This is a genomic window from Tautonia rosea (genome assembly GCF_012958305.1).
GTDB lineage: Bacteria > Planctomycetota > Planctomycetia > Isosphaerales > Isosphaeraceae > Tautonia > Tautonia rosea.
The window spans coordinates 403,699-565,295 of record NZ_JABBYO010000004.1 but is presented as its reverse complement, the minus strand read 5'-3'; the positions used below and the strand labels follow the sequence as shown (position 1 = coordinate 565,295).

The window sequence follows — 161,597 nt, the reverse complement described above, 5'->3', positions numbered from 1 at the left end:
ATTAAATTTTGAACATATCCACGATGGAATCACCCAGGATCGGCAGATTCTGTTCGAACCTCGGCATGCTCCGATGGAACTCCGTCTCATTGACGAGCATACGGCCGAGCTGTATCAGGCTCCCACCCCAACCTGGGGACTGGAGAGCTGCCATCGTTACGCCTTGCTCCCCGACGGAACCATTGAGCTGACGGTCGATTTCATTCCACGTCGAGCAACTTTCCGCAACGGATTCATCGGTCTGTTCTGGGCGAGTTACATCAATCAACCCGAATCCAAATCGATCCATTTCGTTGGTCACCAGAACGGTGGCGATCCGACCCCACACTGGGTTGAAGCGACGTCTCCCGAACACGGCGTGCTCGCCACGCATCTGGCCGCCGACGACCACCGCAGCTTCCCCCGCGACCCCGACTTCCCCCTCACCCTCGTCTTCAACCGATCCCACTACCGCTACGACGAGCCCTGGTACTTCGGAGTCAGTCACGGAATGGCCTTTGCCCAGGTCTTCCGGCCGCACGACCATGTCCGACTTTCTCAGTCTCCTTCCGGAGGTGGCCCGAACAATCCTGCCTGGGACTTCCAGGCACTCTTCCCTGATGCAGAGGTCGGTCGTCTCTCGCGACTCGTGATGCGTGCGAGTTACCTTCCCTACGAGTCACACGAGCAAATCGGTCAGGCGGTCGAACCGCACCTCCAGGCTTTGAAACAGCAGGAGGAGCAAGCACCCGAGCATTGATTCCTTGGTCAATGTCCAAGGCTTGCCATGATTGAGTGAACCGCGTTTCAACAACGCGTGACAAACTGCGACAACTCATGCCAGGATGGCGCTGATGATCTTCCCTTCATCGGTCGGACCGATCAGGCGGTTCTCAAGCCCCTGGTACGGAACACTGAAGCGATAAGGATCAAGGCCCAAAAGGTGAAGAATCGTAGCCTGGAGATCCCGGATCGTTATCGGATGCTCGGCGACGTGATAACCGATCTCATCCGTTGATCCGTAAGCCAGTCCACCCTTGATTCCTCCACCCGCGAGCCACATCGTGAACGCGTCGGGGTGGTGGTCACGACCAACGAATCCGGGCTTCAGCTCAGTGTTGACATTGTTCTGCATCATCGGCGTTCGACCAAACTCGCCCCCCCAAACGACGAGCGTTTCCTCAAGCAAACCTCGACGTTCTAGATCAATTAGCAAACCGGAGACCGCTCGGTCGATTTGACGACACTTGATCGGTAACGTCTCGTCGATCGACTCCCCAGGAGAGGAACCGTGGTGGTCCCATCCCCAATCATACAGCTGCACAAATCTCACTCCACGTTCAACCAACCGACGGGCGAGCAGGCAATTATTCGCGAAGGTCGGGTCATCCCCTTTGTAAAGCACCCTCGGATCGTCCGCCGATTCAGCCTCGGAAACAAAACCGGGCGACGCCCCGTAAAGGTCCAGCACTTCAAGCGGTTCCCGAGTCAGGTCCATCGCCTCGGGTACTGATATCTGCATCTTGTAAGCAAGTTCGTATTGAGCGATACGAGTCAACGTCTCCGCATCTCCCACCTGAGAGAGTTGATGCTCGTTGAGCTCACGGAGGGTATCGAGTGTCTTGCGACGTAGCGAGCGGCTCATCCCTGCGGGGTCGGAGAGGTACAATACCGGGTCTCCGTCAGTCCTGCACTGCACTCCTTGATACACCGAAGGAAGAAAGCCAGAGCCCCACACGCTCTTGCCCGCATCAGGAACTTTGCCGCCAGAGCAAAGCACCACGAAGCCCGGCAAATCCTCTGCCTCGCTTCCCAGACCATAGGTTGCCCATGAGCCCATGCTCGGATTTCCCGGTCGTGCCTGACCCGTATGCACAAACAATTGTGCAGGAGCATGATTGAACTCGGTTGTCGACATTGACCGGATCACGCATGTCTTGTCCACCACCTTCGAAAAGTGGGGCAGAAGCTCGCTGATCCACTGACCCGACTGCCCATGCCTCGCATACACAAACTGAGGCCCGAGCATCTTGGGCGTTCCCTTGATGAAAGCGAACCGTTTCCCTTCCAGATACTCCGCCGGACAGTCCTTGCCGCTGAATTTCATCAGTTCAGGCTTATGCTCGAACAGATCAAGCTGTGACGGCGACCCCGCCATGTGTAAATAGATGACAGATTTTGCTTTCGGCGCATGCATCGTCGGCTTTGGCGACATCGGGTCATCGGTTCGAGTCGCCGCGCGTCCTTGCAACGCTCCCAGAGCAATCGCCCCGAGGCTCAGGCCAACACCCCCGAAAAAGTGCCGTCGCGTCTGGGTCAAGGCTCGCTCGTGCGGAACGTTCATCGCGTGCAATCCTCGATGCGGTGCAGGGCAGGGCAGGGGCAACTCAGGGCCGGGTGAGCGTCTCATCCAGATTCAAAAGCACATTCCCAACAACACCCCAGGCAGCCGTCTCAATCGGGTCGACTCCCACTTCGCTTTCCGGAGCATTGGCCGAGTCGAGGAACGCCCGGGCGGCTCCCTCCTCAGCACGGAACTCCTCGCTCGCCTCCTTGAAGAGGGCAACCAGCCGATCCACCTCAGACTCCGTTGCCGGACGGCCGAGCGCCAGCTCAGCACCCCGAGCAGCGATCCTGCCTAAATCGGGTCCAGCCTCGGCGACCATGCGCCGGCCGAGCGCAGCGGCGGCTTCGACAAACGCCGGATCATTCAACGTCACCAAAGCCTGTAACGGCGTATTTGTACGCACCCGCCGAATGGTGCAGACCTCTCCCGATCCGGCATCGAAGGTTGTCATCGACGGATAAGGACTCGTTCTTCTCAGAAACGTGTAGAGTGCTCGCCGATGTCGATCCTCTCCAGGACTCGTCTCCCATTTCAAGGTGCTGTAGGCCGCCCTCCAGAGACCTGGAGGTTGTGGCGGCATGACCGATGGTCCTCCCACCTTCTCCGAAAGCAACCCCGCCACAGCCAGCGCCTGATCGCGGATCGTCTCGGCCGACAAGCGGTACCGAGGGGATCGGCTCAGCAGCGTATTGCGTGGATCGGTCTGGACCTTCGACGGCTCGTGACGCGACGATTGCCGATACGTTGACGAGTGAACGATAACCCGGCAAAGCTCCTTGAGCGACCATCCCAGATCGTCTCGGTAAGCGACGGCCAACCAGTCAAGTAACTGCGGATGTGTCGGTGGTGATCCTTGGAGACCGAAGTCCTCCTCTGTCTCAACCAGACCGTTCCCCATGATCCGCGCCCAAACGCGATTCACTGCCACGCGAGACGTCAGAGGGTTCTCCTTGGAGACGAGCCACTGAGCCACCGCCAGGCGGTCGAGCGTGCTCTCCTCCGGAAGTGCACCGAAAGCGTCGGGGACCGCCGGGGAAACCTCCTCGCCGGGTTCCAAAAAGTTACCTCGTTGATGAATTCGCGTGACTCGTCTCCGGTCGGCTGGGAGTTCTCGAAGAATCGGTGTCTTCGCAATCGTTTCTCGAATCGACTTGAGGTTCGCTTCGAGTTCCTCGATCTGCGAGTGAATTGACATGGTCGGCTCATGCGAGCGTCGATACGACTCGTCTAGCCGTTTCTGATCGTCCGAGGTCCGCTCCTCAATCGGAATCGCGGCCAGCTCGCCCAAGGATCGGAACTCGGGAAGAAGCAATGCAGGGTCTTCGGAATTGGTCGTCGAGAGCCGAAAACTCCCAAGCTGCAGCTTGGGATAGTTCTGTTCGATCGTCACTACCAGCCGTGCTCCTTCGGCTTCAAGCGGTTCAGCCAGAGTGAAGAGAATGACATGAGGCTCGTCGTTCATCGGCGCCCAGGCCCAACCAGTTTCCGGGTCGTCGTCGATCGCCGAAGATGCTGGATACCCCCGTTGCTCAAAGTCCGCCCGAGCCTCAAACACACGTAATGGCAGTGTCTCAGTTGCTTCGCCGTTCGGGAGCAAGGCGAGCCGAAATTCGGAGACGACAGCGTTCCGATCATGCTCCGCACGGCCGGGTCCGCCCTGAGGTAAACTCGGATCCTTGAGGGCTTCGAGCCGCACTGCCGTCACTCGTTCCGGAACCTCGAGCTCAAGAGTCAGTGTCTCCCGATCCACATGAGGCCCAGAGATGACCACCGATGCGTCCTCTCTCACCTCAAGCGATGCCCCGCTTTCCGCCTCAGTCCGTAAGATGGTTGCCGAGTGCCACCGACTACGGTCGGCGATCACCATTTCCCAGGCGCGTTGACTCTCGGCCTGTTCGGGAGAGTCGCGCCAGAACTCTTTTTGAAGCTCGACAAGGCGAGCCTCTGTTTTGTCCACCTGCTCTGTTTGCCAGAGCGTGGGCATCGGCTGCGTCGGGGCCTCGTCGGGGCGATCGGCATCTTCGGTCTGATTGAAGATGGCGTAAAAGGCGTAGTAGTCGCGCTGGGAGATCGGGTCGAACTTGTGACTGTGGCACTTGGCGCAGCCCATCGTCAAACCCATCCAGACTTGCATGGTCGTGTCGACCCGATCCTTTACGGCGGCAATACGGAATTCCTCGTCGTCGGTTCCTCCCTCGTCGTTGGTCATCGTATTCCGATGAAACGCCGTCGCAAGAATCTGGTCGTCAGTCGGATCGGGCAAGAGGTCCCCTGCGAGTTGCTCCACGGTAAAGCGATCGAACGGCATGTCATCGTTGATCGAGTCGATCAGCCAGTCACGGTAACGCCACATGGTGCGCGGCTGATCTTTCTCGTATCCCTTGGTATCAGCATAGCGGGCCAGGTCGAGCCACGTGCGTGCCCAGTGCTCACCGAATCGCGGCGAGTCAAGCAGGCGATCCACCAGACGCTCGTAAGCGTCGGGGCGATCGTCAGCGATAAACGCATCAACCTCCTCCGGACGGAGCGGGACGCCCGTCAGGTCGAGCGCCAACCGACGTGCAAGGGTGTACCGATCAGCCTCTGGCTCCGGATCCAGGCCGGCCATCGCTAGACGGGCTCGCACAAACGCATCGACCGGATTACGCACATCCTTCGCCAATCCGTCGGGCAAGACCGGCAGTTCCGGGCGGATCAAGGGACGGAATGACCAGTGCGTCTCGAACTCCGCTCCCGAAGCGATCCACCGCCTGAGGATGTCCTTCTCCTCGGCCGACAATTCATGCCCACTCTCGGGAGGTGGCATCTGGTCGATCGGATCGTCCGATTCAATGCGGAAGATGAGTTCACTCGACTCGGGATCACCCGGGACGACGACGGCGTAGCCATCCCGATCCCTCACGGTATCCTCACGAAGATCGAGCCTCAGATTCCCCTTGCGCTCAGCCTCGTCGGGGCCGTGGCAGGCCAGGCACTGGCTCGTCAGGATCGGACGGACCTCCCGGTTAAAGTCGGGAGCCTCCTGCGTTTGCTCGGCCATCGCTACGGCCGAGCAGAATGACAGGGCCAGGACCGCTGAGGTCCAGGTTCGACCCATCGGCCGGCAAGCATTGCGTCGTTGCAAACTCATCAGAGGCACTGCTCACTTCCATCCCGATCCGCGAGGAGGGACCGCGAAGGGTTGGTTCAGGAGGGATCGGACGCAATCCGAAATTGTCCGCAGGTCCTCATCCCCTCCGGACACCAGACGTTCGTCCCATGATGACCCAGCCTCGTCCCAGGTCGCAAGGGGCCTCAGTATCCCACCGGCGCGGTTGCAGCCCAAACAAATCACTCGCCTCCCTCGGCCAGATCAGAGTCTGCCGATGGCACCGTATTCCAGTCTGGCGGCTCGACCCCAAGCAAGTGTCTGACGAAGAAATCCCGACGGCGACGATCACCGTAGCGACTTCCTCCCGCTCCGTGTCCACCGCCGGGAATGACCAGAAGGTCGAAGTCCTTGCCGGATCGAATCAACGCATCAACGACCTGCATCGTCGAGGCGGGATCCACATTCCGATCCAGCTCTCCGACCGTCAGCAACAGCTTCCCGCGCAGCCTGTGCGCGTTCACCACGTTCGATGATTCCTCATAATGCGGACCAACTGGCCATCCCATCCACTGCTCGTTCCACCAGATTTTGTCCATTCGATTATCATGGCATCCGCAATCGGCCACGGCCACCTTGTAACACTCGGGATGAAAGAGCAGGGCACCCAGCGCATTCTGCCCCCCCGCCGAACCGCCATAGATCCCCATCCGCGACAGGTCCATGTACGGGCGATCCGCCGTCGCAGCCTTCAACCAGGCAATCCGATCCGGAAACCCTGCATCGGACAGGTTTTGCCAGCAAACGTCGTGAAACGCCTTCGACCGCCAGTTCGTACCCATACCGTCAATCTGGACCACAATGAACCCCAACTCCGCGAGCCGTTGCGGCCCGTGCAACGACGAGAATTCCTTCGGAACAAACGCCCCCTGCGGTCCGGCGTAAATCTGTTCAATCACCGGATACGACACCGAAGGATCGAAGTTCGTCGGACGGAATATCACTCCATAGATATCGGTCTCGCCGTCACGTCCCTTGGCCACAAATCGCTCGGGAACCTGCCAGCCGGCCGCCTTTAACCCCGAAACCTCGGCTCGCTCCAGTTCACAGATCCAACGGCCATCCTCCGCCGATCGCAACTCAATGACCGGAGGCATGTCCACGCGCGAATACGTATCAAGCAAAAATCGACCGTCCGGCGAAAACTCGACCGAGTGCGTCCCGTCTCCTTCAGTCAACAGGAGCAGGTCGGTTCCGTCGAAGTTCACTCGGGCATGATGGATCTGGTACGGGTCTTGTTCCGGATGGATTCCCCCCGCCCGAAACCAGATTTGCCGGGCCCCTTCATCGACACGATCCACCCCTCGCACGACCCATTCCCCCCGGGTCACCTGATGCTTCAACCTTCCCGTTTTCGCATCAAAAAGATAGAGGTGATTCCATCCATCCCGTTCCGAAGCCCAGAGAATCTCGTCTGTTTGATCCAAATACTGACAGAAAAATTTCTGACTATAGTCGATAAAGGTTTGACTTGATTCCTCGATCAGCGCGGTCGCCTCTCCCGTCGCCGCATCAACCGCGACAATCCTCAGGTGTTGATGGCCCCGCTCATTGAACAGAAAGGTGAATCGACCCGAATCCGAGGCCCACCGCACGTCGTTGATTCGCCAAGGGTTAGCGAACAATTGATCATTAATTGGGATTTCGATCCGTGCTTCCACATCAAACAGATGGGGCTTGGCGATCTCCACCTGATCGCCCGGCTTCAGGTAGTCGTACGAATCGAGTTTTGGCTGAAGTTGATCACGCGGCGACGACTCGATCAAGAACACCTTTCGATCGTCTCCCCTGGCCCTCCGCATAACGACCAATTTCGTCGAGTCGGGAGACCAGTAGACCCGATCCTCGTAGCCGTCATCTGCCGTTCCTTCCTCTGTCAGAGCAAATTCCTCGCCGGACTTTCGATCACGCACCACGACGTTTTCGTCCCGGATGACCGCCATCCAGCGACCATCTGGCGACTCCCCCATCTCCCATCGATCGGTCCGACCCCGGTTCGGTCGTTCCCGAGGAGGAGGTGGCGGCGCATCCTGATCCACCGTGATTTCAAAGCGAGTGGGTCGATCTTCAGCCTCAAAGCGGTCGATCTCTCGCCCCTCGTGATCCTCGATCGACCAGACATGCCCGCCGAACGTATGCTGCCGACGCTCCTCTCCCTCCGAGATCGTTCCATAGGCTTGCGGGCGCCCTGAGGGATCGAGCCAAATCAAGGTGATCGGCCCCTGAGTCTGGTTCACCACACGAATCTCGGTCTCCTCCCCGGTCCGTCGGCTGGCCCGGGGCACCGAGTCCCGCCGACGGGAAACCGGTCGATTCAACGGGTCTGCCGCCGTCAATTGCTCGGTTTCGGCATCGAACCGCCACCAAGACTCCTCGACCCGAAACAGAAACGAGCGATGATCCTCCGCCCATTCAAGTCGATCGATCGGCAACCGCTCGGCTGAAATCACGTTACCCGTGGCTTCGGCCAGTGCCTCGGCGAGCGATTCATGGTCGAAGGCCGGCCGTCTTACCCCGAGGTCGGGCTCGACCACGACGAACTCACGGGACTCACCCGGCAGATCGTTCCGATACCAGAACCGCGACTGATCGGCTGACCAGTTCGGTCGAACACTGGTCCTGAAAACCGTTTCTCGGAACCTGCTCCGTAGCTCGTCAGCCCGACGATAATCGGCCAGGGTGCCCTGTGCTCTCACCTCTTCCATGATCCCTGTGAACGAAAGCACCATTCCTACGAGGACGAGGACCGGCTTCGACCTGCTCATCAGCATCCGGACTCCTGGAGATCGCCACGATGGCATGATGAAACAAACACTCACGATCGACGGATGATTGTGCGCTCCCACCCTGGAAACTTCGAGAGCCTCTCATCCTCGCTTTCGTCTCCAGGTCCTCAATTCCGATGGGCCGTTCACCAGACTTCCCCAGATTATTCGGCTGGCATTGGATTGTTCCCGAGAAGTCGATTGACCTTCAGAAATGCTGGCTGGAATGCCTTGTGCCAAGCATCATTCCTCACAATTCGCCCTTCTCTCCCGCGTGAATCGGTCCGAGGCCGCCTTGATCACAGGCCTTACGATCGCTCAGAATCCTCCTCATCGCCCTGTGGGTCGTCTGTTCGGCAAGCCTCGGATTCCAAGGGAGGATGAGACGTGGACGTGAAGGTCGCCTACGACGAGTTGATTCAACGCAGCCGCGAGTGGTCGACCCTCGCCTCGTGCTCAGCCTTGCTCTCATGGGATGAGCAAACCTTCATGCCGAACGGAGGCTCTGCCTTCCGGGGCGACCAGCTTGGCATGCTTGCGGGCCTGGAACACGAACGATCCACCGACCCAAAGCTCGAGGACCTGTTCCAGGCAATCGAGGGCTCCGACCTGATCGCGAATCCCGAATCGCCCGAGGCTGTCAACGTCCGAGAGATCCGGCGATCCTTCACCCGCAAGACCAAATTGCCTCGCGCACTCGTGGAAGAACTTGCCCGCGTTACCTCCACCGCTCAACACGAATGGATTGCATCCCGTCGCTCACGCGATTTTCCACGATTCCTCCCCTGGCTCGATCGGATCGTCACCCTGAAGCGGCGTGAGGCAGAGTGTGTCGGCCACGAGTCGGGGGATCCGTATGATGCCCTCCTCGATGAGTACGAACCCGGCGCCTCGGCCGCGGCGCTGTCCACCCTGTTCTCCACCTTGCGAGCCGATCTGGTGCCGCTCGTCGAGGCCATTGCCGGTGCATCGAACCCTCCTGATCCGTCGGTGCTTCACGGTACTTTCCCGATCGAGACGCAGCGAACGCTCGGAGAACTCGTCGCTGCCTCTATCGGCTTCGATTTCGATCGCGGACGTCTCGACACTTCGGCCCATCCCTTTTGCTCAGGCATCGCGCCGGGAGACTGCCGGATCACCACTCGATATCGGTCCGACGACTTCGAGGAGTCGTTCTTTTGCGTGCTGCACGAAGTCGGCCACGGGCTTTACGAACAGGGGCTGCCCTCCGACCGCTTCGGTACGCCGATGGGTGAATCCGTCTCGCTCGGCATTCACGAGTCGCAATCGAGGCTCTGGGAAAATCTCGTCGGTCGCGGTCGCCCTTTCTGGACCTTCTGGTTTCCGGTCGTCAAGCGCCTCTTCCGCAATGCGCTCGGCTCCGCCAATCTCGACACGTTCCATCGCGCCGTCAACCGCGTCGAGCCCTCGTTGATTCGCACCCAGGCCGATGAAGTCACCTATAACCTCCACATCCTTATCCGCTTCGATCTCGAACGTGCCCTGATTTCCGGCAATCTCACCCCGGCCGACTTGCCGGGAGCCTGGGACGAGGCGTACCGCCGTGACCTCGGCGTCGTTGCTCCCGACGTCGCCGACGGCTGTCTCCAGGATGTCCACTGGTCGGCCGGATTGATCGGGTATTTCCCGACTTACACCCTTGGCAACGTCTATGCCGCCCAGTTGTTCGAGGCTGCCTCTCGAGAACTTGGCGACCTCGACACGGCCTTGGTCCGTGGCGATTCCCAGCCCTTGCTCGATTGGCTCCGCAATCGCATTCATCATCACGCCCGGCGTTACCGGCCGGCCGACCTCATCACCCACGCAACTGGCTCCATTCCCGACGCGACCCCCCTCATTCAATCGCTCCGATCCCGCTACGGGGCCGCCTACGGACTCTCGGAAACGTGATCCATCTCAAGAGAGTTCCTCAGGCCGGTGAGACGCCTGATCGAATCGCGCTTGCGAGGTCCTGAGCCTTGTGGTACGACCAACATCAACGAGTCGGGACGGCCCAGAATCCACCGGCCTTGACGCGCGAAGGATGTCGCCTTGATCCCCGCTCGTTCCTGGTGAGATGTTTCGACCTTTGCATCGGCCGGCCCCCGACACCCCCGGAAGACCGTCGGCCCCGGGAGGCCGATCCCCCCGATGAGTGCTCTCGACGACCCCCGCGCCCGTCCTGCGGGCAATTCGCTCGTCATCATGATCCCGGTCTTCAACGACTGGGTTGCCCTGGACTTGCTTCTGCCGGAAATCGACCGTGTGTTGCAAACGCACCGGCTTTCCGCCGATATCCTCGTCATCGACGACGGTTCCTCAACCGAGCCGCAAGGGGTTGAGCGATCGTTTCACGCCCTCGGACGTGTTGACATCTTACCGCTCAAGCGCAATCTCGGTCATCAACGAGCCATTGCGATCGGACTGGCCGTCGTGGCGGATCGATTGCCGGATTGCCAAACGCTGGTCGTCATGGATGGCGACGGCGAAGACGACCCCCGCGACATTCCCCGCATGCTCGATCGTTACCGAGCGGAACAGTGTCGAAAAATCGTCTTCGCCGATCGCACCCGCCGCTCAGAGTCTCTCAAATTTCGGTTTTTCTATCAGCTCTATCGATTCGCCCATCGCGTGCTAACCGGCTTCGACGTGCGGGTGGGCAACTTCAGCGTCATCCCGCGGTCGGTGCTGCAACGCCTGGTCGTCGTCTCCGAACTCTGGAATCATTACGCCGCAGCCGCCTTCAATTCGCGTCAGCCGCATTGCAGCGTCCCGACCGTCCGAGCCCAACGCTTGCACGGCAAGCCAACCATGAACTTCGTCCGCCTCGTCGTCCACGGGCTCAGCGCCATCTCGGTGCATAGCGAGTTGATCGGTGTCCGCATGTTGATGGTTGCCTTCGTGCTGATTTTTCTGGTCCTGCTAAGCACTGTCGCCGCCGTCATCGTACGGCTGGTGACACCGTTCGCTATCCCCGGCTGGGCAACCACAGCGGTCGGCATCTCCCTCGTTCTGCTCGCGCAGGCAGTGATGCTGGCACTCCTGTTCTGCTTCGTGACCCTCAGCGGACGGCAAGGGCTGACGTTTCTGCCCATCCGCGATTACGGCTATTTCGCCGGCCCACTGCATAACCTCTATTCGGGTGAATCATGAGCCAGTACACCTACGAGGGTTCGGAGCTCGACCTCTTCGCCGATGCCCGGGTCTGGAAGTCGAACCTTCAGCGCCAGCTCGCCCCGTTTCTTGGTCCCGAAGTGCTGGAGGTCGGTGCCGGCTTTGGTGGAACGACCCGGTTTCTCTGCAAAGGGAACCATCAGCGCTGGGTCTGCCTCGAACCTGACGACGCCCTTGCGTCCCGACTCGCCGCGTCCATTGCGGATGGCTCCTTGCCGTCCTGCTGCAAGGTCTCAGTCGGGACGACTGCGGATCTCTCCCACGACTCCTTCGACACCATCCTCTACATCGACGTGGTCGAGCACATCGAGCACGACGCCGAGGAACTCGCCCGTGCCTCGGCCCTACTCAAGCCGGGAGGTCATCTTGCGGTCCTTTCCCCGGCGCATCAGTGGCTGTATACCCCGTTCGATCAGGCCATCGGTCACTTCCGTCGCTACAGCAAAGGATCGCTTGCAGCCCTTTCACCACCGGGTCTGGATCGGGTGCGGCTTCGGTATCTCGACACCGCTGGACTGCTTGCCTCACTCGGCAATCGCCTGGTTCTAAACAGCGCCATGCCAAGCCCTCGGCAGATCGCGTTCTGGGATCGCTATCTGGTCAGGGCCTCGAGGGTCCTCGACCCCTTGTTGAACTATCATCTCGGCAAATCGGTCCTCGGCATCTGGAAACGACCGACGACAAGCACTCGCTCCGCATGACCTCCCATTGTCCGGAAGGTCCCATCGCCCCTGGTTCTTGACGCCTCGATGGAGGATAATACACGAACGTTACCCATCACCGTGATCAGTTGACTTGAACCGCGTGCGCTGTGTTTCGCAATGAATCACGACCCGACTCCCTCATCCCTGGGTTCGGTCCAGGCTGCGCCAGTCGGTGACCCCGCGCCGGAGTTCAAGGAGACTCCAGATCTCCGAGATACCGCCACAATTGCTCCCGACGCAATGGTCGGTGAGGACGATGGCTTCACCCTCCGCGACGAGCCCCCCCGCTCGCTTTTCGCGGTGTCTCGCGAATTCGGCAAGTACCAGCTCATCTCCGAGCTCGGACGGGGCGGGATGGGAGTCGTCTACAAGGCCAGACAGACGGATCTCGACCGGATTGTCGCCTTGAAAATGATCTTGTCGAGCCATCTTGCCTCAAACGATCAGATTGCCCGATTCTACGCCGAGGCGCGATCGGCGGCCCGGCTTCGTGACCCCAGCATCGTCGGCATTTACGAGGTCGGCGAGCATCGTGGTCAGCATTTCTTCACGATGGAGTACGTCGCCGGCAGAAGCCTGGCCCAGGTGATCCGCGAAGGTCGACCTGGAATCGAGGAAACCGCTCGCCTGGTCATGATCGTCGCCCGAGCCGTTCACTATCTTCATCGGCAGGGGATGATCCACCGCGACCTCAAGCCCTCCAATATCTTGATCGATGAGGCCGGGAACCCCAACGTCTCCGACTTCGGTCTCGCCAAGCTTCTTGAGGCCGAAGAGGCCATGACCGCCTCGAATGCCATCGTCGGCACCCCCGGCTACATGGCTCCTGAGCAAGCCGCGGGGAAGGGTCGCGACGTCGGCCCGAGCAGTGACCTTTACAGCCTCGGTGCCATTCTCTACGAATGCCTCACCGGACGGCCTCCTCACAACGGCGAGGCCGCGCTCGCAACACTCGTCCAGGTCATCGAAGGAGAACCGCCCGAGCCCCGTGTGCTTAACCCCGATATTCCAAGGCCGCTCGAAAAAATCTGCCTCAAGTGTCTGGAGAAAGACCCGTCCGACCGCTACGCCTCGGCCGGCGATCTTGCCAATGACCTCGACCATTTCCTGCGTGGAGAACCGGTCGAGGCCACCCGAGGAGGCCCCTGGCATCGCCTCCGCCGCTGGGCTCGCCGTGAGCCGGCCCTCGCCTCTCGACTGGGAACCATGGCCGCCTGCGGCGTGATTGTTTACCTCAATCACGCCTTGATCACCTCGACTCGATCGGCGTCATCCCGGTCAATCGCAGTGGTCGTCATCTGGGCTCTCGCCTCATTTCTCTGCCAGCGACTCTTGAACCGCCACCGCTGGGCAAACATCGCCCGCTATGCCTGGTCGGCCCTCGATGTCTTGCTGTTCAGTCTCCTCGTCTTCGAGATTCAGGGGTTGAACACCGCCCTCGTCTCTGGCTACTTTTTGCTGGTCTCGGCCTCGGGACTCTGGTTCCAGGAACGGACGGTCTGGCTCACCACATTTCTCTCCGTCGCCGGCTACGCCACCCTGGCCATCACCCAGGGACTTCCCGAGCAAGGCTATGACTCTCCCTATCGGCACTTTGTCTTCGCCTCGGCCCTCGCGGCATCGGGATTCGTCGTCTCCTATCAGGTTCGTCGGGTTCGGGCCTTGAGCAGCTACTACGCTCACCGCCCCTTACCGTAGCCCATCATTCCACTTCTGCTCCTCCTCGGTCACGCAGTGGAGTCCGTACTCGATCGCAAGCCGGACGAGCGCCTCACCGAGCATCCCCCTCGAATCCTCTCGCACCGTGATTGCCACTCGTCGAGCGACAACTTCTCGATTCCTCGGTTCCTCCCACGATCGAAACGCTTGCTCACCCACCTCCGGACCTGCATCCGAGGCGTCTCCCGTCCGCCTCGCCAACCGATCCCGGATTACCTCCATAGATGATGCGCGAAGCTCCAGAAACACTCCCGGCACGCCCAGCAAGCGAGCACTCTTGAGAAACGGCAATCGGTACTCTTCCCGAGCGAAGCTGGCATCCACCACGACCCGCTTCCCTTCAAACACCTTCGCCTCGGCCCGTCGTAGGCACTCGGCATAGGTCTGCTCGGTCCACTCAGACGTATAAATTCCTTCACCAAAACCGGCTGTCGCGTTCTGATTCGGACTCAGCCCCGCCAGTTCCTTCCGCACCACGTCCGACCGAATCACCTCAAACCCAGATCGATCGGCCAGCCCTCGCGCCAGGGTTGATTTCCCTACACCAGGAGGTCCGGCCACCAGCACCAGGCAGGGCCGCCGGTTTGGTTCCTCCAGCTCTCCGAGCGCTCGCAACCAGTGTCCTTGAGCCTTTTGAACTGCTTCAGCCCGTTCCTCATCGCTCCGCTCGGGCTGCAAGGCGGCCAGGCCGTCCACCTTGGCTCGAACTATGGCTCGATACGCGATGAAGAAGGGCCAGAGCGGTCGGCCTTCCACGTCTCCGGAATGGTCCTCATAGCGCTCGATGACCGTGATCAGGCCGGTTCGGTCCCCTCGAACAGCCAGCAAATCCATGGCCAGAAACGCCAGGTCTGCCACGGGATCGACCGAACGCAGCCAATTGCTAAACTCGATACAATCAACGATCACCAGATCGTCTGGAGCAACCCGATCAGGCCTCACGTAAATATGATCGAGACGTAAATCTCCGTGACCATCGCACGGAATGCCCCGATCCGCTCTCGACTTCAAGAGCGGTCGAAGCCGGGTCAGTTCGAGATACGACAACGCCCGAAGCCGATCAATAACCGCTTGACTCACCGTTCGGCCCACCAGAGGCTCGGAACTGGTGAAATTCTCTTCAGCGTTCCGGGCAACTGCCTCGAACCCTGCCGCATCTGCAATCGCCGCGCTCCGTTCGGCCAGACCATAAAACGCGACCAATCGCGCGACGATCAGATCGATCATCCGTCTTAGCGCCTGGTCACTCAGATTGGGATTCGTAACCAGTGACTTCAGCGTCTCGGCCTCGTCGAGCCGCTCCATCTTCACGGCCCACTCAACCACCTCGCCGGTCCCTTCCATCACACACCGATCGCCCGATCGTGTCACCGGCACCACGCCGAGGTAAACCTCCGGAGCCAATCGACGGTTCAGACGAATCTCTTCCTCACAGTAATGCCGTCGACGATCGAGGGTCGAAAAATCCACGAACCCAAAATTCACCTGCTTCTTGACCTTGTACGCGAACGGACCAGCCAGAAAGACGACCGAGATGTGCGTCTGATGGATCTCGACCGCATCGACCCGATGCGAATACGCATCGGGTCGAGCGAGCGCGTCGATCAGGACTCCAATCTCCATGTCAATCCCTCGACCCAAGCCCGATCCCGGCCTCAGTAGCCGATCGCTGCACCGTCCTTCCGAGGGTCAGACCCTCCCAGCAACACCCCACGCTCCAGATCAATCCGGATCGCCTGGTATCCCCCATAGCTCCCCGGCCGATCGTCGATCCGGTGCCCCTTCGCTTCGAGTGCGTTCCGAACGTCCGACCCAACCCCCGACTCGAGCGAGACGGCACCTCCTCCGTCTCCCGGCTGACCCGTCGGCTCCGACGAGCCGAAATGACGGAACCGCGCAGCCTCTCCCGCCTCCTGCACATCCATGCCGAAATCGATCATGTTGCAAAGCACTTGCACATGACCTTGTGGCTGCATATCTCCTCCCATCACTCCAAAGCTCAGCCAGGGCTCGCCATCTTTCGTCACGAACGCAGGGATGATCGTATGAAACGGTCGCTTCCCTGGTTCGAGCCGATTGGCATGCGACGGATCCAGCGCAAACCAAGAACCGCGATTCTGCAAGGGAAAACCCAGGCCCCGCGGAACATGCTGCGAACCGAAACTGTGAAAATTGCTCTGAATCAGGCTCACACAGTTCCGGTCCTTGTCCACAACCGTCATGTAGATCGTATCCCCCTGCTGGATCGGTCCCGGTTCAACATTCGTCAAAGCCTGGTCCGCATCGATCAGAGCCGCTCGTCCTTCGGCGTATTCCTTCGAGATCAGGCGATTGACGGGCACCTCAGCAAACGCCGGATCGGCGTAATACGTCGCCCGATCCTCAAAAGCCAGCTTCTTGGCCTCGATCATCAGATGTAACGCCTCAGCCGAATTATGCCCCAGGCTCGCCAGATCGAAGTGTTCGAGAATGTTCAGCATTTGCAGAGCAGCAATTCCCTGGCCATTCGGCGGTAGCTCCCAAACCTCGTAACCGCGGTAATTAGTCGACACGGGATCAACCCACGTACTTTCATGCGTTTCAAAGTCTTCCTGAGAAAACAGGCCGCCGACCTCGTCCGAGTAGGCCACGATCGCCCTCGCCGGTTCACCTCGATAAAAAGCCGCAGGTCCTTCGTCGGCGATGATCCGCAGTGTTCGGGCGAGGTCCGGATTCTGGAACACCTCCCCGAACCCTGGCGCCTTGCCTCCCGGAAGCAGGCACTCAGCCGAGGATGCGACCGCTGCAAGCCGTTCCTCGTCGTCCTTCCAGTTTGCCGCGATCACCTCGCTGACGGGGAATCCCTCCTCTGCGTATCGAATCGCCGGAGCGAGCAACTCCGCCATCGGCACCGATCCGAATCGCTCATGCAAGGTCGCCCAGCCGTCCACGCACCCAGGAACCGACCAGCTCAACGGGCCATAGACCGGGACATAATCATGCCCTTGATCGCGATAAAATTCGATCGTCGCCCGCTTCGGTGCCCGACCGGACGCATTCAGACCATGCAAGGTGCCGGTCTTCGCATCCCAGACAATCGCGAACAGGTCGCCGCCAATCCCGCACGACATCGGCTCCACCACCCCGATGACCGCATTCGCGGCAATGGCCGCATCAATCGCGTTGCCGCCATCTTGAAGCACCCGAATGGCCGTCTGAACCGCCAGGGGTTGGCTCGTTGCAGCCATCCCGTTGCGTGCCAGAACGGCCGACCGACCCTTATGGATCGGCCCGGTCGGGCGGTCATGGGCAAGGGCGAGGCTGGACATGGCGACAACGAGGAACAGGGCTGACAACGTCGAACGGCTCATGGTGGTTTCGCTCCGGGTACGGCGGTGATTTTCTCGATCGTCGCCCCAGAACCCCACTGGATCAAGGCTCCGTCGACCCCGTACGGCCAAATCGGTCGTGCCGACCGTACCGGCTCCGTCGTCGACTTTCCTCAAGGAAATAGTTTTCGTCTCGGAGGATCTGCACCTCATTTTCGAGCCACCTGAGCCGATTGGCCAGTTCCTCCACCGCAGTTTCCATGTCCCGATTTCCCGAGTCAAAGTCATTCAGGCGGCGCTGGTCACGCTCGAAAGCCAGGCGGGCGGCATCCCGCTCAGCCTCCATCAGATCACGCCAGATCCGCGTATCAGCCACTCGGTAGAACGCCTGTTGCAGGGCCATCGGAGAGCTCAAGCCATCCCGCACTGCCCGGAGAAAATTCTCCTGGCTGGCCATTTCGGCTTCGACTTGAAGCTCGGCGGCCCTCAGCCTCGCCTCTTGCGCTTGCAGGCGAATCTGGGACGCCAGGAGATCTCCTTCGATGGCGGCTCGCAGTTCATCAACATCCGGCTCGGGACTTCGAGCAAGCACGCGTCGCCGCATGGCCTCGAACATCCGGGCGACTTGTTCGCGTTCAGCCCGACGTGCTTCGAGTTGCGACTCGGCATCCGCGACTCTGACCTCAAGAATTTGAACCTGACGGGGCGCGACGCCACCCATTCGCTGCTGCCTCTGGTTCTCCTCAAGAATCATTCGCTCTAGTTCCAGGAACCGTTCCGCCTCTCGAACGCGGACATCCCGGACTCGAAGACGGTTCTCCAACAATTGAAGACGCTCTCGCATCGTGTCCGAAACATCATCAGGAATAGATTGATCAGAATTCGCCTCGGGTTCATCCGATCGCTCCGAGTCCGGATGAACCGATGGCTCTTGCAAGCCTCCTGGGGCTTCGAACAGCATCAAGACACCCAGCGCGATCGAGCCGAGCAGCGTCATCGAGGGCCTCCTTCTGATCGGGCGGTTCCGGGCCGCGACGACTCACGGATCAGGGCATCCGATTGCGAATCGCCTGAAGTTCCCAGTGAACTTGATAGAGTTCGTCCCGAAGAATTTCAACGAGCGATTCCAGGGCGTTGACGCGAGCCGACAGGTCTTCTGTTCCGGACCGGTCAACGAGTGGGTCACTTGCCTCTGGGTCGTCAAACTGCTGAAGCCGTTGCTTGGCTCGATCGACGACCAGGCGAGTCACCTCTCGCTCGGCGATCATGGTCTCAAGCCATGCCGTTGCCTCGGCGACTCGATGCGAGGCCTGTCTGATCCGCCCCGGACCTTCAGTACCGCGCTGGACCGATTCGCGAAACTGGTCGCGCTTCTGCTCCTCGGCCAGAACCTGAGCTTCCGCGGCCCGCACGCGGGCCTCTCGGGCACGCAGCTGCGCTTCCCGAATTCGCACCTCGTCGTTAAGCCGAGCACGCTGTTCCTCCATGTCCGGCTCCGGACTGGGCGAGGCGGCGAATCGTTTCACTTGCTCCAGCCGGACTACCAGTTCATCACGGTCGGCTTGTCGAACCTCCACCAGGGCCTCAGCCCCGATCAACCGAGCCTCCGCCTCCTCAACCATGCGAGCGGGGACTCCACCCGCTTCTCGTCGCTCGCGCAATGCCTCAACAATATCCCGATCAAATGCAAGCTGTCGGTCTGCTTCCGCAATCCGGGCTTCCCGAACGCGAAGCATCGCCTCCATCAGGGCCAAGCCTTCAGCGAGTTCCTGCGATTCGCCTTGATCCTCCCCTGTCTCCCGAAGCTCGGCGACCGTCTCTGACGGCTTCTCCTGACCCTTGGCGATTGGTACCAACAAACAGACACCAAGCAATACACGGGTCATCGTGGCGATCATCCGTCACCTCCCGTCATTCGAGTGCGCAAGTATTCATTCTTGGGAAAGAAACTGTTCGATCTCGTCCCGTCGTGCCAGGCCTCCCTGAGCACCCGACCGAGTGACCGCCAGCGATCCGGCTGCGCAGGCAAACACTGCCGCATCAACCGGTCCACAACCCTCGGCCAATGCGACCGCAAGCGCTCCATTGAACGCATCTCCCGCGCCGACCGTATCGACCGCCTTGACCTTCGGGGCAGGTACAAGGTTCTGTCCCCAATCGCGACCGAGCACCAGGCACCCCTGGTCCCCTAGCGTGACGACGACCCCGCACCCCCCCCGATCCCGGAGTCTCTTGGCTGCCTCAATTGCCTGCTCAATGGTCTCCGTCGGCAAGCCGGTGAGCTCGGCCGCTTCCTCCTGATTTGGTGTTAGAAGGTCCACATGCGAAAGTATTTTATTTTCTAAAATTGCCCGATCGGCTGGTGCGGGGTTCAGAATCGTCGTCATGCCGCTCGCCTTCGCACGTGACAGGCCCCGCGCGACGGTCGGCACCGGAACCTCCAGACAGGCCAGAAAGACGCCTCCCCTGGGAAACGCCGCATCGGGCAAGGCGTCGATGTCGTTCGGACTGAGGTGCGCACTCGCTCCAGGAGCAACGCCAATCAGATTCGCACCATCATCGCCGACGAAGATCAGGGCCACCTGATTCGCTACATCGGCCACGGTCTTCGCGAAGCTCAGATCGAGCCCCTCGCTTCGGTCATGCTCGATCAGCCATCGGCCGAAGTCGTCATCCCCAAGCGCAGTCAGAAACGTCACCTCAGCCCCGGCCCGCCGCGCCGCGATCGCCGCATTTGCCCCTTTTCCTCCTGGTCCTCGGAGCAATTCTCCGCCCAGCAAGGTCTCCCCCGGCCGAGGAAGCCTTGGCAAGCGAATCGTCAAATCATAACCACTCGATCCGAGCACGACGACACGGGACATGTGCGGCTCACTTTCCGATGCAAAAACGTCGGAAGATACGATCCAGGATAGCGTCATCGATCTCGGCGCCAATGACCCGCCCGAGTTCCTCGACCGCATCGCGAAGATCCACTGCCACCAGTTCGTCTCCCGCGTCGAGACGAATCGCCTCAGACGCATTCGCCAGGGCCCTCGACGCTCGCATCAGGCCATCGCGGCATCGGGCCGAGGTCATTCCGGTCGGATCGTGCTCAGCCGCCCGAGCCCGAAGGGACGAAGCAATGGCCTGTCGCAACTCGTCGAGCCCTCGGCCGGTGACAGCGCTGGTGACGATGGTCCCCTCGGGATGATCTCCGTTCGAGCGATCCATCTTGGTCCAAACGACCAACCGGGGCCGATCTCCGGGCAAGTCCACCACATGAGGAGCGTCAATCGATCGGCAGTCGAGCAGTAAATCGGCCCCGGCCGCCTGAGCGGCGCGAAGCGCCTGGGCTTCAGCCTCGATCGGGTCGCCCGTCTCGTCGATTCCGGCAGTGTCGATCAGATCGATTCGCAAACCCTCGCAGTGAATCGAGGCTGACAAATAATCGCGCGTTGTTCCGGCGATCGGGGACACAAGAGCATGATCCCCTCCGGTCAGGGCATTGAATAAGCGACTCTTTCCCGCATTAGGCGGCCCGACCAGGACCACCCGAGGCAACCCCGACGGCCGATCGCGCCCCTGGAACCGATCGGCCAGTGTGGCCAGTTCGATCGCGTCGCGGGCCAGATCGTCCGCCAGTCGCTGCCGACCGATCGGGTCCACATCGGCCTCGTCCACGAAATCAAGCCCTGCTTCCAGGTGAGCCAGTGTGTCGAGCAGACGATCTCTGACCCCCTCGATCGGCCCGGCCAGTCCACCCGCAAGCTGCTGTAATGCAACCTCAACCTGCATCAAAGATTGCGAGTCGATGACCGCCAGCACCGCTTCGGCTTGTGTCAAATCAATCCGGCCTGAGAGAAACGCCCTTAGCGTGAATTCTCCCGGCTCGGCGAGTCTTGCTCCTCGCTCAAGACAGAAGCCGAGCACCCGGCGGAGCAGGGGGGGCGAGCCAGTCGTATGAATTTCGGCCATTGGTTGGCCGGTGTATGTCCTCGATCCCGGCCAGAACGTCACCGAGGCGTCGAGCGGCAACCCATCCAGGTCGATCGTCCCAGTTCGCCACGACGGGCGATTGCGATCAGGCTCCGATCCCTCGGCGAGTTCAACAATCGCCCAGGCGATTGTCAGGGCCTCCGGACCCGAAAGCCTGACCAGCCCCCGCAACGCAGGTCCGGGGGGGCTGGCAATCGCGGCGATGGTGTCGGTCGTATCAAACGCGGCCATCGAGGGTTTGGCTCACCGTGGCCGGACTGGCGGCAGCTTCGGCCGCGACGATCCGTACGGAAGCGGAACGCACCAGGCCCCGCCTTCGGAATCGACGCTCAGCGCCGCTTGCCTGGCTTGGTCTTCTTTTTATTCGGTCGCGATCGGCTCGGATCAGGACCGGGACCGGGGGTGGAAGACGCCCCGGAACGTTCCAGTTCTCGTCGCTTCCGCTCCAGTTCCTCTCGGCGGTAGGTCGTTTCTTTGGAAGCTTCCTGGAGCAAATCGTTCAACTTCCGGGAGAGCCAACCGCCGGATCCGCCATTGGAATCAGGACCCTTGTCGCTCCCGCCGGGGCCTCTGCCCTTGCCGTCTCGGTCGGGGCCTTCCTCGCCGTCGGTGCCAATCGTTGGGGTCTTGCTCACCTTCGGCAAGAGCAAACGCTCGCTGATCGACCAGACACTACTGGTAATGAAGTACAAGGCCAGTCCGGCAGGCACGCGATAAAACATGAGCATCATGAAGACCATCATGAACTTCATGATTCGCTGCTGGGCTTCCTGTTCCGGCGTGGTTGCCGGAGGCGTAAACAGCTTCATCTGCAGCAGGAACAGGCCGATGACCCCGAGCGGTAAGAGGTTGAAGTACGGCCCCAGCAACGGCAGCGTAAACGGCAGCTTGTACAGCATGTCCGGCGCGGCCAGATTGTCGATCCAGAGAAATTGTGCCTGCCTCAACGACACGCTAACGTTCAACACCCGCCAGAGCGTCATGAAGATCGGAATCTGGATGAAGACCGGCAAGCAGCCACCAAGCGGGTTGATGCCGTACTTGCGATACAGAGCGAAGGTTTCCTGGGCAATCTTCTCGCGATCGTCCTTGTACTTCTCTCGGAGGGCCGCCATGTGAGGCGCCAGGTCCTGCATCTTCTTGGCCGAGGCCGCCTGTTTTCGGCTCAACGGGAACAGTGCGAGCCGGACAACCACCGTCAGCAAGATGATCGCAATGCCGTAACTGCCCCTCGTCCCGCCGAACCAGCCGGCAATCGTCTCCGTCAGCGAGTAAATTCCCGCCAGCAACGGAATGATGATATACACAGAGAGCAAGGCGACGATCGGATCGACAATCGCCCAGATCAGGTCCAGCAGCCAGCCAATGACCGGAATCCGGCCTACCTGACGATAGATCCCCAGCTCTTCGGCGCCGAACGGCAGCAACGCCGTCTCGGTCTTCGGGCCTGCGAAAACATCATATGAATGCGTTGTCTTCGATCCAGGCTCGACCTCGACCGGCTTCGAGATCAGGTCCACCGCCACATCGGCCTTTTTCAGCTCGTTCGGATCGGCGTCGACCACCGTCATGACCGCCTCAGCCACCTGATCGGCCGGTTTTTCAGGCTTCAAGAAGGTGGCGAAGTACTGGTTCTCGACCCCCGCGAAGATCGTCGGATAGACGTTATTGATGTAGTATTCGGGATTCTTGGCGACGTCGTAAGACGAGTACGTCACGACCTCAACGGTATTCCCTTCCTTCCCTTTGCCGAAATAGGAATTCCGGAAGGTATGCGTATACCACTCTCCCTCGATCGGGATTCCCGATGGTCCATCCAGACGATACAGCAGTTCCCGAGGCTCTCGCACCCCATCCGGCAATTCAAAGGTCAGGTCCAGCGCAACGGTATCTGTTCCTTTGAGCAATCGGTATGTCTTTGTGACGACAACAGGGGGCAAATCGGCCGGCTCGCGGATCGTGGTGCGGAAACTCAGCTGCTGGCCAATCTCGTTCCCCTGATCGTCCCGAAGGATCGCCACCGGATCGGCCTCGGCCTGGGCCGCCTCATCCAGTTCCTCGAACGGGACGCCGCCGACCAGCACCTGCCAGAGACGCCGATCCAGGTCGGAAATCGGCCGGAATACCCCGTCATCCGTCACGTTCAGCAGTTGCACCGCTAGCGGCCGATGCTCGGGAATGACCGAGCGCACCAGGGTCATCGGCCGTTTTCGAGGCTCTCCTTCTTGATACTCCGCGTTGTGCTGCGCAGATCGAATGCTGCGAACACTCGCCCCTCGCTGCTCTGCAACGACCTGAAGATGATAGCCGTCGGTCTCGGACTCCTCGACCGACCCAAGAATGAGCACTCCAGGATCCACCGTGGCAGCCGGCCGATCTTGCTCCTCCTCAACCGCCGAAGCGACCGAATCGAGGACAGGAGCATCCGAACCGCTCGCAGCTTCCGAACGATCTCCGGCGGGGTCCACCGCGTCGGCAAGCTCCTCGGCATCGGGCTTGATGTTCGGATCGGCCAGATCCGCCTCGGCAGCCTGTGGTGCCTCGGGCTCGCGCTCAGGAAGTAGGCCGAGACGACTGAGCGTGTAGTTCGTCCCGGTGATCAGGATCAGCGACAAGATCATAAACAGGAACAGTCGCTTCGGATCCTGGCTGGGATTCGGCTCGGTGCTCATCGGCTCGGGAACCTTGGGATCGGGGAATCAACGAATGGAGGATAATGCAAATCAGGCGGTGACAGGGAACATTGTTCCAACGATTCTTACGAACACTTGGATCGGAACCGAGCGTCCTCACCTCTGTCCGAGAGTGGTTCGACTCTCACACGTCAGGCAAGAATTTCAACGCGTGCCATTGACATCGCTTGGGACAACGTTCCAGCCGAATGAGCAAGGGTTTCATGACCGAACGCCCTGACAATCGGGTCGTGGTGGCTCGCGAACACCTTCCCTCACTCAGGACAAATGGCCTGCTTCCGATCGGTCGAGCCCGGCAAGGGTCGCTCGAACGGATCGACACGACCATTGGCGACGATCGTTTGCCTTAACGTCCCTGTCGAAGCCGATCGCCCAGGAACGGCTCCAACTCAGAAATGGCGTAGATCTTTTCAATCGTCGACTCGAAATCGTAAGGAATGCGACGGTAGAACAGCCGAGTCGGACCCGAGGGCGGTGCAGACGTCTCACCATCCGCCTCGGCGTCGGATCCAGAGGTCAAACTGTCTTCCACGATCAGGTAACAGGCTCGATTGTCGCCATCCCTCGGCTGACCCACCGAGCCGACGTTGACCATCACCTTGCCGTCTCCCAGCGTATACTCGTGGTCGATCTCCTCGGGAGCGTAAAATTGGTACCCCTCGGTAAAAATTCCGGGGACATGCGTATGACCCTGGAAACAATAGTGCTCCACCAGTTGAAACAGGCGTTCCATTTTCCGCTGATTATAGATGTCTTCCGGAAAAATGTACTCGCTCAACGGGTTCCGGGGCGAACCATGCACAAACAGATACGGTCCAGTTCGATAGGTCCGATGCAGTTCTGAGAGGAAATCCCAGCGCCGTTCTCGCTGTGCCGAGTCGCCACCGGTTTCCAGCTGATCGCGAGTCCAGAAGATGGCCCGTTCCGCTCCGATATTGAATCCATTCGGATCGAACAGGGCCCCTTCGTCGTGGTTGCCAAGCAGCGAAACCTCGCAATTCTGCATCACCAGGTCGATGCACTCCCTTGGGTTCGGGCCATACCCGATGATGTCACCCAGGCAGAAGATCTCGTCAATCCGCTGCTGTTGAATATCATCAAGCACGGCCTCCAACGCTTCGAGATTCCCGTGAATATCACTGATCAGGGCTCGACGCACGGGAGGATCTCCGGACCGAACCGGTAAGACGCACGACGGGAGGCTGGCGTCGCGCGGACGGAGACCGGTTTCGTTTGAGTTTCTCTGATGGTCAGAATAGGGTATCGTAGAATCAGGAACGCGGGAGGGTCAAGCCCAAGCCGGGATGGCACGCCAGGATGCGTCAGTCCTCCCCTTCGGCGACCCAATCCTCGCGAGGAAGACGCCCGGTGAACCTTCTGGCCCTCGACACCTCGACACTTCACTCCGCCGTCGCGCTTGGGCTCGACGACGGTGAATGCCTGATCGTTCAGCCCGAGCCCGGACCCAAGCATGGCCGCTTGCTCGTCCCGGCAATCCGCGACCTGCTCGACCGCGCCGGTCTTCGACCCCACGACCTCGACGCCGTGGCTGTCGCCATCGGTCCCGGATCGTTTACCGGACTCCGCGTCGGGGTCACGGCGGCCAAAACACTCGCCTTCGCCATCGGTTGCCCGATCGTCCCCGTCTCGACCCTGGAAATCCTTGCCTGCAACGCTCCCATTGAAGCCCTCCAGGTCGTCCCTGCAATCGACGCCCAACGCGGCGACCTCTTCTCAGCCTCCTTTCGCCGAAACGCTCCTGGCGACCCCTTGCTCCGCGAATCAACCGACCGGATCATGCCGGCCGACACCTGGGCCGCCGACCTTCCGACCGGGGCTTATGTCCTGTGTCCGACTCCCGACCGAATCGCCGCAGCGATTCCCGACCATGCCACGATCGGCCCTCCCGAACTGGCCAGGCCCCACGGTCGCGTCCTGCTCGACCTCGCCGCCCGGGCGCTCGCCGACGGTGATCTGGCCAATCCCTGGACTTTGGAACCGCGATACCTCCGCCGCAGCGCCGCCGAGGATAAACGCGACGCTCTGCCTCATTGATCCCGGCCGCACCGGAACCGGAACCGCCGCACGATGCCCGATCTCACCCAGTCGCGCACCATCTCGACCTACTCGCTCCAATGGAACCGCTACCGGATTCTCCGCCCGGAGGAAGACCGCGCAACCTTCCGCAATCGGACCGGATTGACCGGCGCCGATCTCGCCGGTTCTCTCGTCCTCGACGGCGGTTGCGGCATGGGTCGCTACGTCCGAGTCGCCGCCGAGGCCGGCGCCCGCGTTGTCGGTATCGACCTGAGCGAGGCCGTCCAGGCCGCCCGAGACCTCAACGCCGACCTGCCGATCGTCGGCCTGCTCCGTGCCGATCTCTTCCGCCTCCCTCTGCTGGAAGGAACGTTCGACCATATCTACTCTCTCGGTGTCCTTGACCACACGCCCGATCCTCGCCGCGCCTTCCTCTCCCTCGCGCGGCGCCTCAAACCGGGGGGCCGCATCGCCATTTGGGTTTACCAGAAGGAGCGTCCCGCACTGGAGGTGATCATCGAGGCCCATCGCGCCATCTCGACTCGCCTCCCCGTCTCGGTACTCGAAACGCTCAGCCGCTGGTCCGCGCCGATCGGCGGCCTGAAGCGCCGCCTGATGAACAGCCCGAACCGCCTCATTGCGCGGTCCGGTGTCGCACTCAACGTCCTGACCATCGGCGTTTCGATGCACCCCGATCCTGAGGTCCGCGTCTGCGACACGCTCGACTGGTACGCGCCGAAGTACGCCTCAAGGCACACCTTCGAGGAGGTTTCCTCCTGGTTCCGCGAGGCTGGTCTCGTGGACATCGAAGATCTCTCGGCACGTCAGACCTATTATCACAAGGGGCAAGGCAACGGCATCAACCTCGCCGGTCGTCGGCCCGAAGCGTGACCTGATCGTCCCCGACCGTTCGTCCGCTTGAAGCCTTCGGGCGTTCTGACGTACACTTCGAACCACGCTCCACACGCGAGACTCACAACGAGGCCCGGAGGCGGTACGGATGGCGGCATCGAGCCCAGACGATGGCAGCACAAACCCCCTGCGCGAGCATCTGCCGCAAACCTCTGGGGCCGATCCCTGCGCCATCGTTCTGTTCGGCTCGACCGGCGACCTGACCCACCGAAAGCTCGCCCCCGCCCTGTTCGAGCTGGCACTCTCGGGCGACCTGCCTGCGGGGTTCGCCGTCGTCGGCTTCGGCCGAAGACCCTGGAGCGATGACCAGTTCCGCGAGAATCTTCGGGAAACCCTCGCCAAGGAAAACGACGGTCGTGACTTCGACACCGCCTGGCAACGGTTCGCCCCGCATCTTGTCTTTGTCGAAGGCAATCTCGACAACCCCGAGTCCTTCGTCAAACTCCGCGAACGATTGGAGGAGGTCGATCGCTCTCACGAAACACGCGGCAATCGCCTGTTCTACCTCGCCGTCGCTCCCGAATTCTTTGCCCCGATCGTTTCCCAGCTCGGCGATGCCGGCCTGATTTACCCCGGCTATCAAGACGCTCCCTGGTCCCGCGTCGTCGTCGAGAAACCGTTCGGCCACGACTTGCAAAGCGCCCGGCAGCTCAACCGAGAGCTGCAATCCGTGCTCGACGAGCGGCAGATTTACCGAATCGACCATTATCTCGGCAAGGAAACCGTCCAGAACATCCTCGCCCTTCGCTTCGGCAACGCCATCTTCGAGCCGATCTGGAACCGCCGCCACATCGCCTCGGTTCAGATCACTGTCGCCGAGCGTGAAGGCATGGCCGGCGGCCGAGGAGCCTTCTACGACGGTGCAGGGGCGATCCGAGACATGGTCCAGAACCACATGATGCAGTTGCTCTGCCTCGTGGCGATGGAGCCTCCCGTCGACCTCTCGGCCGACTCGGTCCGGACCGAAAAGGTCAAGATTCTCCAGACCCTCCCCCGATGGACCCCCGAGCAGGTCGACCAGCATGTCGTCCGCGCCCAGTACGCAGCCGGATCGCTCCAGGGAGAAGACGTCATCGGCTTCCTCCAGGAAAAAGGGGTCGCCCCCGACTCGACGACCGAAACCTACGTCGCCCTCCGCGTCATGCTCAACACCTGGCGATGGGCCGGCGTCCCCTTCCTGCTCCGGACCGGCAAGCGGCTTCCCAAGCGAGCGACGGAGATCGCCATCGAGTTCCGCAACCCTCCCACCAACTTCTTCGAGGCCGACACCGAAGGTGGCTCGGCCGTCAATCAGCTCATCCTCAACATCCAGCCGAAGGAAGGGACTAGCCTCGGTTTTCAGGCCAAGATCCCCGGCTCCCGCCGCCGCCTCCGCTCCGTCCGTATGGATTTCCGCTACGGCACCGCCTTCGCTCGCCCCGCTCCCGAAGCCTATCAGCGCCTCTTGCTCGACGTGATGCTCGGTGATCCTACCCTCTTTACCCGTACCGACGAGGTCGAGGCCGCCTGGCAATTCATCACCCCAGTCCTTGACGCCTGGAACCGACCCGGCGCCCCTCCTCCTCACTCCTACGAGGCTGGCTCCTGGGGCCCCGATGCCGCCGACACCCTCGCTGCCGAGAACGAGATTCGCTGGCGGCGGCTCTGAGCCGCCGGCTCGGCGCAACCTTGTCGGTCGATCGCCTCTTCATGCCTACTCCTGAACCACGGTACTCGCCTGAGCGCCGAACAGGCGGAGGTCCGTCACCATCGGCATGATCGACCAGTCCATCCCCGTCCAGGCGTGATGCTTGACCGTGACCGATTGCTCAGTCAGGTCGATCTCCAGAAACCCCGGCGGCCGGCGGCCGGTCGGGTCGCGGAGCAGGGGGGCCCCCGCGTTCAGACTCAGCTGCTCTGGCACTTCGTGCGGCCGATGCGCCCAGGCCGCATGCACATGCCCACTGCAATAGAGATGAGGACCGACCCGCCGCAGCCAGCGAGCCACATCGGCCGCGTTGACCATCCGTTTCTTGCGCAGCTCCGATCGATAAGCCTCCGGCGCGGCCACCGGATAATGACAGGCAACGATCAACCGCTTCGGCTTCGGATGGGACGCCAGCAGCAATTCTCTCGCCTCACGAAACTGTGCCTCCGGCAATCGCCCGGTGGCCGAGAGGTGCGACCGAGTGGCGTCAAGCGCCAGAATGGCCGTCCGATCATCCTGCAGATACCTCAGCCACGGGAACGCATCACTTGGAGCGAACGCTCCGAACACCCGCTCAAACGCCCGCGTCCGCACCGAATGCGACGTGTATCGATCGTGATTCCCCGGCAAGATCGACACCCGATCCGCGTCCTCGAGTAGCGGCTCCAGAGCGACTCTCGCCTGCTCGAATTCGCGACGCAATGCCGTTGTCGTCAGGTCTCCCGTGATCAGCAAATGATCCGCCTTGATCGACCTCACCCGATCAACCACATCCTCCATGCGTTCCAGCCGAAACTTCTTCGCCCGGCCCGTAAACAGCTCGGCCATGCCCACAGCTCGCTTGCCCAGAAGCTTCACCGGATTGATTGAGTATCGCCAGATGTGAATATCAGACAGATGGACAATCTTCAACGTTCTTCCTCGAGACGATTGAGCTCCGTGAACCGGGCGGCCAGGCCCTCAACCCGCGTCTCGTCAACCCGCCCAGGGATCCACCACCACCAACAGATCGTACGCGAGATGCGTGCCAACGGCGATCCCGAACCCCCTGAAGATCATCACCCAGGCGAAGTAAACGCCTGCCAGCCATCGAAAGACAAACGTCGACCAGGAAAACGCTCCCGGCACTTCCCCCACATGGTGCGCCATCGAGAAGACCAGCGCCGAACCGCTCACGGCCATGGCCGTCGCCAGCACGTTAGGCATGTGCAAGACCCGGAGGACGGCATAACAGATCCCCAGCAAGCCCAGCCGGAAGACCGCTTCCTCGAAGATTCCGGCACCCACCAACCCAATCCATTCGCAGGGGTTCCAATCAAGAGCGAGCTGTGACGTCATCTCCATCGGCAAGGCCCCGCCCTTGCCCTCGAACCAGTGATCAAACCCCCGGAACATCGTGAGCAACCCAGCCCCGAGCACCACGCATTCAACAACCGCAACAGGCAGCCACCTCACCCGGAACCGTCCCGGCTCGGCAATCCGCCAGGCAATGATCCCCAACGCCAGCACGGCCGAAGGGGCCCAGTCCGGCACCCGAAACCGATCAGGCGTCAGGCGGCCGATCCAGGCATCCACCCCTGCCCGCAATGCCACGTCTCCGCCAAGTGCCGCAATCCCCCCTTCGTAGATCGCCAGCAACGGCAGAACCATCAGAAGGGCCGCCGACGCCCCCCGGCAACTCGTCCAGTAGCCTCCCGATCGCTCCACACGACGACCCTCTCCCCCCCCCTCCGGCCAAGTAAACACTCGGGACGGGGGAGCCTTCGCAACCGGGCCAGAGCTCGATTCCTGGTAAGCTCTCACATCGTTGCACATCGTCGAAACCACGGTTCCGACTGAGCCCGATCGTCCCTCGCCATTGCCGATTAGCCTGAACATGCCGAAAATGTTGAACGAATCGAACGCTTCGAAATTCGATCGGGCCTTGAGACACGTTCCTTCGCCCGCTAGGATTGACCACGAGGTCGGGCCTTGCTCGACTTTTCCCGCCTGAGGCGGTCGGCAATCCCCCATTCCGCCCGAGACACTGAAGTCTATTCTCCGTTCCATGAACGGCTCGGAACACCGCGTTGAGCGACGACAGGTCCGGCTCCCGTCGGCCCGGTTCCTCCCGGAACCGGATCGTGCGATGGCCGGCCGGATCACCGGGGAGGAATCGCGCGTGACCATCGCGTGGCGACAGTTCTGGATCATCGGCCTGATTGCCCTGGCCGGCTGTAGTGCGTCGGAACCCGTTCAGTTTGCTCACGATCCCCGCCTTGCAAGCGAGGAATTCGCCGAGAAACCGAACGCCCGACGCGCCGTCGAGACGATCGTCGACGAGATGTTCGGCGAGTCTCCCGACTTGCTCCGGGTCCCTCGTGGTGCGGGCCTTCCCGAAGGCGGCCGATACCTGGCCGGATTGGTTCAGGAAGGGGATGATCCTGAGGACATCCGTCCGGTTGTCTACTACCCAGCCGGTTCCGAGACCCCCGTGCCGATTGCTGGCGGACAGGCCCTCTACCATCGCCACTGCTTGCACTGCCACGGAGTCTCCGGAGACGGCCAGGGACCGACCGCCGCGTTCCTCTACCCAAGGCCCCGCGACTACCGCCGCGGCCTGTTCAAGTTCACCTCCACCGACTACGGCGACAAGCCTTCCCGCGACGACCTTCGGAGAATTCTCCACAACGGCATCGACGGCACCTCCATGCCCGCCTTCAAGGCCCAGATGACCGACGTCGAGATGGAACAGGTCATTGACTACGTCCTCTTCCTCACCTATCGCGGCGAGGTCGAACGGATGATCCTCGAAGAAGCCTCGTTTTACGAAGACAGCGACTTCGCCGACGAGGAGGGCCTTGAGTTGTTTCGAGAGGAAGTCGGTGAGATCGCCGAGTTCGAAATCTTTGGCCGCTGGACCGAGGCCCTCGAAGGCTTGAATCTGGTCGAACCCCTCACGCCTCGCGTTCCCCCCACCCAAGAGAGCATCGAACGCGGTCGCGATCTGTTCCTCGGCCTCTCCCGTGATGTGAAGCTCGAATGTGCCGGCTGCCACGGCAACCAGGGAGTCGGAGACGGCCCGAGTTGGATCGACCCCGAAACCTTCAATCGCTACGTCTTCCTCGAAAATTACGACCCCACCAGCAAATCGACCCTCGAAACCCTTCAGCAGATTGCCGACGAACAACAGCGCCGCTGGAGCGACGAGTGGGGCGACCCCCTCCGCCCCGCCGACCTGAACCGAGGGGTTTACAAGGGAGGCCGTCGTCCGATCGACCTCTACTGGCGGATTGCCACCGGCATCACCGGCACCGCCATGCCCGGCCACGTTCAGGCCCTGAGCGATCCGGACGACCTCTGGAATCTGGTCAACTTCGTCCTCGCTTTGCCCCAGCAACCCGACTTGCTCCGACCCGATCAGGTCCAGAAGCTCGGGGCTGACGTGATCCCCGAAGCTGCCTCAACGGCGGCGCGCTGACCCGTAGAGCTTCGCCATGCCGCCGCTTCCGTGTTGTGCCTTCGTCCGAGTCCCCGAGGTCGCCGAGCCTCCCTTGCGGTCCTCCTGGAACCCGGTCCCCTCGCGGTCCTCGACCTCGGGAGTTTGCCTGTGAGATACTGGAGCGTTCTGTTCGCCCTGGTCTCGGTGCTCGTCATTGCGACCTTCGTCTACGCGCCCTTCGACGACGACTGGTGGCTTCCCAGCTACCGAGCCACCAACGCCCAGTCCATTGCCACCCTGGAAGACATTCAGATCCAGGCCCCCGAGTCTGCCACCGCGCTGGTCGCGCTCCGCGATCTCGACGGCCCAGCGGCTCCCGAACAGCTTGAGACGGTTGACCAGACCCGAGCCTGGCTCGATCGCCAGTCGGCTCGTCTCGATCAGGCCATTCAATCGAACTTCCTCACCACCCGATCCCGGGCACTCGAAAGTCAGGTTGCCAGGACTCGGGACTCGGTTGTCGAGGCTCGGAACCTCCTCGGCACGTCCGAAGGCCCCGAGGCCATCGACCAGGTTGTCGCCGAACTCGGTCGCCTCGAGACAATGGCCGGCGAAACACTCGCCTCGGTCGTCGAGCCGGGAGGCTCCCTCAGGGCCACCGTCTCCACCGCCGCCGGGCAGATCGACCACCTCTATATCCTCTTGCTTGTCATCACGGGCATCACCTTCATCGGCGTTGCGGTCGCCCTGGTCTTGATCCTGTGGAAGTTCCGTGCCCAGCCGGGCCGGCGCGCCCATTACTCGCACGGCAGCCTCCGCCTGGAAATTATTTGGACGGTCATCCCCGCCGCCATTCTCGTCTTCATCGCCCTCTATCAGCTCCGCGCCTGGGCCGACATCAAAATCCAGAGCACCTGGCCCGACGTTCGCCCTCTGGCCGAAGTCACTGCCCGGCAATTCCAGTGGAAGATCCGTTACCCCGGCCCCGATGGCCGCTTCGGCACGGATGACGACCTGCACACCGTCAACGACCTGCACTTCGTCAAAGATGAGCCGACCATCATTCATTTGAAGTCTGAAGACGTGATCCACTCCTTCTTCCTCCCCCAGATGCGTATCAAGCAAGACGCTGTCCCGGGCATGACCATCCCCGTCCTCTTCGATGCTCGCAAGGCCGGTCGCTACGAACTGCTGTGTGCCGAACTGTGCGGCTGGGGGCACTACAAGATGCGATCCCAGGTCACCGTCCACGAATCCCAGGACGAATTCAACGAGTGGATGGCCCAGTCGCTCCGCGAGCAAGAACTCAGCGACCCGACCGCCTCCCCGGCTTCGGCCGATGTCGCCAACGCCTCCGGCCTCCGAGTGGAGTGAGCCCTCATGAGCACCGAACCGCAGGATCACGGACCGACCGACTCGCCGGCTCCCTCGTCGGCCGATGCCGTTTCTCCCGGCCCCGATTCCGGCCACCCTCCCGGCCTCATTCCCTCCAGCGGCCACGCGCCGGGGCACGACGAGCACATCCACCCGGCCCCCCGCAACCCGCTCTTTCGGTACGTCTTCTCGACCGACCACAAGATCATCGGCATCCAGTTCCTCTTCTCAGGGCTGATCTTCTTCGTCATCGGCGGCCTGCTCGCGCTGGCGATCCGCTGGCAGCTGGCCTGGCCCTGGGCCGACATGCCCCACCTCAGTGACTCGCTCTGGAGCGCCCAGGGCGGCATGATGCCCCCCGAGTTCTATAACAAGCTCGTCACCATGCACGGGACGATCATGATCTTCTTCGTGATCATCCCGATCCTCACCGGGGCCTTCGGCAACTTCCTCATCCCCTTGATGATCGGGGCTCGGGACATGGCATTCCCGACCCTGAATATGTTCTCATACTGGTTCATGTGGCCGGCCTTCGTCCTCATCCTCTACTCCTTCGCCGTGCCCGGTGGGGCCTCGGAAGCCGGATGGACCGGCTATCCTCCTCTGGCCAGTTTCTTCTGGTCGACCCCCGGCTCGCTCAACGGTCAAACGATCTGGTTGATGGCCTTGCTCTTCGCGGGCGTTTCGTCGTTGATGGGATCAATCAACTACATCACGACAATTCTCATGCTTCGCGCACCGGGCATGACCCTCTTCCGCATGCCGATGACCGTCTGGGCCATGTTCGTCACCGCCCTCCTTCAAGCCTTCGCCCTGCCGGTCCTGACCTCGGCGCTCATCATGCAACTGCTCGACCGCACCGTCGGCACAAACTTTTTCACACCGCTCGACTGGTCGGTTGCGGGTGGTCCAGAACGGGTCGGCGGTGGCCACCCCTTGCTCTGGCAGCACCTGTTCTGGTTCTACAGCCACCCGGCCGTCTACGTCATGATCCTCCCGGCGATGGGGATCGTCTCCGACATCATCTCCACCTTCAGCCGCAAGCCCCTGTTCGGCTACAAGCCGATGGTCTTCGCTGTCGGCGGCATTGCCTTGCTCGGCTTCATCGTCTGGGGTCACCACATGTTCCAGTCGGGCATGAACCCGTATCTCGGGGCCACCTTCATGCTCTCGACGATGCTCATCGCCTTGCCTTCGGCCATCAAGACCTTCAACTGGCTCGGCACCATGTGGGGCGGCAGCATCCACTTCACCGCGGCGATGCTCAACGCCATCGCCTTCGTGGCCATGTTCGTCATCGGCGGGCTCTCCGGCATCTTCATGGCCGCCACCCCGACCGACATCCACATCCACGACACCTACTTCATCGTCGCCCACATCCACTACGTCCTGTTCGGCGGCAGCACCTTCGGCATCTTCGCGGCAATCTACTACTGGTTCCCGAAAATGTTCGGCCGCATGATGAACGAAACGCTGGGCAAGATTCACTTCGCCCTCTCGTTCCTGTTCTTCAACGGCACCTTCTTCCCAATGCACATCGTTGGCATGCACGCCCAGCCGCGCCGCTACGCCGACTACACCGGCTTCGAGCTCTTCAATAACGACGCCATCATCGGCATGAACCAGTTCATGACCATCAGCGCGATTGGTCTTGGCTTGGCACAGCTCATTCTTGTCTACAATTTCATTGCCAGCCTGATCGCCGGTCGCAAGGCGACGGCAAACCCCTGGTACGCGAACTCCCTGGAGTGGCAAACCGCCTCGCCGCCACCGCACTACAACTTTGACCGCATCCCGACGGTCTATCACCCGGCCTACGAGTACAGCCTTCCCGAATTCGAGGCCGACTACTTGCCGCAAACCGAGCCGCGCCCTTCCGATTCCGAGCCGCTCGACTCGGTCATGGCCTGATCCCCCGTCCCTTCGCTTCCGAGCGATTCCCCGGCCTTCACAACCTTGAAAGCCGGGCCTGTGTGCGAGACCTCTCCCAATTTTCTCCGCCCGGAACGTCCCGAGCCGAACCAACTTCCCTTCCATGGACGCATCGAATCCGAACGACGCTTCCCGATCCCCAGCTCCCCCAACCGCGCCGAACCCCTATCGGCCCGGTCCTCACCGGGTTGCGCTGCTGGCGACCGCCTTCACCTGGCCCTTGCTCTTCGTCGGCGGCTTGGTGACGACCTACCGCGTCGGCATGGCCGTGCCCGACTGGCCAACGACGTTCGGCATCAATATGTTTCTGTATAACTTCTGGACCTCTTCCTGGGGGGTCTACATCGAGCATGCCCACCGCCTGCTCGGCTCCTTTGCCGGAATCGGCTGCATCATCCTTGCCTTCTGGTTCACCGGCGCGGCCGGGTGGCGCACCTGGCGAGCTGCCGGGGTCGCCGTGATCTCGGCAATCCTCCTGGCCGGGTCGCTGATCACCCTCAGCGGCACCGAATCGTTCCTGGCGGTGATCATTGCGCTCGGCATCGCCGGGTCGTTGCTCTCCCTCTGGTACGCAGCGGTCGAGCGCAAGGGGCTCCCCGCCCTCGGATGGCTCGCGTTGACGGCTGTCATCATTCAGGGGGCCCTCGGCGGCTACCGCGTTCGCCTCAACTCCACCGACCTGGCAGCCGTTCACGGTTGCACCGGACAGGCGTTTTTCGCCCTCATGGTCGCCCTCTGCGTCATCACCGGACGTCGCTGGAAATCGGCCGCTCCGAAGACCCCCGACTCGCTTCATCTGCGCGCCTTGACCCTCGGCGTGGCCCTGCTTGTGTATACTCAGATCGTATTCGGAGCGTTGCTGAGACACCGGAGCCTCGGCCTGGAAGTCCACAGCGGCCTCGCGGTCGTCGTTTTGCTGGCGGTCCTCGGCGTGTCGTGGATGGTCATCACGCGTCGGTCCGTGTATCCTGCTTTGGTCCCTTCGGCTCGGGCCATGATCGCCCTGGTCGTCGTGCAGTTGACGCTCGGAATCGCTTCGTGGTGGGTACTCCGTCCCTTTGACGGCATCCCTCGCTCGGTGACTCGGGGTCAGGCCGTCGTCCGAACGGCCCATCAGGCCAATGGCGCCCTGCTGCTCGCCGCCTCAACCGTTCTGGCCCTTCGAGCGTCCCGTCAGTTCCAATCCGTTCGGGCCTCGGTATCGTCCCAAAGCCCGACCGCACCCGCTTCGCGCGACCTGGAGGCCGCGATCCGATGAACATGGCCACGCCGATGGCTCCCCCGGCCTCCGACGCGCGTCCGCGTCCCGTCCCTGTCGAGGTGACGAGCAATCGCACTGTCTCGGCGACGGCGACGGTCACGGCCACCCCTCGTCTGCTCGACGATTACATCGCCCTTACGAAACCGAAGATCGTCTTCCTCGTGCTGGTCACGGTGACGGTCGGCTACCTTCTGGGGGCCCGGGGCGGGTCCTCGCCCCTCTGGCTGGCCGTCGCCCTGCTTGGCACGGGCCTGGTCGCCGCCGGGGGGAGCGTCTGGAATCAGGTCGTCGAGCATTCCCGGGACGCCCGGATGCGACGGACCGCTCGACGCCCCTTGCCCAGTGGTCGGATTGCCATTGGCAAGGCGGCCCTCTTCGGCTCGGCCCTCACCGTCGCTGGACTCGCCTTGCTCCTGATCGGCCCCCACCCGATCGCCGCGGCGGTCGCCGGGATCACCTTCGTCCTCTATGCCTTCGTCTACACCCTCCTTAAGCCGATCACGACCCTCAACACGGCCGTCGGCGCCGTGCCGGGAGCATTGCCGCCGGTCATCGGTTGGGCGGCGGCCACCGGCCAGCTCGGCATCGAAGCCTGGGCCTTGTTCCTGATCGTCTTCCTCTGGCAGTTCCCGCACTTCCTGGCCATTGCCTGGATCTACCGCGACGACTACGCCCGAGGCGGCTACAAAATGCTCCCCTGCGTCGATCCGTTCGGTGTTCTGACCGCTCGGCAGGCGGTCGGGCATGCCCTGGTCCTTGTCCCGGTCGGCCTCCTGCCGGTGGCCATCGGACTGGCCGGCCCGTACTACTTTGTCGGGGCCTTGCTCCTAGGCCTCTACTACCTGGCCGGCGCGGTTCGATTCTGGCAGCATGTCTCCGATGCCACGGCCCGACGACTGCTCGGGGCCTCATTCCTCTACCTGCCCGCAATCCTGCTCCTGCTCCTGCTCAACCCGCTGCCGGCCTGAGACGAGCCACTGTTTTCCCGCTCGCTTCGGGCCGATTGGTGACGCGACGTACCCGGCCCGCGCCGGGTCTCCCCACGCAACGGAACGACCGATGGCCGAGACACCCCCCTTTGGCGAGGAACCGACCGGCGCTCCTCACGACCACGACCACCCCTCCGCCGCTCACGCCGGGCATCCCAGCCCTCCGCCCGCGACCCCCGGCAAGGTGGCCCTCTGGCTCTTTCTCGCCACCGAGGTCATGTTCTTCACCGGCCTGATCGGCTCGTACGTCGTCCTCCGGGCGGGCAGCCCTCCCGCGTCCTACAGCAACCTGTTCAGCCCCGGCACCGATCTGACCAACCGCCAGGATGCTCAGGGTGTCGTCCTCATCCAAGCCGGTCCCGACGAAGAAGCCGTCGTCGAGGCCATCCACAACGCCAGCGGCACACCGATCGAGGAGGTTGAGCACCTCGTCGAAACAGCCCACGACCTCGGCGCCGCCGTCGTTCTGGTCGATTCCCCGTACTCCCCGGCCGATGTCGGCGACCTTTACCGACGTCTCCAGGCCCTCGGGGCCGAGGTCCGGATCGACGGTCTGGAAACCTTCTCCTGGCCCGAACCGTACCAGATGCTCGTCAACCCCCTGAGCATCGACCTGACGGCGATCAATACCTTTATCCTGATCTGCTCCTCGGTCACGATGGTTCTCGCCCTCGCCGCCATCCAGCGGGGTGACAAGGTCCGTCTCTCGCTCTGGCTGCTCGCAACGATCCTCATTGGATCCGTGTTTCTCAGTATTCAGGTTTACGAATATTATCAGTTGATGTTCGGCCATCATTATTCCGTCGGCATCAGCGAAACAGGGCACTTTCGGCCATCGGTCAGCCTCTTTGCCTCCGCCTTCTTCACAATGACCGGCTTTCACGGGGCCCACGTCACCGGCGGGGTCATCGCCCTGACGATCATCTGGCTCCGCTCCCTCTTCGGCGGCTACACCCAGCAAAATCACGCCTCCGTTGAGCTGGCCGGGCTTTACTGGCACTTCGTCGACCTCGTCTGGATCATCCTGTTCACCGTCGTCTACCTGATCTGATGAGATCGTGCCTAGGCCAATCGGGCCGGCTCTCGCGTGTTCTGCTCTGATCACCGAATTCGGAGGACCGCAACGCATGGACCCCACCGGAACCCCCTCGACAATCGTCGTGAGCCAGACCGAGCAGACCTCTCACGTGAAAGTCTACCTGCGCGTCTTCCTGGCCTTGCTCGTCCTGACGATGGCCGAATACTTCTATGCAAAGGCCCTTGCCGATGCGTCAGCCTGGCTCCTGATCGGCGGCCTCATGGTCATCGCCATCATCAAGGCCGGCCTGGTCGGTCTGTTCTTCATGCACCTGCTGTTCGAAGGGCGATGGAAGTACCTCGTCCTCATCCCGACCACCTTTCTGGCCACCGTCACCGTCCTCGGGCTGGTCCCCGACATGGCCTTGCCCCCCGGCAATCCTGACCCGAATCCCGCCGCACCCATCGCCGCCGCTTCCGATCAACCCTGACCCCAACCCAACACCCTCCGACCTCAGGCCGACCCTCAATCCTGCCTCTCGCCGCGCCTCGTATAATCCCTTCAGAGCGGTGAAGGTACTCCCCCCCGATTGCCCGTCCTCGCCTCGCTCCTCGGTTCCGCCCCACGATCGCCCTCAACACCCACTGGGCTCGCCTCCGCGAGCATTCTGACGTGAGCAGCTCCTACCGCATCGGTATCGGCATTGTGCTGGCGACGGTCGCCGCCTCCACCCTCGTCTGTTTCACCCAGACCAACCCTTATCCGCCCATTCGGTCCGGCTACGACCTAGGCGAGGCAGCCAACCCCCTCGGCTCCTTCGCCTTCACCGAACGCTCCGGTCAAGAAATCACCGACGCCGACCTGACCGACCGGGTCTGGGTTGCTTCCTTCGTCTTCAGCCGTTGCCCGTCGAGCTGCCCCCGCATCTCGGCCGAGATGGCCAAGCTCCAGGCCGATCTCCCCGATAATTCCCCCGTCCGCCTCGTCAGCATCACGGTGGACCCCGACTTCGATACCCCCGAGGTTCTCACCGACTTCGCCCGCCGCTATGGGGCCGATCCCGATCGCTGGTGGTTCCTCACCGCGCCGCAAGAATACACCTACGAGTTCGTCCAGCGCGGCTTCCTCCAGAGCGTTGCCGAGGCTACCGAAGACGACCTCGCTTCCGGGGCCGAGGCCATCCTGCACAGCACAAAGCTCGCCCTCGTCGATCGCGGCAACCGCGTCGTCGGTGTCTTCGACATCGCCGATGAGGTCGGCATGGTACGCCTCCGCGAGCGGATCGCCTACCTCTCTGCTCCTGATTGGGCCCGAGGACTCCCTGCCGTCAACGCTTCACTCAACGGCACCTGTGCGATTCTGCTCATCCTCGGCTGGATCTTGATCCGCTCCGGCAACGTTCGAGGCCACACCGTGGCCCAGGTAGCCGCCCTGACCGTCTCGGCCATCTTCCTCGCCTGCTATCTCGTGTATCATGCCCAGGTCGGTAGCGTGAAGTTCTCCGGAGTCGGCCCGGCCCGGCCGGCGTACTTCTCCATCTTGCTCTCGCACACCATCCTCGCCGTCGTCATGGTGCCGATGATCCTCATCACGGTCGTTCGAGCCCTCCGCAAGCGGTTCGACCGCCACCGGGTGATCGCTCAGGTCACGTTCCCGATCTGGGTCTACGTTTCGATCACCGGCGTTGTTATTTACCTGATGCTCTACCAACTCGACTTCTCCACGGCCGCCCCTGCGGTCGCGGGCGTCTAACCCGACTGTTCCCCCGAACTTGCCCGGGAGCCGACCATGTCCCTTCGGCCCATCCTTCGCCTCGGACTTCTCGCCAGTGCGTTGATGCTCCCCCTGGCTGCCTCGGCTCCCGCCTCAGCCTGCCCGAACTGCAAATCGGGACTCGCGGTGCAAGAATCCGAAGGTGGTCGCGCCGATTTCGCCACCGGGTTCTCCCGCAGCATCATCCTGATGCTCGCCATACCCTTCGGCATGTTCAGCATCGGCACAGTCGCCGTCGTCCGGATGGCCCGCAAAGGGAGCATCCCACAGCTCTAGAGCGTCTTTCGTTTGTCTGTGAAGGGTCAGGGAAATGGGGACTGGCTCCGAGTCTTCGAGGTGCCTGTCTCCCATCTCCCGGCGAGCCGCTCCGCTCCATCGAAAACTGCTCTAAGGTCCACGATTCAGACCCTTGAACCTGTCGAGATGCGTTCCGGAACATGAACGCTTGTCACAGGTTCCGTCTTCGAAACCCGTAACTCGTCGCCCACCGATCCCCATCCGGATCGCCGTCGATCACCTTCTCATCATCCCCATCGGCGTGTTCGCCGCCAGGTCCTCGACCATCTCCTCCACCGCAAACGCGATCGCCGCACGCCAGTCGTCGCCAAACCGCTCGCGAAGCTCAGGTCGCTCATACGCGAAGATGATCCCCCGCGAGCAATTCACAATCGCTCCCAGACCGTCCGCGTCACACCCAGCCGCCACATCAGCGGCCGTTCCTCCCTGCGCTCCGTAGCCTGGGATCAGGAACAGAATGCCCGGCATCGCCTCCCGAAGCTCCGCCAGTTGCTCCGGATACGTTGCCCCCACCACCGCCCCGATCGCGCTATAACCCGACTCCCCCTTCAACGGCTCGGCCCACCCGACCAGCCGATCAGCCACATGCCGGTAAATCGGCTTCCCCTCAGCAATCAAGTCCTGAAACTCCCCGGCCGACGGGTTGCTCGTCCTGACCAGCACGAACAGGCCGCGCCCTCGCTCGCTCGCCACCTTCGCAAAGGGTGCAATGCCGTCACTCCCCAGATATGGGTTGATCGTCAACGCATCCCCTTGCCAGGCCGGCCCTTTCTCCTCATCAATCGGCGGATGCCCCAGATAGCCCCTCGCGTACGCCTCGGCCGTCGAGCCGATATCGTTTCGCTTCCCGTCGATGATCACGAACAGCCCCCGACGCTTCGCATCAGCCGCACTCGCGTGCAACGCCGACACCCCCGCCGGCCCGAACTCCTCGTAAAACGCCGACTGAAACTTCACCGCCGGCACCTTCCCCGCCACGACCCCCAATATCTCCTCTCCAAACGCCAGCAAACTCCGCGCGATCCCCTCCGCCGACCTCGGAAACCGCTCAGCGATTTCCCTCGGAAATTGCTTCGGTCGCGGGTCGATTCCCACCACCACCCCGTTGCCCACCTCGCGCATCTTCGCGATCAACCGATCCGCAGCGTTCGTCACGATCTCGCTTCCCCGGCCGAGCCCGCATTGACAGGGACCCGGAACTCTTTAGAATACGGGCACAGAATCGCCTGCATCCTAGGGTTCGTGACCCCACTTGACCAGCCCGGTCATTCTCACCCACCCCGCCTTGCGGATGCCGCTTCTGCCGAGTTCCGTTCCCCCGGTTTCCACCGTGGGACCCCTCGGGATCGGGGCGTAGCGCAGCCTGGTTAGCGCGCCTGCTTGGGGTGCAGGAGGTCGGCCGTTCAAATCGGCTCGCCCCGACTCAACACAATCCAATTCATCAAGGCCCGTTTCCCCCCGTGGGAAGCGGGCCTTGATCCATTTGGAACCTCATCTCCCACATCCATCAGCATCTGCTCGGTCGGTTCTTATCCTCGCTTGATCGTTCGAGGGAGCCGGGCGAAGTAGACACCCAGGTAAAGCGAAAGCAATGCAGCAAACAGGCACCAAATTGAAAAGAACGCATAACCGAAGGCGATCTGACTCACCAGTGACGAGGCCAGCACGGCCCCTCCAAAGATTTGCAGACGCCGATCGGAAAAGGCAAACGGAACGACGATAATCGCCAGGTAAACCACGCGCAGAACCATCTCGGGGATCACCTTCGAGATCGGAATGGCCCCAATCTGGTATTCGATCGAATGCCGGACCACTTCGATCGCAAGATAACGCTCGGGTTCGGTCACGATGGGAAGAAAGAGACTCGCTCCGAGTCCCATCCCGAGCGCCAGCAGGATCAGAAGGAACGGCCGGCCCCTTCGCTCGAAACACGCAAGACTCAAAGGGACCCACGCGGGCCAGAACCAGAAGGCGAAAAAAAGGAACGCCAGCGCGGCCGGAGAATCCGGTCGGGCCGCCCCCCGGCCGAGTTCCAGCCACACAAACCCCTCAAAAATCTGCTGAACCCCGAAGATCAACGGGATCGCTGCAAGGGCCAGCTTCGCTGGTTCCTTGCGCACCGCTTCTCGCACGCAATAAAGGCCGACCGGGATCAGGGCCGCGGAGGCCCCGAAACTCGCTTCTGCGCTGATGCACACAGAGAATTCCCTTCCAGCGGCCATGCCGCATCGGATCGAGGAGCCACTCACCCCTAGCGGAGGTGATCGCACTTCTGGTCGCCTCGGAATCAAGACTCCCCGGGCGAGCCTGACGTGATCCCCAGGTTTCCCAGAATCGAAACGCCTCAAGTGTCACAACCGCAAGCGCCCACCAAATTGTGAGCAATCGTTGAAGAATATCGCGCACGCCCATCGAATTGAAGAGGCTCGCCTTGAGACTCAACCGAGCGAATCCAAAGGCGCTCCACCTTTCTCCACCTCCAATCCGTCCCGCCAACAACTTGAGAATCGCATTGACGTAAACAATTCCAATGAACTTTCGATCCACCCTCAGTTCGAAAGAGCAATCCACGAAGCGGCAACCCACCGCCCCCCCGTACTCCTCAGTCTTCCAAAGTCGAAGACGAGGGCGCAGAGCGGTCTCCCTGGTCGCGAGTCAGTGGTTTCGGCGAATCGACCCGTCCGGTGGGCCGCTGGTTCACTCCGGGCCGGTCGCCGTCACCCAGGTCCGTGCGGGCCTCGTCGGCCAGGGCAAGCAGCAAGCGGACAACCTGAGGCTGATCGGCGGCGCAATCGATCGACTCGCCCGGGTCAATCGAGACGTCGAACAGGGCAGGGCGGCCCGGCTCAATCGCAGGATGAGGAGGTCTGATCCCTTCGCCCAGCGGCAAATACAGCTTCCAGGGCCCCGACCGAACCGCCTGCAAGTGCGGGCCCTCGTAGTAGAAGAACGCAACCGTGGGGGATCGGGCTCCAGGAGTCCCGAACAGCAGCTCGCGGACATCAAACCCGTCGAGGTGCCGATCCTTGGGAGGCTCAACCCCGGCCAGAGCAGCGAATGTGGGGAGGAAATCGAGCGTCGAGACCAGTTCCTCGCACGTCGATCCCGCCGGGATTTTGCCCGGCCATCGCGCCAGGCAGGGGACCCGCATCCCCCCTTCGGCGGTCGAATACCCCCAGCCGGCCATCGGGGCATTGCTCCCTTGCGGCGGATCGCGTCGCGGCGCTCCGTTATCCGACGTCCAGATCACCAGCGATTGCTCATCCAGCCCGAGTTCCCGTAGCGTTTCGATCACCTGGCCGAGCGACCAGTCAAGCTCCTCCACCGAGTCGCCATACGGTCCATTGGCCGACCGACCCCGAAACGCCTCACTCGCAAAGGGCGCAGCGGTTGAACCGGGCATCGTGTGAGGCATGTAGACAAAAAACGGCCGGTCACGATGTTGCTCGATGAACGCAATCGCCTCCTCCGTGCAACGTTTTACAAGCGTGTTGCGATCGACCGGAGCCTCGATCACCTCCTCATCCCTCAGCAAGGGCAGGGGGGGCCAGCCGCGTTCCTTCGCGACAGGAAGCGTATGCACCATGTCATCGCTGTAGGGAATCCCGAAAAACGTGTCGAACCCTTGCCGGGTCGGCAGGAATTCGGGTTGGTCCCCCAGATGCCACTTGCCGAAAATGCCGGTCGCGTACCCGGCCTCGCGTAAGACTTCGGCAATCGTCACCTCGTCCGGGTGCAGGCCAGTCGCCGATCGCGGCCGAAGCACCCGCCCCCCTTCGTGATCCTCGTGCATCGACAGACGCCTCGGGTAACATCCCGTCATCAGACTCGCCCGGCTGGGTGTGCAGACGCCCGAGGTGACATAAAAGTGCGTCAATCTCATCCCCTCGCTCGCCATCTGGTCGAGGTGAGGGGTACGGTGCAACTCCGATCCAAATGGCCCAATGTCGCCATATCCAAGGTTATCGACCGAGACAACAATCAGGTTCGGTGGCCGATCCTCGGCCGCCCGAAGCGTTCCCCTGCCCGCAAACCCGACCACAACCCCCAGCGTGACAACGCAACACGTCCGACTCCACCATCCCCATCTCATGAGTTAACTCCCTGAGTCTCGGACCAGATCGGCTGAAGACGATCCCAATACGTCCCCTTCCCTGGGTTCGATCGAGCGCGATGCGCCTCAGGCAAGACGGTATCGCCATCCCAATCGTCCGCACAACCGCCGAGACTCAATTCACACGTTCTCAATCACTCGCGCCGGGCCCAACCGAACACGCATCAAGACGCGCCTGGACCCTCAGCACCCGTCCCGTTACGATGCAAGGTTCACCGAGTCTCAAGCGATTGTCAAACAGACCCGCCCCCAAAACGAGCAAACCGCACGGGGTCATCGAGCCGTGATCGCCAAGGCTTCAGTTGAACGGGAGGAGACGCTGTGCCTGCACCGAAGGTCTTCTGGATCGGATGGGCAACCCTGGGCACGGCCCTCCTGATCGCCGGGCTTGATGTCGATCGGCTCCAGGCCGACGCTCAGCCCGATGACGACACACCTTCCTTCGAGACCCTCGCCGCAGACTTCGAACGGGTCGCCCGTCCTCTCCTTCAGACCTACTGCCTCGACTGTCACGACTCGGCCATTGCCGAGGCCGGCATCGACCTCGAACGGTTTGACGGGATTGACGACCTCCGCGCCGCCTCGCCGAACTGGCAGAAGGTCGCCCGTGTGCTCGACCTCGGCGAGATGCCCCCACCGGGAGCCGACCCGATCCCCTCGGGCGATCGCGACCAGCTCCGAAGCTGGATCGACCAGTTGCTCCGGGCCGAGGCCCAGGCCAATGCCGGAGACCCCGGCCCGGTCCTCCTCCGTCGCCTCTCGAACGCCCAGTACACCCACACCATCCGCGACCTGACCGGCCTCGACACCCTTGATCCAGCCCGCGAATTCCCCACCGACAGCGCCGCCGGCGAAGGCTTCACCAATGCCGGAGCCGCGCTGGTCATGTCTCCGTCCCTCCTGGAAAAGTACCTGGAGGCCGCCAAGCAGATCGCCGACCACGCCGTCTTGCTTCCCGATGGCTTCCGCTTCTCCTCCGGCACCTCGCGACGCGACTGGACCGACGAGGCGGTCGCCCGAATCAAGGACTTCTACGCCCGGTTCACCGCCGACAGCGGCGGCACTCCCGTCAACCTTCAGGGAATCGTCTTCGCCACGAACGAAGGGGGACGCCTGCCGCTGGAACGCTACTTCGCCGCTCTGCTCGACCACCGCGATCGCCTCCGCAACGGCGACCGCTCGATCGAGGCCGTGGCGTCCGATTACAACCTCAGTCCTCGCTATCTTCGCCTGCTCTTCGACAGTCTCGAAGACAAACCAGAGACTCCCTCCGCCGTGTTCGACCCGCTTCGGAGTGCCTGGCGATCCGCCGTTCCTGGCGATGCCGAGCGCCTGACCGGCATGGTCGCGCCCTGGCAAACCACCCTCTGGAGGTTCAACAGCGTCGGTCATCTCGGTAAGGTCGGCGGCCCAACCGCCTGGATGGAACCGGTCTCTCCCCTGGTCGATCGCCACGAGATTCGCCTCGACTTCCCTGACACTTCCGCCATCGACGTCGACGAGATCCTCGTGACGCTCGCCCTCACCGACGCCGGTGACGGCTCCACCGACGACCTCGCCGTCTGGGAACGTCCTCGGATCGTCACCCCTGGCCGCCCCGATCTGCCGCTCCGCGATCTCCGCGCCGTCGCTCATCGGCTTCAGTCCGGTCGAGATGAGGCCCTTGCGCATGCCTTCGCCTGCCTCGACGCCGCCTTCGCGTCGACTCAAGCAGCCGATCTCCCCGACCTCGACACCCTGGCCGCCGACCGAGGCATTCCCCGACACGTCCTCGACGCCTGGTTCAACTTCCTCGGAATCGGGGTCGGCCCACCGGAAATTCCCGCCTCATCCCTCCTCGCCACCCCAATCCGCAACGGCGGTGGCTACGACTTCGTCCGAGGCTGGGGAAACCCCGAGCTCCCCAACACCGTCGCCAATTCCTCCGATCAACATGTCCGAATTCCTGGGAATCTCCGTCCTCACGGGATCGCGGTTCACCCAACCCCCGACCTCCGCGTCGCGGCCGGATGGCGCAGCCCGATCCACGGCTCGATCACCCTTTCGTCAACCGTCCAGCATGCTCACCCCGAATGCGGCAACGGCGTGACCTGGCGTCTGGAACTCCGACGGCCCGGCACGCGCCGACGACTCGCCTCCGGCACCGCTCAGGGAACCGCTCCGGTTACCATTGGCCCGTTCGAGAAGCTTCCGGTTCAGCCCGGCGATCTCGTGGTCCTGAGCATCGGTGCGAGGGACGGCAACCATTCCTGCGACCTCACGGCCGTCGATCTGACCATCAGCTCCGACCGCTCGACCTGGGATCTTGCCGCCGACGTTTCGCCCGACATCGACGCCGGCAACCCCCACGCCGACCGCCTCGGCCACGACGCAGTCTGGCACTTCTTCACCGAGCCCGACTCCGACGCCTCAACCGATGCGACCATCCCCGCCGGTTCGCTGCTCGCCCAGTGGCAAGACGCTCCCGACCTCGAATCGGCCCGCCAGCTCGCCCATCAGATCCAGACCATGCTCGACCAGGGTCCACCCGACTCCCCCGGTGCCCCCGACGCCCTCCTGTTCCGACAACTCTCCTCGCTCCGCGGACCACTCCTTTCTCGAATCGGCTTTGGAGAACGAGCCCCGGCCGCACTCCCCGCCGCCGATGCCGACACCCCCCAGTTTGGGCTCGACCCCGATCGCTTCGGCCATGACCCCGAGGGCCAGCCGATCGACCCGCAGAGTCTTGGCGTCCGGGCACCGTCGCTCATCACGATCCGACTTCCCGCCGAGCTGGTCGCCGGCTCCCAGTTCGTCACCGAAGGTCGTCTCCTCCCCTCGTCCGGCGCGGAGGCAAGCGTCCAGTTCGTCGCCACGGTCGGAGCCCTTGATCTCCCTCCCGTACCGAAGCCCGATCGGCCCATCGTCATCGCCGAAGGCAGCCAGGCCCAGGCTCGCCTCGCGCGTGAGCTCGACGCTTTCCGCAGCCTTTTCCCCCCGGCGCTCTGCTATTCTCAGATCGTCCCGGTCGATGAGGTCATCACCCTGATGCTTCACTACCGAGAGGACGACCATCTCCGTCGCCTCATGCTCAACGACGCGCAGGCCGCCGAGCTGGACCGACTCTGGAACGAGCTTCGCTTCATCAGCCACGACGCATTAACCACCGTTGACGCCTTTCAGCAACTTCTCGAATACGCCTCGCAAGACGGCGACCCCTCCCTTTTTGAACCGCTCCGCCAGCCCATCGAAGCCGAGGCCGAGGCCTTCCGCACCGCCTTGATCCAGGCCGAGCCTCGGCAGGTTGACGCCCTGTTCGAGCTCGCCGCACGGGCCTACCGTCGGCCGCTTTCCGACACCGATCGCGAGGTGTTGAACCACCTTTACCAATCCCTTCGCCAGGAATCGCTCGCGCATAACGACGCCTTCCGCCTCACGCTCGCTCGCATCTTCATTGCTCCGAGTTTCCTCTACCGGGTCGAGCAGGCACCGCCGGTCGAGGGAACCGCTCCCCTCTCCAACTGGGAGCTGGCGAGTCGATTGAGCTATTTCCTCTGGGCCTCCGTTCCCGACGAGCCGCTTCGCTCCCAGGCCGCCTCAGGCGACCTGACCGACCCCGACGTTCTCGCCGCCGAGGCCCGCCGCATGCTCGACGACGACCGGGTCCGCCGCCTGGCCGAGGAGTTCGCCTGCCAATGGCTCCAGGTCTACGACTTCCCTTCGCTTGATGAGAAAAGCGAGCGGCATTTCCCCACCTTCGCCGCGCTTCGACCGGCAATGTACGAGGAAACGATTCGTTTCTTCACCGACCTGTTCCGCAACGATCGCCCTGTCTCGGCCCTCCTCGACGCCGATTACACCTTCTTGAACAATGAGCTTGCCCGTCACTACGGCATCGACGGCATCAACGACCCCGATTGGCAACGGGTCGACGGCATCCGACGCTTCGACCGAGGAGGCATCCTCGGCCTCGGCGCAACCCTCGCGAAGCAGTCGGGAGCCTCGCGGACCAGCCCCATCCTCCGGGGCATCTGGATCTCCGAGGTCCTGCTCGGCGAACCCCTCCCGAATCCCCCGAGCGACGTTCCCGACCTGCCCGACGACGAGACCGACACCGACGGCCTGACCGTCCGAGAACTTGTCGAGCGCCACACCCAGGACCCCCGATGCTCCGGCTGCCACGCCCGCATCGACCCCTTCGGCTTCGCCCTCGAAGGCTTCGACGCCATCGGCCGATCCCGAGCGTTCGACCTGGCCGATCGTCCCGTCGACACCCGGACCGTCCTGCCCGATCAGACCGAAATCGACGGCCTCGACGGCCTGCGCCAGTACCTCCTGACCGCCCGACGCGACGACTTCGTCCGCCAGTTCTGCCGGAAGCTGCTCGGCTATGCCCTCGGCCGAGGCGTCTTGCTCTCCGACGAACCCCTGCTCGACGAAATGCAGCGCCAACTCAAGGCGCATGATGAACGCGTATCGGCCGCCATCGAAACCATCGTGCGCAGCCCCCAGTTCCGCGAGATCCGCGGCCGGGGCCGTTCCTCTGCTGAATCTCAATAAATGATCATTTCCGTCAACGTGACCTGGTGTACTGATCCCCTCTCGCCGCGCTGATCGCCTTCCCCAATCCTTCGCCCGAGGAGTCGACCGATGAGCCCGCTTCTGCACTCCCGACGGACCTTCCTCCGAGGCGTCGGCGTCAGTATGGCCTTGCCCTGGCTGGAGTCGGTCCCCACCTGGGCCGACGACGTCCCCGAGGCCGTCTCCTCCGAGGGACCTCCCGTCCGTCTGGCGGTCCTCTTCTCCGGCAACGGCTTCCACAGCAAGGAGTGGTGGGCCAGGGGACAGGGCCGCGACATGGAGCTGGGCGCCGTCCTCCAACCGCTGACTGACTTTCGCGAGTCCCTTCTCTTTCTCCGAGGGCTCTACAATGCCGAGGCCCTGAAAGGAAACATCCACAGCTCCCAGACCGGTAACCTCCTTTCGGGCGCTCCGCTGGCCTCCGGCGGCGAGATCCGATCGGGCACCAGCGTCGATCAGGTCCTCGCCCGGCACGTCGGCAATCGCACGAAGGTCCCCAGCCTGGTTCTCGGTTGCGAGAAGTCAAACCCATCGGTACACAAGAACTATTCGATGCTCTACAGCTCTCACATTTCGTGGAGCTCACCCACCACCCCGACCCCCCTGGAACTCTACCCCGCCCTCGCCTTCGACCGCCTGTTCAAGGATGAGCCCCGCGCCGGCGACACAAGCGTGCTCGACTCGGTCCTGGCCGACGCGGGCGACCTCCGTCGCTCGATCAGCCTCTCCGATCGCCAGAAGCTCGACGAATACCTCGACTCGGTCCGCGAGGTCGAAACCCGAATCGAACACGCCGGCCGTCGCGGCGAGCTGCAAGGCTGGCGCCCCTCGCTCGATGCCCCCGACATCCCCCGACCCCCCGACGGAATCCCTCAGGACATCGGCGAACACATGCGCCTCATGGCCGACATCCTCGTCCTTGCCTTCCAGACCGACACCACCCGCGTCTGCACCTTGAAGCTCAACAACGACCACAGCTCGCTCCGGTTCCCGAACCTCGGTGTCGATTACATGATCCACCACCTCCTCTCGCACACCGACAGCGACGACTGGCTGAAGGTCAACCGCTTCTTCGTCGATCAGGTCGCTTACATCGCCCGACGGCTCGACGCCATTCAGGAAGGCGAACGGACCGCGCTCGACAATGCAATGCTCGTCTTCTGTTCCAGCATGCTCACCGGCAACCACGAGGCAAACCAGCTCCCCGTCATCACCCTCGGCGGCGCGGGTGGTCGGCTCAAAGGGGGCCGGGTCCTCGACTACCTCGACTCCCCGAACCGCAAGATGTGCAGCCTCTTCCTCAGCCTTCTCGACAAGGCCGGCATTCACCTCGACACCTTCGGCGATTCCGACGAACCGCTGGCCGAGGTCTAACCCTCCATCCCGCCCGTTCGCTCCACGCCTGATTCCTCCATCAACACGCTCCCCCAGTCACTCGCGGGGGAGCGTTCTCACATGCTCCGCGTTCGCGACCGACAGGCCAGCACCACCGGACACCCTCCGGTTCTCAAGCCGGCTCCCCACGATCTCCCCATCGTCCCCGGCGTTCCTCGCGCTCTCGTCGGGCGTCGAGCAGGTCCCGTCTTCACGAATCCTGCAATCGTCTCGGAGCAAGTGAGTCGCTCATGGACAAGATTGCCGGTGATCATCAGGATGGATCGCGTTTCTCGATCCAACGAACCGTGTTTCGTCCCGTAGGACGTTCTCTATGCTTACTGCCCTCTGGTTTATTGCCGGCCTGGTCGCGCTCGTTGTCGGGGCTGAAGTGTTCGTTCGGGGGGCCTCGACCCTGGCGGCGGCCTTGCGGATCTCACCGCTCGTCATCGGCCTCACGGTCGTCGCCTTTGGCACCAGCGCCCCCGAGCTGGCCGTTTCGTTGCAGGCAAGCCTTTCTGGTCAGGCCAACCTTGCCTTCGGCAACGTCGTGGGGAGCAATATCTTTAATATCCTGTTCATCCTCGGTCTCTCCGCCCTGATCACCCCCCTGGTCGTCGCTGGGCAACTGATCCGGCTTGATGTGCCGCTGCTGATCGGGGCGTCCTTCCTCCTTCTGGGCCTTGGTCTCGACGAGCGCATCGGCCGCGTCGACGGTCTCGGACTCTTTGCCCTGATCCTCGTCTACACCGCCTGGCTCGTCCGCCAAAGCCGCAAGGAAGGCCTTGAGGTCGAGCAGGAGTTCGCCAAGGAATACGGGGCCGGTTCGGCCCGCGCGAGAGTGGGTCAGCTCGTGTTCCAGGTGCTGCTGATGGTCGTCGGCTTGGCTCTCCTGGTCCTCGGGTCGAGGTGGCTGGTCGAGTCCGCCGTCACCTTTGCTCGGCTCCTGGGCGTCAGCGAGCTGGTCATCGGACTCACCATCGTCGCCGCCGGCACCTCCTTGCCTGAGGTCGCAACCTCCGTGATCGCCAGCCTTCGAGGCGAGCGAGACATCGCCGTGGGGAACGTCATCGGGAGCTGCCTGTTCAATATCCTTTGTGTCCTGGGACTCTCGGCGGCCATTGCACCCCAGGGAGTGTCCGTCCCTTCCGCTGCGCTCTGGTTCGATCTGCCGGTGATGGTCGCCGTCTCGGTCGCCTGCCTGCCCATTTTCGCCAGCGGCCACCGGATCGCTCGGTGGGAAGGAGCCCTGTTCCTCGGCTACTACGTCGCCTATACAATCCACCTCATCTTCGCCGCCCTGGAAACCGGTTGGCTCTCACCATTCCGGGTGTTGATGGTCGCCTTCGTCATTCCCCTGACGGTCATCACGCTGGCGGTCGTCGCCGTTCGAGAGTGGCGAGCCCGCGCCGCCGAGGTCTAGGAACCGAGACCTCCCCAAGCGTCACGAACGCCCTCCTGACGCATCCGGTTGCATCGCGAGCCGCCCGACCCCGTGAAAGGATCATCCCGATGAGCACCGCCTACACCTACGTCGCCGACCTGAATCAGGAATCCATTCCGCTTGAAGACGGCATCCTGAGTCACACCATCCATCAGGATGACCGCGTCAAGGCCGTGCTCTTTACCTTCGCCGCGGGTCAGGAGCTTTCCGAGCACACCGCCTCGACACCCGCCATCCTTCAATTCATCTCGGGAGAGGCGAAATTGACCCTGGGTCAGGAGATGCTCGACGCCCGGCCCGGCACCTTCGCCCACATGCCCGCCGGCCTCTCCCACGCGATCCAGGCAAAAACCTTAACGGTCATGCTCCTGCTTCTGCTCAAAGGATGATCGCCGCCAGCATCGGGTTCCTCCCGCCCGCGGATTCCCAATCCCGGTAACGCTCCCCAGCACTCTCTCGTCGAGCCAATCCCATGTCCGACGATCTGCCAGGCAAGGTCACGCCTCCGCTCCCGGAACCGAAACGACACACCGCTCCTCTCTCCCCCCCGCGCCGACCCCGATGGCAGCGCATCCTGATCCGGGCAATGGGCCTTGCCATCGCCGTCATCCTCACCTGGCTGATCCTCGCATATCTGATTCTTCCGGTGCTCTGGCGTCATTATGAACATCACCCGATTATGGAGCGTGCCCCCAAAATCACCCGAACCGCCCAGGGCATCCCCGGCGATCCGCTCAACGTCGGCCTCATCGGCTCCAAGGAAGAACTGATCCAATCCATGTTGAACTCCGGATGGGATGCCGCCGATCCGATCACCCTCCGATCCAGCCTCGCCATCGCTCGGAGCGTCTTGAGAAATCGGCCCGATGCCGATGCCCCCGTCAGCAACCTGTACCTCTTCGGGCGCAAGCAGGACCTTGCCTTTGAAAAACCGGTGGGAACGAGCGCCCGACACCGGCACCACGTCCGATTCTGGGAGTCGTCAGACTACGGCCGTGACGGCATTCCCCTCTGGATCGGAGCCGTCACCTACGATCGCAGTGTCGGGTTCAGCCGACGGACCGGGCAAATCACCCACCACATCGGCCCCGACATCGACGCCGAGCGCAACGGCCTCATCGCCGACCTGCAATCCCACGGCTGGCTCACCGAGGAATTCCAGGTCACCGGCGTCGGACCCACCCTTTCTGGCCGCAACGGCGGCGGCGATCGTTACTTTACCGACGGGGAATTGACGATCGGCGTCCTCGCCAGCAGCTCGGTTCCCGACCGATCACCCAGCGCTCTGAAGAACCCCGTCGCCATTCGCATCAAGGATCAGCTCTGGTCAGCCATCCGTCCCCTCCTGCAATCGCTCCCCGACCCTCAGGATCAGGATTCTCGCTGATCTTCTGTTGCCGACCCTCGGTGCGTCCGTCACGGCTCAACACTCGACAGTCAGACCCTCTCGACTGGCCCACTCCTTCACCAGGGAGAGGCAGGGCTCATCGGGTTCCTCGTTGCATTTCATGCTGGCCTGAACCACCGTCCTGGTCTTCGGATCGACCTCGATGGTCGCCAGTCTGCGCCGTCCCTCGGGACCCTCCAGCCCCAGCGACCAGATCGTCGAGCGCCTTCGCACGCAAAACTCGGTATAGGTGGCCACACAATGCTTCATCGCTTTTCCTTCGGCCGCCAGATCGTCGCTGTCGAGCAACTCCCGGATCGTCCAGGCCCGCGTCTCATCTTCGGCTCGCTGGTACTCCCGAATCTCCGAACGGTTCCATTCGAACCGTTTCCGCTCAGGAGCCTCCGGGCGTTGCTCCGCCTTCCACTCCTCCGCCCTTCGCAACAACGAGGTAACCGTGCACCCCTTGATCGACAGATCCGGCCGGGGCGGATCGATCGAGATTTCCGTGTCCTCGCCGACGATGATCGTGCGTTGCACAAACTTCTGATGGTTCAAGTACTCGACAATCAAATCAACGTGTGCCGGATCAAGACCTCGCGTCCTGAGAAATAGGTGGATCACCGACGTCCAGAACGCTTCGCCGAAAAACTCTCGACCCAGCCGGGTCGACGCAACCACCCGGGCAATCGTGTCCGAGCCTCCCAGTCCCCGGACCTGAGCCCATCGCAGCGCAAACCCGATGTCAAAGTGTGCCGGAGCAAGAGAAAATTCATAAGCCATGCGCTTCGTCAGTCGGATCGGGAACCCTGCGGTCCGCAGACTACCCCCCATTCCCACATGACGAAACCAGTGTCGCTGCCGATAGGCCCACCATCCCGACCCCGCAAACCAGGCCGAATGCATGACCGGCGGCACCGGATAGTTCGCAAGCAGGTGGTGGGCCAGCGACGAGAAGACGGAATGGGTCCCGCCCTCCCTCGGTTCCCACTGCTCCACCGGCCTGAGCCACGACCTTCGATACCCGACCAGGGCCAGCAACCCGCCCACAAGCCTTCGCAATGACTCCTCTTCGGCCCGCCCGGCAAACCGCGCCGGGCGCAGCAGATCCGATCGGCTCTGAACATTCCAGAGCAAGCGCGTCAACGCCCTTCGCTCCTTCACGCCTTCCGCTTCAGAACGCGCAAACCGAATCGCCTTGTCAATTTGCGATTTGACAAACTCTCGACGCGAGAATGATGCAGGCATAATGCTTCGCTCAGGAAAACCGTTGGGGACCTTCGGGACGGACGGACGGGGGACGACACCACCTCGTCACGTCACGTCACGGCCGGAACGATTGCCCAGAGCGTGCGCGGCAGATTCAGGTGGCGGACGCAGCAATGTGGTACGATGCCCAGATCGACATCATTTGGATGTTCCTCATCGTGACCTCCGTTTCGGGGACCGATCATCGTGTCTCGATGTCCAGAGACACCCCGGCCCCCTCTCAGGTTCGCCGCGCTCGTTCGCCCTCGTGGCAGAAATCCCAACCATCTCCGGCCCAGGACTCATCATGACTGCCCCCTCATCCCGCGATCCGTTCCTGCAAGCCGCGATCGACGAGGCCCGGCTCAGTCTCGACGAAGGGGGCATCCCCATCGGTTCGGTCCTGGTCCTCGACGATCGCATCGTCGGTCGGGGCCATAACCGCCGCGTGCAACAGAACAGCGCCATCCTCCACGCCGAAATGGACGCCATCGAGCGTGCCGGTCGGCTCAAGGCGAGCGACTACCGCCGGGCCGTGCTCTACACCACCCTCAGCCCGTGCCCGATGTGCTCGGGAACCGCCTTGCTGTACAAGATCCCCCGCATCGTCATCGGCGAGAACAGGACCTTCCGTGGCCCGGAAGACCACCTCCGCGCCCAGGGGATCGTCCTCGACGTGCGTGACGACCCTGAGTGCGTCCGCCTGATGTCGGACTTCATCCAGGCCCGGCCCGAACTCTGGAACGAAGACATCGGCGAGTAAGCTGTCTCCCGTCCGCTCAGTCCAGCCGGATCTCGGTTCGAACCCCCCGCACGTCCATCTCGTACTCGATCCCCACGATCGGCGGCCGGCTGAAGAACCATCGAATTCCGTGAATGGATGCCGATCCCATTGTATTCAAAATCACTTCAGACAAGAGCGCAACCACCGAATGAATCGTGTACACATCCACGGCGGTCACGCGATTCCAACCCACCCCCAGCCCTCGAAGCCGTCCCTCCATCAGGTTCATCACGAACCGCGCCTTCTCGGCAATCGCATCGGCATCGGTTTCGCCTCGACGAACGATTGCCACTTCCTCCAGCACCCCCTCGGGCAGTTCTCCCGCCCCGGCTACCACGAACGTCGGCGGTAGCGACCGGTCGCATGGTCTGGTATACGAGAATCCGTAGAACGAAGGTATCTCGGGCGCATCGACCTCCGGGGCCACGTTCGTTCTCGCCACCGGATTCACCTCTCCCAGGAACACGCCCCAGCCTTTCAAAGTCTCCGCATACGCTCTATTGAATGCGGCAAACCCCTCAAAACTGAACGGCCTGGGAGAGCGCAGCTCGACCCCACACAAGGCTGTCAGTGGCCTCCCTTCACCCTCCAGATGCGCTCGAATCCTCGCAAAGCCCTGCGCCTCGGGCACAGGACGCTCAAACGTCGCATGCACAATCTCGAACCCTTCGGCCGAGACCACGCCGCACGAGTACGGTTCGATCCCCGGCAGCGTGTGATAACCGCCGGTCGGATGGTGGAGCAATGACATCGAAAACGGTCCCAGGCGAGTGCGACACGGGTCAGTGGAAGACCGCGCTCGGTTCTTCACGCTCGCCAAGTCTACCCCGATCTTCGCTCCCCGTCAGCCGACACCCAGGCCTGAGGAAGCTCAACGGAGAATTCCGAACACTGGAGACCCCTCACTCACCCGATGCGCTCGGCCGAGCCGATCGGTGATGAGTGTCGCCGGATCGATCCCCAGCAGGTGCAGAACCGTCGCCTGCAGGTCCGGAGGCGACACCGGCGCATCGACCACCTCAGCCGCTCGGGCGTCGGTTGCCCCGAACACCGAACCCCCTCGAACGCCCCCACCAGCAACCAGTACGGTGTATGCGTGCGGCCAGTGGTCGCGGCCGTTGCCGTCGGTCGCCGTGTTCATCACCACCTGACCCACCCGCGGCGTCCGGCCAAATTCCCCCATCACCACCACCAAGGTCTCGTCCAGTAACCCCCGCGCCGAGAGGTCCTCAAGGAACGACGAGAGTCCCTGGTCCAGCGGCGGCACCAACCGCTCGCGGAGCGATCCGAAGTTATCCTGATGCGTATCCCAGAACGGCGACTTCACATCACTCCCGTCATCATGCCAGTTGACCTGCACAAGTCTTGTCCCCGCCTCGACCAGCCGCCGAGCGAGCAACAACCCTTGACCAAAAGGATGGCGTCCATAACGCGCTCGAATCGCCTCGGATTCTTCGTCGAGCCGAAACGCCCGCCGCACCCCCGTCGAGCCGATCAGGGCGAAGGCACGCTGCACAAGCTGATCCCGAACCTCCCCCTGCGCAGCCAGTTGATCAAGCCTCGCATCCAGCCGTTTCAGCAACCGACGACGCCCCTCAATCCGACCGGGGCCAACGTCGGGCGGCAACGTCATCACGTCGGGTTCGAAGTCGATTCCCTCGGGCGAGGACGACCGGACCAGCCACGGATCAAACGCCGACCCCAGAAACCCGCCTCGCTCGCCCGCATAGGCATCGGGCAGGTCGTTGAATCGGTTCCATCGCGGCAGCGTCACCGCGGCCGGTGCGCCGTCACTCCGGGGTAAGAGATGGCTGATCAATGCCCCGGGCCCCGGAAAATCGTCCGGTGTCGGAGGCGCATCCAGATCAGGACGCGAGTGCTTCTTCCCCGTCAGCATGTAATACAACCCCCAGCCATGTCGGGGGTGCTCATGCCTCATCGACCGGATCAGACAGAAGTCCTCCGACCGCCTTGCCAGCCGAGGAAGATGCTCGCACAGGTCCATTCCTGGCGTCGCCGTGGCAATCGGCCGAAACTCACCCCGAAACTGCTCAGGAGCCTCGGGCTTGAGATCAAACAGGTCGATCTGACTCGGGCCACCGAACAGATAAATTAACACGCACGACTTCGCCCGACCAAAACCCTCCTGCGCCGACGCCGCACACGCTCCCCGACCCAGAAGCTGAGGCAAACCCAACCCCAGGGCAGCAAGACCCCCGATCCGAAGCACCTCGCGGCGCCTGGGTCCATCACAGGCCCGATGTGTGTTGCCGAGGATGCGAAACATACCCACGCACCTTACAAAAGCGCAACGCCTCGCACAACCGCCCCCATCGGTTCCTCTCCCGCGTCAGCCCGATCGCAACCGCTCCGCCGCCTCTCGTGCATAATACGTCAGCACACCATCCGCTCCCGCACGTTTAAACGCCAGCAAGCTTTCCATCATCGCCTTGTCGCCGTCAAGCCAGCCCCGATCCCCCGCGGCTCGAATCATGGCATACTCCCCACTCACCTGATAGGCGTACGTCGGCAAACCGAACGTCTCCTTCACCCGGTGGACAATGTCAAGATACGGCATGCCAGGCTTGACCATCACCAGATCGGCCCCCTCGGCAATATCGAGCGCCACCTCGCGCAATGCTTCATCGCTGTTGGCCGGGTCCATTTGATAGGTCTTCTTGTCCCCCGATCCCAGATTCCCCGCCGAACCGACCGCGTCGCGAAACGGACCATAAAAGCTGGAGGCATACTTGGCCGCATAGGCCAAAATCTGCACATACTCGAACCCCGATTCATCGAGCGCCCGCCGGATCGCCCCCACCCGACCGTCCATCATGTCGCTCGGCGCGATCACGTCGCAACCCGCCTCGGCCTGGACCACCGCCTGGCGGCACAGCACCTCGACTGTCTCATCATTAACCACATAACCGTCGCGCACCAAACCGTCCTGCCCGTGGCTGGAGTACGGGTCGAGCGCCACGTCGCAGATGATCCCTACCCCGCACACCTGTTCCTTGACCGCGCGGACGGCCCGGCACACGAGGTTCTCGGGGTTCAGCGCTTCTTCGGCGTCCGGCGTCTTCAACGCCGGATCCGTCGCGGGGAAAATCGCGATGGCCGGAATCGTTAGCTCGGCCGCCTTCGCCGCGGCCTCAACCAATCGGGGGATCGACAACCGTTCCACCCCCGGCATCGACGGCACCTCCTGCCGGTCTCCCGGCCCGTCGAACACGAACAACGGCCAGATCAGGTCATCGACACTCAGGTGATGTTCCGCCACCAACCGCCGCGACCAGTCCGCTCGTCTCACGCGACGCGGACGCGTGGTTGGGTACTGGCCAGGGTTCTCGGGCAATCGGGGTCCGGGCATGGGATCGTCTCAGGAGCAAGAGGTCGCCTCAACCGTCTCGACCCATCATAGCCCCCGCTCCTCCCCCTCATCCACCGTCCGGCCCGATCCCTGACCACCCACGATACCTCCAGGCGAGGCCTCCCTGCCAACGCCCCGAGGTTCTCAACACTCACACAAGGTCACTCAAACGAATGGCACTTAGATTTTCGCAACTCCTTTGAGCATGCGAAGCTTGATCTCCCGCCGTGGCTCCGTCAGGCGGCCGTACCCCTTCACCCTAAACTTGGACATTCGGGGCTCGAACCGGCCCGGCCGGTCCGCGACCCGGTGCACGGCGATGGCCCCGAGCAGGTGCCCGTACAACTCCGCACGGTGGCACGCGCCGCGGTGGCCCCGGTAGGCGATCAGCGGCCGGAACGCCTCCAGCACCTGCAGCGTCGCCTTGAAGCTGATCGTCCGCGGCGGCACCCCCTCACCGGCTGCGGCCTGCGCCATCACCGTACGGATCAGGTTGGACGCAAGGACGTGGGCCCAGATCTCCTTTTGCGGACCAGCTCCGGCGTCTTGCAGCGCAGCAAGTCCATCTGGAGCGTCTGCTTCAACGACCTCAAATCGAGCTCATTGTTCCACCTGGCAAAGTAGAGCGACCCCAGTTCCTCCCGGGTCGCCCGCTCGGGGTCCAGGATCGTCGTCACCACCACGATCGACCGGGTCCGGAACCCCGGCTGCTCCACCCGGACGCGGACCTCGCGGACGGTGATCGCCTCGGGCAGCGCGTTGTAGGTCTCCCGGTCCACCGAGCGGATCGACGTCGGCTTCCGCCAGACGACGAGGTGGTCCTCCCGGCCCAGCCGCTTCCCCCTGCGGAAGTCGGCCCGGCGGTGCGCCGACAGGCGGCTGACGGTGTCGACGCCCCGCTGCTTGAGCAGGTGCATGCCGACCCAGCCCGACATCAGGCGGTCGCCCAGCAGGACGTCGCCGGGCCGCAACACGTCCCAGATCCGCCGCAGCAGGCTGACCTCGCCCTGGCCCTTGCCGGCGTAGCGGCAGACGCCCAGCTCGAGGATCGCCCCGCACGACAGCGAGATGATCGCCCCGATGCGGGCGATCGCAAAGTTGGTCCCGGGCGTCTGGTTGTAGGCCAGCGGGTACTCCTGGCGATTCTCCTCGGTGTCGGGCATCGCGACGGTCGAGCCGTCGAAGAGGCAGACGCGGCGGCCCTTCCAAAGCCACCGCGGATCGACCTGTGCGTCGAGGTTCCGCCCAACGAGTCGGGCGACCGCGGCGAAGAACCGCTCGGGCAATCGTTTCCTCGCCTGGCAGTAGGCGCCCGTCTCGGAACTGCACGGTGGCAGCCCCTCGGCGACGCGATGAGCGATCAGGCGGGCGACCGCCGCGCGGCAGGACTGGTCGGCGTTGAGCACCTGACCGAGGAAGGTCCAGAGGGTCACCAGCGGGGTGTAGATCCGGTCGTTCCAGGGGGCCTTGATCTCGGCCATCGCCGCGGAGAGGCCCCCCTCCGGGAGGACCTCGGCAAAGGGGAGGCCTCCTCCCTGGAGGAAGCACTGGCGGAGGAGGTCGACCTGCTGCCGGAGACGTCCTTGAGAGGGGGCTCGCATCGTGCTGGCTCCGAGTCAGAGAGGGGTGCCCATGCCCCATCAGAGCCAGAACGACGGCGTTTTTCTATCCCGTCCGCACGCCTCGGCTTGGGTAAATCTAAGTGCCATTCGTCACTCAAACCCCATCAACCTCGACCCGCGATCGCCTCGCCCGTTGCCGGACCATAACGCCTGCCAACCCACTCAGGCCCAATCCCAGGATGATCATGCTGCTCGGCTCCGGAATCTGTCCCAGATCGCCCCGAATGTCCGAGGCAACGATCCGGAAGTTATCCATCGCCGCATAACCACCATTCAGTAGGTCGATCTGAATCGTCACCTTGCCGTTCGTCGATTGCGAGGCATCCAGTGGCAGCAAGAGCGTCGTCCAGTCGAACACCGATCGCGCCGAGGCCGTCCCCGACGCGTCAATCTGATCCAGAATCGTTCCGTTGCCAAACAGCCCGTTCACCCCGGTCGGGTTGTCGTACAGCGTGAACCGGAAAACCGGCACCGCCCCCGGCGCCACAAACGGACCACTCCACGCACTCAGGTCAATACTCGACACTGTCAGTTGGAAATTCAGGTACCGTCGGCCTCCCGTGTCAAACGAAAGGCCAAGCAAATCGTTCTCATAACTCGACAACATCCCCAACGCGTAGTTCCCTCCAATCCCCGATGGGTCCGAATAGCCCGTTCCAAACGCCTGGGTTCCGGTAATCAACAGCGTCTCAACCGTGTTTCGCTGGGCGAACTGAAAGCCGGGCGGTTGATTGCCATAAAGCTGATTCACAGTCCGAAAAATATTCACATCCGCGCCGTCGTTCCGAAACCCGGTGGGGTTCTCAAAGTTCTGCACATACAAAATTTCCGCCGATTGCACCGGGGCCGCCACCGCAAGCATCATCGCCAGTCCAAGCAGCGTACCGAAGCCTCTGGAAACCATGATGACCGTTCGCCTCGAAAAGGTGGGGGGAAAACCTCGCAGGGAGAACCAACCTCCCTCACCCCTTCTAACGCTCCGATTGAACACGCCCCCGTGATCGCATGCCACCTCCCCGCCCCACCCTCGCCCTTCACCCAATTTGGAAAATCGCCTCTTCTTTCCTATTTTCCACAATTAAGCATCGTTCCATTCGCGATGATATTGACGAACGACCCGCGTTCTCGTTCCCCGGCAACACACTCAAAGCACTCCCCCGTTGAATCCGTATCCTGGAGCCCTGCTCATGGCCGCCGCCACTCTGAAGCAAACGATCGCCAACCGTCTCAACGCCCTTCTGTCGACCGGTCCCAGAACGACCGAAGGCAAGGCCCGGTCGAGCCAGAACGCCCGAACCCACGGTCTTTCCCGCATCGGCACCCGACCGCCCGCGGATCTGGCCTCGGCCATCGACGAACGCAACGCTCAGTGGCGCAACGACTACCGCCCCGTAGGCCCCGCCCAGCTCTGGCACTTTGACCGCCTCTGCGCCGAGTCCATCCGACTCGAGTTCTGCGAGGCCCGCATCCTCGCCGCGCGCTCCGAACGAGCCCAGCGGGCCGTCGAATCCTGGGACGACGACCGCGCCTCCGAAATCGCCCGCCTCGCCCATCGGCTCGCCCATCAACCGGATCGCATTCAACCGCAATTGCTCCAAAGCAAGCACGGCGTCCTCTGGCTCCTGGAGCGCTGGGACGAGGTCGCCGACTCCCTCGCCCGCCACAAAGGCTGGACCTTCGAAATCTGGAACCTCGCCCTCGACCTGCTCGGCGTCCCTGCCTTCGCCCGAGACGGCTCCGGCCCCTGGGACCTCGACCCCGAGGACAAGTCCGAGGCCCCCGGCCTCGCCCTCGTCGCCCAATCAACTGCCGCCCTGCGCGATCGGCTCGACACCTTCCTCAACGCCCGAGACGAGCGTACCCAGGCCGACGCCGCGCTCGGCCTCGATGCCGATGATCCCCCCGCCATCCGCCTCCTCGAACGCTACGCCGCCGACGCCCGCCGACGCATCCTGAATGCGACCAGGGAGTTGCACCGTCTCCAGGCCCTCAACACCAGTGCTTCGCCCTCTCGTGAGACTCCCCCCGGCCCCCGACCCGAGCGCGCCTCCCGCCAGTCCCATCCCGAGCGATCCGTCGATGCGTCTCCCCCATCTCCTCCAATCGCATCGTCCTCTGGCCCCCCGATCGCCCCAAGCTCACCCGCGCGAAACGAACCCGCCTCCACCGCTCCCTCGACGCCCCGCCCCGAGGCCGGTTCCCTCCGAACGGTCCTTTCCGAACGTTCCAGCCCCCTCAACCGCCGAGCTCGCCGCGCTCTCGCGGCAAAGGCTCGACGGTCCTGAGCCCGATCGACGCCCCCATCCGCTCTGCGGCGCCTGCCCATTGGCTTCCGGAGCGTTCTCCGTCCGCGCCCAAGTTCGATCCCGGTCGTCGGCTTGACGCTGGTTGCCCCGACCGAGAACAATAAGGCCGCCGCCCGACCGTCCCGCCCGATCATCCTCCCTCCCCCAAAGGCCCGCCGATGCCCCCCGTGCCGACCTCCCGCCGCCTCGATCTCATGGGAGTGCTCGGGGTGACGCTCTGCTGTGCCCTCTGGGGAGGCAACGCCGTCGCCGTCAAGTACTCGGTCCCCGACATTCCTCCCTTCGGCTGCGCAGCTTTGCGGTTCCTGATCGGCTTGCCGGTCGTCGCCTCGGTTTGCCGGATCATGGGACAGCCAATGTGGGTCGATCGCCGGCACACCAAGCTCCTGATTGCTCACGCGCTGATTACCGTCCTCCAGATCGGCACCTTCAACCTCGGAACCAGTCTCAGCCTGGCGGGTCGAGCGTCGGTCTTCATCAATGTGCATCCCTTGATCGTCGCTCCTCTGTCGTGGCTGTTTCTCGGAGAGCGGCTTGGACCTCGCGGCGTCGCAGGGCTGATCGCTGCGACCCTCGGCGTGACCGTCCTGCTCTCAACCTCAGTTCAATCGGGTGGCAACCTATCGGGAGACGCTATCGTCCTGCTTTCCGGCATGATCTTCGGCGCCCAGACGGTCGCTCAGAAGTGGACCTTCCCCATCATCCGACCGGCCACGCTCCTGTTCACGCAGTACGTTCTGGCCATCCCCATGTTCTTCGCCATCAGTGCCGTCTTTGAAGGATTCGGCTCCTACCAGTTCACGACGGGAGCCTGCTGGGGACTGCTGTATCAAGGCCTGGCCGTCTCGGGGGTCGTCTTCACGGTCTGGATGTTGCTCCTCGCTCGATACCCGGCCAACCGGATTTCCACCCTCGCCTTCATGACCCCTTTGTTCGGCATCGCCGCCGGTACATTGGTCCGGGGCGAGCCTTTCCGCTGGGAACTGGTGGTCGCGGGGGTCCTGGTCGGCTGGGGAATTTATCTGGTCTCCCGAGAGCGGTTCGAGCACCGCCAGTCCCCTGCGCTCGCCCTTCCAGGAGAAGACGCCCCCTGAGCTTCACCCCCATCTCCGAAAAACAAGGGACTAGCCTCCAGCCTCCTGGCGCCTTCTGATAACAGAGGGGAATCCCGGTTCTCTCCCGAGCCGTCGACGCGGCCCGAGGGGTTTCTTTCTCCGCGGCACCTGATCGAGACGAGGCCCGCCATGAAGACTCCGACTCCAAATCCGAATCCGACCCCACCAAACCGATCCCGCCGAACCTTCCTCCAGTCGGCCTCGGCCGTCGGACTGGGAGCCGGGCTCGGCCCCTGGGCAACGCTCGGCAGCATCACCCCGGCCCGAGCCGCAGAGATGGTCCTCGAACCCGACGCCGTCCGCTTCCGTCCCGAGATCGAGCCGGTCGTCCGATGGATCGAGGACACCCCGCGCGACCAGGTCATCGACGTGGCCGTCGAACAGCTCGACGCCGGTCTTTCCTACCGAGACCTGTTCGCCGGTCTCTTCCTGGCCGGCATTCGGAACATCAAGCCCCGTCCCGTCGGCTTCAAGTTCCACGCGGTCATGGTCATGAACTCGGCCCACCTGCTCGGCCAGACGGCCCCGGTCGAAGACCGCTTGCTCCCCATGTTCTGGGCGCTCGACAATTTTAAGTCGTCGCAGGCCCAGGACGTGCAGGAAGGGGACTGGATCCTGGCGAAGGTCGATGAGGCCCACCTCCCGACCCCTTCCCGAGCCGTCGCCGAGCTGCAATCCGCCTTCGACGCCTGGGACGCCGACGCCGCCGACACCGCCACCGCCGCCGTCGCCCGATACGCCGGGACCGCCGAGGCGATGGAACCCTTCTGGCACTGCGCCGTCCGCGACTGGCGGAACATCGGCCACAAGCCCATCTTCGCCATGCAGTGCTGGCGGACCCTCCAGGCCATCGGCTGGGAGCATGCTGAGCCGGTCCTTCGCTCCCTCTCCTATGGCATCCTCGACACGCAGGGCGGCTCCGCCTCGGCCGAAGGTCCGTATGAGCCGAACCTCGAACTGGCCCGGTCGATCCGCTCGGATTGGGCCCTCGGCCGCCGCGACCCCGGCGCGACCGAAACCCTCCTCGACGCCATCCGCTCCAGCGCTCCCGAGGAGGCCAGCGCCGAAGCTGCCCGCCTGCTCAATGATGGGATCGCCCCCGAATCCCTCTGGGATGCCGTCATCCTCGCCGGCAGCGAGCTGCTTGTCCGAGAGCCGGGGATCATCCCCCTGCACGCCGTCACTGCGGCCAACGCCCTGCATTACATCTCCGGCGCCGCCGCCGACCCGACGACCCGCGTCCTGGCCCTGCTTCAGGGGGCCGGCTGGGTCCCCTTGTTCCGCAGGCGGATGAACCTCGACGCCTCTCCGGTCCTCACCACCATGGAGGCGATCGCCCCCGAAGGCAGCGGCGACGAGGCGATTGCCCAGATCTTCGAGGCCATCAGCGACGATCACCGCCGCGCCGCCGCCTTGATCCTCGGCTACTTCGACCAAGGTGGCTCGTCCGACGCCCTCTTCGCCGCCACCCGCCACTCCATCTTCCGCAAAGGCCGCGACAGCCACGACTACAAGTACGGCGCCGCCGCCTGGGAAGAACACCATCTCGCCTCCGACCCCCGCTGGCAACCCGCCATCGCCGCCGCCCTCGTCGGCAAGATCCCCGGCTCCGCCACCCGCGACAGCCCCCTCATGCGCCGCGCCCAGGAGGCCGTCGCGAGGATCAGCTGAGGTGCCACGAATCTCCCTCTCCCCAGGCCGTACCGGGGAGAGGGGATCTTGAGCCACGGATGAGGGGGGGAAGGGAAAGAGAGAGGGGAGAATGGAGAAATTCAGAGAATAGATCGATCGAGATCGGTTACCAGGAGGGATCAAGATGTCATAGAGTTCAATACACAAGGCGACGGAACTCGACCTTGGCTCGACCGTAGTTGATCAAAAGACCGACCTTGATCCATCCCGCTGGCTTTCAGTTCGTTGGGCAGTTGTGGTTCATCTTCGGGGTTGTCGGTCTTGGCGACTTTGAGTTCGACAATGACTCGGTCTTCCACGAAGAGATCCTCCTGATAATCACCAACGACAACCCCTTTGTAACTCACCTTGATCTTTGCTTCGAGTTCCGCCCTGATCCCCCTCTTGATCAACTCCACCTGCATCGCCTTCTGATAAACCTTTTTCCAAAAACCTATATCCCAGCACCCGAGAGACTTCAAACGCTGAACTAAGAATCTCTCTTGAAATTTCCTCTTGTTCCAACATCTCGCGCTTCCCATGAAAATCTCATCACTCCTCTTTCCATCCGTGTTCAATCCGTGGCTCAAAATTCCCCTTTTCACGCCGCCACCGTCTCCGTCAGGAACCGGCGCGTCGCCTCCTGGCTCGGGTTCTCCAGCACCGCTCCCGGCGGTCCGGACTCGACGACCACGCCGCCGTCGAAGACGTGGACGACGTCGGCTACCCGCCGCGCGAAGCTCATGGCGTGCGTCACGACGATCATCGTCTGTCCATCCCTGGCCAGGTCGGTCATCACGGCCAGCACCTCGCCGGTCATCCTCGGATCAAGCGCGCTGGTCGGCTCATCAAAGAGAATGGCGCGCGGTTCCATCGCCAGCGCTCGGGCGATCGCCACCCTTTGCTGCTGACCTCCGGAAAGCTGATGCGGCCGGGCGTGAATCCGATCGGCCAGACCGACGCGGGCAAGCAGGGCGATCGCCCGATGCTCGGCCTGATCGCGATCAATCCGCAAAACGTGAATCGGCCCCTCAGTCACGTTCTGCAAGACCGTTCGGTGGGGAAACAGGTTGAAGCTTTGGAAGACCATCCCCACCCGTGTCCGGATCTGCCGCAAGACCGCCTCGCGGCGGCGATCTGCCAGCGAGGCATCAAGCGGCAGGCCATCCACCACCACGGCTCCCCCCTGGAACCGCTCCAATCCGTTCAAGCAGCGCAGGAACGTACTCTTGCCACTGCCCGACGGACCGACCACCACCGCGACCTCGCCGCGGCCCACGATCAGGTTGATGCCTCGAAGCACCTCAAGGGCTCCGTGCCGCTTGACCAATCCAGACACCTCGATCATTCAGGGGCCCCCCTCTTTGTGACGCGCACCTTGGCTCCTCCTCGGAGCCGTTGCTCGGACCATCGGGACAACCACGACAACGGCAGACTCATCGCCAGATACAGCACAGCACACACAAGAGCGAATTCGAGCACTCCCCCCGTACTATTGGCGAGAATCTGGTACTGCTTGCTCAACTCGACGATCGTGATCACCGAGCAGACCGAACTGTCCTTGAACAGGGCGATGAAATCATTGGTGACCGGCGGAATGACAATACGCACCGCCTGCGGCACCACCACCCGCCGCAAGGCCAGCCACCTCGGCATCCCCAACGCCAGGGCCGCTTCCATCTGCCCGGCCGGGATCGCCTGCAACCCCGCCCGGTAAATCTCCGCCTCATACGCCGAATAATTGATGGCAAGCCCCACAATTCCGGCCACATACGGTGGCAGATTCGCCAGGTAGAACAGGACAAACAGCTGAAGCATCAAGGGTGTGCCACGAATCAACTCCACATAGAGTGTCAATGGCACGCGCACGAACGCCGGGCCATAAAGACGCCCCAGTGCCACGACCAACCCCACGAGAATCGCAATGGGCATCGACACGACCGACAGGAAAATCGTCGTCCCAGCCGCCCTCAACAAATGGTCCCTGTACTTCCAGACGAGCGCCCAGCCCCGTTCCGACTCCCGGCTCAGACTGACGATCTCGGCAGACAGTTGCTCAGCATCCAGATCAATCAATCGTTTCTGGGCATCGGTCCAGATGTCATATTTTCGATAAATGCGTTCAAGTGTTCCATCATCGATTAATGAGACAATTCCCTGATTGATCGCCTCGGCAAGTGGCCCATCGTTCTTTCTCACATAGATGACGTAATATCCAAGTCCTTCGGGAGGACCGATGGTTTGCAGTTCCGGAAATTGCGGCTGATAGAACCGAGCGGCGGGCAAGTCCTGGAGGGTGGCATCGAGCTGACCGCTGAGCACCTGGATCATTGCGTCAGTCGCGCCGGTGTAGGCCCGAACCTCGACCGTACCCTCGTGCTGTTCCTCGGCAAACGTCTCGGCCGACGACCCGCCGAGCACCCCGACCCGCCATCGGCTCCCGCCCGGCTTCGGTTGCCGCAGGTCGTCCCACGATTGGATTGACGATCCCTTGCGCACCATCAACTGGAGCTGAAAGAGGTAATACGGCCGGGTCGCCAGATGATTCCGCACCCGGGCCGGGGTCAGCTCGTAACCGTTGACCACCATATCGACGTTGCCGGCTGACAGGACATTGAGGAGCTGATCCCACTGTCCTTGAGCAAGTTCGGCCTCGACCCCGAGCCGATCGGCCAGGGCGTCCATCAGCTCGACCTCGAAGCCGATGAGCCGGCCAGGGTCTTCCGGGTCGAGGTAGGCGAAGGGGCCGCCCCCTTCCATGTCGGACCCATACGTCAATCGGCCCGACTGTTCGATCCGTTCCAGGGTCGTCTGACCCTCAACCGGTCCGGTGATGAAGGCGATCGGCACGAGCAAGGCGAGCCAGGCGGGGCAGGGCCGTCGGGGGGGCTGGGGAGAGGAGGCGTGGCGTGGGCGGCCGCGATCGATCCTCGACGGCAAGAGGGAAGGGGGACCGGACGGGGGTTCTTCCATCAAGCGACCTCCTGGGCTCGGGTCCGACGGCGGACCTCATCGAGCGGATGGCGATCGAAGCAGCCTCGATCGACACAAGTTTATCGTTCCCGTTTTTCGACGCGTCGACAAGTGGGAATCGGGAAAAGCAGATCCACCCACACCCCTCAAGCACGTTCGATCCCACTGGAAACAATCCTTAGCCCATCACATTCGATCGCCGGACCAAGGGTTGATCACACCGCACCGCCGGGGCGATTCGGAGACCAATCTCGACCGGGTGATGACCGGAACCGTCGGGCGGGCGGGCTCGACACATGAAAGATCATCGATGATTTCCTGCCTGAGTTCGCATCGGCAATCGAAACGGGGACGCGACCCCACTCAGGATCGCGTCCCCGGTGTCAAGTCAGCCCTGCACGTCCCGATCGGTCAGGCCTTGGCCTGGCCTTCGGCGAAGGCGGAGTCGAAGGCACGGCCGGCGGCGGGGAACATCATGGTGCGGCGGATGAAGGCGGCGGCCTCCTCGGCGCCGTACTCGCGGTCCATGCCGGGGTCTTCCCACTCGACGGAAAGAGGGCCTTCGTAGCCGATGTGATTCAGCTCGCGGGTAATCTCGGCAAAGTTGACCTGGCCGCGGCCGGGGGAGCGGAAGTCCCAGCCGCGTCGGGGGTCGCCGAAGTCGAGGTGGGAGCTGAGCAGGCCGGTGCGGCCGTCGAGGGTGGTGGCGACGTCCTTGACGTGGACGTGGTAGACCCGCTTGCGGATCTTCGGGCAGCGGAGGTACTGGACCGGGTCCATGCCTTGCCAGAGCAGGTGGCTCGGGTCGTAGTTGAAGCCGAACTCGGGGCGGCCGTCGACGGCGTCGATCGCCTTGTGGGCCGAGTACATATCGAAGGCGATCTCGGTCGGGTGGACTTCCAGGCCGAACAGGATCCCTTCTTGCTTGAACACATCAAGAATCGGGTTCCAGACGTCGGCGAACTTCTGATAGCCGGCGTCGATCATCGAGCTGGGCGTCGGCGGGAAGGCGTAGAGCATGTGCCAGATGGAGGAGCCGGTGAAGCCGTTGACGACCGGCACGCCGAGCTTCGCGGCGGCTCGGGCGGTGTTCTTCATCTCCTCGGCGGCCCGCTCGTTGACCCCCTTCGGGTCGCCGTCTCCCCAGACGTGGGGCGGAAGAATAGCCTTGTGCCGCTCGTCGATCGGGTCGAGCACGGCCTGGCCGACCAGGTGGGCCGAGATGGCCCAGCAGCGCAGGTTGTGCCGTTCGAGCAGGTCCTTGCGTTGCTGGCAGTAGCCGCTGTCCTTCAGGGCGAGGGAGACATCGAAGTGGCCGCCCCAGCAGGGCAGCTCGATGCCGTCGTAACCCCACTGGGCGACCTTCGGGGCCCAATGCTCCAGCGGTTGATCGGCCCACTGGCCGGTGAACAGCGTGATCGGACGGGCCATCGAGGCTTCCTCCCAGAGAGTCATCGACCTGGACAAAGGAGAGAATCGTACGTCCGGACCGAACATCGAGCCGGCCCAAAGGACGCGATCCGAGGCGGGTCAACCGATAAACCTAGAAATTGCGGAAGGGGAAGTCAATGAGCACCCGCCGAGCGTTGCGAATGACACCCCGGGGTCACGGCGGGTTCCTTACCGTCTTCCGGTTCTTCGTCCTCTCAGTGCTCAGAAGTCAATCGGGGAATAAGGGACGAGGGCCATTCCAGAGACGGTTCGGTTCGGGTCGTCCCAGTCGGGGTCCTGCCGACGATCGAGGAGCTGGGTGATCGCTGAGGCGATGCGTTGAGAGACGGCCGCACGGTAGGGTGAATCGGCCTGGAGAAGATCGGCTTGCGAGCGGTTGAGCAGGCTCTCGGGACGGACAGGGGGGAGCCCTTGACGTCGGGCCAGGTGTTCGGCGAAGGTGCGGTCGCCGCGATCGGTGGCAAGGAAAGCCGCCTCGCCGCTGGCTGCGGCGGTGCCGATCCGGAGCAGGTCGGTCAGGTCGTCCGCCCCGCCTTGAAGCGCCTGCTGAAACTGGCTCAGCTCGGCAATCAAGGTATCCAGCTCGCGACGGGTCATGAGCATCTCGATCGTCACCAGGGGCTGGCCGTGGATGGCTTCGGCGATCCAACCGCGACGGACCGAGGGGGCCCGGCGACCGTCCTGTCGGGGGTCGGGGCTCGGATCAGGCCGGGGTTGACCGCCGTGAAGGTCGACGAGAACCGGGGCGATCTGGTTGAGCTTCAGGCCTCGCCGATCGACGTAATCTTGCAGGCGTCCCTCGGCCTCGGCGTCGAGCAGAGCTGCCAGCTCTCGGGCGGCGAGGACGCGGTCATCAATGATCGCCCGAAGTGTCGGCTTGAGGGCCGAGGGGTCACGCAAGGAGGGCCGGACGGGGGGAATGGGTCGCTCGAAGTTGGCCGAGCGATCGCGGGGGAGGAACGACCCGGAGGCGAGGGCATTCCACTGGCTCCGGTAGCGCTCGGGCTCGTCGCCGCGGAGGTCGTCGCGCTCGATGGAGACGGCGGCGATGGTGATGCGGTGCTGCCGAGCCCAGTCGGCCAGAGCCTCGGCTCGGACGGCGTCGCGGTCGTGGTCCGGAGCGTCGCCGATCAGGACCAGTAACTTCGTGGCCAGGTCCCCGTCTCGGCCGGTCGGCCAGACGAGGTGATCGCGATCGCGGCCCGATCCTTCGGGAGGGGCGGGCAGGGCCGCGGCCACGCCGTCGAGCACCGCCTCGGCCACGCTGCCATCGCCTCGGGAAGCCGACTCGATCCGGTCGAGTGCTCCGCGAAAGACCCGAGGGGACGCGAAGGGAGAGACGATGCGGACCGCGTACCCGAACGTCGGGTGATCGTCTCGGAAGGCGACGAGGGCGAGGCGGAGGGTCACCTCCTGGCGAGTCGCTTCCTCGACCAGCTCCGAGGCTAGGTCGCGGGCGCTGTCGATCGAGGCCTGCATGGAAGCGGTCGTGTCGATAACGACGGCGAGATACATCTGCCGGAGTGATCGCTTGAGGAAGTCGGGCGGCTCGCTCGGAGGAGGTGGGGGCGGGGCACGATCGGCAACGAGGCTCGCGACCTCGAAGATGGTTCGGTTCGAGCCATCCGGCTGAGGGATCGAGTCGCTGGAGAGAATCGGGAGGCCGAGGGTCGGCTCGGCGAGGGGTCGTTGATCGTCCGAGGTCTCAGTCTCGGGTTCCTCGCCTTCGATCGGGCAAGCGTCGCCGTGATCGGGGCAACGGCGACCGGCGAGGGCGTCGAGCAGGCAGGAACGATCGCGGTAGATGACCAACGGGGGCCGAGCGGCCCTTGAGGTCGGGCGAGCCATGAGCCTCGTGTTCCAGGCAAGGACGCCGGAGTCTGGGACCCAGCCGATCGGCGGCCCCTCGGCCGGGCCGACCTGAAGGGATCGCGTGGCTTCGGGAGCGGTCGGAGCGTCCTCGTCGAAGACAAACTGGATGGCGTAGTAGTCGAGGTCGTCACCCGAGGTTGGGCTTTTCGGGTCGGGCCGGAACCGGGGTCGGAGGCCGAGTTCCCGGACAAGGACCTTGCGGCGGAGGCCGTCGTCGGTGCGAAGGATGCCGTCGGTGGTTGGTTCGTCGGAGTCGGTCGGGATCGGGGTCTCCCGGTCGGCCAGTTCGGTGTTCCGATCCGCTAGGCTCGTGCGATCGGCCGAGGCGCGAGGCCCTCCGCCGATCCAGGAGGCCAGACCGACCATGCCGCCGATCAGCAGAACAGCCAGGTAGAAGACGGGCATCCGGTGGAGCGGCGGCATCGGCTCGTTCCTCGACAGCCCGAAGGGATCGAATCAGAGTAAGAGCTCGGTGAACCCGGACAGGCCGATCGGCTCTCGGCTGGCAAAGGGCTCGGCGTGCTGGACGCCGACAACGTGTCCCCAGAATCGGCTGCGGTCGGCGACGCTGTCGATCACGCTCGGTCGACCTTCCGGCTGATTGTCAACGAGTTGCGATCGGTAGCAGCGGAGGGCGGCAAGCTTTGCCTCCTGCTGGTCGCTGATGTCGAGGACGAAACTCGGGCGCTCAACTATCTTCAGGTGGACACTGAAATAATACAGGATTCGAGCCGGATGGAAGGGGGTGCCGGGGATGTCCGACTTCGACAGCTTGCTCCAGAAGCGGGCATCTTCGATCAATCGGGTCGCGGCGAGGTGGTCGGGATGGGCATCTTCCCAGTAGGGAGCGAAGATCAAGCGGGGCTGCACGCGACGAAAGACAGTCGCGACCGCTCGGCGATGCTCCAGGGTGGGTTCGAGGCTGCGGTTGGGCAGGCCGAGGTTCGCTCGCCAGGGGTTGCCAAGATGGGCGTTCGCCTCGGCCGTTTCGGTCTGGCGCGTCTCAACCGAGCCGAGTGGAGTCGGCTCGCCGCTGGTCAGGTCGAGAATCCCGACGGACCAACCTTGCTGGATCAATCGGAGAACCGTGCCGCCCATGCCCAGCTCCGCATCGTCGGGATGAGGGGCAATGACGAGCGCATCAAGCGACTTGGGGTGGTCCATCGTCTGGTCACGAGAGGTGAGGAGAGGGTCGATCGGCCCGTACGAAGGGGGCATCACTTTAGCAAGTGAACCCGTTCCTGGGAATTCGGAAGCGAGCGATCCCAGGATTGCTCCTCGGAGATCGCGGGAGGGGCCGATCGCATTGATTCCCAGCTTCGACCGGTGATGCGCTCGACAACACGAATTCCCGAGAGCACCACGGCCATCGTCCCCTGCCCGGGAAAGACCGAGTCGCCGACGACCCAGAGGCCGGGGCCGAGCACGTCGGAGCCAACGGCCAGGAAATTACTGTTGCGCCGGGAGACGGGAGGCCCGCCGACCGCTCCTCGGGTCCTCCTCGTGTATCGGGAGAAGCTGCGAGGGGTGCCGAACTCGGCATGGACGAGGGAATCGGGAGCATTGGGGAGGGCCTGGCCGAGTGCGGCGATCATGCGGCGGGAATAGTCCGCTTTGTTGACGACATGGTCGTCGGCCGAGAGGCCGTCCCAGTCGCTGGGGCGGGTGTGGGTCGAGAGGGTGGCGATGCGGACGTCGGGGGGGCCGTAGGCGGGGTCTCCAGGAGGGGAGAGGGAGACGAGGACGTTGTTGCCGTCGTGGATCGGTGCAAGGTGGTCGCGGAGGACCTGATAGAACAGGGGGCCGTCGTCGGGGACGGCCTCGCGACGGATTGCCAGGTAGGCCGTGAAGGCGCTCCAGGCGGCCCGGGTTTGCACCTCGCGACGAGCAAGCATCCCCTCCAGGTCGCGGCCGAGCAAGCGAGCGGCCAGGTCGATCGGCAGGTTGAAGGCGACCTGACGGGCGGCGAGGCGCTGGCGGCGTCGAGTGATGACCTCGAAGCCGCCGTGGCCGTCGGGCTGGACGCGATCGACGAGCGTGGCCCGGCGGAGGGTGCCTCCCATCGCCTCGAAGCGCTCGCCGATTCCCTCGGCCAGCCCCTTCATACCGCCAACTGGGCGGCTCATGCCCATCCGGTAGGCCTGCAAACAGGCTGAGGCGTTGGCGAAGGGGACGGTTTCCGGCCCGGCCTGCGCGGTGTCCTGCAGGAGCATCGCCACAAGGGCTCGGAAGGGGCGATCGTGAGCGAGCCCGAGCACGCGCATCACGTCGAGGACGCTCAGGGGCCAGGTGCTCGCCGCGAGGAGGCCGCGGGGGCCGAGGACACGGAGGTCGTGCACGAGATCGCCGAGCGACCGGGCCGGGAGCCTCGGGATATGGTTGGCACAGGCAAAGAGGGTCGAGCCGACGGCCTCCTGGAGCCTCCAGAAGCGGGTCCGGGCGCGGTCGAGTCCGGGAAAGGCGGCGCGGACGTTCTGCTCGAACTGGGAAGAGTCCGGCACGATGTCGAGCGTCCGGTCGGGCAGGCAGACGCGGTAGCTAGGCGTGCGGGCTCCCTCGAAGTCAAGGCCGATGGCACGGAGGAGGCCGCCGACCGGCTCATCAGGCCCGAGGCCCATCAGAGCGGTGGCTCCGGCGTCGAAAGTGTACGGACCGCGATCGAACCAGCCGGCGCAGCCGCCGAGCTTCGTATGGGCTTCAAGCAGGCTGACCCGCAAGCCCTGTGCGCGAGCAAGCGCCGCGGTTGCCAAGCCTCCCCATCCCGAGCCGATGACGATGAGATCGTCCATTGCCCCTCCGATCGGAGAACCGCCGAAGCCGATCGCCTCCCATGATTTTTTTGGGCGATCTTGACCCGGATTGAGTGTAGGCAGGCGGCGAACCATCGAAGATGATGGACGGGGAGATTGACAGGATTGGACCCAGAGCGGTCTATTCGGGGGAACGGATCCCGAGCGGTTGAGCAAATCGTTTGCGACGACCCCAGCATCACGGTTCCCGATCGTGCCAAGCCGGAGGGAGTACGGAGTCTGATGCCCGAGTTTGTCACCCTGGCCCGTCTGGAGGACCTGCCGCCGGGATCGTCGAAGGAAGTCGAATACGAAGGGAAAATCGTTGCGTTGTTCAATCTCGATGGAGCGATTGTCGCCGTCGATGGGATCTGCCCGCACCAGGGAGGCCCACTGGCCGATGGGGTTTGCCGGGGAGGGGTGGTGACCTGTCCCTGGCACGGGTGGCAGTTTAACCTCAGGGACGGCCGCAGCACGACCTTCAACTCGATCCGGATCCCGGTGTTCGAGGTTCGCATCGAAGGTGAAGCCATCCAGGTTGCCGTGACCTGACGTCGGAATTCCTGAGTTTCCTGAGTCCTCGTGATCGAAGCCGCCGGGACCGTCTCGTGACCACCTTCCGTACTGCCCGCAATGATGACATCCCGGCGTTGGTCCGGCTCTGGAATGAGGGAACGCCCTCGTACGGTGTGGCCCGTCCCTTGAAGCCTCGGGAACTGACCGAAGCCAGCTTCAACCACCTGGGATTCACGCTGGCCGACCTGATCGTCGCCGAGGAGGAGGACGAGCTGGTCGCGTTCGTGCATGGGGGATTCGGTCCGATCGAGGCGGCTGGACCATCGCATCGGCTCGACCGTTCGATGGGGACGATCGCCATGCTCGCGCTTGCTCCCGAGGCAGGGGAAGCGGTTGGCTCGGATCTGATCGACCAGGCCAGCGCGAGGCTGAGGGAGGAAGGGGCCAAGGTCATTTATGCCGGGGGGCAGTATCCGCTCAACCCGTTTTACTGGGGGATTTACGGGGGCAGTGAGTTTGCTGGGATTCTCCTCAAGCATGACGCGTTTCACCGGGCGGTTCGAGCATCCGGATTTGACGAGGTCGCACGCTCGATCCTGTTGGAACGGGACCTTGCCGGGAGTGCCGAGCCGGGATTCGATCCGAAGTCGGTTCTTCTGCGCCGACGCTTTCAACTGACGATTGAGGAAGACGCACCGTTCGGACCGTGGTGGGACGCGCTGGCGCTGGGATCGACCTATGCGATCCGGTTTCAGCTGGAGGATACGGCCGGGCGGGTCGCCGCGACGGCGACGACGTGGGACATGGCCGGGTTCGAGCGGATCGACGGGCGACTCCGCGCGGGATTGATTGATGTGAAGGTCGCAGACGAATCGCGACGGCAGGGGTTGGGAAAATACTTGATTCGCGAGGTGATTCGCTACCATATCCAGAGAGGCATTCACGCGATCGCCGTCCAGACCCGAGCCCCCAACACCGCAGCCATTGCGCTCTACCAGTCGCTCGGGTTCGAGCCGGTCGATGAGGCGATTCTGTATCGGCTGGGACGCTCCTGAACGGATCGACCCGCCAAGGCCGGTCTCCGTGAGTGCGTTCGCTCCCCCTCATCTGCTCCGAGCCCCCCCGAAGGACCCGACGATCATGGCAAGACGCCCTGCCCGAGGCCGATCGCTTCGCGACCTCCGCGCCGAGGTCGAGGCGGTCGAGGCCCGCGACCGCGAGGCCGCCGCCCGTGCTCCGGCCACGCCGAAGCGACCCAAGCCGGAGGAGACCAGCCGACGGAAACCACTGGCCCAGCCCCGAATGCGGGTGGTCTGGGCGGTCTGCGACATCGGCGGCCGACCCGTCGCCACCTTTCCGTACGCCCAGAAAGCCGACGCCGAGGCCCACGCGGCACAGCTCAAGGTGAAGAAGAAGGCAGAGTTCTTTCTGCGGTCGATCAAGGAACCAATCGACCCGACCGACGACTGATTGACGCCTCTTCGAGGAAGACGGGCGGCGTGGCGATGGCGAAGTCGCCACGCCGAGCCGGGGCGGTCGCGCTTGTCGAGGTCCAGGGTCGGTGCGTATGCTTGGACCATTGTGCCATCGTGCGCACAAACTCCGCCCGAGGCCGGTCTCCCCGCCGGCCGTCTCGCCGATCGCTGCCCGCCTTTGTCTTCCGGAGGAGCGTAAGCTGTGACGCATCACCCGATTGCCCGAATGGCCCCGGCTCCGATCGCCCTGGTGCTGGGCCTCGCGACCCTGATGGCGACCTCGTCTCAACCCACGATTGGCGATGAGACGAACCCTGTCCCGGCCGAGCCCCACCGGTCACCGATCGCCCTGGCCCTCTCGGCCGACGGCTCCCGACTGCTCACGGCCAATCAGACGGCCGACTCGGTCTCCCTGGTCGATACGGAATCGGGCTCGGTCCTGGCCGAGCTTACGACCGGAGCGAAACCGGCCGGCGTGGCCTTTGCGCCAGACGGCCGTCGGGGAGTGGTCGCCCACTGGTACGGCTACGATCTGGCCGTGCTTCAGGTGGGTGACGACTCTTTGGAAGTGACCGGCCGGATCGAGGTCGGACCTGAGCCCCGAGGGGTGGTGATTGCCAAGGACGGCACGACGGCCTACGTGGCCGTTGGCGTGGCGAATGAGGTCGTGCGGGTGGATCTCGACCGGCTGGAGATCACCGGGAGGGTCGATGTGGGTCGGGAGCCGAGAGGACTGGCCCTGAGTCCCGACGGTGAGCGATTGCTCGTTGGCAACACGCGATCGGCCGACCTGACCTTGATCCGCACGGCCGATCTGAATGTCGAGCGGACCTATCCGATCCGGGGGTCGAACCTTCGGCAGGTGGTGATCGACCCCTCGGGAGAGTTCGGCTACGTCGCCAACATGGAAAACCGAGGCATGGCGACGACCGACCGCAACATTGACCTGGGCTGGGTGCTCGGCCAGCGCCTGACGCGGGTGCCGCTGAACGGCTCTCCCGAGGACTACGCGACCCAGTCGCTCGACCCGCAGGGGGATGCCGTTGGCGACGTGCACGGGTTGGCCATCAGTGGCGACGGCAAGTACATTGCCATCTCGGCCGGAGGATCGCATGAGGTCCTTCTGCTCCGAACCGACCTGCAACGGCTACCGTGGCGCACTGGGGGCTCGCGCGACCTGATTCACTTCTCCTTGCTGGGAGGGGACGGCCGCTTCCGACGCGTCGCCACTGGAGGCCGGCCGACTGAGCTGGCCTTCGCCCCGGATGGCAAGACGCTGTATGTCGCGAACTACCTGGGCGACTCGGTTCAGGTGATCGACGCCGACGCGGGGGAGCTGGTCCGGTCGATCGACCTGGGAGGCCCCGAGGAGCTGTCGATCGTCCGCCAGGGGGAGATCCTCTTTCACGACGCCGTTCGGTCGCATAACCAGTGGTATAGCTGCAACACCTGCCACAGCGACGGGCACCACAACGGCGAACGCTTCGACACGATGAACGACGGCTGGCACGACTTCTCGAACCTGCGATCGACCCGCAGCCAGAAAGACGTGCCTACGCTTCGAGGTGCCTACCAGACTGGCCCCTGGACCTGGCACGGCTGGCAAGCGAGCTTTGAGGAGGCGATGATCGAGTCGTTCACCAAGAGCATGCAGGGGGAAGCTCCCACCAACGAGGAGGTGCAGGCCCTCATCAGCTATCTCAAGACGCTGGAACACCCTCGCAACCCGTATGTCGGGCCGAACGGTGAGATCTCGGAAGCAGCCGAGCGTGGTCGAGAGGTCTTCCGATCGGCCAAGGCTGCCTGCAACACCTGTCACTCCGGCCCGAATTTCACCGACGGCGAGATCCATATGGTCGGTCTTGAGGAGCCCCGAGACGTGTACAAGGGGTATAACCCGCCGTCGCTCCGCGGCACCTACGACAACGACCCGTACCTGCATGACGGCCGCGCCCGAACCCTCCGCGACGCCCTGACCGGCGACCACGCGCCGGACTTCGTCACCGGCCTCGGCGAGTTGACCGAGCAGGAGACGTTGGACCTGATCGAGTATCTGAAGACGCTCTGATCGCTCATGGCCGTGCTCATCGTGCCGTTTCTTGCCCTGGCCGCCGTTGGGCTCGTGCTGAGCCTCGTTGCCCACGGCTGCGCCTGGCTGGGCGAGCCACAGCCGCTCGGCATGGCGACCTGGGGGCTGCACCTGGGTATCTTCGTCGTCTGGTTGCCCGCCTTGCTCGCCTCGGGGCAGATGGTCCGGGGGGCCAGGCGGGAGGATGCCTGGCGAGTCGCCCTGCGGGGATGCCCACGCTGGATGCGGTGGAAGACCTCGGCGTTCTTCGTCTACGCGTTCGTGAACTTCATGCTGAACTTCGGGGTGATGGCCCCTGCCGGGAAGCAACCGGCCGGAGGGGACATGCCCCCGGCGGTATTCCGGATGTTCTCGGGACACTGGATGGCCTTCTACTCGGCGGCGCTGGCGATGCTCTATTCCTCATGGATCATCTCGTCGCGGGGTGAGGTCAAAGGCCCCGAGCCGAAGCGAGATGGGGTCTTGTGAGAGGACGTTCCGAACTCCTCCATGATGTGGGATCGAGAGCTGGATGCATGAACGAGGGGACTGTTCAGAACCATCGGGTTCGGGAATGGTCCGGACAATTCTTCGCATACAAGTTTGCCACCCAGGCGGCAATCGCTCTCAATCACGAACACGGCCCAGTCATCCGAGGGGATGGCTGGGCCGTGTGGATTTTGAAGGGCGTCGAAGCCGGTCGGTTATTCGCTTCGGCCGCCGAGCAGGCCGGAGCGGAAGAGGAAGTAGAGCAGGGTAAGGATGCTCGACAGGGTGGCCGCCACGTAGGTCCAGGCGGCGGCGTTGAGGACCTTGGCGACGACCGGTTCTTCCGCGGCGGTGATCAGGCCGGTGGTCATCAAGTGCTCGCGGGCGCGGCGACTGGCGTCGAACTCGACCGGCAGGTTCACGAGCTGGAAGACGACGACGGCCGAGAACAGGGCGATGCCGCCGATGATGATGTTCATCGAGCCCATGAAGAAGCCGACGATCATCACGATCCAGGCGAAGTTTGAGCCGAACCCGGCCACCGGAACCAGGAGGTTGCGGATCGCCAGGGGGCCGTAGCCTTGGGCGTCTTGCAGGGCGTGGCCGGCCTCGTGCGCGGCGATGCCGAGCGCGGCGAGGGAACGCTCGCTGTAGACGCCGGGGGAAAGGCGAAGGACCTTGTGCCTGGGGTCGTAGTGGTCGCTCAGGTAGCCGTCGACCGGCTCGATGTCGATGCGGTTCAACCCCTCGGAGCGCATGACCTCGGCCGCGGCCTGGGCGCCGGTCACGCCGGAGGAGGAGCGAATCTCCGAGCCCTCGGCATAGGCGGACTTCACGCGCATCTGTGCCCAGGCGGCCAGGAGCATCGCCGGGGCAAGGAACAAAAAGTAAACAGGATCGAAAATCACGGCTCCACTCCTCCTCAGTGCCGTACTGGCATCTGCCAGGATGTTCGTTTCAAACAATCAGGTATTGTGTTCTACGAACTAACGAGGTCATTGGTTCTCGATCGTCAACCGAGTTCCGTCGCGGTGGAAGTCGGCTCGAATCCCTCACCCCAGGATCGCAGGCGGGCCCGCCACTGGATCAGGCGACGGATCAATCGGGTCCGACACGAGGCAGCCGACGACGCAGCGATCAGGAGCGTCAGCACCGGCTGCCCCGTCTGGAACGAGGTCCCCGGCATGGGGAGATCCGCGAGCCTCGGCAGCCGACCGGATCGGGGATTGCCCCCCCGCCAGCGGATCGCGTCCGGCACTCGGCCCTCCAACGGGGCAAACACGACGAGCTTCCCGACCTTTGTGTGAGGCCGAACGGAGCAAGTCCCATGCCCCTCGGCCGAGAGCTCGGCCCCGAACGCGTCGGCATGGTCCTGAATCGCAGACCAGCCGGTCGCCCATTCGAGCACCTCGACCGACGCGGTGGGCCTTGGGTTCACCTCGACCGGCCAGGCGAGCCCGTTGCGAAGGACGAAATCGACGCCGAAGAGACCTCGAAGGCCAAATTCTCCGGTCAGAACCGCACCGATTTGCCGCAGTTGATCGCGGACCTGCCGAGGCACCCGGACTGGCCCGACACTGCCGAGGTAGCCGAACGCGGCGTCGTCGTGGCCAATCCACTGCCGCGTGACGCCGATCAGGCGGGCCGATCCCGCCGAGGTTCCGACGAAGACGGCCGAGCCGCTCGGGCCGATCACGCGGCGCTGGAGGTACTCGATTCCTTCGACTGGTTCGGGAGCATGACCGTCGAAGGGCCGGATGTGGGCTCCGCCGGCCGATCGGACCCGTTTAACCAGCCAGGAGCCGTCGGCCGGGAGGCCCCGTGCGTTGCGGCTCACGTCAATCGCGGGCAGCGAGGCGTGGCGCAAGGCGGTAGCCAGGGAGAACGGGTCGCGGACCCGACGCACGATCTCGCCGGGATTGCCCCAAAGGGGCCGATCGCGGGCGATGCGATCGATCAGGTCGGGGTGATTCTCGATGGCGCCGGTATAGCACCAGGGGGCCTTCGGCAAGGTGGACGAGAGTCCTTCCAGGGCGGCGGGATAAGTGGAGGGATCGACCTGATGGGCCTCGCAGGCACTCCGGAGGTCCCAGTCGGCAAATAGGTCGATGGCAACAGGCTGGAACCCGGCCCGGATCGCCGAGTGGGCGAAGGCTCGGACACTGGCCCCGACGATCAAGACCGTCCTGGACACGAGGGGGATGCTCCGCGTTCGATTCAGGACCCGATGGGGCGTTGGGCCGGAGCCTGGTTTGCCCGAGCAAGGGCCGCCATCCCCCCCAAAGCCGACGCCCGACCCTTGCGAGGCGGTACCGTCCTGTTATCATGCCACCCAACCACCTGTTGGACCATTACGCAAGGAGTGGACCGGCAGGCAGACCAATTGTCCGTAAGCAACCCGCCCCCTCCCGTTTCTTTCTGCAACACGCCTCGGAGAATTGACTGATGGCAAGCGATCATACCCTGCTCGTCGGAGAGGCCCTTGTTGGTGATGGCAACGAGGTCGCCCACATTGACCTGATGATCGGCACCAAGACCGGGCCGGTCGGGGCGGCCTTCGCCAATGCGCTGGCCAACCAGTCGCACGGCCACACCAACCTGCTGGCCGTCCTGGAGCCGAACCTGGCCGTCAAGCCGGCCACCGTGCTGATCACCAAGGTCACGATCAAGGGGCTCGATCAGGCCGTCCTGATGTTCGGCCCTGCTCAGTATGCCGTGGCCAAGGCCGTGGCCGACTGCGTGGCCGAGGGGACCATTCCGGCCGACAAGGCCGAGGACCTCTGCATCGTGTGCGGCGTCTTCATTCACCCGGCCGCACAGGACAAGGCCAAGATCAACCAGTTCAACTACGAGGCCACCAAGCTCTCGATCGAGCGCGCCATGAAGGGCGAGCCGGCCGCCTCGGAAGTGGTTCAGAAGAAGGACTCGGCGTCGCACCCGTTCGCCTGATTTCTTCTCTCTCGATCCCTAGTCGGTCGAGCGCGAGAGGCTTGTGGTCTCGACCGCCGACCGACCGACCGATTGCCCCCCCTCGGCGTGACCGCGATGAAGACGATCCTCCTGCAGCTTGATACCGACCCGCAGCCGAGCGTCTTCGACGCCGTGGTCGCCGTGGATGCCGGGGTCGATCACCTGTTCCGGCACGGCAACGTCGCGCCGGAACAGGTTCGCGACCTCGTGTACGGTGGGCTGTTCACGAGGGGTCCGCAGGATCTGAAGCACACGGCCGTGTTCATCGGCGGGACGGATGTGGCCAGGGCCGAGGCGTTGCTGAGGGCGGCGAAGGACGCGTTCTTCGGCCCGTTTCGCGTCTCGGTGTTGCTCGACCCGAACGGGGCCAACACGACCGCAGCGGCGGCAGTACTGTCGGCCAAGGCGGGATTTGGCGGTTCGCTCGAAGGGGTGAAGGCGGCCGTGCTAGCCGCGACGGGACCGGTCGGCCAGCGGGTGGCACGGTTGCTCGCCCGACAGGGGGCCGCTGTCACGGTATCGTCTCGGAAGCTCGATCGGGCCGAAGCGGTGGCCCGGGCGATCGGCGAAGCAACCGGGGCGAGTCTTACCCCTCTCGCTGGGGTTGATGCCGACGCCATGGCCGAAGGGCTCGATGGCTGTCAGCTCATCGTCTCGGCAGGCTCGGCCGGGGTGACGCTCTTGCCGAAGTCGGTGCGGACGACGCTGAGCGACTTGCGGGTGATGATCGACCTGAACGCCGTTCCTCCGCTCGGGATCGAAGGAATCGAGGTCCACGACCGCGACGCCGACCGCGACGGTGTCCGCACGTGGGGGGCGATCGGCGTGGGCGGCTTGAAGATGAAGATCCACGCTCGGGCGATTCGAGCGATGTTCGAGGCCAACGACCGAATTCTCGACGCCGAAGAGGTCTTCGCGATTGGCGAAGCGCTCGGCTGAACCTCTCCCCGCAGACCGGTTTGAGACTCCTGCCATGCCTCGCGTCGTCGGGACTGACCCCGGGACGGGGAGTCTTGACCTGCTGTTGCTGGTCGATGGGCTCGTGGTAGATCAGGTTCGCCTTCCGCCAAGTGCACCGGCGGGTTCGCTGATCGAGCAACTGGAGCACTGGCAGCCGCTTGATCTGATTGCGGGACCTTCGGGATACGGTTTACCGATGGTTCGATCGGCTGATGTGACCGCGAACGACCTGCGATGGATGAGCCTGGTGCGACCGGACGAGCGCGGCCAATCGCTCGGCGTGGGAGGCTTTTCGAGCTGGCTCGACGCGCTGGTGAAGTCGGACCTGCCAGTGGTCTTTCTGCCGGGGGGGATTCATCTGCCGACAATCCCCGCACACCGGAAGGTGTTGACCGTTGATCGCGGGACGGCCGACAAGGTGGCGGTGGCCGCGCTGGCCTTGCGGATGGATGCCGATGCGAGGGGTCGTCCGCCCTCGCAATCGACCTTTGCGGTGGTCGAGATCGGCTCGGCCTTCTCGGCGATTCTGATCATCGAGAACGGCGCACTCGTGGATGCCTCGGCAGGTTCGGCCGGGCCGATCGGGGTTCGATCACCGGGGCTCTGGGACGGCGAGGCGGCGTACTGGCTCGGCCCCTTGTCGAAACGGGATCTGTTTCGAGGGGGCCTGGATGACCTGGGGGAAAACGGCCGGCTTGCGTTCGTGGAGTCCTTGCGCAAGCATCTGGCGGGACTGTGTGATTTGACCCCGATTGATCGGATTTACCTTTCGGGATCGGCCGCGAATCGTCCCGATCTGGCCCTGGTTGTCGAGGAAACGGTGGCCCGATTCGGCCGGTGCGTTCGATTGGATTCTCTGCCTGGCGCGTGGGTCAAGCACGCGGCGCAGGGGGCGGCGTTGCTGGCCGACGGCCTCCAGGGAGGACGGCATGCCGATCTGGTGGAGTCGCTCCGGCTCCGGGAATCGTCGGGCACAGTGCTCGATGGGCTGGCGCCTCTGAAGCGAGTTGTAGATGAGGAAAAGTCACCGCCCGCTTGATCCGGCTCCGGGTGTGGCTCCACAATCGGGAGCGGTTGTTTCCGAAGCCTTCGCCGTTCTGATCGGAGCCCTCTCCCCATGATCGCCCATCGCTCGCGGATTGCCTGTTTGTTCGTTTCGATCGCCGTGCTCGTGCCGAGTGCCGCCAAGGGGCAGGAGCAGGGGCTTGATCTTTACTTCGTGGATGTGCTTGGAGGCGCAGCCACGTTGATCATCACTCCGGAACGCGAGTCGATCTTGATTGATTCCGGTTGGCCTGGGTTCGACGATCGCGACCCGAAGCGGATTGTGCATGTGTTGAAAAACGTCGCGGGTCTGGATCGGCTCGATCATCTGGTGACAACCCACTGGCATACCGACCATTACGGCGGGGTCGAGGGCCTGGCAAAGTTGATTCCGATCGGTCGCTACTGGGATCGAGGTTTGCCGTCGGATGCGCTGGAGGGGCTGGATTTTCCGGACGGGCCAAAGGACGACAACCCGTTACTTGTGGCGTATCTGAACGCCGCCGAGGGAAACCGGACCGTGTTGAAGCCGGGCGACACGCTCCCTTTGGCAGGCGAGGTATCGGCCGTCGTGCTGGCGTCGGGCGGGAAGGTGCTGGGCTGCTGCGAGGAAGGCGAAGGGGGGACCAATGCTCGGTGCGACGACCTGCCCGCCGACAAGGCCGAGGACACCTCGGACAACGCCCGAAGCATCGCGCTGGTCGTTCGACTCGGTGCGTTTGACTTCCTCGATTGCGGCGATCTGACCTGGAACATCGAGCGGCAGCTAGTGTGCCCGGTCGATCAGATTCGAGCGACGGACGATCGAGAGAACGACGATCATGGGATCGACGTGTATCAGGTCACGCATCATGGGCTGGAAACGTCAAATCATCCGACCTTGATTCGAACGATTCAGCCCACGGTGACCGTGATGAACAACGGCCCGCGCAAAGGAGGGTCGGCATCGGTGGTGCATCTCCTGAAATCGATTCCGAGCATCCAGGCCAACTACCAGATGCACCGCAACGTAACCACCGGACCCGAGGACAACACCGATCCGGCGCTGATTGCCAACGATGACCCCGAGGGGGGCCAGTTTCTCCATATTCACGTCGAGCCGGACGGATCGGCGTATTCCATCCGGATCGGAACGAATGGAGAGATGAAAACGTTCGAATCAAAGTAATGATTTGCGGAACCCGAGGGCCAAGCACGAGCGACGGCCCTCGGGATTGATGGTCCGTCAGGCGGCGGCCTTCGATCGTTTGGCCTTCGGCTGGTTTTTCCAGCGGCGATGGAGCCAGAGATACTGGGTCGGATCGCGCCGGACCATGCGTTCGAGGGCGGCGGTGTAGCGCTGGGTCAGCTCGCGGATGAAGTCGGGGGAGGCGTCGTCGGTGTTGACGTCGATGATCTCCTCGACCTCGACGAGGTACTGGAAGTCGTCTCCGACCCGACGCGCGCCGCCGACGACGATCGGGGCGTTGAACTCGATGGCGAGCAGGGCAATAGCCTTGAAGGTGGAGGCGGGTCGTCCGAAGAAGTCGACGAACAAGCCCTTCGGACCGGCGTCCTGATCGCCGAGCATGGAGAGGAGGCCGCCGGACTGGAGGACGTCGAGCATCTCGTCGGAGCCGCCACGCTTGGCGATCATCTTCTGGCCGGTCTGCTCGCGGAACTCCTTCAGGTAGCGCTCGAGGTACGGGTTGTCGAGCACTCGGGCCACCGAATGCGGTGGGAAGCCGAAGGCGCCGAAGAGGTAGCCGGCCATCTCCCAGTTGCCATAATGGCCGGTAAGCATGATCATCGGCCCCCCCTTGAGCAGACGCTCGATCACCGGTCCGTGCCCCTTGAGGGTGATGAACTTGCGCCAGGTGGTCAGGTGCAAGCGTTTGGGGATGTGCAACATTTCCATCACCATGCGGAGGAAATGCCGATAGACCCCTCGGACGATCTGGTCGCGTTGTTCGTCGGTGTACTCATCACCGAAGGCGTGCCGGAGATTTTCCATGGCGACTTGCCGATGGCGTTTGTCGATTTTGTAGACGAGGGCGGCGATGGCATCGGCCAGGGCGTACGACTGGCGCATCGACAACGACTGCGCGATGAAGACGACCATCCGCACACCGAGATACGCGGCGTAGTCGACGAACCGGTTGCGACGCTTGACGCGGGCGGGCTTGGGGAACATCGGCGGTCACTCCGTTGAGCCACGATGTTGAGGTGAGAAACGCGAAGCGTGCCGAGCTTACCGCGAGTGCCGAATCCAGATCGCTCGTACCCCCTGGTAGAAACCGTTCGCGATCGTCGTGATCCCGAGCAGTATCAGCGCATAGGTGAGGCCGATCAAGCCCAGCAAGGCGAGAAATTTCACGTACACCAGGAAGACGGCGGTGGTATTGAACACAAGGCTCACAAGAGCGATCGCCGCTCCGATCATGACGATGAACCACCCGCACACCCGGCCGAATCGCCCGGTGAACCGCTCATGTTCGTCCCACATGCGCTCGCTCCCTTTGCCGAGTGACTCTCTGCGGGGATTTCAAAGGAAAGCCAGAATGAGAAATTTTTGATTTTTAAGAATTCACACAATGCGAAATGAATCATTCAAGCGAATATTAAACGACCCCGAGGTTTTGGAATAGGCCTGCCGAGTTCCTTCGCTGTCTCGATCCATTGAGCGATCACCACCTCAACTGCATCGAGCGCTTCTCGATAGGAAAGGCCGTCCGCGGCACATCCGGGGAGTTCGGGGACCTCGGCGATGAACGCCTGGTCTGCATCGCTCCAATAGAGAATGACTTCATAACGTGAATTTGTGTTCATCGTCGTTCCCCGCCAATTGATATTGAACGATCACGTCTCGAACTTGCTTGATCTGGTAGGCCTTGGCTAAAGCTCCACGAGGTTGGAGATTGAGGATCTCCTCAATCCCTTCTCGCGTAAAGATGTGATGGCCTCCTCGAATTCGTTCCTCGAATCCAGGGTGTTCCAGTAACAGCCGAACCTCGTCAAATCGGATCGAGGAGTCGGCTGTCCCTCGGAGAACCCGGACGAGCGTTTTCTTCCATGCCATGACGAGCAGGTCCAAGGCTTCGGCTGCAGCCTGATGGCCACGCGGAGTCGTCGGAAGCCCGTCGGGCAGGATGTTCGGTCTGTCCGACGAGGTGATGACGGCTCACGCGTCGTGCAGAGGCAAGGTTACCGGCTTGCCCCCTTCGGCGGCGGATTTGTAGATGGCGCGGATGACCTCGACGGCCTTGCGCCCTTCCTTGCCGTCGACGAAGGGGGGACGGTTTTCGTCGATGGCGGCGAGGAAGTCGGAGAGCTGGTCGCGGTGGCCGGCGTGGGAGATGCCGCGGGGGTCGGAGCCGCCGCCGGTGGCGCCGGCCTTGGCCATGGCGGCGATGATGTCGTTGTCGCTGGGGACCTTCTCCTGGAACTCCCAGAGGGTGATGTCGTCCTGCTCGATCCGGGCCGAGCCGCGGTCTCCGTGGATCTCGATCCGCTTCGAGAGGCCGGGGTAGGCACTGGTGGCGGCCTCGATGACGCCGAGGGCGCCGTTCTTGAAGCGGATGGCGGCGACGACGGTGTCCTCGACCTCGATCCGCTCGTGGGCGAGGGTGGCGGCCAGGGCGGTGACGGTCTCGATCTCGCCCATCATCCAGATGAGCAGGTCGACGTTATGAATGGATTGGTTCATGAGCGCCCCGCCGCCGTCGAGCGCCCAGGTGCCGCGCCAGCCGCCGGAGTCGTAGTATTCCTGGGTCCGCCACCACTTGATGTAGGTGTCGCCGAGGGTCAAGCGGCCGAAGCGGCCCACCTCGATCGCCTCCTTCAAGCGGCCATTAGCGGCGGAATAGCGCGAGGGGAAGATCGTGCAAAGGCGGACGCCGGTCGAGTCGCAGGCCTCGATGATCGCGTCGCATCGAGGGAGAGTGATTTCAAGGGGCTTCTCGACCACGACGTGCTTGCCAGCCTTCGCGGCGGCAACGGCGGGGTCCATGTGGGCGCCGCTGGGGGTGCAGACGCTGACGACGGTGACGCCGGGGTGGGCTAGCATGGCGTCGAGGGTGTCGAAGACGGCCACGTCTCCCCCCTCGGCCATGCCGACGATCTTCTCGGCCCGCTCGCGGACAGGGTCGAACGCGGCCACGACACGGGCGTTCGGGATCTCGTTGATCGCCTTGGTGTGGAACTCGGCGATCATGCCGCAGCCGACGAATCCAATGCCATGTTCGGCCATGAGGGGGACGTCCTTTGTTCAGGAAGGAAGTGCGTCTCTGACGTCGTGTTGAAGGGGGTCGAGGTCTGAGGCGTCGGTCTGTGTGGCACCGTGCTCGCGGGTTCGGTCGGCTGCCGTGGTGGCCATAGCGCGCCTCGCAATCGCGATCGCGTGATCGGCGTTAAGAGAGCTTCACCCGCGCAATCTTCCTCTTGCCGACGCGGACGATCAACCCGTCCTCGACGGCGATGGCCTGCTTCGGATCTTTGGCAACAGCGCGGTCGGGACCAAGGGTCACGCCACCGCCTTCGATGACCCGGCGGGCGTTCGAGGTGCTCGATTCGAGGTTCAGGGCGACGATCAGACGGGGCAGGGGGATCTTCCCGTCGCCATCGAGCTGATCGCGGGGGAGCGTGACCTCGGGGATCTCATCGGGGTCTTCTCCGGCGGCGCGGCGGCGGAAGGCGAGGGCGGCGGCCTCGGCGGCCTCGGGGCCGTAGTACTGGGAGACGATCGCCTTGCCGAGGGCTTCCTTGGCGTCTCGGGGATTGACGCCAGGAGCGAGCAGTTGCTCGACCTCGGCCATCGGCAGGTTGGTGAGCAGGGTAAAGAATTGCCGCATCGGCTCGTCGGGGATGCTCATGACCTTCCCGAACTGGGTCTCGGGAGGCTCGGCCACCCCGATGTAGTTGCCGAGGCTCTTGCCCATGCGGCGGTGGCCGTCGGTGCCGACGAGGATCGGCAGGGTGATGGCCACCTGAGGGCGCTGGCCGCGAGCCTGTTGCAAGTCTCGGGCGACGAGGAGGCTAAAGAGTTGCTCGGTCCCTCCGAGTTCGACATCGGCCCGGATCTCGACCGAATCCCAGCCTTGCATCAAGGGGTAGAGGCATTCGTGGAGATAGACGGGTTTTTCGGCGGCAATGCGTTTGGAAAAGTCGTCTCGGGCAGAGATCTGCCCGAGGGTCATGCGTCGGCAGAGGTCGAGCACGTCGAGAAACGACCAGGTCGAGAACCAGTCACCGTTTCGGTGGACCTCGGCACGGTCGAGATCGATGATCTTGCCGACCTGTTCGAGATAGTCCTTGGCATTGGCTTCGACCTGAGCCTCGGTGAGGGCGGCTCGGGTCTCGTCTCGGCCGGAGGGATCGCCGACGAGGGCAGTATAATTGCCGATGATGATCACGGCGGTATGGCCGAGGTCCTGAAATTGCCGGAGCTTGCGGAGGGGGACCGTGTGGCCGAGGTGGACGTCGATACCGGTCGGGTCGATGCCGTACTTGACGCGCAAGGGGGTTCCGGTCTGGACCGAGTGGTCCAGCATCTTCACGAAGTCGGGCTCGGGGGTGATCGCGTCGATCCCCCGGCGGAGGAGTTCGAGTTGCTCGGCGGCAGGAAGCATCGGGGGGAACCGGCCTTGGCTTGGCGTCAGGATCGTGGCAAATCCATCCCGGGAACTGGCCCCTGGGGGAAGCGGGTTGCGATTCTAGGTCATTGCGGGAAATCGGACAAGGTGGCCCGCGAGCCCCGTCAGACCTAGGATAAGTTGCGAAGCTACTCTCGACCAAGCCCCGGACCGAACCTTCAACGGAGTGCTCCCGCTCATGCCGCTCGACGCTGCTGATCTCAAGATCTCGATGCAAACGGCCTGGATCTTGGTGGGGATGGCAGGGCTGGTGCTGCTGGCCATTGCGACGGCCTGGGCCATTGCGATCGAGCGGATCTGGAGCGGCAGGCCAGTGATCCCGACCCGATCGGGAAGACCGGTGCCGTGGGGAGGGCCGCAGGTCTTTGCGAGCTTTTTCCTGTGGCAGTTTGCAACGCTGGCCATGGCCGAGTTGTTGAGAGCCCTTCGCGGTGAGGAAGACGAGCCGAACCTCGTCACGGCAATGAGCGCCGTCGCCCTGATCAATCTGGCCATCCTGATTGTGGTGCCGGGCTTCCTGGCACTCTGGAACCAGGCCCGAGCCATCGACTTCGGGCTCGTCTGGGACCGAGTCGGCCGTGATCTGATCCTTGGGGTGTTGACGGCGATCTTCTGCTTACCATTGATTTACGGTGTGCAGCTCACGGCCATTCTCATCTGGCCGCCGACCCCACACCCGCTGATGGAAATGCTGTTTGCGGAGCGCTCTCCGTGGGTGATGATCCTGGGAATTCTCTCGGCCGTGATCTTTGCACCGGCCGCGGAAGAGTTGCTGTTCCGGGGAGTCTTGCAGGGATGGCTGGAAAAGCGGTTCGGCGTGACGCGCCCGACGAGGGCGGATGACGAGGTCTCGGAGCTGAGTTCGAACGACTTGCAGCCCGGTCTCAATCCGCGCGTGGCCAATCTTACGGCGCTGGTGGTTCCTGCCGCAGTCTTTGCGATCGTCCATTTCGGGCAATGGCCCGCGCCGTTGCCGCTGTTCGTACTGGCAATCGCGCTGGGACTGTTGTACCGGAGAACCAAGAGCATCGTTGCTCCGATTGCCGCGCATGCCACCTTCAACGGCCTGAGCACGATTGCCATGATCGTCATCGTGCTGATGGTCCCCAAGGTGGAACCGGAGGTCGTGCCGATACCCGGGGAACCGGGAGTTTCGGCACCGGAGGAAGCGACGGTCGACGCGGAGGCCGAGCCGCTCCAGGCCGGAGAATCGGCGAACTCGGAGGAGAATCCCACGCGCTGATCGCATCAAAATGTTGAATCGGTGTGAAGATTCGGGTTTTCACTTGCCCAGTCCTGCTTACGGGATTAGGATGCGAGTACCTCGATCACGGGATTTCCGAGCGAAGACCCCATGTCGTTGCAACGGCGGTCATGACCTCACCAGATTCGATCGTTTGGGGTCATCTGAACCTCCCGATCCTTGAATCTCGTGAAGTCCGGCGCTGGTTGAGACGATAACTTCGGGGTATTCCTCCGGCCCTCGGTCGCAGGAAGGCGGTTCGCGCTCTCCCCCCCTACCGGTCGTGCGCAGCGTGGACCCCAAAGGTCTTGAATCCGAACACCCGGCCCCCGCGGTGGTGGAACACCGCGACCGGTCGCATGGCCGCCAAGGATCGCGAGCCAGGGCTGCCGGGATGCGGGGCGAACTCGGTGCAACGGATTGGATGGATATGGTCAAGGTCGCTGATTTTCGCGTCCTGGCCTCCTAGTTCTGGAGTGATGGGAAACGATGAGCGTGGTGAATTCCAAGAAGAAGACCGCACCGACGCACAACGGGTTCGAATGGGCTGGAGCCATGGCCCGCATCCGACGCGGCGGGGTCTCGGCCCGGAGCGGTCGCCGCTCGCTGCTGCTGGGCGCCTTGACGGCTTCTTATGCCAACACCGGCCGCACCGGCCGGCGATCGGCAGAGTCCCGAACCGCAAGTTCCGCTGACCGAAGCTAACCGCTCGCTTGCCTTGTTGATCGTCTTTCGGACGATCCCCGAGAAATCAATCACGGCCTCCGATTCGCAGCCTTGCGGGTCGGAGGCCGTTTGCATTAACTCCAGATCACGGGCGATGCTCGCTGGTCCAAATCGGGGTGCCCCGGGCAGGACGGCGCGGTCGAGAAGATGCTGGCACCTCGTTCACCCTCCCCTCATAATCGGGCGATTCGCTTGCCCGAGGAACTGGAACAAACAAAAGGGGCCAGGGGGATCGGCCCCCCGAGAGGGAGGATCCATGAGGTTGTCTGCTCGATTGATCACGACGCTGTCTCTGGCGGCCTGGCTCGGTTCGGGGGTGGCGTCTCAGGGCCGGGAGGAGATTCCCGCCGATCTGGTTCTCAAGGGTGGGACCCTCGTTGATGGCACCGGGGCGGACCGGACGGTCGCCGATGTTGCCCTGAAAGACGGGAGGGTCGTCGCGGTCGGCCGCTTCGAGGCAGACCCGAAGGCTCGGGTGATCGACGTGTCGGGGCTGATCGTGGCGCCAGGGTTCATCGACCTGCATAGCCATTCAGACCGGTCGATCCTACTCGACGACACGCGGCCGAATCGCAATTTCCAGGCGCAAGGGGTCACGACGATTGTGACGGGCAATTGCGGCTCGGGGCCGATCGACGTAGCGGGCTATCTGGCGGAGATCGATGCCAGGGGGGCCGGCACGAATGTCATCCACCTGATCCCGCACGGCACGATCCGCCGAGAGGTGATGGGTAACGACGATCGCAAGGCGACTCCCGAGGAGCTGGAGCGCATGCAACAGCTCGTCGCCGAAGGGATGGAGGGGGGGGCCTGGGGAATGTCGACCGGCCTGATCTACATTCCCAGCCAGTACGGCGACACCGAGGAGCTGATCGAGCTGTCGAAGGTCGTGGCCGAGCACGGCGGGCTCTATGCGAGCCACATCCGGGGAGAAGGAACGGGGTTGTTGACGTCGATCGACGAGGCCATTCAGATTGGCCAGGGGTCGGGCGCAGCGGTGCATATCTCACACTTGAAGGCGAGCGGCAAACGGGCGTGGGGGCTGGTGGTTCCGGCCTGCGATCGGATTGCCGAGGCCCGAGCCGCCGGGCAGGTCGTCACAGCCGATCAGTACCCGTACATCGCGTCGAGCACCTCGGTCAGTGCGATGGTGATTCCCGACTGGGCCGTGCGTGACGGCTCAGACGCCTTCGCGAAAATCGCCGATGATCCGGAGCGAGGGGCCGAGCTCCGAGATGGGATTCGCGAGGGCCTGGAATCGCGGAACGGGGGGGAGTCGATCCGGATTGCCCGCTATGCGCCCCGTCCCGAGTGGGTCGGCAAGTCGATTGCGGCGATCGCCAAGGCGGAAGGCACACCGGCCGAGGAGATCGTCATCGAGATCGAGCGCAACGGTGGGGCCTCGGGCGTGAGCTTCGGCATGACCGAGGAGGACGTCCGCCACATCATGCAACGCGAGTTCGTCGCCACCGCATCAGATGGCTCGGCCCACCTGCCCGGCGGCGATGACCAGCCGCACCCACGATCGTACGGCACCTTCCCTCGGAAGATTCGCTACGCCCTGGACGATGGAGTGATCACCCTGGAGCAGGCGATCCGGTCGTCGAGCGGCCTTCCGGCGGAGATCCTTGGCCTGGCCGATCGGGGCGTGATCCGGGAAGGGGCGGTGGCTGATCTGGTCGTCTTCGATCCGGAAACGTTCCGGGATACCGCCACCTTCGATGCACCGACCCAGTACGCCCCAGGGGTCGTTTACCTGTTCATTGCCGGAGAACCGGCTATCTCCGAGGGAGCATTCATGGACACCCTGCCCGGCCGGGCCCTCCGGCTCACGGAGGATGGCCCGGCTGATCTGGTCGTCTCCGCCGCTCGCATCTGGACGGGAAACCCTGCGTTTCCGTGGGCCGAGGCCCTGGCGGCGCGGAATGGGGAGATTCTCGCGGTCGGTTCTCGGGAAGAGATCGACTCCTTCCGAGGGCCGAAGACAATGGTCGTTGATCGTCCCGGCGGCTTCGCAATGCCGGGGCTGATTGATGCTCATGTCCACCTCTTGATGCTCGGTTCGTCGCTGGAAGAAGTGGACCTGCGCGATGTGGCCTCGCTCGACGAAGTGAAGCGTCTGATCCGAGAGCGCGCCGAGCAGACCCCGGAAGGGGGCTGGGTCTTCGGCCGGAACTGGGATCAGAGTCTCTGGCCCGGAGGCGAGTTTCCCGACGCGAGCATTCTCGACGAGGCCAGCCCGGATCGCCCCGTCTGGCTCCGCCGGGTCGATGGGCATGCCGGCTGGGCCAGCTCAAAAGCGATGGAGCTCGCCAGCGTGACCGCGGCGTCGGAGCCGCCGAGCGATGGCCAGATCATCCGAGATGAGAACGGGAATCCCACGGGAATCTTCATTGATGGCGCGATGGGTCTGATCGGACGGGTGGCTCCGGGGGAATCGACCGAAGACCTGCGGCGACGCATCTTGCTGGCTCAGGATGCCAGCCTCGCCGCCGGCCTGACCGGGGTGCACGACGCGGGAATTCCACCGAGCATCGCCACGATCTACCGCCAGCTCGACCAGGAAGGGCTGCTCAAGCTCCGGGTCTACGGGATGGCGAATCCTCCGGACGGCCAGGAGGTGGAGTTTGCCTCGAAGGCTCCCGAACCGGCCTCCTCCGATGCCCGCTTCCGATACCAGGCAATCAAGCTGTTCATTGATGGCGCGATGGGGTCGCGAGGGGCCTTGATGTTTGAGCCATACCACGATGACCCCGAGAACACCGGGCTGTATCTGATCGATCCCGATCGCCACCGAGACACCACCATCGCCGCCCTACGCAACGGCTGGCAGGTTTGCACCCATGCGATTGGAGACAAGGGGAACGCACTGGTACTCGACTCCTACGCCGAAGCACTCGCCGCCGTTCCGGGAGCGACCGATGCTCGATTGAGGATCGAACACGCTCAGGTGGTCCGTCCGCAGGATGTTCCCCGCTTCACCGAGCTGGGAATCATTGCGTCCATGCAGCCTTCTCATGCAAGCACAGACATGCGATGGGCTGACGCTCGGCTTGGTCCCGATCGTGTGTTGGGGGCGTATGCGTGGCGATGGTTCCGGGATGCGAACGTGCAGCTGGCGTTCGGATCAGATTTTCCGGTCGAGATTGTCAGCCCGTTCTGGGGGCTTTACGCCTCGCTCTCTCGACGAGATGGGCAGGGGCTTCCGGCCGGAGGTTGGCATAGCGAGCACCTGCTCTCGCTGCACGAGGCGTTGCGGGCCTTTACCGCAGGGTCGGCCTTTGCGGCGTTTGATGAGGAGCGGCTCGGAGTGCTTCGCCCCGGTTTTCGAGCCGACCTGACGGTGATCGACCGCGACCCGTTTGCCGGTACTCCGGAGGAGGTCCGAGCGTCGGAAGTGACCGAGACGATCGTCGAGGGTGAGGTTGTGTTCTCAAGGTCCGAGGTGGATGGATCACGATGAGAATTCGGTCGGAGTCCCGAGAATCCAATCGCATCGTACGGGTTAGCACGAGACAAGATCACGGCAGTTGATTCGGTAAGCCTCTTGGACGACGGTTCTCACGTATGTTAAACGAAGGAGGTTCAACAACCGGCCGTCTGACGGTCGGTTGTGGTGGACGTGATCGGGTTCGGCAACAGTCGGGAACTCAGGGTGATTCCTCAGCGTCGAAAGAAACAGCGACGGAGGTTCACAGGTCCCCAATGATTGACGACGCGCCGATCGCTCTGCTAGCGTGGGGCCCTTGGTGGCTCTGGACTCGTCTTGAAAGGACGAGTGACCTCCGCCTCCCCTCTCCAGTTCATTCGACGCAACTCAAAGCCAGTTCGGAGCTTCCGACCGGCCCGGACATCCGGCCCGCAGGAGAATGACCGCATGCCGAAGATCCAGCCCGTCTGGGCCATCGATATCGGCCTGTCCGCGCTGAAGGCCCTGAAGCTGGCGCCGGGCGATTCCCCCGATCATGTCGTGGCCGAGGCCTTCGACTTTATCGAATACCCGAAGATCCTCAGTCAGCCCGACGCCGACCCTGAAGAACTCGTTCGAGAGGCGTTGACCACGTTCCTCGAACGTAACGAGGTCAAGGGAATTCCGGTTGCCATTGGTGTGCCAGGCCAGTCTGGCCTGGTGAAGTTCATCAAGCTGCCCCCGGTGGATAAGAAACGGGTTCCGGACATCGTCAAGTTCGAGGCCCGCCAGCAAATTCCCTTCGCCCTCGAAGAGGTGATCTGGGACTGGCAGGAAATTGCCACCGAAGGGGATGAGGAGTTTTCGCAGACGGAGGTCGGCCTGTTCGCGATGAAGCGCGAGCAGATTCAGCGCTCGATCCTGCCGTTCACCGTGGCGGGGATCGAGGTCGAAATCGTTCAGATGAGCCCGATCGCCCTTTACAACTTCATCGCCTACGACCGGCTCCGCCCCCAACTGGGCGTGGCGGCCGAAGGAGAGGACGGGGAGGCCGCGGCTGCGGCTCCCGCGATCGAGCCGGGCGGGTCGATCGTCTTGCTCGACATCGGTGCCGACCATACCGACCTGATCATCACCGACGGCCAGCGCATTTGGCAGCGGAACGTGCCGATCGGAGGCAACCACTTCACGCGGGCTTTGACGAAGGAGCTGAAGCTTACCTTCGCCAAGGCTGAGCACCTGAAGCGGAACGCCACGAAGGCCCCCGACCCCCGCGCCGTTTTCACGGCCATGCGGAATGTCTTCAACGACTTCTCCAGCGAGGTTCAGCGCTCGATCGGCTTCTACGGCAGCGTGAACCGCCAGGCGAAGGTGGTGAAGGTCGTCGGCCTGGGCAACGGCTTCAAACTGCCGGGCTTGCAGAAGTTCCTCCAGCAGAATCTGAATATGGAGGTCGAGAAACTGGAGCACTTCGACCGGGTCGTCGGTGAAGAAGTGCTCACGGCTCCTCAGTTCCAGGAGAACATCGCCTCGTTCGCCGTATCGTACGGACTCGGCGTGCAAGGGCTCAATCTGGGAGGCTTGAAGACCAACCTGCTGCCAGGCGAGATTGCCCAGGCGCGAATGATTCGGGCCAAGAAGCCGTTGACCCTGCTGGCCGCTTCGCTCTTGCTTCTGGGCTTCTCCGCGTTGTTCCTGGGTGACTACCGCGCGTTGGCCAAGGTGGATAACGCCGAGTTTGCCGAGGCCGTGTCACGGGCCAAGTCGGTTAAATCCAACGGCGACAGCTTCAAGAGCAAGTACGACACCGACCTGGGCCAGTTCAACACGCTGAAGACGAAGGGGGAAACACTCGTCGAGACCAGCCCCGATGGGGCCGATTTCAAGAGTCTTTTCCAGATTCTCAGCGCGGCGACGTACGATCCGAGGGATGACGCCCGGTTCAAGGACGTCGATTTCGAGAACCCGGAAAATCGCCGACAGCTTGAATTACAACGGGTACACATCGACGCCATCCGGCCCGTCTACAAGAGCGATCTCGCACAGTGGTTCGACAACACCCAGGAGGTGCCGAATCGAACCAAGAATACCATGCACCCCTACGACCAGGAGAACCCTCCCGAGGGCTCTGGCTGGGTGATTGAGTTGATCGGCCACCACTACAACCCCTTGTCCCTCCGCGATCGCGAGGGAGGCCCCTATCTGTTCCTCACCGAGCGGGTCTTACCCCGGTTCTGGGAAGTCCCGTTCCGACGCCTCGGGTTCTCTCATGCGGGTCTTCGGTGGCTCCTCACCGATGCCACCTGGACGAGCGAGAAAGCCCTCGCCTCAAACAGCCTGCCGACAAGTGCTCCCACCCTGCGACACTCCACTCCCGCTCCGACCGCAGGGGCTGGAGGCGCCGGAGGGATGGCTGGCATGGAAGGCATGATGAGCATGATGGGAGCCCAGGGTGGCATGCCGGGCATGATGCCCGGTATGGAAGGCATGGGCGAATACGGGGACATGATGGGCGGTGGCCGAGCTGACATGATGGGCGGCATGCCCGGCATGATGGGCGGAATGCCCGGTGAAATGGGCATGATGGCCATGATGGGCGCTCAGGGAGGTCGAACCTCAGCCTTCAATGGGATGGGGGGAACGACGAAAGAGCCGGACATCGACTACCTGACGCGGACCGACTTTGTCATCTATGTGGTCTGGCAACCCCCGACCGAGGAGAAACCGGCACCCGAGGCGACCGAGCTGGCCAAGGGGTTGCGCGAAGCGGAAGCGAAGTTCCGGGGCAAGGTCCAGGCACCGAACCTCGAAGAGTTCGAGCAAGAGTCGGCGGCCGAGTCTGAGCAGGCCATTCAGGAAACCCTTCAGCAGCTTCCGACCGGCGAGGAAAGCGGGGCCACTCCGGCCGCCGAAACGCCAGCGGACGCCGCAACGCCTTGAGTCCATTCCCTTCGGCTTGGCCGAGGCTCCACGCAAGGAGCGTCGGCCGGGCCGGATCGGCCGGCGTTCTGATCCTCCGGCCAATGCTCGTCTTGCCTGTTCACATCGGAACGATTCGTGATTCCCCGAGCCTACCGGAACCGACCGCCATGGATGCCAAGGATATCCTTCGACTGTTGATCCAGAATCGTTTCTGGATCGTGCTGTTCATTGCCGCCTTGCTGCCGGTCATCGGCTACGTTGTCACCGCCGGAACGGTTAAGGAACAAGCCGAGTCCAAGGCCGCCGAAATCAAGAGTGCTGAGCAAGGGGCTCAGTCCTACACCTCTGGCACCGTTCCCAACGGCCAGTACGCGGATTTCACCCAGAAGAAGATCGGGCTGATCGAGAAGGATGTGAACGAGGCTCACCGGCGTCTTTACGATCGGCAGGCCCCCTTGCTCGACTGGCCCGAGGAAGTCGCCCCGCAACTGACCGAGTGGGGCCGAGACATCCCCGAAGACATCTCCGAGAATGAGACCCAGCGGGTCGCCTACTTCTATAGCCAGGTTTACGACGACTACGCGAAGAACGTCTACGATGTCGTCAAGCCCTGGGACCCGATCGAAGGAGAAGGGATCGTTGTGGTCCCCCCGATGGAGTCGTTGCTCCAGACCGTGACCTTCGACATCAATAATCTGCCGTCGATTGGCAAGATCTGGCAGTATCAGGAAAATCTCTGGGTCCGCCGCTCGATCCTCGAAGTCATTGCCGAGGTTAACCGCAAGGCCGGCGCGAAGGACTGGGAAACGGCCGCGATCAAGCAACTGACCCGCCTCGAAGTTGGCAACCCCGCCGCCGTCGACCACCGGACGACGGCACTGGGCTTCGAGCTGAAGGATCCCCCTGAGGTCACGAAGGGTGGTCAGGCCATCGAACCGGAAACCCCCTCGGCCGGCGGCATGGCCGGCATGGGTGGGGGCCAGGCCGACTCCATGCGGGGCATGATGGAAGGCGGCGCCGGTGGCGCAAGCGGAATGATGCCCGGCATGATGGAAGGCATGGAAGGCATGGCAGCCATGATGGGGGGCATGGGTGGAATGGGCACCTCAAAGGGGGGTGGCCCTGTCCGGTTCCTCCAGGAAGACGGGGTGGAACTGTTCCGCGACTACCCTGCGTACGTCTCCGTGCTGATCGATCAGAACTCGATCCAGAACCTGCTGGTCGAGTTTGAAAATTCACCGATGACCATGCGAGTACTCGAGGCCAACTGGACCCGCCCCAAGACCCGCGTTCAGCCTCCTGTCAAGGGCCAAGGGTTCTCGGGATATGCCGGGATGGGTGGCTTCGGCATGGGAATGGGCGGCGGTGTGTATGGCATGGAAGGCATGATGCCCGGCATGATGGGCGGAATGCCCGGTGAAATGGGCATGATGCAGATGCAAGGGATGATGGGAATGCCCGGCGAAATGGGCATGATGCAGATGCAAGGGATGATGGGAATGCCCGGCGAAATGGGCATGATGCCCGGCATGATGGGTGGTCGAGGCATGGGAGCTCCGTCCAACCAGCCTCGGTCTCGGGTCAAGCGAGATCTGGCTGGTCCGAATCAGAAAAAAGACGGTAGCGAGGAGACTGAGCCGGAGAAAGTCACGATCTTCGACCCCTATTACAACGTTGTGGAGCTTCAGGTCTACGTTCAGGCCCGGTTCTACTACCCGCCCGCTCCTGAGGCCCCCGCCGATTCGCAGAGCCCTGGAGAGGAATCGACCGATGCGTTGATGACCGATGATCTGGCCGACGAATCCTTGACCGAGGAGCCGGTCGATCAAACGGCCACCGACACAGCGGTCACTCCCGACGCCGCTCTGCCTACCGATACGCCCGAGGCGGAGGCCACGGCCGTTGAAACTCCAGTGCTTGATGAGACTCCTGCCGATCCTCCGGCCGCCGAGACTCCCGAACCGGAGGCTGTCGAGGAGGCTCCGGCTCCTCCGGCCGACGAGTCGGCCATCGCGCCGGCTGATCCCGCACCCTCTCGGTTTTGATCGCCCAACCGACGGTTCGTGGATCGGTTCCCGAGGCCAATCGGTTTCCGCGACATTCGGTTCTTCCAACCACCGGTTTTGGGGGAGGGCAGTTCAAGAATTGCCCTCTGAAATTCCCCTCCCAAACGTGGTGGGAATGACTGCCTGAAGCGGACCACGGAACACTCCCTTCTCGAACATCTGAACGTATTCGACCGAACCCAGTCCGATCGGAATCCGAAGGAGCATGCCCAATGGCCAACCCGACGGTGGAGAAACTCAAGACGCTCGCGCTGCGGTTCGCCGACAAGGTGGCCGTGGCCGTGACCGCCGTGCTCTGCCTGGTGTTCGTATTCCTTGCCGTGAGCAAGGAGACGATCGATACGACGCCCGACCGTGTCAGCGAAATCGCCAACCAGGCGCAGCAGAACATCAACCGCCAGCAAGATGAGAAGGCCATCGTCTCGAAGATCGAAGACGATGGCATGGTCCTTCAAGACTTTGGCACCCAGGTCGCCAAACGAGAGACGACCAAGGTTGACGTCCGTCAATTCTCTCTGGCCCGAGCCTTCGTCAAGGCGGAACCGGGCGCGGGCCTGATTCGAGACTCGGTCAATAACGAGCTGCTTGCTCCGTACGAACTGATTGCCACTTCCGGACGGGGAGGCATGCCGTTCGCTGTCCGAGATGCCTCAGGGAATCTCGTTCCTCCCGATCCCGATGAGAAGAAATCGTCCATGTCCGGAATGGCTGCCATGTACGGCATGGGACAGGGCATGATGCCCGGCATGGGAGGCACAGGAGCCACGACCAAGAAGAACGTGCGCGAGGAACAACTGGCCGCGCGTCAGGAGTCTGTGAGCACCAAGAAGTCTCAGGCGGCGATTGCCGGCGCGGCGGGTCTTCCGTTGCCTGAGGAAGACGATTCCACCGAAACGACGGCCCCGGTCGACTTCAAGACCGAGGTCCGCGGTCAGCGTTGGGTTGCGGTCGTCGGGCTGCTCAACAACAAGCAGTTCCGCGAGCGCTACGCAACGGCCTTGAAGGTCCCCGTCGAGAGCCCCGAGTCACACCCAGACTACAAGCGGATCGAACTGAGCCGCCAGTCCTATGACCCCGTTGTGGGTGACTGGTCCTCGTGGACCACGGTCGATCCCGACACCCTGAACCAGATTGTCGAGGACGTCGCCTTCGAGGAAGACCCCTCGGTCGAACTGACTCCCGATCCGGTGCGGCTCGATCCGATCGTCGCCTTCCTCCCTTACCTGTCCGCCGGTTACTGGGCCGGCGTCCACCACGCCCAGCTCATTCCTCCTGACAAACTCCGCGAGCTGCTCGCCGAGAAGGAAGAAAAGGAGGAGACGCCGATGGGAATGATGGGAATGATGGGAATGATGGAGGGCGGCCGAGGGGGAATGTCCGACCCCGGCATGATGGAATCCATGATGGGCCAGGGCATGATGGGCTCCATGATGGGCGGCCGATCCGAGATGGGGATGATGGGCGAATACGGCATGATGGGGATGGGCATGGGCATGGGTATGGGCCGCCCTGCCGGTGCCGGTCCGGAACACATGACCGAGGAAGACATCGTCATGGTGCGGGCCATCGACTATACCGTCGATCCCGGAACGACCTACCGCTACCGCGTTCGGGTGGTCGTGTCGAATCCCAATTACAACCGAGAGGATGTGGCCCCCGGCGTCGATACCGAGGCCCGAGAGTTCGCTGGCCCCTGGAGCGACCCGACCGAGATCGTTCGCGTTCCGGCGGATGTCTCGATCTTCGCGCTCAATCCGGCTCGTGGCGGCGCATACAGTGCCGACACGGTGGTCTTTGACGTGGCCGCCTGGGATTCCAACACCGGCTCTCTCGTCGTCTCGAACTTCCCGACCGCTCCCGGCGAGTTCGTTGGTCGTCCCGCCCAGCGCCAGGTGGCGGTGGAAGGGGAAGACGAGCCGCAAAACAAGGTGATCAACCTGCAAAGCCGGCAGCTTGTGATTGACACGATCGGAGGCCCGACGCCGGTACAGAACCTCGGGCTGCCGAGCACCTTTGAGCTGCCTGCGGTCGTCGCCGTGCTTCGGCCAGATGGCACGATTGCGCTGCACAACCAGTCGACCGATGCCACCGACGAGCAGCTCCTGTTCATGAGGGAGTCGTATCGGCTCTCGATCTCGAACGAGCTGAACAAGAAGAACCGCGGCAATGACATCGGCATGATGTACGGCGGCATGATGGGGAGCTTCTGACCCAAAGCCCGGTCCTCGGATTGCTGACTCGGGCGCCGCAGAGGGAGACCCGTTTCTTTCCTCTGCCGCTCGAAGAAAAACACCCGCCCTCGAACCGGATTCCTCTTCCCGAGGGGCTGGTACGAGGGCGAGCGTTTTATTGTGCAGACACGGTCCGGGAATCGCTTCGACGGCGAGGTGGCTCAACGCTCGACGACCAGGCGTTCCCAGCCGGAGGACGGAGCCAGGTCGGAGCAGGTTTCCGGATCGATGGCGGCGGCGGCGATGCGCAGACTTGCTTCCAGTCGGGGGCCTGGCCTGGCAAAGTAGGCAGAGCCATCGGCGATCGTCACCATCCCGTTGCGAACGGCGGGTAACGATTGCCAGCCGTCGAGCCGAGCGAGAGGGACCATCTCTTGCCGGACCCGCTCCAGTTCGAAGCCGCAGGGAGCGATCAGGAGCACCTCGGGCTGAGCGGTGATGATCGTCTGCCAGTTCGTCCGTCTGGAGGCTTCGCCGTTCTGGCCCAAGAGCTCTCGACCTCCGGCCAGGGCGACCAGCTCGGGGTTCCAGTGGCCTGAGGTAAAGGGGGGATCGGTCCACTCGACCATGATCGTGCCTGGTTGGGGCCGACCGGCCCGCCGTCGGGCGATCTCTCGGGCAGTGGACTCGAAGCGGCCGATCAGGGTTTCGGCCTCGGTTTCCGCATCGAGCAAGCGACCGACCCGTCGAAAGACCTCGAACACACCGGTTAGATCGGTGGGATTGACGCTCTCCACGCGGGGATGGTTAGGCAAGGTTGCAGCCACCTTACGAACCGTCGCCTCATTGACTGCGCAGACGTCGCACTGGGTCTGCGTCAGAATCAGGTCGGGTTTGAGCGCTTCGAGCAAATCACGGTCAAGCTCGTACAGACTCCCCCCTTGCTTGACAACCATCGCATCAATCTCGGCGCTGGTGCCACTCGGATCGATCCGACTGCGTGTCAGATGGGGTAATCGGGCGATGTGGGCAGGAAAGTCGCACTCGTGAGTGACGCCAACGAGCCATTCCCCGCGACCAAGGTCGCAGACGAGTTCGGAGAGCGAGGGCAAGAGGCTGGCAATCCGCATGGGCGCTCCTTTCACCGGTCGAAATGGCCGTGATGCACTCAGGACGGCGGGTGAATGTCGGTTTTTGGCCCGACAGCCACGAGGGTCATGGGGAGGAGCGGGTACTCCTCCAGCACTCGGCGAATCTCTTCCAGACTGACCGCGGAATAGGAGAGGATTTCCTGCTCGATCGGCTGATAGCTTTGGCGGTAGGTCCAGTCGTAGCCGAGCGGCATCAGGCGCCCCATCGGACGCTCCGAGCGAAGGACGAGGCGTGAGAGAATCTTGTTCTTCGCGCGATCCAGCTCCTCGGCGGTCGCTCCTTCGGCGGCGAACGTGCGGTAGACCGAGGCGATGCGATCCAGGTTTTCCTGGGCCGAGGGCGGGTCGCAACTCAAGAGTGAGTAATAAGCTCCGGCTCCCTGGTAATCCTGGAAGCTTAGATCGGCGCCGTCGGCATGGCCGGGGTCGATCAGTTCCCAGTAGAGCCGCGATCCGGAGTGATCACCGAGGATGGTCGCGATCAGGGAGGCGACATACCGATCGGGACTCTCCAGGGCGGGAGCATCGGCGACGGCGATCACGGTTTCTTGATGGTCGTCCTTGCGAAGCATTCCTCGGGGCTGGCCGACCCCTCGGTGCGGAACCAAGTCGCGATCAGCAGCGGGTCCGGTCCAGGAACTGCAAAGGGAGCCTGCCAGATCCAGCACCTTGGACCACTCGACGTTTCCGGCCACGGCCAGCACCACGTTCGGAGGGCCGTAGCGCTGGGCGAAGTAGGCTCGCATCTGATCGACGGTTAACGCCCCGATTGTGTCCACCGTCCCCAGCACACTCTTGCCGAGGGGGTGGTGGTCGAAGTGAGCCGCCTTGGCGGCCTCGTAGGCGACCATCATCGGGTTGTCATCGTACATCTTGATTTCTTCGATGATGACCTGCTTCTCAGTGTCGAAGTCCTCGGCGTCGAGCCTTGGCCGCATGATATCGGCCAGCACATCGAGCGCCTGGGGCAGGTACTCGGGGAGGCAGGAGACGTGATAGATCGTGTCCTCCTCGGAGGTCTGCGCGTTGTGCCGGGCACCAATCCGGTCGAAGTCGCGGTTCACGGCCAGGGCATCGCGTCGGGTGGTTCCCTTGAACACCATGTGTTCGAGAAAGTGAGAGACGCCGGCCAGCTCGGGCGCTTCGTCTCGGCTTCCGGCTCGCACGAAGAACCCGGCGGCCGCCGATCGCGCCAGTTCGTTGCGTTCGAGGATCACCTGCAGGCCGTTGGGAAGCGTCTCGTGGTAAAACGTCACGGCAAACTCCGGGAATATGACAGGAAGCCACCGATCCGGGACCACTGCCGACTCGGACGTCCAAGGGGGCCGGAAACCCTTCCCGGCCATTCGGAAATCGTACGAGCCAGAGGGGCTCGCCGGGTGAATCTGCTGTTCGTTGCTGCTTGGGGTTCTCGGTCGGCTCAGGGGAGGGTCAGCGGATCAGGCCCAAGGGTCAGGATCGTCATCGCGTCCAGTTCCATGCGAGCGGCAAAGGCACTCACATCAGCCGGGGTCAAGGCGTCAAGCGCGGCGGAGACCTCGTCGAGCGGGCGGACGCGGCCCAGGTGGAACCAGTCGGCCGCGAGGGAGGCCGAGCGGCTCATGCTCGATTCTTGTTGCATGATCAAGGCGCTTTTCAAGCCCGCCCGCATCATATCCAGCTCGTCGGCCTCGATCCCCTCGGCCGCCAGGCGGCGCAGCTCGTCGAGGGTTACGTCGAGTGTTTGCTGGGCGCGTTCGGGAGCGGTTCCGGCGTAGCAGATCACGGCAGCGCGGTCCTTGTGGGCCTCGTACGAGGCGAAGACCGAGTAGCACAGTCCGCGCTTCTCGCGGACCTCGGTGAACAGGCGGGCCGAGGTGTAGCCGCCAAGGATCGCCGCGGTCGCTCGTGCTCGATAGTAGTCAGGATGGGCCACCGCTACAGTCGGGAAGGCAAGGGCAATCTGGGTTTGCTGCGTTTCCTGGGCAATGTGATCACGGTGCGGACCGGCCGGGCGTTCCGTCACATTGATCTCGGCCCCTGGTTCCCAGTCGGCAAAGAGGCGGGCGACCTCGTCACGAAGCGTGTCCCAGTCAAACGCTCCCGCGACGCCGAGGATGGCGCGGTCGGGCCGGTAGGTCCGGCGGTAGTGGGCGCGCAGGTCCTCGGGAGTCGCGGCGGTGACTCCTTCAACGGTGCCGATGGCCGAGCGTCCCCAGGGGTCGGCAAAGTGCCTTCGACGCAGTTCGGTGATCGTCTTCGATCCCGGATCGTCTTCGAGGCTGCGGAGCGACTGGTAGCAGAGGGCGCGGATCGAATCGACCTCTTCGTCCTCGAAACGAGGGTGACGGAGCACATCGGCGAAGATTTCGAGCGCGGGCAAGAGGTTGCGACCGAGCGCCGCGGCGGAGACGCTGGCGTGCAAGGTCTGGGCACCAACGGCGTGAGAGACCCCCAGCTCATCGAGCGCCCCGAGCAGTTCGCGGCTGTCGCGGTCGCCGGCCCCTCGGGTGACCCACTCACCGAGCATCGCCGCCACGCCGGGTCGATCGGCCGGCTCAAAGGCTGCTCCCGCCGGAATCAAGACGCTGAACGCCGCCGACTGGACATGCGGCATCGGCTCTGCGAGCAGGATGAGTCCGTTGGGAAACTGGTGCTGATGCAACTCGGGGGTCATCGCGGTTCCTCGGGGAGGCAAAGGCAAAGAAGGCAAGAGGCGGGGGGAAGCAAGCCGAAGCCCAGCCAGGGAGCGGCAGGAAACCCGATTCCCTGTTCCAGCATCGGGAAGGTTGCGAAGAGGACAAACCGCCGTGCATCGAGTGTCGGATGATTGCCCTGGACGGGGCCGAGCCAAACGCCTTGAGGATCAGCCATCGACGGCCTTGTACAGCGTTTTGACACGGCGGAAGCCAAGGGTTCGATACAGGCGGACGGCGTGCGAGTTCTCGGCCGTCACTTCGAGAAACGCTCGAGGGACGCCTTGCTCGCGAAAGCCCATCAAGGCCCGGCAGACAAGCCGACCGCCGAGCCCTCGGCCTCTCCAGGCGGGCAGGACGCCGACGTTCTGAATTGCGCCAAAGCCTTCACGGTCAATCACCCCTTGAATGGTGGCCACATAGCCGGCCGGCGCAGCAATGAGCCAGGTCGCCGCAGGCAAAAAACCCGGCTTGCGTCGAATCTCCCTCATCAGGCGACGGCAGCCGGGAAGGTTACTGAGGCAGGGAAAGACATGGGCGTCGATCTCGTCCCGGAAGCAAAGATACTTCACCTGAGCGTGAGCTTCCAGCAGCGACTCATCCCAGGGTTTCCAATCGTAAGGAGCCGGCAACGAGGGCGGGGTGATCCCTGCCAGATCGATCTCCATGCGGTACCGTTTGTAGTAAGTAATCAATCTCCATCACCCTCGACTTCAAACGCAGGCGCGCTCGCCGACCGCGAGACGTACTCAGAGCGAAGGTGATGCTCGATGCTCTGGGAGTTCGGGTAGGTGATGGCCATGAGCAAGGGCCAATCCAACATCGGAGACCAGCGAGCGTTCGCACATTATTCTAGTCCCGTTGCCGGAAAGGGGTCAACGCGAGGCATTACTCGATCGGCAGAACCGATCGCTTGCCTCGAGGAAGGATTCTGGTGTCGGGATCTCGAACCGGTCGAGGAGCCAAGCCGTGTTGCAGCCATTGAGAAAGACCGTTCCTGCCCTGCTTGCCAAGCTTGCCCTGTTTGTGCCCGTCGCGTCGGGAGCCAGCCAGCTCGATTCGCAGGAGGTCGCCTCGCTCTCGCGATGGCTCGGGCCGGCCTCGCTTGTCTCGAACCCGGGGCCGGGAGAAACCTTGTACCTGCTTCGGGCATCGGTGAAGTGGTCGGATTTGGCCCCAAGGCAACGCGCTCGGTACGCGGTCCAGGTCAGGCTGCCGGATGGACAGGTCGAACGTCGGCCGATGCGGCCCTCGGAAGGTCCTGGTATGTCGGTGATTACCGTTCAGATCCCCGCGCAGGCGGTCCGCAACCGGTTGCCGAAGCAGGTCCGAATCGAGGCGAGGCTCGTCGACGCGGCGAGCGGAACTCCTTTTGGAGAATCACTTTCCGGAACGATCGACCAATTTCCGACCACCACCGCTTCTTCGAGTCGGCGGCCCGTTGGTCCGTTCAGCCGAGGTCGAGCGCTCGATCCCACGGAGCAAGGCGCGCAGCTCTTGCCCAAACCGGGGCCGGACGGCTGGCGGTTCGCTAGGATCGTCTCAAGTCCTGAAGCTCCTGGGCTGTTCCTCGCCTCGACCGAGGCCACCAATCTCCAGGTCGCGGCGCGATTGCCCGATCATGATCCCAATGCGGGCCGATCCGACGAGTTCCTTCTCGACGCTCCCGACCAGCCGGCGGTAAACCTGACCCCTCGACGAGCCGAGGCCTACCTCGAAGCCCTGAGCGATGCCGATTCGTCGGGCCTGTCGTACCGATTTCCCTCGATTGACGAGTGGCAACGCGCCGCCCGAGCGGGCCGCTCGACGGGGTTCTGGTGGGGAGACCGCCCTGAGTTTCCGCAGGGAGCCAATTTCTTCGGCCCCGAACCCGGCGAAGCCAGCGATACGACCGTTCCCGCCTCCACTCCCGGATACGAGGCGAACCCGTGGGGCCTGTCACACACCTTCGGAAACGTTGAGGAGTGGGTCCGATCTCCTGCCAGCGGCTCGGTCTTCGCCCGTGTGGGAGGCCATTTCCGAAGCGACCCCGATGAGGCACTCGCCCCCACGATGATCGACGATCCCGAGGACCTTGGTCCCGACCCGTATGTGGGGCTTCGACCGGCGTTCGACCTCGACGCCGAAGCGGGCGCGGACCTAATTCGACGGGTACTGGCGGACGACCCAAATTTGGCCGATGTGGTGGTTTCGTTCGATCCTGACCGCGCGCAAGCGACCCTCTCGGGTCTGGTGCCCGAACCGAGTGACCGCCGCCGAGCCGTCGAGCACCTGGATCGGTTCTGGTGGCTGGCCGCAGTCGAGGACGCGATGGTCACGCCCACCATCCCGGAAGGACAGCTCGCCCGGATCGGGGTTCCCTCTGGACCTCCCCGGATCACGTCAGTGCTGGGACGCAGATTCGTCGAGATTCCGGTCGCGGTGCGATGGGATGGCCCGCAGCCGGTTGTCGGTTCCGACTGGTGGGTCAACGTCTTCGGCCCCCGAGGGGAGCATTTTTCCCACCAGCTCGACCGAAATGCCGCCGGTCGATCACCCCTGCGCATCTCGATTCCCGAGTCGTTGCTCGACGCCAATCGCTCGGCTCGGATCGCGTTGAGCCTGGGTCGCCCCGAATCGTCTCCCGAAGGCAAGGGGATTGTCAGCGATCTTGCAACGGTAACGATTCGCCCCTGACACGAAGGCCCTCCACTCGTTGTGCCCTGTTGCATCGCAGGGCGGAGCGGAGGACTTCCAGGTCATCACCGAGGGGCGAAGGAGTCTCGCAGTTGCGGCAAGATTCCGCGAAGAACACTCGTTCGTAGAGACATCCTGAATCTCACAAATTACTGTTCGTCAACTCATGGAGTCCGTCCATGACCGAGATGATTCAACCGGTCGCCAAGTGGTGTGCGGCGATCGTCGAGATGATCGGCATCGTGATCATCACCGGAATTGCGATTCAGGTGGTGCTGCGCGGGATCTTCCTCGTCGTCAAGGAAAATTCCTATGAACGCATGATGGCTGAGGTGCGCCAGCATCTTGGTAAAGGGATTCTCCTGGGACTGGAGTTTCTCATCGCGGCAGACATCATCCACACGGTGGCCGTTGATCTGACGTTCGAGTCGATCACGGTGCTGGCCGTGGTCGTGTTGATTCGAACCTTCCTGAGTTTCACCCTCGAAGCGGAATTGCGAGGGAACTGGCCCTGGCCGCAAGCAGGTGGGACTCGGAAACCGGTCGGACCGCGCTCATCGGACGTGGTGCAGGACTCCTCCTCGCTCGCGACGACGGTTCGAGGTTGAGCGACGACCGCCTGGGCAAGGATCAACCGGCCGAATCGGGGGAGAAGGAGTGCGAATGGTCGTTCTCGGAGCGATCGAGCCAGACCGAGGGGGTGCCGCGCGACTCGAAGAAAAAATGAGTGTCCTCAGTTCCCCCATCATTGCGTGCAGGATGGTGAGCAATTTAGCACCCACGTCCCAGGACGGACGACCTGGGCCCTTCAGGGTGGGCCAGCGAGCCTCCCTTGCATTGGTCGCAGATCATGCGGCGATCATCGGCGTGGTCTTCCAACGTCGAGTCTCCTGGCTCAGTTGGGGGTCGCAAGGCAGAGATTGGGACGCATTTCCTGGCTTTTTGTCGCGATTGTGTGGGAACAAACCCCTGAATTCAAGCCAGGTTGGGCGTCCTGGGATGGTCAATGCGGTCGGGTTTCGCGGGCGAGGAGACGTCCTGAGGGATCGATTTTTGAAGCGGGTTGACCTTTTTTCCGGAATGAACTGAAGATTCCGGGCGATTGTCACGATCCCTACAGTCAGAACACCGCCGAATCCTGCGTGCCCGGTTCGCATCCGTCGCGTTGATGCGGGGCACACAGGCAAAAGGGGAACGTCGCCGAGGGGCATGGGCCTCGAGGAGCCGGAACCGGTGTCGGTGGGTGATCGGTCCGGGGAGGAGGTCGAGGTTGAGGCGAGGGCGGGGCATGGCGAGGCGCGGCTTGGTTGCCGCGGCCGTCGGGGTTGACCGAGCGGTTGCTTTTCGGTAGCACACCGTCTCGTCAGTCCCTGTCTCGGCCATCGCCGGTCGTACCACACCTCGGCAAGACCCATCGCAGCCGGATCGGAGCAGGGTGCAGCCGCCGGGTCCTTCCCGGTCGGGCAGTCCTCCACAGCGAGGCGGCCCGGTCATGGGATTTCGGCGGTCTTCAAATGCCCCGCGTCGGAGGCCACGTAAGGACCGCCGCCAGGGAAGTCGGCGGTCGTCTCCGCCCGCGGCGAAAGGAGGTCGCGTTGGGAAGGCTCAGAACTCTCACGATCCTGATGATGAGCATCGGGGCCTGGTCGGCCGCCACGGAAGGGGCCTACCAGGGGGGCGTACCATCGTCCGCCCCGGTCAATCGTCCACCGTCTCCGGTGCCGCCGGTCGAGTACCTGCGGGCGGGAGCAAATCTGTTCAACCAGGGTGACTATGATCTTGCGGCCCAGTATCTGAAGGCCGCTCACGATTATCGGGACGGACTCTCGGAGTCCGAACGCAGCCGGCTCGACGAGTACCTTCAGGCCATGGATTCGCTCGCGACCAAGCCGGCCCCGGCTTCGGGACTGGCGGCCGCGCCGACTCCGGCACCGGCTCCTGGCGCAGTCCAGGCGACCGAGCCGGGTTCCGAGCCGATCGGCCGCGACTATGCGACCGATTCCAAGTCGACGGCCCGCTGGCTGCTTGTGTCGGCCCGCGAGGACCTCGCCCGGGGCGAGTACGACGCCGCCCAGGCGAAGCTCGACAAGGCCCGGAGCATGGACGTCAAGTGGGGGCTGTTCGACGACCTGAGCCCCAACAAGCTCCAGAAAGAACTGGACAAGGTTCGACCGGCAGAAGGGGCCGCCACCGTCGCGGATTCGACCCTTCCGGTCGACGACCCGAAGGCTGCCAAGGCCGCGGCGAAGCTGAAGCTTGAGGAAGCCCGCGAGGCCCTCAGCCGAGGCGATTACGATCGCGCCCAGGCCATTGCCATGGAGGTCGAGACCTGGAACCTGAGCTTCGGGATTTTCGAAGACAGCCCGGAGAAGGTTGCTTCTGCGGCCCGAGTCTTGCGGTCTCGCCAAAATGGCGGTGACCAGAACGATCAGTCGACCTACGACCTGCTCGTCTCTGAGGCCCGGGCATTGCTGCAGCAAGGTCAGACCGACGAGGCCGCGAAGAAGGCCCGCAAGGCACTGTCTCTGAACGTCGTTCCGACTCTCGACGCCGACCGTGCGGAAGCGGTCCTCCACGACATTGAACTGGCTCAGGGCCAGGGGGCTCCGTTCGCCAGCGATCCGAACGTCAGGGTTGTGCAGAACGTTGCGGGCGAGGACGCCCTCGGCTTCGACCCCTTCGCCGAGGCTGCCCCGGCCCCGATCGACGCGTTGCCGACCTTCGACGAACCAGCCGGTGAAGCGGTCGTCGTGGGAGACACTCCGGCGGTTGATGCGGCTTCGGCCGCGATGGATCGGGCCAACGCCCTGATGGCCGGCGGCAACTTTGCTGCCGCTCGCGAGGCGGTGGACCAGGCCGTTGCCGCCGGTGCCGGTGCCGAGGCGGAAGACCTGCGAGCCCAGATCGATCTGGCCCAGCAGGCTGCGTCGTTGCAGCTCTACGATGCTGCTCTGGCCGCTGTCCGCAGCCAGGAGTTCGACCGGGCCCGAGCGATGCTCAACGAGATCGCCTCGATGCCTTCGGCACTCGATAACTCGATCAGTCAGAAGGTCGAAGACCTGCTGATGAAGCTGCCGCAAGATGCCACGAGCCGGGTCGACAACCTCGACGCCCAGCTCGACGCCGAGACGATCAATGCCCAGCGGCTCAACGCCGAGGTGGGCACGAAGGTGGCCGAATCACGTCGGCTGATGGAGGTCGAGCCGGACAAGGCGATCGCCTTGCTCGAAGAAACCAAGGCCTCGGTCATGGCCGCGGACCTTTCCACTCCAGTCGCTCGGACGATGGTCCGCCGACTTGAGGTTGCCATCGAACTGGCCAAGAAGGACAAGCTCGCCTTCGACGCCAAGATGAACGACAAGGAAGCCTACGCCGAAGCCCAGCGGACGAAGCTCCGCATCCTCGAGGCCGACTCTGCCAAGCAGCGTCAGGTCGAGGAGATGATGGACAAGGCCATGGCCGCCCAGAACGACGGCGACTACGCCGCCGCCGAAGCCTGGGCCGAACGAGTCATCGCCCTTGATCCGAACAACGTCTCGGCCACGGCAATGGCCACGGTCATGCGGGTCCGTCGTCACTACGAGGAAGACCAGCGCATCCGGGCCGCCAAGGAAGAAGGTGTCCTGAACGCCCTGCACGATGTGGACCGGGCGTCGGTCATCGACGGCGACCTGTTGCGGGATGGGATCACCTACCCGCGCAACTTCCTCGAAATGACCAAGAACCGGGATCGGTTCGCTGACCCGATGCCGTACAAGGAGCCGGAGACCATCGAGGTTGAGAAGAAGCTCAACGAGCCGATCTCGATCAACATGCCCAACGGCACCATCGGCGAGGCGGTGGGTTTCCTGCGGAACTACACCGGCCTGAACATCGTGGTCGACAACGTTGCTCTGCAAGACGAGGCCCTGACCGAGTCGACCCAGATCAACAACCTGGTCCTGACCAACACGAAGATCAAGACCGTCCTCAGCCTGATGCTCGAGCCGCTTGGCCTGAGCTACAAGATCGAGGATGGCGTGCTGGTCATCACCACCCCGCAGTCCAAGAGCCGATCGTTCGCTCGGGTTTACCAGGTGGCCGACCTCGTCGTCGCCCCGCCGCGGAACCCGAAGCCGCCGATGCAGACGATCAATCAGCCCAACCCGGTCGGGCAGAACAACGTCAACCAGGCGGGCTTCACTCCCGAGGCCAACGGCGACTCGGGCGGCTGGACTGTCGAGAAGCAGGACCCTGACGTTGACTTCAGCCCCTTGATCCAGCTGATCACCACCTCGATCGCCCCGGGCACGTGGGAGATCAAGGACCCGAACACCGGAAGCTCGGTCCGGACCAACTACGGCCTGGGCGGTGGCGGCTTCGGTGGCGACCAGGGACTCGGATTCGGCGAGGATGAGCCTCCGATCGGTTCGATCACGCCGTTCTTCCTGAACCTGAGCCTCATCATCCGCCACACGTCGGATGTGCACGATCAGGTCATCGACCTGCTTCGCCAGCTCAGACGGCTCCAGGACCTTCAGGTCTCGGTCGAGGTGCGGTTCATCACCGTCAACGATAGCTTCGCCGAGTTCATCGGTGTCGACTTCGACTTCTCGATCCAGTCTGACCTGTTCGGACCCAAGAGCAGCTTCGTGGTCCCGAACCCGGCCGCCGAGCCGATTGTTCCTGGCCCTGGCACCGGGACCGACGGTGAAGCCATCGCTCCCTGGCTGGTCAACCCGCAGCGAGACATCTCGCTGGGCAACCGCAAGCCCCTGACCCTCGGCGTCGGAAACGCTCAGCCGGGCATCGGGTCGCAGCGGTTCACCGGAGACCTTCAAATCCCGGTCCTGCAGGATAGCTACTCGCCGGCGAGCCTGATCTCGAACCTTGGCAACCTGAACGCGGGGACGAACTTCGGTATCGCCTTCCTCAGCGACCTGGAAGTCTACCTGTTCCTCACCGCGGTCCAGCAGAATACGCGGGCCAACGTGGTGCAGGCTCCAAAGGTCACGACCTTCAACGGTGCTTCGGCGACCATCGGCGACCAGACGCAGCGGTTCCTCGTCACCGGCCTGACTCCGGTGGTCAACGCGGGTGCCGTCGCCTTCCAGCCGCAGATTTCGCCGATCCAGGACGGTGTGACCCTGCAGGTGACCCCGGTCGTGACGGCGGACCGCCGCTACGTCCGACTGACCCTCTCACCGTTCTTCCAGGTGCTCTCGGACGTGCAAACCTTCACCTTCGGTGCGGGTGCAGTCGGCGGTGGCGGTCTGGGCGGTGGTGCGGCCGACCTGCAATCGACCCTCCAGCTGCCGATCGTCTCCAATACCTTCGTCAACACGACGGTGACGGTCCCCGACGGCGGCACGGTGCTCCTGGGCGGCATCAAGCGGCTGACCGAGCAGCGGCTGGAGTTCGGCACGCCGGTCCTCTCGAAGATTCCGACCATCAACCGACTGTTCCGCAACATCGGCATCGGCCGAACCACGGACAGCCTCATGCTGATGGTCACGCCTCGGATCATCATCCTCGAGGAGGAAGAGGAACGGCTGGGTATCCCGGCCGTCCCGGTGCCGGGTCTCTGATCCCAGAGCCCGCCCGCGGGCCGGGCTGATCGGGACGCCTCAACTCGACGCGGCCCGGCCCTCCCGCCAACCTTTCTTCCCAAACGCGACGAGAGCCGTCGGGGACCATTCCCCGGCGGCTCTTTTCAATTGCAGAGACGGGCGATAGCCTGGAATCGTTGGTGATCGCGTTTTGATCCCCTCCGGTCAGGCCACCCACTCCGATCGACCTTTTTGAGACCGAGGACCCGTTTCCATGGATGCTTCCTGGCTCATCGGAATTGTCCTGATCACCGCCGGATCGGTCACCTCACCCCCGACTCAGCTTCCCGTCGATGCGCCCAAGGAAGACTCATACCAGGCCCCGGAATCCTATCGCCCCCTTGGTCCGGCCCTCTGGTTTGATCCGGAATCGCGACGCCTGATCCTTCGAGCCCAGGTCGTTCGCCGGGAAGGGTTTCTCGAACATCTGCTGTGCTTACGCCATTCGAAAGAGCACGAGTCGATCCTGGCCACTGCGGCCACGCCACGACTGATTCATGCGGGGCTGATCCTCACGGGCGTTGAACCCGGCCACCCGGTCCGGTATCGCCCGGAGTTTGCCCCAGCCACGGGGCCGCAAATCGCGATCACGGTCGAGTGGGTCGAGGACGGCAAGCCTCGATCGGCCGACGCGCGCACCTTCGTCCAGAACGAACAGACGGGTGAGTCTCTGAACCATCACTGGGTGTTCGCCGGGAGCATGGAGATTGACCGCCCAGGGCTCGAACAGCCGCTTTATGCCGCCGACGGAGGCGACCTGATCACCGTCGCCAATTTCCCGGAGGCAATTCTTGACCTGCCGATCGCCAGCACGGCCGACGACCAGGCCTTGAATTACGTGGCCAACACCCCGGTCCTTCCTCCACTTGGGGATTTCGTCACCCTTATCCTGGACCCAGTGAATCGCCCGGCTGCCGACACCGCCACCGAGACCGATCCTGCCTTGCCCGTCGAGGGGCCTGGTCATTAATCGGAAGCGAGGACACGTGGAGATGGCCCCCGCACCGAGGGGAGCGTCAGGTCCTCGGCGTTGGTTCCGGTTCGTCGATCAGGGTCCGATCTTCCGGAGTCGAATGGGGGTTGTCAGTCTGCGGAGCGTCCCGGTTCTCCTGGCCGTTGACGCTTCGAGCCACCTCGACCCAGTCGTCCGGATTCCAGACCTCGTCCGGGACGATCCGACCGGCGAGCCGATCGAACCGTGTTCGAGACTCGATTACCACGACCGTGGTCACAATCGCGTAGAGTCCGAGCCGGACGATCGTGTACGACGTGGCGAAGTCGACCGGGAACCAGGGGGTCGCACTGGTTGTCAGACCGAAGCGATCGGCGATCAACCACCCCAGAAACAACCCGAGCGCTCCCATTCCGACGGCCAGCAGCGTGAGAAGCGCAAGCCCCGCCCAGGCGGCCAGCCATGCACCAATCGTCAAGGCCATTGCGGTTGTCACGCTGGATGCTCCGAGCGAAACCCGCACCCCAACAGCGGCCATGAAGGTCATCATGACGATGGTCGAGGCAAGCTGGATGATGTACTCGCTCGGTTCCATCGCGCCGATTCCGAGCGCAAGCGACCAGGCCAGGAGCATGGCCAGAATCAACCATCGCAAGGAGTGGAGACTCCCAATCAGCTTACCCGCCACGATCTCCGGACCTTCGAGCGGGCTGGTGAGCAAGGCGTCCCAGGTGCCTCGCTCACGCTCGGAAGCGATCGCCACCGCCGCGCGAAGACCGACGGCCCAGGCGAGAAAGAGACTGAACCAGGAAGCCGTATCCACGATGGCCCGCTGAAACCAGACGAGCCGCTCCGACGCCTGGTCGATCGACGATTGCCGCACCAGGGCGTCGAGATACAACCCGGTCAGGACCACACTCGCCAGCACGAGATAGAGTACGGCGAGGACTCCGAGCCATTTCCCGAGCCCTCCGAGACTGTTCCGCCGTTCGATATAGATCTCTTTCCAGAGCATGGGACGATCGCCCATCGGCCGAACGCGCCGCCTGCCCACCTTCCAGCCTTGCCAGAACCACCCGGCGTGGCCGTCGAGCCATCGCAGGCTGTTGGGCCTGAGGCGAAGCACCGCCACCGCGGTCCCCACCAGACCAATCGTCAGCCAGTACGCCAGGGACCCGAGCGCAGGCCCAACATCTTCCTGCCAGACCAACGGGCCAATCGCGCCGAACGGATTGAGCGGGGCCAGTGCGCCGACTTCTCCCGGCCGGACCAGCTCTGCCAGTAAAGGCGTCAGCAGCAACCCTAGACCGATCGCATAGGAGCCGAGCAGGGCGTCGCGTCCTCTTCGAGACAGAACTGCCACCCCCGCCGTCACCCCCGAGGCCCCAAGAGCCAGTCCAGGCCCGTAGAGGAGCATGACGCCGAGAACTCCCGGCCGGATGGCCGCCAGAAAGCCAAGCAGGAGCATTGGCGGGAGCATGGCCAGCAAGACCGCCCCGACCTGGGTCAGTCGACCCGCGAGCCGTCCCGCCACGATTTCCAGGGCGGAGACGCGAGTCGTGAGCAAGAGGCCCATCGATCCCCGCTCCTGTTCTCCGCTGAGGCTCCCCGCAATCACTGCCGGCCCGAAGACGAGCGCGATGGTGGTCGCAAGGCCAATGAGCAGCGTTAGGCCACCGCGCAAGGCCTGATATGGGGAGAAGTCCGGATCGGCCGCCTCGTTCCAGTTGATCCACCACCACCAAAGGATCGCCATGGCGATCGCCGCCGAGAGCAGGCCCGCGACTCCTCGAGCCAGAAACAGCCACCCCTTGCCGACCGCTCTGCGACACTCCGGACCGACCAGAGGGCCAAGCCAGACTTCGCTTGCCACCCTCATCGGACTCGCCCCGCCTCAATCATCATCTGCCTGGCCCGGATCTCGGCCGGCATGCTCGCCGCCTTCACGCCGGGACGGTTCAGCATGACAAGCATCACAATTGGATAAATCGCCCCCAGGATCAGCATGCCGACTCCCATGACCGTGTAGGTGACGGCATAAATCTGCGTCATGCTGGGCATTCCTGCCGGCAATCCTCCACCCTGGACCGCGATGGTCTCCTGCACCGCTTCACCTAATCGTCGGGAGAACGACGGCACCACGAAGACCACAAACACGGTTTGCAAGAGCAGGAGGCGCACCAGTTTGATGCCCGCCACCCAGAGGCTCAGCCGTCGCGCCCACTCGACACGTTGCAGGAGACCGGCCCCCGCGACAATCATCAACAGATTGATTCCCAGCGAAGTGGCCGAGTTGACGACCGACCAGGTTCCGAACGACTGCATCTGGCTGCCCATCATCACCAGCTCGGACCCTGGCGGCAGCTTCGGACCAAGGGCGGCTCGCCGCTCGCGTTCTTCTCGAAACACGCGCCGGGCGTCCTCAGACGTTGCAGCGGCTTCTCGCTTCTCCAGGGTCGCGATCTTCTGTTGATGCTCGCGTTCTGCCTGGAGCATGAGGGCTCGTTTCAAGCCCTCGTAGGGTTCGGCTGTCATGCCGCTGAAGGCCATTCCTCCGAGCATGCTCCATGCGACCGCCACCAGGACTGCGCCGAAGAGCAGATTCAGGGTTCCAATCACCCGCAAGGGCTTCGGCCTTGGCCGAATGGGAGGAGAGGGCTGTGGTTTGCTCATGGGTCTGCTCGTCTCGTGATGGTGGGTTCTGGGGATCGGCGAGCGGGAATTCGAAGCTCAATCGCCCGATGACCTGTCCGGTCTCACCTCGACCGCGAGCCTGACCCCTGGCCGAGAGGCAACCACCAGAACAATCAACGGAAAAAGACACGAAAGTCCATTGCTCCCCACCATCACAGCTTTGAATAAACGGCTCATTCCCTGTTCATAACGCATCAGTTCGGCATCGATCGCGGCTGTCTCTTCGTCGTCCGGCATGGGAGGAAACATGGATTCGCGCAGTTCGGCCGTCCAGCGATCGGCCATGCCGGGGGTCAGTTGGACGGAAACAACGGTGAATCCGAGAATGGCAAGAATCATCAAGGCCGACGCCACCCTCGCGGCCGCCCGGCCCCATCGTCTCAGGCGGATCAGGCCGATTCCCGAGGCGATCAAGAGACCATTCAAGGCCGACATGATCCCGAGCTTCACCAGGACCCCGGTTCGAAGTGCAGGATCGTCGAGGAAGCTCATGCTGAAACCAAGCCAGGCAGGGTCGTCCACTTCGCTCATCGAGAAGACCGTCTGCTCGGCGGCAATGACCTCTCGTTCCTCGTCCGATTCCGCGGCCTCCATTCGCGCTTGAAACTGATCGCGTCGGGCAGACCACTGGGCATCGCGTTGCTGGAGTTGCTGGCTCTGGGCCCAGGTCATCAGGCGGCCAAAGGTGGGCATCGCCAGAACGACACCAGCCTCGTAGACGACCGAGAGCAATAGGAGCGTCCCGAACACGAGGTTTACGTACCCGAGTGATTTCGCGGTGATCGGGTCCGCCTGGGTGTCGGTGAAGGAGTGATCGTTCATCGAGTGGTCGTCCTTCCTGCTCCAGAAACTCCGGCCGGATTGCAAAGGTGTTCGTCACAGGGCTTCCAACATTTCGACGAGCGTTCCGAAACCTCAAGCAGGCTTCGGTGGTCGTACCATTGAGCCCAACCTTTGAATTACGGGAGGACTCGATTGTCCCTCAACGTACCACAGGACCCATCGCTCCGGGTGGTTCCGCTGCCTGAGATTTCGGTACGATCCATGCTCGAGCGTGTTCTGAGGCTGGTGCACTGGATTCACCCACCCACGTTCAACCGATCGGTCGCCGCTGCCTCAGGAAGGAACGATGCCGCGTTGGACGACTCAAACCCCTATCTCGCACCTCGGAGTGGTCTGGGTGATCGTTCACGATCCCGTCCCCGGCTTGACCGCCGGCTCCTGGGTGCCTTGGCAGTGTTTCTGCTGAACCTTCCGCTTGCGATCGTGATCGCCTTACGCAACGCAAGTGGCGATGCCTGGATCGGGGTTCTGCTGGGATTGGCACTGCTGGGCCTGTTGGGAGTGCTCGTCTGCTCGATCTCGGAACGGGTCGGATTCACGATGATCGTTGGGGGGATCGGGATTGCCCTGTTTCAGGTCGTCCCCATTTTGCACGGGATCGCCGGGCTGATCGCACTTTGGTTGACCTTTGCCGCGGGACTCTTGCCACACCCTGGACAGGTCACGACCTGGCCCGCCGGCTTCTGCATTAGCCTGGTGACCGGTATGCTTCTCATGAAGCTTTCGATGGGCCTTGGCGTGCTTCTTCTCGTGCTCACCCCTCCCCGGTGGCGAGGGCTCGCGACCCGAGTGATCCGATGACGGCGATGTTCCGCCCATCCGAATCAACCCACAATCGTCCTCTTGATGCGGAGCAGCCCACGGTGTCAGACGCCTCGAACCCCTATGTGGCACCGAACAGTCCTGTTGTCTCCGATCCGGAGATCACATTCGAACCTCGCAAGGGGACTCCCGGACTATTGGTCGGCTGGGTGATTGTCTTCCTGAGCAATTTACCGATCCCAGTCATGTTCGGCAGCGCGTTGACCGAGGGTGGTGCCCGGATCGGGATGACCATGGGTACGGTGCTGCTTGGTCTGGTTGGCGGCATCTTCTGCCAACGGTCTTACCGGATCGGTCTCGCGTTGACGACCGGAGGTCTGGCCGTCGCCCTGACCCAGGTGGTCGCGATTCCGCAGTTCATGGCCGGCATGATCGGTCTGATGGTTTCGTCGGCCCTGGGGCTCGCCAACGCAGACTTTGATCCGGCAAGTAACTCGATGACGGAGTGGCCCGGCGGCCTCGTCACCACGCTTGTTACGGGGACCTTGCTGATGGGGCTTGCTCTGGGAATTGGACTGCTGTTCCAGGTGCTCGGGTTCGGTCGTCGAAACATCAATCGGATCGAGAACGAAACACAATCCAACTAACTTTCATCATTCAATCATGTCCCCGATTGGGGTTTCCATTTGAGATAATCGTCCGGGGTATCGAGATCCTCGGCTGTCCCCGGTTCGGACACGTCGAGCAGGACCACACGATCGGCAAACTGATTGCGAAGGGCATTGATGCCGACATCTGAGGGAAGCTCTCGGATGGCACAGGCCAACGGCCAGGGTAGGCCGAGCGGATGTCCCCGTCGCGTCTTGAAGACGGGGACGACGATCGATTGGGGATGACGCCTCATCCCATCGACCACGGCGGTGACCAGGCCGGGGGTCAGGCCGACACTATCTCCCGGACAGATCAGGACGGAAGAGGGCAGGGGACCGGTTTCCAGGAGGTCCAGACCAGCCTCGACCGTGGCCCTCATCTCAGGAGTGACATCGGGTAATTCCAGGGTTTCTGCCCCGGCTTCCCTCGCCTGATCGAGCAACTCGGCCGAACCCGGCTCGCTCCTGGGGGGTGCGATCACCAGCACTCGATCGGCCCCACCGATTCGCAAGGCGGAGACAACCCGAGCAATTACAACCCCACCTTCGGCGAGGGGCAAGGTAAGCTTGGGTCGGCCCATTCGACGGCTCTGACCGGCCGAGGGGACCAGCGCGGCGATCACGAGTTGACCGCCTCGGGAGCATCCTTCGGTTCCACCCGGGCGAAGCCGTTCGTCTCGACCGCCTCCAGCCCCAGATTGCGCCGGGCGATGAGCTGAGCGACCACGCTGATGGCGATTTCCGGAACCGTTTGCGAGCCGATCGAGAGGCCGATCGGGGCGGTCACGCGGGCCAGATGCTTCTCGCCAATCCCCTGTTCACGCAGGCCGTCGAAGATCAGGCGGATCTTTCGTTTACTGCCGATCAAGCCGACATAGGAAGCGGCGGTCGGGGCCAGGTGAAAGAGGGCCTCCTGGTCGTGGCCGTGTCCTCGCGTGACGACCAGTGCATAGGTATGGGGATTGGTATCGAGGGCGGGGAGGACCTCCTCCATCGGACCGACGACGATCTGATCGGCCATCGGAAACCGCTCGGGGTTAGCATACTGGGCCCGGTCGTCGACAACGGTCACATCGAAATCCGCTTCCGCAGCGAGCTTTGCCACCGCCTGGCCGACGTGCCCGGCGCCGACGATCACCAGGCGAATCCGAGGCAAGACCGGCAAGATGGCCACCCCTCGGGTGGATGCGAGTTTCGGGCGACGTTCGATCGGCTCAATCAGCGTTGCGACAGCGTTGGGCAGATCGCGTTGCGGCAGGCTGGCGACGAGTTCCGCCTCTGGGCCGAACAGCCAGCGCTCTCCGATCGCCTCGACCCCGCAGCGTTCGGGATCGATCGCCACCGCCTCGACCAGCCCAAGCCCCGCGTCGAGCCGATCGCGGTAGGCGCGGAAGTAGGCGGCGGCCTCTGGACCCCTGAACGCCTCGGCCAGGATCACCATCTTCCCGCCGCAAATCAGGCCATCAGCCCAGGCGTAATCATGGTCGAGTACAAACGTATGACGATCAGCCCCGGTCTGGCCGAGGCGTCGAAGGGCCTTCTGCTTCACCTCGTTCTCGACGCACCCCCCACCGAGTGTGCCGACCTGTCCGCCGCTGGGATCAACCAGCATGAGGGCCCCGGCTTTCTGAGGGGTCGAGCCTTTAGTCTCGACCACCTGGCAGAGCAAGGCTTCCCGGCCGAGGTCGAGCAGGTCGGTTAGTTGATCGAGAACGTCTCGCATGGCAGGTTGCGGGGTCGAGGGGGCTGGGCGTGCTGAGCTTCGATCCGGTCCTTCCAGGCTAGTCGCGACCGCTCCCGATCGGCAAGGCAGTCCCACCGCTGGAGCCCACGACTCGGAGGGGTTACGATGCGGAAGCGTCGAACCGACCGACGCAGGCGGATCTTGATGAACGATTTCCGAATTCATGCCCACGATGACCTGATGATTGACCGCTGAGCCAAGCCGGCCTTTCCCTGCTTTACCTTCCTCTCCGAACGGAGCCCGAGCCATGACCGAGTCGAACCGCCGTGCCTTCCTCGGACAGTCCGGGGCCGCGATCGCTGCCGGCCTGACTCTCCTGCCAGCTCGATCGGGCAAAGCTGCCCCGTCCGATCGCGTCAACATCGCTGTCATGGGTATTCGGGGACGAGGAGGGGGACTCGCCCAGAGTTTCGCGGCCTTGCCGGGGTCGCAGGTCACTCACCTAATCGACGTGGACACGAACCTATTCCGCCAGGCGGTCCCAGCAATTGCCGAGCGGCAAGGTTCCGAGCCAAAGACCGCGACCGACTTCCGCCGGGTGCTCGATGATCCAGAGGTCGATGCCCTGGTCATCGGCGCTCCCGATCACTGGCACGCGCCGGCGACTGTCAAGGCCTGCCAGGCTGGGAAGCATGTTTATGTGGAGAAGCCCGCCTCCCATACGCTTTGGGAAGGGCGGAAGATGATTGAGGCCGCTCGGAAGTACGACCGCGTCGTGCAGGTCGGCACTCAGAGCCGCAGCACGCCGCATTATCGCCACGTGATCGAGGAGGTCCTGCCCTCCGGCCGGATCGGAACGATCCTCCAGGCCAAGGCCTGGAACAGTCAATATCGCCCCGACCTGCCCGAGGCCGAGGACGGGCCGCCACCTGAAGGGGTCGACTACAACCTCTGGCTCGGCCCCGCCCCCAAGCGTCCCTTCAACCCGAATCGGTTCCACTATAGCTGGCACTGGCAGTGGGACTACGGGACCGGAGACGTGGGCAACGACGGCGTCCACGACCTCGACATCGCCCGCTGGGGGCTCGGCGTGGGGATGCCCAGCACCGTCTCCTGCACCGCCTTCAAGGCGGTCAACGCACGCTGGGAGACCCCCGATACCGCGTTTGCCACGTTTACCTTCCCGGACACCCCGGCCATCCTCGTCTTCGAGCAGCGCGACTGGTCCCCCTACGTTCAGAACGGCTTCGAGAACGGCGTGATCTTCTACGGCACGAAGGGACGCGTTGAGATCGGCCGATCCGGCTGGCGACTGTTTGAAGGCAACGACCAGGTACCGGTCGAATCGGAGCCGTTCTCCGACCGACACCACTTCGAGGACTTTCTCGACGCCATCGCCTCGGGCCGTCGTCCCCACGCCGATATCGAGGAGGGGCATCACTCGGCCGCTCTGGCCCACCTGATCAACATCACGGCCCGAACCGGCCGAGGATTCCTCACCCTCGACCCGACGACCGAGGAAATCCTCAATGATTCTGAGGCTCAGAGCCTGACTCGCCGATCGTACCGCGAACCGTTCGGCATTCCGGAACAGGTCTGATCGCATCCTTCCGCTCTCCTCGAACCTCGGAGCCGACCTCGAACCATGCGATTGATCCTCGCCAGCGCATCTCCCCGACGCCGGCAACTGCTGACCGAGGCTGGGTACTCGATTGAGGTCGATCCCTCCGGGGTCGAGGAACTGGAACCCGAGGGGCCGGTCGACGCAGCTGCTTACGTCGCGGAACTGGCCTGGCGCAAGGCCCATGCCGTCGCCCTGCGCCGCGGCTCGGGCCTGATCCTTGCCGCCGACACGACGTGTACGCTCGACGGCAACTTGCTCAATAAGCCCGTCGATCGTCAGGACGCAGAGCGGATGATCCGCGCTCAGGAAGGGCGAGAGGTAGCGATTCTGACCGGGCTCTGTCTCTACCGCGCCGAACGCCACGAATGGGTCGGCGCAGTCGAAACGAGCGTGGTGCACGTTCGAGCAATGACTGACGACGAACGGATCGCCCACCTCGACTCTGGTCAATGGGAGGGGAAGGCGGGGGCCTATGGCGTGCAGGACAACGACCCGATCGTCTCCGTCACGTCCGGAAGCTGGTCGAATGTGGTTGGCCTACCCCTGGAACGCCTCGAACAGTTGATTTGCCAATATCCGTCAATTGGAAATCATCACTGATCCTGGAGTCGACTGATGCACGATCTCGTCCGATCCACCGCCCTCTCACTTGTCATCGCGTTCCTTTGCTTCATGCCGGAAGTCAGCAAGGGAGAGGGATCGCAAAGACGGCCGAACGTGTTGATCATCCTCACCGACGACCAGGGGTGGGGGGATGTCCGTTGCCACGGCAACCCCGGGATCGACACACCAACCCTTGACCTTCTGGCCGGTCAAGGGGTTCGATTCGATCGGTTCTTCGTGAGCCCGGTTTGTGCTCCTACCAGAGCGAGTCTGCTCACCGGGCGGGATCATCTGCGCACCGGGACCGTCTGGGTCACGCATCGTCTGGAGTCGATGCGAAGCGAGGAGATCACGCTCGCGGAGGCCTTGCGAGATGCCGGCTATGCCACCGGCTGTTTCGGCAAGTGGCACAACGGGGCCCATTACCCGATGCACCCCAATGGCCAGGGATTTGACGAGTTCCTCGGATTCTGTGGCGGTCATCTGAACAACTATTTCAATCCACTGTTGGAGAGAAACGGCCGCCCCATCACGCCAGAGGGCTACGTCACCGATATCCTCACCGATGCCGCGATCGACTTCATCGGGCGGCACCGTGATCAGCCGTTCTTCTGCTACATTCCGTACAATGTTCCGCACAGCCCCGATCAGGTTCCCGAGACATTCTTTCAAAAGTATGCGAATCAAGGCCTCGACCCCAAGCTCGCCTCTGTTTACGCCATGACCGAGCAGGTCGATGCCAACATTGCTCGCATCCTCCAAACGCTTGATGCCCTGGAACTGGCAGAGGAAACGATTGTTGTTTTCTTCTCCGACAACGGCCCAAACACCGATCGCTATAACGGCGGAATGCGAGGGCGCAAGGGGAGCATTCACGAGGGAGGGACCCGCGTTCCAATGTTCCTCCGCTGGCCCGGACAACTTGCCCCAGGAACAACCGTCTCGCAAATCACCGCCCACATCGACCTGATGCCAACCCTGCTGGAACTCTGTGGGGTCGAACCGCCCAAGGGGGTTGCCTTCGACGGAGTGAGCCTTCTCCCGTTACTCGACGGCTTCGAGCCTGACTGGCCCGATCGGTTGCTCTTTACCAATCAATGCCGCCCGATCCCGGAAGATGGCTCGCCGTTGCCCGGGTCGGTTCGGACCCAACAATTTCGCTACGTCCGAGAGCGAAACAGTGAGCAACTGTACGACATGATCGCCGATCCCAGCCAGCAGCGCAATATCGCTGCGGACCACCCGGAACAGACCCGGACCCTGGCGCGGGCTTACGACTCCTGGTTCGCCGAAGTCACCCAGGACTGGGACCGTGCAATCCCCGTCCCGGTCGGCCATCCCGATCGGCCCATCGTTACCTTGCTTGGCCCCGATGCGACTTTCGAGGGGGGCATTCGCTGGTGGGCCACGCATGGCTATGCGAACGACTGGCTCACCAACTGGACCCGCACGGATCAACGCATTCAGTTCGATCTCGATGTGCTCCAGGCGGGCGACTACCGTGTGACACTTCGCTACACGGCCCCCGATGCCAATCTGGGGGCGCGCGTCCGAGTCGAGGCAGGGGAGTCATCAGTTGAAGGAATACTCACCGAAGCACACGACCCCGCGCCAATCCCCAGTCCCGACCGCGTGCCGCGCGGCTCCTTCAACGATCAAGGGGACTGGAGAGGGGAAGCTTATGAAAAGGACTGGAACGAACTTTCCCTTGGCTTGCTGCGCCTTGGAACTGGTCGGCAGGTCCTCACGATACGCGCCGTCGAGGTTCCGGGAGCCGGGGTCATGGACCTCAAAGGGGTCGTCCTGGAGCGGATTGACCCATGAATCCTTCCACCTATGCTGACCGCTTCGACGGCCATCGGGCGATGAACGACCTGATCCGGCTTTGCAGTCTAGGACCGAGGCCGGCAGGTTCGGAGGCGATGGAGCGGCAGCGGGGGATTGTGGCCGAGGCATTCCGATCACACGGCGCTGAGGTGAGCATCCAGGAGTTCGAAGGGGTTCACCCGCTCTCGGAACGCACAGTCAGGCTGGCGAATGTTGTGGGCTCGTGGCGACCCGAACGACCGGATCGTGTTCTCATCGGCGGGCACGGCGATACCCGACCGAGAGCGGACCGAGAGCGTGATCCGACCCGTGTGCTTGGCCCCTTCCTGGGAGCGAACGATGGTGCCTCGGGGGTCGCGGCGTTGATGGAACTCGCGAGGCATCTGACCGAACTGCCCGGTTCGGCGGGGGTCGATTTGGTGATGTTTGATGCCGAGGAACTGGTCTTCGACGAAGTGGGAGACTACTGCCTCGGCTCCTGCGAATTTGCCCTCCGAGCCCGAAACCAGGAGCGGGCAGGGGGGCCGAGCTACGCGGCGGCCGTGGTGCTCGACATGATCGCTGGCCGAGAGATGTGCCTGACCCGAGAAGGGTTTGGAAGGGATTACGCGGCCTGGTTGACCGAAGACCTCTGGAACGTGGCCCGAAATCGTGGAACGTCACGATTCTCGGACGATTGGGGACATTACGTCGAGGACGACCACTTGCCGCTGCTCGGAATCGGGGTGCCAGCAATCGCCCTGGTGGATCTCGATTATCCCCAATGGCACACGCTCGATGATCGTCCCGAGGCCTGCGATGTCGGAGCGATCGAGGCCGTGGGCCGAGTCGTACTGGAGTGGCTGGGTCGGTGGGCTTCACTTCCCGAGTCGCCCGGAAAAACTGGCCTTCTCGACAATGAGAACCGAGAGTAACTTGCGTCGCGCGATGTATTGTCGACGTCCAGGAACACTCGGGGGATTCTCGATTGCCGACAGCGAAGCCATGCTTCCGCGATCGACCGACTGGCCCCATCCCTTTCTCAACGAGAACGTACCTGGATCGTCACGCTGTCCCCGGAGGATCGGGGAGCGGGTCGAGAATTGACGGCTAAAGTGGCAGGGAGGCCCGGAGTCATGAACGATTCCCTCGGGAGCGATTCGCGGCAGGCACTCCCCTCCGGTGGAGATCGGCCCAAGAAGCAAGTTTACATGCGCGTGCGAACCTGGGTCTGTCTGGCATTCCTGACGATTTTGGTGATGACCAGAGGCGCAGAATCGGTTGCTCAGACCTTCGAAGTCCCCGAGCCTCCCAGTCTGGAACTACCTGAACTTCCGGTCCCCGCTCCGACGATCGAGGGTGATGCCCGCGACTTGCCCGCCGAGGCCCCGATCCCGACCCAGGGACGCGTTCCCGCTGCCCCGGAATCCTCTCGCGTCGATCCTCCCGAACCGATGGAGGAGCCACCGAGCCAGACCATCAGCACCTTGGCCGAGGACTTCGAGGATCCTCGCGTGGCATTCCGGCAAGAGGCGGCCGATGCCCCCTTGCAGATGCGTGTGCATGATCGGACGAGTGAAGGGGCGTTTGAGGGATTGAGCGAGCGGTTTCAGTTCGTGGCGGGTCCGGGCAGTGGCGTCTATGCAAGTTATCCCTTGCCAAAGCTGCCCCTCAGCGAGGACTTACGCGTCTCGATTTACGTCCGGTCGAACCGGCCCGGTGTGCAGATCATTGGCCGGGTGGTCTTGCCGAACGACCTCGACCCGGAAACTGGCCAGCCGTTCTATGTCAATGTCGGCGGCACGCTCTATGAGGAATCCGGCCGTTGGCGTCGTCTGGAACTGCGAGAGCTGCCCTCAAACGTCGAACGTCAGGCCCGAATTCTCCGGCTCAAATCGAATCAGAAGGTCCGCATCGAAGGGGCCTACCTCGATCGGATCGTTCTGAATCTGTACGGCGGGACGGGAGAGTCGGAGGTGATGGTCGACGCCTTGCGCATCGCCCCGGTCGATCCCGAATTGCTGGCGAATCGGCCCAATCCGCGGATCGGGTTTGCCTCAGACAGTCCGGATGGTGCGGAGGAGCTCGGTCCCGACCTTTCGTCTCCCGGTGACGACCCGGCCCTGGCCGGCGGTCGATTTCGATTCAATCGCAACCGCCTAGAACTGCTCGACGAGCCGCTTCGGGCGTATTTTCCGTGGCTCCCTACGATTATCGATGCGCCCGGAGCCTCTCCCGAGGAATTGAGACGGTTCGGGTTCGACGTGTTCGCGGTCCGATCGGGGACCTCGATTGAAAACGTCAACCGAGCGGTCGACTCGGGGATGCTCTTGATGCCAATGCTTGGCGATTCGCTGCTCGGAGCGGCCGACGCGGCAACCCTGTCATCGGCCATGACCTCCTATCCCAGGCGAGAAGCAGTCGCCTTCTGGCACCTGGGCGAGAAACTGGGAGGTCAGGACCTTTGGAATGATCGCCAGGCGACCTTGAAGCGAGTTCGGGCTGCCGTCGATTCGGTGCAGGACGTGGACACCGCATCGGGTGTTTCGATCCTGACAACCGGTGACGTGGCCGGGGAACACGCCCTCTATACGAGCCGACCGGGCCGAATGGATCTGGTCGGGGCTCACGGGACTCCCTGGGGGACGATGACCCAACCGCTTCACTACTTCAATTACCTGGCCCAGCGGCGCGATCTGACCGGTTTGACGAATGTCGAGGCGTTGTTCTGGACCTGGATTCCCGCCTCGGCCCCTCCTGAGCTCCAGCGGGCCATCTACGGCTCCGACCCCCCGCCCTCGTGGGGGCGTCCTCAGATCTTGCCCGAGCAAATCCGGATCGCCACGGCGGCCGCCCTTTCGGCCGGATACCGAGGAATTGGTTACCGAGGAGATGCCGAGCTGACCCGAACCTCGGGCCGCGCTCGATTGATTGAGCTGCAACTGCTCAACGCAGAGATCGACCTGTTCCAGGAAATTCTCGCACGAAACGTGGGAACCATCCACTCGTACAAGGTCTATCCCCCCCTCGGAATTGAAACCGGCAGGCCGATCGAAGAAAACTACACCCGGCGTGATCCGACGCAAAAGCAGGAGATCGGGGCTCTTAGCCATATTCAGGCGGTTGGCTTCACCACTCCTGATCGCCGAGGAACCTTGCTGCTTGTCAGCAACCTGGACTGGGATGCGCAGTGGGTTCCGGGCCAGCTTGCCCAGAAGGAAGTACGCCTGACGGTTCCCGGGCATACGAACGTCTCTGCCTGGGAGATTACGCTGGGAGGCATCCGAAATCTTGATCGCAAACGGGTTCCCGGGGGAATCGAGCTCCATCTGACCGACTTTGGAGCAACGGCCTGGATCTTGCTGACCCCCAACACCGAGCTGATCCGTCAGCTCGAACAGACGATTGCCTCCTGGGCTCCGATCGCGGCTGAGCTCGCAATCGAACAGGCCGAACTTCAGCGGGACGCCATCGTCGAGTCCCACTCACAGTTGGTGCTCGACGGTTTCGACGTGAAAGGGAGCGATACGCTGCTGGCAATTGCTGAGGAGCAGCTTCGTGCTGCTCGGGCGGGCCTGTCTCGTGGAGAAGCCGAAATCGCCTTCGCCAACGCTCGACGCGTGATCCGCCCACTGCAAATTTTGATGAAGCAACACCACATGCGAGCCATGAAGGACCTGAAAGACTCGACCGTCTTCGCCCATGATCCAGAGGTGAAGCTCGAACTCACTCCCATCTCAGCTCCCCCGTTGATGTGCTTCAACACCCTGCCTCAACTCGAACTGTTCTGGACGAGTACGATCCGAACCTACCCCTTCGGACGTAATCTCTTGCCGAGCGGCGAGTTCGAGGAAGCCGACCCGGCGCTTTACGTTCGAGAGGGATGGACCAGCGTCGGGTACGAGGTTCCCGGACTCGAAGGATTGATCGACATCGAGGCCGACCCGACCAGCAACGTCCGCGGCAGTGAGCGGTTGCTCCGATTGCGCGTGCAGCCCGCCGAGGGGCAGTCGATCGAGGAGTTCCCGCCCGTGCAGGACCGGCCGACTGTGGCGATTCAGAGCCCACCGATTTCGGTCCGACGTCACGAGTTTCTCCGGATCTCGGTTCTGGTGAAAATGCCGGTGTTCCAGACCCCCGGAAGTGGGGGCGGGGTGATCATCCGAGACTCGATCGGCGGTGAATTGATGCAATATCGCCAGTTTTCGGCCTTGCCCGAATGGCGGAGAGTCGTGCTCTATCGGAGGGCTCCCGAGGACGGAGAGCTGACCGTGACCCTCGGTCTGGCGGCAACAAGCGGAGAGGTCTTCTTCGACGACCTCCGCATCGAGCGGGCGGAGCAGCCTGGAGCCCCGGTCCCTCCAACGGCACCGACCCTTGGAGCCCTGCCAGACGCGACCGAACGAATCGAGCCGGCCCCCGATCCGTTCGAGGGAACTCCATCCTCGGATCCGGACCGTCAACGTCCCGGGCCGGTGAGCAGCACACCTCGTCCGTCTCGTCGAGACTGACGAGCGCACAGATCGCGCCGAGGCTCATCTGGCCTCTTGATCCGCGCGAGAAAGGCCGATAGCTTGCGGATGTTATGAGCCCTGCGACAATCAGGAAGGTGTCGGAACAGATCCGCGAGTCGAGTCTCGTCGGAGATGACAATCGCCTTTCCTGAGAGTCTGAGCACGGTCGAGGTCCAAGCTCGATCGGCCGAAGACTCAAGGCTAGACTCGCCCGCCTCATCGGCATACGATTTTCAAGAGATCGCAATGATGAGCACCTTCGTTCTGTTCTTCAGGCCGAGTATGAATCATCGTGATCGTGTTGCGTCCAATCGTTCCGAGGCATCCGAAATCTGGCGAACGATGCACCCTTGAGCATTGATTTCGGATCGGTCCGATCGCAGAACGGCTCGAAGTTGTGGTGCTCGGTTGGAACCGCTACGGTGTCAACCCTCGGGGACGAGTCTCCTGGGCAGGTTCCCTCGTCCCGGCGGAGGCTTATCGACGATGGAGACGGCCCTGATCGTCGAGGATGACCCGGACCAGGCCGAGATGGCTGCGTCGTTTCTGCGACTTCGACAAATCGAGCCGAAAATGGCCTTCGACGGCCGATCCGGGGTCGATCATGTTCGCACGTTTCGCCCCGACTTTGTCTTGCTCGACCTCATGCTGCCGGACATCGATGGGTTTGAGGTCTGCCGACAGATCCGATCGGTTCCCGAAACCATGAGCTTGCCAATCATCATGGTCACGGCCCTGCATGGCGACTCGCACCGACGACTGGGATTTCGGGTGGGAGCAAATTCCTACCTGACCAAGCCCTACGGTCCAAGCGACCTGTACCAGGCGATTGATCTGGCCCTCTCGTGGGCAGACACGGCGGAACGAGAACGGCTTCGCGGGGAGATTCACATCGAGCTCGACAGCGCTCCGAAATTTCTCCGGCAGGTCAATGATTTTCTCGTTGGGCTCTATCGCGCGACTCCGTTGACGATCGAACAGGTCCAGCATCTCCAACAGGCCGTCCTGGAGATTGGTCAGAACGCCATCGAGTGGGGCAACCGCATGCAGATCGATCTCCCTGTCGAGATCAGTTATCGGGTCTTCGACGACCGGGTCGAGATCTGCATCCGCGATCAGGGCTCGGGCTTCGATCGGGCGATGCTGCCGCACGCCGCCTGCCGGGACAATCCCCTGGCCCACCTGGAGGTTCGTCAGAGCCTGGGATTACGCGAGGGGGGCTTCGGCTTGCTGATCGCTCGTGGTATGCTCGACGAATTGCGGCACAACGAGGCCGGGAACGAGGTGACCTTGACCAAGCGATTCCCCCCCGATGCGGTTCCCAAACACCACGCTGGCCAGGAGGCGTAAAAGCCGTGGCCGAGGCCGTGACCCAGCGCCGCACTCCTGCCTCCGGACGAAGTCGCCCGGTGCTTCTGGTCGTCGATGACGAGCCGGAGGTGCTCCGCTCGCTTTTCGACCTGTTCCGACTTGATTACCGAGTCTTGACCGCCAGCCGGGGGGCCGAGGCACTCGAAATTCTTGGTCGGGAAACCGTCAGCGTCATCATGTCTGACCAGCGGATGCCGGAGATGACCGGCGTCGAGTTTCTCAGCCAGGCTCGTGTCATTCGTCCCGAGGCCACCCGCCTGTTGATCACCGGTTACGCGGACCTGAAAGCGGTAATCGACGCCATCAACGAGGGGCATGTCTTCCGATATATTGCCAAGCCCTGGGACCCGGAAGAACTCGCCACGGTCATCCGGCAAGCGGTTGAGCATCGCAATCTGATTGTCGAGAAACAACGCCTGATCGAGGAACTTCGTGCCGCGAACCTCCGACTCCAGGAAGCAAACCGCCTGAAGTCGAACTTTATCGAGGTGGCCAGCCACGAACTCAACACGCCGGTGACAATCGTGCTCGGGATGGCAGAACTCTGGAAGCTGACCCAGGGGAACACAGCCGAGCCAGATGATCTGACCAGTGGTTGGGTTGAGCGCATTCTTGCGGCAGGCCGACGGCTCGCATCAACGGTCGAGCGAATGATCAAGCTTTTGCACGCAGATCGCCTCGCACCGATGCTCGACGCCGAATCGGTCGAATTGAAGTCGCTGGTTTCCCAGGTCATCGAGGACGTTCACCCCTATCTCGACGCTCGGCAGCAGCGAATCGAGCTGGTGGTCGAGCCCGAGCTCGGCGTGGCTGAGGTCGATCGGGGTAAGGTGGCCGATGCGCTGTCCAATCTGGTCATCAATGCGATCAAGTTCACCCCAGATCAAGGATTGATCCGAGTCTGGGCTGGTCCGGAAGGAGAAGATGCCGTGGCCTTCGAGGTCTGCGACGAGGGGGTCGGGATCGACCCGAACGAGCAGGACCTTGTCTTCGAGCCCTTCTTCACCGGGTTTGACACCATGCACCACTCGTCGGGCGACTTCCAGTTCGGCAAGCGCGGCATTGGATTAGGCTTGAGCCTCGTCCGCACCTTCGCCGAAATGCATGGAGGTTTCGCCTCGTTCCGAAGCACTCCGGGTCAGGGTTCTTGCTTTCGGATCCAACTGCCTCGTCACCCGAATACCCTGCCAGTTCCAGACGATTCAGGAACGAGCCTTGAGCCGGAGCTTCCCGATGAAGGGTCGGGACGCCCGGGAACAACCGAGTAAGCTCAGCTTGAAGCGCCCCTCCCTTCAAGCCAAGGGAGGAATCATTGCGCGCTCGCCTGGTGGTAGACTCAGTCAGGTCCGATCGTCGGACATCCCCGGTCCTGGATTCGCGAGCTTGGCTTCCTCGTTCTGAATGTAATGCTTCAGATAACCAAGGAACGTAGGCAGTCCGGCCGCTTCCCAGGCCGACTCGATTTGCTCTTTGTAATGTTGATTGGCCGCCTGCAAGGCTCGAAAGGCATCTGCCTCGGGCGAGGACGGATCCGGCGGGGCGACCTGATCATGTGAATTGACGGAAAGCAGGAACCCGGCATCGGATGGCCAGGGCTGCACTTGCAACTTCATGTGCGGATATCTTGAATTCCCCAGGCGGATCGCATAAATCGGTGATCCCTCGGGGCCGGAACTCGACGCCTCAAAGATCTGACGGTCGTGCAAGGGAACCACGCCGGGGGCCTCTCGCCAGGCCAGACGGCGGCGCACCGCCTCCGGGAAAGTTCCCTCTGGATAGGCACGTTCCAGATAAATCAGGATGGCCCGCTCCAGGTCTGCTCGGGCGATGCCATCGATCGGGTCCGGGGTCGTCTCCGGATTGAGCCCCATCGCTATTCCCCTTCCGTCTGCGATCGGCATCGCCAGGAGACTCTGCCTCGTCCACAATCAGTCGGATGATCCTATTCTACGATGGGAACGGAGCAGGTCGCTACGTCACGTTGTCCTTGGATCACAGATCGTGGAGAAAACGCGCGTTTTTCTCCGGATGCCGCCATCGAGGAACTCAGGCCCGGTCGGGTGCAGCGACCGTCAACGAGTTGTGGTGCTCGGTGTCCTGGTCCAGGAACCAACGAACCGTCTGAGCAATGCTTTCCGCATTGCCGAGGGCAGGATTCCAGCCCAGCCGCGATCGAGCCTTCTCGGTACTGTACCAAATCCGTCGGGCCATCAGCCAAGTTGCATACCGGGTGATGATGGGCGCCTTCGGCCAGCCCATGAGCCGGGCATAGGCTTCAATAACCAGCGAACCACCAAACACCATCGGATAGAAATGCGGCAGCCGACGGTACCACCGAGGGGGTCCGGCTCCGGCGGCCTCAGCGAAGTATCGAAGAAACTCTCGCTGGGTCATTGGCCCCTGGTCGGTGATGTTGTACGCCTCGTGTTCCGAAGAGGGGTCCTCGGCCGCAAGGATGCAGGCATCAGCAACATTTCCGGCATAGATGGCACTCAGCGGATTGTCTCCAGGGCCAATGACCGGAATCCCGGCCCCTCGCATGCGGCGAATCATGCGAGCAACGGTCGTCCGGTCGCGTTCGCCGTAGAGCCAGCTTGGCCGGATAACGGTCAAGGGAAGTCCTTCCTCTCTCGCCAGACGCCAGAGAATCCGTTCCGATTCGACCTTGCTGATGGTGTAATAGTCCCAGGGCCACCAAAGGCCGACACCGAGCGGATGATCCTCGCTGATCGCCTTGCCGGTCCGAGGGGGATGGCCATAAGCGCTGGTCGAGCTGATGTGCAGGAAGCGATGCACCCCGGAAGCAATCGCCGCTCGGGCGAGCGACTCAGTTGCATCGAGACAAGCAGACTGGAACTCGTCCCATGTCCCCCAATCTCCCACCTTCGCCGCGGCATGGTAGACGACCCGGATGTTCTTGAGGGCCTCGGCGCAGGATTCCGCGTCAGTCAGGTCGCCAACGACGAGTTCCACGCCGAGCGATTCGAGAAATCTGGTATCACTGGTCGCCCGGACGAGGGCTCGGACCGGCTCTCCCCGAGCAACGAGCCGCTCGGCGATGTGGCTGCCGAGCAGGCCGGTGGCGCCGGTGACGAGGCAGGGGCGTTCGTTCAAGCCGCCATTGGGAATCATCGAGGTCAACGCAGGAGTGTCCAGAAGTTGATGAAGGCAAGGACGATCCAGAGCCATCCCCAGACCCTGCCGAGATGATCAACCCAGTCGAGTGATCGCCCTCGGAGTCTGATCAACCGGCTGACGAAGGCGATCGTTCCGGACGCCGTGCCGAGCAAGGTCGACACCAGGAGGAAAATCACGACGATCTGGTAAGCATCGGGTGGCCCGTCTGGGGCGAGTTGGAACATGAGCCAGAGGGCAGTCCCGCCGACCGGGGCAACGATCGACAGAGTGGCAAGGGTGATCGTCCCTCGAGAATGCCAGAGTCGTCTCCCAGCACGTCTCGGTGGGCGGAGTCTGAGGACGAGTAGCCCCGGAGTCATCGAGAGGAGCACTGGTGTCGCCAGCGCCATGAGATAGCCGGTTGCACTCCACACGGAACCCAACGGGCTGCCCTGGAAAAAATTGTTAGGGAGTTCCTCGACCCAGGACCGGGACATTGCAAGACCCGGAGCCATCGAGGCGACGAGGATCATCCCGTCGAGCAGGGAAAACCGACGCCGGGAGGGACGCGGCATCTCTCGTGGCATCGGCTCGGGTCTCGGGCCTTCGGTGAGTCGAATTACGCTGTTCGGAGGATAACTCTGGACCGTGACTGGCGGCAAGCGTATCTGGAAGGCCACCTCGCAGAGCCAGAGAGAGTGAGCATGGTATTCCCGAGGCTCGCGTGGCTGTGTTTATACAGAACTGGCCCGTCCCTGGAGACGACTTCAGAAAATTCGGGACGGCATGGGAAAAAAGTTCCGGGAAAGGTGAGGGCTGAGGCGTCCCGTTGGTGTAACCGGGGCTATCCCCTTTCCAAAGGGGGAAGACCATCGGCGTGACGGCCCCCCTTGTCGGGAAACGCCTGGGACCGAGACCACGAGCGCGGGTCGGCCGGACTTCGAGAGCGAACGCCTAACTCCTCGGGGCTGCCAAATGGCCGAAGACACGACCAAGACGCAAGAGCCGCAGCAACAGCCGATCGATCCCGGCCTGCTTGAGCAGACCAAGAACCAGATCCGGACGCTCGTCGCCGAGATCGCCGATCTGGCCGATTCAGACATCCAGCCGGCGGAATTCTCTCAAGAGTTTCTGACCCGGGCCGTCGCTGCAGTGGCCGCCTCGGGCGGTGCCCTCTGGATGCTTGACAACCGGGGCACCCTGAAGCTTCAAAACCACGTCGAATTCCAACTCACCGGTCTGCTCGACGGCCGGGTTCGTACTCAGCCGCACGATATCTTGCTCGGGACGATCTTTCAGGCTGCCCAGGCCCAGATCATCCCTCCAGGGGCCACCATTGAAGGAGTGCCCGGCGCAGGCAATCCCACGGCCTTTGCCCTGATCCTCGCCCCCCTGATCGTGGACAAGCAGGTGGTGGGCCTCGTCGAGATCCTGATGGATCCGACCCGTCGCGCGGCCACGCAAAAGAGCACCCTCCGGTTTGTTGGCGACCTCTGCGACCTGGCGGCTCAGTATCTGAAGAACCGCCAGATGCGGCAGATGATGTCGCAACAGAAGCTCTGGAACCAGCTTGAAGGCTTCACGCACGCCATCCACGGCTCGCTCGACCTGCAAGAAACCGCCTTCGCCGTGGCCAACGACGGCAAACGCCTGATCGGCTGCGACCGCCTGAGCGTTGCCCTGAAAATCGGCGGCCGGACGATGGTCGAGGCCGTCAGCGGGCAGGAAGTGGTTGAGCAACGCTCAAACCTCATCCGAGAGCTGACCAAACTCTGCAAGCTCGTGATCAAGTCGGGCGAAGACCTCGTCTACACGGGAGACACCGAAGGGTTCCCGCCCGACATTCGCGATGCACTCGAAATTTATGTGGATGAGTCGGGCTCGAAGGCCGTCATCATTACCTTGCTGCACCGTCCTGAAGAGCCGAGCAAGGACGGCAAGGTCCCCGAGAAGGTTCCGTTCGGCTGCATCGTGGCCGAACAGATCGGCGATGAGCTGATTGTGACCGACGTTCATGCGCGGAGTGAGGTCGTTTCTCGGCATGCGTCGACGGCGCTGTACAACGCTCAGGAACATCACCGCATCTTCCTTCGTCCCGTACTCAAGGCACTCGGTTCTCCCTGGCGGATGTTCCGGGGGCGGACGCTGGCGAAAATTGCGGCGGTGCTCGGCGTCATCGCCACCGTCGTGGTCGTGATGGCATTCGTCCCCTGGAAACTGACGATCGAAGGCAAGGGGTCGATTCTTCCGGAAGAGCGCCGCAACACCTACGCCCCGCTTTCCGCTCGGGTTGCCGACGTTCACGTCGAACACGGCGACCTCGTCCGAGCGGGAGAACCGATGGTCACCCTCTACAGCGAGGAGTTGCTCAAGCAACTTGAACAGGTTCAGGCAGATCGCTCGTACTATGGCGCGCAGGCCGCCACGCTCGAACGGCGAATCAACCAGACGACCGACTACAACGAACGTCCCATTCTCGCCGGCCAGCAAGAAGAGGCTCGCATTCGTTACGACAGTGCGACCGAACAACTGGAAATCATTCGCGAACAACTGCAACAGTTAAATGTAACCGCTCCTCACGACGGTATGATCGTAAGCTGGGAGGTCCGGAAAAACCTGCTGGGCAGGCCAGTTGAGATTGGTCAGGAACTGGTCTCGGTTGCCTCGACCAGCGGTGACTGGATTCTGGAAGTGAACGTGACCGACGACGACATGGCTCCCATCCTTGCCGCCGAGCAACGGTTGAAGGAGCGAATCGCCAAAGGAGACGCCTCGCCCGACGAAGCGTTGAAAGCCTATTTCGTGCTGGCGACCGACCCGGAGAAGCGGTACCCAGGCTACGTCCGCCGGATTGCATCGATGGCCCAGACGGTCGAAGGGGAACACGTTGTGAAGATCACGGTCGGCTTCAGCGACGACGTACGTGATCAGATCATCGCCCGGAGCCAGAACACCGATCGCGGTCTCCGTTCCGGTGCTGAGGTCCGAGCCCGGATCGAATGCGGTGATGAACGGATGGCCTACGTTGTCTTCCGGAAAGTCATCAACGCCTTCCACGAAACGGTCCTGTTCCGCTGGCCGTTCATGAATTGACCGGGCATGTCCCCCGCATCGTTTTTCTCCTCGTCATTCGACAAACGTTCGGTCCCCTCCAGCGGAGATACGAGCCATGCAAGCGATTGTGAAAACCACTCTGGCTGCCGCCTTGCTGGCCAGCCTCTCGATTCCAATGGCAATGCCCATCCGGGCCCAGCAGCCGGGTCTGGCCTCGAATGGACAGGTGCAGACCCTGGTCGTGCCAGGCAATATCGAGTGGATCGAACGGGCGGCCCTGGCTGCGCGGCGTGAAGGAATCTTGCGGCACATCGAAAAGTCGATCGGCCAGGAGATCAAGCGAGGCGATCTGGTCGCCTATCTTGATTCGACCATGGCCGAACTGGCCCAAACCAAGGCTGAGATGTTCGCCAAGGATACCTCCGCCATCGAAATGGCCGAGGCCGAACGGGAAGTCGCCGCCACCAACGCCGCGCGGGCGTACCGGCTTCGCGACATCAATTCGAAGGAAGAGTACGAGCTTCGCCAGGCCCAGTTCAAGGTGGCCGATGCCCGGCTCAAGGAAGAACAGTCCAAGCATGAACAGGCCGCCCAGGAGTTGAAGATGGCGCAGGAGGCGGTCGCCGAGCACCAGATTCTCGCGCCGTTTGACGGAGAAGTCCTGCAACAGATCAAGTACCCCGGTGAGGCCGTGCAGGCGATGGAGCCGGTCGTTCACGTTGCCCGGACCGATCGTGTTCGGTTCCAGGGTTACGTTCCCCTGGAAATGGCGTATCAGCTCCGTAAGGGAATGGTGGTGGATGTTCAGCCGGTCATCGAAGGAGAGCAGATCCCGATTGCTCAGAAACGCTTCCGTGGCCGGATTGTTTACATCAGCCCCGAACTGGCCTTCGCCAAAACCCGCGCAGAGGTCGAAATCAAGGCAGACGTTATCAACAACGTCTCCAAGGAGTTGCGGGTCGGTCACAAGGCCAACATGACCGTTTATCTGACCGACGATCCGAGCGCCATTCCCGCTCCCCCGGAAGACATGCTGCCCGTGACTCCCGATCCAAGGCCGACGCCTCCGGTGCTCGGTCGCCGATCGAATGCCGCGACGAACGCGGCGCAGTAATTTCACCGCTGGCCATCGACGTTCATTTGAACTGTTCTTCACCTTTCTCTTCAAGACGATCTTGACGAGAGAAAGGCTCTACGCCGGGTCAGGGGCCGTCGCCTGACGGCCAAGGCCCCTGGAATCCGGACACCCTCTCCACCCCTTGAGGGAGAGGGGGTTTTGGGACCGGACCCCGCTCGAACCGCGATTGCCGTGACAAAAGGGCCGCTCACCGATGCTCCGAGACCCCAGTCAATCCGCTTCGGTGCCCGCCGGTCAGGCGGCCGAATACCTTACGGCCCGCTTACGGCCCGATCTCGTGGTGCAGCCGGTCCCCTATGAAGGCGTGACCCACTACGTCATCAAGGACCCGATCGCCCTGAAGTATTTCCGGTTCAAGTCCGAAGAGTACTTCCTTCTTCAAGAACTCGACGGCAAGAAAACCCTTCAGGACATCAAGCGAGCCTTTGAACGCAAGTTTCGCCCCCAGACGATTACGGTCGAGGACCTGCTCCGGTTCGTCGCCCAGTTGCACGAGGCGAGCCTGGTTCTCGTCGATACGCCCGAACAAGCCAAGGCCCTGGTCAAACGCAAGAGAAAGAATCGCTGGAAGAAGATCAAGCAGGGCGCCGCGAACATTCTCTACATCAAGATTCCGATCATCGATCCGGAAAAGCTGCTGACGTGGATGTACCCCTATTTCCGGTGGCTTTTCACGTCTTATTTCGTGGTCTTCAGCCTCGGTATGATGCTGGCGGCCCTCACCCTGGTCTTCGCACAGTGGGACACATTCACCACCAAGCTCCCCACCTTTGAAAGCTTCTTCAACTGGCGAACCTTGCCGTCGCTCTGGCTCAGCCTGGCGATCGTGAAAATCATTCACGAGTTCGGCCACGGTTTGACGGCCAAGCACTATGGATCGGAAGTCCACGAGATGGGCATCCTCTTCCTGGTTCTCACTCCCGCCCTCTACTGCGACGTCACGGACAGCTGGCTCTTACCGAACAAGTGGAAACGCATCTGGATCGCGGGGGCAGGAATCTATGTCGAGTGCTTCCTCGCGGCCCTGGCCACCTTCGTCTGGTGGAACACCCAGCCAGGCCTGTTCAACAGTCTCATGCTCTCGACTATGTTCATCTGTTCGGTGAACACAATACTTTTTAATGCAAATCCACTGCTGCGATACGACGGATACTACGTCGCCTCAGACTATCTGGAGATTCCGAATCTCCGGATCAAGTCGACCCAGTTCTTTGCCTACGCATTTCAGGAGAAGGTGCTTGGCCTGGAGGTCCCGGTTCAGAGTTACATGCCTCGCTCGCGTCGCGCCCTGTTCGTGACGTATGCGGTGGCATCGTACTTCTACCGATGGTTTATCACCTTCAGCATCATCTTCTTCCTTTACCATTTCCTGCCGCCGAAGCTCCGGGTCATCAGCGCCATGCTGGCGATGGGAGCCCTGGTGCCGCTCCTGGTCATGCCAATGTGGCAGATCGTCAAGTTTGTCCGCCAACCCGGGAGGATGCGCAAAGTGAAGAAGGTCCGAGCGGCGGCTTGCTTCGCCGTGGCGGCGGCCGTGATCGCCTTGATCCTGCTGATTCCGACCCCGCTGCGGATCAAGGGGACGCTCGTCCTGAGACCCGCCAAGCCCGACCGCATTTACGTCGAAGTGCCCGGCCGGCTCGTCTCCATCGACGTCCGAGATAATCAACGCGTCGAAGGACCTCGCGACGACGGCACCCCCGGAACCGTCATCGCTCGCCTGAGTAACCTCGACCTGCTCCGCGAAGTCAGCGAGTTGAACGAAGAGATCGAGGTCAATGAGGTCAAGGCTCGACTCTACGACCAGACCAGTGGGAATAATCCCTTGAACCGGGTGCTTCACCTGGAAACGGTCGACATGATTGAACAGGATCTCCAGCCGAAGCTCAACGTGGCGATTGACCAGCAAGGGAAACTCTTTCTGACCGCCGCTCGAGACGGCGTAGTCATGGGTGTCCCCAATCGCGAAGTCACCGGCTCGTTCATGAAACCTGGCGACCTGTTCTGTGAAGTGGGCGACCCGAAGCAGCTGGAAGCTCATCTGCTCATCGATCAATCGGATATCGACTTGATCAAGCAGGACTCTGAGAGTGCCAAGGCGACCGCTTGGGTCAAGATTTATGGCAAGTCCCACGATACGATTCTCAGCCACGTCGAGGAGATCGCCCGCCGCAACCGCGAGGAGATCCCCCCGGAGCTCTCCAACCTCGCCGGCGGCGAGATTGCCACCCAGCCCGACCAGGAAACCGGTGAGGCCCGACCGTTGACCACGGTCTACGAGGTCATCATCCCGATCGACAACTCCAATCTCACTCTCCACCCCGGCCAGCGAGGGATGGCCAAGATCGACGGCGGGACCGCCACCCTCGGTTGGTGGCTCTGGCGGACGATCACCAAAACCTTCCGGTTCGTTCTTTAAGTCGATTGCGGTCGAACAACGTTTGCGATCCACGAATCAGGGCCGGCGGCTTCCCAGTGGGAGCCCGCCGGCCTTGGCCGTTTCAGGTCGCAACCCACATCGGGCTTCACGCAACCAAATCAGGCGGATGGAATCCCGCACGTTTCCTGAACGGTGTCCTGTCCAGAGAAGACCATGCCAATCGCTCTTGATTTGACTCGGCAGAACGCCAAGCTCTGAAAAGAGTTCGACTCGCGTTCCTGAGCCGTGGTGTACGACCAATTCCGAGACAAGTCGGCTTGCGAGAATCGTTGGGGAATGGTAGACCTCCTTCAACCCCAGCCCCGACCACGCGCGGGAGACCGCGCATCGAATGCGGTCGGGGTCGGCAAGGACGCCCGAGGGTTTCACGTCGACGGTCTGGCGCACTCATGAAGAATTTCGCCCGTCTCGTACGGTTTGCCTGGCCCTATCGGGGCCGATTCATGCTGTCGATCGGCTGCGCGATGATGGTTGCCTTGCTCTGGTTTACAGAGTTGGGTGCAGTCTTCCCGCTGCTGAAAATCCTTCTCGGCGGCGAGAACGTCCAGACCTGGGTCGCCGATCAAATTGAACGGTACGAAACCGATGCGGAGACCGTGCGCGCTCGACTTGCCGAGTTGGACATGGTTCGACAGGCCGGTCCCGCGGGTGTCAACAACGATTACATTGATGAGATCAAATCGGGATATCAAAGCGCCTGGAACGCCTACTTCAATGAGGTTCCAGAGGAATTCCATGCCACTTCCGTCGGCCCCAAGCCGTCTTTGCCTGCCGATCAGCTTGATCGATACATGGAGCTGACCCGGGCCTACCGGATCGCCGAAGCCCGCTACGACGAACTCGGCCATGCCTCTCGGCTCATGGAAGAAGGAGGGCTGGCCGCGCTCGACCGCCGCGAACGCTCCTGGCAGAAAGAAATGGCCAAGGCCGAAGGCTGGCAAGCCCGGTTCGAAGCCGTCGCTCCCTGGGTCAGTCGCTGGTTGCCCGAGGACAATTTCCGTACCTTAACAGTCCTGCTCGCCCTGGTGATGGTCGGCGTCGCCATTAAAGGGGTCTTCATGTTCGGCCAGGAATTCCTGGTGGCGAACATCATGCAGCTCTCGATCTTCGATATTCGCAAACGCTTTTTCCGACGCACCCTCGCGCTCGACCTCGCCAGTTTCAATCAGCAAGGCTCGGCCGACTTGATGGCCCGGTTCACGAGCGACCTCGATTCGGTCAGCCAGGGGCTCGTGGTTCTCCTGAGCAAGGTCGTGCGCGAACCCTTGCGCATTATCGCGTGCCTGGGCGGGGCCCTCTGGCTTAACTGGCGATTGACGCTCCTGGCGCTGGTCCTGGTTCCCGTTTCGGCGATCACAACGGTCAAGGTCGGCAAGCTCATGAAGCGAGCGATTCGACGATCGCTCGAAAGCATGTCGAACATCTACAAGATCCTCCAGGAGACCTTCCAGGGGATCAAGCTTGTCAAGGCCTACACCATGGAACGCCGGGAACGCCGGCGGTTCTATCTCGAATCCAAGGCGCTTTACAAGAAGCGCGTCCGGGTGGCGACCATCGAGGCGATGAGTGATCCGGTGCTGGAATTGCTCGCCTTGACGACGGTTTCCATCGCCCTGATGTCTGGTGCGTATCTGGTCTTGCGCGAGTCTCGGTTCCTCGACCTTGGCCTCTTTCGGCTTCAACTTGCCTCCGAACCGATGACGATCGAGCAGTTGCTCACCCTTTACGTCATGCTTGCCGGGGTGTCTGACCCGTTGCGAAAGCTCTCGAACGTGCATTCGAAGATCCAGCGTGCCGCGGCCGCCTCCGATCGAATTTGCGCCTTGATGGATCGAGAGCCGACGGTCATCGAACGGCCGGGAGCCCTTCGGATCCCTCCCCACCGGATGCAAATCGAGTTCGAAAATGTTCATTTCTCCTACGATGACCGCGCTCAGGTGCTCCGAGGGCTCAACCTGAAGGTCCGGCACGGCGAGACCATTGCTTTGGTCGGCCCCAACGGCTGCGGCAAGTCAACCCTGATGAATCTCTTGCCCAGGTTCTGGGACGTGGAAGACGGAGCGATTCGGATTGATGGCCACGATTTGCGCGAGGTATCGCTCAAGAGCCTCCGATCGCAAATTGGCATGGTCATTCAGGAAACAATTCTGTTTGAAGATTCGATCGCAGCGAACATCGGCTACGGCTCCCCGTTCGCCACGAGGGAACAGATCGAAGCCGCCGCCCGACGCGCCTATGCTCATCAATTCATCTCCACGATGCCAGAAGGCTACGACACGATCATCGGTGAGCGGGGTGCCGGGCTCTCCGGAGGTCAACGGCAACGGATCGCCCTGGCCCGAGCGATGCTCCGCGACCCGGCGATCCTCATCCTCGACGAGGCAACCAGTGCCGTCGACATCCAGGATGAGGCCCTGATTCGCCGCGCGATCGAGGAGTTCTCCCGAGGACGCACGACCTTCCTCATCACCCACAATCTCGGCTCGCTCCAGTTTGCTGATCGGATCGTCTTGATGAACGAGGGACGGATCGAGTCGGTTGGGACCGAGGACGAACTGAGACGGACCTCCGCGCTCTACCGTCGCCTGCTTGACCTGCAATATCACCGCGAGAGTGCCTGACACGATTCCTGGTGACACCTCTTGAACTCCCCCGCTTCATGATCCCACCAAGGGTGTAGCCGTGCGCGATTGCGCGCAGGACGTGATGGAAGAATCTAGTCACACGCGTCGTTGTTTTGCGTAGAATTTGATTGAGGACCCGTTTGCGCCTGACCATGATGGAGTGGGTCTATTCAGGCCTTTGGCTCCTTCGTGTCGCTGCATCACGTGCCATTCTCCCCGAACTCTTTGCGACGACAATTGTTACGTAATCGCCTCCTGATCGAGACGTCGGTCGGGAAGTGCGAGAGGAGTGCCCCGCATGACGACGAGCCAACGGGAACGATCGAGGGTCCGTGCGGGCCTTTATCTGGCCGGAATGGCAACGGCGTTCGTGCTGCTCGCAGGTCCGGCGATGGCGGATGAGAGCGCCGAGCGATCCACGACTGAGGCCATCGACGCCTGGATCCGCGCAGGTTGGGAGGAGGCCGGGGTCAAGCCCTCTGCTCGGGCGACGGATGGGGAATATCTGCGTCGGGCCTATCTCGACATCCTGGGACGCATCCCAAGCCTTCAGGAAGCGTCTGATTATCTTCAGAGCAAGGACGCCAATAAGCGGGAGAAACTCATCTCCTACCTGCTCGATCATCCGGACTACGCCCAGAACTTCGGGAATTTCTGGTCCGTGGTTCTGATCGGACGGGGAGACACCGGTAATCAGGTCAACCGGAACGCCTTGCGGGCCTGGCTCCGGACCCGATTTGCCGCGAATGAGCCCTGGAATGAGATTGCTCGGGAACTGGTGACCGCCTCGGGGCCGAACACCCCTGAGAACGGCGCAACGAATTTCGCCCTCGCTCACCTCGATTTCGATGCCGTTCCTCTGACATCAATCACGACCCGCGTGTTCCTCGGTCAGCAGATCCAGTGCACCCAGTGCCACGATCACCCCTCAAACGACTGGAAGCAGGCGGATTTCTGGGGAATCAACGCCTTCTTTCGCGGAGTCCGATCGCGAGAAGTCTCCCGGACCAGCGCCGGCGGTGCTGAGGAAACCGCCTACTACGAATTGTATGATGATCCGACCGATGCCTTCGCCCGCTACGACCGGCGCGACGGGACTATCCGGATCGCCTTCCCGACCTACCTCGATGGACGCAAGATCAGCCAGGAAACCGATGTCGATCGCCGTCGCGAACTCGGCATTTTCATCACCGAACCTGAGAACGATCAATTCGCCCAGGCCTTCGTGAATCGGATGTGGGGCCACTTCCTCGGTCGAGGGATCGTTCATCCGATCGACGACTTCGGCGACCACAATCCTCCCAGCCACCCCGAATTGCTAGAACGTCTGGCCGAGGACTTTAAGGCGTCGGGCTATGACATCAAGCAGTTGATCCGATGGATCACTGCGTCCGAGCCCTACCACCTTTCCAGCGTCCGCACCCGGGCCAACGAGCGTGACGAGACCTACTTCAGCCACATGACGCTCAAGCCCTTGACCCCCGAACAGCTCTTCGAATCGCTCCTGACCGCGACTCGTGCTCACCAGGCGGGAGGCGGGGGCAACTCCGACGCCCGACGCGATCGATGGCTCCGGCAGTTCACTTTCGCCTTCGGAAACGACGAGACCAACGAAGGGACGAGCTTCCAGGGAACCATCCCCCAGGCCCTCATGATGATGAACGGCGACTTGATCGACGAGGCCACCAGCAGCAAGCCGGGGAGCTTCCTCCGAGAGTTGCTCGACGAGGCCGTCCGGCGCAAGGCCTCGGCAGACTTCGTGATCGAGAAGTTGTATCTGGCCGCCCTGAGCCGCCCCCCCAGCTCGAAGGAGGCCGGTGCCGCACAGGTCCTGCTCCGCCAGGGGCCCAATCCGAACGCTGTCATGGAAGACATCTTCTGGGCCTTGCTCAATTCCAACGAGTTCATCCTCAACCATTGATGATCTTCCCATGGCCCCGAACCGACCCGACGAGGGGAGGAACCGACCGATGTTCGATCGCCTGCTGACACCTCGAGGCATGTCTCGTCGGCATTTCCTCGGGCATCTGGCCACCACCTCGATGGCGTTTCCGGCGGCCAGCTTCCTCGGAGCGCTGCGCGCCAATGCCCAGGAGATGCGCCGGAACCAGAAGCATTGCATCCTGCTCTGGATGGGGGGCGGCCCGAGCCAGCTCGATACGTGGGATCTGAAGCCCGAGAGCCCACGCAACGGTGGCGAGTTCAAGCCGATCGACACCACCGTCCCCGGCATCCAGATCAGCGAGCACCTGCCCACCGTCGCCCAGCATATGCAGCATCTGAGCCTCATTCGCTCCCTTAGCACGAGCGAAGGGAACCACGACCGCGGCACCTATTTGATGCACACCGGCTGGCAGCCGAACCCAACCGTCGTGCATCCGAGCTTCGGGTCCATCTGCTCATTCGAACTGGGCACCCGGCTCGGTGACGACTTTCCCTTGCCTCACTTCGTCTCGATCAACCGGCCAGGAGAGTCGGCCGGGTTCCTCGGGATGTCTCATGCGCCCTTCGTGGTGAGCAACCCGAACGGGCAGATCGAAAATCTCAAGCCGAACGTCGACACGGCTCGCTTGAACCGTCGTGTCCAAATGCTCGGACTCGTGGAAGATCGCTTCATCGCCCAGAACCGTGGGCCGGCAGCCGTGGGACACCGGGATGTCTACGGCAAGACGATGAAGATGATGAACTCGGCCTACACCCGAGCCTTTGACCTTGCGAACGAACCCGACACCGTTCGAGACGCGTACGGTCGTTCCAGCTTCGGCTCCGGCTGTCTCATGGCCCGCCGCCTCGTCCAGGCCGGTGTGACCTTTGTCGAAGTGGGCCTGGGTGGCTGGGATAATCATGACGACATCTTCCGCATCCTTCGCGAGCAGCGTTTGCCCGAACTCGACAAAGGCATGGGCGCTCTCATCGCCGACCTGAACCGCCTCGGCATGCTCCAAAACACACTGATCGTCTGGATGGGCGAGTTCGGCCGCACCCCTCGCATCAACCAGAACGGCGGCCGAGACCACTGGCCAAGGAGCTGGTCGGTTGCCCTCGCTGGGGGCGGCATCAAGGGAGGGCAGGTCGTGGGTGCGACCGATTCCGACGGCATCGACGTTGTGGATCGTCAGGTCGGCGTCATGGACCTAATTGCCACCATGTGCACGGCCCTCGGCATTCATGTCGATACCGAGTACACCACTCCTCTCGGCCGCCCCATGCGGGTCGTCGAAGGGGGCACGCCAATCACCGAGCTCATCTGAGCTTCCTTGCCCCAAAAGCATCGCATCGGGTTGGCGAGGCCCCCCTCGTCGACCCATCTTATGCTCCATCCCAACTCCTGGAGACCCTCACGGAAGGTCCCCAGGAGCCCAATCAAACGCGATCGCTCGCCCGGCTTCGGTTTCGGAGCGGAAGTGGCGGGGCAATCCGGGGCGAAGCGGTGAGAGGAAGTCCGTCGGCGGGCCGGGATCGGAGGACGTGGGAAGCGTCTTGGTCAGATCAGCCAACCCGGCGGCAAGCAGCGAGCGATCGAGCTCCTCGCGGGTCGTGACGATCCGCCGAAGTGGACCTCGCTGGCGAACAACCTCGTTGGTGTCGGGCATCATCAGCGCAGCCCAGTAGGCCGAACGCTCAGCCTGACGTTGAAGCGTCAAGAAGCGGGCGATCTCAGCCGAGAGGGAGTCGCGGTCGGAACCGGTGATCGAGGAACCAAGCCGATCCAGCCGGGATCGGAGCCGATCGCCCGCCCGTTCCAATCGTTCGACGAGCAAACCTGACGCCGGAATCGGTAAGGTCGAACCGCTGGAAGCACTGATCGCGTCCCCCTCGGCCGATCGGATCGTGGTAAGTACGGTTGCTCCCTCGTGCAAGGGCTGCGGAATGCTCAGGCGACGGCCCTGACGCTCCTCAGACGGCGGCCTCGGGTCAATCCAGACCAGTTCGACACGACGTACCGGACCGTCCCCGAGCGGGATGATCCATCGACCCTCCGGTCCGAGCCGAGGCCGCACCGGGCGACCATCGACCACCGCGGCGGGTGCCTCGGCATCGGGAGGAGCCGTCAGGGTCAGAAACGGCCCAGGTAGCGGCTGAAGTTCCAGCACGGCATGGCCCCGGACCGTTCCTTCGGGGTCGATCAGACAGATCAGGTCAACCAAATCCACCCGAGTCGTTTCGAGGTCGCTCGAAGCGCCCCGAACGACGGACTGCGGCTGGACGATCAGCGACCAGCCACCCGGCTGCACGCGGTACACCTTTCGACTGGCGTCGGGAGGAAGCGGAGACGGAAAGAGCATCGCAAATTGCTCCTCCGTGGCCGTGTCGGCCAGGGCAAGTCCAGAGAAGTCAAGACTCGGCGGCCGATCACTGGGAACGACCAGGGCAATCGTATGTCCGGTGGCCGTACCCAGTCCCCAGGCGATGAGATCGGGGAAGACGAGCGGTTGATCATCCTTCAGGGGAAGAACCGATCGGATCCGAAGATCGGTCGATCCCCAGATCGGTCGGCCGGGGTCGATCTCAATCCGGTCACCCAGATCGCGAACGGCCAGGGGCGGCATGCCATCCAGTTCGTACTCGGCCCCTTCCGCCCACGATTCCGGCAGAATCAGCTCGATACGATCCGCAGGCCCTCCCAACACCCGATAGCGCACCAGCGATTCCCAGCGGGCCGACTGGCTGCTCAACACCAGCTGACTCCAAAGCTCAACCGTAACCGCAGGGAAGGTCTCGACCCGCAATGAGCCAGGTTGATCGATCGGAATCGGCCGGTAGCGGCGCCGGTTGTTCGAGGTCGCTAGCCGATCAATCGGCTGGGAACGGCCGTCAGCTCCCCGGTAATCCACCAGGGCCGTTGTCGGAGTGGAGAGCAGCAACGTCCCCGGCTCAACCGACAGGCCGGGCCATTCGGGCCAGGGCAACGGACGATCGGAGACCAGAGGGCCAGGCTCCATCGGCCTGGCAGGCTCGGGAATCCATCCGGCCAGGCTGATCGGTCGAACAGCACTGGCAAGACCATCGAAGCGCAGCCGAAGTTGATCGGGAGTCGGTCGATCCCAGGACGTCAGGCCCGGAGCCTCAAGATCGACAAGTTCCAGGTCTGCCGGGATCTTGATCATGACCTTGCGGATGGCTCGGCCGTCGAGGTCGGAAACCCTCGCGGCGAGCCGCCATTCCCAGCGGCCGGCATCGAGGTCCAGTTGCACCGTCGGCTCGACTCGGCGTCGAGGGTTACTCGGCCCCAGGGGTACGGATAGTTGAGGGAGCCCTGTGAATCGGGTCGCTCCTGCCACATCGAGCGCCCCTCCCCGGGGAAGTGGTCCCCAACTCTGTTCGAATTCCTGGTCGCTCATTGGCGGATTGCCAGGGGCCGCTTCCAGACGTCCTCCCCAGGTCTTCGGACGCATCAAGGCAATCTGACCGTCAAACCGGGACACTCCGATTGGCTCCAGTCGAGGAGGACCTCGGCGGGTGGGTCCGTCCGGCGGTTCGGCTGCGGAGTCAGTAGCCTCGGAACGCAGCGCGCGGCGAAGTTCGAGTTGAAGAACCGCTCCTTCGGGCAACGGAGGGTCAATGCGAGCGATCCACCGATCGCCGTCGTCGGCGATGATCCGAGAGCTCTCCACGATGGCCCCGGCAGCTCGAACCGACCGCACCGCAACGCCCGGATCGATGGCAAACCAGAGCTCTCTGACAGGGCTGGTGCCTCGAATGGTCAGCCGAGCATCAAGCAGGTCGCTCGTGGGTAACGCTTGCCAGAGGAGCAGTCCCTCAAGACCGGGGGCTTCGGTCTCGACTCCTTCTTCGTCAATCCGATCCCAGCGAACTTCGATTCGATCGCTCGGGCCGATTGCAGCCCGAAGCTCCCCATCGGGTCCAACCGTGAGAGGACCGAAGGATCGGGAGAGGGTCGGCCCTAAGGTTCCTGGTGGCTCGGCCACCCGAAGCGAGGCCAGGGCAACCGGGTTGACGGGCAAGACCAGGCGGAGGCCTGCGGCGTCCTTTTCTGGATGAACCCGCTGACGGACAACCAGCTCGTGCAACCCCACAGTTCCGTCGATCGCGACAGTCGCGCGGTCGGCGGTTTCCCCGATCAAGACCGGACGCGGACGACCATCGAACGTTGCCTCCAGCTCGGTCGGCCGTCCGATCGGCAACTCCCAGACGGCTGGGCCTTCCTGCTCGAATCGCAAGATGAGCCGGGATTCCAGTCGCCAGCTGTCCTCCGTGTCGGGTCTGAGTTCATGCTCAGCCCGGACGACACCCACTCGTGGCCAACCGGGACGTTGCTCGACAGGAGGCTGGACGGACACGGCGGCCATGAGTCGGTTGACATCACGTTCACGAAGCCAGATGACCGGTTCCCCGGGCGTTACCTCGGAGCCGGCAGTTTGCTCGATCAGAAACGCAATCACCGTCGATTCCGTGTTGGAATCGACCTGAGTGCCAGGATGGGCCCCCACCATTGCAGCGATCAGGAGAATCCCTCCTGAGGCTCCCACGCTGATTCGAGAGGCCGACCCGCGGGCTCGGATCAAGGTTGAAGCGTTGGACTCATCACGGCCTCGGCGGGGACGTCCCTGGATCAAGGCGATCACCAGGGCGATCAGTCCCGCATAGAAGGGACCAATCACCAGGGCTGCTCGACGAGGCTCCCCAACCTCCCCAAGCACGACCGCTCCGATGACGATGAGCAGCAAGAGGCTGAGCCGAAGCCCATTCCAGCCCCACCCCGGTAACCGGATCAATGCTCCCAGAATCATCAAGACTCCCACGCCCAGACCGAGGATCGACCACGGCCAGCGATCAACCGACCGGATGCCGGCATCCTGGCGAGGCCAGCCGCTCGCCACGAAGCGATGGATTCTCCGGGAATCAGTTTTCGGCCCACTGATCGCCGTGATGGCCTCCGCCGAGAGTCCACCGGAGGCCGCCCGCCAGCGTTCCAGAGTCTGGAAGCGATCAGAACGGTCAGCTCCCCAGGCAACGGCCTCCCGGAGCGATCGGACCCAACTCTCTCGGGTTGGTCCCGATGCCAGAGAGGTCGGTGTCAGCCGAGGGACCTCCGCCGGCGAGGTGATCAGAAAGACGGTATCGATGGGCACGGCAAGCAGTCCCAGCGACGCGAGTGCTCGACGAGAGGCCCCGGCCGAGTTGTCCTGAGCAGATCGAGAGGCCGTCGGAACGATCGTCCTTGGCCCGAGACCGATCGCCTCAAACGCCGATCGATCCACCACCAAGGGCCAGCGTCCCACATCCCACGAGGCCAGCGCATCGCCCAGCCGAAGCCCCCCGATCGGATGAGTCGCCGCTCGCTCGTCGAGTTGTTCGAGCATCGTGCGTTCCAGCGCGGTCAACCGAGGCAGCCGTTGGAACGAGACGCCTGGCAACCACCCTTGGCGATCCGGTCCAGGATCGGCAGGGGTGAGGGCCTGTCCGACTCCCGCCAGGGTCCGGGTGGTCGGCCAGGCGAGATTCCAGGAAAAGGACAGACACGGCATCGAGAACCGAGGCTGATCAGGCTGAACCTCCTCAGCGGTGACCGTCTGGACATACTCCACAACTACGCGTCGCGGACGCCCCGAGCCCGTCCGCTCAACCTCGGGAAGCTGCGTCAGGGGAATCCAGATCATCCCCCCCTTTTCGAACGGCTCGACACGCCGACCGTTCGATGAGACGGCCGCGAGGATTGCTCCCTCCGGCAGATCGATTCCCAACGTCGCGGCGGCTTCTGCCGCCACATCGAGCGCCAGCCGGTGCCGGGTCAACCCGTCGGCCGACGGGCTCGAGGCCAGATTGGCCCGGAGAATCGCACCATCGAACTGCGAGGCGGGAAGTCTCGTTGTGCGCGCAACGAGCAAGCCGGGCTGACCTTCATACAGATACCGATCCGCCAATCGAGTTGAGGCGATCGACGAGCGATCAGCCTCGGAACCTGTCGAGCCGCTTCCCAGTTCCCGAAAGGAGAGGTCGCCCCGCGTCTCGCAGCGAAGGGCGGAATCGACTCGAAGCATGACGGTGCCGCGAGTCTCGAACCACCGGGGCAGATCGAGCATCGGCAAGGGACCTTCACCGTCCCAGGGAAGTTCCAGCCGTCCTTGGATCGAGAGCGGGCCAGAGAGGTCCGAAGGCAGTCGCAGCTCCGATTCATCCCCCACCGAAGGGGAGACCGTCAGGGGCCTTGATTGCTGGCCATCGGCCGCCAGGAGCGACCAGTTCGGCCCGATCGCGTCGAGCACGGTCGGGCGAATCCGGAACGGAAGCGTCCGCAAGGGTTCCCCTCGGACCTCGAGCTGAAGCTCCCAATCCACCGTCATTCGATCATCCAGAATCGTCACTCGTTGACTCACGAGGGCCAGGGGACGTTTCGGGACCGGCTCCCGGACCACTCGCCCTCGGGCATCCGAAGTCACCCAACGCCAGGAGAGCAGGGGACGGGGCATTGGCACGGCCGACCCCGAGGACACTGGCGTCGGATCGAGCCAAGCGAGCCCTTCTCCCTCAACCGGTCGAAGGAAGACGTCCAGATCGGAAACGATCGACCAGCGCTCCTCGGCCACGGCAAGGTCGACCGGCCGAAGTCGAGGAAGCTCAAGGGATCGGAGGTCTTCTCGTACCAGGGAGGCCGAGACGATCAGCTCAGGGCGTCGGCCGTCGTTGAGAGGGAACTCGCCGGGTCGTGTGCCGGGCATCGAAACCCGAATCAAACGGCGGCCGTCGGGCAGTTGCTCCTGTTCCCAGCGCGAGGCAAGCTGACCGTCCGAGGTCCGAATCGCATCCGGAAGCCATCCGGACGAGAGGAAAAAACTCACGAGGGTCGGTGAACTGGGGGGCGGTTCCACATCAATCACCGCCTCCAGGGTGTCGGCCCCGTCTCGAAGCCTCACGGTCCCCTGAACAGAGACGGAGGTGATGCTCCGAACCGGAGCCAGATGCAGTTCAGCCACCGGCTCGGGCCGATCGGCGAAGAAGGCCAGCGGCAACCCCCCTCGTTCTGGTTCGGGAGCGAGTCCCGGCAGATCCTCTTGCTCGGGTCGACGGCCAACTTCAATCTGAGCACGCTCCAATTCTTGCCAGGTTTCAGCGGGGATTTCATCGAGGTCAAGCCGTCGACCCGCCCGTTCCAGGCAATCGCGCAGGGACCAGGATTGATCCAGCCAGACGATCACTGGCCCTCCGGTCCACTGGGCATCGAGAGGCTCGGGCACAGGGACGAGCCACCGACTCGGGTCGTCGATCGGAGCCAGTCCGGAAAGGGTCAGGCGGGTCGGGCCAATCAATCCGTCTCGCCATCGAACCGTCAGACTGGTTCCCTCGGGACCCGGGCGCAGTTCGACTCCGGAGACCGCTCCCTCAGGACCGATCACCTCTTCCCACGTCACACCAGGAGGAAGCGAAACGACCAGGGGTCGATGCCCTTCAGGCCCCGGGTCGATCGACCAGGCGGTCGTCCAGCGGGCCACTCCGGTGGCATCTTGCTCCAGCTCGACGAGGGTCGCACCGCCGATCCAGGGACCAGAGGGCCGATCGGGGTCGGGCGCCGATCGGAGTCGAAGCACGACCGAGCCGCCCGGCCCATCAAACCGCCATTGGTGTCGGCCCGGCTCCTCGGTTGGTTCCGGCCCTTCCCGATACCCAGGAGGGCCGGAGGGCGTAATTCCCTCCGGAAGATCGAGGATCAAGGCCGTGGCCGATCCCTCGATCAGCTCCAGGTCGAAAATCCGACCTTCGGCCTCGACCCGAGGCCGAAGCCGCCAGGAAATCGTGACCGATCGGATTGGACCCGGTTCCTCCTCCGCGCCGATCCGGAGAAAGGCACGTCCGTCTCCGTCCCGATGAATCAGGGTGCAGGACGACGGCGAAACCTCCTCGACCGCGGGAGACCAGGGCCAGAGGGCCGCCCACCGCACCGAGGTTCCTGGATCGGGAAACTGAAGCAAGGTCTCACCAACCAGCTCTCCCCCTTCAAGGCGAATCCGATGCTCGATCCGCTTCGGCTCGAGAGGACGGGTTGCTTCGATGGACTCGGATGCTCGCCGAGCCTCCTCGACCAAGGTCTCGAAGCGATCCATCGGCATCGAGATCAAACCCACCCGGCCGGGAAACCACTGATCAAGCATCGCCTCGGGCACCTGAAGCCGAACGACCTCGGGCGGAGCATCGACGGCCGCCTCGAGCGCTCGGGGCTCGGTCAGCACGGCGAGCAACATGGTCATCAGGAAGATTCGGAGGGGCAGTACACTCATGGCGAGACGCTTCCGCCGGCGACCATCTCTTGAAACGTTGAAGGCAGTGCAACACCCCGATCCCAATCACGACGCTGGCGAGTGATCGGACCGAGACGGTGGAGCCAGGTCGATCACCTCCTCCCGTAGATCGGGATCGGGCCGAGGCGACGACAGGGAAGGCGGCCCGACGAGCGGAGGGCGAGGCCGGATGGCTGTCGAGTCGTCGGACCCGACCAGGGGGGTCGAACCTCCTGAGGCCCCCGCTCCCATCGCATGCTCGCTGGCCGCGGGAGAGGAGCCCATTGCACTCTGTTCTCCAAATCGAGGGCCAGGCCGACGAAGCTCCACGGCCCGTCGGGTCAAGATAGCCACTGCAATCAGCAGCCAGCCGACCGCCGAGGACTGCACGACCACGATCGACGTACTCGGGCCCAGGAAAATCAAGCAGAGTAAGGCCGCCGCCCCCACGATGGGCAAGACACGAGCCCGGATCGGATGCCGGATCAGGACCAAGAGGCCAAAGAGCAGCACTACCCCCGAACAACAGCCGACCAGCGTGGCCCGCGAGACAACCATCGGGTTCAGCGATCCTGGATTTCCGGGTCGGCTGAACAAATAGCCGTGATCACCAATCCGCCCGCCTGTCAAGGGAGGGGCCAGCGTCTCGGCAGAGCTGCCCGGACCGCCAATCCAGACCGCCAGCTCAGAAGGAGTCATCCCTGGCTGGCGCTTCCAGACATATCCGCCCCAGTACCAGACGTTCTCATCCGTAAATCCCTGGGGAACTCCGATGAGTGCTTGATTCCAGGGCACGCGCACTTCCCAGAGCGTTTCGAAGACTCGACCTCCATCGAGCAATCTCGGCGGTTGCCAGCGACTTCCGGCCGCCTCTCGAGGAAGCCGGTAACTCATGCCGACGAGCACCCCGCGAGCCGTCTCGGCCGGCAGGTGAAGCAGGAACATTCCCGGACGCTCCAGGGCATCGAGGTCATCGGATGGAACGGGTTCTCCATCAAGGTACACCCGGTCCAGCTCCGCACCGTAAGGCAAGCGAAAACCGAGTGAGGGGCCATGATCGTCAAACCGAAACCAGGCCACCATGCGAACACCGCCATCGGCCCCCTGTTCCGACCGAAGCCAGAGCCGAGAGGCGAGCGACTTCGGTAACTCCGCAGGTGCGGAGGCCGTGACTGTGAACCGGGGACGCACCGTCGATGCCGCTCCCGACGGTCGAACCCAGACCTGCCGGATCGGCAGCGGAGCGCCACCGTCGGGGTTGGTCACCCATTGGTTCTCGGCCGGGCGTCGCCATCCGTTCCCCTCTGGACGAAGTGAGATGCCGGGATCGGCAGCGACTTCCACCCGAGGCGGTGAGGCCGGACGAGGGTCCAGTACCTCGATTCGAGGAATCTCGATGGCCGCCGATTGTCCTGGGACAAGTCGGCCGGCTTCTTGGAGCCGGAAGCGAAGTCGAAGCTTGATCGGAACCCCACTGGCCGGCTGGGCCAGCGTCAGTCGGCGGATCGGTAAGCCGTCGGGTCCCGGAGGAATCGGTTCTTCCTGTTCAATCACACCCCGATCCACCAGTTCCCAGGCGCGTTCCAGATCGGCAGGAATGGCCAGATCAACACTTTTCAGTTCGCCGTCGGGCGCATAAAGGGTCAGGTCTTGCTGCACGTCGATCCCGTCCCGAGCCACCCGGACCAGCTGATCAATCATCGAAGACACCGTCGCGGCCCGTTCGCTCAGCATGAGCGGGACCACCGCCGCCGGTGCCTCAAACCGGAGCCAGAGCACCCGACGCGGCAGCTCTCCGGAAGCAGTCGACCAGGGACCGGGGTCAAGCATCGCGGAGGACTCCATCGGGACGATGTCTGCCGAGGCCTGGGCCTCAAGACCATCCGAGGGAGCGACGTCCAGATCGGGAGGAACCGCCACCGCCAGCCGACCACCGTCGAAACCCGCATCGAGCGGTCGAAACACGGGCAACTGCCCCGGTCGTTCGGGGTCGAACCGCACCGTCCCCCCCAACTCGATCCGAAGCGGGGCCAGTTGACCGTCTCGAAGCGCAGAGGCCAGTGTCAGCTCAAGAATGGCTGGCTCCGTCGACTCGTCGGACTCGTCCGAACGAACGAGGTCCCAGGAGGAAACCGCCTCCGAAGGCCCGACTCGGTCGATCTCCAGCCCTTTGGGAACCTCGACCCGAAGCCGGAAACATTGGCCTCGGACCGACCGATAGTCGAGCCAGGATTCAATCGTCGCCGAAGCCCCCCCCGGTTCGAGATTCGCGAACGATCGCTGAGCAACCCGTACCATCGGTGGCATCGGACCGACGCGAAGCTGAAGCCCAAACGGCTGATTGGCAAATCGAAAGGCCGAGAGAATTGTGGGCCTGACCCGGGCGATCTCCTCGCGGAGATCGCGGGGGTCGATTCGCCTCAGCCCCTGCTCCGGATCGGCCAGGATGCGCAGGCCATCGGTCCGGCCGATGGAGAGGGTCCCGGTTTGTTCGATCACGCCCTCAAAGGAATGGCCGACAAATCGCACCGTGGCCAGATCGGTCTCGGCATTGAGCTCCGGAACCGACCGGCGGGTGGTAATCCCGATCCGGATCGACTCTCCCTTGCGAATTGTTCGAGGAAGTGAGAGCAGCCGGCCCCGTCCGTCAAGGGTCGAAGCCGGGGGAATCGATCGGCCCTCGCTCTCAATCTCCAGAATCTCCTCATCCGGGTCGGGCAGGAAAACCAGGGTCGAAACTTCACCCCGGCGGACCTGGATCTCCCAGAGGGATTGGGCGGTCAGCGCGCCTTCACTCAGATCGAGCGAGATGTGCCCCCCGCCTGTTAGGAGCGGAGGGACCGGGGCAGCCTCATCACGACGAGGTAGCCAGCGAATTTCCAGCTCGCTCCGAGCGTCAAGCATGGCCTCGATCCGAGCTCGACGCCCCTCGTCAACTGTTTCGATCGGAAGCGGTGCCCCGTCCCCCAGCGCAGCCTCGGCAATCGGTCCCTCCAGATCAAGCTGCAGGCGCGTCCGGACCGCCCGAGGAATCGCAAGTGTCAAACCGCGGCGATCATCAATGGAGCGAACGGGAGCAACAACTTCGACCTGAACCGTCCGCAACTGCTCTTCGTCTTCCTGGTGGGGCAAGATCACGAACCAGCCTTCCGGCGGTGCTGCTTCCCAGCCGAGCGGAACCCCGTCCGACTTCGCCTCGCGAGGATACAGGCCATCCAGACCGATCGGTACCCGATGCGGCCCAGGCCCCCGGGCATAAAGACTGATCGTCAAGGAGATCCGAGCCAGGCCCCCCTCGTCCGGTACCCGGCCGACCACCTCGACCGACGTGACCCCCGACAGCGCCGACCTCGCCACGTCTTCCAGTTGCTCACCCGTCCGGACAATCACCACAGGGATCTCTGAGTCCGCGCGGACCGACGGCTCGGCCACGTCCTCGGACGCCGGTCCATCCTCATCCTGAGCTCGCGAGGCCCCGGGGGCCATCAGCAGCATCAGGACCGCGCATCTCCAGAGAATGTCACGCTTTCGGGCCACGCAGCGCACCCTCGCTCAAGTCGCGGAGATCGACCAGCCTCGCTGAGACAGGACACGAGGCAAGCCAGATCAAAGTGAGCCGGAGGGGATTCGTTCCGGCGTTTCGATCGAAGCAAAGACGAGTCATCCGGCAAATTGTACCACCTGGAGAACCCTGGAGTCACGGATCGACCTGTCCGGCTCGTCCTTCGATTCCACCTGCCGAGGAAATCGCGAGTCGCCACTGAGACAGAACACACGGACGCACCATTGCGTCGTGGCCCCCCGAACGACCAGAGGCCCCCCAACTCGATCGCCGGAATTGAATAAACTGCGTCTAACCCCGATCTCGCCGTGTCGCCTCAGTGGCAGCACGCGCAGCCTCATCGTGAACGATGCCATTGCTGGCAAGGATCTCCGGGCTGTAGAGGTCATAAGGGCCCCCATCGAGTGCCGACACGGTGCCGCCGGCCTCCCTGACCAGCAGGACCCCTGCGGCGACATCCCAGGGATTGACGTGCGTCCCAAAGCAGACGTCCGCTCCGCCCGAGGCGAGGGTCGCCAGGTTCCAGGCGGTCGATCCGCTTCGACGGACCGAGTGGGTGTCGGTCGAGAATCGCTCAATCAAGGCGAGTTGCCGGGGGGCGTCTGTTCCAAACCGGGTCGGGAAGGCGGCTGAGATCAACGATCGCTCCAGCCGATCGGCTGAGCTGACCCGAGCCGTCTTGCCGTCCACGGTCGTCCCGCCTCCCAGGCTGGCCGACCACATCGTGTCGGTCAGAGGGGCATAGACGACCCCGGCGATCAGCATTCCGCGATGTTCGAGGCCAATCGAAACCGTCCAGATCGGGAAGCGATGGGCAAAGTTCACCGTCCCATCGAGCGGATCGACGATCCATCGAAACGGGCAGTCGGGGTCGGGCTGAACCCCTTCTTCCTCGGCAAGCAAGGTATGGTCGGGGAACCGCTCGGCGAGCAAGGCGGCGATGGTCCGCTGGCTGGCCAGGTCCGCCTCAGTCACCAGATCGCTCGGCCCTTTCTCCCGGGCCTCGACGCGGCCGTAGAGTTCTCGCAATACGTTGCCCGCGCGCCGGGCAATCTGCTCGGCGGCTTCCCGATAGGCTTGATACACTTCGGCCACGAACCCAACCCTCCCTGAAAGGGGATCACGATGCGCCATCAAAAAGCCCTCTCCGAGTGTTCCGGGAGAGGGCTTCCGAATGGGCTTGATCTTGCCAGAGTCGGGGCGACGGCGCCTATCCCCGCCATCGTTGATCCGATGCGGGGATGGCCCTCGTTCGATCAGCGGGCCGGCGTCAATCGGTCCTCCTTGAGCAAGTCTTCCCAGGCCTTCAGGCCCGGACCCTCAGGGGCATCGGGGTTGTAGCCAAGTGCCTCGCGCCCGGTCAGCATCATCAAGGTATCGAGCGCCAGCTGGCGAACCCCGGGATTCGGTGACGACAAATCAGCGACGAGCTGGGCGTAAACCTCCTTCTCACCGATCTGGTCTTCGGGAATCCCCAGCAAAAGGCGGTCGAACGCTTCAGCGGCCTCGGGAGGAGCGATGAACCGCTCCAGCAGTCCGCGAACCTCCTCGGCGGGCTCGGTTCCTCGCGCCATCCGTCGCATGACGATTCCGATCGCAGTCCCTCGGACGGCCGGATCTCCCGGACGGTTGAGCAATGGCATGACCTGTTCGAGCGCCTCGGGATCGGAACCGGCCAGGGCTCCCAGGGCCGCCACCGACAGACTCCGAACCGTCGGGTCCGGATCCTCGATCCCTTCGAGCAAGGTAAAGGTGATCGATCCGCTCGACTGCTCAAACAAGGTGGCGAAGGCCTCGCCGGCCTGAATGTCGGCCGGTTGCGGCTCGGGATCAACAACCCATTGAGGCATGACCGCCGGTTCCGCGCCAAGGATCCCATCCTCGGGATCGACACTAACGAGAATCGGGCCTTCGAACTCTTGCGGTTCACCATCGTCGTCGATCGCGACGCCCAGGGAACCCGCGGGACAGAGAATCGTCAACAAAGGACGCCCCGCCGAGGATCCAGGGACCTTCAATCCAAGCCAGGAAAGCCCCACCGGACGTCCGGCAGGCAACCGAAGCGAGAGGGTCCGCCCTTCGAACCCAACCGCGATCGGCTGATCGGGATCGGGGGATCGGAGGACGATGCTGCCGTCGATCAGATCGAACCGCGGACCATCGGCCAGTTGTGGTTGTTCCACACGAAGCTCGGACTGAGCGATCATGGTGATCCGAACGGGCCCCATGCCCAGCGTGGTGCGGAACGGGGCGAGATTGACCACGCGATCTCCCGGAGCGAGGGAATCATCAGCCTCGAGCCGATCCCAGGTCCGGTTCGCCCGCAAGACGATTCCGTCGGTCTGTTCGACGACGGCCGCTTCCCCTTCTGCCAGGGGGGGCACGGGCTGGACGGGTGCGGTGGCTTGATCCGGGGTCGGCTCGGGTTCGGCGACAGGTTCCTCTCTCGGTTCGACCGGATCAGGTGCCGAGAGGGGGGGAGGGGCCGGTCGAGCGTCCTCACCCTCGGCGTCGATCGTATCGTCCGCCTCATCGACCAACTCCGGATCGAACTGCGCCGCGGCAAGCGAATCGGCCTCGCGGATCTGAACACCGGCGTAGCGGAGATTCAGGTATCCGACCACTCCGAGCACGCCGATCAGAAGCAGGGCGACCGCCCAGGGAATCACCCGCTCGAACCATGATCGAGGCACCGGAGCCGTTTTCGCCCAGGGAGCCTCGTGAACTCCGGAGAGCGCGTCGGGAACCATCCCAGCCGCGGGAGGAACGGTCCCTCGGTAGTTGGTCCGGACCGCCTCCGGCCCCTTGAACAGGCGGTACATCCGGTAACGGGCCTCCGACGGAACCTTAGCCTTGTTCTTAATCAGGCTGAGAATCTGGTGACAACTCGCGGCCTCGGCCAGGTGAACGTCAGATCCCAGACAGAGTTTTTCGTATTCGGCGACCTTCTCGGCTTCCAACTCATTGTCAAGGTAGGCGGCCACAGTATTCGGGTCCACCGCCTCCGGACCGCTCGACGGCGGCACCGTCAGTCGCCGACGGCGCGTGACCTTCCGAATCCGCTCGATCAAGGTCTGGGCGAACGGAGTACTGGAAACCTGCGTGCCGATCTCCCGAACCTCCTCCGGAGGAAGGGTATCATCGAGCCACGCGAGGAGCGTACGGAGCGTCAATCGCATCGGAATTGCTCGGGTCAAGAGAATGAGGCGAGATGGTCGGAGTTCTGTTGCTTCCGGTTCCGATACCCTCGCCCTCACCCTTTATCTGTGCCCTGAGCCAACGCAATCCGTCGAGAATTTCCAAAAAGACCCAACTCGAGGTCGTTCCAACTGGACCATTTCCGCTGCCTCAGTCTCCGACGGACGATAGGTCAGCGTCCCTGGAGCCGGAAGATCCGAAACAGGGGATCGGGCGGTTCTTGCCCGTAGAGCAGTGTAAACCGATCGGGATGTTGCTCGGCCCATTGGCGTTCGATGGGCCAGGGCTCGCTGGGGTTGTGCCGGGCGACGACGAGCAGCTCGATCTGCTCGGCGCGAAGGTTGGCCAGCCAG

The 161,597-nt window shown here is 63.0% G+C and carries 118 protein-coding genes and 1 tRNA gene (1 of these 119 running past the window's edge); 63 read left to right on the top strand and 56 right to left on the bottom strand.

The features are described 5' to 3' along the window. The coding region (locus HG800_RS09810) for a hypothetical protein (protein ID WP_169976289.1) at nucleotides 1-739 on the top strand (739 nt) is incomplete at its 5' end. A gap of 75 nt (nucleotides 740-814) precedes the next feature. Here HG800_RS09810 and HG800_RS09805 read toward each other — a convergent pair. The 3 genes from HG800_RS09805 to HG800_RS09795 form a co-directional block, all read right to left on the bottom strand. Beyond that, nucleotides 815-2,323: a DUF1501 domain-containing protein gene (locus HG800_RS09805; RefSeq protein ID WP_169976287.1), complete on the bottom strand. Its 1,509-nt coding sequence runs from the start codon at nucleotides 2,321-2,323 to the stop codon at nucleotides 815-817. Nucleotides 2,324-2,366: 43 nt separating this feature from the next. After that, nucleotides 2,367-5,456 (bottom strand): PSD1 and planctomycete cytochrome C domain-containing protein, encoded by a 3,090-nt coding sequence (locus HG800_RS09800; RefSeq protein ID WP_169976285.1) that lies wholly within the window; start codon nucleotides 5,454-5,456, stop codon nucleotides 2,367-2,369. 200 nt (nucleotides 5,457-5,656) lie between these two features. Then, nucleotides 5,657-8,239, bottom strand: coding sequence for a prolyl oligopeptidase family serine peptidase (locus tag HG800_RS09795; RefSeq protein ID WP_169976283.1), 2,583 nt, complete (start codon nucleotides 8,237-8,239; stop codon nucleotides 5,657-5,659). Between the two features lie 387 nt (nucleotides 8,240-8,626). Here HG800_RS09795 and HG800_RS09790 point away from each other — a divergent pair, with 387 nt between their 5' ends. From HG800_RS09790 to HG800_RS09775, 4 genes are all read left to right on the top strand, one after another. After that, a complete protein-coding gene (locus HG800_RS09790; RefSeq protein WP_169976281.1) occupies nucleotides 8,627-10,150 on the top strand; it encodes a carboxypeptidase M32 in 1,524 nt (507 codons plus the stop codon). Nucleotides 10,151-10,390: 240 nt separating this feature from the next. Continuing rightward, nucleotides 10,391-11,392, top strand: coding sequence for a glycosyltransferase (locus HG800_RS09785; protein ID WP_169976278.1), 1,002 nt, complete (start codon nucleotides 10,391-10,393; stop codon nucleotides 11,390-11,392). Continuing rightward, complete coding sequence (locus HG800_RS09780; protein ID WP_169976275.1) at nucleotides 11,389-12,114, top strand: class I SAM-dependent methyltransferase; 726 nt, start codon at nucleotides 11,389-11,391, stop codon at nucleotides 12,112-12,114. Before HG800_RS09785 ends, HG800_RS09780 begins: the two co-directional genes overlap by 4 nt. Before the next feature lie 120 nt (nucleotides 12,115-12,234). Continuing rightward, complete coding sequence (locus tag HG800_RS09775; protein ID WP_169976273.1) at nucleotides 12,235-13,815, top strand: serine/threonine-protein kinase; 1,581 nt, start codon at nucleotides 12,235-12,237, stop codon at nucleotides 13,813-13,815. On the opposite strand, the gene HG800_RS09770 is transcribed toward HG800_RS09775, so the two are convergent. The 7 genes from HG800_RS09770 to HG800_RS09740 all read right to left on the bottom strand — a co-directional run bounded on the left by HG800_RS09770 (nucleotide 13,807) and on the right by HG800_RS09740 (nucleotide 23,791). After that, complete coding sequence (locus HG800_RS09770; protein ID WP_169976270.1) at nucleotides 13,807-15,459, bottom strand: bifunctional aminoglycoside phosphotransferase/ATP-binding protein; 1,653 nt, start codon at nucleotides 15,457-15,459, stop codon at nucleotides 13,807-13,809. The genes HG800_RS09775 and HG800_RS09770 overlap by 9 nt on opposite strands. Nucleotides 15,460-15,491: 32 nt before the next feature. Beyond that, the gene (gene ggt, locus HG800_RS09765) at nucleotides 15,492-17,186 is read right to left on the bottom strand and encodes a gamma-glutamyltransferase (protein WP_169976268.1); all 1,695 of its coding nucleotides are present in this window, start codon (nucleotides 17,184-17,186) and stop codon (nucleotides 15,492-15,494) included. A gap of 61 nt (nucleotides 17,187-17,247) precedes the next feature. Next, complete coding sequence (locus HG800_RS09760) at nucleotides 17,248-18,141, bottom strand: hypothetical protein (RefSeq protein WP_169976265.1); 894 nt, start codon at nucleotides 18,139-18,141, stop codon at nucleotides 17,248-17,250. A 49-nt stretch (nucleotides 18,142-18,190) separates the two neighbouring features. Further along, nucleotides 18,191-19,042: a hypothetical protein gene (locus tag HG800_RS09755; protein WP_169976263.1), complete on the bottom strand. Its 852-nt coding sequence runs from the start codon at nucleotides 19,040-19,042 to the stop codon at nucleotides 18,191-18,193. A 33-nt stretch (nucleotides 19,043-19,075) separates the two neighbouring features. After that, nucleotides 19,076-20,005, bottom strand: a complete 930-nt coding sequence (locus tag HG800_RS09750; RefSeq protein WP_169976260.1) for a ribokinase — start codon at nucleotides 20,003-20,005, stop codon at nucleotides 19,076-19,078. A gap of 7 nt (nucleotides 20,006-20,012) precedes the next feature. Continuing rightward, nucleotides 20,013-21,350, bottom strand: a complete 1,338-nt coding sequence (locus tag HG800_RS09745) for a tRNA modification GTPase (protein ID WP_182830356.1) — start codon at nucleotides 21,348-21,350, stop codon at nucleotides 20,013-20,015. 98 nt (nucleotides 21,351-21,448) lie between these two features. Next, entirely contained in the window at nucleotides 21,449-23,791 is a 2,343-nt protein-coding gene (locus HG800_RS09740; RefSeq protein ID WP_169976258.1) for a YidC/Oxa1 family insertase periplasmic-domain containing protein, read from the bottom strand. Between the two features lie 224 nt (nucleotides 23,792-24,015). Between HG800_RS09740 and HG800_RS09735 the strand changes: the two genes are divergently transcribed. Beyond that, nucleotides 24,016-24,162: a hypothetical protein gene (locus HG800_RS09735; RefSeq protein WP_169976256.1), complete on the top strand. Its 147-nt coding sequence runs from the start codon at nucleotides 24,016-24,018 to the stop codon at nucleotides 24,160-24,162. Here the strand turns inward: HG800_RS09735 and HG800_RS09730 are convergent. Further along, a complete protein-coding gene (locus HG800_RS09730) occupies nucleotides 24,159-24,971 on the bottom strand; it encodes a metallophosphoesterase family protein (protein WP_169976255.1) in 813 nt (270 codons plus the stop codon). The genes HG800_RS09735 and HG800_RS09730 overlap by 4 nt on opposite strands. 209 nt (nucleotides 24,972-25,180) lie before the next feature. Here HG800_RS09730 and tsaB point away from each other — a divergent pair, with 209 nt between their 5' ends. From tsaB to zwf, 3 genes are all read left to right on the top strand, one after another. Beyond that, nucleotides 25,181-25,867, top strand: a complete 687-nt coding sequence (tsaB, locus tag HG800_RS09725) for a tRNA (adenosine(37)-N6)-threonylcarbamoyltransferase complex dimerization subunit type 1 TsaB (protein WP_169976254.1) — start codon at nucleotides 25,181-25,183, stop codon at nucleotides 25,865-25,867. 33 nt (nucleotides 25,868-25,900) lie between these two features. Then, on the top strand, nucleotides 25,901-26,740 hold the full coding sequence (locus HG800_RS09720; RefSeq protein ID WP_169976252.1) for a class I SAM-dependent methyltransferase: 840 nt from the start codon (nucleotides 25,901-25,903) through the stop codon (nucleotides 26,738-26,740). 109 nt (nucleotides 26,741-26,849) lie between these two features. Then, nucleotides 26,850-28,409 carry a glucose-6-phosphate dehydrogenase gene (zwf, locus tag HG800_RS09715; RefSeq protein WP_169976249.1) on the top strand — a complete coding sequence of 520 codons (1,560 nt, stop codon included), beginning with the start codon at nucleotides 26,850-26,852 and terminating at the stop codon, nucleotides 28,407-28,409. Nucleotides 28,410-28,454: 45 nt separating this feature from the next. On the opposite strand, the gene HG800_RS09710 is transcribed toward zwf, so the two are convergent. Together HG800_RS09710 and HG800_RS28200 are read right to left on the bottom strand one after the other, a co-directional pair. After that, the gene (locus HG800_RS09710; RefSeq protein WP_169976247.1) at nucleotides 28,455-29,360 is read right to left on the bottom strand and encodes a metallophosphoesterase family protein; all 906 of its coding nucleotides are present in this window, start codon (nucleotides 29,358-29,360) and stop codon (nucleotides 28,455-28,457) included. Between the two features lie 63 nt (nucleotides 29,361-29,423). After that, the gene (locus tag HG800_RS28200) at nucleotides 29,424-30,155 is read right to left on the bottom strand and encodes a CPBP family glutamic-type intramembrane protease (RefSeq protein ID WP_169976245.1); all 732 of its coding nucleotides are present in this window, start codon (nucleotides 30,153-30,155) and stop codon (nucleotides 29,424-29,426) included. A 454-nt stretch (nucleotides 30,156-30,609) separates the two neighbouring features. Here HG800_RS28200 and HG800_RS09700 point away from each other — a divergent pair, with 454 nt between their 5' ends. From HG800_RS09700 to HG800_RS09660, 9 genes are all read left to right on the top strand, one after another. Next, a complete protein-coding gene (locus HG800_RS09700; protein ID WP_169976243.1) occupies nucleotides 30,610-31,908 on the top strand; it encodes a c-type cytochrome in 1,299 nt (432 codons plus the stop codon). A gap of 129 nt (nucleotides 31,909-32,037) precedes the next feature. After that, nucleotides 32,038-33,243: a cytochrome c oxidase subunit II gene (gene coxB / locus HG800_RS28195; protein WP_315852009.1), complete on the top strand. Its 1,206-nt coding sequence runs from the start codon at nucleotides 32,038-32,040 to the stop codon at nucleotides 33,241-33,243. A 6-nt stretch (nucleotides 33,244-33,249) separates the two neighbouring features. Further along, nucleotides 33,250-35,154 (top strand): cytochrome c oxidase subunit I, encoded by a 1,905-nt coding sequence (locus tag HG800_RS09690; protein ID WP_169976240.1) that lies wholly within the window; start codon nucleotides 33,250-33,252, stop codon nucleotides 35,152-35,154. Between the two features lie 124 nt (nucleotides 35,155-35,278). Next, a complete protein-coding gene (locus HG800_RS09685) occupies nucleotides 35,279-36,433 on the top strand; it encodes a COX15/CtaA family protein (protein ID WP_169976238.1) in 1,155 nt (384 codons plus the stop codon). After that, complete coding sequence (cyoE, locus tag HG800_RS09680; RefSeq protein ID WP_235963498.1) at nucleotides 36,430-37,404, top strand: heme o synthase; 975 nt, start codon at nucleotides 36,430-36,432, stop codon at nucleotides 37,402-37,404. Before HG800_RS09685 ends, cyoE begins: the two co-directional genes overlap by 4 nt. 91 nt (nucleotides 37,405-37,495) lie before the next feature. After that, a complete protein-coding gene (locus tag HG800_RS09675) occupies nucleotides 37,496-38,476 on the top strand; it encodes a cytochrome c oxidase subunit 3 (RefSeq protein ID WP_169976236.1) in 981 nt (326 codons plus the stop codon). A 76-nt stretch (nucleotides 38,477-38,552) separates the two neighbouring features. Continuing rightward, nucleotides 38,553-38,933 carry a cytochrome C oxidase subunit IV family protein gene (locus HG800_RS09670; RefSeq protein WP_169976234.1) on the top strand — a complete coding sequence of 127 codons (381 nt, stop codon included), beginning with the start codon at nucleotides 38,553-38,555 and terminating at the stop codon, nucleotides 38,931-38,933. A 182-nt stretch (nucleotides 38,934-39,115) separates the two neighbouring features. Next, complete coding sequence (locus HG800_RS09665) at nucleotides 39,116-40,195, top strand: DUF420 domain-containing protein (protein WP_169976232.1); 1,080 nt, start codon at nucleotides 39,116-39,118, stop codon at nucleotides 40,193-40,195. Nucleotides 40,196-40,231: 36 nt separating this feature from the next. Further along, on the top strand, nucleotides 40,232-40,492 hold the full coding sequence (locus HG800_RS09660; protein ID WP_169976230.1) for a hypothetical protein: 261 nt from the start codon (nucleotides 40,232-40,234) through the stop codon (nucleotides 40,490-40,492). Nucleotides 40,493-40,729: 237 nt separating this feature from the next. Here HG800_RS09660 and pyrF read toward each other — a convergent pair whose 3' ends face one another. Next, nucleotides 40,730-41,668 (bottom strand): orotidine-5'-phosphate decarboxylase, encoded by a 939-nt coding sequence (gene pyrF / locus HG800_RS09655; RefSeq protein ID WP_315852008.1) that lies wholly within the window; start codon nucleotides 41,666-41,668, stop codon nucleotides 40,730-40,732. Nucleotides 41,669-41,860: 192 nt separating this feature from the next. On the opposite strand from pyrF, the gene HG800_RS09650 reads away from it, so the two are divergent. Next, a tRNA-Pro gene (locus HG800_RS09650) sits at nucleotides 41,861-41,935 on the top strand. 107 nt (nucleotides 41,936-42,042) lie between these two features. Here HG800_RS09650 and HG800_RS09645 read toward each other — a convergent pair. Further along, nucleotides 42,043-42,735: a DUF6629 family protein gene (locus HG800_RS09645; protein ID WP_169976228.1), complete on the bottom strand. Its 693-nt coding sequence runs from the start codon at nucleotides 42,733-42,735 to the stop codon at nucleotides 42,043-42,045. 380 nt (nucleotides 42,736-43,115) lie between these two features. Then, the gene (locus HG800_RS09640) at nucleotides 43,116-44,606 is read right to left on the bottom strand and encodes a sulfatase family protein (RefSeq protein WP_169976226.1); all 1,491 of its coding nucleotides are present in this window, start codon (nucleotides 44,604-44,606) and stop codon (nucleotides 43,116-43,118) included. A 342-nt stretch (nucleotides 44,607-44,948) separates the two neighbouring features. On the opposite strand from HG800_RS09640, the gene HG800_RS09635 reads away from it, so the two are divergent. The 5 genes from HG800_RS09635 to HG800_RS09615 all read left to right on the top strand — a co-directional run bounded on the left by HG800_RS09635 (nucleotide 44,949) and on the right by HG800_RS09615 (nucleotide 53,392). Next, nucleotides 44,949-49,166, top strand: coding sequence for a DUF1592 domain-containing protein (locus HG800_RS09635; RefSeq protein WP_169976224.1), 4,218 nt, complete (start codon nucleotides 44,949-44,951; stop codon nucleotides 49,164-49,166). 90 nt (nucleotides 49,167-49,256) lie between these two features. After that, nucleotides 49,257-50,561, top strand: a complete 1,305-nt coding sequence (locus tag HG800_RS09630) for a DUF1552 domain-containing protein (RefSeq protein WP_169976222.1) — start codon at nucleotides 49,257-49,259, stop codon at nucleotides 50,559-50,561. A 334-nt stretch (nucleotides 50,562-50,895) separates the two neighbouring features. Then, a complete protein-coding gene (locus tag HG800_RS09625; RefSeq protein WP_169976220.1) occupies nucleotides 50,896-51,984 on the top strand; it encodes a calcium/sodium antiporter in 1,089 nt (362 codons plus the stop codon). A gap of 89 nt (nucleotides 51,985-52,073) precedes the next feature. Further along, nucleotides 52,074-52,394 (top strand): cupin domain-containing protein, encoded by a 321-nt coding sequence (locus HG800_RS09620; RefSeq protein WP_169976218.1) that lies wholly within the window; start codon nucleotides 52,074-52,076, stop codon nucleotides 52,392-52,394. 83 nt (nucleotides 52,395-52,477) lie between these two features. Continuing rightward, nucleotides 52,478-53,392, top strand: coding sequence for an LssY C-terminal domain-containing protein (locus HG800_RS09615; RefSeq protein WP_169976216.1), 915 nt, complete (start codon nucleotides 52,478-52,480; stop codon nucleotides 53,390-53,392). 36 nt (nucleotides 53,393-53,428) lie between these two features. Here the strand turns inward: HG800_RS09615 and HG800_RS09610 are convergent, their stop codons facing one another. Next, on the bottom strand, nucleotides 53,429-54,538 hold the full coding sequence (locus HG800_RS09610) for a PcfJ domain-containing protein (protein ID WP_169976214.1): 1,110 nt from the start codon (nucleotides 54,536-54,538) through the stop codon (nucleotides 53,429-53,431). Between the two features lie 409 nt (nucleotides 54,539-54,947). Between HG800_RS09610 and HG800_RS09605 the strand changes: the two genes are divergently transcribed. After that, a complete protein-coding gene (locus HG800_RS09605; RefSeq protein ID WP_169976212.1) occupies nucleotides 54,948-55,403 on the top strand; it encodes a nucleoside deaminase in 456 nt (151 codons plus the stop codon). Nucleotides 55,404-55,419: 16 nt separating this feature from the next. On the opposite strand, the gene cnbZ is transcribed toward HG800_RS09605, so the two are convergent. The 6 genes from cnbZ to HG800_RS09575 all read right to left on the bottom strand — a co-directional run bounded on the left by cnbZ (nucleotide 55,420) and on the right by HG800_RS09575 (nucleotide 61,320). Next, nucleotides 55,420-56,175: a 2-amino-5-chloromuconate deaminase CnbZ gene (gene cnbZ / locus HG800_RS09600; RefSeq protein WP_169976210.1), complete on the bottom strand. Its 756-nt coding sequence runs from the start codon at nucleotides 56,173-56,175 to the stop codon at nucleotides 55,420-55,422. A 120-nt stretch (nucleotides 56,176-56,295) separates the two neighbouring features. Next, nucleotides 56,296-57,711, bottom strand: a complete 1,416-nt coding sequence (locus HG800_RS09595; protein ID WP_169976208.1) for a DUF1501 domain-containing protein — start codon at nucleotides 57,709-57,711, stop codon at nucleotides 56,296-56,298. Nucleotides 57,712-57,774: 63 nt separating this feature from the next. Continuing rightward, nucleotides 57,775-58,794, bottom strand: coding sequence for a porphobilinogen synthase (hemB, locus tag HG800_RS09590; protein ID WP_169976206.1), 1,020 nt, complete (start codon nucleotides 58,792-58,794; stop codon nucleotides 57,775-57,777). A 180-nt stretch (nucleotides 58,795-58,974) separates the two neighbouring features. Continuing rightward, on the bottom strand, nucleotides 58,975-59,271 hold the full coding sequence (locus tag HG800_RS09585) for a hypothetical protein (RefSeq protein ID WP_169976204.1): 297 nt from the start codon (nucleotides 59,269-59,271) through the stop codon (nucleotides 58,975-58,977). An 11-nt stretch (nucleotides 59,272-59,282) separates the two neighbouring features. Then, complete coding sequence (locus HG800_RS09580; RefSeq protein ID WP_169976202.1) at nucleotides 59,283-60,395, bottom strand: IS4 family transposase; 1,113 nt, start codon at nucleotides 60,393-60,395, stop codon at nucleotides 59,283-59,285. A gap of 115 nt (nucleotides 60,396-60,510) precedes the next feature. Next, complete coding sequence (locus HG800_RS09575) at nucleotides 60,511-61,320, bottom strand: PEP-CTERM sorting domain-containing protein (RefSeq protein WP_169976200.1); 810 nt, start codon at nucleotides 61,318-61,320, stop codon at nucleotides 60,511-60,513. Nucleotides 61,321-61,603: 283 nt separating this feature from the next. On the opposite strand from HG800_RS09575, the gene HG800_RS09570 reads away from it, so the two are divergent. From HG800_RS09570 to HG800_RS09560, 3 genes are all read left to right on the top strand, one after another. After that, nucleotides 61,604-62,701, top strand: a complete 1,098-nt coding sequence (locus tag HG800_RS09570) for a hypothetical protein (RefSeq protein WP_169976198.1) — start codon at nucleotides 61,604-61,606, stop codon at nucleotides 62,699-62,701. 188 nt (nucleotides 62,702-62,889) lie between these two features. Beyond that, nucleotides 62,890-63,816 carry a DMT family transporter gene (locus HG800_RS09565; protein WP_169976196.1) on the top strand — a complete coding sequence of 309 codons (927 nt, stop codon included), beginning with the start codon at nucleotides 62,890-62,892 and terminating at the stop codon, nucleotides 63,814-63,816. Between the two features lie 150 nt (nucleotides 63,817-63,966). After that, nucleotides 63,967-65,508 carry a hypothetical protein gene (locus tag HG800_RS09560; protein WP_169976194.1) on the top strand — a complete coding sequence of 514 codons (1,542 nt, stop codon included), beginning with the start codon at nucleotides 63,967-63,969 and terminating at the stop codon, nucleotides 65,506-65,508. A gap of 140 nt (nucleotides 65,509-65,648) precedes the next feature. On the opposite strand, the gene HG800_RS27320 is transcribed toward HG800_RS09560, so the two are convergent. The 7 genes from HG800_RS27320 to HG800_RS09525 form a co-directional block, all read right to left on the bottom strand. Then, nucleotides 65,649-66,113, bottom strand: coding sequence for a GxxExxY protein (locus HG800_RS27320; protein ID WP_206352190.1), 465 nt, complete (start codon nucleotides 66,111-66,113; stop codon nucleotides 65,649-65,651). Further along, nucleotides 66,110-66,856: an amino acid ABC transporter ATP-binding protein gene (locus tag HG800_RS09550; RefSeq protein WP_169976192.1), complete on the bottom strand. Its 747-nt coding sequence runs from the start codon at nucleotides 66,854-66,856 to the stop codon at nucleotides 66,110-66,112. Before HG800_RS09550 ends, HG800_RS27320 begins: the two co-directional genes overlap by 4 nt. After that, nucleotides 66,853-68,481 carry an ABC transporter substrate-binding protein/permease gene (locus HG800_RS09545; RefSeq protein WP_169976190.1) on the bottom strand — a complete coding sequence of 543 codons (1,629 nt, stop codon included), beginning with the start codon at nucleotides 68,479-68,481 and terminating at the stop codon, nucleotides 66,853-66,855. The genes HG800_RS09550 and HG800_RS09545 overlap by 4 nt, the downstream gene beginning before the upstream one ends. Nucleotides 68,482-68,892: 411 nt before the next feature. Beyond that, nucleotides 68,893-69,912 (bottom strand): sugar phosphate isomerase/epimerase family protein, encoded by a 1,020-nt coding sequence (locus HG800_RS09540; RefSeq protein ID WP_152051664.1) that lies wholly within the window; start codon nucleotides 69,910-69,912, stop codon nucleotides 68,893-68,895. A gap of 222 nt (nucleotides 69,913-70,134) precedes the next feature. Further along, nucleotides 70,135-72,228 carry a vWA domain-containing protein gene (locus HG800_RS09535; protein ID WP_169976188.1) on the bottom strand — a complete coding sequence of 698 codons (2,094 nt, stop codon included), beginning with the start codon at nucleotides 72,226-72,228 and terminating at the stop codon, nucleotides 70,135-70,137. A gap of 33 nt (nucleotides 72,229-72,261) precedes the next feature. Beyond that, entirely contained in the window at nucleotides 72,262-72,969 is a 708-nt protein-coding gene (bshB1, locus tag HG800_RS09530; RefSeq protein WP_169976186.1) for a bacillithiol biosynthesis deacetylase BshB1, read from the bottom strand. Nucleotides 72,970-73,022: 53 nt separating this feature from the next. Beyond that, nucleotides 73,023-74,594 carry a phytoene desaturase family protein gene (locus HG800_RS09525; protein WP_169976184.1) on the bottom strand — a complete coding sequence of 524 codons (1,572 nt, stop codon included), beginning with the start codon at nucleotides 74,592-74,594 and terminating at the stop codon, nucleotides 73,023-73,025. 243 nt (nucleotides 74,595-74,837) lie between these two features. Between HG800_RS09525 and HG800_RS09520 the strand changes: the two genes are divergently transcribed. The 5 genes from HG800_RS09520 (at nucleotide 74,838) to HG800_RS09500 (ending at nucleotide 79,142) form a co-directional block, all read left to right on the top strand. Further along, nucleotides 74,838-75,146 (top strand): Rieske (2Fe-2S) protein, encoded by a 309-nt coding sequence (locus HG800_RS09520; protein WP_169976182.1) that lies wholly within the window; start codon nucleotides 74,838-74,840, stop codon nucleotides 75,144-75,146. Between the two features lie 56 nt (nucleotides 75,147-75,202). After that, entirely contained in the window at nucleotides 75,203-76,165 is a 963-nt protein-coding gene (locus tag HG800_RS27955) for a GNAT family N-acetyltransferase (RefSeq protein ID WP_169976180.1), read from the top strand. Further along, complete coding sequence (locus HG800_RS09510) at nucleotides 76,131-76,580, top strand: hypothetical protein (RefSeq protein WP_169976178.1); 450 nt, start codon at nucleotides 76,131-76,133, stop codon at nucleotides 76,578-76,580. The genes HG800_RS27955 and HG800_RS09510 overlap by 35 nt, the downstream gene beginning before the upstream one ends. A gap of 207 nt (nucleotides 76,581-76,787) precedes the next feature. After that, the gene (locus tag HG800_RS09505; protein ID WP_315852007.1) at nucleotides 76,788-78,653 is read left to right on the top strand and encodes a cytochrome c peroxidase; all 1,866 of its coding nucleotides are present in this window, start codon (nucleotides 76,788-76,790) and stop codon (nucleotides 78,651-78,653) included. 6 nt (nucleotides 78,654-78,659) lie between these two features. Continuing rightward, nucleotides 78,660-79,142: a hypothetical protein gene (locus HG800_RS09500; RefSeq protein ID WP_169976176.1), complete on the top strand. Its 483-nt coding sequence runs from the start codon at nucleotides 78,660-78,662 to the stop codon at nucleotides 79,140-79,142. 215 nt (nucleotides 79,143-79,357) lie between these two features. Here the strand turns inward: HG800_RS09500 and HG800_RS09495 are convergent, their stop codons facing one another. Further along, nucleotides 79,358-80,050, bottom strand: a complete 693-nt coding sequence (locus tag HG800_RS09495; protein WP_169976174.1) for a zinc metallopeptidase — start codon at nucleotides 80,048-80,050, stop codon at nucleotides 79,358-79,360. A 104-nt stretch (nucleotides 80,051-80,154) separates the two neighbouring features. Next, nucleotides 80,155-81,336 (bottom strand): ATP-grasp domain-containing protein, encoded by a 1,182-nt coding sequence (locus tag HG800_RS09490; protein ID WP_169976172.1) that lies wholly within the window; start codon nucleotides 81,334-81,336, stop codon nucleotides 80,155-80,157. Nucleotides 81,337-81,587: 251 nt separating this feature from the next. Here HG800_RS09490 and fae point away from each other — a divergent pair, with 251 nt between their 5' ends. The 4 genes from fae (at nucleotide 81,588) to HG800_RS09470 (ending at nucleotide 85,284) form a co-directional block, all read left to right on the top strand. Beyond that, a complete protein-coding gene (fae, locus tag HG800_RS09485) occupies nucleotides 81,588-82,091 on the top strand; it encodes a formaldehyde-activating enzyme (RefSeq protein ID WP_169976170.1) in 504 nt (167 codons plus the stop codon). 96 nt (nucleotides 82,092-82,187) lie between these two features. After that, entirely contained in the window at nucleotides 82,188-83,051 is an 864-nt protein-coding gene (locus HG800_RS09480; protein WP_169976168.1) for an NADP-dependent methylenetetrahydromethanopterin/methylenetetrahydrofolate dehydrogenase, read from the top strand. Nucleotides 83,052-83,085: 34 nt separating this feature from the next. Next, nucleotides 83,086-84,111: a DUF1464 family protein gene (locus HG800_RS09475; protein WP_169976166.1), complete on the top strand. Its 1,026-nt coding sequence runs from the start codon at nucleotides 83,086-83,088 to the stop codon at nucleotides 84,109-84,111. Nucleotides 84,112-84,189: 78 nt separating this feature from the next. After that, nucleotides 84,190-85,284 (top strand): ComEC/Rec2 family competence protein, encoded by a 1,095-nt coding sequence (locus HG800_RS09470; RefSeq protein ID WP_169976164.1) that lies wholly within the window; start codon nucleotides 84,190-84,192, stop codon nucleotides 85,282-85,284. A 57-nt stretch (nucleotides 85,285-85,341) separates the two neighbouring features. Here HG800_RS09470 and HG800_RS09465 read toward each other — a convergent pair whose 3' ends face one another. The 6 genes from HG800_RS09465 to tyrS all read right to left on the bottom strand — a co-directional run bounded on the left by HG800_RS09465 (nucleotide 85,342) and on the right by tyrS (nucleotide 89,722). Continuing rightward, nucleotides 85,342-86,289, bottom strand: a complete 948-nt coding sequence (locus tag HG800_RS09465; RefSeq protein ID WP_169976162.1) for a lysophospholipid acyltransferase family protein — start codon at nucleotides 86,287-86,289, stop codon at nucleotides 85,342-85,344. A 57-nt stretch (nucleotides 86,290-86,346) separates the two neighbouring features. Further along, complete coding sequence (locus HG800_RS09460) at nucleotides 86,347-86,601, bottom strand: hypothetical protein (protein WP_169976160.1); 255 nt, start codon at nucleotides 86,599-86,601, stop codon at nucleotides 86,347-86,349. A gap of 104 nt (nucleotides 86,602-86,705) precedes the next feature. Beyond that, nucleotides 86,706-86,924: a type II toxin-antitoxin system HicB family antitoxin gene (locus HG800_RS28400; protein ID WP_169976158.1), complete on the bottom strand. Its 219-nt coding sequence runs from the start codon at nucleotides 86,922-86,924 to the stop codon at nucleotides 86,706-86,708. Further along, nucleotides 86,902-87,174 carry a type II toxin-antitoxin system HicA family toxin gene (locus tag HG800_RS09450; RefSeq protein ID WP_169976156.1) on the bottom strand — a complete coding sequence of 91 codons (273 nt, stop codon included), beginning with the start codon at nucleotides 87,172-87,174 and terminating at the stop codon, nucleotides 86,902-86,904. Before HG800_RS09450 ends, HG800_RS28400 begins: the two co-directional genes overlap by 23 nt. Nucleotides 87,175-87,276: 102 nt before the next feature. After that, nucleotides 87,277-88,344, bottom strand: a complete 1,068-nt coding sequence (locus tag HG800_RS09445) for a Gfo/Idh/MocA family protein (protein WP_169976154.1) — start codon at nucleotides 88,342-88,344, stop codon at nucleotides 87,277-87,279. Between the two features lie 160 nt (nucleotides 88,345-88,504). Next, nucleotides 88,505-89,722, bottom strand: coding sequence for a tyrosine--tRNA ligase (gene tyrS / locus HG800_RS09440; protein ID WP_169976152.1), 1,218 nt, complete (start codon nucleotides 89,720-89,722; stop codon nucleotides 88,505-88,507). A 202-nt stretch (nucleotides 89,723-89,924) separates the two neighbouring features. Here tyrS and HG800_RS09435 point away from each other — a divergent pair, with 202 nt between their 5' ends. The 6 genes from HG800_RS09435 (at nucleotide 89,925) to HG800_RS09410 (ending at nucleotide 102,322) form a co-directional block, all read left to right on the top strand. Further along, the gene (locus tag HG800_RS09435; RefSeq protein ID WP_169976149.1) at nucleotides 89,925-90,989 is read left to right on the top strand and encodes a CPBP family intramembrane glutamic endopeptidase; all 1,065 of its coding nucleotides are present in this window, start codon (nucleotides 89,925-89,927) and stop codon (nucleotides 90,987-90,989) included. 489 nt (nucleotides 90,990-91,478) lie between these two features. Further along, nucleotides 91,479-91,694, top strand: coding sequence for a hypothetical protein (locus HG800_RS09430; protein WP_169976148.1), 216 nt, complete (start codon nucleotides 91,479-91,481; stop codon nucleotides 91,692-91,694). Nucleotides 91,695-91,971: 277 nt separating this feature from the next. Beyond that, nucleotides 91,972-95,178 carry an amidohydrolase family protein gene (locus HG800_RS09425; protein ID WP_169976146.1) on the top strand — a complete coding sequence of 1,069 codons (3,207 nt, stop codon included), beginning with the start codon at nucleotides 91,972-91,974 and terminating at the stop codon, nucleotides 95,176-95,178. A 414-nt stretch (nucleotides 95,179-95,592) separates the two neighbouring features. Further along, nucleotides 95,593-98,064, top strand: coding sequence for a type IV pilus assembly protein PilM (pilM, locus tag HG800_RS09420; protein ID WP_169976144.1), 2,472 nt, complete (start codon nucleotides 95,593-95,595; stop codon nucleotides 98,062-98,064). 149 nt (nucleotides 98,065-98,213) lie between these two features. Continuing rightward, a complete protein-coding gene (locus HG800_RS09415) occupies nucleotides 98,214-100,091 on the top strand; it encodes a hypothetical protein (RefSeq protein ID WP_169976142.1) in 1,878 nt (625 codons plus the stop codon). A gap of 233 nt (nucleotides 100,092-100,324) precedes the next feature. Further along, nucleotides 100,325-102,322 carry a hypothetical protein gene (locus tag HG800_RS09410; RefSeq protein ID WP_169975501.1) on the top strand — a complete coding sequence of 666 codons (1,998 nt, stop codon included), beginning with the start codon at nucleotides 100,325-100,327 and terminating at the stop codon, nucleotides 102,320-102,322. A gap of 182 nt (nucleotides 102,323-102,504) precedes the next feature. Here the strand turns inward: HG800_RS09410 and HG800_RS09405 are convergent, their stop codons facing one another. The 5 genes from HG800_RS09405 to HG800_RS09385 all read right to left on the bottom strand — a co-directional run bounded on the left by HG800_RS09405 (nucleotide 102,505) and on the right by HG800_RS09385 (nucleotide 106,804). Then, entirely contained in the window at nucleotides 102,505-103,413 is a 909-nt protein-coding gene (locus tag HG800_RS09405; RefSeq protein ID WP_169976140.1) for a cobalamin-binding protein, read from the bottom strand. A 38-nt stretch (nucleotides 103,414-103,451) separates the two neighbouring features. Beyond that, nucleotides 103,452-104,690: a M16 family metallopeptidase gene (locus HG800_RS09400; protein ID WP_169976138.1), complete on the bottom strand. Its 1,239-nt coding sequence runs from the start codon at nucleotides 104,688-104,690 to the stop codon at nucleotides 103,452-103,454. Between the two features lie 164 nt (nucleotides 104,691-104,854). After that, complete coding sequence (locus HG800_RS09395; RefSeq protein WP_169976135.1) at nucleotides 104,855-106,090, bottom strand: M16 family metallopeptidase; 1,236 nt, start codon at nucleotides 106,088-106,090, stop codon at nucleotides 104,855-104,857. Then, nucleotides 106,087-106,287 (bottom strand): hypothetical protein, encoded by a 201-nt coding sequence (locus HG800_RS09390; protein WP_169976133.1) that lies wholly within the window; start codon nucleotides 106,285-106,287, stop codon nucleotides 106,087-106,089. The genes HG800_RS09395 and HG800_RS09390 overlap by 4 nt, the downstream gene beginning before the upstream one ends. After that, nucleotides 106,280-106,804: a GNAT family N-acetyltransferase gene (locus HG800_RS09385; RefSeq protein ID WP_235963495.1), complete on the bottom strand. Its 525-nt coding sequence runs from the start codon at nucleotides 106,802-106,804 to the stop codon at nucleotides 106,280-106,282. Before HG800_RS09385 ends, HG800_RS09390 begins: the two co-directional genes overlap by 8 nt. Before the next feature lie 274 nt (nucleotides 106,805-107,078). On the opposite strand from HG800_RS09385, the gene HG800_RS09380 reads away from it, so the two are divergent. From HG800_RS09380 to HG800_RS09365, 5 genes are all read left to right on the top strand, one after another. After that, on the top strand, nucleotides 107,079-108,785 hold the full coding sequence (locus tag HG800_RS09380; protein WP_169976131.1) for an SUMF1/EgtB/PvdO family nonheme iron enzyme: 1,707 nt from the start codon (nucleotides 107,079-107,081) through the stop codon (nucleotides 108,783-108,785). 179 nt (nucleotides 108,786-108,964) lie between these two features. After that, nucleotides 108,965-109,393: a DUF1622 domain-containing protein gene (locus HG800_RS09375; RefSeq protein WP_169976123.1), complete on the top strand. Its 429-nt coding sequence runs from the start codon at nucleotides 108,965-108,967 to the stop codon at nucleotides 109,391-109,393. Beyond that, the gene (locus tag HG800_RS27950; protein WP_261345904.1) at nucleotides 109,390-109,512 is read left to right on the top strand and encodes a hypothetical protein; all 123 of its coding nucleotides are present in this window, start codon (nucleotides 109,390-109,392) and stop codon (nucleotides 109,510-109,512) included. Before HG800_RS09375 ends, HG800_RS27950 begins: the two co-directional genes overlap by 4 nt. Before the next feature lie 868 nt (nucleotides 109,513-110,380). Next, on the top strand, nucleotides 110,381-114,352 hold the full coding sequence (locus HG800_RS09370; protein ID WP_169976121.1) for a type II secretory pathway, component PulD: 3,972 nt from the start codon (nucleotides 110,381-110,383) through the stop codon (nucleotides 114,350-114,352). 235 nt (nucleotides 114,353-114,587) lie between these two features. After that, nucleotides 114,588-115,343 carry a YdjY domain-containing protein gene (locus HG800_RS09365; protein ID WP_169976119.1) on the top strand — a complete coding sequence of 252 codons (756 nt, stop codon included), beginning with the start codon at nucleotides 114,588-114,590 and terminating at the stop codon, nucleotides 115,341-115,343. 46 nt (nucleotides 115,344-115,389) lie between these two features. On the opposite strand, the gene HG800_RS28190 is transcribed toward HG800_RS09365, so the two are convergent. From HG800_RS28190 to HG800_RS09350, 3 genes are read right to left on the bottom strand one after another with little or no spacing between them, the layout of a single operon-like run. Further along, nucleotides 115,390-117,198 (bottom strand): ABC transporter permease, encoded by a 1,809-nt coding sequence (locus HG800_RS28190; RefSeq protein ID WP_169976117.1) that lies wholly within the window; start codon nucleotides 117,196-117,198, stop codon nucleotides 115,390-115,392. 2 nt (nucleotides 117,199-117,200) lie between these two features. Next, nucleotides 117,201-117,998, bottom strand: coding sequence for a hypothetical protein (locus HG800_RS09355; protein WP_169976115.1), 798 nt, complete (start codon nucleotides 117,996-117,998; stop codon nucleotides 117,201-117,203). A gap of 57 nt (nucleotides 117,999-118,055) precedes the next feature. Next, nucleotides 118,056-118,841 carry a hypothetical protein gene (locus HG800_RS09350; RefSeq protein WP_169976113.1) on the bottom strand — a complete coding sequence of 262 codons (786 nt, stop codon included), beginning with the start codon at nucleotides 118,839-118,841 and terminating at the stop codon, nucleotides 118,056-118,058. Between the two features lie 315 nt (nucleotides 118,842-119,156). Here HG800_RS09350 and HG800_RS09345 point away from each other — a divergent pair, with 315 nt between their 5' ends. Together HG800_RS09345 and HG800_RS09340 are read left to right on the top strand one after the other, a co-directional pair. Then, on the top strand, nucleotides 119,157-119,663 hold the full coding sequence (locus tag HG800_RS09345) for a hypothetical protein (protein ID WP_169976111.1): 507 nt from the start codon (nucleotides 119,157-119,159) through the stop codon (nucleotides 119,661-119,663). A 62-nt stretch (nucleotides 119,664-119,725) separates the two neighbouring features. Continuing rightward, a complete protein-coding gene (locus tag HG800_RS09340; RefSeq protein WP_169976109.1) occupies nucleotides 119,726-120,271 on the top strand; it encodes a hypothetical protein in 546 nt (181 codons plus the stop codon). 14 nt (nucleotides 120,272-120,285) lie between these two features. Here the strand turns inward: HG800_RS09340 and HG800_RS09335 are convergent, their stop codons facing one another. Both HG800_RS09335 and HG800_RS09330 read right to left on the bottom strand, forming a co-directional pair. After that, a complete protein-coding gene (locus tag HG800_RS09335) occupies nucleotides 120,286-120,897 on the bottom strand; it encodes a nucleotidyltransferase family protein (protein ID WP_169976107.1) in 612 nt (203 codons plus the stop codon). Further along, the gene (locus HG800_RS09330) at nucleotides 120,894-121,997 is read right to left on the bottom strand and encodes an XdhC family protein (RefSeq protein ID WP_169976105.1); all 1,104 of its coding nucleotides are present in this window, start codon (nucleotides 121,995-121,997) and stop codon (nucleotides 120,894-120,896) included. The genes HG800_RS09335 and HG800_RS09330 overlap by 4 nt, the downstream gene beginning before the upstream one ends. A 268-nt stretch (nucleotides 121,998-122,265) precedes the next feature. Between HG800_RS09330 and HG800_RS09325 the strand changes: the two genes are divergently transcribed. The 7 genes from HG800_RS09325 (at nucleotide 122,266) to HG800_RS09295 (ending at nucleotide 133,144) form a co-directional block, all read left to right on the top strand. Continuing rightward, entirely contained in the window at nucleotides 122,266-123,558 is a 1,293-nt protein-coding gene (locus HG800_RS09325; protein WP_169976103.1) for a Gfo/Idh/MocA family protein, read from the top strand. A gap of 45 nt (nucleotides 123,559-123,603) precedes the next feature. Further along, nucleotides 123,604-124,182: a Maf family protein gene (locus HG800_RS09320; RefSeq protein ID WP_169976101.1), complete on the top strand. Its 579-nt coding sequence runs from the start codon at nucleotides 123,604-123,606 to the stop codon at nucleotides 124,180-124,182. 15 nt (nucleotides 124,183-124,197) lie between these two features. Further along, nucleotides 124,198-126,009 (top strand): arylsulfatase, encoded by a 1,812-nt coding sequence (locus HG800_RS09315; RefSeq protein WP_206352188.1) that lies wholly within the window; start codon nucleotides 124,198-124,200, stop codon nucleotides 126,007-126,009. Then, nucleotides 126,006-126,926, top strand: a complete 921-nt coding sequence (locus tag HG800_RS09310; RefSeq protein ID WP_169976099.1) for a M28 family peptidase — start codon at nucleotides 126,006-126,008, stop codon at nucleotides 126,924-126,926. The genes HG800_RS09315 and HG800_RS09310 overlap by 4 nt, the downstream gene beginning before the upstream one ends. A gap of 201 nt (nucleotides 126,927-127,127) precedes the next feature. Then, a complete protein-coding gene (locus tag HG800_RS09305; RefSeq protein ID WP_169976097.1) occupies nucleotides 127,128-130,502 on the top strand; it encodes a hypothetical protein in 3,375 nt (1,124 codons plus the stop codon). A 489-nt stretch (nucleotides 130,503-130,991) separates the two neighbouring features. Continuing rightward, a complete protein-coding gene (locus HG800_RS09300) occupies nucleotides 130,992-131,855 on the top strand; it encodes a response regulator (RefSeq protein ID WP_169976095.1) in 864 nt (287 codons plus the stop codon). A 5-nt stretch (nucleotides 131,856-131,860) separates the two neighbouring features. Next, on the top strand, nucleotides 131,861-133,144 hold the full coding sequence (locus tag HG800_RS09295) for a hybrid sensor histidine kinase/response regulator (protein WP_315852004.1): 1,284 nt from the start codon (nucleotides 131,861-131,863) through the stop codon (nucleotides 133,142-133,144). 72 nt (nucleotides 133,145-133,216) lie between these two features. Here HG800_RS09295 and HG800_RS09290 read toward each other — a convergent pair whose 3' ends face one another. The 3 genes from HG800_RS09290 to HG800_RS09280 form a co-directional block, all read right to left on the bottom strand. Further along, on the bottom strand, nucleotides 133,217-133,747 hold the full coding sequence (locus HG800_RS09290; RefSeq protein ID WP_169976093.1) for a hypothetical protein: 531 nt from the start codon (nucleotides 133,745-133,747) through the stop codon (nucleotides 133,217-133,219). Between the two features lie 175 nt (nucleotides 133,748-133,922). Continuing rightward, nucleotides 133,923-135,008, bottom strand: a complete 1,086-nt coding sequence (locus tag HG800_RS09285; protein WP_169976351.1) for an NAD-dependent epimerase/dehydratase family protein — start codon at nucleotides 135,006-135,008, stop codon at nucleotides 133,923-133,925. A 5-nt stretch (nucleotides 135,009-135,013) separates the two neighbouring features. Beyond that, entirely contained in the window at nucleotides 135,014-135,568 is a 555-nt protein-coding gene (locus HG800_RS09280) for a hypothetical protein (protein ID WP_169976092.1), read from the bottom strand. A 400-nt stretch (nucleotides 135,569-135,968) separates the two neighbouring features. Here HG800_RS09280 and HG800_RS09275 point away from each other — a divergent pair, with 400 nt between their 5' ends. The 6 genes from HG800_RS09275 (at nucleotide 135,969) to HG800_RS09250 (ending at nucleotide 147,500) form a co-directional block, all read left to right on the top strand. Further along, nucleotides 135,969-138,086: an efflux RND transporter periplasmic adaptor subunit gene (locus tag HG800_RS09275; protein WP_169976090.1), complete on the top strand. Its 2,118-nt coding sequence runs from the start codon at nucleotides 135,969-135,971 to the stop codon at nucleotides 138,084-138,086. Nucleotides 138,087-138,162: 76 nt separating this feature from the next. Then, nucleotides 138,163-139,161 carry an efflux RND transporter periplasmic adaptor subunit gene (locus HG800_RS09270; RefSeq protein WP_169976088.1) on the top strand — a complete coding sequence of 333 codons (999 nt, stop codon included), beginning with the start codon at nucleotides 138,163-138,165 and terminating at the stop codon, nucleotides 139,159-139,161. A 217-nt stretch (nucleotides 139,162-139,378) separates the two neighbouring features. Next, complete coding sequence (locus HG800_RS09265; RefSeq protein ID WP_169976086.1) at nucleotides 139,379-141,604, top strand: site-2 protease family protein; 2,226 nt, start codon at nucleotides 139,379-139,381, stop codon at nucleotides 141,602-141,604. Between the two features lie 410 nt (nucleotides 141,605-142,014). Then, a complete protein-coding gene (locus HG800_RS09260; protein ID WP_169976084.1) occupies nucleotides 142,015-144,246 on the top strand; it encodes an ABC transporter ATP-binding protein in 2,232 nt (743 codons plus the stop codon). Between the two features lie 301 nt (nucleotides 144,247-144,547). After that, nucleotides 144,548-146,170 carry a DUF1549 and DUF1553 domain-containing protein gene (locus HG800_RS09255; RefSeq protein WP_169976082.1) on the top strand — a complete coding sequence of 541 codons (1,623 nt, stop codon included), beginning with the start codon at nucleotides 144,548-144,550 and terminating at the stop codon, nucleotides 146,168-146,170. Between the two features lie 49 nt (nucleotides 146,171-146,219). Next, on the top strand, nucleotides 146,220-147,500 hold the full coding sequence (locus tag HG800_RS09250) for a DUF1501 domain-containing protein (protein ID WP_169976080.1): 1,281 nt from the start codon (nucleotides 146,220-146,222) through the stop codon (nucleotides 147,498-147,500). An 87-nt stretch (nucleotides 147,501-147,587) separates the two neighbouring features. Here HG800_RS09250 and HG800_RS09245 read toward each other — a convergent pair whose 3' ends face one another. From HG800_RS09245 to HG800_RS09225, 5 genes are all read right to left on the bottom strand, one after another. Then, nucleotides 147,588-154,484: a hypothetical protein gene (locus tag HG800_RS09245; RefSeq protein WP_169976078.1), complete on the bottom strand. Its 6,897-nt coding sequence runs from the start codon at nucleotides 154,482-154,484 to the stop codon at nucleotides 147,588-147,590. A gap of 66 nt (nucleotides 154,485-154,550) precedes the next feature. Further along, complete coding sequence (locus tag HG800_RS09240) at nucleotides 154,551-158,021, bottom strand: hypothetical protein (protein WP_169976076.1); 3,471 nt, start codon at nucleotides 158,019-158,021, stop codon at nucleotides 154,551-154,553. A 316-nt stretch (nucleotides 158,022-158,337) separates the two neighbouring features. Further along, the gene (locus HG800_RS09235; protein ID WP_169976074.1) at nucleotides 158,338-159,180 is read right to left on the bottom strand and encodes an inositol monophosphatase family protein; all 843 of its coding nucleotides are present in this window, start codon (nucleotides 159,178-159,180) and stop codon (nucleotides 158,338-158,340) included. Between the two features lie 122 nt (nucleotides 159,181-159,302). Further along, complete coding sequence (locus tag HG800_RS09230; protein ID WP_169976072.1) at nucleotides 159,303-161,225, bottom strand: HEAT repeat domain-containing protein; 1,923 nt, start codon at nucleotides 161,223-161,225, stop codon at nucleotides 159,303-159,305. Between the two features lie 191 nt (nucleotides 161,226-161,416). Then, on the bottom strand, nucleotides 161,417-161,597 hold the 3' portion of the coding sequence (locus tag HG800_RS09225) for a glycosyltransferase family 39 protein (protein ID WP_169976070.1). Its footprint extends 2,072 nt past the window's final position; 181 of the gene's 2,253 nt are visible here — the last part of the coding sequence; its start codon lies beyond the right edge, outside the window — the gene reads right to left on this strand; its stop codon occupies nucleotides 161,417-161,419.

What these genes read in the sequence shown, in the direction of transcription:
- HG800_RS09625 (WP_169976220.1), top strand. Translation starts at nt 50,896, where the DNA reads ATGCTTACTGCCCTCTGGTTTATTGCCGGCCTGGTCGCGCTCGTTGTC.
- HG800_RS09430 (WP_169976148.1), top strand. Translation starts at nt 91,479, where the DNA reads ATGAGCGTGGTGAATTCCAAGAAGAAGACCGCACCGACGCACAACGGG.
- HG800_RS09605 (WP_169976212.1), top strand. Translation starts at nt 54,948, where the DNA reads ATGACTGCCCCCTCATCCCGCGATCCGTTCCTGCAAGCCGCGATCGAC.
- HG800_RS09595 (WP_169976208.1), bottom strand. Translation starts at nt 57,711, where the DNA reads ATGTTTCGCATCCTCGGCAACACACATCGGGCCTGTGATGGACCCAGG.
- HG800_RS09745 (WP_182830356.1), bottom strand. Translation starts at nt 21,350, where the DNA reads ATGGCCGCGTTTGATACGACCGACACCATCGCCGCGATTGCCAGCCCC.
- HG800_RS09670 (WP_169976234.1), top strand. Translation starts at nt 38,553, where the DNA reads ATGGACCCCACCGGAACCCCCTCGACAATCGTCGTGAGCCAGACCGAG.
- HG800_RS09350 (WP_169976113.1), bottom strand. Translation starts at nt 118,841, where the DNA reads ATGAACGATCACTCCTTCACCGACACCCAGGCGGACCCGATCACCGCG.
- HG800_RS09575 (WP_169976200.1), bottom strand. Translation starts at nt 61,320, where the DNA reads ATGGTTTCCAGAGGCTTCGGTACGCTGCTTGGACTGGCGATGATGCTT.
- tyrS (WP_169976152.1), bottom strand. Translation starts at nt 89,722, where the DNA reads ATGCTTCCTGCCGCCGAGCAACTCGAACTCCTCCGCCGGGGGATCGAC.
- HG800_RS09465 (WP_169976162.1), bottom strand. Translation starts at nt 86,289, where the DNA reads ATGTTCCCCAAGCCCGCCCGCGTCAAGCGTCGCAACCGGTTCGTCGAC.
- bshB1 (WP_169976186.1), bottom strand. Translation starts at nt 72,969, where the DNA reads ATGGACCACCCCAAGTCGCTTGATGCGCTCGTCATTGCCCCTCATCCC.
- HG800_RS09520 (WP_169976182.1), top strand. Translation starts at nt 74,838, where the DNA reads ATGCCCGAGTTTGTCACCCTGGCCCGTCTGGAGGACCTGCCGCCGGGA.
- HG800_RS09265 (WP_169976086.1), top strand. Translation starts at nt 139,379, where the DNA reads ATGCTCCGAGACCCCAGTCAATCCGCTTCGGTGCCCGCCGGTCAGGCG.
- HG800_RS09770 (WP_169976270.1), bottom strand. Translation starts at nt 15,459, where the DNA reads ATGGAGATTGGAGTCCTGATCGACGCGCTCGCTCGACCCGATGCGTAT.
- HG800_RS09510 (WP_169976178.1), top strand. Translation starts at nt 76,131, where the DNA reads ATGAGGCGATTCTGTATCGGCTGGGACGCTCCTGAACGGATCGACCCG.
- HG800_RS09365 (WP_169976119.1), top strand. Translation starts at nt 114,588, where the DNA reads ATGGATGCTTCCTGGCTCATCGGAATTGTCCTGATCACCGCCGGATCG.
- HG800_RS09320 (WP_169976101.1), top strand. Translation starts at nt 123,604, where the DNA reads ATGCGATTGATCCTCGCCAGCGCATCTCCCCGACGCCGGCAACTGCTG.
- HG800_RS09750 (WP_169976260.1), bottom strand. Translation starts at nt 20,005, where the DNA reads ATGTCCCGTGTCGTCGTGCTCGGATCGAGTGGTTATGATTTGACGATT.
- HG800_RS09235 (WP_169976074.1), bottom strand. Translation starts at nt 159,180, where the DNA reads ATGGCGCATCGTGATCCCCTTTCAGGGAGGGTTGGGTTCGTGGCCGAA.
- HG800_RS09450 (WP_169976156.1), bottom strand. Translation starts at nt 87,174, where the DNA reads ATGGCATGGAAGAAAACGCTCGTCCGGGTTCTCCGAGGGACAGCCGAC.
- pilM (WP_169976144.1), top strand. Translation starts at nt 95,593, where the DNA reads ATGCCGAAGATCCAGCCCGTCTGGGCCATCGATATCGGCCTGTCCGCG.
- zwf (WP_169976249.1), top strand. Translation starts at nt 26,850, where the DNA reads ATGGCGGCATCGAGCCCAGACGATGGCAGCACAAACCCCCTGCGCGAG.
- HG800_RS09310 (WP_169976099.1), top strand. Translation starts at nt 126,006, where the DNA reads ATGAATCCTTCCACCTATGCTGACCGCTTCGACGGCCATCGGGCGATG.
- cyoE (WP_235963498.1), top strand. Translation starts at nt 36,430, where the DNA reads ATGAACATGGCCACGCCGATGGCTCCCCCGGCCTCCGACGCGCGTCCG.
- HG800_RS09315 (WP_206352188.1), top strand. Translation starts at nt 124,198, where the DNA reads ATGCACGATCTCGTCCGATCCACCGCCCTCTCACTTGTCATCGCGTTC.
- HG800_RS09760 (WP_169976265.1), bottom strand. Translation starts at nt 18,141, where the DNA reads ATGACGCTGCTCGGCTCGATCGCGCTGGGTGTCTTGATGCTGTTCGAA.
- HG800_RS09460 (WP_169976160.1), bottom strand. Translation starts at nt 86,601, where the DNA reads ATGTGGGACGAACATGAGCGGTTCACCGGGCGATTCGGCCGGGTGTGC.
- HG800_RS09270 (WP_169976088.1), top strand. Translation starts at nt 138,163, where the DNA reads ATGCAAGCGATTGTGAAAACCACTCTGGCTGCCGCCTTGCTGGCCAGC.
- HG800_RS09395 (WP_169976135.1), bottom strand. Translation starts at nt 106,090, where the DNA reads ATGACCCCCGAGTTGCATCAGCACCAGTTTCCCAACGGACTCATCCTG.
- HG800_RS09795 (WP_169976283.1), bottom strand. Translation starts at nt 8,239, where the DNA reads ATGAGCAGGTCGAAGCCGGTCCTCGTCCTCGTAGGAATGGTGCTTTCG.
- HG800_RS09415 (WP_169976142.1), top strand. Translation starts at nt 98,214, where the DNA reads ATGGATGCCAAGGATATCCTTCGACTGTTGATCCAGAATCGTTTCTGG.
- HG800_RS09260 (WP_169976084.1), top strand. Translation starts at nt 142,015, where the DNA reads ATGAAGAATTTCGCCCGTCTCGTACGGTTTGCCTGGCCCTATCGGGGC.
- HG800_RS09285 (WP_169976351.1), bottom strand. Translation starts at nt 135,008, where the DNA reads ATGATTCCCAATGGCGGCTTGAACGAACGCCCCTGCCTCGTCACCGGC.
- HG800_RS09425 (WP_169976146.1), top strand. Translation starts at nt 91,972, where the DNA reads ATGAGGTTGTCTGCTCGATTGATCACGACGCTGTCTCTGGCGGCCTGG.
- HG800_RS28400 (WP_169976158.1), bottom strand. Translation starts at nt 86,924, where the DNA reads ATGAACACAAATTCACGTTATGAAGTCATTCTCTATTGGAGCGATGCA.
- HG800_RS09585 (WP_169976204.1), bottom strand. Translation starts at nt 59,271, where the DNA reads ATGGCGCAGGCCGCAGCCGGTGAGGGGGTGCCGCCGCGGACGATCAGC.
- HG800_RS09560 (WP_169976194.1), top strand. Translation starts at nt 63,967, where the DNA reads ATGAAGACTCCGACTCCAAATCCGAATCCGACCCCACCAAACCGATCC.
- HG800_RS09480 (WP_169976168.1), top strand. Translation starts at nt 82,188, where the DNA reads ATGAAGACGATCCTCCTGCAGCTTGATACCGACCCGCAGCCGAGCGTC.
- HG800_RS09720 (WP_169976252.1), top strand. Translation starts at nt 25,901, where the DNA reads ATGCCCGATCTCACCCAGTCGCGCACCATCTCGACCTACTCGCTCCAA.
- HG800_RS09660 (WP_169976230.1), top strand. Translation starts at nt 40,232, where the DNA reads ATGTCCCTTCGGCCCATCCTTCGCCTCGGACTTCTCGCCAGTGCGTTG.
- HG800_RS09735 (WP_169976256.1), top strand. Translation starts at nt 24,016, where the DNA reads ATGACCGAACGCCCTGACAATCGGGTCGTGGTGGCTCGCGAACACCTT.
- HG800_RS09690 (WP_169976240.1), top strand. Translation starts at nt 33,250, where the DNA reads ATGAGCACCGAACCGCAGGATCACGGACCGACCGACTCGCCGGCTCCC.
- HG800_RS09755 (WP_169976263.1), bottom strand. Translation starts at nt 19,042, where the DNA reads ATGATCGCCACGATGACCCGTGTATTGCTTGGTGTCTGTTTGTTGGTA.
- HG800_RS09355 (WP_169976115.1), bottom strand. Translation starts at nt 117,998, where the DNA reads ATGAGCAAACCACAGCCCTCTCCTCCCATTCGGCCAAGGCCGAAGCCC.
- HG800_RS09645 (WP_169976228.1), bottom strand. Translation starts at nt 42,735, where the DNA reads ATGGCCGCTGGAAGGGAATTCTCTGTGTGCATCAGCGCAGAAGCGAGT.
- HG800_RS09525 (WP_169976184.1), bottom strand. Translation starts at nt 74,594, where the DNA reads ATGGACGATCTCATCGTCATCGGCTCGGGATGGGGAGGCTTGGCAACC.
- HG800_RS09780 (WP_169976275.1), top strand. Translation starts at nt 11,389, where the DNA reads ATGAGCCAGTACACCTACGAGGGTTCGGAGCTCGACCTCTTCGCCGAT.
- HG800_RS09545 (WP_169976190.1), bottom strand. Translation starts at nt 68,481, where the DNA reads ATGGAAGAACCCCCGTCCGGTCCCCCTTCCCTCTTGCCGTCGAGGATC.
- HG800_RS09305 (WP_169976097.1), top strand. Translation starts at nt 127,128, where the DNA reads ATGAACGATTCCCTCGGGAGCGATTCGCGGCAGGCACTCCCCTCCGGT.
- HG800_RS09470 (WP_169976164.1), top strand. Translation starts at nt 84,190, where the DNA reads ATGATCGCCCATCGCTCGCGGATTGCCTGTTTGTTCGTTTCGATCGCC.
- cnbZ (WP_169976210.1), bottom strand. Translation starts at nt 56,175, where the DNA reads ATGTCATTGCTCCACCATCCGACCGGCGGTTATCACACGCTGCCGGGG.
- HG800_RS09325 (WP_169976103.1), top strand. Translation starts at nt 122,266, where the DNA reads ATGACCGAGTCGAACCGCCGTGCCTTCCTCGGACAGTCCGGGGCCGCG.
- HG800_RS09620 (WP_169976218.1), top strand. Translation starts at nt 52,074, where the DNA reads ATGAGCACCGCCTACACCTACGTCGCCGACCTGAATCAGGAATCCATT.
- HG800_RS09245 (WP_169976078.1), bottom strand. Translation starts at nt 154,484, where the DNA reads ATGAGTGTACTGCCCCTCCGAATCTTCCTGATGACCATGTTGCTCGCC.
- HG800_RS09390 (WP_169976133.1), bottom strand. Translation starts at nt 106,287, where the DNA reads ATGGCTGATCCTCAAGGCGTTTGGCTCGGCCCCGTCCAGGGCAATCAT.
- HG800_RS09630 (WP_169976222.1), top strand. Translation starts at nt 49,257, where the DNA reads ATGAGCCCGCTTCTGCACTCCCGACGGACCTTCCTCCGAGGCGTCGGC.
- HG800_RS09290 (WP_169976093.1), bottom strand. Translation starts at nt 133,747, where the DNA reads ATGGGGCTCAATCCGGAGACGACCCCGGACCCGATCGATGGCATCGCC.
- HG800_RS09640 (WP_169976226.1), bottom strand. Translation starts at nt 44,606, where the DNA reads ATGAGATGGGGATGGTGGAGTCGGACGTGTTGCGTTGTCACGCTGGGG.
- HG800_RS09445 (WP_169976154.1), bottom strand. Translation starts at nt 88,344, where the DNA reads ATGGCCGAACATGGCATTGGATTCGTCGGCTGCGGCATGATCGCCGAG.
- HG800_RS09280 (WP_169976092.1), bottom strand. Translation starts at nt 135,568, where the DNA reads ATGCCGCGTCCCTCCCGGCGTCGGTTTTCCCTGCTCGACGGGATGATC.
- HG800_RS09675 (WP_169976236.1), top strand. Translation starts at nt 37,496, where the DNA reads ATGGCCGAGACACCCCCCTTTGGCGAGGAACCGACCGGCGCTCCTCAC.
- HG800_RS09375 (WP_169976123.1), top strand. Translation starts at nt 108,965, where the DNA reads ATGACCGAGATGATTCAACCGGTCGCCAAGTGGTGTGCGGCGATCGTC.
- HG800_RS09275 (WP_169976090.1), top strand. Translation starts at nt 135,969, where the DNA reads ATGGCCGAAGACACGACCAAGACGCAAGAGCCGCAGCAACAGCCGATC.
- HG800_RS09685 (WP_169976238.1), top strand. Translation starts at nt 35,279, where the DNA reads ATGGACGCATCGAATCCGAACGACGCTTCCCGATCCCCAGCTCCCCCA.
- HG800_RS09580 (WP_169976202.1), bottom strand. Translation starts at nt 60,395, where the DNA reads ATGCGAGCCCCCTCTCAAGGACGTCTCCGGCAGCAGGTCGACCTCCTC.
- HG800_RS09570 (WP_169976198.1), top strand. Translation starts at nt 61,604, where the DNA reads ATGGCCGCCGCCACTCTGAAGCAAACGATCGCCAACCGTCTCAACGCC.
- HG800_RS09435 (WP_169976149.1), top strand. Translation starts at nt 89,925, where the DNA reads ATGCCGCTCGACGCTGCTGATCTCAAGATCTCGATGCAAACGGCCTGG.
- HG800_RS09535 (WP_169976188.1), bottom strand. Translation starts at nt 72,228, where the DNA reads ATGCCGCCGCTCCACCGGATGCCCGTCTTCTACCTGGCTGTTCTGCTG.
- HG800_RS09800 (WP_169976285.1), bottom strand. Translation starts at nt 5,456, where the DNA reads ATGAGTTTGCAACGACGCAATGCTTGCCGGCCGATGGGTCGAACCTGG.
- HG800_RS09740 (WP_169976258.1), bottom strand. Translation starts at nt 23,791, where the DNA reads ATGAGCACCGAGCCGAATCCCAGCCAGGATCCGAAGCGACTGTTCCTG.
- HG800_RS09330 (WP_169976105.1), bottom strand. Translation starts at nt 121,997, where the DNA reads ATGCGAGACGTTCTCGATCAACTAACCGACCTGCTCGACCTCGGCCGG.
- HG800_RS09475 (WP_169976166.1), top strand. Translation starts at nt 83,086, where the DNA reads ATGCCTCGCGTCGTCGGGACTGACCCCGGGACGGGGAGTCTTGACCTG.
- HG800_RS09250 (WP_169976080.1), top strand. Translation starts at nt 146,220, where the DNA reads ATGTTCGATCGCCTGCTGACACCTCGAGGCATGTCTCGTCGGCATTTC.
- HG800_RS09785 (WP_169976278.1), top strand. Translation starts at nt 10,391, where the DNA reads ATGAGTGCTCTCGACGACCCCCGCGCCCGTCCTGCGGGCAATTCGCTC.
- HG800_RS09405 (WP_169976140.1), bottom strand. Translation starts at nt 103,413, where the DNA reads ATGCGGATTGCCAGCCTCTTGCCCTCGCTCTCCGAACTCGTCTGCGAC.
- HG800_RS09550 (WP_169976192.1), bottom strand. Translation starts at nt 66,856, where the DNA reads ATGATCGAGGTGTCTGGATTGGTCAAGCGGCACGGAGCCCTTGAGGTG.
- ggt (WP_169976268.1), bottom strand. Translation starts at nt 17,186, where the DNA reads ATGAGCCGTTCGACGTTGTCAGCCCTGTTCCTCGTTGTCGCCATGTCC.
- HG800_RS09255 (WP_169976082.1), top strand. Translation starts at nt 144,548, where the DNA reads ATGACGACGAGCCAACGGGAACGATCGAGGGTCCGTGCGGGCCTTTAT.
- HG800_RS09540 (WP_152051664.1), bottom strand. Translation starts at nt 69,912, where the DNA reads ATGGCCCGTCCGATCACGCTGTTCACCGGCCAGTGGGCCGATCAACCG.
- fae (WP_169976170.1), top strand. Translation starts at nt 81,588, where the DNA reads ATGGCAAGCGATCATACCCTGCTCGTCGGAGAGGCCCTTGTTGGTGAT.
- HG800_RS09500 (WP_169976176.1), top strand. Translation starts at nt 78,660, where the DNA reads ATGGCCGTGCTCATCGTGCCGTTTCTTGCCCTGGCCGCCGTTGGGCTC.
- HG800_RS09775 (WP_169976273.1), top strand. Translation starts at nt 12,235, where the DNA reads ATGAATCACGACCCGACTCCCTCATCCCTGGGTTCGGTCCAGGCTGCG.
- hemB (WP_169976206.1), bottom strand. Translation starts at nt 58,794, where the DNA reads ATGCCCGGACCCCGATTGCCCGAGAACCCTGGCCAGTACCCAACCACG.
- HG800_RS09230 (WP_169976072.1), bottom strand. Translation starts at nt 161,225, where the DNA reads ATGCGATTGACGCTCCGTACGCTCCTCGCGTGGCTCGATGATACCCTT.
- HG800_RS09615 (WP_169976216.1), top strand. Translation starts at nt 52,478, where the DNA reads ATGTCCGACGATCTGCCAGGCAAGGTCACGCCTCCGCTCCCGGAACCG.
- HG800_RS09410 (WP_169975501.1), top strand. Translation starts at nt 100,325, where the DNA reads ATGGCCAACCCGACGGTGGAGAAACTCAAGACGCTCGCGCTGCGGTTC.
- HG800_RS09805 (WP_169976287.1), bottom strand. Translation starts at nt 2,323, where the DNA reads ATGAACGTTCCGCACGAGCGAGCCTTGACCCAGACGCGACGGCACTTT.
- HG800_RS09300 (WP_169976095.1), top strand. Translation starts at nt 130,992, where the DNA reads ATGGAGACGGCCCTGATCGTCGAGGATGACCCGGACCAGGCCGAGATG.